At 53.8% G+C, this 230686-nt stretch carries 222 protein-coding genes, 1 tRNA gene, 1 pseudogene, 1 riboswitch and 1 other annotated feature (1 of these 226 cut by a window edge); of the genes and pseudogenes, 194 read left to right on the forward strand and 30 right to left on the reverse strand.

All coding sequences use genetic code 11. The features are described from left to right. Window positions 1–137: 137 nt before the first annotated feature. The 3 genes from M0651_RS02685 to M0651_RS02695 form a co-directional block, all read right to left on the reverse strand. A complete protein-coding gene (locus tag M0651_RS02685; protein WP_248550316.1) occupies window positions 138–314 on the reverse strand; it encodes a hypothetical protein in 177 nt (58 codons plus the stop codon). A 37-nt stretch (window positions 315–351) separates the two neighbouring features. Beyond that, window positions 352–1116 (reverse strand): polysaccharide deacetylase family protein, encoded by a 765-nt coding sequence (locus M0651_RS02690; protein ID WP_248550317.1) that lies wholly within the window; start codon window positions 1114–1116, stop codon window positions 352–354. A 111-nt stretch (window positions 1117–1227) separates the two neighbouring features. Beyond that, entirely contained in the window at window positions 1228–1773 is a 546-nt protein-coding gene (locus M0651_RS02695) for a GbsR/MarR family transcriptional regulator (RefSeq protein ID WP_248550607.1), read from the reverse strand. Between the two features lie 204 nt (window positions 1774–1977). Here M0651_RS02695 and M0651_RS02700 point away from each other — a divergent pair, with 204 nt between their 5' ends. From M0651_RS02700 to M0651_RS02725, 6 genes are read left to right on the forward strand one after another with little or no spacing between them, the layout of a single operon-like run. Next, window positions 1978–2862: a carbohydrate ABC transporter permease gene (locus tag M0651_RS02700; protein ID WP_248550318.1), complete on the forward strand. Its 885-nt coding sequence runs from the start codon at window positions 1978–1980 to the stop codon at window positions 2860–2862. An 18-nt stretch (window positions 2863–2880) separates the two neighbouring features. Then, window positions 2881–3723, forward strand: a complete 843-nt coding sequence (locus tag M0651_RS02705; protein ID WP_248550319.1) for a carbohydrate ABC transporter permease — start codon at window positions 2881–2883, stop codon at window positions 3721–3723. Between the two features lie 37 nt (window positions 3724–3760). Continuing rightward, the gene (locus tag M0651_RS02710; protein ID WP_248550320.1) at window positions 3761–5125 is read left to right on the forward strand and encodes an ABC transporter substrate-binding protein; all 1365 of its coding nucleotides are present in this window, start codon (window positions 3761–3763) and stop codon (window positions 5123–5125) included. Next, window positions 5100–5915 (forward strand): HAD family hydrolase, encoded by an 816-nt coding sequence (locus tag M0651_RS02715; RefSeq protein WP_248550321.1) that lies wholly within the window; start codon window positions 5100–5102, stop codon window positions 5913–5915. The genes M0651_RS02710 and M0651_RS02715 overlap by 26 nt, the downstream gene beginning before the upstream one ends. A 22-nt stretch (window positions 5916–5937) precedes the next feature. Then, window positions 5938–6261 carry a DMT family transporter gene (locus M0651_RS02720; protein WP_248550322.1) on the forward strand — a complete coding sequence of 108 codons (324 nt, stop codon included), beginning with the start codon at window positions 5938–5940 and terminating at the stop codon, window positions 6259–6261. Between the two features lie 4 nt (window positions 6262–6265). After that, window positions 6266–7147 carry a metallophosphoesterase family protein gene (locus tag M0651_RS02725; RefSeq protein ID WP_248550323.1) on the forward strand — a complete coding sequence of 294 codons (882 nt, stop codon included), beginning with the start codon at window positions 6266–6268 and terminating at the stop codon, window positions 7145–7147. Window positions 7148–8059: 912 nt separating this feature from the next. On the opposite strand, the gene M0651_RS02730 is transcribed toward M0651_RS02725, so the two are convergent. Then, window positions 8060–8132 (reverse strand) — tRNA-Val (locus M0651_RS02730). Window positions 8133–8224: 92 nt separating this feature from the next. Between M0651_RS02730 and M0651_RS02735 the strand changes: the two genes are divergently transcribed. From M0651_RS02735 to M0651_RS02745, 3 genes are all read left to right on the forward strand, one after another. Beyond that, window positions 8225–8572, forward strand: a complete 348-nt coding sequence (locus tag M0651_RS02735) for a hypothetical protein (RefSeq protein ID WP_248550324.1) — start codon at window positions 8225–8227, stop codon at window positions 8570–8572. A 211-nt stretch (window positions 8573–8783) separates the two neighbouring features. Beyond that, on the forward strand, window positions 8784–9266 hold the full coding sequence (locus M0651_RS02740; protein WP_248550325.1) for a GNAT family N-acetyltransferase: 483 nt from the start codon (window positions 8784–8786) through the stop codon (window positions 9264–9266). A gap of 68 nt (window positions 9267–9334) precedes the next feature. Then, complete coding sequence (locus tag M0651_RS02745) at window positions 9335–9574, forward strand: DUF3892 domain-containing protein (protein ID WP_248550326.1); 240 nt, start codon at window positions 9335–9337, stop codon at window positions 9572–9574. A gap of 72 nt (window positions 9575–9646) precedes the next feature. Here the strand turns inward: M0651_RS02745 and M0651_RS02750 are convergent, their stop codons facing one another. Continuing rightward, the gene (locus M0651_RS02750; RefSeq protein WP_248550327.1) at window positions 9647–10384 is read right to left on the reverse strand and encodes an MBL fold metallo-hydrolase; all 738 of its coding nucleotides are present in this window, start codon (window positions 10382–10384) and stop codon (window positions 9647–9649) included. Window positions 10385–10564: 180 nt separating this feature from the next. Between M0651_RS02750 and M0651_RS02755 the strand changes: the two genes are divergently transcribed. Together M0651_RS02755 and M0651_RS02760 are read left to right on the forward strand one after the other, a co-directional pair. Further along, window positions 10565–11119, forward strand: a complete 555-nt coding sequence (locus tag M0651_RS02755) for a stalk domain-containing protein (RefSeq protein ID WP_248550328.1) — start codon at window positions 10565–10567, stop codon at window positions 11117–11119. A gap of 134 nt (window positions 11120–11253) precedes the next feature. Next, window positions 11254–11589: a DUF1292 domain-containing protein gene (locus M0651_RS02760; protein ID WP_248550329.1), complete on the forward strand. Its 336-nt coding sequence runs from the start codon at window positions 11254–11256 to the stop codon at window positions 11587–11589. Between the two features lie 78 nt (window positions 11590–11667). Here the strand turns inward: M0651_RS02760 and M0651_RS02765 are convergent, their stop codons facing one another. Then, window positions 11668–13143 carry an aminotransferase class I/II-fold pyridoxal phosphate-dependent enzyme gene (locus M0651_RS02765; protein WP_248550330.1) on the reverse strand — a complete coding sequence of 492 codons (1476 nt, stop codon included), beginning with the start codon at window positions 13141–13143 and terminating at the stop codon, window positions 11668–11670. Window positions 13144–13331: 188 nt separating this feature from the next. Here M0651_RS02765 and M0651_RS02770 point away from each other — a divergent pair, with 188 nt between their 5' ends. Then, a complete protein-coding gene (locus M0651_RS02770) occupies window positions 13332–14600 on the forward strand; it encodes an MFS transporter (RefSeq protein WP_248550331.1) in 1269 nt (422 codons plus the stop codon). 36 nt (window positions 14601–14636) lie between these two features. On the opposite strand, the gene M0651_RS02775 is transcribed toward M0651_RS02770, so the two are convergent. After that, window positions 14637–15260: a YktB family protein gene (locus tag M0651_RS02775; protein ID WP_248550332.1), complete on the reverse strand. Its 624-nt coding sequence runs from the start codon at window positions 15258–15260 to the stop codon at window positions 14637–14639. Between the two features lie 175 nt (window positions 15261–15435). Between M0651_RS02775 and M0651_RS02780 the strand changes: the two genes are divergently transcribed. From M0651_RS02780 to ptsP, 6 genes are all read left to right on the forward strand, one after another. Then, entirely contained in the window at window positions 15436–16032 is a 597-nt protein-coding gene (locus M0651_RS02780; protein WP_248550333.1) for a YkzI domain-containing protein, read from the forward strand. A 201-nt stretch (window positions 16033–16233) separates the two neighbouring features. Continuing rightward, the gene (gnd, locus tag M0651_RS02785) at window positions 16234–17643 is read left to right on the forward strand and encodes an NADP-dependent phosphogluconate dehydrogenase (protein ID WP_248550334.1); all 1410 of its coding nucleotides are present in this window, start codon (window positions 16234–16236) and stop codon (window positions 17641–17643) included. Window positions 17644–17812: 169 nt separating this feature from the next. Continuing rightward, complete coding sequence (locus M0651_RS02790; RefSeq protein ID WP_248550335.1) at window positions 17813–18328, forward strand: shikimate kinase; 516 nt, start codon at window positions 17813–17815, stop codon at window positions 18326–18328. Window positions 18329–18358: 30 nt separating this feature from the next. Further along, window positions 18359–19651 carry a 3-phosphoshikimate 1-carboxyvinyltransferase gene (gene aroA / locus M0651_RS02795; RefSeq protein ID WP_248550336.1) on the forward strand — a complete coding sequence of 431 codons (1293 nt, stop codon included), beginning with the start codon at window positions 18359–18361 and terminating at the stop codon, window positions 19649–19651. A 61-nt stretch (window positions 19652–19712) separates the two neighbouring features. After that, entirely contained in the window at window positions 19713–20141 is a 429-nt protein-coding gene (locus M0651_RS02800) for a CoA-binding protein (RefSeq protein WP_248550337.1), read from the forward strand. 203 nt (window positions 20142–20344) lie between these two features. Continuing rightward, window positions 20345–22087, forward strand: coding sequence for a phosphoenolpyruvate--protein phosphotransferase (ptsP, locus tag M0651_RS02805; RefSeq protein ID WP_248550338.1), 1743 nt, complete (start codon window positions 20345–20347; stop codon window positions 22085–22087). A 117-nt stretch (window positions 22088–22204) separates the two neighbouring features. Here ptsP and M0651_RS02810 read toward each other — a convergent pair whose 3' ends face one another. Continuing rightward, window positions 22205–22732 carry a type 1 glutamine amidotransferase domain-containing protein gene (locus tag M0651_RS02810; RefSeq protein WP_248550339.1) on the reverse strand — a complete coding sequence of 176 codons (528 nt, stop codon included), beginning with the start codon at window positions 22730–22732 and terminating at the stop codon, window positions 22205–22207. Between the two features lie 234 nt (window positions 22733–22966). On the opposite strand from M0651_RS02810, the gene M0651_RS02815 reads away from it, so the two are divergent. From M0651_RS02815 to M0651_RS02830, 4 genes are all read left to right on the forward strand, one after another. Next, window positions 22967–23401, forward strand: a complete 435-nt coding sequence (locus M0651_RS02815; RefSeq protein WP_248550340.1) for a hypothetical protein — start codon at window positions 22967–22969, stop codon at window positions 23399–23401. 129 nt (window positions 23402–23530) lie between these two features. Next, complete coding sequence (gene ytxJ / locus M0651_RS02820) at window positions 23531–23872, forward strand: bacillithiol system redox-active protein YtxJ (RefSeq protein WP_248550341.1); 342 nt, start codon at window positions 23531–23533, stop codon at window positions 23870–23872. Window positions 23873–23985: 113 nt separating this feature from the next. Continuing rightward, window positions 23986–24990 carry a catabolite control protein A gene (ccpA, locus tag M0651_RS02825; protein WP_248550342.1) on the forward strand — a complete coding sequence of 335 codons (1005 nt, stop codon included), beginning with the start codon at window positions 23986–23988 and terminating at the stop codon, window positions 24988–24990. A 181-nt stretch (window positions 24991–25171) separates the two neighbouring features. After that, window positions 25172–25897: a 5'-methylthioadenosine/adenosylhomocysteine nucleosidase gene (locus M0651_RS02830; RefSeq protein ID WP_248550343.1), complete on the forward strand. Its 726-nt coding sequence runs from the start codon at window positions 25172–25174 to the stop codon at window positions 25895–25897. Between the two features lie 24 nt (window positions 25898–25921). Here the strand turns inward: M0651_RS02830 and M0651_RS02835 are convergent, their stop codons facing one another. Together M0651_RS02835 and M0651_RS02840 are read right to left on the reverse strand one after the other, a co-directional pair. After that, the gene (locus M0651_RS02835; RefSeq protein WP_282577731.1) at window positions 25922–27100 is read right to left on the reverse strand and encodes an acetoin utilization protein AcuC; all 1179 of its coding nucleotides are present in this window, start codon (window positions 27098–27100) and stop codon (window positions 25922–25924) included. A 27-nt stretch (window positions 27101–27127) separates the two neighbouring features. Then, window positions 27128–27760 (reverse strand): GNAT family N-acetyltransferase, encoded by a 633-nt coding sequence (locus M0651_RS02840; protein WP_193419065.1) that lies wholly within the window; start codon window positions 27758–27760, stop codon window positions 27128–27130. Between the two features lie 314 nt (window positions 27761–28074). Between M0651_RS02840 and acsA the strand changes: the two genes are divergently transcribed. Beyond that, on the forward strand, window positions 28075–29799 hold the full coding sequence (gene acsA / locus M0651_RS02845; RefSeq protein WP_248550344.1) for an acetate--CoA ligase: 1725 nt from the start codon (window positions 28075–28077) through the stop codon (window positions 29797–29799). Between the two features lie 549 nt (window positions 29800–30348). Here the strand turns inward: acsA and M0651_RS02850 are convergent. After that, window positions 30349–33468: a transglycosylase domain-containing protein gene (locus tag M0651_RS02850; protein WP_248550345.1), complete on the reverse strand. Its 3120-nt coding sequence runs from the start codon at window positions 33466–33468 to the stop codon at window positions 30349–30351. Between the two features lie 172 nt (window positions 33469–33640). Further along, window positions 33641–33914: a binding site (T-box leader), on the forward strand. Window positions 33915–33984: 70 nt separating this feature from the next. On the opposite strand from M0651_RS02850, the gene tyrS reads away from it, so the two are divergent. Beyond that, window positions 33985–35238, forward strand: a complete 1254-nt coding sequence (gene tyrS / locus M0651_RS02855; protein ID WP_248550346.1) for a tyrosine--tRNA ligase — start codon at window positions 33985–33987, stop codon at window positions 35236–35238. Window positions 35239–35346: 108 nt separating this feature from the next. On the opposite strand, the gene rpsD is transcribed toward tyrS, so the two are convergent. Then, complete coding sequence (gene rpsD / locus M0651_RS02860; protein WP_248550347.1) at window positions 35347–35946, reverse strand: 30S ribosomal protein S4; 600 nt, start codon at window positions 35944–35946, stop codon at window positions 35347–35349. Between the two features lie 474 nt (window positions 35947–36420). Here rpsD and M0651_RS02865 point away from each other — a divergent pair, with 474 nt between their 5' ends. From M0651_RS02865 to M0651_RS02885, 5 genes are all read left to right on the forward strand, one after another. Further along, window positions 36421–38415 (forward strand): diguanylate cyclase, encoded by a 1995-nt coding sequence (locus M0651_RS02865; RefSeq protein ID WP_248550348.1) that lies wholly within the window; start codon window positions 36421–36423, stop codon window positions 38413–38415. Window positions 38416–38608: 193 nt separating this feature from the next. Continuing rightward, on the forward strand, window positions 38609–39466 hold the full coding sequence (locus M0651_RS02870; protein ID WP_248550349.1) for a hypothetical protein: 858 nt from the start codon (window positions 38609–38611) through the stop codon (window positions 39464–39466). A 147-nt stretch (window positions 39467–39613) separates the two neighbouring features. Then, window positions 39614–40729, forward strand: a complete 1116-nt coding sequence (locus tag M0651_RS02875) for an aminopeptidase (protein ID WP_248550350.1) — start codon at window positions 39614–39616, stop codon at window positions 40727–40729. Between the two features lie 82 nt (window positions 40730–40811). Further along, window positions 40812–41057, forward strand: a complete 246-nt coding sequence (locus M0651_RS02880; protein ID WP_248550351.1) for an HPr family phosphocarrier protein — start codon at window positions 40812–40814, stop codon at window positions 41055–41057. 183 nt (window positions 41058–41240) lie between these two features. Further along, a complete protein-coding gene (locus M0651_RS02885; RefSeq protein WP_248550352.1) occupies window positions 41241–41528 on the forward strand; it encodes an Fpa/YlaN family protein in 288 nt (95 codons plus the stop codon). Between the two features lie 84 nt (window positions 41529–41612). Here the strand turns inward: M0651_RS02885 and cax are convergent, their stop codons facing one another. Further along, window positions 41613–42683 (reverse strand): calcium/proton exchanger, encoded by a 1071-nt coding sequence (cax, locus tag M0651_RS02890; protein WP_248550353.1) that lies wholly within the window; start codon window positions 42681–42683, stop codon window positions 41613–41615. 137 nt (window positions 42684–42820) lie between these two features. Here cax and M0651_RS02895 point away from each other — a divergent pair, with 137 nt between their 5' ends. Continuing rightward, complete coding sequence (locus tag M0651_RS02895) at window positions 42821–43183, forward strand: Asp23/Gls24 family envelope stress response protein (protein WP_248550354.1); 363 nt, start codon at window positions 42821–42823, stop codon at window positions 43181–43183. A 132-nt stretch (window positions 43184–43315) separates the two neighbouring features. Here M0651_RS02895 and ftsW read toward each other — a convergent pair whose 3' ends face one another. Further along, the gene (gene ftsW, locus M0651_RS02900) at window positions 43316–44569 is read right to left on the reverse strand and encodes a putative lipid II flippase FtsW (RefSeq protein ID WP_248550355.1); all 1254 of its coding nucleotides are present in this window, start codon (window positions 44567–44569) and stop codon (window positions 43316–43318) included. 12 nt (window positions 44570–44581) lie between these two features. Beyond that, entirely contained in the window at window positions 44582–44923 is a 342-nt protein-coding gene (locus M0651_RS02905) for a YugN family protein (protein ID WP_155605549.1), read from the reverse strand. A gap of 228 nt (window positions 44924–45151) precedes the next feature. On the opposite strand from M0651_RS02905, the gene M0651_RS02910 reads away from it, so the two are divergent. From M0651_RS02910 to M0651_RS02950, 9 genes are all read left to right on the forward strand, one after another. Further along, entirely contained in the window at window positions 45152–46321 is a 1170-nt protein-coding gene (locus M0651_RS02910; protein WP_248550609.1) for a M20 family metallopeptidase, read from the forward strand. Between the two features lie 44 nt (window positions 46322–46365). Further along, a complete protein-coding gene (locus tag M0651_RS02915; RefSeq protein ID WP_248550356.1) occupies window positions 46366–46788 on the forward strand; it encodes a CBS domain-containing protein in 423 nt (140 codons plus the stop codon). Between the two features lie 97 nt (window positions 46789–46885). Continuing rightward, on the forward strand, window positions 46886–48580 hold the full coding sequence (locus M0651_RS02920; protein WP_248550357.1) for a DNA repair helicase XPB: 1695 nt from the start codon (window positions 46886–46888) through the stop codon (window positions 48578–48580). After that, the gene (locus tag M0651_RS02925; protein WP_248550358.1) at window positions 48577–50475 is read left to right on the forward strand and encodes a helicase-associated domain-containing protein; all 1899 of its coding nucleotides are present in this window, start codon (window positions 48577–48579) and stop codon (window positions 50473–50475) included. Before M0651_RS02920 ends, M0651_RS02925 begins: the two co-directional genes overlap by 4 nt. A 108-nt stretch (window positions 50476–50583) precedes the next feature. After that, window positions 50584–51021 (forward strand): YlbF/YmcA family competence regulator, encoded by a 438-nt coding sequence (locus tag M0651_RS02930; protein ID WP_248550359.1) that lies wholly within the window; start codon window positions 50584–50586, stop codon window positions 51019–51021. 90 nt (window positions 51022–51111) lie between these two features. After that, window positions 51112–51375: a YlbG family protein gene (locus M0651_RS02935; protein ID WP_248550360.1), complete on the forward strand. Its 264-nt coding sequence runs from the start codon at window positions 51112–51114 to the stop codon at window positions 51373–51375. 277 nt (window positions 51376–51652) lie between these two features. Further along, the gene (locus M0651_RS02940; RefSeq protein WP_178022872.1) at window positions 51653–52090 is read left to right on the forward strand and encodes a hypothetical protein; all 438 of its coding nucleotides are present in this window, start codon (window positions 51653–51655) and stop codon (window positions 52088–52090) included. A gap of 118 nt (window positions 52091–52208) precedes the next feature. Then, window positions 52209–53114 carry a selenium metabolism-associated LysR family transcriptional regulator gene (locus tag M0651_RS02945; RefSeq protein WP_248550361.1) on the forward strand — a complete coding sequence of 302 codons (906 nt, stop codon included), beginning with the start codon at window positions 52209–52211 and terminating at the stop codon, window positions 53112–53114. A gap of 31 nt (window positions 53115–53145) precedes the next feature. After that, window positions 53146–54027, forward strand: a complete 882-nt coding sequence (locus M0651_RS02950; protein WP_248550362.1) for a PHP domain-containing protein — start codon at window positions 53146–53148, stop codon at window positions 54025–54027. A 111-nt stretch (window positions 54028–54138) separates the two neighbouring features. Here the strand turns inward: M0651_RS02950 and M0651_RS02955 are convergent, their stop codons facing one another. Beyond that, entirely contained in the window at window positions 54139–55908 is a 1770-nt protein-coding gene (locus tag M0651_RS02955; protein ID WP_248550363.1) for an Rqc2 family fibronectin-binding protein, read from the reverse strand. Window positions 55909–56105: 197 nt separating this feature from the next. Here M0651_RS02955 and M0651_RS02960 point away from each other — a divergent pair, with 197 nt between their 5' ends. The 18 genes from M0651_RS02960 to spoVM all read left to right on the forward strand — a co-directional run bounded on the left by M0651_RS02960 (window position 56106) and on the right by spoVM (window position 76942). After that, window positions 56106–58910, forward strand: a complete 2805-nt coding sequence (locus M0651_RS02960) for a calcium-translocating P-type ATPase, SERCA-type (protein ID WP_248550364.1) — start codon at window positions 56106–56108, stop codon at window positions 58908–58910. 70 nt (window positions 58911–58980) lie between these two features. After that, entirely contained in the window at window positions 58981–59817 is an 837-nt protein-coding gene (gene dapF, locus M0651_RS02965; RefSeq protein ID WP_248550365.1) for a diaminopimelate epimerase, read from the forward strand. 193 nt (window positions 59818–60010) lie between these two features. Next, the gene (locus M0651_RS02970) at window positions 60011–61912 is read left to right on the forward strand and encodes a bifunctional homocysteine S-methyltransferase/methylenetetrahydrofolate reductase (protein ID WP_248550366.1); all 1902 of its coding nucleotides are present in this window, start codon (window positions 60011–60013) and stop codon (window positions 61910–61912) included. Window positions 61913–61944: 32 nt separating this feature from the next. After that, window positions 61945–62832: a YicC/YloC family endoribonuclease gene (locus M0651_RS02975; protein WP_248550610.1), complete on the forward strand. Its 888-nt coding sequence runs from the start codon at window positions 61945–61947 to the stop codon at window positions 62830–62832. A gap of 53 nt (window positions 62833–62885) precedes the next feature. Next, a complete protein-coding gene (remA, locus tag M0651_RS02980; RefSeq protein ID WP_248550367.1) occupies window positions 62886–63146 on the forward strand; it encodes an extracellular matrix/biofilm regulator RemA in 261 nt (86 codons plus the stop codon). Between the two features lie 13 nt (window positions 63147–63159). Next, entirely contained in the window at window positions 63160–63738 is a 579-nt protein-coding gene (gmk, locus tag M0651_RS02985) for a guanylate kinase (RefSeq protein ID WP_248550368.1), read from the forward strand. Between the two features lie 51 nt (window positions 63739–63789). Continuing rightward, window positions 63790–64014, forward strand: coding sequence for a DNA-directed RNA polymerase subunit omega (rpoZ, locus tag M0651_RS02990; RefSeq protein WP_248550369.1), 225 nt, complete (start codon window positions 63790–63792; stop codon window positions 64012–64014). A gap of 95 nt (window positions 64015–64109) precedes the next feature. Further along, complete coding sequence (coaBC, locus tag M0651_RS02995; RefSeq protein WP_248550370.1) at window positions 64110–65330, forward strand: bifunctional phosphopantothenoylcysteine decarboxylase/phosphopantothenate--cysteine ligase CoaBC; 1221 nt, start codon at window positions 64110–64112, stop codon at window positions 65328–65330. Further along, the gene (priA, locus tag M0651_RS03000) at window positions 65327–67882 is read left to right on the forward strand and encodes a primosomal protein N' (RefSeq protein ID WP_248550371.1); all 2556 of its coding nucleotides are present in this window, start codon (window positions 65327–65329) and stop codon (window positions 67880–67882) included. Before coaBC ends, priA begins: the two co-directional genes overlap by 4 nt. A 110-nt stretch (window positions 67883–67992) precedes the next feature. Beyond that, the gene (gene def, locus M0651_RS03005) at window positions 67993–68475 is read left to right on the forward strand and encodes a peptide deformylase (protein ID WP_248550372.1); all 483 of its coding nucleotides are present in this window, start codon (window positions 67993–67995) and stop codon (window positions 68473–68475) included. A gap of 10 nt (window positions 68476–68485) precedes the next feature. After that, complete coding sequence (fmt, locus tag M0651_RS03010; RefSeq protein WP_248550373.1) at window positions 68486–69445, forward strand: methionyl-tRNA formyltransferase; 960 nt, start codon at window positions 68486–68488, stop codon at window positions 69443–69445. 71 nt (window positions 69446–69516) lie between these two features. After that, window positions 69517–70968: a 16S rRNA (cytosine(967)-C(5))-methyltransferase RsmB gene (rsmB, locus tag M0651_RS03015; RefSeq protein WP_372490876.1), complete on the forward strand. Its 1452-nt coding sequence runs from the start codon at window positions 69517–69519 to the stop codon at window positions 70966–70968. Window positions 70969–71122: 154 nt separating this feature from the next. Continuing rightward, a complete protein-coding gene (gene rlmN, locus M0651_RS03020) occupies window positions 71123–72169 on the forward strand; it encodes a dual-specificity RNA methyltransferase RlmN (protein ID WP_248550375.1) in 1047 nt (348 codons plus the stop codon). A gap of 6 nt (window positions 72170–72175) precedes the next feature. Beyond that, a complete protein-coding gene (locus tag M0651_RS03025) occupies window positions 72176–72949 on the forward strand; it encodes a Stp1/IreP family PP2C-type Ser/Thr phosphatase (protein WP_248550376.1) in 774 nt (257 codons plus the stop codon). Continuing rightward, entirely contained in the window at window positions 72946–75096 is a 2151-nt protein-coding gene (gene pknB, locus M0651_RS03030) for a Stk1 family PASTA domain-containing Ser/Thr kinase (protein WP_248550377.1), read from the forward strand. Before M0651_RS03025 ends, pknB begins: the two co-directional genes overlap by 4 nt. Window positions 75097–75128: 32 nt before the next feature. Continuing rightward, window positions 75129–76043, forward strand: coding sequence for a ribosome small subunit-dependent GTPase A (gene rsgA, locus M0651_RS03035; RefSeq protein WP_248550378.1), 915 nt, complete (start codon window positions 75129–75131; stop codon window positions 76041–76043). Window positions 76044–76047: 4 nt separating this feature from the next. After that, on the forward strand, window positions 76048–76722 hold the full coding sequence (gene rpe / locus M0651_RS03040) for a ribulose-phosphate 3-epimerase (RefSeq protein WP_248550379.1): 675 nt from the start codon (window positions 76048–76050) through the stop codon (window positions 76720–76722). A 139-nt stretch (window positions 76723–76861) separates the two neighbouring features. Beyond that, entirely contained in the window at window positions 76862–76942 is an 81-nt protein-coding gene (gene spoVM, locus M0651_RS03045; RefSeq protein WP_036621610.1) for a stage V sporulation protein SpoVM, read from the forward strand. Window positions 76943–77135: 193 nt separating this feature from the next. On the opposite strand, the gene rpmB is transcribed toward spoVM, so the two are convergent. Further along, window positions 77136–77324, reverse strand: a complete 189-nt coding sequence (gene rpmB / locus M0651_RS03050) for a 50S ribosomal protein L28 (protein WP_009225259.1) — start codon at window positions 77322–77324, stop codon at window positions 77136–77138. Between the two features lie 210 nt (window positions 77325–77534). Between rpmB and M0651_RS03055 the strand changes: the two genes are divergently transcribed. From M0651_RS03055 to M0651_RS03135, 17 genes are all read left to right on the forward strand, one after another. Beyond that, a complete protein-coding gene (locus M0651_RS03055; protein WP_248550380.1) occupies window positions 77535–77894 on the forward strand; it encodes an Asp23/Gls24 family envelope stress response protein in 360 nt (119 codons plus the stop codon). Between the two features lie 15 nt (window positions 77895–77909). Then, window positions 77910–79682: a DAK2 domain-containing protein gene (locus M0651_RS03060; protein ID WP_248550381.1), complete on the forward strand. Its 1773-nt coding sequence runs from the start codon at window positions 77910–77912 to the stop codon at window positions 79680–79682. A 25-nt stretch (window positions 79683–79707) separates the two neighbouring features. After that, a complete protein-coding gene (locus M0651_RS03065) occupies window positions 79708–80580 on the forward strand; it encodes a DegV family protein (RefSeq protein ID WP_248550382.1) in 873 nt (290 codons plus the stop codon). 511 nt (window positions 80581–81091) lie between these two features. Beyond that, a complete protein-coding gene (gene recG / locus M0651_RS03070; RefSeq protein ID WP_372490878.1) occupies window positions 81092–83137 on the forward strand; it encodes an ATP-dependent DNA helicase RecG in 2046 nt (681 codons plus the stop codon). A 154-nt stretch (window positions 83138–83291) separates the two neighbouring features. Continuing rightward, the gene (locus M0651_RS03075) at window positions 83292–83582 is read left to right on the forward strand and encodes a stage VI sporulation protein F (RefSeq protein ID WP_308195449.1); all 291 of its coding nucleotides are present in this window, start codon (window positions 83292–83294) and stop codon (window positions 83580–83582) included. Window positions 83583–83823: 241 nt separating this feature from the next. Further along, window positions 83824–84471 carry a TetR/AcrR family transcriptional regulator gene (locus M0651_RS03080; protein WP_248550384.1) on the forward strand — a complete coding sequence of 216 codons (648 nt, stop codon included), beginning with the start codon at window positions 83824–83826 and terminating at the stop codon, window positions 84469–84471. Between the two features lie 7 nt (window positions 84472–84478). Then, window positions 84479–85225: a type I methionyl aminopeptidase gene (gene map, locus M0651_RS03085; protein ID WP_248550385.1), complete on the forward strand. Its 747-nt coding sequence runs from the start codon at window positions 84479–84481 to the stop codon at window positions 85223–85225. A gap of 201 nt (window positions 85226–85426) precedes the next feature. After that, window positions 85427–85813: a YhjD family protein gene (locus M0651_RS03090; RefSeq protein ID WP_248550386.1), complete on the forward strand. Its 387-nt coding sequence runs from the start codon at window positions 85427–85429 to the stop codon at window positions 85811–85813. Further along, window positions 85810–87045, forward strand: coding sequence for a DNA polymerase IV (locus M0651_RS03095; RefSeq protein WP_248550387.1), 1236 nt, complete (start codon window positions 85810–85812; stop codon window positions 87043–87045). The genes M0651_RS03090 and M0651_RS03095 overlap by 4 nt, the downstream gene beginning before the upstream one ends. Beyond that, window positions 87042–87377: a YolD-like family protein gene (locus tag M0651_RS03100; protein WP_248550388.1), complete on the forward strand. Its 336-nt coding sequence runs from the start codon at window positions 87042–87044 to the stop codon at window positions 87375–87377. The genes M0651_RS03095 and M0651_RS03100 overlap by 4 nt, the downstream gene beginning before the upstream one ends. A 513-nt stretch (window positions 87378–87890) precedes the next feature. Beyond that, on the forward strand, window positions 87891–90182 hold the full coding sequence (locus M0651_RS03105; protein ID WP_248550389.1) for a hypothetical protein: 2292 nt from the start codon (window positions 87891–87893) through the stop codon (window positions 90180–90182). A gap of 25 nt (window positions 90183–90207) precedes the next feature. Beyond that, window positions 90208–90963, forward strand: a complete 756-nt coding sequence (locus M0651_RS03110; RefSeq protein WP_248550390.1) for a hypothetical protein — start codon at window positions 90208–90210, stop codon at window positions 90961–90963. 43 nt (window positions 90964–91006) lie between these two features. Then, window positions 91007–92404: a glycosyltransferase family 2 protein gene (locus tag M0651_RS03115; RefSeq protein WP_248550612.1), complete on the forward strand. Its 1398-nt coding sequence runs from the start codon at window positions 91007–91009 to the stop codon at window positions 92402–92404. 139 nt (window positions 92405–92543) lie between these two features. Further along, window positions 92544–93356, forward strand: coding sequence for a response regulator transcription factor (locus M0651_RS03120; RefSeq protein WP_248550391.1), 813 nt, complete (start codon window positions 92544–92546; stop codon window positions 93354–93356). Between the two features lie 70 nt (window positions 93357–93426). After that, complete coding sequence (locus M0651_RS03125) at window positions 93427–94767, forward strand: nucleotide sugar dehydrogenase (RefSeq protein ID WP_282577752.1); 1341 nt, start codon at window positions 93427–93429, stop codon at window positions 94765–94767. 72 nt (window positions 94768–94839) lie between these two features. Beyond that, complete coding sequence (locus M0651_RS03130; protein ID WP_248550393.1) at window positions 94840–95709, forward strand: hypothetical protein; 870 nt, start codon at window positions 94840–94842, stop codon at window positions 95707–95709. A gap of 94 nt (window positions 95710–95803) precedes the next feature. After that, window positions 95804–96316: a Crp/Fnr family transcriptional regulator gene (locus M0651_RS03135; protein WP_248550394.1), complete on the forward strand. Its 513-nt coding sequence runs from the start codon at window positions 95804–95806 to the stop codon at window positions 96314–96316. Between the two features lie 71 nt (window positions 96317–96387). Here the strand turns inward: M0651_RS03135 and hmpA are convergent, their stop codons facing one another. Further along, window positions 96388–97602: an NO-inducible flavohemoprotein gene (gene hmpA, locus M0651_RS03140; RefSeq protein WP_248550395.1), complete on the reverse strand. Its 1215-nt coding sequence runs from the start codon at window positions 97600–97602 to the stop codon at window positions 96388–96390. Between the two features lie 445 nt (window positions 97603–98047). Between hmpA and M0651_RS03145 the strand changes: the two genes are divergently transcribed. Next, window positions 98048–98710 (forward strand): YitT family protein, encoded by a 663-nt coding sequence (locus M0651_RS03145; protein WP_248550396.1) that lies wholly within the window; start codon window positions 98048–98050, stop codon window positions 98708–98710. A 25-nt stretch (window positions 98711–98735) separates the two neighbouring features. Here M0651_RS03145 and M0651_RS03150 read toward each other — a convergent pair whose 3' ends face one another. Then, a complete protein-coding gene (locus tag M0651_RS03150; protein ID WP_248550397.1) occupies window positions 98736–99224 on the reverse strand; it encodes a DinB family protein in 489 nt (162 codons plus the stop codon). Between the two features lie 132 nt (window positions 99225–99356). Between M0651_RS03150 and M0651_RS03155 the strand changes: the two genes are divergently transcribed. Then, entirely contained in the window at window positions 99357–99926 is a 570-nt protein-coding gene (locus M0651_RS03155) for a CGNR zinc finger domain-containing protein (RefSeq protein ID WP_248550398.1), read from the forward strand. Window positions 99927–99982: 56 nt separating this feature from the next. Here M0651_RS03155 and msrB read toward each other — a convergent pair whose 3' ends face one another. Beyond that, entirely contained in the window at window positions 99983–100963 is a 981-nt protein-coding gene (gene msrB, locus M0651_RS03160; RefSeq protein WP_248550399.1) for a peptide-methionine (R)-S-oxide reductase MsrB, read from the reverse strand. Between the two features lie 454 nt (window positions 100964–101417). On the opposite strand from msrB, the gene M0651_RS03165 reads away from it, so the two are divergent. Further along, window positions 101418–102113, forward strand: a complete 696-nt coding sequence (locus M0651_RS03165) for a TerC family protein (RefSeq protein WP_248550400.1) — start codon at window positions 101418–101420, stop codon at window positions 102111–102113. A gap of 78 nt (window positions 102114–102191) precedes the next feature. Here the strand turns inward: M0651_RS03165 and M0651_RS03170 are convergent, their stop codons facing one another. Beyond that, complete coding sequence (locus tag M0651_RS03170; RefSeq protein ID WP_248550401.1) at window positions 102192–103013, reverse strand: helix-turn-helix transcriptional regulator; 822 nt, start codon at window positions 103011–103013, stop codon at window positions 102192–102194. Window positions 103014–103195: 182 nt separating this feature from the next. Here M0651_RS03170 and M0651_RS03175 point away from each other — a divergent pair, with 182 nt between their 5' ends. The 9 genes from M0651_RS03175 (at window position 103196) to M0651_RS03215 (ending at window position 111857) form a co-directional block, all read left to right on the forward strand. Beyond that, window positions 103196–103966, forward strand: coding sequence for a sugar phosphate isomerase/epimerase family protein (locus M0651_RS03175; protein WP_248550613.1), 771 nt, complete (start codon window positions 103196–103198; stop codon window positions 103964–103966). Continuing rightward, on the forward strand, window positions 103959–105041 hold the full coding sequence (locus tag M0651_RS03180; protein WP_248550402.1) for a Gfo/Idh/MocA family protein: 1083 nt from the start codon (window positions 103959–103961) through the stop codon (window positions 105039–105041). Before M0651_RS03175 ends, M0651_RS03180 begins: the two co-directional genes overlap by 8 nt. 233 nt (window positions 105042–105274) lie before the next feature. Next, entirely contained in the window at window positions 105275–105592 is a 318-nt protein-coding gene (locus tag M0651_RS03185; RefSeq protein ID WP_248550403.1) for a winged helix-turn-helix transcriptional regulator, read from the forward strand. Window positions 105593–105650: 58 nt separating this feature from the next. After that, window positions 105651–106217 carry an FAD-dependent oxidoreductase gene (locus M0651_RS03190; RefSeq protein ID WP_248550404.1) on the forward strand — a complete coding sequence of 189 codons (567 nt, stop codon included), beginning with the start codon at window positions 105651–105653 and terminating at the stop codon, window positions 106215–106217. Window positions 106218–106378: 161 nt separating this feature from the next. Then, a complete protein-coding gene (ric, locus tag M0651_RS03195; RefSeq protein ID WP_248550405.1) occupies window positions 106379–107098 on the forward strand; it encodes an iron-sulfur cluster repair di-iron protein in 720 nt (239 codons plus the stop codon). A 117-nt stretch (window positions 107099–107215) separates the two neighbouring features. Next, the gene (locus M0651_RS03200) at window positions 107216–107932 is read left to right on the forward strand and encodes a hypothetical protein (RefSeq protein WP_248550406.1); all 717 of its coding nucleotides are present in this window, start codon (window positions 107216–107218) and stop codon (window positions 107930–107932) included. Window positions 107933–108173: 241 nt separating this feature from the next. Next, complete coding sequence (gene nirB, locus M0651_RS03205; protein ID WP_248550407.1) at window positions 108174–110609, forward strand: nitrite reductase large subunit NirB; 2436 nt, start codon at window positions 108174–108176, stop codon at window positions 110607–110609. 32 nt (window positions 110610–110641) lie between these two features. Continuing rightward, complete coding sequence (gene nirD / locus M0651_RS03210) at window positions 110642–110989, forward strand: nitrite reductase small subunit NirD (protein WP_248550408.1); 348 nt, start codon at window positions 110642–110644, stop codon at window positions 110987–110989. Window positions 110990–111074: 85 nt separating this feature from the next. Beyond that, window positions 111075–111857 (forward strand): formate/nitrite transporter family protein, encoded by a 783-nt coding sequence (locus tag M0651_RS03215; protein ID WP_248550409.1) that lies wholly within the window; start codon window positions 111075–111077, stop codon window positions 111855–111857. A 171-nt stretch (window positions 111858–112028) separates the two neighbouring features. On the opposite strand, the gene M0651_RS03220 is transcribed toward M0651_RS03215, so the two are convergent. Further along, window positions 112029–112745 carry a Crp/Fnr family transcriptional regulator gene (locus M0651_RS03220; protein WP_155605494.1) on the reverse strand — a complete coding sequence of 239 codons (717 nt, stop codon included), beginning with the start codon at window positions 112743–112745 and terminating at the stop codon, window positions 112029–112031. Between the two features lie 441 nt (window positions 112746–113186). Between M0651_RS03220 and adhE the strand changes: the two genes are divergently transcribed. From adhE to M0651_RS03330, 21 genes and pseudogenes are all read left to right on the forward strand, one after another. Beyond that, window positions 113187–115802: a bifunctional acetaldehyde-CoA/alcohol dehydrogenase gene (gene adhE / locus M0651_RS03225; protein WP_248550410.1), complete on the forward strand. Its 2616-nt coding sequence runs from the start codon at window positions 113187–113189 to the stop codon at window positions 115800–115802. Window positions 115803–116052: 250 nt separating this feature from the next. Continuing rightward, the gene (gene pflB, locus M0651_RS03230; protein ID WP_248550411.1) at window positions 116053–118314 is read left to right on the forward strand and encodes a formate C-acetyltransferase; all 2262 of its coding nucleotides are present in this window, start codon (window positions 116053–116055) and stop codon (window positions 118312–118314) included. Window positions 118315–118431: 117 nt separating this feature from the next. Further along, window positions 118432–119172 carry a pyruvate formate-lyase-activating protein gene (gene pflA, locus M0651_RS03235; RefSeq protein WP_248550412.1) on the forward strand — a complete coding sequence of 247 codons (741 nt, stop codon included), beginning with the start codon at window positions 118432–118434 and terminating at the stop codon, window positions 119170–119172. A gap of 207 nt (window positions 119173–119379) precedes the next feature. Next, complete coding sequence (locus M0651_RS03240) at window positions 119380–120771, forward strand: ABC transporter substrate-binding protein (protein WP_248550413.1); 1392 nt, start codon at window positions 119380–119382, stop codon at window positions 120769–120771. Between the two features lie 86 nt (window positions 120772–120857). Further along, window positions 120858–121742, forward strand: a complete 885-nt coding sequence (locus M0651_RS03245; RefSeq protein ID WP_248550414.1) for a carbohydrate ABC transporter permease — start codon at window positions 120858–120860, stop codon at window positions 121740–121742. Further along, window positions 121742–122569, forward strand: coding sequence for a carbohydrate ABC transporter permease (locus M0651_RS03250; RefSeq protein WP_248550415.1), 828 nt, complete (start codon window positions 121742–121744; stop codon window positions 122567–122569). Before M0651_RS03245 ends, M0651_RS03250 begins: the two co-directional genes overlap by 1 nt. 51 nt (window positions 122570–122620) lie before the next feature. After that, on the forward strand, window positions 122621–124465 hold the full coding sequence (locus M0651_RS03255; RefSeq protein ID WP_248550416.1) for a cache domain-containing sensor histidine kinase: 1845 nt from the start codon (window positions 122621–122623) through the stop codon (window positions 124463–124465). Continuing rightward, window positions 124440–126047, forward strand: a complete 1608-nt coding sequence (locus tag M0651_RS24040; RefSeq protein ID WP_282577736.1) for a response regulator — start codon at window positions 124440–124442, stop codon at window positions 126045–126047. The genes M0651_RS03255 and M0651_RS24040 overlap by 26 nt, the downstream gene beginning before the upstream one ends. Window positions 126048–126082: 35 nt before the next feature. Beyond that, window positions 126083–127681 carry a beta-N-acetylhexosaminidase gene (gene nagZ / locus M0651_RS03270; protein WP_248550614.1) on the forward strand — a complete coding sequence of 533 codons (1599 nt, stop codon included), beginning with the start codon at window positions 126083–126085 and terminating at the stop codon, window positions 127679–127681. A gap of 203 nt (window positions 127682–127884) precedes the next feature. Then, a complete protein-coding gene (locus M0651_RS03275; protein WP_248550417.1) occupies window positions 127885–130086 on the forward strand; it encodes a stalk domain-containing protein in 2202 nt (733 codons plus the stop codon). 164 nt (window positions 130087–130250) lie between these two features. Continuing rightward, complete coding sequence (locus M0651_RS03280) at window positions 130251–130712, forward strand: Fur family transcriptional regulator (RefSeq protein WP_248550418.1); 462 nt, start codon at window positions 130251–130253, stop codon at window positions 130710–130712. Window position 130713: 1 nt separating this feature from the next. Further along, window positions 130714–130995, forward strand: a complete 282-nt coding sequence (gene yidD / locus M0651_RS03285; protein WP_248550419.1) for a membrane protein insertion efficiency factor YidD — start codon at window positions 130714–130716, stop codon at window positions 130993–130995. Window positions 130996–131705: 710 nt separating this feature from the next. Continuing rightward, the gene (gene metG, locus M0651_RS03290) at window positions 131706–133730 is read left to right on the forward strand and encodes a methionine--tRNA ligase (protein WP_248550420.1); all 2025 of its coding nucleotides are present in this window, start codon (window positions 131706–131708) and stop codon (window positions 133728–133730) included. A 185-nt stretch (window positions 133731–133915) separates the two neighbouring features. Further along, entirely contained in the window at window positions 133916–134902 is a 987-nt protein-coding gene (locus tag M0651_RS03295; RefSeq protein WP_248550421.1) for a metal ABC transporter substrate-binding protein, read from the forward strand. 35 nt (window positions 134903–134937) lie between these two features. Then, on the forward strand, window positions 134938–135699 hold the full coding sequence (locus M0651_RS03300) for a metal ABC transporter ATP-binding protein (protein ID WP_248550422.1): 762 nt from the start codon (window positions 134938–134940) through the stop codon (window positions 135697–135699). A gap of 52 nt (window positions 135700–135751) precedes the next feature. Further along, complete coding sequence (locus M0651_RS03305) at window positions 135752–136555, forward strand: metal ABC transporter permease (protein ID WP_248550423.1); 804 nt, start codon at window positions 135752–135754, stop codon at window positions 136553–136555. Between the two features lie 26 nt (window positions 136556–136581). Next, on the forward strand, window positions 136582–137295 hold the full coding sequence (locus M0651_RS03310; RefSeq protein ID WP_248550424.1) for a cytochrome c biogenesis CcdA family protein: 714 nt from the start codon (window positions 136582–136584) through the stop codon (window positions 137293–137295). A 131-nt stretch (window positions 137296–137426) separates the two neighbouring features. Beyond that, window positions 137427–137852 carry a transcriptional regulator MntR gene (gene mntR / locus M0651_RS03315; RefSeq protein WP_213622782.1) on the forward strand — a complete coding sequence of 142 codons (426 nt, stop codon included), beginning with the start codon at window positions 137427–137429 and terminating at the stop codon, window positions 137850–137852. A 132-nt stretch (window positions 137853–137984) separates the two neighbouring features. Further along, window positions 137985–139616, forward strand: a complete 1632-nt coding sequence (locus M0651_RS03320) for a family 10 glycosylhydrolase (protein WP_248550425.1) — start codon at window positions 137985–137987, stop codon at window positions 139614–139616. A gap of 327 nt (window positions 139617–139943) precedes the next feature. Beyond that, window positions 139944–141650, forward strand: a pseudogene (locus M0651_RS03325) (proline--tRNA ligase). A 76-nt stretch (window positions 141651–141726) separates the two neighbouring features. Further along, window positions 141727–142701, forward strand: coding sequence for a patatin-like phospholipase family protein (locus tag M0651_RS03330; RefSeq protein ID WP_248550426.1), 975 nt, complete (start codon window positions 141727–141729; stop codon window positions 142699–142701). A gap of 45 nt (window positions 142702–142746) precedes the next feature. On the opposite strand, the gene M0651_RS03335 is transcribed toward M0651_RS03330, so the two are convergent. Continuing rightward, window positions 142747–143070, reverse strand: coding sequence for a hypothetical protein (locus tag M0651_RS03335; protein WP_248550427.1), 324 nt, complete (start codon window positions 143068–143070; stop codon window positions 142747–142749). 6 nt (window positions 143071–143076) lie between these two features. After that, window positions 143077–144075 (reverse strand): DUF1385 domain-containing protein, encoded by a 999-nt coding sequence (locus tag M0651_RS03340; RefSeq protein ID WP_248550428.1) that lies wholly within the window; start codon window positions 144073–144075, stop codon window positions 143077–143079. A 184-nt stretch (window positions 144076–144259) separates the two neighbouring features. On the opposite strand from M0651_RS03340, the gene M0651_RS03345 reads away from it, so the two are divergent. From M0651_RS03345 to M0651_RS03510, 34 genes are all read left to right on the forward strand, one after another. After that, on the forward strand, window positions 144260–144802 hold the full coding sequence (locus M0651_RS03345; protein WP_248550429.1) for a YqhR family membrane protein: 543 nt from the start codon (window positions 144260–144262) through the stop codon (window positions 144800–144802). Window positions 144803–144890: 88 nt separating this feature from the next. Next, the gene (gene aroQ / locus M0651_RS03350) at window positions 144891–145331 is read left to right on the forward strand and encodes a type II 3-dehydroquinate dehydratase (RefSeq protein ID WP_248550430.1); all 441 of its coding nucleotides are present in this window, start codon (window positions 144891–144893) and stop codon (window positions 145329–145331) included. Between the two features lie 494 nt (window positions 145332–145825). Next, window positions 145826–146899: a M24 family metallopeptidase gene (locus tag M0651_RS03355; protein ID WP_248550431.1), complete on the forward strand. Its 1074-nt coding sequence runs from the start codon at window positions 145826–145828 to the stop codon at window positions 146897–146899. Between the two features lie 162 nt (window positions 146900–147061). Then, a complete protein-coding gene (gene efp, locus M0651_RS03360) occupies window positions 147062–147619 on the forward strand; it encodes an elongation factor P (RefSeq protein WP_248550432.1) in 558 nt (185 codons plus the stop codon). A gap of 213 nt (window positions 147620–147832) precedes the next feature. After that, window positions 147833–149086, forward strand: coding sequence for an aspartate kinase (locus M0651_RS03365; RefSeq protein ID WP_248550433.1), 1254 nt, complete (start codon window positions 147833–147835; stop codon window positions 149084–149086). A gap of 133 nt (window positions 149087–149219) precedes the next feature. Beyond that, the gene (locus tag M0651_RS03370; protein WP_248550434.1) at window positions 149220–149486 is read left to right on the forward strand and encodes a YqhV family protein; all 267 of its coding nucleotides are present in this window, start codon (window positions 149220–149222) and stop codon (window positions 149484–149486) included. Window positions 149487–149591: 105 nt separating this feature from the next. Further along, entirely contained in the window at window positions 149592–150590 is a 999-nt protein-coding gene (gene spoIIIAA, locus M0651_RS03375) for a stage III sporulation protein AA (RefSeq protein ID WP_248550435.1), read from the forward strand. Next, window positions 150583–151101, forward strand: coding sequence for a stage III sporulation protein SpoIIIAB (gene spoIIIAB, locus M0651_RS03380; RefSeq protein ID WP_248550436.1), 519 nt, complete (start codon window positions 150583–150585; stop codon window positions 151099–151101). Before spoIIIAA ends, spoIIIAB begins: the two co-directional genes overlap by 8 nt. A 60-nt stretch (window positions 151102–151161) precedes the next feature. After that, a complete protein-coding gene (spoIIIAC, locus tag M0651_RS03385; protein ID WP_009225775.1) occupies window positions 151162–151365 on the forward strand; it encodes a stage III sporulation protein AC in 204 nt (67 codons plus the stop codon). A gap of 11 nt (window positions 151366–151376) precedes the next feature. Further along, a complete protein-coding gene (spoIIIAD, locus tag M0651_RS03390; RefSeq protein WP_068785165.1) occupies window positions 151377–151766 on the forward strand; it encodes a stage III sporulation protein AD in 390 nt (129 codons plus the stop codon). A gap of 30 nt (window positions 151767–151796) precedes the next feature. Beyond that, entirely contained in the window at window positions 151797–152993 is a 1197-nt protein-coding gene (gene spoIIIAE, locus M0651_RS03395) for a stage III sporulation protein AE (protein WP_248550437.1), read from the forward strand. 44 nt (window positions 152994–153037) lie between these two features. Next, the gene (gene spoIIIAF, locus M0651_RS03400) at window positions 153038–153871 is read left to right on the forward strand and encodes a stage III sporulation protein AF (protein WP_248550438.1); all 834 of its coding nucleotides are present in this window, start codon (window positions 153038–153040) and stop codon (window positions 153869–153871) included. 5 nt (window positions 153872–153876) lie between these two features. Beyond that, on the forward strand, window positions 153877–154524 hold the full coding sequence (gene spoIIIAG / locus M0651_RS03405) for a stage III sporulation protein AG (protein ID WP_248550439.1): 648 nt from the start codon (window positions 153877–153879) through the stop codon (window positions 154522–154524). Between the two features lie 64 nt (window positions 154525–154588). Beyond that, entirely contained in the window at window positions 154589–155380 is a 792-nt protein-coding gene (locus M0651_RS03410) for a SpoIIIAH-like family protein (RefSeq protein ID WP_248550440.1), read from the forward strand. A gap of 175 nt (window positions 155381–155555) precedes the next feature. Next, on the forward strand, window positions 155556–156053 hold the full coding sequence (accB, locus tag M0651_RS03415; RefSeq protein ID WP_248550441.1) for an acetyl-CoA carboxylase biotin carboxyl carrier protein: 498 nt from the start codon (window positions 155556–155558) through the stop codon (window positions 156051–156053). A 36-nt stretch (window positions 156054–156089) separates the two neighbouring features. After that, complete coding sequence (gene accC, locus M0651_RS03420; protein ID WP_248550442.1) at window positions 156090–157433, forward strand: acetyl-CoA carboxylase biotin carboxylase subunit; 1344 nt, start codon at window positions 156090–156092, stop codon at window positions 157431–157433. A gap of 112 nt (window positions 157434–157545) precedes the next feature. Continuing rightward, the gene (locus tag M0651_RS03425) at window positions 157546–157953 is read left to right on the forward strand and encodes an Asp23/Gls24 family envelope stress response protein (RefSeq protein ID WP_248550443.1); all 408 of its coding nucleotides are present in this window, start codon (window positions 157546–157548) and stop codon (window positions 157951–157953) included. Window positions 157954–158054: 101 nt separating this feature from the next. Next, complete coding sequence (amaP, locus tag M0651_RS03430) at window positions 158055–158594, forward strand: alkaline shock response membrane anchor protein AmaP (protein ID WP_248550444.1); 540 nt, start codon at window positions 158055–158057, stop codon at window positions 158592–158594. A gap of 14 nt (window positions 158595–158608) precedes the next feature. Beyond that, window positions 158609–158842: a DUF2273 domain-containing protein gene (locus tag M0651_RS03435; protein WP_248550445.1), complete on the forward strand. Its 234-nt coding sequence runs from the start codon at window positions 158609–158611 to the stop codon at window positions 158840–158842. A gap of 222 nt (window positions 158843–159064) precedes the next feature. Next, window positions 159065–159514 carry a transcription antitermination factor NusB gene (gene nusB / locus M0651_RS03440; protein ID WP_213622794.1) on the forward strand — a complete coding sequence of 150 codons (450 nt, stop codon included), beginning with the start codon at window positions 159065–159067 and terminating at the stop codon, window positions 159512–159514. A 29-nt stretch (window positions 159515–159543) separates the two neighbouring features. After that, on the forward strand, window positions 159544–160401 hold the full coding sequence (folD, locus tag M0651_RS03445; protein ID WP_248550446.1) for a bifunctional methylenetetrahydrofolate dehydrogenase/methenyltetrahydrofolate cyclohydrolase FolD: 858 nt from the start codon (window positions 159544–159546) through the stop codon (window positions 160399–160401). 37 nt (window positions 160402–160438) lie between these two features. Then, window positions 160439–161824 carry an exodeoxyribonuclease VII large subunit gene (xseA, locus tag M0651_RS03450; protein ID WP_282577737.1) on the forward strand — a complete coding sequence of 462 codons (1386 nt, stop codon included), beginning with the start codon at window positions 160439–160441 and terminating at the stop codon, window positions 161822–161824. Continuing rightward, entirely contained in the window at window positions 161799–162080 is a 282-nt protein-coding gene (gene xseB / locus M0651_RS03455) for an exodeoxyribonuclease VII small subunit (protein WP_248550447.1), read from the forward strand. The genes xseA and xseB overlap by 26 nt, the downstream gene beginning before the upstream one ends. 17 nt (window positions 162081–162097) lie before the next feature. After that, complete coding sequence (locus tag M0651_RS03460) at window positions 162098–163003, forward strand: polyprenyl synthetase family protein (protein WP_372490879.1); 906 nt, start codon at window positions 162098–162100, stop codon at window positions 163001–163003. A 170-nt stretch (window positions 163004–163173) separates the two neighbouring features. Continuing rightward, complete coding sequence (gene dxs / locus M0651_RS03465) at window positions 163174–165084, forward strand: 1-deoxy-D-xylulose-5-phosphate synthase (protein ID WP_282577738.1); 1911 nt, start codon at window positions 163174–163176, stop codon at window positions 165082–165084. A gap of 12 nt (window positions 165085–165096) precedes the next feature. Beyond that, window positions 165097–165954, forward strand: a complete 858-nt coding sequence (locus M0651_RS03470; protein ID WP_248550449.1) for a TlyA family RNA methyltransferase — start codon at window positions 165097–165099, stop codon at window positions 165952–165954. Window positions 165955–166111: 157 nt separating this feature from the next. Then, complete coding sequence (locus tag M0651_RS03475) at window positions 166112–166591, forward strand: hypothetical protein (protein ID WP_248550450.1); 480 nt, start codon at window positions 166112–166114, stop codon at window positions 166589–166591. Between the two features lie 33 nt (window positions 166592–166624). Next, entirely contained in the window at window positions 166625–167074 is a 450-nt protein-coding gene (gene ahrC / locus M0651_RS03480; protein ID WP_248550451.1) for a transcriptional regulator AhrC/ArgR, read from the forward strand. Window positions 167075–167106: 32 nt separating this feature from the next. After that, the gene (gene recN / locus M0651_RS03485) at window positions 167107–168846 is read left to right on the forward strand and encodes a DNA repair protein RecN (protein WP_248550452.1); all 1740 of its coding nucleotides are present in this window, start codon (window positions 167107–167109) and stop codon (window positions 168844–168846) included. 99 nt (window positions 168847–168945) lie between these two features. Continuing rightward, window positions 168946–170277, forward strand: coding sequence for a SpoIVB peptidase (gene spoIVB, locus M0651_RS03490; protein WP_248550453.1), 1332 nt, complete (start codon window positions 168946–168948; stop codon window positions 170275–170277). Between the two features lie 258 nt (window positions 170278–170535). Continuing rightward, on the forward strand, window positions 170536–171339 hold the full coding sequence (gene spo0A / locus M0651_RS03495) for a sporulation transcription factor Spo0A (RefSeq protein ID WP_248550454.1): 804 nt from the start codon (window positions 170536–170538) through the stop codon (window positions 171337–171339). Window positions 171340–171577: 238 nt separating this feature from the next. Further along, entirely contained in the window at window positions 171578–171886 is a 309-nt protein-coding gene (locus M0651_RS03500) for an ArsR/SmtB family transcription factor (protein WP_248550455.1), read from the forward strand. Between the two features lie 13 nt (window positions 171887–171899). Then, complete coding sequence (locus M0651_RS03505; RefSeq protein WP_248550456.1) at window positions 171900–172847, forward strand: cation diffusion facilitator family transporter; 948 nt, start codon at window positions 171900–171902, stop codon at window positions 172845–172847. 26 nt (window positions 172848–172873) lie between these two features. After that, the gene (locus M0651_RS03510; RefSeq protein WP_248550457.1) at window positions 172874–173083 is read left to right on the forward strand and encodes a hypothetical protein; all 210 of its coding nucleotides are present in this window, start codon (window positions 172874–172876) and stop codon (window positions 173081–173083) included. Window positions 173084–173144: 61 nt separating this feature from the next. Here M0651_RS03510 and M0651_RS03515 read toward each other — a convergent pair whose 3' ends face one another. Beyond that, entirely contained in the window at window positions 173145–173462 is a 318-nt protein-coding gene (locus M0651_RS03515; RefSeq protein ID WP_248550458.1) for a DUF2627 domain-containing protein, read from the reverse strand. 161 nt (window positions 173463–173623) lie between these two features. Between M0651_RS03515 and lpdA the strand changes: the two genes are divergently transcribed. The 5 genes from lpdA (at window position 173624) to lipB (ending at window position 179311) form a co-directional block, all read left to right on the forward strand. After that, window positions 173624–175045, forward strand: coding sequence for a dihydrolipoyl dehydrogenase (lpdA, locus tag M0651_RS03520; protein WP_248550459.1), 1422 nt, complete (start codon window positions 173624–173626; stop codon window positions 175043–175045). A 127-nt stretch (window positions 175046–175172) separates the two neighbouring features. Beyond that, a complete protein-coding gene (locus M0651_RS03525; RefSeq protein ID WP_248550460.1) occupies window positions 175173–176198 on the forward strand; it encodes a thiamine pyrophosphate-dependent dehydrogenase E1 component subunit alpha in 1026 nt (341 codons plus the stop codon). Window positions 176199–176200: 2 nt separating this feature from the next. Beyond that, window positions 176201–177187 (forward strand): alpha-ketoacid dehydrogenase subunit beta, encoded by a 987-nt coding sequence (locus M0651_RS03530; protein ID WP_248550461.1) that lies wholly within the window; start codon window positions 176201–176203, stop codon window positions 177185–177187. 18 nt (window positions 177188–177205) lie between these two features. Beyond that, a complete protein-coding gene (locus M0651_RS03535) occupies window positions 177206–178594 on the forward strand; it encodes a dihydrolipoamide acetyltransferase family protein (RefSeq protein WP_248550462.1) in 1389 nt (462 codons plus the stop codon). A gap of 30 nt (window positions 178595–178624) precedes the next feature. Further along, window positions 178625–179311, forward strand: coding sequence for a lipoyl(octanoyl) transferase LipB (lipB, locus tag M0651_RS03540; RefSeq protein ID WP_248550463.1), 687 nt, complete (start codon window positions 178625–178627; stop codon window positions 179309–179311). 18 nt (window positions 179312–179329) lie between these two features. On the opposite strand, the gene prli42 is transcribed toward lipB, so the two are convergent. Further along, window positions 179330–179428 (reverse strand): stressosome-associated protein Prli42, encoded by a 99-nt coding sequence (gene prli42 / locus M0651_RS03545; RefSeq protein ID WP_155605425.1) that lies wholly within the window; start codon window positions 179426–179428, stop codon window positions 179330–179332. A 75-nt stretch (window positions 179429–179503) separates the two neighbouring features. Here prli42 and M0651_RS03550 point away from each other — a divergent pair, with 75 nt between their 5' ends. Beyond that, the gene (locus tag M0651_RS03550) at window positions 179504–180631 is read left to right on the forward strand and encodes a M20/M25/M40 family metallo-hydrolase (protein ID WP_248550464.1); all 1128 of its coding nucleotides are present in this window, start codon (window positions 179504–179506) and stop codon (window positions 180629–180631) included. Between the two features lie 58 nt (window positions 180632–180689). Here the strand turns inward: M0651_RS03550 and M0651_RS03555 are convergent, their stop codons facing one another. Then, on the reverse strand, window positions 180690–181253 hold the full coding sequence (locus tag M0651_RS03555) for a tetratricopeptide repeat protein (protein WP_248550465.1): 564 nt from the start codon (window positions 181251–181253) through the stop codon (window positions 180690–180692). 287 nt (window positions 181254–181540) lie between these two features. On the opposite strand from M0651_RS03555, the gene M0651_RS03560 reads away from it, so the two are divergent. The 14 genes from M0651_RS03560 (at window position 181541) to M0651_RS03625 (ending at window position 194485) form a co-directional block, all read left to right on the forward strand. Next, entirely contained in the window at window positions 181541–182107 is a 567-nt protein-coding gene (locus M0651_RS03560; RefSeq protein WP_248550466.1) for an NUDIX hydrolase, read from the forward strand. Beyond that, on the forward strand, window positions 182104–183312 hold the full coding sequence (locus tag M0651_RS03565) for an endonuclease Q family protein (RefSeq protein WP_248550467.1): 1209 nt from the start codon (window positions 182104–182106) through the stop codon (window positions 183310–183312). The genes M0651_RS03560 and M0651_RS03565 overlap by 4 nt, the downstream gene beginning before the upstream one ends. A gap of 99 nt (window positions 183313–183411) precedes the next feature. Further along, a complete protein-coding gene (gene spoIIM, locus M0651_RS03570) occupies window positions 183412–184038 on the forward strand; it encodes a stage II sporulation protein M (RefSeq protein WP_248550468.1) in 627 nt (208 codons plus the stop codon). 143 nt (window positions 184039–184181) lie between these two features. Further along, window positions 184182–184655, forward strand: coding sequence for a ferric iron uptake transcriptional regulator (gene fur / locus M0651_RS03575; protein WP_155605418.1), 474 nt, complete (start codon window positions 184182–184184; stop codon window positions 184653–184655). 168 nt (window positions 184656–184823) lie between these two features. Further along, window positions 184824–185081 (forward strand): DUF4227 family protein, encoded by a 258-nt coding sequence (locus M0651_RS03580; protein ID WP_248550469.1) that lies wholly within the window; start codon window positions 184824–184826, stop codon window positions 185079–185081. 107 nt (window positions 185082–185188) lie between these two features. Then, window positions 185189–186160: a site-specific tyrosine recombinase XerD gene (xerD, locus tag M0651_RS03585; protein WP_248550470.1), complete on the forward strand. Its 972-nt coding sequence runs from the start codon at window positions 185189–185191 to the stop codon at window positions 186158–186160. A gap of 33 nt (window positions 186161–186193) precedes the next feature. Then, entirely contained in the window at window positions 186194–187381 is a 1188-nt protein-coding gene (locus M0651_RS03590; RefSeq protein WP_248550471.1) for a phosphopentomutase, read from the forward strand. 122 nt (window positions 187382–187503) lie between these two features. Then, window positions 187504–188340, forward strand: coding sequence for a purine-nucleoside phosphorylase (locus M0651_RS03595; RefSeq protein WP_248550472.1), 837 nt, complete (start codon window positions 187504–187506; stop codon window positions 188338–188340). 19 nt (window positions 188341–188359) lie between these two features. Continuing rightward, window positions 188360–189691 (forward strand): pyrimidine-nucleoside phosphorylase, encoded by a 1332-nt coding sequence (locus M0651_RS03600; RefSeq protein ID WP_248550473.1) that lies wholly within the window; start codon window positions 188360–188362, stop codon window positions 189689–189691. Window positions 189692–189960: 269 nt separating this feature from the next. Then, entirely contained in the window at window positions 189961–191151 is a 1191-nt protein-coding gene (locus M0651_RS03605; RefSeq protein WP_248550474.1) for a D-alanyl-D-alanine carboxypeptidase family protein, read from the forward strand. Between the two features lie 89 nt (window positions 191152–191240). Continuing rightward, window positions 191241–191594 (forward strand): anti-sigma F factor antagonist, encoded by a 354-nt coding sequence (spoIIAA, locus tag M0651_RS03610; RefSeq protein ID WP_248550475.1) that lies wholly within the window; start codon window positions 191241–191243, stop codon window positions 191592–191594. Between the two features lie 29 nt (window positions 191595–191623). After that, window positions 191624–192052, forward strand: a complete 429-nt coding sequence (gene spoIIAB / locus M0651_RS03615; RefSeq protein ID WP_248550617.1) for an anti-sigma F factor — start codon at window positions 191624–191626, stop codon at window positions 192050–192052. 11 nt (window positions 192053–192063) lie between these two features. Beyond that, complete coding sequence (sigF, locus tag M0651_RS03620; protein WP_059043530.1) at window positions 192064–192819, forward strand: RNA polymerase sporulation sigma factor SigF; 756 nt, start codon at window positions 192064–192066, stop codon at window positions 192817–192819. A 226-nt stretch (window positions 192820–193045) separates the two neighbouring features. Further along, window positions 193046–194485, forward strand: coding sequence for a flavin-containing monooxygenase (locus M0651_RS03625; protein ID WP_248550476.1), 1440 nt, complete (start codon window positions 193046–193048; stop codon window positions 194483–194485). Window positions 194486–194552: 67 nt separating this feature from the next. Here M0651_RS03625 and chrA read toward each other — a convergent pair whose 3' ends face one another. Together chrA and chrB are read right to left on the reverse strand one after the other, a co-directional pair. Further along, window positions 194553–195095: a chromate efflux transporter ChrA gene (gene chrA, locus M0651_RS03630; RefSeq protein WP_248550477.1), complete on the reverse strand. Its 543-nt coding sequence runs from the start codon at window positions 195093–195095 to the stop codon at window positions 194553–194555. Beyond that, window positions 195092–195691 carry a chromate efflux transporter ChrB gene (gene chrB, locus M0651_RS03635; RefSeq protein WP_282577740.1) on the reverse strand — a complete coding sequence of 200 codons (600 nt, stop codon included), beginning with the start codon at window positions 195689–195691 and terminating at the stop codon, window positions 195092–195094. The genes chrA and chrB overlap by 4 nt, the downstream gene beginning before the upstream one ends. 214 nt (window positions 195692–195905) lie before the next feature. Between chrB and ggt the strand changes: the two genes are divergently transcribed. From ggt to M0651_RS03750, 23 genes are all read left to right on the forward strand, one after another. Then, window positions 195906–197483 (forward strand): gamma-glutamyltransferase, encoded by a 1578-nt coding sequence (gene ggt / locus M0651_RS03640; RefSeq protein WP_248550478.1) that lies wholly within the window; start codon window positions 195906–195908, stop codon window positions 197481–197483. A gap of 66 nt (window positions 197484–197549) precedes the next feature. Further along, window positions 197550–198755: an amidase gene (locus M0651_RS03645; protein WP_248550479.1), complete on the forward strand. Its 1206-nt coding sequence runs from the start codon at window positions 197550–197552 to the stop codon at window positions 198753–198755. A 227-nt stretch (window positions 198756–198982) separates the two neighbouring features. Next, window positions 198983–200566 (forward strand): PucR family transcriptional regulator, encoded by a 1584-nt coding sequence (locus M0651_RS03650; RefSeq protein WP_248550480.1) that lies wholly within the window; start codon window positions 198983–198985, stop codon window positions 200564–200566. Continuing rightward, window positions 200563–201588: an XdhC family protein gene (locus M0651_RS03655; RefSeq protein ID WP_248550481.1), complete on the forward strand. Its 1026-nt coding sequence runs from the start codon at window positions 200563–200565 to the stop codon at window positions 201586–201588. The genes M0651_RS03650 and M0651_RS03655 overlap by 4 nt, the downstream gene beginning before the upstream one ends. Then, on the forward strand, window positions 201563–202135 hold the full coding sequence (locus M0651_RS03660) for a nucleotidyltransferase family protein (RefSeq protein WP_248550482.1): 573 nt from the start codon (window positions 201563–201565) through the stop codon (window positions 202133–202135). Before M0651_RS03655 ends, M0651_RS03660 begins: the two co-directional genes overlap by 26 nt. A 176-nt stretch (window positions 202136–202311) precedes the next feature. Further along, window positions 202312–203499 (forward strand): BMP family ABC transporter substrate-binding protein, encoded by a 1188-nt coding sequence (locus M0651_RS03665; RefSeq protein ID WP_248550483.1) that lies wholly within the window; start codon window positions 202312–202314, stop codon window positions 203497–203499. A gap of 80 nt (window positions 203500–203579) precedes the next feature. Beyond that, the gene (locus M0651_RS03670) at window positions 203580–205112 is read left to right on the forward strand and encodes an ABC transporter ATP-binding protein (protein ID WP_248550484.1); all 1533 of its coding nucleotides are present in this window, start codon (window positions 203580–203582) and stop codon (window positions 205110–205112) included. Next, a complete protein-coding gene (locus M0651_RS03675) occupies window positions 205109–206233 on the forward strand; it encodes an ABC transporter permease (RefSeq protein WP_248550485.1) in 1125 nt (374 codons plus the stop codon). The genes M0651_RS03670 and M0651_RS03675 overlap by 4 nt, the downstream gene beginning before the upstream one ends. A 19-nt stretch (window positions 206234–206252) precedes the next feature. Next, window positions 206253–207182, forward strand: a complete 930-nt coding sequence (locus M0651_RS03680) for an ABC transporter permease (RefSeq protein WP_248550486.1) — start codon at window positions 206253–206255, stop codon at window positions 207180–207182. A gap of 20 nt (window positions 207183–207202) precedes the next feature. After that, window positions 207203–208126 carry an FAD binding domain-containing protein gene (locus M0651_RS03685; RefSeq protein WP_248550487.1) on the forward strand — a complete coding sequence of 308 codons (924 nt, stop codon included), beginning with the start codon at window positions 207203–207205 and terminating at the stop codon, window positions 208124–208126. A 55-nt stretch (window positions 208127–208181) separates the two neighbouring features. Continuing rightward, window positions 208182–210458: a xanthine dehydrogenase subunit D gene (pucD, locus tag M0651_RS03690; protein WP_248550488.1), complete on the forward strand. Its 2277-nt coding sequence runs from the start codon at window positions 208182–208184 to the stop codon at window positions 210456–210458. Further along, complete coding sequence (locus tag M0651_RS03695; protein ID WP_248550489.1) at window positions 210448–210963, forward strand: (2Fe-2S)-binding protein; 516 nt, start codon at window positions 210448–210450, stop codon at window positions 210961–210963. Before pucD ends, M0651_RS03695 begins: the two co-directional genes overlap by 11 nt. Beyond that, the gene (uraD, locus tag M0651_RS03700; protein ID WP_248550490.1) at window positions 210953–211468 is read left to right on the forward strand and encodes a 2-oxo-4-hydroxy-4-carboxy-5-ureidoimidazoline decarboxylase; all 516 of its coding nucleotides are present in this window, start codon (window positions 210953–210955) and stop codon (window positions 211466–211468) included. Before M0651_RS03695 ends, uraD begins: the two co-directional genes overlap by 11 nt. 46 nt (window positions 211469–211514) lie before the next feature. Beyond that, complete coding sequence (uraH, locus tag M0651_RS03705; protein WP_248550491.1) at window positions 211515–211898, forward strand: hydroxyisourate hydrolase; 384 nt, start codon at window positions 211515–211517, stop codon at window positions 211896–211898. A 39-nt stretch (window positions 211899–211937) separates the two neighbouring features. Then, a complete protein-coding gene (allB, locus tag M0651_RS03710; RefSeq protein ID WP_248550492.1) occupies window positions 211938–213332 on the forward strand; it encodes an allantoinase AllB in 1395 nt (464 codons plus the stop codon). After that, window positions 213215–214564, forward strand: a complete 1350-nt coding sequence (locus M0651_RS03715) for a M20 family metallo-hydrolase (protein WP_248550493.1) — start codon at window positions 213215–213217, stop codon at window positions 214562–214564. The genes allB and M0651_RS03715 overlap by 118 nt, the downstream gene beginning before the upstream one ends. Before the next feature lie 47 nt (window positions 214565–214611). Then, window positions 214612–215853 (forward strand): pyridoxal-phosphate-dependent aminotransferase family protein, encoded by a 1242-nt coding sequence (locus M0651_RS03720; protein WP_248550494.1) that lies wholly within the window; start codon window positions 214612–214614, stop codon window positions 215851–215853. 101 nt (window positions 215854–215954) lie between these two features. Further along, window positions 215955–216662 carry a purine-nucleoside phosphorylase gene (gene deoD, locus M0651_RS03725; RefSeq protein ID WP_248550495.1) on the forward strand — a complete coding sequence of 236 codons (708 nt, stop codon included), beginning with the start codon at window positions 215955–215957 and terminating at the stop codon, window positions 216660–216662. A 151-nt stretch (window positions 216663–216813) separates the two neighbouring features. After that, entirely contained in the window at window positions 216814–217452 is a 639-nt protein-coding gene (locus M0651_RS03730) for a stage V sporulation protein AA (RefSeq protein WP_248550496.1), read from the forward strand. Further along, a complete protein-coding gene (locus M0651_RS03735; RefSeq protein ID WP_248550497.1) occupies window positions 217452–217874 on the forward strand; it encodes a stage V sporulation protein AB in 423 nt (140 codons plus the stop codon). The genes M0651_RS03730 and M0651_RS03735 overlap by 1 nt, the downstream gene beginning before the upstream one ends. A 27-nt stretch (window positions 217875–217901) precedes the next feature. Further along, window positions 217902–219548, forward strand: a complete 1647-nt coding sequence (locus M0651_RS03740; protein ID WP_372490872.1) for a spore germination protein — start codon at window positions 217902–217904, stop codon at window positions 219546–219548. 111 nt (window positions 219549–219659) lie between these two features. Continuing rightward, complete coding sequence (gene lysA / locus M0651_RS03745) at window positions 219660–220988, forward strand: diaminopimelate decarboxylase (RefSeq protein WP_248550498.1); 1329 nt, start codon at window positions 219660–219662, stop codon at window positions 220986–220988. 145 nt (window positions 220989–221133) lie between these two features. Next, the gene (locus M0651_RS03750; protein WP_248550499.1) at window positions 221134–221571 is read left to right on the forward strand and encodes a peptidylprolyl isomerase; all 438 of its coding nucleotides are present in this window, start codon (window positions 221134–221136) and stop codon (window positions 221569–221571) included. Between the two features lie 72 nt (window positions 221572–221643). Here the strand turns inward: M0651_RS03750 and tlp are convergent, their stop codons facing one another. Further along, on the reverse strand, window positions 221644–221871 hold the full coding sequence (gene tlp / locus M0651_RS03755; protein ID WP_248550500.1) for a small acid-soluble spore protein Tlp: 228 nt from the start codon (window positions 221869–221871) through the stop codon (window positions 221644–221646). Between the two features lie 213 nt (window positions 221872–222084). Next, window positions 222085–222247: riboswitch (FMN riboswitch) on the forward strand. A 294-nt stretch (window positions 222248–222541) separates the two neighbouring features. Here tlp and ribD point away from each other — a divergent pair. The 10 genes from ribD to M0651_RS03805 all read left to right on the forward strand — a co-directional run. Beyond that, window positions 222542–223669 carry a bifunctional diaminohydroxyphosphoribosylaminopyrimidine deaminase/5-amino-6-(5-phosphoribosylamino)uracil reductase RibD gene (gene ribD / locus M0651_RS03760; RefSeq protein ID WP_248550501.1) on the forward strand — a complete coding sequence of 376 codons (1128 nt, stop codon included), beginning with the start codon at window positions 222542–222544 and terminating at the stop codon, window positions 223667–223669. Further along, window positions 223669–224343: a riboflavin synthase gene (ribE, locus tag M0651_RS03765; protein WP_248550502.1), complete on the forward strand. Its 675-nt coding sequence runs from the start codon at window positions 223669–223671 to the stop codon at window positions 224341–224343. The genes ribD and ribE overlap by 1 nt, the downstream gene beginning before the upstream one ends. A 205-nt stretch (window positions 224344–224548) precedes the next feature. Next, on the forward strand, window positions 224549–225787 hold the full coding sequence (locus tag M0651_RS03770) for a bifunctional 3,4-dihydroxy-2-butanone-4-phosphate synthase/GTP cyclohydrolase II (RefSeq protein WP_308195455.1): 1239 nt from the start codon (window positions 224549–224551) through the stop codon (window positions 225785–225787). A 61-nt stretch (window positions 225788–225848) separates the two neighbouring features. After that, entirely contained in the window at window positions 225849–226316 is a 468-nt protein-coding gene (gene ribH, locus M0651_RS03775) for a 6,7-dimethyl-8-ribityllumazine synthase (protein ID WP_248550503.1), read from the forward strand. A 118-nt stretch (window positions 226317–226434) separates the two neighbouring features. After that, a complete protein-coding gene (locus tag M0651_RS03780) occupies window positions 226435–227232 on the forward strand; it encodes a segregation and condensation protein A (protein WP_248550504.1) in 798 nt (265 codons plus the stop codon). Then, on the forward strand, window positions 227201–227848 hold the full coding sequence (gene scpB, locus M0651_RS03785; protein ID WP_248550505.1) for an SMC-Scp complex subunit ScpB: 648 nt from the start codon (window positions 227201–227203) through the stop codon (window positions 227846–227848). Before M0651_RS03780 ends, scpB begins: the two co-directional genes overlap by 32 nt. A gap of 163 nt (window positions 227849–228011) precedes the next feature. Further along, window positions 228012–228695 (forward strand): DUF2953 domain-containing protein, encoded by a 684-nt coding sequence (locus tag M0651_RS03790; protein WP_248550506.1) that lies wholly within the window; start codon window positions 228012–228014, stop codon window positions 228693–228695. Continuing rightward, the gene (gene ytfJ, locus M0651_RS03795; protein ID WP_248550507.1) at window positions 228668–229165 is read left to right on the forward strand and encodes a GerW family sporulation protein; all 498 of its coding nucleotides are present in this window, start codon (window positions 228668–228670) and stop codon (window positions 229163–229165) included. Before M0651_RS03790 ends, ytfJ begins: the two co-directional genes overlap by 28 nt. Before the next feature lie 139 nt (window positions 229166–229304). Continuing rightward, window positions 229305–230507, forward strand: coding sequence for a D-alanyl-D-alanine carboxypeptidase family protein (locus tag M0651_RS03800; protein WP_248550508.1), 1203 nt, complete (start codon window positions 229305–229307; stop codon window positions 230505–230507). Between the two features lie 35 nt (window positions 230508–230542). Continuing rightward, on the forward strand, window positions 230543–230686 hold the beginning of the coding sequence (locus M0651_RS03805; RefSeq protein WP_248550509.1) for a nucleoside recognition domain-containing protein. It continues 486 nt past the right edge of the window; the window shows 144 of its 630 coding nt (coding positions 1–144); its start codon is at window positions 230543–230545; its stop codon lies beyond the right edge, outside the window.

The raw sequence follows: 230686 nt of genomic DNA on the forward strand, positions 1-230686 counted from the left end.
GGATGTCTTTAATATAAGTGATATTTTTCACATGATATGTGATTTAAGTCACAAATATTAAAATTTTAATAAACTAATTTTGAAACAAAAAGAGCAAGGCGGTTTCGGATCCACCTTGCTGCAAATTCGTACGTTCGTTATTTGGCTTGTTCTTTGCTCTGATCCTTGCCTGTCAGCGTCTCCGACCATTCCTCCATCATCTCGCCAACGAAGTCCTCGAGGTTCTCCGTAGCGGAGGTGGGGTGCTTAGGAACGGGAATCGGATCGACGCCGGAACCTTTCCCGGGAGGCAGGGTGTCCTGCTCTTTATTCATTTAGCTGGCTCCTTTCTGAAATAGGATCGTTAAGGTTCTAGTGATTCACCTTAATATGATGATCCGGCGTGACTTTATGAGTCAGCAGCTCAGAGACGGTCACGAACCGATATCCCCGGCTTTGGAGTTCAGGCAAAATGACCTTTAACGCCTCGAGGGTCTGCGTACTGTTATGCACGTAATCATGCATGAGGATGATGTCGCCGTTTCGTGCGTTATTCAGCACCTTGCGAACGATCTTGTAGACGCCGGGCGATGCCCAATCCTTCGTATCCTGATGCCAAGACCAGAGGATCATCTTCAGGTCGTTATGTTTGGTTAACTCGACGATGGCTTCATTATAATAACCGCCCGGTGGACGGAAGAGGACCGGTTTACTTCCGGTTGTCTCAAATATAGCTTCCTGGGTCATCGCCAATTCTTCCGTTAAGGTCTTTAAAGTCAACCGGTGAAAGGAAGGGTGGTTGTAGGAGTGGTTGCCGATTTCATGGCCGCCGGCTTGTTCCAATCTAACGATATCGGGGAATCGTTTGACCCGGTCGCCGACGACGAAGAAGGTTGCCTTCGCTTGGTACTTATCCAGAAGTTCAAGGATTTTCGGGGTTTGCAACTCGTCTGGCCCATCGTCAAACGTCAAGGCGATAAATTTTTCTGACATTGGCACTTCCCAAACAATGTCCCCACGTTCCTCGTAATAGCTCCTTTCCTTGCCCTGAGCCGGAGATGACGCCTCCACAGCAGGGGTGAGAAGCGAAGCTGAGAGGGCGATAGCGAGCGCTGCCCCCAGTTTATTTTTTAACATCGGTTCTGTGTTCCTCCATCAACTAAACTTAAAGTGCTTGGCGGTCCGGCCGGGAAACGTTCGTTTCGGCGGTCGGCGCTGTCCGTTTAGTGTGGCTGATCACCGGCACTTTTATCCTTGTACGGGAGAATCGTCCTTTCTTTCAAAAAAGTCTCCGCTCTGCAGGCGATCAACGAACTGCTGCAGCCACTCGTAATAACTCACGGCATGCTTCAGCTTGTGCAGATCCTCCAGGCACAGCTTCCGTTCCTCCTCGGAGGTCTCCAGCTCCAGAATCGTCTCCGAGAGTGGCGAAATGACGGATTCGAGAGCTCCGCGCATGACATCGATTTCCCGTTGCAGCTTGGTAGCAAAAAAGGCCTGAAACGCTTTAAAAAAATCGGTTTCCGCGGCATACAGATCTTTGCGGGCGTCCTTCTCGTCCAATTTGGTCACCATTTTTGAATCGACAAGCGAGCGAACGGCATAGCTCATATTGCTTTTACTCATATTCATGCTTTGCTGCATCTCTTCCAGCGTCATCGGTCGATCCTCAAAGAACATGATGCCGTACAGCTGTCCATAGGAGTAATTTACGCCGTAGAGGTCCATCGTCTGCGCAATCGCATCGATGACCTTGGCGCGAAGCTCTTCCCGGAAATTTTGCGGGTCCGGCATTTTCCCCGATGTTGGCTTTTTCACCTTCACACCTACCTGCCTCGAAAAAATTTACACAAAATTAATCGCCGCTTCACGCAGAGATAACCTAATGAACACGAAATGAACGTACAATAAATATTGAACAGATAAGAATTTCAACTTGGTTCATCCACTATTATAACAAATATTCAATAAATACTGAATGGAATAAAAGGAGGATCCATGAAACGTTCGTTTTGGGTGGAAGATGTCCGGGCTTTGTTGTTTACGCTCCCGGCGATGGTTCCGCTGACGTTATTTTGGTTTTATCCGCTGGGGTACATCATCTACCTCAGTTTCATGGAATGGGATTTCATGAGCCCGGATAAGTTGTTCGTCGGACTGCAAAATTATCGCGACCTAATCACGGATCCGTCGTTTTACCAGTCACTTCGGGTTACTGCGTTATTTTGCGCAGGCAGCGTATTGCCCGTCGTCGTGTTCGGCTTAGGGCTGGCCTTACTGCTCAACCGGAACATGAAGGGCGGATCCGTCTACCGGATGCTGATGTTCTCCCCTTGGGTGACGCCGACAGTGGCGGTTTCGATCGTTTGGTCCTGGATTTTCGAGCCCGAAGTGGGCCTTGCCAACACGCTGCTGAAAAGTTTCGGGATCGAAGGGATCCGTTGGCTGGAGGATCCGAACTGGGCGCTTGTGGGTGTCCTGCTCGTCACCGTCTGGAAATCGGCCGGCTGGGGGATGATCTTCTATCTCGTGGCGCTGCGCAGCGTGCCCACAGAGCTGTTGCAAGCGGCCGAGCTCGACGGCGCAAGCCGCTGGCACAAGTTCTGGAACGTGACATGGCCGCTGATTTCGCCGACAACCTTTTTCCTGGTGATTGTTCAACTGATTCAGGCGCTGCAGGCGTACGACCAAATTAATGTACTGACGCAAGGCGGGCCGGCCGGTTCGACGCGCACGCTGCTTTACCTTTATTATCAGTCCGCCTTCGACGCGTTTCAAATCGGGCAAGCCTCTTCGGTGGCGATTACGCTCATTATCGGTTGCGTGGGATTATCGTTGCTGTCGTTCTGGGTAGGCCGGCGTACTGTTCATTACTCTTCATAGAAGAAAGGGGACTAAACCATGCAAGGGATCGAAAAATGGGGCACCGCCATACGCCATGTCTTGTTGGCGGCCGTCTCGCTGCTGATGGCGTTTCCGTTCTATTGGATGGCGACCAGTGCGCTGAAGAGCAATGACGAGATCTGGCAGTTTCCGCCGACGCTATGGCCGCATAACCCGAAATGGGGACAATTCGCCGAGGCCTGGGCCGCCGCTCCGTTTGAGCGGTATATGTTCAACAGCGTCTTCGTCGCTGCGGTGATCGTAGCTATACAGATTGTGAATTCAGGAATGATGGCCTATGCCCTGACCCATATGAAATTCCGCCTGAAAGGGGCGTTTACCGCATTGGTTCTGGTCGGGTACATGGTGCCAAGCACCGCGGTGTACCTCCCGGGTTATATCGTCCTGGGCCGGCTGGGCTTGCTGGATTCCTATGCCGGGTTGATCCTCTCTAACTGCGTGAGTGTGTTTTCGATCTTCCTGATCCGGCAAGCTTTCTTACAAATCTCGCATGAGCTGGTGGAGGCCGGGCAAATCGACGGGGCGTCGCACTTCCGTATTCTTTGGACGATTCTGCTGCCGTTGACACGCTCCTCCTTTGCGGTGCTCGGACTGATTACTTTTATCGAACAGTACAACAACTATTTCTGGCCGATGCTGATCACCAAAAGCCAAGACCTGCAGCTCGTATCGGCCGGTCTGCGCAGCTTCTTCGTGGAAGGGGGTGCTTACGGGCTGAAATGGCCGCTCATTATGGCCGCCAGCGCCTTCACGATCGCGCCCTTGCTCGTGTTGTTCGTGCTGACCCAGAAGACGATCATGCAAAGCGTCAATTTGTCCGCAGGTGCTAGTAAAGGATAGGTAAATGAATTCGAAATCATGTAGTGGAGGCTAGAAAATGTCGAATTGGAAAAAATCGTGGTTTGGACTGTTCATGACTTGTACGTTCTTACTCATCAGTGCTTGCGGCGGGGGATCCGGCGCTGCGGGGAATACAGCCGATCCCGCTCAGGCTGCGCCGGCAGGGAATACAGCAAATGCCGGAAACCAAACGCAATCGGTAGAGCCGGTTACGATCGAGTTTTGGTATGGGCTTGGCGGCAAGCTAGGCGAAAACATGCAAGCCTTAATTGACAAGTTTAATAGCTCGCAGCAGGAAGTCATCGTGAAGCCGGTCGTGCAAGCCGATTACAGCGAAACGGAACAAAAGCTTCAAGCGGCCATCGCCGCCGGCACCGTGCCGGCCGCCGTTCTATCCTCTAACGTGGACTGGGCTCGCAAAGGGTATTACGCACCGCTAGATGAGTTGATCGCCGTTTCGCCGGATTTCCAACCAGAGGATGTCGTGCAGACGTTCCTGGAGCAAGGGAAAGTCGACGGCCAGCAGTTTTTTCTGCCGATGTACGGCACGACGCAAGTGATGTATTACCGGAAGGATGCCTTTGAGCAGAATGGCATTAAAGCCGAAGATTTGACTACCTGGGAGGCGCTCGCCGATGCCGCAGCAAAAATGACGGTCAAGGAAGGCGGCAAAACCGTGTTCTACGGATGGGAGCCGATGTGGGGCGCGGAGAACATGATGGACGCCGTGTATGGCAAAGGCGGTAAAATCCTTAGTGAGGATGGCAACGCGGTGTTGATCGATTCCCCGGAATGGGTGGAAACCTGGGAATTATTCCGTAAATGGATCCATGAAGACAAAATCATGCGTATTCACTCCGGCGGCCAAGGCTGGGAGTATTGGTACAAAACGATTGATGATGTGATGAAAGATCAAGCGGCGGGGTACACCGGTTCCAGCGGCGACCAAGGCGACCTTGATTTCAACATCGTGGCGGCAATGGAGCAGCCGGGATGGGAGGGGATCGGTGAAGGGAAACCCGTCGCCCAGGCGATCATGGCAGGTATTCCGGCAGCCGCCAGCCCCGAGCAGCAACAGGCTGCGATGAAATGGTACAGCTTCTTCATGAGCCCGGAGAATACTGCGTTCTGGTCGATGAATACCGGCTATATCGCCGTACGCCAATCGGCGCTGGACGATCCGGAATTCGTAGCTTACAGCGAGCAGAACCCGCAGGCGACCGTGCCGTTGAAGCAGGCGACGCATGCCTCGAAGCCGTTCCAGGATCCAACGGGCGGGAAAATTACAGACGCGCTGAAGATCGCCGCCGACAAGGTACAGATCAGCAATACCCCGGCAGCGGAAGCGCTGAAGGAAGCGAAGGAGACGGCGCAGCGTGAACTCGACCGAATCCGGAAATAATCATCTCGCTACGGCTACAATAGCCGTAGCTGGAATAGAATTTACGATCGAGGCGATTTTGTTCGATAAGGACGGAACGCTGATGGACTTTATCTACACCTGGGGAAGATGGGGCGAGCGGCTGCTCGCCCATTTTTCCTCCGAATTGATGAAGCGGCAGCGGCTGCCGCTGGCGGAGGATCTGTTGCAGGTCTGGGGAATTAACTACGACACTGAGGGGCAGATCTCCGGGTATGACCGGAACAGCCCGCTGTCGATGGGCACGGTAGACGACATGCTGACGCTGCTGGCGTTGGAAGGCTACAAGGCAGGCCTCTCCTGGGCGGAAGCGAAGGTACTAGCGGCGAAGAGTCGCGAGGCCGCGGACGAAGCGCTGGAGGGTTCCCGCATAGCCCGATTGCTGCCGGAGGTCTTGTCGTTCTTGGAGCGATGCCGTCAAGCCGGTCTGCTGCTCGGCATCGTCACCTCCGATGAAACGGCGGCGGCGGAGAAACATCTGGAATGGCTGGGCATCCGCTCGTATTTCTCCGTATGTGTTGGCGCAGATCGGGTGAACCGGGGAAAGCCTTATCCGGATATGGCGGAGTTGGCCTGCCGAGAACTCGGTGTGGAGGTTGCCAAGGTAGCCGTCATTGGTGATACGGACGGCGACATGCAGATGGCCCGCTCTGCCGGGGCGGCCGCGGCCATCGCCTTGGATGAGGGGCATACCGCGGGGAAGGATGGCTTCCCATCGGCAGATGCGGTGATGGCTAGTTATCGCGAGCTCCGGGTCGAGCAGGTTGGGTAATATCGGAAAGGTGGAAAACGATATGGGGTGGTTATTCCTGGCTCTAGCCATCGTGCTGGAGTTATCCGGCACGGTGTCAATGAAGCTGTCGGATAGCTTTACCCGGCTGGTTCCTTCGGTGCTGATGTTTGTTTTTTACGGGGCCAGCTTTACGTTTCTGAATTTTGCGCTGGGGTATATGAAGGTGAGTACCGTTTATGCGGTATGGTCGGGGATTGGGATCGTGTTGATCTCTATCGCGGGAGGAATTCTGTTTCAGGAGAAACTGTCGTTGCCTTCAATATTGTGGATCGGGGTGATCGTCCTCGGCGTTATTGGGCTAAATTTGAGCGGCAAGGGAGGTTAATGGGATGGTAGATCAGAATGGGATGAAGGTAGGGGAAGGTCGGCGGGATGAGGAGCTTCTGCTAGCCTTTCAGGTGATCACCGACACGCATGTTCGGGCCGATGAGCAGCATACGCATAATGTTAACCTGGAGCTGGCTTTACGGGATATCGTAGAGAATGGTGCCGAAAGCGCTGGAATCATGCATGCGGGGGACGTGACCGATCATGGATTTCCGGAGGAGTATGAAGCGTGGAACCGGATCTGGGAACAGTTTGGCGGGAGGTTACCTCCGCTGTATGTGACGATGGGGAATCACGATGTCGCGTTGGGGAACTGGGAGGCGCGTTTGGGGCAGTTTTTGCGCGGCACCGGGACGGAGGACATCTATCATGATCATTGGATTGACGGTTATCATTTCGTCTTTCTCGGAACGGAGGAGGGGCTGGAGTTATTTAGCTCCTTATCGGAGAAGCAGCTGGCCTGGCTGGACGATAAGTTGGGGGAGAGCGCTACGGCGGACCGTCCGGTCTTTGTATTCCTGCATCAGCCACTAATGAACACGGTGGCTGGCTCTTATGAAGCACAACGCTGGTATGGCGTCGTGCAGGACGCCGAACTGCGTGCCGTACTCGCCCGTCATCCGCAGGCGATTCTGTTCACGGGGCATACCCATTGGGAGCTGGATGCTCCTAACACTTCATTTGGTGTGCGAGGCGAAGGGCCGGCGATGTTCAACGCCGCTTCGGTTGCCTATCTCTGGAGCGATGAAGACGAACACAAGAATGGCAGCCAAGGCTTCTACGTAGAAGTCTACCGCGATCATGTCCTTGTGCGCGGCCGGGATTTTACCCGTGGCGAATGGGTGGAGGCGGCGCAGTTCCGGGTGGAGTACCCGCGGGGTTAGCAGGTGATCGGGCCGACGTGGGGAGACTAGCAGTATACATTAATGGGAACGCGCGCCATTTTTGGCGTGCGTTTTTTGCGTGTGGTGTAATGGTGGGCCAGAGCGATGCAACTAGTAACGAGCAATGAGACTGTTTGCTGTTTGTTGGTAGCGGAGCTGTGCTAACACTTTGCTGGTAGGGGTGTTGTCCTAACGGACACCAGAGCCGCTATTTGGGTTCTAACGTTGCCATCTCCATTCTAACGGACCTCAGAGACCTTATTTGGGTGAATTGTGGTGAAATGATCGCCTAAAGGTTCAAATAAGGTCGCTCCAGTCCGTTAGCCCGGGAAATCACCGGGAAATAAACCAATAAGGTCGCTACAGTCCGTTAGAAGTTTGGGAGCAACGAAACGACTGGGACGAGTAATTATCCGCGACCCCCCAACGCATAGAGCGAAGTTGCTCGCCGCATAATACGACCTACAGGAGGTGTATTGTGAATTGAACAAGAAGAATGATGCGAAGCACAGCTCCAAGCATGTAAAAAAGAAATTAGGGATTCCAAATCTTAATGCGGAATTTGCTGATGCAGATACCTCTAAAAAGACGAAGCAATAGAATGAGCATAAGACCACCAGGGCATAAGCCTCAGTGGTCTTTTTTCATATTGTATACCAAACCAGGGGGAGTATCAGGATCACCCAATTGTGGTTTCTGGTGAGTGGTCCTGAGCCCCGATCAAGGAATATTCTGGCCGATGATTGGTAAACTTTCATGTTGCCCGGGCGGGACGCGAGTTATATATCAGTAAAATGGTTTATAGAAATTGGTTGGAAAGGACATATTACGTATCAAATTCGTATCATAGGCCAATTTAGACCTAATAAATAAAAATCCCCTGAAGCCTTACGCTTCAAGGGATTTTAGCGATGATCTGCAGTGGGCTCGAACCACTGACCCCCACCCTGTCAAGATGGTGCTCTCCCAGCTGAGCTAGCAGATCAAAATTATAGTAAAGACAAAATTTATCTTATCAGGCGGCGGGGTTCTTGTCAACAGTTCCCTGAAGTATAAGGTTACGGGACGCTGCCAACAATGGTGAAGGAACATAATCTCGGTCAGGTCACGCATACGTCAGGAAATGACGATGAGACCACGCAAGGAAAGGAAGATGTACAGATGCGTCGAACCCGAAACCTGCATCACCCCAGAAATCATCATCAACCCCCGTCTACGCGTCAAGCGACGAAATGGCATCGGCCCCTCGAGGTAACCGTGGCGGTAGCCGTCCTCCTGCTGGCCTTAACCAGCGCCTGCCGCCTGGCACCCGACCCGGAGACGATGAGCCGACAGGCCCGCGCCTTCCCCTGGCCGTTTGGGCCATCGGTATCGGATGGCGTTTATTCGCCAACGATTGTGGAGGACGTGTATTCTACCGAATAACGAGCTTTATTCTTCGTCCCATTTCCGAGAGTACCCTTTCTTCGTCACGTAAAACATGGAGACGATCAGCAAAACCGCGATCAGCACCGCAGCGGCTATCGTTATGCCCATGACCATAACCCCTTTGCCAGCTCCTTTCAGCCGAGATCTAGTTAGAATAACTATACATGAAAATGATTTTTTTGTATAATGATGCAGTTTAAACAAACCAATGGACAAGGAATGCTGGGAGGGGAACGAAGTGTCGGCTGCGACAATCATACATGTAGAGAACGAGGAACAACTTCAAAGATGCCTGGACATCCGTAAAGAGGTGTTCGTCGAGGAACAGAAGGTCCCCATCGATTTGGAGATTGATGAATACGACAAGATCGGTCCGGATGTGCATCATGTGCTGATCGAGATGGAAGGCGCCTATGCCGCAACGGGCAGGCTGATTTACTATAAGGACAATGCGGCTAAAATGCAGCGGATCGCCGTGCGCCAAGAATTCCGTTCGAAGGGTGTGGGCAAAATCTTGCTGCTCGCCTTGGAAGAGCTTGCGCGGGAGCTTGGGCTCACCAAATCGGTCCTGGATGCACAGTGCCATGCCGAAGGGTTTTATGCCAAACTGGGTTATGAGACGATCTCGACCGAGCCCTTCGATGACGCCGGGATTCCGCATGTTCGGATGATTAAGCCGTTGAAGTCGTAAATATCATAGGTTTTGAGGTTTCGGGGCAAGCTAGATCTAACCTGAACGATGAGGAGATGAGCTAGCCGATGGCCCTGAATACCCGAGAAACGTTTATTGCCGTACGAAAGAATGGGGATGGCGACTTGGAGGCGTTCAAAACATCCAGCGGACGCGTACTTGAGTACCAGCAAGCTCTGCAGGAAATCAAGGCCGGTGCGATCGCTGGCGTTAACGTCTTCAAGGGACGGGATGGAGAAATGTACATCCGCGGTGACGCCGATGGAGATCCATCCAATAACCTCGACAACTTGCCGGGGTTCGAATAACCGTTGACCTATCCCATACGAGTCATACGAGTCAACCCTGCAGGCCTAAACAGCCCGCAGGGTTGTTTTTCATTACAGCGTATACACTTCATGTTGACGGAGGAATTCCATCTCCCCGGTTGAGCCCAGGAACGACTCCATTTCATCCCCATAATGCATCAACAAGGTTTGGCTCTGAATCTCGGGCGGCAGAGTTAACAATTCCTGCAAGGTGGTATGGACTTCACCCCGTCCGGTTAACTGGACTTCGTGCAGGATTCGGCGACAGCCCCGTTCGCGCACAAGCTTTTCCAAGAGCTCCGGTTGAAACGTTTTGTCCGCGCTGTAGAATATCTCTTCATTCAAATAAAGCGAATAACTCGGTTTACCCGGGATATGCGGCGTTCGGATGATCTCCACCTTCAATTTGGGCGCAAGCTGCACCGGCTGGCTTTCCATTAATTGACGCACGTCAAACACATCGTTCAGCGAATGGATCACTCCGTCCTGGCTTAACCCGCCTTTTAGGGTGTTTTCCCATAACGGCTCCACCAGATTCTCTGCGAGATACAGGATCGGTTTCCGTCCGGACCCGAACTTCCGGCGGAAGGCCAGTTCCTCCAACCCGCCTACGTGATCTCCATGGATGTGGGTGATCAGCACGGCGTCGATGTCCTCCACCGGTTTACCGATCGCATGAAGCGCCATCGGGGCGGTGATTCCGCAGTCGATCAGCAGGGTGAAATCTCCAGCGTAGAGAAGCGCGTTGTTATTGAAATATCGTTTGGCAAACGCCCCGCCCGTGCCTAGCATTTGCAGACGTAATGGCATTCGGAAATCCCCCTTCGTTCAGTATGAGTCACCCTTTTACTGTACACAATTTCCAATAGAAACAAAAGACTGGCATCTCTCGCCAAAAAAAGTGCCGCCTTTTACCATTACCACCGCAACTTGACCGGAAGCGAGGAGTATAACATTACATCAACAGGAATCAAATGGAGGGTCAAATTCATGAAATGGAGAAGAGTTGCATTATTGGTGGTTGCTTTCTCTCTAATGGGGGGTTCCCTGCTGTTTGCCGATGCTGCGAGCCAAAAGGTGAAGCTGATGCTGAACGGCCGCGAACTGGAGGACGGCGGATATATCGTGGACGGGAAAACGTATGTGCCCGTTCGCAACTTGGAAGGCTTGGTCGAATACAATGACAGCACCAAAACGGTGAATTATTATAAACCCAATGTTCATATGTTTCTGTTTACAGATGATGCGGTTTTTGGCGATGTAAAGAAGACAGGGAAGCTGAAGTTCAACGTTTTTTCACAAATCGATAATTTGCGCACGGATATTGCAGCGGTGCGGGTTTCGATCACAGCCCCGGACGGGACATCCAAGGAGATTCAGACGGATGAGATCAAAGAGCAGCGGGATAACTTCTGGTTCCGAACGAAGGACTTTACCTATGATTTCAAATCGTCAGGCCGCTATGTGGTAGGGTTCTACATGCAACCGTCAAATGGAACGGACTTCGTGCTCATCTCGGAAAAAGGTATTAACGTCTTGAAATAATCGCAAGTCCAGCTCTACAAACGACAGTACTTGCGAAAATTGACCTGTCCCACCCAAAAGTGTTACGATACGGGGGGAATGAAGCAGGTGACCGCTTCACTCCATTAAAAACATACTTAAAGCGAGGTAATTTCATGAGCGACCACAATCACGAACACGGCGAAGCATGCGGCTGCGGCCACGATCATGACCACGATCATGACCACGATCATGAGCATGAAGAGTTTGTGTTGACGCTGACTGACGAAGAGGGGAAAGACGTAGAGATGGTTCTTGTCGAGACTTTCGACGTTGGCGAGAAAGTGTACGCGTTACTGCTCGAGCGCAACAATCCGGAAGCGGACGGCATCATTCTCCGCATGGAAGAAGAGAACGAGGAAATGGTGCTTTACAATATCGAAGACGAACAGGAATGGAAACAGGTGGAAGAGGCTTATAACGAGCTTGTCGCCCAAATGGATGAAGCCTGATCTGAGTTTAGTCCCCTGGTTTATAAGATAAAAGCTCCCCGGAAGCGGGGAGCTTTTTGATTTGATTTGAATTAGAAATTAGAAAATCGGATCCGCCTCAACAATCACCTTAACCTTATCGATATACCGATCCTCCGGCCCTTTGACCGGCAGACCGACCTCGACATGATCCACGATGTAGTCAATATTGTCCTGGGAGATGACCTCGCCCGGGAGCAAGATCGGAATTCCCGGCGGGTATACATAAATAAATTCGGCAATGATTCGTCCAGCCGATTCCTTAAACGGAATGACCTCGGTATCCGCATAGAAGGCATCCCGTGGAATGAGGGAGAGATGCGGAATTTCCGGGACTTTGACGATCAGCTCGTTGGCGTTGTTTTCTTTATAATAGGTTTTAGACAATTCGCGTAGAGCAGTCAGCAAAATATCGGCAGTTTCCTGTGTGTCCCCCGGTGTAATCAGGCACAGGATATTATACATATCGCTGAGCTCCACTTCGATGTTGTAGTGCTCACGCAGCCAATTCTCCGTTTCATAACCGGTAATCCCCAGGTGACGCACGTGGATCGTCAGCTTGGTCGGATCGTGGTCATAAGTCGCTTCACCGCCCAGGATCTCCCGTCCGAAGCAATACAAGCCTTCGATTTGGTTGATTTCGGACCGCAGCTGATGCGCCATTTCCATCGCTTGTTCGGCCAATTCCCGCCCATGCAGCGCCAGATTACGGCGCGCCGTGTCCAGGGAAGCCAGCAGCAGGTAAGACGTGGAGGTGGTCGTCAGCATACTGATGATTGTCTGCACGCGTTGCGGGTTGACATACCCGTTCTTCGTATTCAGGTTAAGAATCGAACTTTGCGTCATCGAACCGCCGAGCTTGTGCACGCTGGTAGCCGCCATATCGGCTCCCGCCTGCATGGCCGACATCGGCAGCTTCTCGTGGAAATGAATATGCACGCCATGCGCTTCATCAACGAGCACCGGTACATGGAAGCTATGGGCCAAGTCAACGATTTCCTTCAGGTTGGCGCAAACGCCAAAATACGTCGGATTGATCACCACGACCGCTTTGGCGTCGGGATGACGCTGCAGTGCGCGGCGGACCGAGGAGGTTGTGATCCCGTGGTCGATCCCCAAATTGGCGTCTTGAGCCGGCGATACGAAAACCGGCTTCGCTCCGGCGAAAATAATCGCCGACATCACGGATTTATGAATGTTTCTCGGGACGACAATTTTATCACCCGGAGAACAAACGGATAGTATCATAGTCATGATGGCTCCGCTGGTCCCTTGCACCGAGAAGTACGTATAGTCGGCGCCGAAGGCGTCGGCGGCCAGCTTTTGCGCCTCTTCAATGACGCCGGTAGGCTGGTGCAGATCGTCCAGGGGAGCGATATTGATCAGGTCAATGGACAAGGCGTTATCGCCAATGAACTCGCGAAATTCTTTATCGGTTCCGAGCCCTTTTTTATGCCCGGGAATGTGAAATTGAACGGGATTGCCGGCCGCGTGCTTTTTTAACGCAGTGAAGAGCGGCGTGCTTTGATGATCCATACGGGCCATCCCTGCCTTTCGTCTACATAATTTTCAAACAAGCTTGAGTATAGCAAAATGCGCCCGGAATGCAAGCGAATGACGATGGTTTTTACGCAAAATTGACGTTGTGCGGGTTAATTTGCCGACCAAAACGGACAGAATGAAGAAGGAAGCCGTGATCGGATACTAGGAGAGGGGGACTTTTCGTGGAACTGACAAGCGGAATCGCGCGAAAAAAGCTGCTGAATCCCACGTTCGCCAGCCTGTGGCTCATCATGTTTTTGGTGGAATTTGTCAAGGGGGCGCTGATCGTATCCATCCTTCCGGTCTATATGGGGGATGTCCTGAGCCTGAGCGCGTTTGCGATCGGGTTGTCTTTTTCGATGCAATATATCGGGGATAATCTGTTTCGCAGCCCGGCGGGTTGGCTGATTGAACGAATCGGCTTCCGCCGAACGATGAGCTTGGGGCTTTGTATTACGCTCGGCGCCGTGGCGGTGATCGCGTTCCTGCCCACCATGGGCTTTCTCGTACTTGGCTGCGCCTTGCTTGGCATCGGAACCGCGCCGCTTTGGCCTTGCGTCCTGATGGGGATCACCGCGGTCACAGAGGAGAATAACAACTTTGCGACGGCGATGGGCGTCATTCAAATTTCCAGCCTCGGCGGTACCGGCCTGGGTCCCGTTATCATTAACTTTTTTCTGCATGATTCATATCGACCGGTTTTTTGGTTCTTGCTCGGATGTATTGCGTTGGTTGTCCTGATATCGTTGTTGTTGCCGGGAAAAGCGGGCGGTTCCACCGCCGCGGGCACGGCGAAATCCGCCGTCCCCGGGGATGCATCCCCCTCCGCCAAGAGCGGAGGGATGTGGAGCCAACTGCGTGCTTCGATTCGCCATATCCGCACGCATTTGCACGTCAGCCCGCTCTTGTATCCGGCGCTGTTCCTCCAATCGTTCGCCGTAGGGCTGTTGACGCCGGTCATCACACTGTACGTCCGCACCGAGCTCGGTCTCTCTCCGGAGACGTTCAGCGCCATGCTCGTCATCGGGGGCGGGATCACCGTCCTGGGATTGATTCCGATCGGCAAGCTGGTCGACCGTCTGGGGACGCGCTGGTTTCTGCATATCGGCTTCGCCCTGGCAGCGGCTTCGATCGGCTTGTTTGCCCTGTCGCGGGAGGTATCGTTCGTCTGGCTGTTTGTCATCCTAATCGGCTGCAGTTATGCGTTTATCCTCCCAACTTGGGATACGATGATCTCGTACTTGCTTCCCAGTGGGGAGAAGGGGACGGTCTGGGGCCTGTTCCTGACGATCCAGGGCTCGGGCATGGTTGCAGGACCCATCATCTCCGGCAAAATGTGGGACCTGATCGGCCCGACTGCGCCGTTCCTGGCCAGCTCGGCGACGATGGCGCTGCTCTTCTTCCTGCATATCGGCCTTGTGCGTACGGAAAAAGCCTCCCCGAAACCATAAGGCGGGGAGGCTTGATGTGCAGCAAATAGGCCCAGCTTAAAACGCGTTTTTGTATAGAGGCAGCAGCGTTTGAAACGTCTCCTGAACGGTCTGAATCAACTTAGTCCCGTCCGACACGATAGGGTCGTTCCGTTCCAACCGCAGCCCGCACAACGCTTCGGATTTCTTCACCGTCTTCAGTTGCTCGGCCCAAGCTTTCAACTGCTTGGTATCCGCTTCCTGGTGCGGCGTACCGCCTGGACTCATGTGATCCAGCGACCAGTAGAACCCGTCCGGCATCGTCTTCTTGATTTGTGCCGCCTGCTTGTCCAAATATTTGGCAAACACCGACTTATTTGGGCTTTCGTAAATGACGGCGAAGATCATGAACAGATGCGTGGAGAACATCCCCACTTGGAAATGTGGCAACGCTTTATACCCGCGTTTGCTGGCTGCCCAGGCGACCCAGGTGTCGTTCGGCGGATTCACCGTCCGGCGGGCATGCTTGGCGACATGCGGGAACATCTCTTCCCCGCATAAAGCGGACAGGAACGGAACCAGCTCGGTACCGAGCATCTCCAGCTTGGGTCTAATGTGGCTTATAATCGCTTCCATCCGGGGCTCCAGCCCCGGGACGGTAAGGGCGTCGAAATCTTGTGTTGTAAATCCTTCAAAGGACATCGGTGTATACCTCCAGCTTCAGCATGAATCGGTTGCGCTTATGATTTGCAACGGTACCAGTATATCATAATTTCCGCGTCATTCCCGGGTTGATCGGGTTAAAAATAATCAATAAACCAAGTTCCATTACATAAGATGGAGTATAAGATAAGGTAAACCGTGAGGAGGGAGTGCCGTGAATAAAAGTTACGAAGTGGAATACTGCAACCTGGAACTCCGATTCGACCGCCGGCACATTCAACAATTGATCCGCGACTTGATCCAAGACGGGTATTCTTTATATTGGAGCGAAAATGAAACTCTCTTTATTATCTCGGTCCGGACCGGACGAAAGCTGACCAAGCTGCGGTTTCAGCGTCTTCCCAAAGGATACAAGCTGGTTGGCGATTACGTGATCCGGGATGCCAAGCTTGCCGAATGGCTGGAGAAGCTGATCGGGGATCTGCGCGGTCATGCGGTGGTCAAACGGTTCAAGGATCGTCAGATCCTGGTAGAAAATATTTTATTCGGGGAAGTCATCCGTCTGGTCGAAATCTCGGGGATGGAGCACCGCGTCATCTATCAGAAAGGTCCGGTTGTCGACACGGCGCAGATGGCGGAGATGTACGCTTCCGAGTCTGCGGAGCAGCAGCTGGCCCATCTCCAGGAAGAGCTGGACGCCGAGCTGGAACGATTGTTCGAAGCGATCCAACAGGGAGATACCGAAACCACCGAAGCCTGTAAGGAGAGGTTGCGCAAGCTTCGGCTCGAATTGCTACGCCTTGAATGGTAACCGCTGAAACAGCTCATCCTAGGGGAGTGATTACCTGTCTCGCTGTCCGCACAACCTATACGAGATCATAGAAGGCAAGTCCTTGGCTCCCACGGCGTTGGGGGTTGTTTTTTGAGCGAAACGGCGCAGGGTTCACTTCTGTACACAAAAGAGTTAAAATGATACTATTGAAAAAAATATAGTGTGCAAAGGATGGAGACCATGTCAAAACAACAAATCGGCGTCATCGGCTTGGCCGTCATGGGCAAGAATTTGGCCCTTAATATTGAGAGCCGGGGCTTTACCGTGTCGGTATTTAATCGCTCCCCGGAAAAAACGCATGACCTGCTCGATAACGAAGGCAAAAGCAAGAACCTGGTCGGCACGTTTTCCATCGAAGAGTTCGTGAACTCGCTGGAAACGCCGCGCAAAATTTTAATCATGGTACAAGCCGGTCCGGCGACAGACAGCACGATTGAACAATTGCTGCCTTATCTGGATCAAGGCGATATCATCATCGACGGGGGCAACGCGCACTTCCCGGATACGCAGCGCCGCAGCAAAGAACTGGAAGCCAAAGGGTTCCGCTTTATCGGCACAGGGGTATCTGGCGGCGAAGAAGGCGCTTTGAAAGGTCCTTCCATCATGCCAGGCGGACAAGAATCCGCTTATAAGCTGGTTGAACCTATCTTGACGGCAATTTCCGCGAAAGTGAACGGCGATCCTTGCTGTACATATATTGGTCCGGACGGAGCCGGACATTACGTAAAAATGGTGCACAACGGCATCGAATATGGCGATATGCAGTTGATCGGCGAAGCCTATCATTTGTTGAAAGATGTGCTGGGCGTGGATGCGAAGGAGCTGCACGAGATTTTCAGCGAATGGAACAAAGGCGAGCTGGACAGCTACCTGATCGAAATTACCGCCGATATCTTCTCCCAATACGATGAAGAAACCGGCAAACCGATGGTTGACGTCATCCTGGATGCTGCCGGTCAGAAGGGCACTGGGAAATGGACAAGCCAAAGCGCGCTCGACCTGGGTGTGCCGCTGTCCATGATCACGGAGTCGGTCTTCTCCCGTTTCCTCTCGGCGATGAAGGAAGAGCGTGTTGCGGCTAGCAAAATTCTGAGCGGACCTGCGAAGAAGGCTTTTAACGGCGACAAGAAGGAGTTTATCGAGAACGTCCGCAAGGCCCTGTTCGCTTCGAAAATCGTTTCGTATGCCCAAGGTTTTGCGCAAATGCGTTCCGCTTCCGACGAATACGGCTGGGATTTGAAATACGGGAACATCGCGATGATCTTCCGCGGCGGTTGCATTATTCGTTCCCAATTCCTGCATAACATCAAGGATGCTTACGACCGCGATCCTGCGCTGAAGAACCTGCTGCTGGATCCTTACTTCAAGAATGTTGTGGAAAGCTATCAAGACGCATGGCGTAATGTCGTATCTGCCGCTGTGGCGAACGGCATCCCGGTGCCGGGCTTTGCCAGCGCGCTGTCCTACTATGACAGCTACCGCACGGAACGCCTGCCGGCCAACCTGCTGCAAGCGCAACGCGATTACTTCGGCGCCCACACGTTCAAACGTGTCGACAAGGAAGGCGTCTTCCACCATCAGTGGTTCTAAGCCGAAGCATGAATTGCCCGGAAGCCGGAGGGACGATGAGGTCTCTGCCGGCTTTCTTTTTGTGTTGAAAATGGGTTGGCCTGTGTTATGATATGAAAAAGTTTACTCTGAGCTTGAGCTAGAGCTAGAGTCTTCATAAGCTGAACAGAGCAAGTAGGTGAACGAACACATGAATCTACCGTTAAACAATATCGTACTGATCGGCATGATGGGCACGGGGAAGTCGACCGTGGGCGCGCTGCTGGCAGCCGAAACCGGCCTGACGCTCGTCGATCTCGATCAGCGGATTGTTCAGGAAGCCGGTCGGACAATACCGGACATATTCGCGGCCGAAGGAGAAGCTTATTTCCGTGAACTGGAGTCCGCTCTACTACGAGGAACGCTGCAGGAACGCGGGATCGTGCTGGCAACGGGCGGCGGCGCCGTACTTCGCGAAGAGAATCGCCTCGTGATGCGGGAAGGCGGGCTGGTCGTCGCGCTTCAAGCAACCGCGGAGGAGATTATCGCGCGGGTTGGAGAAGATCCAGGTCGACCGCTGCTGGCTGGAGGCGCGAAGGAGCGGGTGATCACCCTGCTGGAGGAACGGAAGGACGCTTACGCTTTTGCCCATCTCACCATCGATACATCGGGGAAAAGCGCGGAACAGGTGTCCGCAGAGATTTTAACGCATTACCGCGGTTCTTGATCAATCACAATAAAGGGGAATGTGAATCATATGGACGTTATCGTAAGGCCTACGCCGGAATTGAAGGGCGAATTCGGAGCTTTATCTTCCAAGAACTATACGACCCGTTACCTGCTGGTTGCCGCTTTGGCGGAAGGGACAAGCACCGTCTATTACCCGGCGCACAGTGAGGACAGCGACGCGATGCGCCGCTGCATCGCCGATTTGGGAGCGGTGCTGGAAGAGGACGAGGAGAAGATCGTCATTACCGGGTTTGGGCGTCAGACGAAGGATGTTAAGGAACTGAACGTAGGTAACGCCGGAGCGGTCTTGCGGTTCCTGATGGCGATTGCATCACTCTGCCCGGAAGTGACGTTCGTGAACACCTACCCGGATTCGCTGGGGAAACGTCCGCATGACGATCTCATTGACGCGTTGGGGCAACTCGGGGTGGAGGTCCGCCATAATGAAGGCAGACTGCCGATTACGATTCGCGGCGGAGCGCCGAAGGGCGGAAAGATCCGCGTGTCCGGCTCGGTCAGCTCGCAGTACCTGAGCGCCTTGTTGTTCCTGACGCCACTGCTTGCTGAAGACAGCGAAATCGAAGTGCTGAATGACCTGAAATCGAAGGTCGTCATTGGGCAAACGCTGGAGGTGCTGGAGCAGGCCGGAATCGTTATTCATGCCAGCGATGATTACATGCATTTCCGCGTGCCCGGTGGGCAAAGCTACCAGGCGAAGACGTATACCGTGCAAGGTGATTATCCCGGTTCGGCTGCAATTTTGGCTGCAGCTGCGGTGACGAAGTCGGATGTTAAGGTTCACCGTCTGGCCGAACGCAGCAAGCAAGGGGAACGCGCCATCGTAGACGTTTTGCAGATGATGGACGTGCCGCTAACCCATCAAGACGGAACGGTGCACATCCAAGGGAACGGACGTCTGCGGCCGGTAGAATTCGACGGCGATGCAGCGACCGACGCCGTGTTGGCCATGGTGGCGGCTGCGGTGTTTGCTGACGGGACGTCCCGCTTCTACAACGTGGAAAATTTACGTTATAAGGAATGCGACCGGATCTCTGATTATTTGACGGAACTAAAGAAAGCGGGAGCCAACGTGGAGGAACGCCAAGCGGAAATTATCGTGCATGGCCGTCCGTCCGGTCTGGAGGGCGGCGTGACGATCAATGCGCATTACGACCACCGCGTCATTATGGCGCTGACCGTCGTAGGCTTGCGCTGCCGGGAGCCGCTGGTGATTAAGGATGCGCATCATGTGGCGAAGTCGTATCCGCAATTTTTTGACCATATTGTCTCGCTTGGCGCATCCGTGGAACGGGTAGAATAAACTTGAACTAAGAACTGCGAGGCGCTGGATGTGACCGGCGCCGGCAAAGGAGGCATTTCAAATGGCATTTGAAAATCCAAGCCGTGAAGAAATCAAGGAGATTCTGCTGAGCGCCGGGAACATTGCGGTTGTCGGGTTGTCGGACAAAACCGACCGAACCTCTTACATGGTAGCTCAAGCACTGCAAAGTAACGGCTACCGCATCATCCCGGTCAATCCGACCGTGAACGGCGAAATCCTTGGCGAGAAGGTGTACCCGAGTCTCTCGGATATCCCTGAGCCCGTGGATATCGTAAACGTGTTCCGCCGCAGTGAGCAGACGCCTCCGGTGGCAGAGGAAGCGGTGAAGATCGGCGCCCGCGTGCTCTGGCTGCAGTTGGGGATTACGAGCGATGAAGCGTATGAAATCGCCTCGAAAGGCGGTCTTACCGTGATCATGGACCGTTGCATCAAGGTTGAGGACAGCATTTTGATCGGAAAACGCAGTTGAATGAAGCGAGGCCAATAGGACCCGTCCACATTCGGAGGGCCCTTTTTTGGCTTCTCGTTTTTCCTTTGACAAATTTGAGGGGCTAGGATTACCATAATGAAATAGATAGAGGGCATCCTAAAGAGGAAGTTCAAAAATCATCAAAGCTGATTTTTGAACTCTTATTAGAATGGAACTTACAAGCAGGACTAGGGGGTCACTACATGATACAGGGGATCGGAGCAGCAGCGGGCGTCGCCATCGGCAAAGCTTTCGTGCTGCCCGCCTGGGAATGGGACGTACCGGATCGCCGGATGGAGAAGGTGGATCTCGCCAAAGAATTCGAGCGGTTGTACGAAGGCATTCGCACGTCCAAAACCGAAATCGAAGTGATGAAGAACGAGATTAAAGAGACGGTGGGTGCGGAGGAATCCGGCATCTTTGACGCTCACCTGGCCATCTTGGAAGATCCCGTCTTTATGAGCGAGATCCGGGGAATCATCGAACGCCAATACAAGGCGGCGGAGGTTGCTGTTAAGGAAGCGATCGACCATTTTGTAACGATGTTTGACCTGCTGGACGACGAATATATGAAAGAACGGGCGCTTGACATCAAGGATGTCGGCAACCGTCTGCTTAAGCATCTGCTCGGAACGCCGGACATCACGCTGCCGGCGGATACACAGCCGTATATTTTGGTGGCCAAAGAGCTGTCCCCTTCCCAACTGGTCCATTTGAATCCGGACAATGTGCTGGGTATGGTGACAATGGCCGGCGGCAAAACCTCGCATTCGGCGATTATGGCTCGGGCGTTGGGGATTCCGCTCGTTTCGGGGCTAGAGAATAAGCTGGCGGAGCCGTTGCAGACTGGCGATATGCTGGTGATTGACGGGGACGAAGGATTAGTTTATCTCCATCCTGAGCCGGCGATCGTGACGCGTTTTACGGAGTTGGCGGAGAAACAACGCCGCCGCAAGGAGCAGCTGCAGCTGTTGGCTGCGGTTGAGGCGATAACCAAAGACGGCGTACGCATGCGACTCGCCGGGAATATCAGCTCCGTCAAGGATTTGGAGCTGGCTTTGAAGCACGGCGCGGAAGGCGTTGGCTTGTTCCGCACGGAGTTTTTGTATATGGACCGTTCCACTTTCCCTGGCGAAGACGAGCAATTTGAAGTGTATCGTCAGGTCGCGGAGAAGGCCGGGGCGCACCCGGTCGTGATCCGAACGCTGGATATCGGCGGCGACAAGCAGCTGGAATATTTCGAGCTGCAGGAAGAGGAGAATCCGGTGCTGGGTTACCGCGGGATCCGCATCAGCCTGGACAGTCGAGAGCTGTTTCGGACACAGCTGGCGGCGATTTTGCGCGCTAGTGCTTACGGCAAGATGAAGATCTTATATCCGATGATCTCTTCGCTGGAGGAAATTCGCGGGGCGAATGCGATTTTGGAGGAAGCCAAGCAAGATTTGACCCGGCGGGGACTTCCTTATGACCCTGAGATTCAGGTCGGGATCATGATCGAAATTCCGGCCGCGGCGGCGATTGCCGATCTGCTGGCCCAGGAAGTGGATTTCTTCAGTATCGGCACCAACGACCTGGTCCAGTACGTGTTGGCCGTCGACCGGATGAACGAGAAGATCGCCCATATGTACCACCCATTCCATCCGGCAGTACTACGTCTGCTCCGTCAAACGGTGCAAGCAGCCAAGGACGCGGGCATCACCGTCAGCGTCTGCGGCGAGATGGCCGGGGACGAGAAGGCGGTGCCGCTCTGGCTGCATCTGGGCGTCACCGACCTGAGCATGTCGCCGCAGGCGCTGCTGCGCGTGAAGCATTACGTGTTGAACTCCGATTCGCGGGAGAGCAAGGAAGTGGGTGCTGCCTGCTACCGCTTATCAACCAGCGATCAGGTCGAATCCGAGCTGGTACGTTATGCACATGAGTTGGAACAAGAACGTTTGGGCAAATAATAACATAAGCCGTCCCTAGGTCAGGAGTGACACCGGGGACGGCTTATTGCGTTTCAGGCTTTCCCATTGCTTCGTCATGTCTCGCCATAGATGGCAGGATGAGGCGGGACGAGACGACTACTGCAGATCAGCCACTGCATCCACGAACGCTTTGCCGTAAGCCGGCAGGTCCGGCGGGCGGCGGGCCGAGATGATGTGTCCGTCTACAACGACGGGCTCGTCAAGCCAGATCGCGCCGGCGTTCTGCATATCGTCACGGATACCCGGCGTGGACGTTACGGTCACGCCTTTCAGGATCCCGGCGGAGATGAGTACCCAACCGGCGTGGCAGATTTGCCCGATCGGTTTCTTCGCTTCGTGCAGCTCGCGGACGAACTGGAGCACTTTATCGTAACGCCGAAGCTTGTCCGGTGCCCAGCCGCCAGGGACAAGAATCCCGTCATACGCGCTGGCAGCGATTTCCTCAAAGGCAAATTCGGCCTCGGCGGGGACGCCGTATTTGCCAATGTATTTTTTCCCTTTCACCGAGCCGGCCAAATGCACTTCTGCCCCCTCTTCGCGAACGCGGTAGATCGGGTACCATAGCTCCAAATCCTCAAATTCCTCATCCACCAAAGCAACGATCCTTTTGCCAGTTAATCTCAAATCCAACTCCTCCTGTCTTTTATGGTACTTGACGAAAACTCGATTCGATATTTTAATTGTATCAAAAATGATAACTATTTCTATGCCCGGCGGTTTCTGAAACCTTTCCAATTATGGCAATTTAAAGTACCTTACGCCAACAGAAGGAGATTCTCGCAAGCGGGTCGAATAAGATCAATATTCATAAAATTTATCGAATCAAAAAAATGCAAAGGACTAAGATGAGGTGGTACTGTGCGAAAGCACTGTCATTGCGGGCAAATGATGAACCTAGGCTTCAGGCTGGTCATTTTTGAAGGAATCTATGAAATCGACCGAGTTCCCATTTACGAATGTGAGGATTGCAGTTATTACGAAGTGCTTCCTGAGGTGAAGTCAGATCTGACGGACATGTTGTCCGAGCTCAAGAAAAAGCAGCCGAACGGCCGCGTTTATTTTACCGAGATGAACGAGTTGGCTGACCTGATTTTCGGTATCTATCGCCAGTGGAACCGGACGGAGAGCGCCTCCTTTGAAAGCCTGCTGGAGCAGCAATGCGAGGAACGAATCAACCTGTTGCTGGACTTATACGGCGGGGCCAAGAACATCGGCGATCTGGAATGGATGAACGAGATCTCCAAACGTCTCTCCCAATTGTCTAAATATGTCAAGAATCGACAGCTTTCCTAGACAAATTGACGATTTTGCTCGATTTTTGCAAATCATTTTGTAAATGATGTTGTATTTTCATTTCTCTTTTTGTTAAGATATCAACAGAACATCTGGAGATTCTTATTCGTATAAAAGGGGATGAATGTCATGTCCAATTGGATGAGAATACAATCGATCCAGGAGCTGAATGATGCTATGGAACGCTCCTCAAGCCAGCCGCTGCTGCTGTTTAAGCACAGTACCCGCTGCCCGATCAGTGCCGGGGCACATAAGGAAGCGGAGGCGTATTTGAACGGGACTCCGCGCGAAGACGTTACATACGGGCTGATTTACGTCATTGAGAACCGGGACGTATCGAACGAAGCAGCCGAACGGCTTGGCGTCAAGCATGAATCCCCTCAAGCCATCCTGATCAAGGAGGGACAAGCCGTCTGGCACACGTCTCATTCTAAGATCACGAAGGCCGCGCTGCAGGAGATTTTACGCTGAGTGAAGCGTTATCATTGCATAAAGTAGTATTTTGTCGTATCATAAATCTAATTGAAGCTCTGGAACTTTACCGGATGAACGAGTGAAAATCTATTGGCAATGGAGAGAAGAATGTGACGGTTACCATTTACGATGTGGCACGTGAAGCAGGCGTCTCGATGGCCACGGTTTCCCGGGTTGTCAACAATAATCCGAATGTGAAGCCGCAGACCCGGAAAAAGGTTTACGAAGCGATAGAACGGTTAGGCTACCGGCCCAATGCCGTAGCCAGGGGTCTTGCCAGCAAGAAGACCACCACGGTTGGTGTGGTCATCCCCGATATCTCGAATTCGATCTTAGCGGAAATCGCTCGGGGCATCGAAGATATTGCAAACATGTATCACTATAACATTATTTTGTGTAATGCCGACAAACGCAAAGAGAAGGAGATTCGCGTTATTAACACGTTGCTCGAGAAGCAAGTGGACGGGCTCCTCTTCATGGGCGGAACCGTAACGGAGGAACATATTCAAGCGTTCCAGACGTCTGCGGTGCCAATCGTGCTTTGCGCAACGAGCGACGAGAACGGATTATATCCTTCCGTGGATATCGACCACGAGGCAGCGGCTTTTGACGCGGTCAGCACGCTGATCCGTCATGGACATCGCGAGATTGCGATGATCAGTGGAACGTTGCAGGATCCGGCGAACGGTTATGCGAGATTCCAAGGGTACAAGCGCGCGTTAGAGACGGCGGGCATTCAGTACCAAGAGGATCTGGTGCGGATCGGCAACTATCGCTATGAATCCGGTGTGGAAGCGATGAAGTATTTCCTCGGGCTGAAGAAGCGGCCGACGGCGATCTTTGCAGCAACGGACGAAATGGCGATTGGCGCGATCCATAGCATTCAGGACGAAGGCTTGAAGGTACCGGACGACTTCTCAATCATCAGCGTTGACAATATTCGTATGGCTTCGATGGTTCGCCCTCAGTTGACGACGGTCGCTCAACCGATGTACGACCTCGGTGCGGTAGCAATGCGTTTGTTGACGAAGTTGATGAAGAAGGAAACGGTCGAGAACCCGCGGGTGATTTTGCCGCATGAAACGATTTTGCGGTTGTCCGTCAGTCACGTCTAAGCGTTTTCGGGCGATCAGGCAACTTTTCGTTTAGAGAGATAAGTTACACATAGAAAATATATATGAAAAAGGTTAACAACGGATAAAAAAGCTCCTTATTTAAGGAGCTTTTTTGAGTATTCGGGGACAATAATTCGTGCCCGCACAGATATGGACGGGAAAACAGGAGGGAGAGACTCACATGAACCAAACGATTGGCCTGATGGGGGCCATGGATGAGGAAATCGCCTTGCTGCTCGAAAAGGTGGAGCGTCAGGAGAAGGTTGACGCCGCAGGAGCCGCTTTTGTCAAAGGCATACTGCACGGACGGGATGTTGTCGTATGCAAATCCGGCGTCGGCAAAGTCAATGCCGCGGCCACAACCCAAATCTTAATCGATCGTTTTGGAGCAGATACGATCTGGTTTACCGGGGTGGCCGGAGCGGTGCACCCGGATTTGAACGTTGGGGATATCGTCATTTCGTCAACTTGTATGCAACATGATATGGACGTGCGGCCGCTGGGCTTTGCGCGCGGCATTACACCGTACCAGGACGTCTCCGACTTTCCGGCCGACCCTTCCCTGATCCGCTTGGCAGAAGACGCTTGCGCCCGTCAGTGCACGGATCATCAATACCGGGTGGGTCGGGTGCTGTCCGGCGACCAGTTCATCGCGGATCCGGAATTCGTTGGCTCTGTTCTGTATAGGGAGCTGGACGGCGCTTGCGTCGAAATGGAAGGGGCAGCGCTCGCGCAGGTATGCCATCGGAACGGGGTGCCGTTTATTGTGCTTCGCTCCATCTCGGATAAGGCGGACGGTTCCGCTGACGTAAATTTTGCCGAATTTACTACACTGGCCGCTCGGCGTTCGTTTGCTATTCTAAATGACATGGTAGAGCATGCCGGCGAGTTGAAAAACTTTAGGTGAGGTTAAGTAACCCCGCCTAAAGTTTTAGGGATAATCCTGCAAAGCGACCGCGAGAGTCTCGCGGTTTTTTGTTGTGATTTCCGCTCGGCGGGGGATACCTTCCCAATGGGATAGGTCGTCAAGCCAAGCGACGGGAAGCTCGAATGGAGTCTGCGGCTGCCAGCGATCCATCCAGGCTTGCGGCAGCGGGAGCAGCGGGTCTTGGCGTAGAGTGGCGGAAAGGGGATGATCGCTCATCTCCAGCCACAGCAAACTCCAGGCGCGGGGAACCACCCGCCAGAAGTCGTATCCGCCGCCGCCCATGGCAACCCAGCGGCCTTCACAATAGGTGTGAGCCAGTTCGTGCAGGATGGCCGGCATCTCTCGGTAGATCGACATGCTGCAGTGCATGTGCGACAGCGGATCCAGCGCATGGGCGTCGCAGCCGTGCAGGCTGACGATCAAATCCGGCTGGAAATGCGCGGTTAACTTCCGGATCGATTCCTCGAAGCATTCCATCCAGGAGGCGTCTTCCGTATACGGCTGAAGCGGCAGGTTCATGCAAGCGCCATAACCTTGATGCTCGCCGCGTTCCGGCAGGAAGCCGGTGCCCGGGAACAGGTATTTGCCCGTCTCATGGATGGAATAGGTGCACACATCGGGGTCCGAATAGAAGCTCCACTGGACCCCGTCGCCATGGTGGACGTCCGTGTCGACGTACAGGACGCGCGCGCCGTAATTGCGGCGGGCATAGTCGATGGCCACCGCGGTGTCGTTGTATACGCAGAAGCCGGCCGCTCTGGCCGACAGGGCGTGGTGGAGACCGCCGCCGAGGTGCAAGGCGTGCGTGCTGGAGCCGGAGAGCACGGCCTCCACGGCCGTAATCGTCCCCCCGACGACCCAGGTCGCCGCATCGTGCATGCCGGGAAAATAAGGCGTATCCTCGTCCAGCAGTCCAAACTGCTCGCCGCGCGTGATCCAATCCGCCTCGGGATTCGGGAGGCTCAACTGCTTGACGGCTTCGAGGTAGGCCGGCTGATGGATCCAAAGCAGCTCTTCGTCGGTCGCCGGCCGCGACAGGTGCATCTGCTGCGGCGTCAGCGCGCCGACCTCCCGCAGCAGATCCATCGTCAATTCCAGCCGGATCGGATGGAACGGATGGCCGTCGTGAAACCGGTAGTTCATCGCCTGCTCATGGTGGACAAATAAAGCGCTTCCAGGCATGGATGCATCACGCCTTCCTTTTTACTGTCAGTACATAAAACGCTGCTGAAAACGAATCCGGTCAAACTGCTCCTCGGAGGACAAAGGAACCTCTTTGCCGATCCGCACCATCAGGCAGTTCGCCGGATGGGAGCAAATTTCCGGGTCATCGGTGGCGTACCAGACCATGTCGACGGTCTTCATCAACCGCTCCATCATGGTGCGGTAATCCCACACGGATAAGCCGCTCTTTTTCAAATCCCAATGCCAATAGTATTCGGTCGTAAAGACGATGTATTTCTCCATCTGACCGTCTTCAAACGCCGTGCGGATCATCTTCGATCCGAGTCCCAGGGAACGGTAATCGTCAGCGACTTCGACGGCTCCAAGTTCAATGAGATCGGGCATGTGGCCTTGTGACCACCGTTCCATTTCGTCGGGATAATGAAAGGTGACATAGCCGACGATGGTGGAATCCTCGCGGGCCAGGATAATGCGCCCTTCCGGTAGACCGGCGATTTCGACCAGTGCGGCGTGTTGATCTGCCGGCTTGCGGAACGCATCCAGATCGGGATGCATCTTTAAGGTTTGGAGATGGGAAGGGGATACGGGTCCTTCCACAACGATTTCACGATTCTGATGGGGCAGGGTGTGGCGGATATACGTTTTTTGGTGTTCCATGGAACCGCCTCCTTTGCTCGTTCCCCTCACTTATAACAGAAAAATGAAAATTTGAAAAGTGTAGCCTGTGCGCGAAAACGTATGCTATAATGTTCTCCGACATAAATTATTCACATTTTCAGGCCGCGTGTGTGATCGTTGTACTCGAAATACCGCCTCAAATCGCTTGATGTCTGTCGTTGTTCTTTCGATCAAAACGGATGCCCTCACCCATGACGCTGAACAAGGCTTTCAACTTACACTGCTATGTATCCGTTTTCATAAACTTTGATCTATTGTTTGGGGATTTCCAAAGATGAAGGGAGGATGAAACGATGAGTCAACTGCAAGGGGAAGTCATTTCACCGGGCGTTCCGTCGTCCAACATGGGCAGCTATGAAGAGGCGTATAAGAATTTTCAATGGGAGGATGTTGAGAAACAGTTCTCCTGGTACGTCACAGGCAAAGTGAACATGGCTTATGAGGCGATCGACCGCCACGTCGATGCGGGCAAGGGTGCGCGTGTAGCGCTCCAATTCAGCGATCCTTCGCGAGAGGAGTCGTATACGTACGAGGACATGCAGGGGCTGACGAACCAGTTCGCGAATGTGTTGCGCAAGTACGGCATCACGAAGGGGGACCGGGTTTTCGTCTTTATGCCGCGGACGCCGGAGCTCTATGTGAGTGTGCTGGGTACGCTTAAGGTCGGCGCGGTCGTTGGACCATTGTTCGAGGCGTTTATGGAAACGGCAGTTAAGGATCGACTGGAGGACAGCGGAGCGGTTGCGTTGGTCACGACACCGGCACTGCTGCCAAGGGTGAAACGCGAGGAGCTGCCGACGCTGCGGACCATCATCGTTGTAGGCGACGAGGTGGCAGCGGGAGACGGGATCGTTGATTATAAGAAGGAGATGGAAGCCGCATCCCCTGAAGCCGAGATCGAGTGGGTGAATCGCGAGGACGGCCTGATTTTGCATTATACGTCGGGTTCGACCGGCAAACCGAAAGGCGTTTACCATGTGCATAACGCGATGATTCAGCACTATCATACCGGCAACGTTGTGCTGGACCTAAAGGAAGGGGACGTCTATTGGTGTACAGCGGACCCGGGATGGGTCACCGGCACGTCCTATGGCATTTTTGCCCCGTGGCTGCACGGCGTGACCAATGTCGTCCGCGGCGGGCGCTTCAGCCCGGCCGACTGGTATGAGACGATCCAAAAGAACAAGGTGACGGTCTGGTACAGCGCGCCAACTGCGTTCCGCATGCTGATGGGAGCGGGACAGGACGTCATTAAACAATATGATCTGTCATCACTCCGCCATGTCATGTCCGTTGGTGAACCGCTGAACCCTGAGGTAGTGCGCTGGGGGATGAAGGTGTACAATCATCGGATTCACGACACGTGGTGGATGACGGAGACAGGCGGGCAGCTCATCTGCAACTATCCGTCGATGCCGATTAAACCCGGTTCCATGGGTAAACCGGTGCCCGGCATTGAGGCGGCGATCATCGACGAGAACGGTAAGGAGTTGCCGCCGTACCGGATGGGCAATCTGGCCATCCGCACGCCGTGGCCATCGGTCATGCGGCTGATCTGGAACAATGCGCCGAAATACGAGGAGTATTTCCGCATACCGGGATGGTACATTTCCGGCGATACGGCTTACATGGACGAGGACGGCTACTTCTGGTTCCAGGGCCGGATCGATGACGTGATCAATTCCTCCGGCGAACGGATTGGCCCGTTCGAGGTCGAGAGCAAGCTCGTCGAGCATCCGGCCGTCGCGGAAGCCGGGGTCATCGGCAAGCCGGATCCCGTGCGCGGGGAGATCATCAAAGCGTTCATTTCGCTGCGCGAAGGCTTTACACCTTCCGAGGAGCTGAAGGCGGAGATCGCGAAGTTCGTCAAGGAAGGGCTGTCCGCTCACGCCGCTCCGCGCGAAATCGAGTTCAAAGATAAGCTGCCCAAGACCCGCTCCGGCAAAATCATGCGCCGCGTGCTCAAGGCCTGGGAGCTCAACCTCCCGGCCGGCGATTTGTCGACGATCGAGGATTGAGGTCGGTGGATCTATAGCAGGAGTCCCCTCAAGCGAAGGCTTGGGGGGATTCTTTTTTTGCGGGAAGGGAGGGGACCAGCAAACCAGCCCCTTGGGGGAGCGATCTCTGTCGCCGAATCGTAATTATATTCAAAAAATCGAACATATTCGCTCGATTCCGGCGGATTTCTCTCAATATATATGAAATTTCATACATAATCGTGCCTTTGGAGCGCCAACCTCGAGATTTTATATGAAAAATCGAACATATTTCTTCCAAATGGAGGGGGCGACGCGGATTCTATTCGAAAAATCATATAGAATCGCTCAAATCCGGCGGATTCCTCTCAGTATATATGAAATTTCATTTATAATCGTCCCTTTGAAGCCCCAACCTCGAGAATGTATATGAAAAATCGAATATAATTTCTCCAAACGGGGGTTCGCAGCGGATTATATTCGAAAAAATATATACATTCGCTGGATGGGGGGATGGATTGATTTTTAAGCTTAATGCCACTATTTAAACAAAACAAAAAAAGCAGCAGGTGGTAGCCTGCTGCTTTGTCATTACTTACTATACTGCACCGGCGCCGACGGCGGGGATTCGCCCAGCACGTTGACGGCGGTGACCTGGATCCAGACGGAGCTGGAATCGGTTTTGAACGAGAAATGCGCGTCCGAGGTGGAACCTACCTTCGTGTAGGAGCCGCCTTGGGCATCGGACACATAGACGTTGTAGCTCGTCACGAGATCGAGCGCGCCGTTCGCGTCCCAGCTAACGGTGAACCCGCGGTCGTCCTTCTTGACGCTCACCTTGGCAGGCGAAGCGGGGAGCGGACCGCCGTCACTATTGTCGCCGATCGTATCGTCGTTGCTGCCGTCCGGCATTCCGCCGTTCGGATCCGACGTCGAACCGCCGTCCGGGAATACGCCGCCGCCAAAGGCGCTAACGATCGCGCTTGGCGCCGATTCCTTGCCGGCCACGTCGACCGCCGTGACGTAGTATGCGGTGGCGAAGCCGTCTGATCCGCCGTCCGTAATCGCGGCTGGATCTCCAACCAGCGCCGCTTTCCCGGCGTACTGGAAGGTCACGCCGTCATCCGCACGATACAAGCGGTAACCGACAATGTCTTTTTCCGAATTTTCGCTGAACGTGATCGTGGCTGCTCCTCCGCCACCAGACAAGGCGGCATTCGCTGGTGGAGCCGGCGCTTGGCCGTCGTCAACCCGCGGATCCGGTTTGTACGGTGCGTCTTCACCGGCATCCTTCGGCATATAGAAGCTCAGCGGTTTGTGCCCGCCGGACATCCCGGCGAACGCCTGCTCCAGCTGCTCCTTGAGCAATTCGATCGGCGTTTCGCGTTTCACCACAACCTTCTCGCGAAGCATATCGGAAGGTGTCGTCTCCAGCGGTACATAGTTAATTCCTTCATACGTCACGTATTTGGCGCGGATCAGCACGTCGTCCGGCTCCGTCGGCACATACTTGGCGTTGAAAATATCCGTGACCAGCTTGCCCGCTTGCTGCGTTAATTGGGTCGGCAGCTTACCGCTATAGCCGGACACCGTTTTCGACACGATGCCGTCCGGTTTGGTAAACGCCTCGGTCGCGAACAAATCCGGTTCGTTTTCGGTCACTTCGTTCATGACGAGCGCCCAAATTTTGCGCGCCCGCGATTTGCCGGCTTCCGACAGCGTGTTCACCGGCTCGCGGTACCCGATCCATACGCCCAGCGTAACGTCCGGCGAGTAGCCCATGAACCAGACGTCGGCGTAGTTCTGCGTGGTTCCGGTTTTCCCGACGACCGGGATTTTGCCATAGTTCTTGAAGTCGCTTTTGATCGATTTGCCGGTGCCGTCCTTAATGACGGTACGCAGCATGTCGGTCATCAGGTAAGCCGTTTGCTCGGAAAATACCTGCTGCGGCTCGACCTCATGCTTGTAGACGATATTCCCTTTGGCGTCGGCGATTTTCTCGATCATGTATGCATCGGTGAACTTCCCGCCGTTAGCGATGGCGCTGTACGCGTTGGTCAGTTCCTCGACAGTAACACCATATTTCAGGCCGCCGAGCACGCCGGTTTGCGCGCTATAGTCCTCATCCTCCAACGTCGTGATCCCCAGCTTCTTAGCGAAGTCCCAGGCCTTGTCGATGCCAACGATGTTGTTAAACACGCGAAGTGCCGGGATGTTCCGGGATTCATTCAACGCGGTCCGCGCCGTCACAAGGCCTTTATAGCCGCCGCTCGAGTTCACTGGGATGTGGAAGCCTTTTTGATAATCCTTCAAAATGATTGGCGAATCATCAATGATGCTGGCCGGCTGAACGAGTCCGGCATCGAGGGCCGGCAAATAAGCGGCAATCGGCTTCATCGTCGAGCCCGGCTGCCGTTTCATTTGCGTAGCATAGTTCATTTGCTCCGTGTAGAAGTCGCGTCCTTCGATCATCCCGAGGATCGCGCCGGTCTTGTTATCGATCATCATCGAAGCGACTTGCTCCAGGCCTTTCTTCTCGCTCGGTGGCGAGAAATTGTCGGCGTTGTCCGACACCTTGTGCATGGAGTTGTAGACCTTCTTATCGATGGTCGTATACACCCGGTACCCCCCGGTCAGCAGCTCTTGGCGGGCTTCCTCGAGGATTTGCGTATTTGCTGCGACCTCTTCTTTGGTCATCTCCGGGTTGTTCAGCATCGCAATCACGATTGCACCTTGCCGTTCCGTCTCCAGCATCAGATAAGGGAAGGTGTCGTAAGCCTTCTTCGTCGGTTTGGCCAGCGAACCCTTGAGATCGAAGGCCATCGCTTCGTCATATTGCGCCTGCGTGATCTTGCTCTCCTCAAGCATGCGCTGCAGTACCAACTGTTGGCGTTTTGCCGCCCGCCCGAATGCCTCCTCATTGAATTCCCCTTTACCGTTAAAAGCGGAGTATGTAGAAGGAAGCTGAGGCAAACCGGCTAAATACGCCGCTTGCGCAATATTCAGGTCCGCCAGATTGCTGACGTTGAAGAGGCCCTTGGCTGCGGCTTTGATGCCGTAGACTTGATACCCGTTCGAACCGTTGCCGAAAGGGACCTTATTCAAATAAGCCGTAATGATTTCTTCCTTGGATAAAAAACGCTCTAGCCGCAGCGCCAGCAGCATCTCCTTGACCTTCCGGTCCTCGGTTTTATCCAGGTTCAGGAACACGCGCCGTGCCAGCTGCTGTGTCAGCGTACTGCCGCCGGTTTGCACGTCCTCATGGAGCAGGCGCTGCTTGATCGCCCGCAAAGTCCCCTTAAAATCAATGCCGATGTGTTCCTCAAAATGATTGTCCTCGATAGCAATCACCGCATCCAGCACCGTTTGCGGGATCTCCTTGTAAGTGACAGGGCGGCGGTCCTCTTCCGAACGAAGCTGGCCAATAGGTTGGCCGTCACGGAAATAGGCGAAGCCCGTCATTTCATTATGATTGATTTTCGCTTCAATGTCGGCACGTGACCGCACCGGATCGTCCTTGACGATGGAGGATACGTATCCGAATACGGCCCCCCCGGCAAACAGAGCTCCGGCTAATCCAAACAGAACGAGCCAACCCAATATCGCCCAAGCAATCCGGCCTTTTTTGCGCTTCCGGGCGGGTTTAGCGGGTTTTTCGCTCCGGGTATTGCGCCGCAGCTTGCCGGAGTTTTTGTCGTTCTCATGATCCATGCATGATCCTCCTTTATAAACAGCAACATTATAGCATAAAAAAGGGGATTTGGATGTTTTTTCAGCGTATTTTGGCGTGATATGGAGCCGTAATCGTGCTTATGACCTAGCTTTCGTAGGTTTGACTTTGCGAATGCATCTATGATATATATTATTTTAAATCGCATATCGACAAAAGGCTTGGAAAGACTCAGTAGAAGGCGGAATCCCGCTGCTCAGAGAATCGGTGGTTGCTGCGAACCGAATGGGCGGATCCCTTTTGAAATACCGTCTGGAGCCGTCCGGGGGAACGCGCTTGAACGATTCGAAGCGCTAGTAGTCCGGTACCGGGGGATCCCGTTATGTGAATGAAGTGAAAACCGCGAACGGTTCGTTCGTAACCTTGCGTGATCCGAGCAGCGGTTTTAATTAGGGTGGTAACGCGAGCGCTCCTTCTCGTCCCTTGGGATGAGAAGGGGCTTTTTTGTGTTTATTTTCATAAGCGGTTATTTTACAAATTAGATGGAGGTAGGAGCAATGAAGTGGGAAGAATTAAACGCGGCACAGCAGGCCGAGGTGGAACGGCAGCTTCAGGTGATTTCACGCGGTGTGGTGGAGATTGTACCGGAGGATGAGCTAAAGCAGAAAGTGATCAAGTCGGTGGTGACTGGCAAGCCGCTGAAGGTGAAGCTGGGGCTGGATCCTTCCGCGCCGGACATTCACGTCGGCCATACCGTGGTGATGCAGAAGCTTCGTCAGTTTCAGGAGCTGGGGCATCAGGTGCAGTTGATTATCGGGGACTTCACAGGACGGATCGGCGACCCGACCGGTAAATCGGAAACCCGTAAACAGTTGACAGAAGAAGATGTGCAGCGGAATGCGGAAACGTACCGCCAGCAAATTTTCAAAATTTTGGACCCGGACAAAACCCAGGTCAACTTCAACTCCGAATGGCTGGCGCCAATGACGTTCGCTGATGTCGTCAAGTTGTCCGCCAAAGTCACTGTAGCGCGTATGCTCGAACGTGACGATTTCACGAAGCGGTATACCACAGGGCAACCGATCAGCATCCACGAGTTTTTCTACCCGCTGATGCAGGGGATGGATTCGGTAGCATTGGAAAGTGATATCGAGCTCGGGGGAACGGACCAGAAGTTTAACCTGCTCATGGGACGGACACTGCAGAAAGAATACGGCAAAGACACGCAAGTCGCCATCATGACCCCGATTATCGAAGGTCTGGACGGCGTGCAGAAGATGAGTAAGAGTCTTGGCAACTACATCGGCATCGATGAGGCGCCAAACGAAATTTACGGCAAGGCGATGTCCGTGCCGGACGAGCTGATGACGAAATACTACGAACTCGTGACGGACCTGTCCCTGGAAGAGTTTGCAGCTCTCCACGAGGGTCTTAAGTCGGGGAAAGTACATCCACGCGACGCCAAAATGAGACTCGCTCATACGCTCGTCCGGATGTACCACGGCTCGGAAGCTGCCGATGCGGCGCAGGAGCATTTTGTGACCGTATTCCAGCAACGAGCGTTGCCGGAGGATATTGAGGAGAAGGAAATTCCTGCCGCCGAGATGGAGGACGGGAAAATCCGCCTGATCAAACTGCTGACCTTGATCGATTTCGCCGCATCCAACGGTGAAGCTAAGCGCAGCATCCAGCAAGGCGCGGTGAAGCTGAACGAAGAGAAGATCAGCGATCCGAACGCTGAAGTGGAGCTGGCGGGCGGAGAGATCATTCAAGTCGGTAAACGTAAATTCGCCAAGCTGTTTGTTAAGTAATCATGAGAACCCCGCACCCTCGTCGAGGGTGCGGGGTTTCTCTTTGTTCATACAGAAAAAACCGGCCAAAGTCGATAACGACTCGGGCCGGTTTGTGTTGTTGAAATCTTAACGGTTGTAGAACTCGACGATTTGCTTCTCATCGATGTCTTGCGACAGTTCGGAACGTTCTGGCAAACGAATGTATCTGCCTTCCAGAGCCGTGTCGTTGAATTCCAGGTAAGCTGGAAGATGCGAACGGTTCTCCAGGGCTTCCTTCACAGAGGAAAGGCCGCGGCTTCTTTCACGAAGACTGATCACGTCGCCGAGGTTTACACGGTAAGAAGCGATGTCCACTTTCTTGCCGTTAACAGTCACGTGGCCATGAGCTACGAGCTGACGCGCACCAGCACGGGAGTTTGCGAAGCCCAGACGGTATACGAGGTTGTCCAAACGGCTTTCAAGCAGGAACATGAACGTTTCGCCCGCGATACCAGGCATTTTTTGCGCTTTCTCGAACAGGGTGCGGAATTGCTTCTCGCCCAAGCCGTACATGTGGCGCAGTTTTTGTTTCTCGAGCAACTGTGCTCCGTAGTTACTAATTTTTCTGCGTTGGTTAGCGCCGTGTTGACCCGGAGGGAAAGGACGCTTCAAATCTTTGCCTGTACCGCTCAAGGAAATGCCAAGACGGCGGCTGAGTTTAAATTTAGGACCAGTGTAACGTGCCATTGTATAGGTAGACTCCTTTGTTAGTTAAATTTCGTATAGGGTTCTACTTGCGCGGGTTTTGTTTGGATGAGCGAAGGATAGATGGAAAATACGCTCCCTAACAGGAAAGTTCAGCCGCTGTCCTGTTAGCAACAAAAACCGAGAGGGTGCTCGCATGCGTTACGCCCTAAGTAAGACTCTATCCAGTCTTCATCAACAATATATATTATATGAATTTAGGGGGTAAAGTCAATAAGTGTTTTTGTTGGGAAAGGTGGTTTTTTGTCGATAGGGCTTTTGACCTAAAAAAATGCCGTGAACCTTAGGAATTATAATGCAAAACCCTAAGGAAGATAGTAAAATAGAGATAACAGACATGAACGGATCCGGCGGAGATGGACAAGCTTGAACTTCAGGGAAGGAAGCTTGTCCGTTTGGTATTTATCGTAAGTTGAAGGGCTAAAATCCAACGCAGCATATAAAGGAGCTTTTTTTATGGCCGATCAATCCTTGGGTCAGCCGATGCTGAACCTGAATCATGCTTCTGGCCTGCAGCGGCTCGATGATGGCGACAATTATACGGATTGGCTGCGGCAGCTTGATATTACTGTCCATGATTTCCCCTACATCGATTCGATCTTAAAACAGGGTTATGCGGAATGGCTTAAGTTGGTAAGCGAAATGCCGGAACTCGGTAAGGCCGACTTTTACCTTGCTGGCAGTCGCGGCGAGGTACTGCTTGCCGATTCGCTTGATTCGGGACAGCCGATGAGCCCGCCCTGGCCCAAGCCAATTGAAGGGGTTATCGGGCAAAGCCTTCGCGAACGAAAAGTGAGCACAGCCGAAACAACGGATGGGGTTTATGTGGCTGTGCCCGTGTTTACCCGCATCCATGGCGAATTGTTCGCTGCGTTCGGATGCTGCTTGCGGGAGAGCAACCTCATGGCGGCTGTTCTGTTCGCCAAGACGGCGGCACAGTTGTTACATTCTTGCTTCTACAAGTGTTTCGAAGGGTTGTTCGTTTCCGATCTGCTGCGCGTCCAGCAGCAGGCTAAACGTGAGGAACAACGCCGCTCCAAGCTTTTTCAAGTCGTACAGAAGCTCCATGATAAGATCGATGTGGATTCGGTGCTGACCGAAGTGTTCGAACGGGTTTCCGGGATGTATCCGGCAGCCCGGTTGGAGCTATTGATGTCCCAGGATCATTTAAGCCGTGATCCGCGGGTCAAATCGCTGCAGCTTCACGGACAAGGCGATGAGTTGCTCGTGAGGGCCTTCATGGAAGGCCGGATGCAGGTTAGGGAATCTGTAGATCCGGAAGAAGGCGCTGCAAGACGGCTGGAAATTGCCGTCCCGCTCAGTGGAAAGCAAGGGGTATATGGTGTTTTTCATTTGCAAATTCAGCGGGAAGAGATCGATGATGTGGATTTGCAACTGATCGGTATGCTGGCAGATACGGCTGGCACGGCGTTCGAGAACGCCAAGCTGTACGAGCAGTCCAATTTGTTGATTAACGAATTGAGACTAATTAATGAGCTCACCAAACGGTTGAATCAGAGCCTGCGGCTGAAGGAAGTGTTCAAGTTTGCTACCGAAGAGCTGCTGTCGATTTTCAAAGCGGAATATTGCTGCATCTCCCAACTGAATAAGGAACGGGAAACGTTCGAGATTATGTCCAGCAACGTGCCGGGGCTGTCGAAGGAGCATTTTCCGAAAAATTACGGGTTCAGTGGTCTGGTGTGTTCCACGCAGGAGCCGATTATTCTGTCGGACTTTCAGGCATATGGTAAAGTATCCTCAAGATTTATGGAGGAGACGGATTCCCGTTCGTTGATCACAGCACCTTTAATTGTCCGAGGTGAAGTTAACGGGGTAATTATGCTGGCGCACCGCAAGCCCCGCTTCTTCTCTTATGACAATTACAAGCTCCTTCAGGTGCTGTCCTCACACATTGGCCTGGCGATTGCCAACGCTTCGCTACACGCGGAGGTTCGTCGTATGGCCAACCGCGACATGCTGACAGGACTTTATGCTCGCCACTATGTCGATGATGCGATTCAGGAGTTCCAGAAGAAAGACACGAACGGCTCTTTAATTATCGTTGATATCGACCAGTTCAAGCAGGTTAACGATACGTACGGCCATCAGACCGGCGATAAAATCCTGAAGCAGGTATGCGCAATCGTCAAGAGCTCGATTCGCAAAACGGACATCGCTGCCCGGTGGGGAGGCGAGGAACTGGCCGTGTATTTGCCAGGGGCAAGCGCCGATAACAGCTACCAAATCGCGGAAACGATCCGGCTGCGCGTCGCGATGGACACCGATCCGTCGGTTACCGTATCGTGCGGCATTGCCGAGTGGATCCAAGGTGACGATAAGCTTAGCGTGGAATCGTTGTTCTATCAGGCGGATATGGCTTTATATAAAGCCAAGAACAACGGGCGGAATCAGACGCAAATTGGGTTGAGCGGTGATGCGCAAGCCCCATAAACGTTGCTAATGTTGCTCCTGATATAGAACGCTCCTAGCCCGAATCATTAGTCGGCGGGGCGTTCTTTTTTTGCCCTAGCCCTCCAGTGAATAGAGCGACCGCCCCTGTGGCAGGCTACTGCTAGAAGTCAAAGTGAACGGTCCGGTGGTGAACCGGTGCATTTTTGAAGGCGGGGGCTTGCGTATGAGGGGGATGACACAGAAAGGGCCGTTTTACCGGTTAGCCGTCATTGGGTACGGTTTGTTCTTCACGCTTACGTTGGCATCCTGTGGGATGAGCGAAGCGAAAACGCCCGAGCAGTGGTTTGAGTTCACCTGGTCGGGGCTCGCGGGGTGCGACACGTTGACGTTTCGGGGCCTGGCCGCCTTGCAGCGTGCGAACGGGCATGGACTGGAAGAGAGTCTCAGTTATACGGGACGTCTTCAAGATCACAGAGAATTGAGCATCCGAGCCGAACCGGCTAACAAGAGCACCGGAAACCTCGGCGGCCGGCTCCAAGCGGCGGGTTTAGCACAACCCAATGGATGGGAAGCCAAGCTGCACTTAGAGAATGGCAACTGGCTGGTGCAGTCGGACAACCACGATGCGCTGTTGCAAGGGGTTGTACGGTTGAATCCATTGGATCAACTGGAGGAAATCCGGATGGCCGCTAAGAAAACGATCACCACCGAAAGCGGTGCCGCGCGGGGAACGAAGGTACTCCGCATCGAGATGGATCCAGCCGAAGCCAGCATGAGATTAAAAGATCGTCTGCTGTCCGAAATGGAGCTTACACGCAAGGGAGGAATGGAACGACTGGTTAGCGTTCCAACCCCGATGCAGGAGTCGCTACGCAGCGAGTTATCGAAGATTTGGACCACGGGTAACGATCAGTTGTCGGCCATGCTTGAGCAGTTGAACGCAACCGTTGTCTATCACTTGACGATTGATCGCAAATCTGGGCTTCCCGCCAGACTGACCTCGGAAACAACGCTCAAGTACCTGTCAACCAAAGGCGTACCGCAGCGGGAGGTGCTTCGCACCGATAATCGGTTCGAGAACTATAAGTAGCTGTGACATCCTAGGTTAGGCTGACTTTATCCCCTCATCGTGCTACAATAACAGAAGAATTAACCAATGGTTAAACAACGCGGGACGCTTGAACGGCACGGGTTGCCATTAACAGTCCCGCTACGATTTTGGAGGAGAGTGAGCCAGATGCGAGATCCTAGAATTCAGAAACTGGCGGAGAACCTGGTCGGTTATTCCGTTGATGTACAACCGGGAGAGAACGTCCTGGTCGAAATGATCGGCGATGAACGCGATTTGCTAAAAGCCGTGGTGGAAGAGGTAGGAAAGAAGGGCGGAAATGCCTTCGTCGAAATTACCGACCGCACCGTGCAACGTGCCCAGTTGAAATATGCCACCGAAGAAGGCATGAAAACTTGGGCCGAATATGATTTAAAACGGATGCAGATGATGGACTGCTACATCGGCATTCGCGCAGGTTCTAACGTGAATGATATGTCCGATGTTCCTGAGGACAAGATGAAACTGTACAACTCGCTTTATTCCCATCTCGTACATAGTGAACAGCGGGTGAAACGCACGAAATGGGTCGTGCTCCGTTATCCGAATGCCAGCATGGCCCAATTGGCCAACACGAGCACCGAAGCCTTCGAAGATTTCTACTTCGATGTGTGCAACCTGGATTATGCTAAGATGGATCGGGCGCAGGACGCCTTGGCAGACTTAATGAACAAAACGGACAGAGTCCGAATCGTTGCCCCGGGCACGGACCTGAGCTTCTCCATCAAAGACATTCCGGCCATCAAATGTTCCGGCCAGAAGAATATTCCTGACGGCGAGGTCTATACCGCTCCGGTTCGCAATACCGTAAACGGTACGATCAGCTACAATGCGGCTACGCTGTATAACGGGATCACGTTCGAGAACATCAAGTTCCGCTTCGAGAACGGCAAAATCGTCGAAGCGACAAGCAACGATACGAAACGCTTGAATGAAATTCTGGATTCGGACGAAGGAGCCAGATATATCGGAGAGTTTGCGATTGGCTTCAATCCGTATATCCTGCATCCGATGAAGGACATTTTGTTCGACGAGAAGATCGCCGGCAGCCTGCACTTCACACCAGGGCAAGCGTATGAGGAAGCCGATAACGGTAACCGTTCTTCGATCCACTGGGACCTTGTGTTGATTCAGCGTCCGGATTACGGCGGCGGAGAAATCTATTTCGACGACGTGCTGATCCGCAAAGACGGGATTTTCGTGATTCCTGAGCTTGCGGGATTGAATCCGGAAAACTTGAAATAAGAAGAAATTTCCTTGCGAGGAAAGCGGATTCAATGTATGATTAAAGTATGTAATTTCCAAAGTTAAAGACGGAGGGATCCCTATGGCCACGAACAATGAAGCGGTAGTCGAAATTGCCCAAACAGCCGGCAAATACACTTCTTCCATTGTGCTCCAAGCGGACAACAAGTACATCGATGTAAAAAGTATCCTCGGCCTCTTCACCACACTCGTAAACACGAAGAGCTATGAGCTTCACGTCCATGGACCGGATGCGGAAGAAGCAAAGAAAGCCGTAACCGAAGTGTTCGCCAAGCACGGTTTGGATGTTAAAGTCGTCGCTGAATAACGAATCGAAAGAAACGCTCCCGCTTAAGGCGGGGGCGTTTTTTAAATGCATACAAACGGCGGCGTTTGGCGGTTTCAAGTGATGAGCTTAATTTGAGGAGGTTCTTGTATTGGCCTTCAATTTCGTCTAATATTAAGATTAGAGCAGAATGGTAGGCGATTTTGGACATAGGGGGGAAGAAGCATGACTTCATCTGAGTTGCAGGAGCAGCTTAACCTGAAAGCACTTAATCTTCTGAAAGAAGATGCTGATAAAATTGAGAAGTTAATCGAAGTACAGATGGAGAACTTGGCCACACGTTACTGCCCTCTCTATGAGGAAGTGCTGGATACCCAGATGTATGGATTCTCTAGGCAAGTGGATTACGCGATTCGCGTCGGACTTATTCAAGAAACGATAGGTAAGCAAATCATCAGCAGATTGGAACGGAATTTGGCTACGTTATATGAAGCCATGAACAATAAACAATAGTAAACGTTTCTGTTGCCGCTAAATGATACAAGCGTATGTTTTCGGAAGCTCCGAAAGCATACGCTTGTTTTGTTTCCGGGTGGGTTATACCAGGTAAAACGAGACGCCAAGAATGGCATAAACCGCGAGCAGCAGCAAACCCTCATACCAGTTTGTTTGCCCGTCCTGCGTAATGGACTTGGCGATAAACACGGAAACACCAATGGCGGCCAGTTCAATCACGGTAAAGACAATATCCATCGGTTTACCGAACAGGTGGCTGACGAAGATCAGCACCGGAGCAACGAATAAGGCGATTTGCAAGCTGGAGCCTACGGCGATTTCCACGGCCGCCCCGATTTTGTTCTTCATCGCCAGCATAATGGCCGCGCTGTGTTCGGCGGCATTACCGACGATGGCAACAACAAAAGCCCCGACGAATAGCTCGCTCAGCCCGAATTCAGCGGTAAGCGTGTCAAGCGTATGTACAAGCCATTCACTGACGAACGCAACCATCACGGTAGCGATCACCAGATAGAGGATCGATTGCCCCTTTGACCAAGCCGGAGCATGTTCATGCGGCAACTCTTCGGCGTCCTTCTCACTGATGTCGGCAAGGTAGTTCTTGTGCGTGACCATAGAGAAGATCAGCCATAGGATATAAGCGACGATCAGAATCCCGGCGACGACCAGACTAAGCGTGGAGCGGTCATCCTCATGCAGGACATGAGTTTGCAGGAAAATCGCCGGGACGAACAAGGCGATAATCGCTACGATCATCAGCGAGCCGTTCATGCCAGCCAGGGCGACGTTGTATTTCTGCACCTTAAACTTCAGCCCCCCGGCAAACAAGCTTAACCCGAGAACGAGCAATAGGTTCCCGATAATGGACCCAGTAATACTGGCCTTCACCATATCGAATAACCCTTCCCGGACGAGCATGATGGCGATAATTAATTCGGCGGCGTTACCGAAGGTAGCGTTGAGGAAGCCGCCTAGCCGTTGCCCCGCGTAATGCGCAACGCTTTCCGTCGCCCGGCCGAGAAAGCCAGCCACCAGAACGACGGCAATCGCGGAGATGAAAAATTCCAAAGTTGCGGACCAATGCGCGTAATGCCCGATGGCACTAAGTGCAAAGAAAATCAGCAACAATGCGGGTGAGATATACTTTTTCATGGAACACCTCGTGTTAGTCATTTTTTGGCAAAAGCCGAATGTAACAATTTTACTCAAAAATAAGCTGAAGGTCTACATTTGCTTTAAATCGACTTCCGATTTACAATGAAACTAATGAGGTTGAAGGAGGAATGACCATGACCGAACAACTGCAGTTGGATAATGGGCTGATTCGGATTTCAGACGATGTCGTTGCGAAAATCGCCGGAATGGCCGCTCTGGAGACACCGGGGATTGCCGCGATGTCGGGCGGGCTCTCCGAAGGTTGGGCGAAGCGGTTAAGCGGCAAAAATGTGCAAAAGGGCGTGACGGTCGAAGTCGGTCAATTGGAGGCGGCGATCTACTTGCGGATCATCGTGTTGTATGAAACGCCGATCCACGAGGTTTGCCGGATGCTTCAACAAAATGTTCGAGAAGCGGTAGAGAGCATGACGGGGCTTAAAATTGTAGAAGTGAACGTGAAAGTCGAGGGCGTCGCGTTTAAGGACGATGAGATCTAACAGATCCATCCTTGACCTTCTGCAGCATATAGAGTTTCGCTTTCGGCCTCGAATGACCGGATTGCTGGCTTAAGCAACAAACACAAAGAAGACTACGGAGCGATTGCTGCCGTAGTCTTCTTTGTGTTTGGATTATAGCCCACGCCGGGCTTGGCTGCGCATTTCGAACGGTGTCGATTCGCGGATTACCACGGACTTGGTGCGTTCCTGCTTCACCGGTAGAGACGATTCGCGCGATATGCTGAGCACGATCCCCATCGACACCATTGTGACGAGCAGCGAAGAGCCGCCGTAACTGATGAAGGGCAAGGTGACACCGGTCACCGGGATGGTGTTGGTAACGCCGCCGATGTTGACGAACGCTTGAATCGCGATCAATCCCATGATGCCAACCCCGGCCAGCGTGCCGAACGTGCTTTGGCAGCGAAGGGATACCAACAGCCCACGCCAGATGAAGTAAATATAGAACAGTAAGAAAATGAGGGTGCCTATAAAACCGAATTCTTCACCGATGACGGAGAAAATAAAGTCATTATACGCATTCGGCAAATAGTGCAGTTTCTGAATCCCTTGTCCGAATCCGGTGCCGGTCAGTCCGCCATGGCCGATTGCAGTGAGCGATTGGATCAGATTGTAGCCGGTCCCTTGCGTATCATGCCAAGGATCCAGGAAGGCCTCGATCCGGCCCATTCGATAATCTCCGCCCGCAGCGAGGGTAGGATCGGGTGGATTGATCTTGTCCCACAGCGCTCCGACGCCAAGCACAATGCTTGCCCCAAAAACGAGCAGCGCAATCGATCCGAGAATATGCTTCAAATTGGCACCGCCGGCGAAAATAATGAGCCCTGCGGTTGCGACGAGAATCAGACAGGAGCCAAGGTCTGGCTGGAGCATGATCAAGCCGGCGACGAAGCCGACGATCACCATGACCGGGATATACCCGGTTCTTAAATCCCGAAACCGTTCGCCTTTCTTGGAAATGAGGGCCGATAGGTATAAAATCGTCGTAATTTTGGCCAACTCGGTCGGTTGAATCCCCAGCGTGCCGATGGTGAACCAGCTGGTCGCACCGTTAATCCGGCCGCCGATGAAGGGGACGAGCAACAGCATGATGATGGCCAGAATGAAAATGGGTATAAACAGCTTCTTATATTTCTCGTAAGGGATATTCATCGTCACGAACATGCCGACCAGACCGATCAGACCAAATATGATTTGCCGTTTGGTGAAATACATCGGGTCATAACCGAAATTTTCGTTGACCAGCGTGATGCTGGAGCTGGAGCTGAATACCATGACGATTCCGAAACCGACCATCAGTAAGGTCAAGATGAGCAATTGAAAATCGGGGGCTCCGCGTCTTGGTTTCTCTGTGCCTTCTTTCATCGCCGTGTCCGCTTAGGCCTCGAGAAGTTCCTTTAATTCCGTCAATTTATGATTGGCGGTCTTCATGACCATTGCGGGAATCTCCGATTCATACTCTAATCCATGCGGAAAAGTGGCCCGCCCCATATAGACCGCTTCGATCGCCAGTACCGTGTCCGGACGTTCTAGTTTGCCTTCTACTGCCCGCGTGTTGATACGGAGGTAGTAGTCGCTGTTATTGTATTCGATTTTAAAATCGTATGTAGCGCGATAGTATTCCCACTGCCAGCGTACGAAGCCTACCTTCTCAGCCGCTTCATCCAAGTATGCCAAATCGCTTTGCAGTCCGTCCAATCCGGTATTTTCTACGATCATTGTAAAGAGTGCCCCCTTAAAAATATTGGTCCAAAAGTTCGCTGATTAAATTGTGAACTTTCATCAAATTTATCACACTTATCCTCATGATATTATGTTTCCATCGGTTGTGCAAGCATAGGAAAACCTCGCAAATCGGCGATTTCTTGCAAGGTTGATCTGAACGGCGAACCCGTTTTCTGCTACAATAAGCTAAATGAGATCGTGGAACAAAAGAGGAGTGGGATGATGGAGGAGAAGCGGTTGAGCGATTTGTTTCCATCCATGGTGGAGCGGCGGCGGCATTTACACCGCCATCCGGAGCTTTCCTTCATGGAGAAAGAGACTTCGGCGCAGATCGCCGGAATCTTGCGGGAGCTGGGTATTGAAACGGTTGTCAACGTTGGCGGGTTTGGTCTTGTTGCCAACATCCGTGGAGAGCTACCCGGCAAGACGGTGGCACTACGGGCCGACATGGACGCACTGCCGATTCAGGACGAGAAATCCTGCGAGTATGCCTCTTTGCATCCCGGTGTGATGCACGCCTGCGGTCATGACGGCCATACGGCCACGCTGTTGGCGCTGGCTGAATACTATAGCCGCGGCAAAGCGAAGCTGCGCGGGGAAATTCGGCTAATCTTCCAACCGGCGGAAGAGGTATGCCCGGGCGGGGCGAAATCGATGATCGAGGAAGGAGCGTTGGACGGGGTAGACGTCATTTACGGAGTGCACCTGTGGACGCCCATTCCCGTCGGCACCGTAGCAAGCGCCCCGGGACCGCTGATGGCCTCCACCGATGAGTTTTTCATCGATGTGCAAGGGCGCGGCGGACACGGCGGCATGCCGCATAAAACGGTCGACAGTGTTCTGGCCGCTTCGGCGCTGGTGCTTCAACTGCAAAGCGTGGTGAGCCGGTCGGTGGATCCGCTGGATCCAGCTGTTGTAACAATAGGCTCTATCCAGGGCGGCACGGCGCAGAACATCATCGCGGACCGCTGCAGACTGTCGGGTACGGTCCGTTGCTTCCGTGAGGAGACGAGAGAGTTGATTCGTGAACGGATCCATACCTTGGCCATCAGTACGGCGGAGGCATATGGCGCAGAGGCAAAAATCAACTATATGATGGGTTACCCGAGCCTGGTGAACAATGAAGGCGAGTATCGCCGATTCATGAATGTAGCCCCGGGCGTATTCGGACTACGGGCCGAGTTGTCGCCAAAGATTATGCCGGCGGAGGATTTTGCCTACTATTTACAGCAGGTGCCGGGTTGCTTCATGTTCGTTGGGGCCGGAAACCCCGATAAAGCCGCGATATACCCACATCACCACCCGAAATTCGATATCGATGAGGACGCGATGCTGCATGCGGCGGGGCTGCTGGCCGCCATGGCGGAAGCCTATCAGAACGAACACGCATAAACCGATTCCTTCTTTGGAACGCTATGTTCAAAGGAGGGATTTATGTGAGAAAAGTTAGTGAGATCATGACCGATGACGTTGTGACCGTGACGCCGCAGGATAATGTATATGAAGTGGCAGTTAAAATGAAAGAAAACGATACGGGGTTTATTCCGGTTGTCGAAGGCGGGGATAAGCTGATCGGCGTGATCACCGACCGGGATTTGGTCATTCGCGGAATCGCTGAGAAGCGCCCCGGCTCAACGGCGGTCGATGAAGTAATGACGAAGGGGATCAAAACCGCTTCCCGCGACATGTCGGTGGACGAGGCGGCTGAACTGATGGCCCAGCAGCAAATCCGTCGTCTCCCGGTATGTGAAGGCGATCGCTTGATTGGGATCGTGTCCATCGGCGATTTGGCTGTTCGTAATGTATTTGCCGACAATGCGGGAGAAGCTTTGTCCGAAATCTCGGAGCAGGTTCATTAAGAAGGAAACAAGCGGGAGAGGTCCGCGGCTGCGGCGGCGGACTTCTCTTTTTGCTGGCTGCGGCTAACGTAAAGACTTTGAGGAGGAGGGCAAACCGATGCAAGAAACGGGTGCATGTATCGTTCAAAGGGATTTGACGGTGCTGCTGGAGAAGGAGCATCCCGGCTTCGAAACGGCGCGGGAACAATTGTCCCATTACGCCGAGTTGGTGAAGAGCCCGGCTTTATATCATACATATCGCATAACTCCACTTACTTTGTGGCACGCCGCTTCCTGCGGAATGGATGCGGAACGGGTACTGGATGAACTCACATTCATGGCTAGATACGGGCTGCCGAGCGGTACGGCTGAAGATATCCGCCGGTGGATGGGCCGGTATGGGCAATTCAAGCTGCGTCCGATTCCCGGAGAGCCGGACAGGCTGGAACTGGAGTATGATGCTGCGGGTGAAGCCGGCATTCTCGAGGAGATAACCAAACAAATAGCTTTACCGGCAGGAACATGGAGCCTGTTGGACGAGCGCCATCTCCATTTGTCGGCCGCTTGCCGCGGCTTCTTAAAACAAGAGCTCGCCCGGCTTGGGTTTCCCGTGCTCGACGAAGCAGGGTACCACCAGGGTCGTACCCTTGAGTTCGTCCTCCGGAAAGAGCTGGACGGGGGGCGTCCGTTCCGGCTTCGACCTTACCAGCAGGAAGCCGTCGCTGCGTTTACTGGCAAAGCAGGCGACGGCGGCAGCGGAGTGGTGGTGCTCCCCTGCGGTGCAGGCAAAACGGTGGTTGGTCTGGCGGCAATGGAACGATTTCAATGCGAGACGCTGATCTTGACTTCCAATGTAACTTCAGTGCGCCAATGGATTGCCGAGCTAAATTTCAAGACAACGCTGCCTGCAAAGGCCATCGGGGAGTATTCGGGCGAGAAGAAACAAGTGAAGCCGGTTACCGTTTCTACGTATCAAATATTAACGCACCGATCGCGGAAAGAGGAAGGCTTCAAGCATATGTCATTATTTAATGAGCGCGATTGGGGACTGATTATATATGATGAAGTGCATTTGCTTCCGGCACCGATCTTTCGTGCGACAGCCGACATCCAAGCGACGAGACGCCTAGGCTTAACCGCCACGTTGATTCGAGAGGACGGCTGCGAGCGGGATGTTTTCTCCCTGATCGGGCCCAAGCGGCATGATGTTCCGTGGAGAACACTGGAAGAGAGCGGTTTTATCGCACAAGTGGATTGCCAGGAGATTCGGGTGGCGATGCCTGAACCCCAACAGGATAAATACGTTCAGGCCGAAGGCCGGGAGAAGTTTCGCATCGCGGCGGAAAATCCATACAAAAACGAAATCGTACGGCGACTTCTGGATCGGCACCGGGATCGTCAGGTATTGATTATCGGGCAGTATTTGGACCAGTTGCAGAGCATGGCAAGGGATCTTCAGGTCCCGCTCATTACCGGAAGTACGCCCCAGGCGGAGCGGGGGGAATTGTTCCAAGCGTTCCGCGATGGGGAACTGCCGGTATTGGTGGTCTCGAAGGTCGCCAATTTCGCGGTGGATCTGCCGGATGCGTCGGTGGCGATTCAAATTTCCGGCAGCTTTGGTTCACGCCAGGAGGAGGCCCAACGCCTCGGCCGGATCTTGCGTCCGAAGCGTGATGGCGGACGAGCTTACTTCTATACACTCGTTTCGGAGAACACCCGGGAGCAAGAGTTTGCTTTGCGGCGTCAGTTGTTTTTGCTGGAACAGGGTTATGAATATGCGGTGCAGCGAGATCGAGAGGGGGCTGAAGCATGAGCAGGGGATCAGGAATGCCGGCTTATGAAGGCGATCACCCTCTACCTATGGACAGATTGCCCAAGCACTCGTTCGATGAGGCCGAATTACAGGCGCTTCAACTCCTGTTCCGCCGTTATGCCGGGCAGCCATTTAGGCTGGAACAAGTCGACGCCGCCGCGGTCGGAGACGTCAGCGGAGCCGATATTCGTGCGGTACTGCCGACGTTGCTGCGCTCCGGAGCCCTTGCCGCGGTGCGTAAAGCTTGGGGGGAGAAGTTGTATTACCTGCCGCTAAACCGGCAGATGGGGGTGTGGAGCGCATGGGGGTATACGGAGCTTCGGGAGCAGAACCCGGCGCAGATCAAACTGCAACGGGAGGCGAAACCGGGTCTGGCAATGGATTTATTCCGCGCCTTGACCTTGATTGCCGGCAGTGGGTTACGGATGACGGCAAAAGGGACGATTCACCAGAAGGAACGCGGTAAGTTGGAGGCGCGGATCGCGCTGAAAGCGGAGGACGTTGCTAAACTGCAGCTGAGTTACCCGCATCCGGATGTTTATTCTCCTGCGATTGCCGTCGTGCTGGATTTGCTGCTGTCGCTGGGATTGATCGCCAAGGAGCAGACGGTTTGGCGGGTTCATCCCCCTCGATTGGCGGAGTGGTTATCCTTGGACTTGTCGGCCATGAACTTCGCCTTGTTATGCGAAATGCTGCAGCGTTATGTCCCGGCAGACGCCGGGTTACAGCATGTGGCTCTACGAATGACGGCGGCGGATCTGCGAACCGGCGTTTGGTATTCGCTCGAGGAATTGCTCGGCTCACTCCAAGACCAAGGGCTGCTGCCGTCGGACGGCGATCCATCCAATGAGCGCGAAGCCTGGATTGAAGGTTGGCTGGACATCCTTTGCGCCTGCGGCTGGTTGGAGCTGGGCAACCATCCCGAGGACGGTGCGATGTTCCGTTGGCTGATTGAGCGGGAGCCTGGCTCATCGATGGCTTCCCAAGCTTCTGCCGGCAAACTGATCGTTCAGCCCGATTTTGAGCTGCTAGTTCCGCCGGATGTACCGTTTACAGTCCGTTTCGAGTTGGAGGCCTGCGCTGAGTTGGCTTCATCCGGGGTAATGAGCGTCTACCGCCTGACTCGTGCGGGACTGGAGCAGGCTTGCCGCCTGGGACGCACGCCGCAGGATATCCTGCGGCTGTTTGAGGCGCATTCCGCCGGCATACCGGAGCCTGTTCGCGAAGCGCTCCTGCAGTGGGGACGAGAAATTGGCCGGACCACGCTGGTTGAGGCAAAGCTGCTTAGTTGTGCCGACGCAGAAGCCGCTGATCGTATTAACGGCATACCGCTACTGGCCGGCAAGCTGGAGCGGATTGGCCCGCTACATTTTCTCGTTAATTCAGACGGTGAGGCGGATGTGCTCAAGATCTTGGACGGAGAGCGTTTGGCCCCCGTCAATCGGGTTGCGAATAGTCCGGACGAACCGATATATCCGAAGCTGATGGAATTTGCGCATTCTGAGGGTGAGGAACGAACCTCCAAGGAAAGCCAAGGATGGATTTACAAAGGGGCGGATCTGCATTTTTATGAGCCGGATGTTCATCCGCCTGACTTTGAGGAGTTGTTCCCGGGATGGTCTGAAATTCCTGCCATGTGGCGGAAGGAGTTACGGCGGTATCACGTCTCGACGGCTCGGGAGCTGGTGGAACGCGCCTTAGCCTGGCACACCAAGCTCATGCTGCAAATGGACGGAGAGTCCGTTCATTGCTTGCCACTTGCAGTGGAAGGGGATGCGGATTGGCGAGTGAAGGTACGGCTGCTTCCTTCTTCTGGAGAGCCGGGGGAGGAAACCGTGCTCTCCCCCGGGGATTGGCAGGCGATTCGTCTCATTCTCCCTGCAAGTTTACGCTAAACGGGAGATTAGGAAGGATGAACCTCTTCTGCTCGCTAAAGGATTGTGGTATGATAATGTCGTCTACCTCAGGGTGGAACATTTCACATAAAAGCGAGATGAGAATTCATGAGCGTAATCGCAAAGAACACGGTCGATATGGCCGAAGTGCTGACAAACGCCTATGAATTGGGCGATATGATAAATCAATCCGCCGCTGTTTCCGAATACTTGTGTTGGAAGCAACGCGTGGAGGAGGATAGCGAAATTCAGGCATGGGTCAAGAAATTGGAGGCTCAGAAGGAGTTGTTCCGGGAGACCGAGCGTTTCGGCCACTTCCATCCCAACTATCACGAAGCCAAGGATAAAGTGGCGGAGGTTGAGCGGGAATTGGAGCAATTCGAGGCGGTCCGTAAATTCAAAGCGGCCGAAAATGAGCTGGACGATATTCTTCACCAAATGTCGGAAATGATCGCTTTCGCGGTTTCCGATTCGATCAAGGTGCCAAGCAATGATCCGAATCCAACAGGCGGGTGCGGCAGCGGAGGAAGTTGCGGCTGCGGCTAATGCCAATAGGCAGCCGAGAATTCCGGAAGAAGCGCCAGAGCCGCTGACTTTCCGGGATTTTCAATAGTTAAGGAACGGGAGGGGAAGGTCATGTTTCCGGAGCGTACAGGCTATATCATTTGGGTCAGCGACCTAAAAGCGGCAAGAAACTTGGATAAATACGGAAGCGTGCATTATTTGTCCCGCCGGATGCATTACGTGGTGATGTATGTGAATGCCGATCGGGCGGAGGATACGATGCGTAACATTCGCAAGCTTTCCTACGTTCGCAAGATTGAGAGGTCTTACCGTGGGGAGATCAAAACGGAATACAGCAAAGACGTCCCGGACAAAACCCGCTTCTACGGACTGTAAACAAACAGGGAACATCTCAAGCAACCGGAGCGTCAGCGCCGCGCAACGAATTTATTCGTGGCGCGGTTTTTTTGTGCGTAAATTACGGGTAGGACGGATGGCCTGTTCCTTTTTATGGGTCTAAAGTTCTAAAAACCTCCTTTTTCATGGAAAATTCGTGTAATGACCTTGTAGAAAAATAGGGATTGATGTAATATAATAGGCGAAAGTACTTAGTTAAAAAGACCCAGTTCATTCGTTTTCTATTTTTATAGACCTATTTAATGCGAGGTGCGGCATGAGAGACCGGGCAACGGAACGCTGGAGAACCTATGAATCCTTCCATATTGCGCTAGGGGACAAGAGAGTTGCCGATATCGTAGTGACGAATCATGCCAAGCTCAGATATCAGGACAGAATCGACCGAGACAATATCGGGTTTGAGCAGATTGCCGGATGGGCCTGGGAATGTTTGAAGCAAGGACGGATTACGCCGTATTATCGGAAGGAAGAGGACGTCTATCTCATTGATGACGATCTTGTGATGGTCGCTGAATTTGCGGAAATTCCGGGAGAATTTGATCTTGCCGGACGTCCGATGCACCGTATGATCATTGTGACCTTCCTGGGACGGATGTCGGAGACCATTGAATTACGTGATTTGAAATCCTATTATTCCTGGTTGCGCCATTCCCGGCGGATGACGTTGATGAAGAACAGCCGTAAGCGCCGATAGGTTGCGGTGGAGTAGATGATGATGAAATGGAATGAAGCATGCCGGTGAGGGCATGCTTTTTTTGTTAGCCCGGGCATGCTATTGTAAGGGAAAGAAAGAGAAAGGGGAGTGCCGGACGATGGCGCTGAACTACCACCAGCTCCATATTTTCTATACGGTGGCGCAACGGGGCAGCTTCTCAGCAGCCGCTCAGGCGCTGCATATGACGCAGCCTGCGGTCACGATGCAAATCCAATCACTGGAAGACTATTTCGGCACAAAACTGTTGGTTCGGTCCACGAAAAAGATCGACCTAACCGAAGCCGGGCAAACCCTGCTTCCGTTCGCTCGCCAAAGCGTGGAATTGATTCGCGAAACAGAACAGGCGATGTCTCGGCACACGTCTATGCTGGAGGGGCGGCTGCAACTCGGCTCCAGCTTGACCATCGGGGAATACGTTCTACCCCGGCTGCTTGGGCCGTTCGGGCAGCGGTATCCGCATATCTCGATCGTCATGAAGGTGATCAATACGACGCAGATTATCGAAGAGATCATGAACCATCAGCTTAATTTTGGATTGGTCGAAGCGCCGGTACAACACCCGGACATGGTCTCCGAACCCGTCATGGAGGATGAACTCAAGCTGATCGTTCCCGCCGGTCACCCGTTGTCGGGGAGGAAATCCGTCACGGTGGAGGAAGCGGTTCATTACCCCTTTGTGCTGCGGGAGAAAGGCTCCGGCACCCGTCAAGTGATGGAGGATGAAATGCGGAGACGGGGGGTTGATATCAGCCAAATCCGCACCGTGATGGAACTCGGCAGCACCGGAGCGGTAAAATCGGCGGTGGAAGCCGGAATCGGGATCACGATTATTTCGCCTTCTTCCGTTAAGCATGAGCAGGCGCTGGGGCTGTTGGATGTATTGGATATCGAAGGGCTTTCGTTCAAACGGATGTTTTATTCCATTCATTTGAAATCGACGCTGCTGCCGGTTCCTGCAGTGACGTTCTTGACATTCTTGCGAGAATACCCGCAATCGACATAAAGGCACAGCTTACCTTAAGGATGGGATGATCATGGAAAAGCAGACGACAAGGGAAAGTTACGACCTACATACGCACACGCAAGCTTCGGATGGGATGAATAAGCCGGCGGAAAATGTGAGGCTGGCCAAGGAGAAAGGGCTAACGGGCTTGGCCATCACGGATCACGATACCGTCGCCGGGATCGCGGAGGCGCAGTTGGCCGGAAAGGAGCTTGGCGTGGACGTTGTCCCCGGCATCGAGATCAGCACTCGCGCCGGGGGCAGAGACATCCACGTACTGGGGTACTTCCTGGATCTCGAAGATGAACGGCTACTTGAGCGTCTGGCTCGGCTTCGGTCGGTTCGGGAGGAACGAAATGGGCTGATCATCGCCAAGCTGCAGCAATTAGGCCTTGCGATTACGTTGGAGGAAGTGAAGGCCGGGCTGACCCGGCCGCTCCGTCCGGATGAAAGCCTGGGCCGGCCTCATATCGCCGATGTCCTTGTTCGCAAGGGCTATGTGTCTGACATGCGCGAAGCCTTTGACCGGTATTTGGCCGAAGGCAAACCGGGATATGCCTCGCTGCCGCGCATCGCTCCAGAGGAAGCGATCGCGTGGATCCGCGAGGCGGGTGGCTCTCCGGTGCTGGCTCACCCCGGGCTGTACGGCGACGATGAGTTGGTACGGTCGATCCTGGAGCACGGGAAGCCGGACGGGATCGAAGTGTACCACTCCGACCACGGTCCGGAAGAGGAGCTCCGTTATGCTGCGATGGCTGAGCAGTATGGGCTCATCGTCACCGGGGGGTCCGATTACCACGGCGTACGGCAGGGCGTCGTATTCCACGGCGAATTGGGCGGACGCACGGCGCCGCCGGGGACGTTGGAACGGCTGAAGCAGGCGGCGTCAGCCGCACGGATAGAAGAGAACTGAAAAAACGGTACTTCAAAGGGGTTATGATCTGTGAATCCCTTTGGAGTACCGTTTTTTTTGGAGCAAATGCGAAAGTGCAGTTCATATCGGGGAAAAACGCCATCCGTACTATCAGCCGTTTTTCACCGTATTCGGCAACGCTTTGATCAGCTGCTCATCCGGCGTAACGAACAATGTCCGTTGGTGGTCGTAAATGACGTAGCCGGGTTTGGCTCCGCTCGGTTTGCGAACGTGACGGATCAACGTGCTGTCGACCGGGACGCTGCTGGACTCCTTGGCCTGACTGAAATAGGCGGCGAGTTGGGCAGCTTCGTTTAACGTCGCGTCGCCGAATGACTCGCTGCGGATCAGCACATGTGAACCTGGGATATCCTTCGTATGGAGCCAGGTATCGTTGGGTTTGCCGAGCCGATTCGTGACATATTCGTTTTGCAGGTTGTTTTTGCCGACGTAAATTTCGATGCCCTCTGACGAAGTATAGACGTGCAGCGTCGGACGATCGGTTTTTTTCTTCTTCTTGCCCCGTTTGGCCCGATCCCGTAAGTACCCTTGCTGGGTCAGCTCTTCGCGAATCTCGTCGATATCGCTTAATGTCGCGTCGTTCAACTGCTGTAGCAGGCCTTCGAGATAAGCGATTTCCCCTTTGGCCAGCTCCATCTGCTTGTCGATGACGGCAAGGCTGTTCTTGAATTTGTTGTATCTCTTAAAATAACGCTGGGCGTTCTCCGAAGGCGTCAGCAACGGATCCAACGGGATCGTCTCCATCCCCTGCTCCTCATCGTAGTAGTTGACCAGCTCTACGCTGGTGTCGCCTTTGCGGATCGTATGCAGCGAAGGAAGGAGCAGCTCGCCCCAGATGCGGTAGCGTTCGGCGTCTTCCGCTTCATTTAAGTCCTGCTCCAAATTAGTCAGCTTCTTTACATTCTTGTTCCGCTCGTTCTGCAGGAAGCGCAGCAGGTCACTCGTTTTTTGTTTGACCGTATCCCGCAGCGCTTTATCCCCGTAGTAGTCCTCCATACATTCGCTGATCGAAGGATAGGTGTGAATCTCCCCGCGGGCGCTCGTGAGCCGGATGGCGGAGAAGATACTTTTCCCCTTGGCGTTCTCGCCGGTCATGGGGGTGTACTGCTGGCTGCGAACCTCCTCCATTAATCCGGAAAAAGCCAACCACAGCCGCTCTGCTTCCTCTGGGTTCAGCCCGATCTCCATCGCCACACCGCTCACACCGGCGCGGGCGTAGATTTCGCCGGCAATCAGCGGGCTCAGACCGCCGAAGGCCTCGACCAGCCAGCCACTGCCGGTGCCTTTGCCTTCGGCCGCCGCCGTTTGCCAGGCGGCTACAAAGGACTCGCGATCCGCCATAAGCGGATCCTGTTTATGCTGCTCCGGCGGCGCGGTATAGGCGAACCCGGGCATGACGACCCGGTAGCCGGAGATCGCCGGTGTCACGTGGTGAATTCCGTCCAACTGGGTCCCGGTGGCCGGGTCAACCAGGATAATATTGCTGTGTCGTCCCATCAATTCGATGATGATACGTTTGATGGACAAGTCGCCAAGCTCGTCACGCGAACGAACGTCGATATGAATGATCCGTTCCATGCCCACTTGAGCCGCGGCTTCGATGCTGCCACCTTCGCAGTATTTGCGTAGCAACATGCAGAACATCGGCGCTTCCAACGGATTCGGAAACGACGCTTCGGTGAAATGAACCCGCGGATACGTCGGGTTTGCCGACAACAAGAGACGTTTATTGCCAGCCTGCGTGCGCAGGTGAAAAACGAGGTCGCTCCCTGCAGGCTGATGTATTTTATTGATGCGACCGCCGATACAAGCTTGAAGCTCATGTACGATCGCTCTAGTTACGATGCCGTCGAGTGCCATTATATGATAGTCTCCTGTTCTATTCTTTAAAATGAAAGAGGTTGCTTCGTGATGCAGCCCCCCTCTATGATGCCATACTTCGGGCAAAAACTTAAGGGCCTGCCTGTGATAATTTAGGACGGGCCGGAATACATTTACCCTAGGTGGAAAAGCCTTCACGCCGATACTGCATAATAAACGGAAGGGGAATAAGGAGGATGGAACAAAAAAACTGGCACCAGTGGAGCAGCGAGGCGCTTCTGGAACGCTTCGGCGTCACGCGTGAACAGGGCCTGACCGATGAAGAAGCGCTCAAGAGACGTGAGGAATCCGGCTGGAACGAGCTGCAGGAAGGAGAGCGCATCTCTCCGATCCTGTTGTTCCTGAACCAGTTCAAGGATTTTATGATGCTGGTGCTGATGGGCGCCACGCTGATTTCCGGTTTTCTCGGCGAATATCTCGATGCGATTACGATCATCGCCATCATTATTCTGAACGGGGTGCTTGGGTTCATCCAGGAATTCCGTGCGGAACGTTCCCTGCGGGCGCTGAAAGAACTGTCCGCGCCCCATGCCAACGTGCTGCGCCAAGGTATCGTCAAGAACATACCGGCCAGGGAGCTTGTTCCGGGGGATATCGTCCTGATGGAGAGCGGCGACCGGATTCCGGCCGACATCCGCTGGTTATCCACGAACAGCTTGGACGTGGAAGAGTCCGCTTTGACGGGGGAATCCCATCCGGTGGGTAAACATGCGGGGGTGCTGAGCGAAAGCGATGTTCCGCTGGGCGACCAGAAGAATATTGGCTTTATGGGCACGATGATCACGCGCGGCACGGGGCGAGGAATCGTCATTCGTACGGGTATGGACACCGAGATGGGGAAAATCGCCGATTTAATCCAAAATACCGAAGTCCAGGAAACCCCGCTGCAGCGGCGTCTGGAGCAACTCGGCAAAATTTTGATTTACATGGCGCTTGGCTTGACCGTCGTTGTGGTGCTGCTGGGGATCTTGCAAGGTCAACCGGCGAACAGCATGTTCTTCGCGGGCGTCAGCCTGGCGGTGGCTGCTATTCCGGAAGGCTTGCCGGCTATCGTGACCATTGCGTTGGCGCTGGGCGTGCAGCGCATGATCAAACGCAAAGCGATCGTCCGCAAACTGCCGTCGGTGGAGACGCTGGGCTGCGCCTCGGTCATCTGTTCGGATAAGACCGGAACGCTGACCCAGAACAAAATGACCGTGACCCGGGTATGGCTGGAGGGACGGTCGCTAGAGGTGACGGGCGAAGGGTATGAGCCGGTCGGGAACATCCTGGATCAAGGCGCACCCGTCGATTTGCGCAAGGACCAAAGCTTGCGTCGCTTGCTGCAGATCAGCTCCTTGTGCAGTAATGCGGTCATCTATGAGGATGACCCGGAGAAGCGGGGCCGCCGCAAGACGAAGGAAGAAGCTGCCCAAGTCGGCCCTCTTTGGAAGCTTAAGGGCGACCCGACTGAGGGGGCTCTGGTCACGTTAGCTTCCAAAATGGGCTTGTCACCGGCAACCTTAAGCGGGATGTACATTCGCGATCAAGAGTTTCCGTTCGATTCCAAGCGCAAGCGGATGTCCGTCATCGTCTCCCATCAAGGCGGCAAAATGGCGCTGGTCAAAGGCGCGCCGGACATGCTTCTGGAGCGTTGCTCGTATATTTTATGGGAAGGCAAGGTCGTCCCGTTCACCGGTACGTTTCGGCAGAAGGTGCAAGCGGCGAACGAACAAATGGCTCGCAGCGCGCTGCGAGTGCTCGGGATGGCCTACCGCGATTTGAAGCCGGCGGAAGGGCAGGACAACGAGGATCATGTGGAATCGCAGCTGATCTTCGTTGGTTTGACCGGGATGATCGACCCGCCGCGCCGTGAAGCGCGGGACGCAATCACGGTCTGCCGCCGGGCGGGCATCAAGACGGTGATGATCACCGGCGACCACGGACTGACCGCGGAAGCGATCGCAGCTGATCTTGGCATTTTGCCGCGGGGCGGGTCCTCGATGTCGGGCCAACAACTGGAGTTGCTCCGTGATGAGGAGTTGGAGAAACAGGTCGAGAACATCTATGTTTACTCCCGGGTATCCCCCGAGCATAAGCTGCGGATCGTGAAGGCGCTGCAACGGAATGGGCATGTCGTGGCGATGACCGGCGACGGCGTGAACGACGCGCCGGCGATCAAGGCGGCCGATATCGGCATCGCTATGGGCATCACAGGCACGGACGTGTCCAAGGAAGCGTCCTCGCTGATCTTAAGCGACGACAACTTCACATCGATTGTGGCTGCGATTGAGGAAGGCCGCAGCATTTACGAGAACATCCGCAAATTCATCCGTTATTTGCTGGCATCCAATGTCGGCGAGATACTGACGATGTTCTTCGCTATGCTGGCCGGCTTGCCGCTGCCGCTCTTACCGATCCAGATTCTGTGGGTCAACCTCGTGACCGACGGTTTGCCGGCAATGGCGCTGGGTGTCGATCAACCGGAGAAGGATTTGATGGAACACAAACCTCGCGGTGCAAACGAAAATATCTTTGCACGGCGTTTGGGCTGGAAGATCATCAGTCGCGGGGTGCTGATCGGCGTATGTACACTTGGAGCTTTCTGGTTGACGTTGCGGCACGCGCCAAGCGATCCGGCGCAGCTGGTCAAAGCGCAATCGGTTGCTTTCGCCACCTTGGTCATGGCACAGCTGATCCATGTGTTCGATTGCCGCAGCTCGCGTTCGATCTTCCACCGCAATATTTTGCAAAATAAATATCTCGTGGCCGCCGTTCTGTCGTCGATCGCGTTGTTGCTAGGCGTCATGTACATCGAACCGCTGCAACCCATCTTCAAAACGGTACCGCTTGGCCTGCGGGAGTGGGCGATCACGTTGGTGGCCGCAGGTATTCCAACCTTCCTGATGGGGGCGGGCAGCGTCTGGTCCACCAAGCGGAACCGGCGCAGCAACGGGCCGCGTCCGTTCGTCACCGCGAAAAGTACAAATATTCGTGCATAAAATCAATACCTTTTGCCCCGGGCAAAAGATAGACTAACCCTATCATTTAACGATGCAGGAGTGGGTTAGCATGGAATTTACGAAAATGCACGGACTAGGCAATGATTTCTTAGTCTTTTATGGTGAACAACAACTGCCGGACAACGTCTCTGAGCTGGCGATTCAATGGTGTGACCGATATTTTGGAGTTGGCGGGGACGGATTGGTGTTCATACTCCCGTCGGAGAAAGCGGATTTTCGAATGCGCATCATCAATTCGGACGGCACGGAAGCCGAGCAATGCGGCAACGCGATCCGTTGCGTGTCCAAATATCTGTACGACCATCGTTTAGTGGAGAAGACGGACGTAACGATCGAAACGTTGGGTGCGGGTGTTCAGCAGGTAACCTTGCAGGTTGAGGACGGCGCCGTCAAGACGGTTCGGGTAGACATGGGGGAACCGATCCTGGACGGCCTGGCCGTGCCGACGACGTTGGATCAACAACCGGTGCTAAGTCAGCCGATCGAGACGAGCGGCCGGGAATTTACATTTACGGCGGTTTCTATGGGCAATCCGCACTGCGTCATTTACGTCGACGATGCACCGAATTTCGATTTGGCGACGTGGGGCCCGAAGCTGGAGGTACACCCGTTCTTCCCGCGTAAGATCAACGTCGAATTCGCCACCGTGACGAACCGTCAGCGGGTGGAGATGCGTGTATGGGAACGCGGTGCAGGCCCAACGCTGGCTTGTGGCACGGGCGCCTGCGCGACTCTGGTATCCTCCGTGCTGAACGGATTGACGGATCGGGCCGCCTGGATCGGCCTTAAAGGCGGGGACCTGTTTATCGAATGGGATGAACGCGACAATCACGTGTACATGACGGGTCCGGCGGAAGAGGTATACAAAGGCAACATCGAAATTTAAAGTTCCATTCTTGTTGATTCAAGTAGGCCGGGCTCTCCTTAGCGGGGGTCCGGCTTTTTTGGCTAACCTTGCATGGGATATGGAAGGATACCTTATCATTCTGAGCGATTTATGCTAAATTAATATGATAATAGTTTGCGCCGGGGTTGATCATGAGGCGAATCAGACATCACGGCAGTCAGGGGGCAGAAGCATGAAACCGGATTTGCGTACGACATGGGAACGCGAAATTCTTGTTGGCGACGGAGCCATGGGTACTTACTTGTACCAGCTGGGTTTTCCGGTCGGCATTTCTTATGAAGAATTTAATTTGCTGCGCCCGGACGTGATTGGCGACATCCATCGCCGCTATCTCGATGCCGGTGCTCGGTTGCTGGAAACCAATACGTTTTCGGCGAATTACTATAAATTATCTAAATTCGGACTAGAGTCCAAGGTAGAAGACATCAACCGGGCCGCGGTGCGGATCGCCAAACAGGCGGCGGGAGACCACGCGTACGTTGCGGGGGCAGTCGGCTCCATCCGCGGCGGCAAGCGGGCGAATGTTACCGCCCAAGAGCTCGGGGGTTATTTCGAGCAGCATATCGCCGCTTTGCTGACCGAAGGGGTGGACGCGCTGTTGTTCGAGACGTTTTACGACCTGGAGGAAATGCGGATTGCCTTGGAGCGCGCCCGCAAGCTCACGGATATTCCGGTCATTTCCCAGTTCGCCGTCGATCAAGTCGGACGCACGCTGGATGGTTTTACAATTCCGGAAGCCTTCGGGACGCTGGTGCAGGAAGGGGCCGACGTGGTTGGCTTCAACTGCCATTCCGGGCCTAAAGGCATTATGGCTGTGATGGACGGGGTGGGGGGACCTCTCGACGTACCGATGTCCGTCTTCCCGAATGCAGGTTTGGCGGACTACGTCGATGGAGAATATGTATATGCGGCGACACCGGAATATTTCGGAGAATGCGCCCGCTCCTTCGCCGATTTGGGGGCGAGATTGATCGGCGGCTGCTGCGGCACGACGCCGGAGCATATCGCCGCCATGTCGACCGCGCTGAAGGGATATGCCGTTACGCCGCTGGCGAACGAACCTAAGCTGCCTGAGCCGCGTTCGTCTGTTGCGGTAGCTCTGAAGGAGCGGCCGGCAATTACAACTGCCGACTTCGGCGGAGAGGACCGCGAACTTCCGAGCTTGACCGAGCTCGTGAAGCAGCGGCATACCGTCATCGTCGAGCTGGACCCGCCGCGCGACCTGGACATTGGCAAATTCATGGGAGGCGCAGCCGCATTGAAAGAGGCAGGCGTCGACGCGCTCACGCTGGCGGATAACTCGCTTGCCGTGACGCGAATGAGCAACATGGCGCTGGGGCATCTGGTCCAGTCTCAGCTTGGCTTGAGACCGCTAGTGCATATCGCCTGTCGGGACCGCAATCTCATCGGGACGCAGTCGCATATGATGGGCTTCGATGCGCTTGGCATCGACCACGTGCTGGCCGTGACGGGCGACCCAGCCCGCTTCGGCGACCTTCCGGGAGCCAGCTCGGTCTATGATTTGACCTCGTTCGAGATCATACGCATGATCAAGCAGCTGAACGACGGAATTTCTTTCTCAGGTAAGCCTTTGAAGCAAAAAGCCAAGTTTGTCGTCGGCGCTGCTTTTAACCCCAATGTGAAGCATTTGCACAAAGCGGTGGAGCGGCTGGAGAAGAAAATCGCCTCCGGGGCCGATTACATCATGACGCAGCCCGTGTACGATCGCGAGCTGATTGCGGCGATCAAGCAGGCGACGGCCCATCTGGACGTGCCGATATTTATTGGTATCATGCCGCTGGCTAGCGGGAAGAACGCCGAGTATTTACACAATGAAGTACCCGGCATCCAGCTGTCGAATGACGTCCGCAAACGGATGGAAGGATTGCAAGGCGAAGAGGGACGGGCGATGGGGGTCGAGATCGCCAAAGAATTGCTTGATACGGCGATGGAGCATTTTAACGGAATCTATCTCATGACCCCGTTTATGTTCTATGAAATGAATGTCGCCTTGATGAATTATGTCCGTGAGAAGTCCAAACCGGGTTCGGCCCACTTGTCTCGGTTCACATAATCAATTACAATAGGGTAACGGATGTGATGCCTGTGTCGCACAGTATGACAGGGTACGGTGGGGCCGTCAGATCATATGGCGGTTACGTCGTCCAATTTGAAATCAAGTCCGTCAACCACCGGTACGCCGAGGTCGTTCTGCGGATGCCGCGGGAATGGACGTGCTATGAAGACGGACTGAGGCGTCTGGTTCAGCGCCATATCAAACGGGGACGCATTGATGTATACATCAGTAAAGAACGCGATGAATCCGGCACCTTACCTTATGTGTTAAACCGGCCGGTCGTCGAAGCGTACCTGAAGGCTGCCGGGGAGCTCGCCACGCACTATGGTGTCGATGCGAAGATTAGCGCTAAGGATTTGTTGTCCTTGCCGGATGCCTTAACGGCGCCTGCGGAGGTAACGCCGACCGGCAGTGCCGAGCCTGACTGGGAACAAGTGTTAACCGATGGCTTGGAGGAAGCGCTCATTGGGCTTCTGGGTATGCGGGAACGGGAAGGGAAACATCTGGCCGCCGATTTAGAGCAGCGACTGCAGCGTCTGGAGGCGATTCACGGTGAGTTAGTCCGATTGGCTCCGGAGGTCGTGAGTGAATACCGGAGCCGTCTGAAAGTGCGGCTTGCCGAACTGCTGGATGGGAACTATGACGAACAGCGATTTGCAATGGAAGTGGCCGTGTTTGCTGATCGGTCTAACATTGACGAGGAGTTGATTCGCCTGAAGAGCCACTTCGAGCAGTGCCACAGCCTGCTTCAAGCTTATGAACCGGTTGGCCGGAAGCTGGATTTTCTAATACAGGAAATGAACCGGGAAACCAATACGATCGGATCTAAAGCCAATCATTTGGCTCTAGTCAACCTGGTCGTCGAGATGAAGGCGGAATTGGAGAAGATCCGCGAGCAGGCGGCAAATCTCGAATAAGCCATCCCATCGGCATCGGGTGAGTCAAGCAAATTAGGGGGAACTACCTGAATATGGCAATCAAACTTATTAACATCGGCTTCGGAAATATCGTATCGGCCAACCGGATTATTTCGATCGTCAGCCCTGAATCCGCGCCGATCAAGCGGATCATTCAGGAGGCGAGGGATCGCCATATGCTGATCGACGCTACATACGGGCGACGGACGCGTGCCGTGATTATCACGGACAGCGATCATGTGATATTGTCGGCGGTGCAGCCGGAGACCGTCGCTCACCGTTTGTCCACCAAAGATGAAGACAGCGACGAATAAAATGGAGAGAGATATGTCTAAAGGGTTACTTATCGTATTGTCCGGGCCGTCTGGCGTTGGCAAAGGCACGGTGTGCACCGAGCTACGCAAACGGATGCCGGAGCTGGTTTATTCCGTTTCAGCCACCACGCGGCAACCTCGGCTGGGGGAAGAAAACGGCATTAACTATTTTTTCAAGAGCCGGGAACAGTTTTTGGGAATGATCGAAAATGACCAACTCTTGGAGTATGCGGAATACGTCGGCAATTATTACGGAACTCCCCGCGATTTCGTGGAGGAGACGCTGGCGGGCGGGAAGGATATCATTTTGGAAATCGAGGTTCAGGGGGCGCTCAAGGTTAAGGAGAAATTCCCCGAAGGCGTGTTCGTGTTCCTGCTTCCTCCTTCACTTGATGAGCTGAAGGGCCGGATTCAAGGTCGGGGCACGGAGAATCAGGCCACGATTGATCACCGTATGAGTGTGGCGGCCTACGAGATCGGATTGATGGAGAATTATGATTACGCCGTTGTGAATGACGAGATCGATTTGGCTTGCCAAAGAATACAATCCATTATCATCGCCGAACATTGTAAAATTAGAAAGTCGTGCTAAAGTCCAACGTTCATAGGGTGATGAGTCTAAATAAGAAGAGGTGTTTTGAACATGCTGTATCCATCGATTGACAAAATGCTCGGAATAGTCGGAAGCAAATACTCTTTAGTTGTTGCCGCCTCCCGGCGTGCCAGACAGCTGCGCGAAGGGGACAAAAGCGAACTGAAGCAGCCAAGATCGCATAAACAAGTGGGCATCGCCCTCGAAGAGATCTACGGCGACTACATCAAGCTGAAACCTCAAATCGGAGAGATCGTTGAGAATACCAAAGACTAGATAACGTATAGCCATATACGAAAGGCCTCCGGGCTTCTTTTTACGACAACCGCGAGGTTGTTATTTTTTTCGTTTGGGGAAAGCGAGGGGTAGCGATGTTAACCGGCAAAAAGGTTCTATTAGGCGTGACTGGCGGCATTGCCGCGTTCAAAGCGGCGTCCTTATGCAGCAAGCTGGTGAAGGAAGGTGCGGAGGTTCGCGTAATCATGACCGATTCTGCGACCAAATTCATCACAGAGCTGACGATGCAGGCGTTATCGAAAAATTTCGTATACACCGACACCTTTGACGAGAAGCATGCCGAATCGATCGCGCACATCAATTTAGCCGATTGGGCGGATCTGGTGTTGGTGGCGCCGGCAACGGCGAATATCATTGGAAAAATGGCGGCAGGGATCGCTGACGATATGCTATCGACTACGCTGCTTGCGACCCAGGCGCCGATTATGCTTGCGCCGGCAATGAACGTGCACATGTATGAGCACCCGGCGGTCACCCGTAATTTGTCGGAGCTGGCCGCACGAGGCGTCTTGATGATCGAACCCGGGGAGGGCCTATTGGCGTGTGGGTATACCGGGAAAGGGCGAATGGAGGAACCGGAGTCGATCGTCCAGGTCGTTAACGACTATTTTGCCCGGGAGGACCGTATTTCGCAAAAGCCTTTGAGCGGCAAAAAAATGGTTGTCACCGCGGGCGGCACTGTGGAACGCATTGACCCGGTCCGCTATATCACCAACGATTCCTCGGGAAAAATGGGCTTCGCCATCGCTAAAGCGGCGCAGCGCCTCGGCGCGGACGTCGTGCTGATTGCGGGGCATACCCAGGTGGAGCCGCCGGTCGGCATCCCGGTCACCCGCGTGCTCTCGGCACAGGACATGTATGAGGCGGTGCAGGCGGTATGGTCGGATACGGATATTCTGGTCAAGGCGGCGGCCGTAGCGGATTATCGGCCGAAGGAAGCCGCCGTGCAAAAAATCAAAAAAAGCGATGATTCCCTCGTGTTGGAGCTGGTGAAAAACATCGACATCCTAGAAACGCTGGGCAAGCAGAAGACGATGCAGTTCCTGATCGGCTTTGCGGCTGAAACGGAGAACGTGGAGCAGCATGCCATGGATAAGCTGAAACGCAAAAATTGCGATCTTCTGGTCGCAAACGATGTTACCGCGTTGGGAGCGGGGTTCGGATCCGAAACCAACATCGTGAATATTTATGATGCGTCCGGCTTAGTTCGGTCCGTGCCGAAGATGGCCAAGGATGAAGTCGCGCTCCAAATCCTGGAGCTGGTTGGCGAACGGTTGGCGGGAACAGACCGATGAACTACCGCATGGCAAAAGTGATCGTCGATGTGCCGAGCCGGGAAACCGACCGGCCTTTTGACTATTTAATCCCTGAATCGATGGCCGGCTGGATCGAGGTGGGCAGCCGGGTTGGCGTTCCGTTCGGGCGTCGTACGGTTCAGGGTTTTGTCGTTTCCCTGCATGAGCAACCGGAGATGGACCGGTCGCGGATGAAGGCGATTCAGGAGCTGCTTGACATGACGCCGCCGCTGCCGCCGGATTTGGTAGAATTGGCGGAGTGGATGAGTCGCAAGTACGCCTGCAGCTTGATTTCAGCGCTGCAGGCGATGATTCCGGCGGCACTAAAGGGCAAGGCTGAGCGATATATCCGCGTGACGGACGCGGACGGCGAGGGTTTGTCCGAAGAGGGATCGACGGATGCTTCAGACAGCCTGTATCCGTTGCCTCGTCTGGTTACGCCGGAAGAAGAGGAGATCCTGGCCTTTGTCCGGGCCTCCGACACCGTAACGATGACTCAATTAGGCGCGAGATATCCAGAAGCCGCCAGCTTGATTAAAGATATGCTGGCCCGGGGTGTGCTGACGGAAAGCCAAGCGATTAAGGACAAGGTGCGCAAGAAGACGGTCAAAACCGTAGCGGCCGCGGTTAGCGGTCAGGCTGCGCAGGAAGCGCTGGCTTCTTTTGGACCGCAAGCTCGCAGGCAAAAGGAAGTGCTGGAATTTCTGCTGGAGTTGAGCCTGCCGTTGTCCCTACAAGAGGTGTTGTCGACGCTGCAGGTGACGGCCGGAACGGTCAAGAAGCTGGTGGAAAAAGGATTTGCTGTCATTGAGGATGTTGAGGTATTTCGCGATCCGTACCAGGGCCGGCGCTTTCAACGCAGCGAACCGCTGACGCGAACGCCGGAGCAAGAGCAGGTCTACCACCGTCTGACGGAATCGCTGGACGCGGAACGACATGAAGTGTTCCTGCTGCATGGCGTCACGGGCAGCGGCAAAACCGAGGTGTATTTGCAGACCATCGAGTGCTGCATCGCATCGGGCCGGCAGGCGATCGTGCTGGTGCCGGAAATTTCGCTGACCCCGCAGATGGTCGAACGATTTAAGGGGCGCTTCGGCGCGAAGGTGGCGGTGATGCACAGCCGTTTGTCCACCGGCGAACGCTACGACGAATGGCGCAAAATTCGCGAGGGTCGCGTAGAAGTGGCGATCGGCGCACGATCGGCGATCTTTGCCCCGTTCAACCGCCTGGGGTTGATCGTGATGGACGAAGAGCATGAGACCTCCTATAAACAAGAGGAGACGCCGAAATATCATGCCCGCGATGTAGCTGTTATGCGAGCTCGTCAGCATGGGGCAGCCGTAATTCTCGGTTCGGCCACACCGTCGTTGGAGAGTTATCACGCGGCGCGTTCGGGTGGCGGCGATTACGGGGAGTTTGCGCCTGTATTGCTGGAGATGAAGCAACGTCCTTCCGGCAGTCAGTTGCCCGGCGTTCAAATCGTCGACATGCGGGAGGAACTGAAGGAAGGGAACCGCTCAATGTTTAGCCGCGCGTTGCATCAAGGGATTGCCGCCCGGCTGGAGCGAGGTGAGCAAACCGTGCTGCTGCTTAACCGACGCGGATATTCGACATTTGTGATGTGTCGGACCTGTGGTTATGTGGCTGGTTGCCCGGATTGCGATATTTCGTTGACTTATCATCAAAAGTCGAACAATCTGCGTTGTCATTATTGCGGTTATGCGGAAGTTGCGCCGTCAGTTTGCCCGGAATGCGGCAGCGAGCATATCCGGTACTTCGGAACCGGGACGCAGCGAGTCGAAGGGGAATTGGCCAAGCTGTTCCCAGGAATCCGCGTCATTCGGATGGACGTAGACACCACCAGCGAAAAAGGGGCTCATGAGAAGCTGCTGCAAGCGTTTCGTGAAAAGAAAGGCGATGTGCTGTTAGGTACGCAGATGGTGGCGAAGGGGCTGGATTTCCCCGACGTAACTCTGGTTGGCGTCATCGCCGCGGATACGGCGCTTAACTTTCCGGATTTCCGTTCGGCGGAGAAGACGTTCCAGCTCTTAACGCAGGTTGCCGGCCGTGCAGGACGGCACCAGCTCCCTGGGGAAGTATTCATTCAATCTTATATGCCGGAGCATTATTCGATCGTTCACGCCAGCGGTCACGATTATTTGTCGTTCGTCCGCGAGGAGTTGAAAACGCGCAAGACACTCCATTATCCGCCCTACAGCCGATTAATTCTCGTCACGTTGTCGCATGAGAAGCTGCCGCTCCTGCTGCGGATGGCGGAGAATTTTGCCGGTGACCTGCGGGTCAAAGCTCAACGCCAAGGGTGGTTTGGCAGCTTGGATCGGTTTGCGCCGGCGGCTCTGGACATTCTGGGCCCGGTGGCCTCGCCGATTCCACGCATCAAGAACCGCTACCGGTTCCAATGCATGGTGAAATACCGCGGCGAGCTCGATGCGGTGGGCCTGGTCCGGGAGACGGCGGCGGCGACACTGGACCAACTGCGCGATGCGATGCTTCAGATCAGCATTGACGTAGATCCGCAAATGTTGATGTAATGATCGCCGTTTGGAATGATCCATTTTTTATCCGATGACATCGATTTGGGATAGAATAAGGAAAAAGCTATAGAATTTAGCAAAGTGAAGACAGGAAAGGGAGTGCCACCATGGCGATTCGGATTATCGTGAAGGAACCGGACGAAGTGCTGCACGAAGTAGCCAAGGAAGTCAAGAAAATTACACCCAACATTCAAAAACTGTTAACCGATATGGCAGATACAATGTACGACGCAGAGGGCGTTGGTCTGGCCGCGCCGCAAATCGGCATCCTCAAACGGGTGATCGTGGTGGATGTCGGGGATGAGCATGGACTGATCGAATTGGTCAATCCGGAAATCGTATCCACAGAAGGCGAACAATTTGGGCCGGAGGGATGCCTCAGTATTCCGGGTTATCGCGGGGATGTCCGCCGGGCGATGATGGTCACGGTCAAAGGGCTGGACCGAAACGGCAAAGAAGTGACGTATACGGGCTCGGAACTGTTGGCACGGGCCTTTCAACATGAGATTGACCACCTGAACGGTGTGCTGTATACGGATGTGGCGGAGAGAGTGTATGAAATTACCCCCGAAGGTGAAGAGAAGGAGTGAATACCGCCCGATGAATATCGTATTTATGGGGACGCCGGCGTTTGCAGTGCCTTCGCTTGAAGGGCTGCTGCGTGAAGGCTACAACATCGTTGGCGTCGTCACGCAGCCGGATCGGCCGCAAGGTCGCAAGAAGGTGTTGACGCCAACACCGGTGAAGGAAGCCGCGATGCGCCATAGGATTCCCGTGCTGCAACCCATGCGGATGCGCGCACCGGAGGCCGTAGCGGAGGTCGCTTCACTGCAGCCAGATTTAATCGTTACTGCGGCGTATGGCCAGATTTTGCCGAAAGGCGTGCTGGAGCTGCCGGAATACGGCTGCTTGAACGTGCACGGATCGCTGCTGCCGAAATACCGCGGCGGGGCGCCAATTCAGCGGGCGATCATTAATGGCGAGAAAGAAACGGGCATTACCTTGATGTACATGGCCGAGGGACTCGATACCGGCGATATGATCGCTAAAGCGGTTGTGCCTATCGACGATGAGGATACGTCGGGCACATTGTTCGAGAAGCTGAGCGAAGCTGGGGCGCGGCTGCTGCTGGAGCAGCTGCCGCTGATCCTGGCGGGGACGGCGGCGCGCATTCCGCAGAACGATGCGGAATCAACCTACGCGTCGAATCTGTCGCGTGAGGACGAGCGCATCGATTGGAGCGAAACCTCGCGGCAAATTTATGATCGCGTGCGGGGGCTTGTGCCTTTCGCCGGTGGATTTACGACCTGGAACGGCGAGGTGTTTAAGGTCTGGGCGGTGGCCAAGCCAACGGAAGGCGAGGCAGCTGCAGGGGCGGAACCGCCGAAGACCGGACAAGCGCCGGGGACGGTGCTGGCGTTATCGCCGCAAGGGATTCATGTGAAAACCGGCGACGGCTCCGTATGGCTGACCCGAGTTCAGCCTGCCGGCAAGAAAGCGATGGAGGCCGGCGAGTTCATTCGCGGCGGTGTGATGAGTGTCGGGACGGTTCTGTCATGAGTCGCGTCGGCAATAACTCAGGCACGGGCACGGGCTCGGACAGCAAGGGGCCTGGCCAAGGCCGGGGAGCGATGAAACAAGTCGGCGGGGGCAGCCGGAGCCCAAGGCACCCATCCGGAACGCCGACCTCCCGTGGGGAGGGCCGGAGTTCGGGAGGTCCATCGGCCCGCAGTGTGGCGCTGCAGGTATTGACGGCCGTCGAACAGGAGGGCGCCTATAGCAATCTGCTGCTGAATGGGGCCTTGCAAAAGTCCGGGTTGACCGGACCGGACGCCGGACTCGCTACCGAGCTGGTCTACGGCACGATTCAGCGGTTGAATACGATCGATTATTATCTGGAGCCGTTTGTAACGAAGGGAATGGCGAAACTGGCGCCCTGGGTCCGTAATTTACTACGGCTTAGCTTCTACCAGCTGCATTACCTCGACCGGATTCCTCCGCATGCTGCTGTGAATGAAGCGGTGAACCTGGCTAAGAAGAAGGGGCATCAAGGAATTTCGGGTATGGTAAACGGCGTCCTGCGCAGCGTACTGCGCAAGAAGGAAGAACTGCGTTTACCGGAGGACCTGAACCCTGTGCAGCGCATTGCGCTTGAGCATTCTCATCCGGAGTGGATGGTCGCGCTTTGGATCCGGCAATATGGCGAGGAGGCGGCCGAAGCGATTTGCCGCGCCAACAATAAGCCACCTTCAGTCAGCGTCCGGGTCAACCGGGTGAGAATGAGCCGAGACGGGATGCTGCGGCTGATGGAAGAGCAGGGTCTGCAGGCCTCGGCTTCACAGATCTCACCTGACGGTATCGTAGTACATAGCGGCGGCAATATGGCGCTGACCCCGTGGTATCGGGACGGGCTGATCTCCGTACAGGACGAAAGCTCGATGTTGGTGGCCGAAGCGCTGGACCCGCAGCCGGGAATGACTGTGTTAGACTGCTGCGCGGCGCCCGGAGGCAAGACCTGCCATATCGGCGAGATCATGGAAGGCCGCGGACAAGTGCTTGCGAACGACATCCATCCGCACAAGGCGAAGTTGATCGAAGACCATGCCAAGCGTTTGGGGCTGGATCATATCGACACATTATCCAGCGACGCGCTGCAATTGGTCGATCGGTTTGACGCGGGTTCCTTTGACCGAATTTTACTGGATGCCCCTTGCTCCGGGCTTGGCGTCATTCGCCGGAAACCGGATTTGAAATGGGCGAAGACCCCGGGGGATGTGGCGGGAATTGCCGGCGTTCAGCGGGCGTTGCTTGACTCGGTGAGCGGACTGTTGAAACCGGGCGGCTTGCTGGTTTACAGCACTTGCACGATCGAGCCGCGTGAAAATGCTGAAATGGTTACCTCCTTCCTGAGTCGCCATCCGGAATTTGAGCTGGCGACGGACGAACCGGCCGGCTGGAGCGGGCGGCAGCCTTTGGAATCCGCCGCAGGGCGTACGGAGGTCGGTCTGCAGATTTTGCCGCAGGACGCCCATTCGGACGGATTCTTTATCGCCCGGCTGCGCAAGAAGATAGAAGGGAATTGATGACAGGATAGGTCAAGCAGCCGCCATAACCGGCGGGCTTGGCCTTTTTGCGTGGCCCTGCTGCGGCTGATGACTTTAGTCGAAAGGCGATTTATGATAAAATGGGAAGAATGAGTGGGCAAATCTCGAAATAAATATGGACAGGTGTGTGAAGATGAAACCTTTTATATATGATTATTCGTTGGAAGAATTACAGGAATGGGCTGTCTCGCAGGGAGAACCCGAGTTTCGCGGCGGCCAGATTTTTGATTGGCTGTACGTGAAGCGTGTCAGCTCCTTCGAAGAGATGACCAATCTATCCAAAGCGCTTCGGCAGAAACTGCATGACGAATTTGCATTCGTTACGCTGCGGGAGATCACGAAGCTGGAATCGAAGGATGGGACGGTCAAATTCCTGTTTGGCCTGCATGACGACCATGCGATCGAAACGGTCATCATGAAGCATAATTACGGCAACAGCATCTGCGTAACGACCCAGGTCGGCTGTAAAGTAGGTTGTACGTTTTGCGCCTCTACACTGGGCGGCTTGAAACGGAATCTGACGCCGGGAGAAATCGTCGCCCAGGTAGTGCAGGCGCAGAAAATCCTGGACACGAGAGGAGAACGCGTTAGCAGTATCGTCATTATGGGGACAGGCGAGCCGTTCGAAAATTACGAAGCGACGATGAAATTTTTGCGGATTATGATCCACGAAAAGGGCTTGAACATCGGACAACGGCATATTACTGTATCAACGAGCGGGATTGTCCCGAACATTTACCGGTTTGCGGACGAGGATACCCAAATCAATTTGGCGATATCGATTCATGCGCCAAACGATGCGCTCCGCTCCAAGTTGATGCCGGTCAACCGGCGTTTTCCATTTGACGACGTGATGGAGTCGCTGCGCTATTATATCGCCAAAACCGGCCGCCGTATCACGTTCGAATATGCGCTTATCGGCGGGGTGAACGACCAACCGGAGCATGCGGAAGAACTGGCCGGCGTGCTGAAGGATATGTTATGCCACGTCAACTTGATTCCGGTCAACTATGTGCCGGAACGCAAGTACGTAAGAACGTCGCGCAACGATATTTTTCAATTTCAGCGCATACTGGCGGACAAAGGCATCAATGTGACGATCCGCCGCGAGCAAGGCCATGATATTGCCGCGGCCTGCGGGCAACTGCGGGCGAAGCACATGGAGTCTGGTGCGAGGTGAGCGAATGTGATGAATTGCGTTTATGTAAGTGATGTGGGACGAGTTCGTTCCGTTAATGAAGACAGTACGTGGGTAGGCCGGCTGGATTCGGGGTACACACTGGCGATTGTCGCGGACGGGATGGGCGGCCATCAGGCGGGAGACATCGCCAGCCGCATGGCGGTTGACATCATTACAGAGGATCTTGGGGAGGTACCGGCGGGGTTATCCGCGGAAGCCTGCGGGGAAGAATTAAAGAAAGCCATTCTTCACGCCAACGAAGCCGTGTTCTGTAAAGCGACGGAACATGTAGAGTACCACAGTATGGGCACTACGGTTGTCGCCGGTATATTTACCGGCCGCGATGGGGTGATCGCTCATATCGGAGACAGCCGGGCTTACCATTTCCGGCAAGGTCAGCTGGTTCAGTTGACCGATGATCACTCACTGGTCAACGAGCTGCTGAAGAACAAACAGATCAGCGAAGAGGAAGCGACGGTTCACCCGCATCGCAACGTGGTGACCCGCGCGCTGGGCACCGATGAACGGGTGGAGGTTGATATGAACCGGGTGTCGCTGGAGCCGGGGGATATGCTGCTGCTGTGCAGCGACGGGCTCAGTAATTACGTGACGCCGGAACAAATGATCCTGACGCTTGGCTCGGACGGTCTCGAATTAAATGATCGCGCCGATCGTTTGCTCCAGCTGGCGCTGAACGCGGGAGGCGACGACAACATCAGCGTCGCCCTGCTGGAACAACAAGAGGATGCCGGGTCAGGCATAAAGGAGTGGAATTCATGATCGGACACGAATTGGGCGGTCGTTATCAAATCATCGAACGGATCGGCGGAGGGGGCATGGCGCTGGTATACAAGGCGCAAGACCTGTTGCTGAACCGCTACGTGGCCATCAAGGTGTTGCGTCAACAATTTGTGAATGACGAGGAATTTATCCGGCGTTTCCGCCGGGAGGCTCAGTCCGCCGCATCCTTGTCACACCCGAATATCGTCAGCGTGTATGATGTCGGACAAGAAGACGAAGTCCATTACATCGTCATGGAATACGTTGAAGGACAAAACTTGAACGAAATCATTAAAGAACGCGCTCCGCTGCAAGTCGATGAATCCGTTCGGATCGCTTCGCAAATTGCGGACGCGCTCGATCACGCCCATCACAACCAAATCATTCATCGCGATATTAAACCTCATAACATTTTGATTGGGCGAAACGGACGAGTGAAGGTAACCGACTTCGGGATTGCACGCGCTGTCACCTCGGCGACGATTACGCAAACTGGCTCGGTGGTCGGCTCGGTGCATTATTTCTCGCCGGAGCATGCCAAAGGCGTCGCTACCGGGGAGAAATCCGACTTGTATTCGCTCGGAATTGTGTTGTATCAAATGTTGACAGGCCGTTTGCCGTTCCTTGGCGAGAGCCCGATTAGTGTAGCGTTAAAGCATCTGCAGGAGCAATTCGATGAGCCGCGGTTGGTTAACCCGATGATTCCGCAGAGCGTCGAGAACATCATCCTTAAATCGATGCGCAAAAATCCAGGTGAACGGTATCAATCCGCCAAGGAAATGCTACGTGATCTGGAAACCTGCCTGCTGCCGGAACGAAAAATGGAATCCAAATTGGCCTTTATTGAAGATCATGATGAGGACAGCACGCGAATTATTCCGGCGATTCGGCCGCAGAATCAAGGTTCCCCGTCGGGGCCATCCAAATTGTCCCGCGACAGTGGAGCGGCGGTGGAGGAGCGAAAGGGCAGCGAGAAGAAGAAGGTGTGGGGGAAGCCGGCGCTCTGGGTCAGCCTGACGTTGGTCGTCCTGCTCGCATTGGCCGGTGTCGCTTGGTATGTCACGAACCTGGTCACCGTCCCTGAAGTCGCGGTGCCGAATGTGATTAATTTGGAAGAAGAGAAGGCGGTTCAGACATTAACCGCTGAAGGTATCGCCATAGGGGAGATCACTCGGGAATACAAAGAAGGCGTGGACGATGGGATCGTTTACGAACAGAGCAAGCTAGAGGGGACGATGGTGAAGGAAGGTTCCGCCATCGACCTGAAGGTCAGCGTTGAGAAGCCGCTGGAGAAAATGCCGGTGTTAACCGGGACTTATGAAGAAGCGCTGAAGCAGTTGAAGGATCTTGGCGTGGATGAGGCCCGTGTGACGAAGACCGAAGAGAACAGTGGCGATATCGAACCGGGTAAGGTCATCAGTTCCTCGCCGGACGCCGGTGCGGAGTTTAATCCGGAGACGGTGAATATCGTATTGAAGGTCAGCAAAGGACCGGCTGAGGTGAAAATGCCAGACCTTGTGAACAAGACGAAGGCGGAAGCGGAAGCCGCTATTACCGAGCTTGGCTTGAAGCTGGCCGCGGATGGTATTAAGGAAGAGGCGAGTTACGAGATCGAGGCAGGCAAGGTTACTAAACAGTGGCCGTATGCACCGAACGATACCGTCGCTCCGGGCTCGGAGGTCACCCTGTTCGTCAGCACCGGCTATCCGCCGGAAGCGATCAACTATACGTTCCAGGTACCCGCAGTGCCCGCCCAGGAAGGCCAAATCAGCAAGTACACGATCGTGTACGGGGATGCTCGAGGCGAAGGCCGCGAATGGGGAACGCAGAAGGTAGGCAAAGCGCAATATTTGGCGGTGGATTTGGTGCTGGCGCCTAACAAGAACGGTTATGTTACAGTGACACGCGACGGCGTCATGCTGGATACGTACCCGATCTCGTATATCGATGCCAAGCAAGGAACCGTTCCGGTGCCGCAATTCCCGGATTCCGGCGGGACGGATCAGAATACGATGGATATGGATTCGGGCGATAATCCGCCTGATACCGGCATGATTTTATCCGGCAAGCTGGCCTCGCTCCAGAATGAGTTGGGAGTAGCCAAAGGTAAAGGAAAGGCGGGTAAACGAAACAAACATGGCGATTAAGTTAGACCGATACGAAAGAGAGGCCAGCCTATATGCCTGAAGGTTTAATTGTGAAGGCATTAAGCGGTTATTACTACGTGAAGCCGGCTACGGCGCAGGCTGGGGCACCGGACGATTACGTCCAGTGCCGCGGCCGCGGGATTTTTAAGAAGAGAGGCGAGAGTCCGTTGGTGGGCGATCGAGTCATCTATTCCCCGACCGAAAATGGGGAAGGAACCGTTGATGAGATTTTACCGCGAGAAACCGAACTGATCCGCCCGCCGATCGCTAACGCCAAGCTGGCTGTGCTGCTGTTCTCGCTGCGGGAGCCGGATCTCAATCTTCAGCTGCTGGACAAGTTTCTGGTGCATATCGAGCACGCCGGTTTGCGTACGCTCATCTGCCTCACCAAGGAGGACCTGGTGGAGGAAGACGAACCGGAGGAAACTCCTGAAATCATTAGCCAGGTTAAAGCGTTGTACGAATCGATTGGTTATGACGTTATCGTCACCAGTTCGGTGACCGGGATGGGAACCGAGGAAGTGAAATCGCGCTTGGCTGGGGAGATCAGTGTCTTCTCGGGCCAGTCGGGCGTCGGGAAATCGTCGCTGCTCAACGCCATGCTCGGATTGTCGCTGGAGACGAGTGAAATTAGCCTCAGGCTGGGCCGGGGGCGTCATACGACACGGCATGTCGAGCTGATCGAGCTGGAAAACGGCGGTTACGTAGCCGATACCCCGGGCTTCAGTCAGTTGGATTTTCTTGAGCTGGGTGTGGAGGAGTTGTCCAGCTGCTTCCGCGAGTTTACGGATTACGCGGAAGGCTGTAAATTCCGGGGCTGCAGTCATTTGCACGAGCCGGGTTGTAAGGTAAGAGAGGCCGCAGACAAAGGCGAAATCGCCGCAAGCCGTTACGAGCATTACGTACAGTTCCATGAAGAGATGAAGGAGAAGAAGCGGAGGTATTGACGTCATGAGCAACAACGTATATATAGCGCCATCTATTCTGTCGGCCAATTTCGCCAAGCTGGGCGACGAAGTCGCCGATGTGGAGCGGGGAGGTGCCGATTGGCTGCATGTGGACGTCATGGACGGTCACTTCGTTCCGAATCTGACATTTGGCCCGCTGGTGCTACAGGCGATTGCCCCGCAGACCAATTTGCCGTTGGACGTCCACTTGATGATCGAGAAGCCGGAGGAGTACGTTCCGGCCTTTGCTCAAACGGGCGCGCACCTCATTACGGTGCATGCTGAAGCCTGCGTGCATCTGCACCGGGTGCTGCATCTGATCAAGGAGCAGGGGGTTAAAGCGGGGGTCGCGATCAATCCGGCCACGCCGGCTTCCGCCGTTCGCGAGGTACTGGAGGACGTGGACCTCGTCCTTGTCATGACGGTGAACCCCGGTTTCGGCGGACAAGCGTTCATTCCGGCTACGCTGCGCAAGATTCGTCAGCTAAAAGCCTGGAAGGAAGAGCTGGGCTTAAGTCATTTGCGGATCGAAGTGGATGGCGGAATTGCGGCCGCAACGGCGCCGCTGGTCGTGGAAGCGGGCGCGGATGTGCTGGTCGCCGGGAATGCGGTGTTCGGCCAAGCTGACCGCCAAGCGGCGATGGCAGAAATCCGCGAGAGCCTGGCCGGATTGGCATAGGCGCATCAAGATGTGCATACAATGGGTTACATGAGCGAAGGTTCTCATGTAGCCTTTTTTTTGTGGCGGGAATACACGGGTAAATGACATCGAACATAGAATATGGGTGAAGGCATGAGCACGATGGGGAGGGTGAACGATGAAATTTTACACATTCAAGCTGCCTAAGTTTTTGGGAGGTTTCGTTAAGGCGGTACTGAACACGTTTCACAAGAACTAGCGGGCGGGGCCTGATAACCCGCCCCAAGCAGCGAAAGGGCGCGCCTGGCGGTTCCCGCCATGAAAGGAATGCTTAGGCCGCGGCTAGAAATGCAGCCGGCGTTAGCCTTTTTGGCGGCTTCAAAGAAAAAAAGTGCAGTAAAAAAGCACCTCATAGGAAAAGGTGCTTTTTGTCTATAGTTCGTCCCGAGCCATTACACGCGGGTCACTTTACCGGATTTCAAAGCCCGAGTGCTTACGTATACGCGTTTCGGTTTGCCGTCTACCAAGATCCGGACCTTCTGCACGTTTACGCCCCAAGAGCGCCGATTGCGATTGTTTGCGTGAGATACATGGTTACCGCTGCCTGGCTTCTTGCCAGTCACATAACATTTGCGAGCCATTCATTACACCTCCTGTTCCAGTACACACTGTCTTGAAAATAACAGTTTCTCTTCAAATCACGGTTATTGACAATACTTAAATATAATATCACAGTAAAAAAAGCCCCGTCAACAGATATTGACGTTGGACTCTTTTATTTATTTCTCTCTGTTCTTATAGTACAATATAGTTTAGTCCATAATAATTTCTATGGAAGGAGTGAGGTTGGCGTGGCTGTAAATCTTACGACCGAATATGGACGAATCGATATTTCGGAGGAAGCCATCAAGGTTATCGCCGGATCGGCCGCCATGGAGTGTTATGGACTGGTAGGAATGGCAAGCCGAAAGCAGTTGAAGGACGGTATTGCCGAATTGCTGGGGCGAGAGAACTTGGCCCGGGGTGTGGAAGTGAACCTGGATAATCATCGATTAGCTATTCATCTTTATATTATAGTCAGTTATGGCACGAAAATTTCCGAGGTCGCACACAACATACAGCTCAAAGTGAAATACGTAATGAATGAAATCGTTGGACTCGAAGTGGATCAGGTGAATATCGTAGTCCAAGGCGTACGCGTATCAAGCTAGGAAGGGGAATTTTCATTGAGTAAGCGTTCTTTAACTGGAACAGATTTCACCGCTATGGTCTTGGCCGGTGCGCAGCGGCTCACAGAGCATGCTGAACACGTCAACTCTCTTAACGTATTCCCGGTTCCCGATGGGGACACCGGTACGAATATGAATTTGACGATGACCGCTGGTGTAACGGAATTGAAAAACCACGGAACCGGAGGTTTAGGCAGCAGAGCGGCCACTTTATCCAAGGGCCTCCTGATGGGCGCACGCGGGAACTCCGGTGTGATCTTGTCCCAGCTGTTCCGCGGCTTTAGTCGTTATGCCGCCTCTATGGAGGAAATGAATACTGTTCAATTTGCCGCTGCTCTGCAAAGCGGGGTGGATACCGCTTATAAAGCGGTTGTCAAACCGGTAGAGGGGACCATTCTGACGGTGGCGAAGGAAGCCGCCAAGCATGCCGTATATTATGCGCGCAGAACAACGGATATCACGGAATTGATGACCGAGGTGCTGGCCAAAGCGAAGGAAGCGCTCGCAGGTACGCCGGAGCTGTTGCCGGTGTTGAAACAGGTTGGCGTCGTGGATTCGGGCGGTCAAGGACTTGTTTATATTTATGAAGGATTTTTGGAATGCCTGACCGGAGGCGCCAGCAGCGAGGCCGCAGCGGCGTTGGGACAAGCTCCCGCGGCAAGCGCGAAACCCGAATTTCACGCACCGGTGGCAACGCCGGTTCATGTCCCGGCTTCGGCACAAGCCAAGCTGGAAACCGAGGATATCGAATTCTTGTACGACATGGAGTTTTTCATCAATCGCACCATCGGTGAAATTAAGAATGCTGTTTTTGACGAGGATCAGTTCCGGAAAGCGCTTTCGGTTAATGGTGATTCGATTATCGTGATCGCGGATGACGAGATCATTAAAGTCCACGTCCATTCCAAAACACCGGGAGATGTGCTGAATTTGGCGCTCCACTATGGTGAAATTACACAAATTCATATTTTGAATATGCGCGAACAACACCGTGATCTGCTGATTGCGGGCATGGACGCAGCGCCGATGCCGGAGCTGTTTGCTGAAATCCCGGCAGAACCGTCCCGTCCCGTTGATCCGGCTAGTTTGCCAGCCGACGAGCTGGCGCCTTATGGATTTATCGCCGTAGCTTCGGGCCAAGGCATTTCGGAAATCTTCACCAGTCTGGGTGTCGATGTTGTTTTGTCCGGCGGACAAACGATGAACCCAAGTACCGAGGATTTCGTCAATGCAATCCAATCGATTTCGGCTCAGCACATATTTGTGTTGCCGAACAACTCCAATATTATTTTGGCGGCTCAGCAGGCGCGCGATTTACTTGAAGGGGAACGCAGCGTTACCGTTATCCCGAGCAAGAGTATCCCACAGGGGATTGCCGCAGCGTTTGCTTTCCAAGAGGAAGAAAACGTGGAATCCAATCAGGATAACATGCAGAACGCCGTACAACATGTGAAGACGGGCCAAGTCACGTACGCGGTTCGCGACACCATGTTCGACGATTTGGAAATAACGGCCGGCCATTATATCGGGATCGCCGATTCCAAAATCGTAGCAACCGAAGAAGGCCTGCTGGAAACGAGCCAGGGTTTGCTGGCTAAGATGTTGACCGGGGGCGACGAAATTGTGACGGTTCTGGCCGGTGAGGAAGCCGACGGAGAAATGACAGACGCACTGGTGGACTGGATTCATGCGGAGTATCCTGACGTTGAAGTCGAGGTCCATAACGGCGGACAACCGATTTATTATTATTTATTTTCGGTAGAATCCTGATCCCGAGGAGAGGATGAAGATACCTATGAATCAGGCTGTCATCATTGCCGACAGTACGTCGGATATCCCGCAGGAGACGGTGTCGGAATACGGTATTCATATCGTGCCGATGCGGTTAGCCTTCGGCGATCAATCTTATCTCGAAGGCATCGACATCACAGCGGAAGAGTTCTACGACAAGTTAACGAAGTCAAAGGACCTGCCAACGACGTCGCAGACTTCACCCTCCCAGTATGTGGAGGTTTACCGCAATCTGCTTGCGGCCTATCCGGGTTCGCCAATCATTTCAATCCACATCTCTTCAGGGATGAGCGGAACCTATCAATCCGCCGTGCTTGCCAAGGAGATGCTGGAGGAGGAATTGGGGCACTCCGTAGATGTAACGGTGATTGACTCGCTGTGCGCGACGTACGGCTTTGGCCTCCAGGTTGTGCATGCCGCACGGATGGCGAAGCAAGGAGCTTCGGTCGAAGAGATTTCGGCGGAGGTTGAACGGTTAGGAAAAGCTCGGCGACTGTACTTTCTCGTTGATTCGCTGGAGTATTTGCAAAAGGGCGGACGGATCGGTAAAGCTGCGGCGATTCTAGGCACGTTGTTGAACATCAAACCGATTCTGTCGGTGGACCAGGAAGGCGTTATCTATGCTGTCGATAAGGTCCGGGGCCGCAAGAAGGCCGTGTCCCGTGTCATCGAATTGTTCGTGAACGATTTCGGTGGGGTGAAGGATATCAACGTCGCTGTTTGCGATTGCGTGAATCCGGAAGGATCCGAGGAGATCCTGGAGATGTTGAGTCAGCACTTTACGCTGCACGAGATCGTCCGCACCAGCATTGGCGCGGTCGTTGGCACGCATGTTGGCCCGGGTACCGTGGCGACGTTTATTTGGCCGGCGACTTAACCTTCGGGTGCGCGCGTTGAGGCGGAGCCGGTTTAGTCGGAACCGGTTTTAACGGAACAGAGAGCCCTTATTTGCTCATTTCCCGATTATTTCCCGGGGTAACGGAACTCAGGGACCTTATCGGGCCCTTATGGCAGCCATCCGGCTGCTTTTGTCCGAAATAAGGGCTTCTGGTTCCGTTAGCTGCAGAAAACGCCCAAAAAGCGGACTATAACGTCTCTGAGTTCCGTTAGGTTGCTGGAGCACGCGAAATTCAAGATTCGCTTGAGCTTCGTGATCCAAAGATGTCTTTTTGAACTACCGATCAATGGAGGTTCAAAAAGACAGGATTGGAGCACCTAGAAGGTTGGATGAAGCTAGGGGCTGAGTAGCGGAGCGTAGTCGTAGGCTACGTGAGCAACGGAAGGCCCGGGTGAATTCAAGATTCGACGCCGAAAATCCTCCTTCGCTTGAGCTTCGTGATCCAAGGATGTCTTTTTGAACTACCTCTTAAAGTGGGGGATTTGGTGTGATTGATTTGCATAACATCCCCGTAAAGCAGGTCAGCGGCGTGAGCGCTCTTAAACAAGAAGAGCTTCACGCCTTTGGCATCTTTACGGTGAATGATTTGATCGAATATTATCCGTTCCGGTACGAGGACTACCGTCTGCGCTCCCTGACCGAAGTAAAGGATGGGGACAAGGTGACGATCCAGGCGAAAATCATGGGTCTTCCGGTGCTGCAGCGATACGGGCGCAAATCTCGTTTAACGTGCAAAATGGTCGCGGAAGACTGGATGTTCACGGCGACGTGGTTTAACCGACATTTTCTCAAGGACCAGTTGACGACGGGCCGGGAAATCATCCTGACCGGCAAATGGGACATGCGCCGCAGCCAGCTTACCGTGACGGAGTCGGAGTTTCCCGATCGAGGAACGGTGCGGAGCGGCAGCCTGCAGCCGGTCTATTCCGTCGGCGGCAAAATCACGCAGGCCTGGATGCGTAAAACGATCGGACAAGCGCTGCAGCAATACGGGGAGATGATTCCGGAGAATCTGCCGCCCGAGCTGCTGCGCAAGTACGGCCTGATGCCCCGCAAGGCGGCGATTCTGCGGCAGCATCAGCCGCAGGATAGCGAGGAGGGGCAACTCGCCCGGCGCCGTATGGTGTACGAGGAGTTGTTCCTGTTCCAACTCAAGCTGCAAGCGTACCGGGCGATGAACCATGATCGCATGGACGGGGTGGAGCATGTCGTCGACAACGCCACGATAAGGGAATTTGTGCGCAGCCTGCCGTTCGAGCTGACCGATGCCCAGAAGAAGGTCGAGCTGGAAATTTTGCAGGATATGCGCTCGCCTTACTGCATGAACCGGCTACTTCAAGGAGACGTCGGTTCCGGCAAGACAGTCATCGCCGCGATCGCTTTGTACGCGGCGGTGAAGTCGGGGCATCAGGGGGCATTCATGGTGCCAACGGAGATTTTGGCCGAACAGCACATGCGCTCGCTGACCCGGCTGTTTGAGCCGTTCGGCATCACGGTCGGCCTGTTGACCGGCAGCGTGACGGGGCGCAAGCGCAAGGATTTGCTGGGCTCGCTGCAAATGGGGCTCACCGACATCGTTGTCGGCACGCATGCGCTGATACAGGAAGACGTATTTTTCCGTTCGCTCAGCCTGGTCGTGACCGACGAGCAGCACCGGTTCGGCGTGAATCAACGCAGCATTTTGCGGCGCAAAGGCTTTAATCCCGACGTACTGACGATGACGGCGACGCCGATTCCGCGGACGCTGGCGATTACCGCCTTTGGCGATATGGACGTATCGACGTTGTCGGAGCGCCCGAAGGGACGCAAGCCGATCACGACCTACTGGGTTAAGCACAGCATGATGGACCGCGTGCTTGGCTTCATTGAACGGGAGGTCTCGCTAGGCCGGCAGGCGTACGTGATCTGTCCGCTCATTGAGGAATCGGACAAGCTGGACGTGCAGAACGCCATCGACCTGTACGTGTCGATGCAGCAGGCGTTCCCGAACATGAAGGTGGGGCTGCTGCACGGCCGGATGACGGCCGCCGAGAAGGATGAGGTGATGCGCGCGTTCTACGAGAACGAGGTGCAGCTGCTCGTCTCGACGACCGTGGTCGAGGTCGGCGTCGACGTGCCTAACGCCACGCTGATGATCGTGATGGATGCCGACCGGTTCGGCCTGTCCCAGCTTCACCAGTTGCGCGGGCGCGTGGGCCGGGGAGAGCACGCGTCGTATTGCGTGCTCATCGCCGATCCGAAGTCGGAGGTGGGTCAGGAGCGGATGAAGGTCATGACCGACACGGACGACGGCTTCGAGGTGGCCCGGCGGGACCTGGAGCTGCGCGGTCCCGGGGATTTTTTCGGCACGAAGCAAAGCGGCGTGCCGGATTTTCGCGTCGCGGACATGGTCAGCGACTACGCGGTGCTGGAGGCGGCGCGGGACGATGCCGCCCAGATGGTGGCGGGCGAGGCGTTCTGGACGTCGCCCGAGTACGGGCCGCTGCGGGATTATCTGCGGCGGGAGCAGGTTTTTCAAGGCGAGCTGATCGACTGAATACGGCAAACGGAGGGGCGGCGTCTTCGAAGGCGCATGCCCCTTTTGTTTCTCCGCCGGGTGTCCCGATTGTTTTTTCAGCACTATGGACAGCCTTACCGTCATATATTAGGGTTGAAGTCCGGAATTGACGGGACAGGAGGTGCTAGTCACGGTGCCGAGTTATCATCAATATGGAATCAGTCCGCAGCTGGTCGAACGGGTCAAGCTCAAAATGAAAAATCCGGCGATCAAAGAGCGGATCAAACAGGTTGTCGACGGCCTCACCCGAGCGGATTTACAGGATCGCGTCAAGGTTCGCAGGCTCGTTAGAACGGCTTCTTCTGTGCTTGGCGAACGGCTGAGCGGCGCTCAGGAAGAGCAAATCGTCCAATTCGTCATCGATCAACGAATCGACCCGCGTAATACGCTACACTTGCTGCGATTATGGGGAATGTTCCGTTAAGCAGCGCGCGGCGATGCGGCGGTGACAAGTGGCAAGGCCCTGGGGGAACGGTGCCCCGGCGGCCTTTTGCTATTTCTGGAGGTTGTTCGTGGAAATAGGATGCCCTCAGCCCGAGAAGGTTCAGCTATACGGGAATTTATCGGTCCGTTTAAAAATTCAGGCGTCCTTCCGACTTGCCAATCTCCTTCAATTGTTTTATATTGACATGAGAGTAGGTCAAAAATAAAAGGAGATGAGGCGGATGACACCGCGTACGAAGGAACAAAATGAAGAGATCCGATTGCGGCGGCTTGCTCAAATTCGTATGGCGGCCGCCGACGTATTTCTTGATAAAGGCCTGACGCTGGAGATTCGGGACGTGGCGGCCGAAGCCGGGCTTGGTTACGGTACGGTTTACCATTACTACAGTAATAAAGGCGATTTGCTGCACGACGTGCTTTGGACGGCATTGGATCGAGCCGGGGAATGGATGGACAGAGGAGACCCCGGGGACATTCCCCCTACGGGAACTGAAGACGCTGACGTAATAGCGGATCCCCTTGTGGCGGCAGGTGCCCGGCTGCTGCAGCTGTGGGCCGAGGATCACGGCGTCTACCTGTTGTATAAACTGGCGGCAGAAGGCTTCCGACTGCTGCCGGAAGCGCGAGCGTTACCGCTGACGGATGCGTTCCGCCGCGAGGTGCTGCTGCCCTTTGCGGCGGTGCTTGGCCGTGGGGCGGGCACGGCGAAGCAAGTCTCACAGGCGGAAATGCTGCTGGCCGCCTTGGCCGGCTGCGCAAGCTTTCCGCTGCGCCGCGGGACGCTGGATCGCGAGGCCGAGGGGATCGCGCGTTTGTTATTGCATCGGCTATCGGAGCGCACCGTAGCCGGTGGACCATCGAAGGAGTGAAAGCTTAATGATTATATTAAAATCGCCGCGGGAGATCGAAGAGATGAAGCGGGCGAACCAGATCGTTGCGGATTGCCATCGGGAGGTCGCCAAAATGATCGGGCCCGGGATCACAACGCAGGAAATAAACGATTTCGTAGCCCGGCACATTACGAAGCTGGGCGGCAAGCAGTTTACGAAAGGTTATAACGGATTCCCCGCCGAAACCTGCGCCTCGGTCAACGATGTGGTCGCCCATGGGTTCCCGTCGAACCGGCCGCTTCAGAATGGCGATTTGCTCAAGCTGGACATCGTCGCGGAAGCGGACGGCTGGTTCGGCGATTCGTGTTGGTGTTACGCCGTGGGCCAAGTGAGTCCTGAGGCGGATAAGCTGATGCGGGTGACCAAGGAATGCCTGGATTTGGGAATTGCCCAAGCTCTCCCGGGTAACCGGTTAGGTGACGTGACTTCGGCGATCCAGAAACATGCGGAGGCAAACGGCTATTCCGTCGTACGCGATCTGCTGGGTCACGGGATTGGGCGTAGTCTGCATGAGGAGCCTAACTATGAGCATATCGGCGTGGCGGGCAAAGGGGTTCGCCTCAAGGAGGGTATGGTGTTTACGATCGAGCCGATGATCAACGAAGGCACGTTCCGCATCGCGATTGACGACGACGGCTGGACGGCGCGCACGTCGGACGGCAAATGGTCGGCCCAATATGAGCATACGATCGCGTTGACGGCAGACGGGCCGTTGATTTTAACCCTCCAATAAGAGGGGATAGGAAAATGAGGTGGATTCCCAAAGTCCGATGGACCGTGGGGATCCGCCTTTTTTGCGTGCGTTCACTCTGCCAAATTATCCAACATAAACCTGTTGCCATAGGGAATGTTTGTTCGTATTATGAATATAATAGGAACAAACGTTCTGATTAGAGGGTGAGCTTATGACAGACAGCATGAAGAAGGGAGCGGCATGAGCCCGGTTCCATGGCAAACGCAGGAGGAGGCGGAGATGATCAAGCAATACGTGCTGCTTCCTCTGTTACTCGATGCGCTGGAGAGGGACCGGCGCATTTTGGCGTCGGCTTCGCTGAAGCTGCCGCAGGTGTACAAAGGGCTGTTCAACTTGCTGCAGAACGCCGCGACCGCCGATCTGACCCGGGTACGCCAAAGCATGCGGGAGCATGGATTGAAGGTGTTCGAGGAGCGGCGGACGAACCTGGGGATTGAAGCCCGCTATTTATGCCGGGGCTACACGTACGAGTTTTCCATGCTGTGGGGATTGGTCAAAGCGGAACTGACCAGCCGGCTTTGCGCCTATCTCGGGATCGATGTAAGGAAAGAGGGGATGTTCTCATGAAATCGGAACGCGTAGTCATGTTGGCGGATTGCCAATCCTTCTACGCCAGCGTGGAGAAGGCCGATCACCCGCAGCATAAGGATCGTCCGCTGATCGTGGCCGGTGACCCGGAACGCCGCTCGGGCATCGTGCTGGCCGCCTGCCCGCTGGCTAAACGGTATGGAGTAACGACGGCGGAAACGCTGGGTACGGCTTTGCCCAAATGCCCGGACCTGGTGGTGATGCGGCCGCGCATGGAGCGGTACATCTCCGTGTCGATGCAGATCACGAACATCATGAAGCAGTTTACGGACCTGGTGGAGCCGTACAGCATCGACGAGCAGCATCTCGACGTGACCGGCAGCCTGTCGCTGTTCGGCGAGCCGGAGACGCTGGCCCTGACGATTCAGCAAAAAATCCGCCGCGAGACCGGCATCTACAGCCGCTTTGGCATCAGCTACAACAAGGCGGTCAGTAAAATGGCCTGCGACAATTTCGCCAAGAAAAATGCAAACGGCCTGTACACGCTGCCCCGCGAAGCGGTCTCGAAGGTGCTGTGGCCGCTGCCGATCCGGCAAATGTTCATGGTCGGCTCCCGCATGGAGCGCCATCTGCTGCGCATGGGCATCCGCACGATCGGGGAGCTGGCGAACCTGCCGCTGGCGCGGCTGCGGCAGCGCTGGGGCGTCAACGGCGAGGTGCTGTGGCGGCTGGCCAACGGCATCGACGACTCGCCGGTCGATCCGAACAGCCATCAGGGGGAAAAGTCGATCGGCCATGAAATGACGCTGCCTCGCGATTACTATTCGCTGGAGGAGACGGCGGTTCCGCTGCTCGAGCTCACGGAGCTCGTCTGCCGCCGTTGCCGGGAAAAGGGCTACATGGGCGGGGTCGTCAGCGTCGGTTGCCGGGGGGCGGATTTTGACCATCCGACCGGGTTTTACCGGCAGATGAAGCTGCCCGATCCGACCAACGTCACCAAGCAGGTGTACGACGGGGTGATGCGGCTGTTCCGCCGTCATTGGGACGGACAGTCGGTTCGCAAGGTTGGGGTTACGTTGACCGGCCTGGTGCGGGACGACGAATACCAGTTGACCCTGTTCGACGAGCGGCCGAGATACCAGGCGCTGGAGCGGGCCACCGACGAAATTAAACGCCGTTACGGGGAATCGGCGATTTTTCGCGCGGTATCGCTGACCGGCGCCGGCCAGGCGCGGGATCGGGCCGGCAAGATTGGAGGGCATTACCGATGAAAGGAAAATTATATGGCAACGGATTATGGGAGTCTTCACGGATGATGCTGCCGGAGCACAAGGAGGCGATTTTACGCAGCAACCGCAGTCAGGAGCGCAAGGAGCGGTCCGTCCTCGACGAACAGGAACTCGAGCGAATTTCGCGCCTCCTTACGACCTCGCTGCAGACCGGAAGGCCGGTGCGCCTGCATCTCTTCGGGGAATGGCAGGGGCGGGAGGTCCTAGGAACCGTGACGCGAGTCGACCCTATCAGACGACAGGCGCGCCTTCAGACCGAGGTCGGCCCGGAGTGGATCGCGTTCGCGGACATTGTTGGAGCCGAGACCGCTTAGGCAAGTCAACGACGGGTAAAGCCCAGGTTAACCAAAGGTAAAACGAATAAGCTGCTGATCTGCCGCTGGCGGATCGGGAGCTTATTTTGTTAACGCCCGGTGAAATCTGGTTTTTCGCGACCGGGACGGAAAAGTGCGGGAAAACGTCATTTTTTAGGAAGGAAGTCGCCGAACAAGACGGGGTGGCCCGACGGAAATCCGTCATCGAAAACGACGAAAAAACGCTAGTCCCAGGCTGGGACCAGGGAAGCTTTTTTTGACAAAGGCTGTAACCTTAGCAAATCGTGGAAAACCGCAGAATGACGCGATTTTCAGACAAGACTTTGGTATCAATTTTGTAACCATTATGGAAAAGGGTGTAAAAATTGTGCGAAACCTAGATGAATTTCGCACGTCTATTATCACGGAATGACCAAGCCGAACAAGGATACCGAAAATCCGTCTCCCCCGGAAAACAGCCCCAGCTGTAAAACACTCCCATTAGCCTAGTTACATGATAGGGGCGCTTGGTTCATGATAAATAGTGATTTTGAGAAGCGGAGGTGCGAATCGGCCATACTGACGACATTAGCGAAAAAAAGATTGGCGATGGGGCTCGTTCTAGCGGGAGTCTTCATCGCAGGCTGCGTGGTTCTGGCAGTCCTGAATTGGCCGCCGCCCCATTACAGCTACGCGGCGAAGGACGGAACCGAGCTGAAGTTCCGCACCGAAGGCGACAAATTTCTAGCCTATGACGGAGAAAGCAGCTGGGAAGAAATGTTCGTCAAAGGCGTCAATCTGGGGGCGACGGTACCGGGACATTTTCCCGGGGAATTTCCGATTACGGAAGACGATTACTTGCGCTGGTTCCAGCAAATTGACGAAATGGGCGCAAATGTAATTCGAATTTATACGGTGCATAATCCGGTGTTTTACAAGTCTCTGGTCAAATATAACCGGGACAAGGGGAAGGATCCCCTCTATTTCATCCAAGGTATCTGGTCGCCGGAGGAGCAGCTCATCGAGCAACAGGATGCTTACATTCCGGGGATTAAGGAGGCCTTTCATCGGGAAATCGAAAAAGCGGTTAAAGCAATTTACGGCGATTTGAAGGTTCCGAAGCAGCCGGGAACATCGGGCGGCAAGTATACCGCAAACGCGGGTCCTTACCTCATGGCCTGGCATATCGGCACCGAATGGGATCCGGAAATGGTGGATAACACGAATCGTAAGCACGCGGAACTTCCGCCGTATCAAGGACAGTACTTTACGGCGACAGACGAGGCGAGTCCATTTGAGAGCTGGCTGGCGGAGCTGGTGGACGATACCGCCCAGAAGGAACGCACTTACGGATGGGAGCATCCCATCACCTTTACGAACTGGGTAACGACGGACGTGTTAAAGCATCCCGGCGAACCGCTGTTCGAAGAGGACCTCGCCAGCGTCGACGCCACGCATATTCAGCCGGTGGCCTGGGAAGCGGGGTATTTCGCCGCTTATCATGCGTACCCGTATTACCCGGACTTCTTCCATCTTGATGAAACGCTGGAGACGATCCCGGACGGTACCGGGGATTTCAACACCTACAAGGCTTATTTGCAGGAGCTGAAAGCTTACTATAAGGACATTCCGGTGATGATTACCGAATATGGCGTTCCCTCCTCGCTGGGCGTCTCGCATCTCGGCCGAGGCGGCCGGAACCAAGGTGGCCACAACGAGCAGGGGCAGGGAGAGATCAACGTTTCACTGACAAAGGATATTTATGATACCGGATATGCCGGCGCCATCTTGTTCATGTGGCAGGACGAATGGTTCAAGAAGACGTGGAATACGATGCGGTTTGAGATCCCGGAGGATCGGCGCGCTTTTTGGCTAAACGTGTTGACCAATGAGAAGCAATTCGGCCTGTTATCGATGGGCCCCGGCAAAGAAGATGACCTCACGATCGACGGCAAGCTAAGCGATTGGGAGGCGCTGCCGGAGGGCGAAGTCCAAGCCTGGGACCGTCCGTCGGCTGGAATTGATCGGCTACAGGTCACGCACGACGAAGCTTACGTCTATGTGGGTCTTCAACTGAGCGAGCCATTCGATCCGGATAAGCGGTTGATCCGGCTTGGCGCGGATACGCAGCCCGGCGGGAATCAGCCGGCGGCGGAGCTGCCTGGGCGAACGCTGAGCGACGGTCTGGAGGCGATCGTGGAGATCGGAAGTGACGAGGAGACCGAAGTTTTGACGGCGCCAAACTATGATTTTCATCGCCGGCTCTATGGGCGATACGGATATTGGATGCTTGACGATCCTACGGAGGAGCAAACCGTGCAGTTTCAACCCTGGAAGCTGGCGGTCAGCTTGACGATGACGCCGCCCGACACCCGCTCGGCTCATCCGTTTCAAGACATGACGGTCGGTAAGCTAATTCGCGGCACAACCGATCCGGAAAGCGCCGATTTCGATTCGCTTGCTTCTTGGCAGTACAGCGGCAACGAGGTAGAACTGCGCATTCCTTGGATGTTGTTAGGTTTTGCGGACCCCAGCTCACGGCAAGTGATTGACTACCGGCCATTGAAGGAGGATCGTGCCTTCTCGACGACCGAGACGGACGGACTGACCTTCGTTCTATGGATCATGGAACGAGGGGAAGCGGAGGTCCTGGGCCCGGGAACGGCAAGCGGAGAAACCGGGGAAGTCGTCTCATTGGACGCGTTCCCGAAATACGTATGGCAGCCATGGGAAACCGTGCAGTATACCGAGCGGCTCAAGTCCGGTTATTACGCCTTGCAGGCGTTCTACCAAAGCTTGCCGGACCGTCGGACCACGGGAGAATAACTGGCGCCGAAAGGAGGAAAACAGGATGGCGGGTCAGCATCTTGGACTGGCAATTGCCTTTATTTATGTATGCCTGGGGCTGATCGGCATAGGCATGCTGCTTCTGTTTTATATGAAAATCCGGTATTTGCGCATTCAGCGCAAAACGAAGGAATATCTGCGAAAGCACCAGGACTACTTCCTGTTCCTTCAAGCCCATCTGGGGGATGCGGAGGAGCTTCCGCTGCCGCCTGGCAAGCTCGGAGATTTGGAGCGACGGGTGATCCAGCAGCGGGTAACCGAGTGGATCGAGCAATTTAAGGGTGATTTGCAGCAGAAGCTGATCGCTTTATGTTATAACGCTGGCTTTGTCCGGGAGGACCTGAAGCTGCTCGACAGCTTGTTTTACGGTCGGCGGATCGCCGCCGCTTACCGCCTCGGCGGGATGCGGGCGGCCGAAGCGGTGCCGCGGCTGCTGGAGATGCTGAAGCATCAGAAATACAGTCCGCTGAGCATCGTGCTTGCCCGCTCGATCGCCAAAAGCGCGGAACAGGAGCAGCAGCTTCGGGATATGCTGATCCATCTGCTGCGCCACGGCAAGCCGATTCATCACCTGGCAGCCGATATCCTGATGGAGACGAGGCTGGACGCCAGCCGGCTCCTGCTTCAATTACTGAAGGAGGATCATGAGGATCTCGTGAAGGTGGCGCTGGCCGCAATGCGGGGACAAGAGGGGCTGGAGGAGGCTCCGGCACTGGGACGATTTGCTTTTGCGCTTGATAGGAGGGAGACCACTGCTTAGAGATATTTTGCTGATTTATGGCTTATTTGCGACCTATTACGTCATGACGGTCAATCTGGTTTATTTCTCGATCATGACCTTTTCGTTTCGGCAGATTCTCACGATCTTCCGCCGAGCCGCCTTCTCGAAATACAACACGTTGTCCGGCTCTGAACTGGTGCCGCCAGTTTCACTGCTGGTGCCGGCTTTTAACGAGGAGATTACGGTTATCGAAAACGTGAAATGTCTGTTGACCCTGAATTATCCGGCCTACGAGGTGATCGTGATTAATGATGGGTCCAAGGACAACACGCTGGGCGTCCTGCGGGACGAATTCGAACTGATGCCGCTGCCGGATCCGGACATCCGCCAGACGATCGACTGTCAGCCAATTACGGCGGTGTACCATAACCCGAAGTATCCGCATCTGTACGTGATCGACAAGCCAAACGGCGGTAAGGCCGATTCGCTGAACGCCGGCATTAACCTGTCGCATTATCCGCTCATCTCTTCGATCGATGCTGATTCGCTGCTTGAGAAGGATGCATTAATCCGGATGGCCCGCATGTACATGGAGAATCCGGAGGAGACGGTCGCCATCGGCGGTGACGTACGGATTGCCAACGGATGTGTCATCGAGAACGGGGCGGTGAAGGAGGTTTCGCTGCCCCGCAAAATCTGGCCGATGTTCCAGGCCACAGAATACCTGAAGGCGTTCCTTGGAGGCCGTATCGGCTGGAGCTCCATCAATGGGTTGATCATCGTGTCGGGTGCGTTCGGCTTGTTCCGCAAGGACTATGTCATCGCCGTCGGCGGCTATCGCGGAGGGTATCCCGGCGAGGATATGAACATTATCATCAAGCTCCACCGGTATATGCTGGAGAACAAGCTGAAATACCGCATCGCGTTTTGTCCAGAAGCGGTGTGTTGGACGCAGGCGCCGGACACCTATCGGATCTTGTCCAACCAGCGCAAGCGTTGGGGCCGTGGAAACCTGAAGAACATGATCGAGAACTACGACATGGCCTTCAATCCGAAATACAAGGTGATGGGGCTTCTGACGATGCCGTACAACATTATTTTTGAAGCGTTGAACCCTTATTTCAAAATCACCGGGTTGCTTGCACTGATCGGGTACACTTTGCTCGATATGACGCATTGGCGGGTTCTCGCTGTGTTCTGGCTGATCAATTTCCTCAGCGGTTACGTGCTCAGCATCGGGGCGTTGCTGCTTGAGGAGCTGTCGTTCAAGCGCTTCAACAAGCTTTCGGATTTGTGCAAGCTGTTGATGTTTTCGGCGTTCAAGTTTTTCGGTTACGCGCAGCTCGGGGGATTGTGGCGGATTCAAGGGCATATCCAGTTTCTGCGCAACAACAATTCCTGGGGGACGATGACCCGACAAAGCTGGCAGGACAAAGGGGAGGCGGCCGCCAAAGCGGCGAAACCGGCCAAATCCGCATAACGTTTGGTTTGGGGTATCTCTCCTGCCCCGCTTCGCGGCCGGATGGCCGGAAAGGGGATGATAGGGCAAAGGAAAGGCTTGGATCCATGAAATAACCAAACTTAAGGATAAACTTACGGAAGAAGAAAGGCGGGAATGTATGATGTCAAACCTGACGGCACTGCATAACCAAACGGAACGATCCGGCTTATATGCCGGTATAGAGCAACGCGTGAGGGAAACGGCCAAAGAGGTGAACGGGGTGCTGTTCATTTATTCCGAAGGCGGCCCCTCTTACGTGGCTTCCCAAGTGCGGGGAATTCTGGAATCTGAACCGGGGCTTCAGTCTGAAGTATGGGGCGGTGACGAGCCGGGGAGCGTGGCGGTATTGCTGCCAGGCCTGACGCTGGATGCCGTTCACTATCAAGGCTTGCGGCTAAAGCAGCAACTGCAGGAGCGGATTTCCGATTATCGTCCGCGGATGGCGCTGGCCAGCTTCTCTACGCAGAAGGAGATTATGCCGCAGCTGCTGAGTCAAATGGAGGAGAAAGCCAAGCAGAACTACTCCGATGATATTTATATTTTTACAAAAGCGGACTTGCTGCTCGTCAAAAGCCGGATCCTGATCGTAGAGGGAGACCCGGCGGTACGTGAATTTCTGCAAATCCGGCTGAACATGCAGGGCTATGAGACGATGATGGCCGATAACGGTATCACTGCGCTGGATTTGATCACCGACTGGAAGCCGGATCTGGTGCTGACGGAGCTGAACCTGTACGGCATTGACGGTCTGCCTTATATTCATCAAATCCAGCAGGTCAGCGGCGGCGAGATGCCGAAGATCGTTGTCCTGACGGAGCAGCGGGTTGAGAAAACGATCAGCTTGTGCTTCGAGAACGGGGTGGACGATTACATCACCAAGCCGTTCTCCCCGGTGGAGTTGGACGCTCGAATTCGTCGCTGCATTCAATGAGGTTGACCCAAACCAATTACAGACAAATAAATGGAGGTAGAAACCTGTGAATAATCATTACCAGAAGCTGATGAATGCGATTGAATCGAAAACCGCCGTATTGGGCGTTGTAGGTCTAGGTTATGTTGGACTGCCGCTGGCGGTCGAAATGGTCAAGCAGGGTTTCCGGGTCGTTGGCATCGATCTGGATGCCGCGAAAATCGATAAAATCAACCGCGGGGAATCGTATATTCATGATATCCCTTCCCAAACCTTGGCCGAGGCGATGGCAACAGGCCGCTTTCTGCCGACGTCGGATTATGCGAATTTGTCCGAAATTGACGCGGTCAGCATCTGCGTACCGACACCGTTAAGCGAAAACCAGGACCCCGATACTTCTTATATCATTACCGTGGTGGAGCAGTTGAAACGGTATATGAAAAAAGGCATGTTGATTACGCTCGAAAGCACCACCTATCCGGGGACGACCGAAGAGCTGATCCAGCAAGAGCTGGAAAAGCTGGGGTATACGGCAGGCGAAGATTTCTTCCTGTGCTTCTCACCGGAACGGGTAGATCCGTCCAATTCCAAATTCAATACGTTCAATACGCCGAAGGTCATCGGAGGAACAACGAAGGCCTGCCTGGATTTGGGGACGGCGTTGTATTCCCGGTATGTCCAAACGGTCGTGCCGGTTTCTTCGCCTAAAGTAGCGGAAATGTCTAAGCTGCTAGAGAACACGTTCCGCAGCGTCAACATCGCCTTTGTCAATGAAATGGCCATGATGTGCGACCGCATGGGCATCGACATTTGGGAAGTGATTGATGCGGCGAAGACGAAGCCGTTTGGTTTTATGCCATTTTATCCGGGACCTGGCATCGGGGGGCATTGCATTCCACTCGACCCCATGTACCTGAGCTGGAAAGCGAAAGGTTTCCGCTTCTACAGCCAGTTCATCGAGCTGGCGCAGTCGACCAATGACAATATGCCTTATTATGTCGTCAACAAGACGTCGAAAATCATGAATGAATACGCCAAATCGATTAAGAAGTCCCGCATCCTCATTCTCGGCATGGCTTACAAGCCGGATATCGCCGATCTGCGCGAATCGCCGGGGTTGTCCGTGTACGAACTGTTTAAGGACAGCGGAGCCAAAGTGGACTACTACGACCCGTATGCGGCAAGCTTCCGTGAAAAATCGGGCGGCGTCGTTCACAGCGTTGCTTACGAGCTCGACAAATTCAAGGCCTATGACTGCATCGTGCTGGTGACCAATCACAGCAATTTCGACTACGAGGGAATCGTCCGCCTCGGTGTTCCGATCGTCGATACGCGCAATGCGTTCCGCGATTATCCTTTGCCTCATGTTTACAAGATCGGCCACTCCGTTGCGCAAGTCAACGAAGAGTCCCCGGCGTTGATCGTAGGTTAAAAGGCAAAGAGCTAAATGTTCAGAAAGCCGATATTCGTTCGTCTTTGGGCCTTTTCGGGAAGGAAGCGGCCGATGCTGCTTGCGCTCGGCGGGATGTTGATGATGGTATTGCTTGTTTTATTGGCCTTTATCCGGCCATCGGGTTCACAAGCGAAAGCCACCTGGATCTGGGAGACCTCGGTCATTGAACAGCATCCCGGCGAGGTGCTGGCCTTTGTCGGCAAACAGGGCGTAGACACCCTCTTTCTGCAAATCGGCGGCGGGGTGGGGCAGGAGAGCTATCGCAGCTTCATCCGCGCCGCCGCTCAAGCCGGCATTCAGGTGCATGCCTTAAACGGCCACCCGGATTGGGCGCTGCGAGAGCACCGGAACGAAGCTGCAGAGTTTCTAAAGTGGGTGGTTGATTACAACCGGGAAGCAAAGGCCGAAGAACGCTTTGCGGGCGTACAGCTGGACGTCGAGCCTTATTTGCTGGAGCGTTGGCAGAAGGATCAAAAAGCCGTGGTGGAGCAGTGGATGGAGGGGGTCCGCTTTTGGACGGAGGAAGCGAGATACAACGATCTCACGATCGGCGCAGCCGTTCCGTTCTGGCTGGATCAAATTGACCATCCATGCGAGGCTTTGAAGCTGCCGCTTGGCGGCTGGATGGTAGGCCAGTTCGATTATTTGGCTATCATGGCCTACCGGGATGCAGCGGGCCGTATCTATGACATCTCACAGCGCACGCTGAATGAAGCGGATCGGCAAAACAAACGGGTGTGGGTTGGCGTCGAGCTGGGCGAAAGTCAGGAGGGACCCGGCATCTCCTTCCATGCACAGCCGCTCGCCTCCCTGAATCGGGAAATGAAAAGGTTAGAGGAGCTGGGAAGAAAACACGGTTCGTTTGCCGGGATCGCCGTTCACAGTTATGAGTCCTGGCATAATAAACTTAACGGTTTGTAGACCAAAGGCTGTCCCAAGAGATATAGACGGGACAGCCTTTTCCATTTTTGCTATAATAAAATTAATTGCGTTTTGTGGAAATGGAGAGATTGGCATGATCTTGCATAAAGGCGAAATCTTGTTTCGTCAAGGAGACGACGGTTCTTTTCTGTACCATATCAAAAGTGGATTGTTCAAAGTGACCCGTCTGCATGAGAACGGGAATATGGTCTTGTTTAATATTCTGTATCCGGGGGAGACGGTGCCTCATCACTCCTTGATCACCCCGAAAGAGGTGCACGGGACGGCCATTGCCTTGATGCGAAGTGAGGTAGAGGCGATTCCCTCCCAGGTATGGTACCGCGAGCTTCAGGAGGACCCGCAGAAACCGCTGGAGGTCGCGCAGCTCCTACAGGAAAAGGTGCGCTTCATGCAGGAGAGGCTTGACCATTTGACGGTGGGCACCCCGGCCGAACGGCTGGAGCTGCTGACGAAATGGCTGGGCCAACACGCCCATGGCTTGCCTTTAACCGACTACTTAACCCAGGAGGAAATCGGTCAGTTGATCGGCGTGCGTCGCGAAACGGTCAACCGGCTGCTGCGCGGCCATGGCCACGAACGAGCCTAAACTGGGTTACACGACAGAAGCGCGGACGAGGGAGATTTCCCTTGTTGGCGCTTTTTTGTCCTCCAACAGGATTAATTCAATGTATCCTCCAAGCTGTCTGCCGGTCCGAAAAATTCAAAGTGAATTCGTTCGTCCGGAACGCCCCATTCCTTTAAGGCGCGTCGAATGGCCTTCATGAACGGCACCGGTCCGCAGAAATAAAAGTCGCTGTCGGCGGTGGCAACGGTCTTCAGCCAAGGGAGATCGATGTAGCCGGTCTTGTCACTGCTTTCGCCTGATTCCGGCGTTTCGTATACGGTGTAGGAGCTCAGGTTGCCGTGCGTCTGTGCATGTTCTGCGATGTGCTCCTGCATCGCATGATATTTGCCGCTGCGGGCAGCGTGGATATAAACGACCTCTCGTTTGGCTCCACTTTGCAGTACGGTTTCCAGCATGCTGACCATTGGAGTGAGGCCTACGCCTCCGCTGAGCAGCACAAGCGGCAGGCTCTGCGTCTGATCCAGGGTGAAGTCACCGGCTGGCGCACTAAGCTCAAGGACGTCACCTTCTCCGATGCGATTGTGCAAATAGGTGGAAACAATACCCGCTGGGCGATCTTCGGCCGCATCTTCACGTTTCACCGAAATTCGGTAATAGGGCTGCCCCGGTGCCGTCGACAAGCTGTAATGGCGCAGATGTGTATACTCCTGGCCTTCCGGCTTTACGCGGACGGTAATATATTGTCCAGGCGCGTAAGAGGCGATCTCGTTGCCGTCCTCCGGCTTCAGATAGAACGAGGTGATCACATCGCTCTCCGGAACCTTACGTTCAACGACAAAGCGGCGAAATCCGCGCCAACCGCCTTTTTTCTCCTCCGTCTCACGATACATCTCGGCCTCAACACTGATAAACACGTCGGCGATCACGCCGTAAGCCTTGCCCCAGGCATCGAGTATTTCATCGGTTGCGGCGTCGCCGAGCACGGTTTTGATTGCCGCAAGCAGGTTCTGACCTACGATCGGGTAATGCTCCGGCTGAATCCCCAGCGCCCGGTGTTTTTGGGCGATCCCTCGAACGACGGGGAGAATCTCTTCCAGACGATCGATATGTGCGGCGGCGGCATAAACCGCGTTGGCCAGCGCCGTAGGTTGTTTTCCTTGACGTTGATTGGCGTGGTTAAACACATTCAGCAGTTCAGGATGATTTTTAAACATCGTTTGATAGAAGTTTTTCGTAATTGTTTGTCCATGGACTTCAAGAACCGGTACTGTAGATTTGATAATCTCAATCGTTTTGGCGTCAAGCATAGGTGAACCTTCTTTCTTGAAAATTTCGTTCCACCTCAGTATAGAAAGCGTCTGCATGCGAAAAGGTGACTTCTGTCACATTGGAAGTTGCCAAAGTGTGAACTGTTACTGAAATGCAATGACAAGTATCACACTATTCGCCAAGAAATAAAAAAGCTCGTGGATTGTCCCGTGCAGTCATGATCCGAAATGTGGTATAATATAAATAGAAGAAATTCAAACAGAAAGGATCAGGATACCATGTGTCCCCGAAGGACGAAATCCCAAAGGACGATTTGGAAACGTTGTGATCTCTCTTATACTTAGCTCCTTTCGTAGCTAGTCGGAAACTCGGCGACAAACCTACGAAAGAAGCGTGAAATCATGCGAAGGATGAACTCCTCATGGACTCACTCCGTAGGGTGTTGCCGGTTGGTCAACCAAACTACGATAAGAGGGATTCCAAATGAGGACAAAAGCCAGATGGCAAACGAACGGCACTTCACTGTTGATGATGTTAGTAGGAGCAAGTTTATTGGCGTTTACGTATTATCACATTAATTTTCAAAACGGATTGTCGGAAGGCGGATTTGTTGGCCTGGCGTTGCTTGGCAAATATCTGTTTAACCTTCCTCCGGCGTTGACCATGATTGCGTTGGATTTGCCGATTGTAGTGCTCGCCTGGTGGCTGAAAGGTCATAAGTTCGTGATGAATACGATCGTGGCATCGTTGACGTTCTCGCTGGTTTATGAGCTATGCGAGCAATATTCTCCTCTAACGATGAACCTGCAAGGCAATTTGCCTTTGGCCGCGTTATTGTCGGGGCTCTTTACCGGTTTCGGGGCGGGGCTTGTACTGCGAGCAGGGGGAGCAAGCGGTGGGGATGATATTCTGTCCATGCTGCTGAGTCAGTGGTCCGGCATTAAAATCGGCACGATGTTCATCATCATGGATGCGGTCGTGTTAACGGTCTCCTTGTTATATTTACCATTCAAAGAAACCATGTTTACGATATTGGCAGTGCTGATTGCTGGCAAAATGATTACTTGGACCGTCCATTACGGACAGGGACAGCTGGCGCCGATGCGTCTGCCTTACCCGATGAAAGAGAAAACGGCTCGAGCTTAAGGCTCGGGCCGTTTTTTTTGATATCCTAGGATCTCCAGGAACCTTGCTGCCTGCGAATGAGTACGATTTGTCCCGCGTGGTAGGCGTCATGCAGCATCCAGCGGGAGAGTTGGCGTCCGATTGATTCATCCGAATTGCCATAAGGCGCTTCCAGATCGTCACCGGATAAGGAAGCGATCGCTTCGCGTAATTCCAGCTGGATTCGCTTTGTTTCGCCCAGTACTTCCGCCCAAGCCGTCTCATCCAGCGTTCCGCCGGTACCGACGAAGGTCTCTTCATTAGTATCTACGTTTGCGCCGGGGTCAATCCCGTTCAGGCGGCTAAGAATTCGCTCGTTGTAATAGTTGATGTGATTGACCGTTTGCCATATCGTGTTGCCGCCTCCCGGCGGGGCCCAAATGGCTTGCTCGGCGGTAGTGCCTGCCAAAGCCGTTGACAACGGTACGATCCATTCCTCCAATTCCCAAGTGTTGTCCTTTTGTAGTACGAGTAAATCCACGGCATTTACGCTCATCCGATATCCTCCTCGTCAATGTAACTGGCTAATCAATATTTAAAGGGTTACAATGGTATTGTAGCAGAAGATGAAATAGATGTAACTATTAATTTATATATTTGGTCGTTACACCTTGGGAGGCTTTCAGTTTTGGAGACATTATGGAGCGATTTTCTGAACAGCGAGTGGCATGATTGGCGGGGGAATGGACGCAGCGAAGATCGGCTGGAGAAGCCGGCCTGGCAAGAGCGTTTTCTTAGCGACTGGCATCTCGTCGCATCCGTACCGATGCCTGCGGAAGAAGCCTCGGCAATGCGTCATTTTCGGGAGCGTCTGCACCTGCTAGCGGTTAGATTGGCGGACGGTGATGGCATGGAAGATGGGGATTGGCAGCTGCTCAACGAGCATTTAGCGCTTGATGTGGTAAACCGACGTCTGATTGGCGAGCCGGGAGCGGTTCGGTTGGTATATGTGCCGGTAATGGAAGATTGGCGCCATGTGAGGGCGGAAATCGCCGTGAGCTTCGGCCAGACACTGCTAGAGGGGGAAAAGGCAAGGATTCGAGTGTGCGATAACCCTGATTGCCGCTGGATTTTTTATGATGATACGCGAAATCGAACGAAAAAATACTGCGATGAGAAAATGTGCGGCAACCTCATGAAGGTGCGGCGGTTTCGTGCCCGTAAGAAGGCCGGAGAGGAGCAGGGCGAAGAATCCTGATCCTCTCCAAAAAGAACAAGCTGCCGGGATCGGCAGCCTTGTTCTGTACTAGCTTCTTATTCGTGTGCATCTTGGAACAGGTACAGATACTCCCCGTACCCTTCTTTCTCTAGATCCGCTAACGGCACAAACCGGAGCGCCGCGGAATTAATGCAATATCTGAGGCCCGTTGGTTCCGGGCCATCCTCGAAGACATGACCCAGGTGGGAGTCTCCCAACCGACTACGCACCTCGGTGCGGATCATGAAATGGCTGGTATCGGTCTTTTCCTTGATATGATAGCTGCGCAGCGGGCGCGTAAAGCTGGGCCAGCCGCAGCCGGCATCGTATTTATCGCGGGAGCTGAACAGCGGTTCACCGGAGACGATGTCGACATAAATACCCTCTTCTTCATGGTCCCAGTACTCGCCGGTAAACGGCCGCTCGGTGGCATTGTTTTGCGTCACCTCGTATTGCATTGGTGTCAGCCGGACCTTCAGTTCCTCGGCATTCTCGGGTCCGGACCAGTGGCGTTCCAGGAAATCCTCGCGTCCGGAGCCTTTGCGGTACAGCTTATAGTGCCCCGGATTTTTCTTATGATATTGCTGATGATATTCCTCGGCAGGATAAAAAGGCGCCGCCGGCAGGATCGGCGTAACGACCGGCTTGTTGAAGCGGGCGCTTTGGGTAAGCTCTTGCTTAGAAGCCTCCGCCTCCAGGCGCTGCTCCTCATTATGATAAAAAATCGCGGTGCGGTACGATTCCCCGCGATCATGGAATTGGCCGCCTTCGTCCGTCGGGTCGATTTGCTGCCAATATAACTCCAGCAGCTTGCGGTAAGGAAACACGGCCGGGTCGTACGTGATCTGCACGGCTTCGTAGTGGCCGGTGTGTCCGGCGCAAACCTGCTCGTAGGTTGGATTAACCGTATGACCACCGGTATATCCGGAAATAATGCCATGAATGCCGGGCAGCTCTTCGAATGGCGAAACCATACACCAGAAGCAGCCTCCGGCAAATGTGGCCAGTTTGACATTGGAATTTGACGCTGGACTCATTGTGATCCCTCCGTTTCGCTCCTTATTATAACTTGTTTTTGCACCAAACCCAAAACGTTTTGCATAAAAGGCTGGTGCTCTCCCGAAGTACGTGCTATAATAACTCCATTAAACATGCATGGTTCCCAAAGGGGAGTAGCTGCTACAATAAAGTCGTCATTACGGGAGTTATACATACCCCCGGCTTTATTGGCAACGAAATGTTGTTAGCGAGACCTTTGCCCGTAGCGAGTATTGGGTGAAGGTCTCTTTTGATGCATAAATTGCGTCGTGCCCAATACGGACACGGCGTATTTTTTTTGGAATATAGATGGGGATTGTTCCCGTGATCCCTGCCGTATCAATTATCCGCCGGCCTGATACACTACCTTTAAGACTTGCCAGCGGTCGATCTTGAAGTGGCTTTCCAGAAAAAATGGGTTCCGTTGCATGGAAATTAGAAAGGGGAGAGAACATGGATTTATTTTCACCGGAATTTTGGATGGCCTTATTATCCATCGTCCTGATTGACCTCGTGCTAGCCGGGGACAATGCGATCGTCATCGGCCTTGCCGCTCGTAATGTGCCGCACCAGGATCAGAAAAAAGTCATTATTTGGGGTACTGTCGGTGCGATTGTTATCAGGGTAATCATGACCTTGCTTGTCGTGCAACTGCTGAATATCCCGGGATTACGACTCGCCGGCGGTCTTGCTCTAGTCTGGATTGCTTATAAGTTATTGGTCGAGGAGAAAAATCACGAAATTAAAGCAGGCAACCAAATGTGGGCGGCCATCCGTACGATCATCATTGCTGATGCCATGATGGGCCTTGATAACGTGCTTGCCGTTGCGGGCGCTGCACACGGGGACACCCTGTTGGTCATTATCGGGCTGGCCGTATCCGTACCAATCATGGTTTGGGGCAGCACGATAATTCTAAAGCTGACCGAACGTTATCCGATTGTGATTACGATTGGGGCCGCCGTGCTGGCTTGGACCTCGGCCAAGATGATCGTCGAAGAGCCGCTGATCCACGATTGGTTTGCCAGTCCTTGGATCAAATACGGCTTCGAGATTCTGGTTATCGTTGCCGTAGTGTTGCTTGGCACCCAAATGAAGAAGCGTAAAGCGCGCCTTCGCCAAGCTATACCGCAAACCAACGGAGGTTAAGGAATTTAACGAAATGAACAACGCCGCAGGCAGCCGAATAGGCTGAAGCGGCGTTGTTTGCATTTCAGGCATCAAGCACTAAGATCCATTGTCCCGCGCGGTTTGACGAAATTGCTTGGGAGACATGCCAAACCGTTTGCGAAATACTTTATGGAAGTAATTATAGCTGGGGAAACCCGAGCTCTCCGCAACGTGCTCGAGCGATAAAGGGCTGAAGATAATCCGCTCGCGCGCCATGTTCAGCCGCACCTCCAGCGTGTACTGAATCATGCTGGTGCCAAACGCCTGCTTAAACAGATGCACCGCCCGCGATACGCTGATGCCGACGTGGGCAGCGGCATCCTCCAGTTTAAAGGGAGTGGACGCGTTCTCTTCAATATAATTTTTCAGGCGGTGGGCAAGATAGGTGGGATAGGCAGGCTGCGGCTGTTCCAGCAAGTTTCGCTCGATCTCCATGCACAGAATTTTTAAGTAGTATTCAGATATTTCCGGAGTCGGATTGGAGATGCGGCGTTGCTCCAGCATGATCTGCCGAAAGGCCCCAACGATGCCCTCAGACAAGGGGACCTTCAAACGGTGGGGAAGCGGCCGGCGGTTCCACCAGTCTTCGATCCATTCTCCGGAGAGAAAAATATGGTAATCGCCGCTGGAAACCGCCGGTTCACCTGTGCCGTTTGGTTCGGCTTCGATTTTCAGTTCGTAAGGATCCCCGGGGGCGAACAGCAGTAAATCACCGGGCTCCAGCCGCTCCAGCCGCCCATCTAACCGCGAACGACATTTACCCAATGTCTGCAGGCGAATGAGATAATTTTCGTGACCGTCTAATTGTGTCGTATGGAATGGCTTACGGTGCAGCGAATAACCGGCATGCAAAATTTGCAGGTTTGCTTCTTCTTTCATCGGTGTCCTCCACAGGGTTTAAGGAAAAAATGACCAGATTGTTCATGTTTCAATCATATTATTCATTTTACAATGAAGCGTTTTGAAATACTATGGTACATGGAAAGCGCTTTAAATGGGTAAACATCATGGCGAATGGAATTCTAGGTTATACCACAACAATGGATGAGGTGAACGAGAAGATGACGCAAATTGGTTTGCAGTTGTATACGGTAAGAGATCACTTGGAACAGGATTTTGAGGAGACGCTGCGCAAGGTGGCGGAGCTTGGTTATAAAGGGGTGGAGTTTGCCGGGTTTTATGGCCGCTCGGTAGAGCAGGTGCAAGAAATATTACGGGAAACGGGTTTGACTGCGATTGGTGCGCATACTCCATATAACCGGCTGAAGGAAGCTTTGGACGAGGAATTGGCGTTTAATAAAGCGATTGGCAGCCGTTATATCATCGTTCCATATTTGGCGGAGGAGGATCGCGATCGCTGGTCGGAAATCATCGAAGATCTGAAAATATTCGGCGAGCGCTGTAAAGAAGAAGGTTTGGTGCTTTGCTATCATAACCATGATTTTGAACTGACGTTGCAGCACGAGGGCAAACCGGCGCTAGATGCGATTTACGAGCAAGTGCCGGAGTCCTTGCTGCAGGTTGAACTTGACTCTTGCTGGGTTGCGTTTGCCGGGTTGGATCCACTGGAATATATCGCTACATATCAGGGGCGGCTTCCGTTGGTGCATTGGAAAGACTTGGTGAAGAAAGCCGACGGTTCGCCGGAAACGGTTGAGCTGGGCCGCGGGGAAATCGCCATTACGGACATCGGCGACGCAGCGATCGCTGCAGGCGTGAAATGGCTGATCGTGGAGCAGGATTACTGCGCTGCAGATCCGCTGGACAGCATCCAAACAAGCATGGAGTGGGTGCGTGCTTACGCGGAAAAAGGAGGTAACCTTCATGTCTAGAACGTTGAGAGTTGCGATCATCGGTTGCGGCGGGATTGCGAACGGTAAGCATTTGCCCAGCCTGGCTCAGCAACCTGAGGTGGAAATGGTCGCGTTCTGCGACATCGTCCAGGAACGCGCAGCCAAGGCGGCGGAGCAATATGGCGCGGAAGGCGCCAAGGTTTATACCGATTTCCGTCAGCTGTTAGCAGAAAGCGACGTCGAAGTCGTGCATGTCTGCACGCCCAATGATTCCCATGCGGAAATCACGGTCGCCTCGCTGGAGTCCGGCCGCCATGTGATGTGTGAGAAACCCATGGCCAAAACGGCCGAGCAGGCTCGCCAAATGCTGGATGCTGCCAATCGTACGGGCAAAAAGCTGACGATTGCTTACCAGAACCGCTTCCGCAACGACAGCTTGTACTTGAAGGAGCTGTGCGAAAATGGCGAATTAGGCGACATTTATCTTGGGAAGGCGCTGGCGCTCCGTCGCCGGGCGGTGCCTACGTGGGGCGTATTCCTGGACGAAGAGAAGCAAGGCGGCGGTCCATTGATCGATATCGGCACCCATGCGCTGGACCTGACCTTATGGCTGATGAACAACTACGAGCCGAAGAGCGTCACCGGTTCCGTCTTCCATAAGCTGGGGAACCGTGAGAATGCGGCTAATGCGTTTGGGCCCTGGGATCCGGAAGAATTTAAAGTGGAAGACTCCGCGTTTGGTTTCATTACGATGAAGAATGGCGCAACGATTATCCTTGAATCAAGCTGGGCGCTGAACGTCGTAGATTTTGGCGAAGCCAAAACGCTGCTGTGCGGCACAGAAGGCGGAGCGGATATGACCAACGGACTTCGCCTCAATGGCGAAAAAATGAGCCGGTTGTATGAGACGAAGGTCGATTTGGGTTCGGGCGGCGTCGCTTTCTTCGAAGGCAAACAGGAAACTGATGCCACGCGCGAAGCGAGAGCTTGGGTGCAGGCCATTCTGGAGGATAAGGAGCCGCTCGTTAAACCGGAGCAGGCGCTTGTCGTAACTGAAATTTTAGAAGCCATTTACGAGTCGGCGAGAACCGGACAAACGGTTTATTTTAATTGATAGAACGATCGATTCGGCGAGCATGAAGCGCTACGGTTTTACCACCGAAATGTGGAGGGTATAAGTTACAACCAGGGTAATATACTATATTAGCGGCCGCCGCCAAGGCGGCCGTTTTTTCAAATGACCCGGATACCCCCTTACTTTCCCATGGCAAATATGCTAATATGAAATATACTAACAAAATGTAAGTCTTCAGCCTTTAGGCGGGCAATGATAACGAGGTGAATTTTATGGATGAGCATTCTCATGCGATGTGTCCGCGATTTGAATCGGCTTTTTCGTTTCTAGGCAAGCGTTGGAACGGTTTGATCATCAATACGCTGATGAGCGGGCCGAAACGATTCAAGGATATTTCCAATCAGATTCCTTCCATGAGCGATAAAATGTTGTCGGAGCGGATGAAGGATTTGGAATGTGAAGGGATCTTGATCCGTCACGTTTATCCGGAGACACCGGTTCGTATTGAATATGAATTGACCGAGAAGGGGCGTGCGCTTCGTTCGGTAATGGATGAGGTTCAGGCTTGGGCATCCGAATGGATCAAGTGATCGGCATGCCGTTACCGGCGAGCGGGCGGCATGAAAACAATAGAAAGTGGGTGTACTTGTGGCTGAGGTAATAGTTATCGGAGCAGGACCGGCGGGAGCCAGCGCAGCGCTTTTCTTGGCCAAAGCGGGAAAAGAAACTCTCGTTCTGGACAGCAACGCTAGCATGACCAAACGGGCATGGATCGAGAATCATTACGGCGCGAAGGAAATCTCCGGACCGGATCTGCTGAAGATCGGACGGGAGCAAGCGGAGAAATTCGGCGCGAAATTCATTGAGGAAAAAGTGACGGGCGTGGATACGAACGGCGGATCGAAAGTGACCGTCAAGACCGAATCCGGCCGCAGTTATGAAGCGTCCCATATTGTATTGGCCACTGGTGCGCTAACCGATCTTGCAAGCGCTATCGGCTTGGAGCTGAAGGATGGCCGGGAGCCTAGAATCAAAACGGTGATTGCTACTGACGGCGAAGGCCGTACGAGCATTCCGCGCGTTTGGGCAGCGGGAACGGTTGCCGGGGTTAGCGTGCATACCATCATCACCGCCGGTGACGGTGCGAAGGTTGCGATCGAGCTGATCAGTGAGCTGAACGGCGAGCGTTACGTTGACCACGACGTACTTAAGTAATAAATATGAACATACGATAGGTCTCCTAAGACAGGGGGCCTTTTTATTTTTTGCGGAAATCAAGTTAGCGTCGCGAAGTGAGCGCAATCACCTAAACAGCGGTGTCCGTGAAGTATGGTGGAGAAGTAAGCTTGACTTCACTATTTCGGGAGGTATTAGGAATGGATATTAACCCATTGGAATTTCAAATAACCGATAGAGTTCGAGACATTGTGCTGCGGTTTCCCAAAGCCGCGGATTATTTCCGGCAACGGAAAATCGACTTTTGCTGCGGGGGAAATCGACCGATTACCGAGGCGGCGGAAGAAAGTGGGGTTCCGGCAGAGCGGCTGCTGGACGAATTGAACCGTATGATGGCTGAACACCCGCATACCACAGAAGGAGAGAATTGGCTTCAAGCGTCATCTGCGGACCTGGTCAAACATATCGTAGGCAAACATCATCGTTATTTACGGGAAGAGCTTCCGGAAATTCAAAAATACGTGACGAAGGTCTCGCGTGTACACGGTGAGGGAGATCCTCATCTGCTTGAGGTGGCCCGATTGTTCGGCGAGTTGCGGCGTGAGTTGTTGGAGCACACGGATAAAGAGGAGGCGGAGGTATTCCCGAAGATGCTCAACTGGGATGCCGGCCGTGAGCCCGAAGTGCTCGGGAAACTGCAGGTCGCCATTGCCGATCTGGAATCGGAGCATGACGGCGCGGGGAATATCTTGAAGCAATTGCGAGAGTTAACCGAGGATTTTCAACCGCCGACCCATGCCTGTACGACGTATCGCCTTACTTACGCGCGCCTGGAGGAGTTGGAGGGAATGACCTTTACGCATGTACATTTGGAAAATAATGTGTTATTCCCACGTTACACTGAGGTAAGGGACATCTAACACAGCGATCCCTCGCTTGCATAAAATTTGAGAACCTGCGCCTTGTCCGTTATCCTTAAGATAAGGAATATTCTATTGCCCGGGTTGGGACAATGATAGGAGAAGGGCGGGGCGGCAATGCACAAGAGATGGCGATGGCTTGTTGGATGGATGGCAGGAATAGCAATAATCGTGACGGCTTGCGCCCAAGGCCAAATTACGGATCAACCGGCACCGGCGGAAGCGCCGAGAACCGACAAAGAACAACCCCACGACATCACATTGACGATCGACGGGGGCACCTTTATTCCCGATGTGACGCGCAGCCTGCATTACGATTATATGGCTGGGCTAACGGCACGTCATGCGCTGGAGAGCAGCGGGATCGTGAGGTTCACGGAGGATCGATCGGCTATCCAAGCGGTTGGGGAAGTGTCGCTGGATTCCACTCTGGAGTGGGGAACTCGGCTGAATGACAAAGAGCTGGCTTCCGGCGACTGGGATGAAGAGTTGAAGATCGGCGATAAACTGCTCGTCTATGTCAAGACGGTCGACAGTTATGAAGCGATCCCGCATCAGGCGTCCTTGCTACTGATTATCGACGGCGGTAGTCCGGAGAAGAAATATTACGTCAATAAATACGACGATAACACGACGGTTAGGGATCTTCTCATACGCAGTGGTATCGTTCAGTTTAATCCCACCAACAAGTCCATAGTGTCTGTCGGCGGATATACTCCCCAGGAGAACGAACAGTGGATCCTGAAGGTGAACGGGAAGAAGCTGCTGGATACGGGGCTGGATATGAGATTAAAGCCGCAGGATAATGTAGAAATTACCTTGAAACAGAAATAAGTAGGTTTGAACGATACAGCTTATGGAATCCGCAATCCTGGTCATAACCGGGGTTGCGGATTTTTTCAATAGGTTTTCGAAAATAGTTATGACAAAAGATTGTGTAAACTTTCACAATTAATGTGAATGTAATCACAAGATATCTTCAATTTTAAATTTATACTAAGAGTATCACTTAAAAATTGAACTATTCGTAAAGACACTAGAGAACTAGGTATTTATAGGAGGAGGCATTACGAACATGGGAACGGACAGAGAGAAACTGGTCGTGATCGGGAACGGAATGGCCGGCATCAGCGCCGTGGAGCAAATCCTGAAGTTGACTACGAAATTTGACATTACGGTCTTCGGAAGCGAGCCGCATCCGAACTATAACCGGATTATGCTGTCGTATGTGCTGGAAGGCAGCAAGACGATGGACGACATCGTATTAAATGATTTGAATTGGTATAAGGATCATGGGATTACGCTGCATATGGGGACAACCGTTGAGCGGATCGATGCAGAGGCCAAAGAGGTTGTGGTCGATAACGGACAACGTGTTCCGTACGATAAAGTGTTGATTGCTACTGGCTCGACTTCGTTTATTCTGCCGATTCCGGGCAGCGATAAGGAAGGGGTCGTTGGCTTCCGCGATATCGCAGATTGCGAGCAAATGCTGCAAGCGGCCAGAACTTGCAAGAAGGCGGCTGTGATCGGCGGCGGCCTGCTTGGTTTGGAAGCAGCCAAGGGGCTCGTACAGCTTGGCATGGACGTAACGGTCGTACATTTGATGGAAGACCTGATGGAACGCCAGTTGGATCATCAAGCGGCAGGCATGCTGCAAGCGGAGCTGGAACGTCAAGGCATCAAGTTCAAGATGGGCGCGCAAACGAAAGAGCTGCTCGGGGACAACCGGGTTAGCGGTCTGCGGTTCACGGACGGAACGGAGCTTGAGGCGGAATTCGTCGTTATGGCCGTAGGGATCAAACCGAATGTCGCCGTTGCCAAGGCCAGCGGAATGGAAGTGAACCGCGGGATCGTGGTTAACGACTTCATGCAAACCTCGCTTGAGGGAGTTTACTCGGTTGGCGAATGCACCGAGCACCGCGGAATCTGTTACGGTCTGGTCGCGCCGCTGTTCGAGCAGGGGAACGTATTGGCCAAACATATCAGCGGCGTAGACACTCCGCCTTATGAAGGTTCGGTCGTGTCGACCAAGCTGAAAATTTCCGGCGTAGACGTCTTCTCGACTGGCGAATTCATCGACGGGCCGGAGCATACGGTCATTGCGAACAAGGACGATTGGAAACGCACGTATAAGAAAATTCTCCTGAAGGATGGCAAGCTGGTAGGTGCGGTGCTGTTCGGCGATATCACGGATTCGACCGAGCTGCAGAAGCTAATCAAGCAAGGCGCAGAGATGACCGACGAATTGTACGAGTCGCTGATGGGCGGAGGCTGCTGCGGCGGCGGAGCCAAGAAGAAGGCCTCGGTCGAAACGATGAGCGACGAGGAAATCGTCTGTGGCTGTAACGGGGTTACCAAAGGCACGATCGTCGACTGTGTCGTGAATCAAGGGATGACGACGGTGGACGAGATCAAGGCATGCACCGGGGCGACCCGTTCTTGCGGCGGGTGTAAACCGGTCGTGGAGCAAATCTTGCAATATGTACTTGGAGACGGCTTCACGCAAACAGCGAAGCAGGGGATTTGCGGCTGCACGACGCTGAGCCGCGATGAGATCGTTGCGGAGATCAAGGAGAAAGGTCTGCAAACAACCAAAGAGGTCATGAACGTACTCGGATGGTCGCAACCGGAAGGCTGCTCGAAGTGCCGGCCCGCCATCAACTACTACCTCGGCATGATTTACCCGGATACGCACGAGGATGAGAAGGCTTCGCGTTTCGTCAACGAACGAATGAATGCCAACATCCAGAAGGATGGCACTTACACAGTGGTGCCGCGGATGTACGGCGGTGTAACAACTCCGGAAGACCTGAAGAAGATCGCCGACGTCTCCTTGAAATACGATGTCAAAGTAGTGAAGGTCACGGGCGGACAACGGCTCGACTTGATCGGTGTGAAGAAAGAAGATCTGCCGAAAGTTTGGGAAGAGCTGGATATGCCGTCGGGGTATGCTTATGCCAAATCGCTGCGTACGGTCAAAACATGTGTAGGTTCGCAATTCTGCCGCTTCGGCACCCAGGACTCGATGGGCATGGGCGCGCTGCTGGAACGTAAATTCGAACGGCTTGATTTCCCGGCCAAATTCAAAATGGCCGTAAACGGCTGCCCGCGTAACTGTGCCGAATCGTGCACCAAGGACATTGGTATCGTCGGCAATGACGGCGGTTGGGAGATCTTCATCGGCGGTAACGGCGGGATTAAGGCGCGGTTGGCGGATTCGCTCTGCAAGGTGAAAACCGATGAGGAACTGATCGAGCTGTGCGGTGCAATCATGCAATATTACCGCGAAACCGGCAACTACTTGGAGAGAACGTCGGAGTGGGTAGAACGGATGGGCCTCGAGCATATTCGCTCGGTTGTCGTAGACGACACCGAGAACCGCAAGGCGTTGATGGAGCGTATTGAATTTGCCTTGAATCAAGTAACAGATCCATGGAAAAAAGTGCTGAACGATGATGAGCAACGCGGTAAATTGTATCATTCGTTGGAAATGAGCAACCAGCTGTAGTGTAACGTCCAAAGCGAAAGGGGTTATAAAGTATGAAGATCGAGTTGAGTGGCGATACGTTTTACCCGGTCGGCGCCCTGGAGAATTTCTTGCCACAGATCGGGCGAGTCGTGGAACTAGGCGATCTGCCGATCGCGGTGTTCCGTACGTCGGATGGTCGAATATTTGCCGCGCTGAACCAGAATCCACATCCAAAGGGCGGACCGCTGGCCGAGGGCATCGTTTCGGGTCATTATCTGTATGATCCGTTGTACGACTGGAAAATCGACCTGACCACCGGGCTCGTTCAAGCGCCGGATACCGGCCGGGTGACGATGTTCCCGGTCAAGGTGGAAGAGGGACAGGTTTTCATTGCCGCAGCGGTGCTGCAGCAAGCGTAAGCGGGGTGAACTGAAGCGCGGTGATCGAGAGGTCGCCGTGCTTTTTTTGAAAGCAGGACAGGCTTAATATGGGGGAGGAACACAAATGTTTACACAAAATGTGGAAGCGATCGTGGAAACGGCAGTCAAGAAAAAGGAGAAGATGAATGAAAGTCTGTCCCGGTATTTCGTATCGGCCATGCTGGCAGGGGCTTATGTCGGGTTGGGGATCATTCTGATCTTCAGCATAGGCGGACCGCTGGCCGCGGTCAAATCGCCGTATCAGACGATGTTGATGGGGATGTCCTTCGGACTGGCCCTGACGTTGGTTGTATTTGCCGGCTCGGAGTTGTTTACTGGCAATAATATGTTCTTTACGGCAAGTACGCTCGCGAAGCGGACAACGGTTGGCGATACGGCGAAGAACTGGACTCTTGTTTTTCTAGGCAACCTGGCAGGCGCATTGGTGCTTTGTTTGCTCATCGTCGGCAGCGGTTTGTTTAAGACAGCCGCGCCAGAGCATTTGATCTTTGCCGCTTCCGCCAAGAAGATGGGCGCTCCGGTGACGGAGCTGTTCTTTCGCGGGATTCTGTGTAACTGGCTTGTGTGTTTGGCGCTTTGGATGGCGAATCGGGCCAAGGAGGATATCGCTAAGCTCGTCTTGATCTGGTGGTGCCTCTATGCGTTTATCGCGAGTGGTTACGAGCATAGCGTGGCCAATATGACTTTGCTCAGCTTGTCGCTGCTGCTTCCGAATCATCCGGATACGATTACGGTTGCAGGCTGGCTGCACAACATGGTGCCGGTTACTCTAGGCAATATGGTTGGCGGCGCCGTGTTTGTCGGTATGGCCTACTGGTTTATTTCGCCCGTGCGTAAGAAAGCATAAGTTTGATCAGCTGCGTAGGATCCCCTCAAGTTCGTCTGGCTGAGACGTGACTTGGGGGGATTATTTGTTTTATTTGGGAAAGGGATAAAGTAAAAAACCGTCCAACCAATGAAGGGACGGTTCAATTCGCTAGAACTAGCGTCTATATGAATGTAGAAGGGAGGGGGGCAATTAGATGCGGCAAATTTCGTTCGGACACAGCTCACAATGGCAAATATCCTGCAGCATCACGAGGTCTTTGATCACGATCATGCCGTTCTCGTACTCCAGTGCGTCCTTCTTACGCAGGTCGCTCAGCATCCGGTTGACGCTCTCGCGTGTTGCTCCGATCATGTTGGACAAGTCAGTGTGGGTGATCTTCTTGTTGATCAGAATGGTGTCTCCATGCTGTTCGCCGTACGTATTGCTAAGGCGGATCAATGTCGAGCACAATGCGCCGGGTTTGCCGTACATCATCAAGTCACGGAATTTCGTCTGCGTCAACCGATGATGGATCCCCATCCATTTCATGAAATCGATGGCGAAATCACAATGCTGGCAGATCATAATTTCCAGGTCCTTCTGCTCGATGACGCCAATTTCACAGTCTTCGATGACTTCGGCAGTGAAGCTATGCTTCGTGCTGAAGAACGGATCGGCCTGACCAACCATGTCACCGCGACCATACATGTACAGGATCAATTCCTTGCCTTCATCCGTCGATTTGGTCAACTTCACACGGCCGCGTTTGATGTAGAACAGTTTATCGGAAAAGTCACCTTCCCAGAACAAATGCGTCCCCTCGGGATATGCTTTGTCTTTCATCGTAACGAGAAGGCGATTAAAGTTTTGCTCTGTAAAACAGCTCGTATTACCGCGGGGCAGGGTGGCATTTAAAATTTCACTCATTATCGATTTCCCCTTTGTACTCCAAATTTTTCTGAAAATTTTAAATTAATTATATAACGTTTTTTTGGTTTTTTGGGGGCCGTAAAGCCTGAAAAAGTGTCGAAATTTCAACATTGTGAGAAAATTCACTTTGTCGGCTAGTATAGATGCGCTATGTAAAGCGCAAATTAACAGGCTTGAAGCAGATCAAAATCAATTCAAAATTTTCACGCAATATAAAGTATATATGAAAATAAAATCATGGCAAGTGAAAACTTTCAACTTTTTTAAAGTATGTGAAATAATTCACTATACAAAGATCATCCCCTGTGCTATGATCAAGACATAAAGAGAAGCACACAAGCTTCATAAGGGTTAGCTTGCAAGTGAATTTTTTCACGAGACATGATCACCCGTTCCTGCAGGCAAAAATCCTTAACACAACTTAGGAGGATGAGAGAGATGGCCGTTAAAAACGAAGTGGCTCCAAAAGCACAGGCAACCGCTCAAGATTACATTCAAACTTTGATCGACAAGGCGAAGAAAGCCTCCGAAGCTTTCATGAGCATGGATCAAGAGCAAATTGACAACATTGTGCAAGCTATGGCTTTGGCTGGGCTCGACAAACACATGCATCTCGCGAAACTGGCGATTGAAGAAACAGGCCGCGGGGTGTATGAGGATAAAATCATTAAGAACATGTTTGCGACCGAATACATCTGGCACAGTATCAAGTACGACAAAACGGTAGGCGTGATCGAAGACAATTCTTATGACAACTTCCAAAAAATCGCCGAGCCGGTAGGGGTCATTATGGGGATTACCCCAGTGACGAACCCGACGTCGACGACCATCTTTAAATCTCTGATCGCCATCAAAACACGTAACCCGATCATTTTCGGTTTCCATCCATCCGCTCAAGCCTGCAGTACGGAAGCCGCTAAAATATTGCTCGAAGCAGCCGTTAAACATGGCGCCCCAGCCGATTGCATTCAATGGATCGAAAATCCTTCCATGGATCGCACGAACGCGCTGATGAATCACCCTGATATCGCCTGCATCCTGGCTACCGGCGGATCCGCAATGGTGAAAGCCGCTTACAGCTGCGGAAAACCGGCACTGGGTGTAGGCCCTGGTAACGTTCCTTGCTTCATTGAAAAGAGTGCGGACCTGGATCAAGCGGTCAATGACCTGATCCTTTCCAAAACGTTTGACAACGGCATGATTTGTGCATCCGAGCAAGCTGTCATTATTGAAGAACCGATTTTCGACCAAGTGAAGAAGAAAATGATCGCTAACGGCTGTTACTTCGTGAATAAAGATGAAGCAGCTAAGCTGACAGCAGGCGCGATCATCGCCGATAAATGCGCAGTGAATCCTTCGATCGTTGGCCAACCTGCAGTGAAGATTGCTGAAATGTGCGGGATCGACGTGCCGGCTGGAACAAAAATTCTCGTTGCCGAAATCGAAGGCGTGGGTCCGAAGTTCCCATTGTCTGCGGAGAAATTGAGCCCTGTGCTCGCTTGTTACAAGGTGAAAAACGCAGAGCAAGGTATCGAGCGTGCGCTGGAAGTCGTTCAATTCGGCGGCATGGGCCACTCCTCGGTCATCCACTCGAATAATGAAGAAGTTATTCAAAAATTCTCGGATCGGATGCCAACTTGCCGGATCCTGGTAAATCAGCCTTCTTCGCAAGGCGGTATTGGCGACATCTACAACACGAACCTGCCGTCGCTGACGCTGGGCTGCGGATCGTATGGACGCAACTCGACTTCGTCGAACGTCACGGCCATCAATCTGATCAACGTGAAAAGGGTGAATCGTCGTACCGTGAATATGCAATGGTTTAAAGTCCCTAACAAAATCTACTTCGAGAAGAATTCGACACAATATCTGGCCAAAATGCCGGACATCTCCCGCGTACTGATCGTAACCGACCCGATGATGGTGAAACTGGGCTACGTGGAAAGAGTGGAGCACTATCTGCGTCAACGTCAAACGCCGGTTGCCATCGAAGTGTTCTCGGACGTTGAGCCGGATCCATCGACAACGACTGTGGAACGCGGTACCGAATTGATGGCCAAATTCCAGCCGGACTGCATTATCGCCTTGGGCGGCGGTTCGCCAATGGATGCCGCGAAAGGCATGTGGCTGTTCTACGAATATCCGGATACCGACTTCCATAACCTGAAGCAAAAATTCATGGATATTCGCAAACGGATCTACAAATATCCACGACTGGGCCAAAAAGCGAAATTCGTGGCGATTCCGACAACGTCGGGTACTGGTTCTGAAGTTACTTCGTTTGCGGTTATTACGGATAAAATCAACGGCAACACGAAATATCCGTTGGCTGATTATGAGCTGACTCCAGACGTAGCGATTATCGACCCTGAGTTCGTTTATAGCTTGCCGAAAGTAGCGGTAGCCGATACCGGTATGGACGTACTGACTCATGCGATCGAAGCTTATGTGTCGGTCATGGCTAATGACTTCACAGACGGTCTGGCAATCAAAGCGATTCAACTGGTGTTCGAATGGCTGGAGAAATCCGCGTTGACAGGTGACAAATTGGCCCGCGAGAAAATGCACAATGCTTCGACCCTGGCTGGTATGGCGTTCGCCAACGCTTTCCTCGGCATTAACCACAGCTTGGCACATAAATGGGGCGGCCAATACCACACGGCGCATGGACGTACGAACGCGATCCTGATGCCGCACGTGATCCGCTACAATGCGAAGAAACCAACGAAATTTGCCGCATGGCCGAAATACACGAACTTCGTGGCTGACGAGCGTTACGCGGAAATCGCCCGCATTCTGGGACTTCCGGCGCGCACGACGGAAGAAGGCGTGAAGAGCTTGATCAAAGCGATCCGCGAACTGAACAAAAAGCTGGGCATTCCAGAAACGTTCCAAGAGCTTGGCTTCGATGCGAAGGACTTTGAATCGCGGGTTGATTACCTGGCAGATCGCGCCTTCGAAGACCAATGTACGACGGCGAATCCGAAGCTGCCGCTTGTATCCGAACTGGCTGATGTATACCGCGACGCCTTCTACGGAAGATTTGAAGAATAAGTGAACAAAACGCTCTGAAAACGTGACAAATATCACTTAATGTGATATTTGTCACAATCTTTTTATAGGACATACGCTATGATTACATTATAAATGATCCCTCATAGAGTGATGATGGAGTGGAACCCCGGTCCTGATAGCCGGGCACAATTATTGTCTAAGTTGTGAAAAGTATCACAAATTTAAGGGATCATGAGGCGCGGGATATATCCTTCAAACCGCGACCACTATATAAATGGAGGGAATAAAGATGTCGGTGATCGAAAAAGAAGTGCAAGAAGTGCAAAACGCATGGAGAGGCTTCAAACCGGGCAAATGGATGAATGAGGTGAACACCAAGGATTTCATCGATACGAACATCACGCCTTACCTCGGTAACGAATCTTTCTTGAAAGGCGCAACGGCGAACACGAAAGCTCTGTGGGAGATCGTATCGGGCTTGTCCAAGAAAGAAAGAGAAGCTGGCGGCGTATTGGATGTTGACGTAAACACGCCTTCGACCATTACTTCCCATGCTCCTGGATACCTTGACAAAGACAAAGAACAAATCGTTGGTGTGCAAGGCTCGGCGCCTTTCCAACGCACGATCCGTCCTAACGGCGGCATCCGGATGGTTATTACTGCTTGTAAAGCCTACGGCTTTGAGCTTCCGGAAGATATCGTGGATCTGTACACGAACGTTCGTAAAACACATAACCAAGGCGTTTTTGATGCCTATACTGCAGATATGAGAAACGCTCGTCATACCGGGATTATCACCGGCTTGCCAGATGCTTACGGCCGCGGCCGCATCATCGGCGACTACCGCCGCGTAGCCCTGTACGGCGTAGACTTCCTGATCAATCAAAAGAAACAAGAGCATGCCGAACTTGATGTTGACGTGATGAGCGAAGAAGTCATTCGCCAACGCGAAGAGTTGTCCGAGCAAATCCGCGCTTTGGGCGAACTGAAGCAACTGGGTCAAATGTACGGATTCGACATCGCTAGACCAGCAAACAATGCGAAAGAAGCTTTCCAATGGCTGTATTTCGGATACCTTGCAGCGGTTAAAGAACAAGACGGCGCTGCAATGTCCCTTGGCCGCGTATCTTCGTTCCTCGATGCTTATATCGAACGCGACCTGGCCGAAGGCGTATTAACGGAAGAATCGGCTCAAGAACTGGTTGACCATTTCGTTATGAAGCTGCGGATCGTGAAATTCCTGAGAACTCCGGAATATAACGAATTGTACAGCGGCGACCCAACTTGGGTAACCGAATCGATCGGCGGGATGTCCGTGCAAGGCGTCACTCGCGTAACGAAGAACAGCTTCCGCTTCCTGCACACGCTCTACAATCTGGGAGCTGCTCCAGAACCAAACCTGACTGTACTCTGGTCGGAAAAACTTCCGGATGCGTTCAAGAAATTCTGTGCCAAAGTATCGATCGAAACCAGCTCGATTCAATATGAAAATGACGATCTGATGCGTCCGATCTACGGCGACGACTACGGTATCGCTTGCTGCGTATCCGCAATGAGAATTGGTAAACAAATGCAATTCTTCGGCGCCCGCGCGAACTTGGCAAAATGCTTGCTGTATGCGATCAACGGCGGTAAAGATGAAAGATACGGTTCGCAAGTAGGTCCGGAATATCCAGCGATTACTTCCGAATATCTTGAATATGACGAAGTCATGAAACGTTTCGTTCCAATGATGGAATGGTTGGCTAAATTGTATGTAAATACACTGAACGTCATTCACTTCATGCATGACAAATACGCTTACGAACGGATCGAAATGGCGCTTCATGATCGTGATATCCTGCGTACAATGGCTTGCGGTATCGCTGGTCTGTCGGTTGTGGCTGACTCGCTCAGCGCAATCAAATACGCGAAGGTTAAACCTATTCGCAATGAGAATGGCATCGCGGTTGACTTCGTTACCGAAGGCGAATACCCTTGCTACGGCAACAACGACGACCGTGTTGACCAAATCGCTGTAAACCTGGTAGAAACATTCATGGGCATGATTCGCAAACACCATACTTACCGGAACGCATTACCAACGCAATCGATCTTGACAATTACCTCGAACGTTGTATATGGTAAGAAAACAGGTACAACGCCTGATGGACGTAAAGCCGGCGAACCGTTCGCACCAGGTGCGAACCCAATGCACGGCCGCGATAAGAAAGGTGCCTTGGCTTCCCTGAGCTCGGTAGCGAAACTGCCTTACGAGCACAGCTTGGACGGCATCTCGAACACCTTCTCGATCGTACCTAAGGCGCTGGGCAAAGACGAAGATACCCGGATCTCGAACCTCGCTTCGATGATGGGCGGATACTTCGGCAGCAATGCACATCACCTGAACGTTAACGTGTTTGACCGTGAGACTTTGCTTGACGCAATGGATCATCCAGAGCAATATCCACAGCTGACGATCCGTGTATCGGGTTATGCGGTGAACTTCATCAAGTTGACTCGCGAGCAACAGCTCGATGTGATCAACCGTACGTTCCACGGCAAAATGTAATAACATCTGCTGACAGGCAGCAATAATCCAAGCTGAACGATAGAATGGGGAGTTAGGCCAATCGCCTTTCTCCTCATTCTTTTATCGGCCGGATGATCATGGAAAGGGTGACGGAAGATGCTTAAAGGTCGCATACATTCATTGGAAACTTTCGGAACGGTAGATGGGCCGGGGATTCGCTTCGTCCTCTTTATGCAGGGCTGCTTGCTGCAGTGCCAGTATTGCCATAACCCGGACACCTGGAGCCTGACCGAAGGCAAGGAAATGACCGTAGAAGAAGTGCTTGCCGAAATCGAGCCGTACTTAAGTTATTACCGCTCTTCGGGCGGCGGACTGACGGTATCCGGCGGGGAGGCAACACTGCAGGCGCCGTTCGTCACCGAGTTGTTCCGGGAAGTGAAGAAACGCTGGAACCTTCATACGACGCTGGATACGAACGGCTACAACGAAGGGGACAAGATTCGCGACCTCCTGGACGTTACCGATTTGGTGCTGCTGGATTTGAAGCATATCGATAACGAGAAACACATCAAGCTGACCGGCAAGCCAAATGATCGGATGCTGAAGATGGCGCGCTGGCTGTCTGATCATGGCCGAAACATGTGGATCCGTCACGTTTATGTGCCCGGCATCCATGACGATGAGCAAGATTTGCTGGAGCTTGGGCGATTTATCGGCAGTCTCCAAGGAGTAGAGAAATTCGAAATCCTCCCGTATCACCAAATGGGCATTTATAAATGGCAGGAGCTCGGTTGGGCTTACCCGCTGGAAGGTGTGCCTTCCCCGACCGACGAAGAAGTCGAACGGGCTTATCGGTTGATTCATGAAGGGGAGCAGCAAACAGCAGCTAAATCCTGATCACGCGTAAGTTAACCTTACACAAAACTCAATAATCCAACCTCAAACGGTTAAACCTTTCTATAGATGTTAGGTTTAACCGTTTTCATTTTCTAATTTAGATGATATTATCCCCTTAATAGAAAAATGTCCTCCTTATCAAAGCTGATGGCGCTTTCTATAATGAGGGTGTATCACATAAACGAGTTTGAGGAGGGTCTATAGAACATGAGGAAGAGTCTAACGCTGTTGCTATCTCTTGTGTTTATCGCATCCGCGCTGCTGGCGGGTTGCGGCAATTCCAATTCCGGGAATAACGGAAAGAATGCTGCCCCGGCGAACGAGGGTCAGAGCACGTCGAATGCGGGGACGGAAACGGAAACGAATAACGATCCGTTTGAGATCACGATCCGGCACACGCAGGTTGGGGAATCCAAGAAATTCCGACTGGCGATGTTGGAGGACGTAGTCAAACAAACGGAAGCCGCCGTACCGGGCTTAACCATCAAGCTGGATGCGGTTGATTCTGAAGTGAACCGCAAAGAGAAGCTGCGGGGCGAGATGGCCGCGGGCAAACCACCAGAAGTCTTCGACGTATTCGGCAGCCCGGATGCCCAGCTGTATGCCAAGGAAGGCTTGATGCTGGATCTGACTCCGATTATCGAGGAGCTCGGCATTAAGGATAAATTTACGACATTAGATCCATTTACGCTTGACGGCAAAGTGTATGGCCTGCCGATCGGCGGTTCAATCGAAGGTTACTTCTATAATAAAGAATATTTCGAGGCCAAAGGTTTGACGGTGCCTAAGACACTTGGAGAACTGGAGCAACTCGCCGAGAAAATCAAAGCAGACGGCAAAATTCCATTTGCTCAATCCTCGAAGGATGCCTGGATTCCGCTGATGACGACCAATAACCTGTGGTCGTATTATGCCGGACCAGAGATCACTTACGGTTTCAAAACGGGTGCAACGAAATGGACCGATGAGAAGATGGTAACCGCCATCGCGAAACATCAAGAATGGGTTCAAAAAGGTTACTACAAAAAAGGCGAACTCGGTTTCGAATACGCAGATATGAGAAACCAAGTTATTACGGGCGAAGCGATCATGATGATGGACGGCTCCTGGGCGAACTCCGTGTTCCGTGACTCGGCTCAAGCCGGCGATATGGTCGGCAAAATCGGCTTCTTCAATATGCCTCCGGTGAATGCAGGCGATCCAGTGGTTGTCATGCAGGACGCCAATAACGGCTATGGCTTCTCCAGCGCCGTTGCCGAGGATCCGCGGAAGCTTGCGGCTGTCAAGGAATTCATCAAGAACATGTGGACGGACGAAATGCAGCTTCGCGGCTTGAAAGAAGACGGTGTGCTGCCGGCGATGAAAATGGATTTGGAACAAATGAAAACGGCGTCTGACGACCCGTTGATGCAGGATATTTTCAAAGCGGTCAGCGAAATCGGCACCTCGTTCCCGGCATTTGACGCTCTCGTGCAAGCGGAAGTCAACACGGCGCTTAGCATGGGTATCCAACAAATCATCGGCGGTGAAATCGAACCGGCGAAGATGCTGGAGAATGTGCAAGCGGCGCAAGAAGCGGCCAATGCCGCAGCAGAGTAATCATCTATTATGATCATCGAGCAAGGGCGTCACCCGCCGGCAGCGGTCCGGGGGACGCCCTTGCTTCCAACTACGGAGGTATTGGCATGAACAAAGCGCTCAGAAGTCCTCTGATTTATGGTTTGTTTGTTCTCCCGGCATTGATTTTGTTCCTTGCCTTTTTCATTTATCCGATCTTTACGGCCATCAACAACAGCTTTACCAGTTGGAACGGCATTTCCAAACACATGACTTACATCGGATTGGATAATTACACGATGGCGTTCGAGGATCAAGCGTTTTGGAAATCGGTGCGGAACAACGTTTATTTTATTTTGTTCTCCTGCTTCATCCAGGTACCGCTGATCGTGTTTTTCTCCTTGCTGATCGCAAATGTCAAGAAGCTTAAGGGTTTGTACAAGACGGCTGTTTTTATGCCATCGATCATGTCGACGGCCGTTATCGGGATTTTGTGGGGGTTTATTTATAATCCCGATTTTGGATTGATGAATCAATTGCTGGGGGTGTTCGGGATTTCCCCGGTATATTGGCTGTCCGACAAGAATTGGGCGATGATCTCTATCCTCATTACGAATGCCTGGCAGTGGACGGGGTTCTACATCGTGATGGTGCTGGCGGCGATCCTGGCGATTCCTAAGGAACTGGACGAGGCCGCGGCGATCGATGGAGCGAATGGCATTCAACGAGCCGTCAAGATCACGATCCCGTTAATCATGCCGATCATCAGCGTGGTGGTCATGTTGTCGGTAGCCGGTGCTATGAAAGCGGCCGATATCGTCCTGGTCATGACCAAAGGCGGTCCGGCCGGTTCGACGGATGTCATGGCAACCTATATGATCCGCTACGCGATTACCAGCTTCCGCCATGGATTTGGCAATGCCATCGCGGTGCTCATCTTTGCGTTTACGATCCTCATTACCGCCGTGTACCAAATCCTCGTGGTCAGACGTACAGAAAGGATTGAATACTGATGAGAATGCTAAAAAAGTCGATCCCGCATCTGTTTCTTATGGCTTACTTGCTCATCATTTTGTATCCGTTTCTGTTCGTTTTGTTCTCCTCGGTCAAAACCGATAACCAGGCGATTGCGTCGAATCCGTTTGGCCTGCCGTCGTCGATTATATTCGACAACTACGTCAACGCCTGGGTGAACGCCAAGATCAGCACGTTTTTCTTTAACAGTTTGTATATCGGCGTATTGTCGGCTTGCTTGTCCATCTTCTTTGCAGCGATGCTGGCGTTTGCGGTGACGCGCATGCGGTACAACCGAATCAGTGCGATCTTATTCCAGCTCATCCTGCTGGGGATGCTGATTCCAAACAATTCGCTGCTGCTGCCGATCTATGGCATGATGCGGAACTTAAATGTACTGGACACGCATATGGCGTTGATCTTGCCTTATGTGTCTAACGCGATTCCATTTTCGGTCATCATATTGGCGGCGTTCATGCGTTCCATCCCCGGAGAAATCGAAGAGGCTGCCGTAATGGACGGCTTATCCTCGTTAGGGTTGTTCTTCAAAGTCATGCTCCCGCTGACGGTGCCGGCGATCGTGACCGTGTTCATCATCAATTTTCTCGGCAACTGGAACGAGTTTTTGCTGGCCAATTATTTTCTGTCAAGTGAAGAACTGCGAACGCTCCCGGTCGGTATGGTGGGTTTCCGTGACGCATACAACACGAATTATGCGCAAATGTCGGCGGGGATTGTGTTCAGCGTGCTGCCGGTTATGATCATCTATGCGGTGCTTCAGGAAAAAATAATTGAAGGCGTTACGGCCGGCAGCGTTAAAGGATAGACGGAGGCATGTTAAAATAAGGGGAGTCTTACCAATTGGGAGCTGCCGCCGATGAATTTACGGATCAAACTATTTACCGCTTTTTTAGGTTTAGTCATCATTCCCTTATTTGTGCTTGGCATTATCACGTTCTTCGTCACGTTTAACTCAATTGAGAAGAAATACAGCCAGCAGGCGGAATATTCGCTGAAGGCAATCGGCTACAGCATCAAGAACGTCTTCCAGGAGATGGACAATGTCACCGATAACGGCATCTCCAAAGGGGTGTTCCAGGCCGCATTGTCAGCCAAAGACCCGGATACTCAGGATTTGACAGCCACGACGCAGCTAGAGCTGAACGCCAATCAGCGAAATTTCCGATCCTTGCTGTATAGTCATCCGGCCATCGATTACGCGTTTTTGTATAACATTCACGGGGGCCGGGAGTCCAATGTCATCGCCATTTTCAATAAGGAAAATTTTGAGACGCTGCCCTACGAGAAGTTCAAGGAGCATCCTTTATATACGGAAGTAATGGCCCTCAACGGCCAACCCAAGTGGATCGCTCCGCATGAATATCCAGAACTAACCGGGTCGGATAACGTGTTTACGCAAATTCGACTGATTAAGGAGCTCAGCAATCTGGAGCGGGTTGGCGTGCTGGTGGTGCAGATCAAGAACTGGGAGTTTGAGAAGATCTTTCAGAACCTGAAGCTCGGCAGCCAGATGCGGGATACCCGGTTTATGCTGGTCAATGATAAGGGCCTGATCCTGTACGATTATCAATCGGAGCTGGACGGCCAGCACATCGGAGCTTATCTGTTGAAGGACTGGGAGCTTGGCGAGGGTTATCGGAGCTTCAAAGGCAAATTTCACAACCAGGAGAGCGTTATTTCCATCTACAAGTTGCAGGATTACCCATGGAGTCTCGTCTCGGTCACTTCCTGGAGTTATTTGTCGCAGGAAGTCACGACTTTTGCCAAATGGTTTGTTGCGATTATTTGCGTATGTGTGTTGACGGCGATGTTGTTTAATCTGCTCTTCATGAACCGGATTACAGGTACGATTGGTGTGATCGTGAGGTTCATGCGCAAAGTGGAGAGCGGCGATTTGAACGCCCGCGTGGATGAGAAGGGCGATGACGAGCTGCTCCTGCTGCAAAAGGGCTTTAACAATCAAATGGATAAAATCAATGAGCTGTTTGATCAGGTCAAACGGGAGCAGTTGCAGAAGGCCAACGCCGAGCTGCGCGTTCTTCAGGCTCAGATTAAGCCGCATTTCCTCTTTAATACGCTGGAGTCAATCAACGCGCTGGCCGTGCAGAACGAAGGGCGCAAGGTCAGCGAAATGGTGCTTCGTCTGGCGAGCATTTTACGGATTAGCATTCAGGATAAGGAAGAGATCAAGCTAAGCTTGGAAATCGAACATCTGCGCAGTTATTTGGAGATTCAGAAGTTCCGGTTCGATGAACTGTTTGAGTATGCGATCGACATCCCGGACGAAATTAGGAATTGCCTGCTGTTGAAATTGACTTTGCAGCCACTTGTGGAGAACAGCATTCAGCACGGGTTTGAGGGCATCGACTATAAAGGCAGGATCACGGTCACGGGGAGAATGGAACAAGACCGCATCCTGCTATGGATTGAAGACAACGGAATTGGGATGACGAACGAGCAGCTGGCGAACATTCAATACGCGGATTTGGACGATCCGACATACCGTTCGTTGGCGCCTTATCCAAGTCATGAACGCCGGGGGCTGGGACTCCGTAGCGTGTATGACCGGCTGAGGTTTCAGTATGGGAGCAGGTATGGATTATTTATTTGTTCGCAGCCCGGATATGGAACGACGATTCAATGTGTAATACCAAGATATGGGGCGGGTGATTACGATGAGATTAAAAGCGTTGCTGGTTGACGATGAAATTCATATTCTCACGAACTTGTCGAAGGTATTGCCTTGGGAAGAAATGGGGTTCGATAATGTCCTGCTGGCCAAGAACGGGAAGGAAGCGTTGGAGCTAGCCTCCATTCATCGTCCCGACTTGATCTTAAGTGATATCCGAATGCCGGTCATGGATGGGATTCAGTTGCTGCAGGAGCTCCGGGAGCGCGAAATTCCTTGCGAAATCCTGCTGTTGAGCGGGTATCAGGAATTTGAGTATGCTCGGACTGCGATCCGTTATGGCGTTAAGGATTACATTTGCAAGCCGATCAATTACTTTGAACTGGAGGAAACGGTTCGGGGGGTTGCCAAGCAGATCCGTGAGAAGCGTAAAACTCAAAATAAGGAACAGCGGCTGAATCAGGTGGTTGATCTGGCCAACGAGAACTTCCTGCTGCATTCCCTGCTCGGGCAGGAGACGGATGGGGAAGGGCTGTTGTGGGACGAAGAGGACGATGGAGTGGTGCAGCGCCGTTACGCCATGCTTCTCTTGGATCTGGAAGGATATTCGCATCGTTCGATTGTTTGGACGCTTCATGAGCGTAAAGCCTGGAATTTACACATCAAGCATGCGCTGAAGGACATCTTTGGCGTGGTGCTTAACGACTTGACCGTACTTCAGATCCGTGAAGGGGAATGGTGTCTGGTGTTCCCGTCCTATGAAGCGGAGCGGCCGGTTGGGGAGGACCAGCTTGTGCCGGGTTTTGAGCGTATCCGCCAACTGATCCATAGCAAGGAGGAGCTGCCGGTACGGATGTGCATGACTGCACAACCCCATCGTTTGCCGGAATTATCGGATTTGTATCATCGTTTGCAGCATCGGTTGATTTTAGGCTCGGCACCAGAAGGGTTCGTTATTGCCGACGAGGCTCCGACGGACGATTCCCGCTCGGGGAGCGATGCCATGGAATTGCAATGGGGCTGGATCGAGCAACTAGGAACCGGATTACGTAACGGAAGCCAAGAGGTCTTGGACCGCATTGCCGGGGAATTGAAATCGTACATCGGCTGCCTGGATGAACAGCGGGTCGGTGCGGCCGAGAAGTTGATGCACTATCTGTTTATCCATCTGCTGCGTGAAATGCGTGAAATGCAAATGCTGCCGCGAGAACAGGAAGAAGCGTTATGGCAGCGGCTGCGGGGACCAATGAGCTTGAAGGAGCTGCTGTCGCTGATTGTCTCGCTCATCGAGCAGTCGCGCAGCTGTTTGTCGGCGAAGAAGTCCACGGAGCTGCTGATGATGTCCGCGCAGAATTATATTCAGAATCATCTCGGCCGCGACTTCGGGATCGAGGATATTGCCGATTATCTCGGCATCAGCAGCAGTTACTTCTGCTTGCTCTTCAAGAACCATTTTGGCGAAACGTTTGTGGAGTATTTAACGAAACAACGGATGGAGATGGCCAAATGTCTGCTGCGCAGCAGCGAGCGTTCGATCGCGCAAATCGGGACCTCCATCGGTTATCAGGAACGGCGTTATTTCACGAAGGTCTTTCAGAAGTATACCGGCATGACGCCGTCGGATTTTCGGCAGAAGGAATCGAACGTATCTTAACGTTTTTACGATGAGGGGGACAGCTCGTGGATTTAATGGCATGGACATTGGAGGAGAAGATCGGGCAGCTGTTTATTTGCGGATTTCATAGCTTGGTGCCGGACGAACAGATTCGGACGTTGATCGAGCGGTATCATGTTGGCGGCGTCGTTTATTTCCGGCGCAATATCGCCTCGGTGGAGCAACTCGCCGAGTTGTCGCGAAGCTTGCAAGCGTTGCCCCGCAACAAAGCGGAGCTTCCGCTGTTTGTTTCAATCGACCAAGAAGGCGGCATGGTGGCCCGGCTGGACCACGAAGGCATGAGCCGTATTCCCGGCAATATGGCGCTTGGGGCAGCCGATGATCCAGCGTTGACGGAGGAAGTGGCGAAGCTCGCGGCGAAGGAGATGCTGCAGCTTGGCATCAACTTCAACTTTGCACCGTGCGTCGACGTCAACAACAACCCGGCGAACCCGGTGATCGGCGTACGTTCGTTCGGAGAACGTCCGGAGCGGGTGGCCGCACAGGGGGCCGCGGCGGTGCGCGGCTACCAGAACCAAGGCGTGATCGCGACGGCCAAGCATTTTCCGGGCCACGGGGATACGGCGGTGGATTCCCACCGCGGCTTGGCCAGTGTCCCGCACGGGAAGGAGCGGCTGCACCAGGTCGAGCTGGCGCCGTTCCGCGAAGCGATTGCGGCGGGCGTCGATGCGATCATGACGGCTCATGTGATCTTTCCGGCGTTTGAGCCGGAAGGGATCCCGGCGACGTTGTCGCACAGCGTGTTGACAGGCTTGCTTCGCGAAGAGCTGGGCTTCGGCGGGCTAATCGTCACCGACTGCCTGGAGATGAAGGCTATTGCGGAGCATTACGGCATCCCCGAAGGGGCGGTGCAAGCGATCGAAGCCGGCGCGGACCTCGTGCTCGTAAGCCACACGCTGGCGGACCAGCTGGCGGCGATCGAGCGGGTAACCGAAGCGGTGCGGAGCGGCCGGATCAGCGAAGCGCGGATCGATCGATCGCTGGAGCGCATCCTGGCGCTTAAAGCGAAGCGGATCGGCAGCGCGGCGCAGGCGTTGTCCGCTGCGACCGCAGGGTCAGGTCCGCTGACGCCGGAGGCGGAGAGCGGTGCGTTATTACAGGAAGCGGCGGAGCGAAGCGTGACGCTGGTGAAGGGCGCGGGCAGCCTGCCTCTTGAGAGCGACCGGCCGGTACTGGTCGTCTGGCCGGAGCTGCGGCACCGCACCGAGGTTGATGAGCCGGCGGTGCATCCATATACGCTGGCGGATGCTCTACGTACGCTTCATGGCAACGTATCTGCGACGGTGATCGGCACACAGCCCAGCGACGAGGAGATAACCACGGTGATGGAAAGAAGCAAAGAGTTCGACCAGATCGTTGTGGCGACCTACACGGCGGAAGGGGGCATCCCCGAAGGCCAGCAATCGTTGGTACGGCAGCTTCAGAAGCTCCCGGGTAAACGCTTGGTCGTTGTTTCTACACGCAATCCTTACGATTTGCACGCGTTCCCAGAGATAGAAACCTATCTCTGTTTATACGAGAACCGCCCTTATTCGCTGGATGCAGCTGCTAAGGTCTTAGTAGGCAAAGCGCAGCCGCAGGGAGTTTTGCCTGTCAGCTTAGTCCAAGCCTAGATAGCGATATTGGTCACGCCCGGGAGTGTTTTCCGGGCGTTTTTTGCGGTGTTTTGTCAAAAAATAAAGGAAAACGCGGCAACAAACGACTACTTATGTCAATTTATTGTCGTTCGCGTCAGCAACTTTTCGTTTTTACTTGCGTTTAATACATTGTGAGATAAAGGGTGCTTTACAAAATGGGAGAGTAAGGGAGTTTAGGCATGAATTTAAAGAGATTGTTGATCACCACGTTGTTGGTAGCATCACAAATTGCCATGGTGTTTCCGGTCAGCGCGGAGGAGATGGGGCAAGGAAATGGCGTGGATTCGTCGACTGTGACGCAGCAGCCTGCGAATAACGGGAATTCGACCAATACGACCGATGTGAACCAACCCGGCGATACGCCTGTGGATCAAGGAACGAATGAAGGAGCGACGGGGGAGACGGTTCCGGGAGATAGCCAAGATGGGACAGGGACCGGAGACGAATCGCTTCCGCCAACCAGCCCAGTGACGCCGCCAGCAGATCAAGGCACGCAAAACCAAAGTTACTCGGGCCAATTGATTTTGATGGTGAACAGCAAGAAAATGTACCAGGACGGGAAGGAATACCTTGCCGGTTATCCAATGGAAGTAAAGGACGGCGTATCTTACATTTCGATCCGGGCGATTGTGGAACGGGCAGGATTCCAGCTGTCTTTTGACAATACAACAAAGGAAACGATTATTAAACGAGGCAACGATGAGCTTCGGTTCAAATTGAACACGACCTCTTACAAAGTCAATGGCGTAACGCAGACGATGCGTGGGAAATCTTATTCCGCCAAAAACAACTTCATGGTGCCGTTGACGGCGATTACGAAGGCCTTAAATATCACGTATTCTTACGATTCGGTAGGCAAACGAGTGATCGTTAATTTGAATACTCTGCCGTACGCATCGTTTACGATTGGCAACAAAGAAGTGGTCGCCGGTGAAACGCAGGTTCAGTATGTAACGAATGCTTCCTCGCCGATTGGACTTCCGATCGTGAACGAGGAATGGATCGGACGCCAGGATATGTTCATGACGCCGGGGGATTACACCGTTACCTACCGGGTTCAGGATACCAGCGGTCAATGGAGTAATCCGTATACGCTGACGATTCATGTCAGCAAGCCGCATACGCCGCCGGTGGCGAATTTTACGACGGATAAAGACACCTATAAAATGGGCGAAATGATCACTTACACCGACCTTAGTACGGATGAAGTGGGCATCACCGAACGCGTGTGGGAAAATAAACAACTGGCGTTCTTTACGCCGGGGCAAATGACGATCCGCCTGAAAGTCGTCAACAAATTTGGTTTGTACTCGACCGTAGAGAAGACAATTACGATTACGAACGAAACACTCTATACGCGGGACGAATTCAATAAATTGTTCATGCCTGTAGGGGAAAAATATACGTTTGACGGCACGCAGGTACCAAGCTGGGAACGGCTAAAATACGCGTTCACTTCCGAAGCGGTGACGTTGATCCGCAGCAATAGCCCGGAAACGGTCTATTCCAAAGGGATTCTGTATAAGGAAGCAGCCATCGGAAATACGCGCTTCATGATCCACCACGCCAATGCGACCGGGAAATCGGTCAAAATGTACGTCATCGCGACGAACAATAATGGTGAAACGACGCGACTAACGCAGAGCAACCTGGGCTTTGGCGGTCCGAGCAATTACGCCACGGCGGCGGGGAAAGCATCGGTACAGCGTTATTATGAGTCGATGCAAACCGGCAACAAATACAAGGATACCTGGTTTGCTCCAGGGGAGAGCAAGATCATCCTGAACGAGCTGAGCGCTACATCCATGAAGCAGGGAGATGTTATCTCGCTGTTTGCGGACTTGTACAGCGACCACACCTTGAATTACACGGTCATTATGGTTGATCAGGATCAAGATCCGTTTAAGACATTGCCTTATCTGAGTGCGCTTGAACCGGATATTCATAATCGTGGTACCTACATGGAAGCCAATCGTAATATCGAAGTAACCGATCTGATCGGCAATACGCCGTCCCGGTTGCTGATCGGCGATAATTCCAGTGACCCGTTCCTGGTTGGAGCCGATGGCATAAAAGGCGACTATCGGCTGAATGCCGGTAACTTCGGCGTCTTGTACCGGATCAAGCTGTACCGAGTCGCACCGAACACACTGATCTCATTTAACCCGCGTGGCGGCGCTTATATGGGAGCGGTTATGGTCAACGGGGACATCGTGGGATTGGCGAACGTTGGAGGACTCAGCGCCCCTAACGATAACGGCGTGTTGTTCCGCACCGGGGAACGCGAGCAAACCGTGGATCTGATTTTCACGGCGGCTCCGGGCAGTAACTTGTCCGTCAACCTGCTGTTCCAGCAGATGCCGGAGAAGAAAAGCGAATAATCACGAGAAGGCACGGTGCTTAGGCTCCGTGCTTTTTTGCTGTTTCGTGGGAGAAGCTGAATGGTTGTGTGCCATGGCGAATTCGGGCTCATTGACGGAGCTTTTGATTTGGGGCATTATTAGAGAAGACGCATGGATTAAGGGGTAGACGGGAGGAATGTCACATGCTGTCGACCGAAGAAATTATTAAAGTGATGTCCAGCCGGGGGCTGCGGATTACCGATCAACGCAAAAGCTTGGCTAAGCTGTTCGCCGAGCGGGATGGTTATTTAACCCCGAAGGATGTCTATGACTATATGGGCAAGGAGTACAGCGGACTCAGCTTCGATACCGTATACCGTAATCTCCGGGTTATGGAGGAACTGGGCGTGCTGGAGCAGGTCGTTTTTGAAGACGGCTTAAAGTTCAGAGCCAGCTGCAGCAGCGAGGGGCATCATCATCATCATATGATCTGCCTCCAATGCGAGAAGACGTACCCGATTCATTTCTGCCCGATGCCACTGACGGATGCGCCGGAACAGTTCCAGGTCGTGAAACATAAATTCGAGGTGTTCGGGTATTGCAAAAACTGTCGGCCGGACGGCAAGCCGCAGGATACTACGCCGGAGCCCAACGAGGTGTCCTAAGATGGGCGTAGTCCGCAAAACGTTTCAAGCGCCGATCCATGTCTATCGCAAGTTTATTTCGCCGCTGAAGCCGCCGACCTGCCGGTTTTATCCAACCTGCTCGGCATACGCGTTGGAGGCGATTGAGGTGCACGGCCCGCTGAAAGGGTCCTGGCTGGCGGCCAAACGGATCGTCAAATGTCAGCCGTTCCATCCAGGCGGGTATGACCCGGTTCCCCCTAAGACGCAGAAGAAGCGTGAGGGTGAGCAAGGCACGCCGCCGCTGAATGGAGGACAAGCCTGATCGCATCAGGGGAATAGGCCAACTCCGATCCGGCTTGACACGGTTTGGAAATTTTTTTAATATAAAATGGTATGAAGCTAGGGAATGAGTAGTGGAGCGTAGCTGTAAGCTACGTGAGCAACGAAAGGCCCTGTTGAATTCAAGATTCGATACCGAGTTTGCTTCTTGAACAGCTTCGTGATCGAAGGCTGGTTTTTTGAGCAACCTCTATAAGTAGTCCAGTGAACGGATGAGTACAGGGATAAGATCCAGCCACAGAGAGCCGGGGAAGCTGCAAACCGGCCTGGAGCGTCTTTGGAATATGGTCCGGGAGGAACCGTTTTCGAGCCAAGTGGGTTGTGTTCTGCGCAGCGCACGGTGAGGGAATGGCGTGCGGTCCGGCGTTAACGGACGGTCGGTTTCGACCAATGGAGCCCGTTGCCTGCGAAGGTACGGGGAATTTGGGTGGTAACGCGTGAGAACTCTCTCGCCCCATGATGGGGCGGGAGTTTTTTATTTTAATTGGAATGAAATGAAAGTTCAAAAAGTCAGGTTTCCAGCACCGAGAAGGTTGGATGAAGCTAGGGACTGAGTAGCGGAGCGTAGCTGGAAGCTACGAGAGCAACGGAAGGCCCGGTTGAATTCAAGATTCGACGTCGATTTCGCTTCATGAATGGCTTCGTGATGGAAAGATGACTTTTAGAACAACCTCTAAAGGAGATGACGGTACAATGTCCACCAACAAACCAACATTCTACATTACGACGCCAATCTATTATCCCAGCGATAAGCTGCATATCGGCCATGCCTACACGACGGTTGCCGGGGATGCGATGGCGCGGTATAAACGGTTGCGCGGCTTTGATGTCCGCTATTTGACGGGGACCGATGAGCACGGGCAGAAGATCGAGCAGAAAGCGAAGGAAAAGGGCCAAACCCCGCAGCAGTTCGTGGATGGGATCGTGGCGGGGATCAAGCAGCTTTGGGATAAATTGGACATTTCTTACGACGACTTTATCCGCACGACGGAACCCCGGCATAAGGTAGTCGTGGAGGAGATTTTTGACCGCTTACTGAAGCAAGGGGATATTTACAAAGGGGAATACGAAGGTTGGTACAGCATTCCTGACGAGACTTATTATACGGAATCACAGCTGGTTGACGTCGTTCGAAACGACAAAGGCGAAGTGATTGGCGGGAAAAGCCCGGAGAGCGGCCACGCCGTGGAGTTGTTGAAGGAAGAGTGTTACTTCTTGCGGATGAGCAATTATGTCGACCGATTGCTGAAGTATTATGAGGAAAATCCGGAGTTTATCCAACCGGAGTCCCGCAAAAACGAGATGATTAACAACTTCATCAAGCCAGGGCTCGAAGATCTCGCCGTGTCGCGGACAACATTCGACTGGGGCGTGAAGGTCAAAGGCGATCCGAAGCATGTTGTGTACGTGTGGATCGATGCACTGTCTAACTATATCACAGCACTGGGTTACGGCTCGGAAAATCCGGAGCTGTATGAGCGGTACTGGCCGGCGGACGTCCATTTGGTTGGCAAGGAAATCGTCCGGTTCCATACGATTTATTGGCCGATCATGCTGATGGCGTTGGGACTGCCTTTGCCGAAGAAGGTGTTTGGTCATGGCTGGCTGCTGATGAAGGGCGGCAAAATGTCCAAATCAAAGGGCAACGTCATGGACCCCAATGTACTGATCGACCGCTATGGGCTTGACGCGACTCGTTACTATTTGCTGCGTGAGGTGCCGTTCGGCTCGGACGGTTCGTTTACGCCGGAAAGCTTCGTGCAGCGGGTCAATTCCGATCTCGCCAATGACCTTGGTAACCTGTTGAACCGGACGGTGGCGATGGTTGAGAAGTATTTTGGCGGTGAAGTACCGGCTTATCAACCTAATGCGACGGCGTTTGACGCCGAGCTGGAGCAAGCAGCGGTGGATACGGTTCGTAAGGTGGAAGAGGTGATGGAGAAAATGGAATTCTCCGTGGCGCTGACCTATATCGGGGCGTTTATCAGCCGCACGAACAAATACATCGACGAGACGCAGCCATGGGTGCTGGCTAAAGACGAAGCGAAGCAAGGCGAACTTGCTTCGGTGATGGCGCATCTGGTCGAGTCGCTGCGGATCGCTTCGATTCTGCTGCAGCCGTTCCTGACGCAAGCGCCGAAGAAGATCTGGGCGCAGCTCGGGATCGCTCCCGGGGAGCTCACGACCTGGGAGAGCGCCAAGACGTTTGGCCGTCTCCCGGCCGGAACGAAGCTTGTCAAAGGCGAGCCGATCTTCCCGCGGCTCGACGCGGAGCAGGAAATCGAGTTCATTTCGAACTCGATGAGCGGGGGAACGCCGGCGGCGGAGGCCGCAGCTCCTGCAGACGCTGCGGCGTCGACTCCAGCTCCGGCGGTGGAACAGCCAGAGCCGAAGGAGGAAATCGGCATCGACGATTTCGCCAAAGTGGAGCTACGCGTGGCGCAGGTACTGGCTTGCGAGCCGGTGCCGAAGGCCGACAAGCTGTTAAAGCTGCAGCTGGATTTGGGCTATGAGCAACGCCAGGTTGTGTCCGGCATCGCCAAGTTTTATAAGCCGGAGGAGCTGGTTGGCCGCAAAGTGATTTGCGTGACCAACCTGAAGCCGGTGAAGCTGCGCGGCGAGCTGTCGCAGGGGATGATCCTTGCCGCTTCGCAAGGCGACCAGCTGACGCTGGCGACGGTGCCGGATTCGATGCCGAACGGCGCTATTGTGAAGTAAGGGAACTTTACTGTTGTGTTCAACGTATCCATATAGATCGATGTCATGCGACCGCCAGGGGCTCCCTCTGGCGGTTTTGTTTGTGACGCCTTAATTAAAGGAAGAATAATAGAGGTTGACAATCGAAGGAGAATGGCCCTATAATCCTTGTTGGTAATCATTACGATTAAGAGAGGGAGTTATTTATGTATATACATAGATCCAAGCGGGGGATTTTCTTCGCGGCAGCGGTTCTTACGATCATGCTGGCTTTGTCAGGCTGCGGAAAGAACACGGACGGCGGGACCATCGTGGAGGGGAAGGTCAACGTCATCACCAGTTTTTACCCCATTTACGAATTTGCCAAGGCGATCGGGGGAGAAGAAGCCAACGTTATTAATCTACTGCCAACGGGGGTAGAGCCGCATGATTGGACGCCGCGCAGTCAGGATATTTTGAATGCGTCCAAAGCGCAATTGTTCCTGTATAACGGCGCAGGGCTGGAGGGCTGGGTCCCGAACTTCATGAAAGGCTTGGGGGGCGACAACAAGGTGCAAACCGTGGAGGTCAGCCAAGGCATCGATTTGATTGAAGCGGATGGGGACGACGGTCATGGACATGGCGAGGAAGCGGAGGCGAACTCGGGGCATGAGGGGGAGACAGCCGATCTTCACGTCGATCCGCATACTTGGGTCAGCCCCAAATCCGCAATTGTCATGGCGGAGAATATCAAGAACAGCTACATTGATGTAGATCCGGAACATCAGGCGGCTTATGAAGCCCGTTATCAGGAGTTGAGAGGACAGTTGCAGGCACTGGATGCCAAGTTTACCGAGCAATTATCCGCGCTTACGAACAAGGAGATTGTTGTTTCCCATCAGGCCTTCGGCTATTTGTGCCGGGATTACGGACTAACTCAACACGCGATTATGGGACTCTCGCCGGAAGCCGAGCCGCGGGCCCAGGACCTGGTGGCCCTGTCGAAGATGGTGAAGGAAGAGGGCATTCGTTATATTTTCTTCGAGGAGCTTGTATCGGATAAACTGGCGAAAACCCTGGCTTCCGAGGCGGGTGTGGAGACCCTGGTCTTAAATCCGGTGGAAGGGTTAACGAAATCTCAAGCGCAAGCGGGAGATAATTACTTTACGTTAATGGAGAAAAATTTGCAAAATTTGATCCAAGCTCTACAATAAGAAGAAACTATATGTACCGGAAGGACGCTAATTAAATGATATCCGACGCAAATACGGCACAGGGTGCCGTTTGTCATGATAGTGTAATCGAGCTTGATCACGTCTCCTTTGCGTATCAGGAGCAGAAGGTCATCTCTGACTTCAGCTTTGCGATCCGTGAACGGGATTTCGTGGGTGTGATCGGTTCCAACGGCGCGGGAAAAACGACGCTGTTGCGGATGATGGTAGGCTTGCTGCAGCCGACGGAAGGGCAAATTCGCTTGTTCGGCGAACCGATTCGGCGCTTCCGCGATTGGGAGCGAATCGGTTACGTGCCTCAGAAGAACGCCTTTAACCCGCTGTTTCCGGCGACGGTCCGCGAAGTCGTGATGTCCGGCCTATATAATAATAAGAAGTTGTTTCGCCGCATCGGCCGTGAGGAACAACGCAAATGTGATGATGCGCTGGAAGTGATGCGAATCAGCGAGATCCAGCATAAGCGGATCGGTCAGCTTTCGGGCGGCCAGCAGCAGCGCGTATTTTTAGCGCGGGCGCTCGTCAACAAACCAGATCTGCTCGTTTTAGACGAACCTACGGTCGGTATCGATGCACAGACGCAAGCCGATTTTTTTGAATTAATCTTTCATATGCACGCCCATCATCATATGACGTTTTTGATGGTCTCTCATGATATCAGTATGATCGAAGATCAGCTGGGCCAGGAACCCCGTGAGCAGTGCGGGGCGATTAAATTTTACGTGCGTCATTCCCACGAGCAGGACTGCGCGATCCCGGACCTGCAGCATTCGTTGGTTTAGCCAACGCTTTCGAGGCCGTTTTGCTTTGCAAAACTTTTAGGAGTTGTTGATTTTGGAGATATTATCCGCTGATTTTTTTCAAAGAGCGCTTGCTGGTGGTTTGATGATTGGAATAACCACACCACTGATCGGGATCTTTCTGGTGCTGCGCCGTCTCTCAATGATCGGCGATACATTAGCCCACGTGACTATCGCCGGGGTTGCGTTAGGTTTTCTGGTTGGTGTTTACCCTGTTGGTGTCGGTCTGATTTTTGCTATCGTCGCTTCATTTGCCATCGAGAGGCTGCGCAAGACGTATAAAGGTTATGCCGAGCTGTCAATAGCCATTATTATGTCTGGAGGCGTGGCACTGGCTTCTCTGTTCTTTACGATGGGCATGGGTTACAATACGGATGTAACCAGCTATCTGTTTGGTAGCATTTTCACTCTGGAAACAAAAGATTTATATGTAGCGTTGTTTGTGACTGTTGTTGTCGCGGTCGTTGTGTTTTTGCTATTTAAGGAGTTTTTCCTTCTGACTTTTGAAGAGGATGCTGCCGCTGTTAGCGGGTTACCTGTCAAGCTTCTGAATATACTGTTGACAGTAATGACGGCTTTGGTGATAAGTACTGCTATTAAATTTGTTGGCGCGTTATTGATTTCCGCACTTTTGACGATACCAGCTGCCTGCAGTCTGCTAATTGCTAGAAGCTTCAAAACCTCAGTTGTTTTTTCTGTGACCATTGCCGAAATTGCTGTCGTATTAGGCCTAATGATTTCAGGTATCTGGAATCTGGCACCGAGCGCCACGATCGTGCTGCTGCTGATCTGTATGTTGATATTAACTTTGCTGGGCAAACGGGGATTCTCCGCCTAGCCCGCAAGGGTACATAGGGGGTTCATATGGCCGACATCCATCTTGGGCTTGCTTTTGGCGCGGGAGTTGCTTCCTTTATTTCGCCTTGCTGCTTGCCCTTATATCCGTCTTACCTGTCTTATATCACCGGGATGTCCGTGCAGCAGTTGAGGACAGAGCAAAATAAACGGGACGTCCGGTTCCGGACGATGACGCATACGCTGGCGTTTATCCTCGGCTTCTCCGTTGTCTTCTACACGCTGGGGTTCGGCGCTGGTTTGTTTGGAGAATTCTTTAATCAATACCGCGGGTTAATCCGGCAATTATCCGCCATTTTGATCATTTGTATGGGATTGTTTCTAATGGGGATCTTCCAACCGCAGTTCTTGCTGAAGGAACGGAAAATGGACCTGAAGTTCAAACCGGCCGGTTACGTCGGTTCATTTATATTCGGGATCGGCTTCTCGGCGGGCTGGTCGCCTTGTGTTGGACCGATCCTGGCGGCGATTATCGCTTTGGCTGTGACGGAGCCGGGAACTTGGATTGGACTCATCACCGCATATACCCTCGGATTCGCCTTGCCTTTTTTTGCGCTGGCCTTCTTTATCGGTTCGACGAAATGGATCCTCCGTTATTCCGCCATTATGATGAAAATCGGGGGAGCCTTAATGCTACTGATGGGGGGGCTGCTGTTTACGAACCGCATGGCCCAAATCACCATTTGGCTGCAGCAAATCACGCCGGAGTGGCTGAAGTTCTAGGGATGGATGTAGGAAAGTGTGCCTATGTGCACTTGCCAACGGACAATCAGAACATGTATCATTAACAGAGTAATGTTAACCTGCGTGTACATGTTTGTCCGCGTCAACTCATGGAAAGAGGGAATCGATAGATGCCAACGCCCAGTATGGAGGACTATTTGGAGCGTATTTACAAACTGATCGACGAGAAGGGATACGCACGTGTGTCCGATATCGCGGAAGGTTTGGAGGTTCATCCTTCCTCCGTCACGAAGATGATTCAAAAATTGGACAAGGATGAATATTTGATTTACGAGAAATACCGGGGCCTTGTCTTGACCAACAAAGGGAAAAAAATCGGCAAACGGCTCGTGGACCGGCATCAGCTGCTGGAGGAGTTCCTCGGCATGATCGGCGTCGAGCACGAGAACATTTATAAGGACGTCGAGGGCATTGAGCATCATTTAAGCTGGGATTCCATCACCCGTATTGCAACGTTAGTGGAGTACTTCAAACGAGACAATTCCCGGATTCAAGATCTGGAGAACGTCCATCAGGAACTGGTTAACGAATCATAGAAGAAGCATCTGTCTTTGGGCTAAGGCAGATGCTTTTCTTTTTGTCCTCGGAACCGCAACTCTTGACCTCTACTAGACGTTTAAGAGAGTAGCGCGGTTTGTCCGTACATAAAGATGATGTGGAGGATTCAGATGAAATTTCGCAAATGGTTTATTCCTTTTCTCGTGTTACTCTTCTTATGGCCTTATTCCGGAAATACGCCGGCAGTTGCCGCATCCGATATTCGGATTATTCTCGATGGAACCGAGTTGTCCTCCGATACTTCGCCTTACATTAAGCCCGGAGCGAACGTCACCATGGTCCCCCTTCGGGTGATTAGCGAAAACCTGGGAGCCCAGGTGGCCTGGTCCCAAGCCGATAAAAAAGCGACGATTCAAAAAGATGGCAGCACGATTGTGCTGACGATGGGTTCTTCCACGGTTCAAGTAGACGGACGCGCCATTCGCCTTGAAGCTTCCGTAGAAAACATTTCCGGCCGAACGATGGTCCCGCTTCGTTTCGTGAGTGAGCAGCTCGGGATAGCCGTCGATTGGAACGGTCAGACTCGTACGATTACTCTGACGAGCGGATCTGTGGGAGATCCATCGGTTCCCGGAACAGTCGGGGAGGTTCCGCAAGGTGAGGTTCCTCAGCCTCCGGCTGCGGGTGATACCGCTAACGGGCTACGGGGCGTTTGGATATCCACCGTTTCAAACTTGGACTGGCCAAGCAATAGCTCATACGGCAAAGTGGAAGCTCAGAAAGCCGAATACGTTCAACTGCTGGACGAAGTGCAGGCCATGGGCATGAACGCGGTATTCGTTCAAGTGCGCCCGTCAGCGGACGCGATCTACCCGTCCTCGTTGGTGCCATGGACCTCTTATTTAACGGGAACCGCCGGCAAGGACCCGGGTTACGATCCGCTGCAGTTCCTCATCGAGGAGACGCACCGCCGCGGGATGGAATTCCATGCTTGGTTTAATCCGTTCCGTGCCAGCACAGGCGGCGACGCCAGCAAGCTTCCAGCCAATCATGTGGCGAACTTACATTCGGAATGGATTGTAAAGTTCGATGGCAAGCTGTACATCAACCCGGGGATTTCGGAAGCCCGTGATCACGTCATTCGCGCGATTATGGAAGTTGTGAACAGGTACGATATCGACGGCGTTCATTTAGACGATTATTTCTATCCAACCGGGGAAACGACCGCGAAGAAATTTGCGGATGAGGTTACGTTTCAGACCTATAATGCCAAGAAAATCGCAAACAAGGGCGACTGGCGTCGGGATAATATTAATCAGTTCGTCCAGAAGCTAGGTCAAACCATCGCTCAATCCAAACCAAGTGCGTCTTTCGGCATTAGCCCGTACGGAGTCTGGCGGAATAAGTCCACCGATTTGACCGGCTCCGATACGAGAGCAAGTGTTACAGCTTACGACAGCACGTATGCTGATGTTCGTACCTGGATCAAAAATGAATGGATCGATTATGTGGCTCCGCAAATCTATTGGAGTATGACACGCAAAGAGGTTCAGTATGATCTGCTGGCCGACTGGTGGGCCGGAGAGGTGAGAGGGACCAACGTGAAGCTCTATATCGGCCATGCACCTTATAAGCTGGGAACGCCGGAGATCGGGTGGTCCAGTGCGCAGGAAATCATCGACCAGTTGGATTACAACCGCCAGGTTCCTGAGATTAGCGGCAGTATCTTCTTTAGCGCAAAGGATTTACGCAAGAACCCGCTGGGCCTGATCCCGCTATTGCAGTCTTATTATGGGATGTAGCCTTGACAGGAAGAGACTAATGCGGTAAATTCGTTTTCAAATTCATTTTTACGTTTTATCGGCTATGATCAAGGATCGAATTTGACGTCTGTGTCCCCAGAGAGGAGACCCATGAGCTGGAAGGTCTCTGTCGCACGTGAAATTTTCCCGCCTTGTGAGCTGTACGGGGATGTTTCTTGAAAGGGAATTTAACCCGTACCGGTTCCCCAACCGTTACCTTGGGTAAGAGCACCGCGCTGTGCAGCGGTGGAATTAGGGTGGTACCACGACACATTCGTCCCTTGACGGATGTGTCTTTTTGTTTTTCAGAAGAAGGAGGTCATTGAAATGCGTCAAAGCCGATTATTATCACCGACTCTAAGGGAAGCTCCGTCCGATGCCGAGGCGAGAAGCCATCAATTTCTGCTTCGTGGTGGTTACATCCGTCAACTAGCTGCCGGAATCTATTCTTATTTACCCTTGGGCAGAAGAGTGTTGCATCAGATCGAAAGAATCGTTCGGGAGGAGATGGACCGGGCGGGGGCCTTGGAGATACTGCTTCCCGCAATGCAGCCAGCCGAATTGTGGCAGGAATCCGGTCGATATGAACGCTACGGCGCAGAACTGATCCGCTTCAAGGATCGAAATGATCGTGAATTTGCGCTAGGTCCAACGCATGAGGAAGTGATCACCTCGCTGCTGCGGGATGAAGTGAATTCCTATCGGAAACTGCCTCTTACACTCTATCAAATTCAAACCAAATTCCGTGATGAACGTCGACCTCGGTTTGGTCTGCTTCGTGGACGAGAGTTTCTGATGAAGGATGCCTATTCCTTTGATACGGATTGGACCGGCCTCGATAAGAGATATCGCGCGATGTATACGGCCTACGAAGAGATTTTTGGCCGCTGTGGCTTGGATTATCGGGCGGTAGAAGCGGATCCGGGAACCATCGGCGGCGAAGGGGGCACCCATGAGTTTATGGCCTAATCCGATATCGGCGAGGATCTTGTGGCCGTATGCGGGAATTGCGATTATGCAGCGAATCTTGAAAAGGCAACTTCGGCACCGCCGAGCGGAAGCCAACCGAATCAAGCGCCGGATGCGGCCCTTCCGGAGGCAGTTAATACGCCTGACGTGCATACGATCGAACAGTTATGCGAGTACTTTCACGCAAGCCCTGAACAATTCCTCAAAACGCTGATCTACGTCCCTGAGGGGAAAGAACCGATTGCGGTCCTCGTACGTGGGGATCACGAAGTGAACGAGCTGAAGGTGGCAGCTTGGCTAGGGGTGGATTCGGTGCAGCTTGCCGATCGCGAGACGGTCGAGAAGATAACCGTCGCCCCGGTTGGTTATGCCGGTCCTTTGGGTCTCTCTATCCCGGTATTAATAGACCAGGTCGCCTGGATCATGACGACCGCTATCGTGGGTGCAAATACAGCAAACACCCATTTACGTTCTGTCTGCCCAAATCGCGATGTGCCCGAGGCAACCGTCGGCGACTTCCGTAACGTTGTTAACGGAGATACCTGCCCGCGCTGTCTTGAGGGTCAGCTCAAATTGCTGCGAGGAATTGAGGTTGGCCATGTGTTTAAGCTCGGAACCAAGTACAGCCAAGCGCTTGGCACAGCTTTTTTGGATGCCCAAGGGCGGCAACAACCCATGATCATGGGTTGTTATGGGATTGGCCTATCTCGGCTAATGTCTGCGATCGCGGAACAACATCATGACCAGCATGGGCTGATCTGGCCGGCCACAATCGCCCCCTATCAGGCGCACCTCATACCGATATCCATGAAGGATGCTCAGCAAATGAAACTGGCAACGCAGTTATACGAAGACTTAACTCAAGCTGGGGTAGATGTTCTGTTGGATGACCGCGAGGAGCGCGCGGGCAGTAAATTCCATGATGCAGATCTCATCGGTATCCCGTATCGAGTCATCATTGGCAAAACGGCGGAGCAGGGTCAGGTTGAATGGCTGGAACGAGGTACCATGAAACGTGAACTCATCAGCTTTAATGAGGTGATTCAACGTATCGTTCCTGTGTAAGTTCTTTAGCATACGAACAGCCCCTCCCAACATACATAAGCAGTAGACTGATGTGGGTTGGGGGGGAAGGCATCTGATGCTGATGAACGGAGTGTTTGAAGGCGGCGGGGTCAAAGGGATTTCGTTGGCTGGTGCGGTCAGGGCGGCGGAGAAATACGGCGCGCGCTTTCATCGTGTGGCCGGAACTTCATCCGGCTCGATTATTGCTTCCATGATCGCCGCAGGCTATACGGCGGACGAAATGAAAGAACTTATCTTGACCACGTCGTTTTCAAAATTTCTGAAGCGAGCGCCGATCTTTAATCTGGCGTTGATTGGTCCGGCCCTCCGTGTGCTCCTCAAGAAAGGATTATATGCCGGAGAGGCGTTGGAGGAGTGGGTACGCCAGATCCTGCTGGCCAAAGGCATTCGCACATTTGGAGATCTCCCTACGGGAAAGCTGACGATTATCGCCTCGGATATCACAAGCGGCAAAATCATGGTGCTGCCGGACGACCTGAATAACATCGGTCTCAATCCGGCGACGTTCGAGGTGGCCCGAGCAGTTCGCATGAGCTGCAGCATTCCCTATTTCTTTGATCCGGTGCTGCTGCGGCTGCCGCCGAAGATTGCGAAAGGCAAACCGTTCGCCGAGCAGTTTCTACACATCGTTGACGGCGGACTGCTCAGTAATTTTCCACTATGGTTGTTTGATCGCGAAGAGCCACGGCACGGGGAGAGGCGCATTCCAACCGTTGGCTTTCAAATGGTCGGCAAAAATACGAATAAGCCGCATGGCATTACCGGGCCGTTTTCGATGCTGCAGGCGATCGTCGAGACGATGTTGTCCGCTCATGACGAACGGTACATCGAGCAGCCCAATCGTTATCGAACGGTGAAAATCCCTACACTCGGCATTGGGACGACACAATTTGATATCAGCGATGAGGAGAGCCTGCTGTTATTTGAATCCGGCTTTCTGGCCGGAGATCGATTTTTCGGCAACTGGAACTTGCAGATGTACGAGGATCATTTCAAAAAGTACCAGCAAGCATTTGCTGTGCGAAAATAAAACCAAAAGGACGGGGCCGTAGTGTCGGCGCCGTCCTTTTGGTGTTTAGTGATATTTAGGTAAATCATCATCGTTCTTGCCTTTTTGGCCTTCGATGACCTGAAACGGATACGCCTTGCGTTTTTCGGTTCGTGCAGGCTTGCGCTCTGCGGCAACTTTGGCCATCGTACGCGCCGAAGGTTTGATTCTCGGCTGCGTTTTCCGGTATTTCCGCGGCGGGTATTTGTACAGCAGGATAACAATGCCAACGACGGCGAACGGAACGATGATACTGCCCCACGCGATCTGATGGCTGATAAACAAACCATCAATAATGTAGAAAGCGACCAATAGGACGATAACCCAAAACATGATGCCTTGTTTTTTCATGTTACCTCATCCTTTCAAGGGATCCAAAGCCGAACTAACGGACGTCTCGAGGACACCGACTTGCTCCAATTGGGCATCTAGCTCACGCATCCGGTTAAACGACGCGATGGATACTTCGACCTGATCATCGGAGGGTTCCTTTGTTGTTAAGAGCTGTAGCCAAAGTCCCGGATATCCCAAGAAGCGCAGCAACGGAATGTCGCGGACCGCATTGGTGAATCGCAGCATTTCGAACGAAAGACCAATGACAAGCGGGAGCAACAGCACACGGATATACACACGTTCCCAAAGGGAGTCCCAACTGAATATAGGCAAAGAATAGATGATGACGCCGACAATGACTGTCAAAATAATAAAGCTGCTGCCGCAGCGGTAATGCAGACGGCTGTATTTTTGCACATTAGCCGGGGTTAATTCTTCGCCCGCTTCATACGCGGAAATCACTTTGTGCTCTGCCCCGTGGTATTGGAACAACCGTTTGATGACCGGCGTCTGCGACATGAGCCATAGATATCCGAGCAACAAGACGATTTTGATGACGCCTTCGATGAGAGAATGCAGGGTTTGACTGGCGAAAGCGTGCTGGAACAAATATTGCTCCAAGAGTGCCGGTACCAGCGTAAATATCAATTTGCCAACGATGAAGGACAAGACCCCAACCACGGCAACACCCAACAGCATGGTGAGGGAGAAGCCGGACTCCTCTTTTTCCTTCTGTTTGGCACGTTCCTCCGGTTCCATTTCGTCATCGGCCATCGCCTCCGCCGAATAGTTGAGGTGCTTAGAGCCTTTGGCACTGGAGTCAACAATGCTGACGATTCCGCGAATCAGCGGGATTTTGCGCAGCCGCTTGACCCAAGCCTTGTCTTCCTTAGGGACCTCCAAGAAGCTGATTTCCCCGGTCTTCCGGCGAACGGCGGTTACGTTGACATATTTTCCACCGAACATGACGCCTTCTATAACGGCTTGGCCGCCGTAAATCGTCGGTGCAGATTGTTCAGGCAAAACTTTCACCTTCCTACAATAGATAAGTTTTGTGTGGCGTAAGCGGCGTAACATCAAGATTTGTAATGATTCCATTGTAACGGACTTTGCGGGCAAATTCTAGTTTGTTTAGTCTTTTTGGAAATGCACATACTAACCTTCAAAAAAATGAATGAAAATATTTCTATGGAAGGGAAGGATGCGAATGAAAGCGAACAAGGAGAAATCACGGTCGAGGGTTCAGCCATGGCGGCACCAACGGCGAGAGAACACCAACATTTGGAGGTTCGCGCTGGAAATCGGGCTTTTTGCCGGATTGATATGGGGAGGGGTTAAAGGGCTGTTCTTCTACATGGGCTTTACATCGGTGTTACCCGGTTATTTGGTGGAGCCTTTCTTCAAAAATTCGTTCTTGCATAGTCAGGCCGGATATTACGTGGGTTGGTTGTCGTTTATCGTGTTGTCCATTCTGGCGACGATTCTCTACGTGCTGGCATTTCGCAAACTGAAAGGCCCAGGTCCGGGTATTTTATACGGCATCGCTTGGTGGGGGATATTATTCGGAGTGCTCGGTCCGTTGCTCGACTTGATTCCCTCGCTGCGGGAGCTGTCACGGACCACAATAATCAGCGAGTTTTGCTTGTATTTACTGTGGGGATTGTTTATCGGCTATACCACGGCAGAGGAATATACGGACGAACGGTCGCGCGAACCGAATAAAGCTCGCGAGCAGCATGCACTTCAATAAGAGGTTGTTCGAAAAGTTATAGCTTCTCAAGCGACTCCCTCCTATGTTAAAATTATTTTTGGTTATTTTTCGGAAAGGGGGAGCCGCCATGTATCGCATCTTGGTCATGAATGGACCGAATTTAAACATGCTTGGCGTACGCGAGCCCGGCGTTTATGGATCCGAGAAACTCGGTGATATCGAAGACAAGCTGAAGGAACTGGCAGCGCCAAACGGGCTGGAGCTTTCCTTCTTTCAGTCGAACCATGAAGGTGAGCTAATTGACCGAGTTCACGCAGCCTACGGAAATACGGACGGAATACTGCTGAATCCGGGTGCGTTGACGCATTACAGCTACGCGCTTCGAGACGCCCTGACTTCGGTGAACATCCCTGTGGTCGAAGTTCATTTGTCCAATATCCATGCCCGTGAGGCGTTCCGACACACGTCGGTCATTGCACCGATCGCGGTCGGTCAAATCTCCGGATTTGGATCCTATGGCTATGAAATGGGACTGCTGGCGTTGAAACGGCATTTGGAGCGGGGGTAACCGGAGGTTATTTCTAAACCAAGTGACCCTGAAGTGACTTTGGAATCGACCGGTTGGCTTGAGACGAATAACTGCAAATGTGCAGGAAATTCGGGCGATATTGAAGCTTAAGGCGAAAAAAGATGCAAAAATGCAGGAATTTTGGGTTGAATGAGCGTTATAGTTCCTTTTCGCGAAGAAAAACTGTATTTTTGCAGGAATTCCTTGGATTCATGTGGCAGATTCGACGCCGGCCTCGCATCCCAGCCAATACTTCGTGATCCAAAGATGACTTTATGAACTACCGATTCAAATGAAGGTTCGAAAGGGCAGGTTTGGAGCACCGAGAAGGTTGAATGAAGTTAGGGAGTGAGTAGCGGAGCGTAGCTGGAAGCTACGTGAGCAACGGAAGGACCGGCTGAATTCAAGATTCGACGCCGGCCTCGCATCCCAGCCAATACTTCGTGATCCAAAGATGACTTTTTGAACTACCTTATAATAAGGGAGAGTTAGTTATGGCGAGTACACGTGTAACCCGGCTCCGCGAAGCGATGACATCGCAACAGATCGAAGCCGTACTGATTACCGGAGAAGTGAACCGCCGCTATTTGACGGGATTTACGGGAAGTTCCGGCTATGTGCTGATTACGCATCAACAGGCATGGCTGTTAACGGACTTCCGTTATTTGACACAGGCGGCTGAACAAGCGTCCGGATTCGAAATCATCGATCACGGCGCTTCGGTTACCGGAACCATTCAAAGCCTGCTGAAGCAAGGGAACATCGAACGACTAGGATTTGAAGAGGAGCAAATGGTGTTCGCCACCTACCGTTCTTACGAGCGCGAGCTGCAGCCGGTGACGCTTGTTCCGCTAAGCGGTTTGGTTGAAGAGCTGCGCATCTTCAAGGACGATGAGGAATTGGCGATCATGAAAGAAGCGGCCGAATTGGCAGACCGGACCTTCCTGCATATGCTGAACGTTCTGAAGCCGGGAATGAGCGAATGGGATGCTGCACTGGAACTGGAAACGTTCATGAAGAAGAACGGCGCTACCGGTCCTTCATTCGATACGATCATAGCTTCCGGAGAACGTTCCGCTTTGCCCCATGGCAGAGCAAGCGAACGCATCATGCAAGCCAACGAGCTGGTAACGATGGATTTCGGTGCCTTGTATAAGGGATATTGCTCCGACATCACGCGGACGGTTGCTTTGGGAACGCCAAGCGCCAAGCTGCGTGAGATTTACGATATTGTTCTGGAAGCTCAGCTGCATACGCTGGAATTCCTGCGACCGGGGATGACTGGGCGAGAAGCCGACGCCTTGGCGCGCGACGTGATTACCCGTTACGGCTACGGCGAACAGTTCGGCCACAGTACCGGACATGGCCTCGGCATGGAAGTGCATGAGGCGCCGCGCGTATCCAAAGCGAGCGATACCGTGTTGAAGCCGGGAATGGTCGTCACGGTGGAGCCGGGCATTTACTTGCCGGGGATCGGCGGCGTTCGTATTGAAGATGATGTGGTGATCACGGAGACCGGAATCCGCCGGTTGACGGAGTCGACGAAGGAATTCATTTCATTAGGTTAAATCAGGGTTGCCGCTGGTTTTGACAGGCAGGGCGCGCGCCCGGCTGTACGTGGTTACGCAGGGACTCCAAATGTGGGGAAACAGCAGTTTACGTAAGCCGCTTGAATTTTGGGTATTTTTCAATTTTAATAGAGATGTGAACCCACTTGAGGAGGTACTTTTGTGATTTCAGTAAACGATTTTAAAACAGGCTTGACCGTCGAGGTGGACGGCGACATTTATACGGTGCTGGAGTTCCAACACGTAAAACCGGGGAAAGGCGCGGCCTTCGTCCGCTCTAAACTGAAGAACCTGCGTAACGGCAACACGGTGGAAAAAACATTCCGCGCCGGTGAAACCATCGGCCGCGCGATGATCGAAAACCGTGACGTACAATACTTGTATGCCAGCGGTCAAGAGCATACGTTCATGGATAACGAAACCTACGATCAGTTCTCGTTGACTTCGGATCAACTGGAGTGGGAACTGAACTTTCTGAGAGAGAACATGAACGTGAAGATCGTCAGCTACCAAGGCGAAATTCTTGGAATTAACCTGCCGAACAGCGTCGAGTTGAAAGTTGTTGAAACCGAACCCGGGATTAAAGGGAACACGGCTACAGGTGCTACTAAAAATGCGAAAGTCGAAACCGGTTTGAACGTTCAAGTGCCGCTCTTCATTAATGAAGACGATGTGCTTCTGATCGATACACGCGAAGGCAAATATATTTCGCGGGCATAGTATTCCCTGCGGTTGTTTGGTACAAGGCTCCGCTTCAGGCGGGGTCTTGGCCACAAAGCGGTATCCTCCACCTAACCTGGGTGGGGGAATTTTTGTTAATATCCGCAAAACCATTGACGAACTTCGGGTCTTTCGTATTATACTGGTTTAAAGCGTTACTGGATTCAAAGGGCTGAACGCTCCAATTCGGAGCACCATTAGGGAGGGTCTGACTTGGCTTTATACGTGATGAAATTTGGAGGCAGTTCCGTGGGTGATACGGAGCGTATGCAACGCGTCGCCCGGCGTGTCGTGGAGAAACAACAAGAAGGGCATCGGGTCATGGTGGTGGTCTCCGCGATGGGAGATACAACGGATGAATTGATTGATCAGGCGAAACTACTGAATCCAAATCCGCCTCTGCGGGAAATGGATATGCTGATGACAACCGGCGAGCAAATCTCCATCGCGCTGTTGGCGATGGCCATCGACGCGCTTGGAGCAAAAGCCGTTTCTTATACGGGCTGGCAGGCCGGCTTCCGCACGGAAGCGGAGCATGGCAGAGCTCGAATAACCGATATTAAACCGGATCGGGTGCTGAAAGCGCTGGAAGAAGGGAATATCGTCATCGTTGCTGGTTTCCAAGGGATGACGGAGGACGGGGAGATCACTACGTTTGGACGCGGCGGTTCCGATACAACAGCAGTCGCTTTGGCGGCAGCAACAGGCGCGGATTATTGCGAGATCTATACGGATGTGGATGGGATATACTCCACCGACCCGCGGATTGTGAAGAACGCCCGCAAGCTGAGCGAAATCTCGTATGACGAAATGCTGGAGCTCGCGAACTTAGGCGCTGCGGTCCTGCACCCCCGTGCGGTGGAATATGCGAAGCATAACAAGGTCCGGCTCGTAGTTCGCTCCAGCTTTAACTATCATGAAGGTACGGTCGTGAAGGAGGAAGTCAAGATGGAACAAGGTGTAGTAGTCAGCGGGATCGCTTATGATAAAAACGTGGCCCGAATCAGCTTATTGGGTGTGTCGCACGTGCCTGGCGTTCTGGCGAAGGTGTTTGGTTCGCTGGCTGAAGCGAAAATTGACGTGGATATCATTGTCCAAAGCGGCGTAACGGACGGTAAAGCGGACTTCTCCTTTACGGTGGCCTTATCCGACTGTGACAAGGCGGTTAAGGTGCTGGAAGGCATCCGCGGCGAGTTGCCTTATGAGAACGTCACCTCCAAGGAAGGGCTCGTGAAGGTATCGATCGTTGGCGCCGGGATGGTCAGCCATCCGGGCGTCGCGGCGCAAATGTTCGAGGTGATCTCGAAACAAGGCGTAAATATTGAAATGGTAAGCACCTCGGAAATTAAGGTGTCCTGTGTCATCGATGGAAGCAAGCTGAACGAGGTTGTCACTGCGCTGCATACGGCCTATGGCTTAGATGCGGAGAGCACCGCCTTCGTTGGCGGGCCGAAAGACCGCCGCTAAAGGCGGAACCCTCGAAAATATCATACGCGAAACGTAAATCCCCTGAAGCTATGACTTCGGGGGATTTTTTTTAATAAATAGAGTGATTCGGGCATATCGTTAAGAGAACAGATGGGACAAGAAGGAGGTACATATGCTTGATAAATTCGTGACCAGTATGGCGGCCTTACGCATCTTCTCCGGAACGATTGAGATTCTGGCAGCGTTGCTCATGTTGAAGCTGGGTAGGGTAGACAAGGCGCTTGCCGTCAATTCAGCATTAGCATTCGTTGGACCGACCATTCTACTCATTACCACATCCATCGGGCTTGCCGGCATCGCCGACAAACTGTCCTGGGGGAAGATGGTCTGGATTGGCTGCGGCGTGGCGTGTCTCTTAATCGGCATTTTAAAGAAATGATAGATTTCCCTAGCATAATGGCAAAGTACAAGCATACACATGTCATATAGCAAAAAACAATCCAATTAAGAGATGCATGAAAGTAAGAGTTTTGGGGGTACGCCTATGAACCCGAGTTGGTTAACCGTATTTCCCGACAATCTCCGGACTATGCTGCTTAAGCTTCCGCCTTCTATCTTTCCTGGTTTGGAAGAAATCCGCATTCGCGAGGGACGGCCGTTAGAGATTAACGCAGGCGGCCGCTACTTTTTTCTAACGCCCGAAGGAGAGATGACGAGGAATCCGGATGCTGCGTACAAGCCAGGCAAGCAGGATGGGAATCGTCTGCTCGATCTGATCACCAACCATTCGCTCTACACGATGGAAGAGGAGCTTCGCAAAGGGTTTATTACGATCGCCGGCGGTCATCGGATTGGACTGGCTGGCAGAACCCTGCTGAGCGGAGGGAGAGTCGAGCATCTGCGCGACATCAGTGGGTTTAACGTGCGGATTGCCCGTGAGATTCGGGGCATCGCTGACCCCATCCTGCCGAAGCTGCTGGACTTCAGGCACAAAACGGTGAATCATACCTTGATTCTATCGCCACCACAGCAAGGGAAGACGACGCTGATCCGCGATTTGGCCCGCCAGATCAGCAGCGGAACCTGGGGACATCCCGAAGCGTTCTGGCCCGGACTGAAGGTCGGGGTGATCGACGAGCGCTCGGAGATCGCCGGCAGCAAGCGGGGGGTGCCCGGGTTTGACGTCGGTCCGCGAACCGATGTGATGGACGGCTGCCCGAAGGCCGAGGGGATTATGATGATGATCCGCTCCATGTCGCCGGACGTGCTTATCGTCGATGAAATCGGCCGGCCGGAGGACGCCGAAGCTTTGGCCGAAGCACTGCACGCCGGAGTGCGGGTCATCGCTACGGCGCACGGGTCAAGTGTGGAGGACCTGGCTGCCCGCCCGGCGTTGTCCAAGCTCGCGGAGAGCTCCTTCTTCCAGATGTACGCCGTGCTTGCGCGGACGGACAAGGGGCTGGCATTCAAGCTATGGGACGGCAAACGCCGAGGCATCCCGGCGGCCGCACCCGGCTGGAAAGGCAGGGAAGAGCATGCTTAAGATGTTTGGAGCCGTACTCGTCCTGTTGACCGCAACCTTGGCAGGCTTCATGAAGGCCAGACAATTTGCTGCCCGGCCAAGCCAAATCCGGCGGCTCATCCTTGCTTTGAAGCGGCTGGAGACGGAAATTATGTACGGTTTTACCCCGCTGCCAGATGCTTTGCGGAGAATTGGCGAGCAAAGCGGAGAGCCGATCCGAGCGATCTTCGTAAACGCGGCGGACAATATGAGCTCGGCCCACCCGTGGACCGCCCAAGAAAGCCTGGAGCAAGCCGTGATAAAGCTGTGGAAATATACCGCCATGAAGGCACCTGAGCAAGAGGTCATTCGGCAACTCAGCTTGACCCTCGGGACAAGCGACCGGAAGGATCAACTGGGCCATCTAACCACGGCGGTGCGGCAGCTGGAAAGCGAGGAATCTGCGGCACGGGAAGAACAAGCCCGCTATGAGAAAATGTATCGAAGCTTGGGTCTTTTGTGCGGAGCGTTCATCGTCATTTTGTTCTACTGAATACCATTTCCCTCCACGGCTGATTGTCGCCTGTGAAATCGTTAGTGAGGTGCCAAATCAATGAACATAGAAGTGAACGCCATTTTTCAGATTGCGGGCATCGGCATCATTATCGCCATGATCCATACGGTGCTGAAGCAGATGGGGAAAGAGGACATGGCGCATTGGGTGACGCTGATCGGGTTCGTTGTCGTCCTGTTTATGGTCATCCGGCTGCTTGACAGTCTGTTTCAGGAAATCAAATCGATCTTCTTATTCCAGTAGGTGAGCGCTCCGTGGAAATCATCCAAATTGTAGGGCTTGGGCTCATCGCAACCGTGCTGGTCCTGGTCGTCAAGGAACAAAAGCCGATGTTCGCTTTCCTGATCGCCGCAAGCACGGGCGTTCTGATCTTTCTGTATCTGATCGGCAAAATCGGCGGGATCATCGAAGTGCTGGAGGATCTAGCCGACAAATCCGGAGTTCAGATGATCTATCTGAAGACAATCTTGAAAATTATCGGCATCGCCTATATCGCCGAGTTCGGTGCGCAAATCGTCCGGGATGCCGGACAGGAGAGCATCGCGAGCAAAATCGAAATGGCGGGGAAAGTGCTCATTATGGTGCTCGCCATTCCGATTATCAGCATTATTATCGAGACGGTCATCAAGCTGCTGCCGGCTTAGAAGGTTGCATCAGATTGGGGAGAAGGACTTATGCTCGCTACGAATGAACGATGGCGCGGATCTACGCTGCTCTTGATTTTGTTGGGGGTACTGCTGATATGGTACATGCCCGTCATCGCCTCTGCCGAAGGGGAAGGAGACAACTGGATCCAGCGCCAGGCCGAGGAGCTTCCCACCGATCAGGTCGAAAGGTATTGGCAGCAGCTGATGAAGGATTACGGGGGATTCTTCCCGGATCAGAAGGTTCCGACTTTTATGGATATGCTCTTGCAGCAGGATCAAAGCTTCAGTCTGAAATCGGGACTAGGCGGTCTGATGCGATATATGTGGCACGAAGTGCTTTACAACGGGCACATTCTGGTGACCATCGTGCTGCTCTCCATCTTCAGCATGATCTTAGAAACCTTGCAAACCGCATTCGAACGCAAACAGGTGAGCAAGGTTGCTTACTCCATCTGCTACATGGTGATTCTGGTGCTCGCGATTAACAGCTTTCATGTGGCGATTACGTATGCCACGAATGCAATCAGCGGGATGATCGACTTCATGATGGCGATGGTACCGCTCTTATTCACGCTGCTGGCCTCCCTGGGCAACGCGGTGACGGTGACGGTGACCCATCCCTTGGTAGTGTTTATGGTTCATGCGGTCGGAACGGCCGTGCATACGATCGTCTTCCCGCTGTTGTTCTTCTCAGCCGTGCTGCACATCGTCAGCTCGTTGTCCGACAAGTATAAGCTCACCCAACTGGCCAATTTACTGCGTACGATCAGCATGGCTTTATTGGGGGTACTGCTCACCGTCTTTCTCGGTGTGATCTCAGTCAAGGGCATTGCCGGCTCTGTGGCGGACGGGGTTACGCTTCGGACAGCCAAGTATCTGACCGGGAACTTCGTCCCCGTCGTCGGTAAGGTGTTTGCTGATGCTACGGATACGGTTATCTCAGCTTCTCTGCTTGTCAAAAATTCGATCGGCTTGGTTGGGGTCATCATCCTGCTGTTCCTTTGCGCATTTCCGGCGATCAAAATCATCACGCTGGCGCTGATCTTCAACCTGGCGGCGGCGGTTATGCAGCCGCTCGGCGATTCGCCGGTCATCACCTGCCTCGAGACGATCGGAAAGAGCATGCTGTACGTTTTTGCGGCGCTGGCCGCAGTGGGCATGATGTTCTTCCTAGCGATCACCATCATGCTAACCGCCGGAAATATCACCGTCATGATGAGGTGAGACGACAGGGGACAATACGAATTTACAAGGGGTGGTGATCATGCGTGAACTGGCTGGCGGAGTGGCTGAGAGAAATCATCTTCATCGTGCTGATTGCGGTGTTTATCGATTTACTGCTGCCCAACCGCGCGATGGAACGTTACGTCAAATTCGTGGTCAGCCTGTTGATCCTGCTGACGCTGCTATCCCCGGTGATGCGCTTCTTCTCGGCGGATGCCAAAGACCAGCTCGAGGCCGCGTTTGCGACCAGTTGGGACGGACTGGGAGGGGATTCCCCGGGCCAAAGCACGGAGGCCATCCTGCAGCAGGGGGAGAAGCTGAGGCAAAAGCAGGAATCCGAAGCGCTTGCATGGGCAGGCGAGGAGGCGGCGAGACAAATGAAGCAGCAAATCGAACGATCGACGGGGCAGCAAGTCGACCGGGTCACTGTGAAGCTAAGAACAGAGCCCGCAAAAGTTCAAGCTGGCGATACCGGAACATCGCCGCCTGCTGCAGAGCCGGTGATCTCTGAGGTCGAGGTCGTCATGGCGCAGGTGAAGCCGGAAGAGGAGGGCGCTGATCCCGGAGCAGCCGGACGGGGGCCGGAGGTATCGATCGCACCGGTAGATAAGATCAAGATCAGCGTGAACACGAAGGAGAATTCCGGTGAATCCGGGGGCGCGCAAGACCAGACCGAATCACCAGCCAGTACGGCGATGGCCGGATCCGGTGATGACGATATCGCATCGGGGGAACTAGCCGAATCCAGAGATCAGTCGGCAGCAACCTCGTTGGTCTCGCAAATCGAAGAACTGCTCCAGCAGAACTGGGGTGTAGATAAAGAGGCGGTCATGGTCATAGGGGCCGCAAACCTTAATGAAGCAAACGCCGGGAGGTGAAGAAAGTGCCGGGATGGCTAAAGAAACTGGAGCAATGGCTTGGCCGGGGAACTGAGGGCAAAAAAACGGTAAGCACGTTTCGTTGGCTCCTCATCCTTGGACTAGTCGGGATCGCCATCATGCTGTTTAATTCCTTCGTTAACGTGAAACAAATGGAACCCAACGGCGAGGGGAGCCGCGAACCGCCTATGATGCAGGAGATCACCGGTTCAGCAGGAGGTTCAAGCGGAACGGGTGACGATGATTTTAGCAGCATTGAAATGACGCTTGAGGGCAAAACGAAGGAAATTCTAGAGAAAATCGTTGGCGTTGGAGCGGTGGACGTGCTCGTTACCATCGATTCGACCGAGGAAATCGTGGTTCAGCGAAACATCAAGGATTCGCAGGAACTCACGGAAGAGAGTGATGCGGACGGAGGCAAACGGCACATCACCCAATATACCCGGGATGGCCAGATCGTCACCTACGAGGCTTCCGGCAGCGAGCAGCCGATCGTCACCAAGAAGATCAAACCCAAGGTCCGCGGCGTGTTGATCGTAGCGCGGGGAGCCGAGAACAAAACGGTGAAAAGCTTGATCGTGGACGCTGTCGAGAAGGGATTAAACGTACCGGCATATCGGATCTCTGTCGTCCCGCGCAAGCAATCGCAATAATCGATGATTCGATTCGTTATCAGGATGTATCTCGTTCATTCAAATTTTGAGGAGGAATTCCATTATGAAATCCAAAAGACAAACGATTTGGCTGGTTTCCATGCTGAGCTTGATGGTCATTTTATCCGCTTACTACCTGTTTACGGAAGACGGTCCGCAGACTTCGACGCCAACGGACGGACAGCAAGTGAGTACGACAAATAACGGCATGAGCGGAAACGCGGCGGGCGATGACGTGATCCTGTCGGAAGTGACGACGGACGGCAGCGAGAACGGCAGCGTCATTACGGACGATACCGCAGCAGCAGATCAAACCGAACCAACGGCAAGCAACGATGGCTCGGAGCAGGCAGACACTGCCAAAACCGATGACGCCGCGGTTTCCGATCAGGCGCAAACCACGGATGCCGGTAAAGCGGCGGAAGGCACCCCGGCTACGAATGATGGCCAGAAGCAAGCGGCAACAGATGAGGATGTGTTGAGTCAGCTGGAAGCTCAAGGCGTATCCTCCACGGACACGCTAAACGCCTACCAATTCGCCCGTACTCAGGAAAACATGAAGAAACAAGAAGAGCTGATGCAAGCGATTAGCGAGAACGAATCGCTGGAGGCCGCGGCGATGGCCCAACAGGAATTAAGCGCTCTGGAAGAGAAGGAAGCGAAGATCTACGACATCGAGGAAAGATTGAAACAACAATATGCGAATGCCGTCGTACAAGAAGCAGACGATAAATATAAAGTCGTCGTCGTGAGCGAGAAGATGGAAGCCAAAGAAGCCGTAAGCATCATGGACCTGGTGATCAAGGAACTGGGTGTATCCCAGGATAAAGTCAGCGTGCAATACGTAACGCAATAAGGAAATGCGTTCGAAATAGGGGAACTGATAGGTTCCGATCGTTGGAAGGGTCCGAGGCAACTTGGACTCTTTCCATTTTGATCGATTATGATATAATACATAAAGTTATGAGCCGAGAAGGCTTATGTTTACAGGCCAAGGCTTTTCCTACAAAGCTGAAGGAGAGAGTGAGAATATGTTTAAGCTGAGTGAAATCAAAGAATTGATCGAACTGCTGGACCAAACGTCCGTGCATGAATTAGAAATCGAAAATGAAGGCGCTCGCTTGTGCATTCGCAAGAACGGAGTAAGCGAAGTTGTTCACGTACAACCCATGCAGGCGACTGCAGCTCCGGGATTTGTTCCAGCTACCGTATCTGTCCCGGCGACCCAGGAAGCCACGTCAGCTCCGCAAGCGACCGAAGCGGCCCGTTCCGCTGCACCTGCAGCTAACTTACATACCATAGTTTCGCCGATGGTCGGAACATTCTATCGTTCCTCGTCGCCGGAAGCCCAGCCTTACGTGAATATTGGCGACAAGGTCGGCGAGAAGACCACGGTCTGCATTATTGAAGCGATGAAGCTGATGAATGAACTGGAGGCGGAAGTCAAAGGCGAGATCATCGATATCCTAGTGGAAAATGGACAGATGGTCGAATACGGGCAGCCTCTCTTTTTGGTGAAGCCAGAGTAAATGAAGGAGCTTTCCAAAGGAGGATACGAAAATCTCATGAAATTTCATAAAGTATTGATTGCCAACCGCGGCGAGATCGCCGTGCGGATCATTCGGGCTTGCCGCGAGTTGGGTATTTCCACCGTGGCAGTTTATTCCGAAGCGGACAAGGATTCGCTACATGTGCGTTTGGCCGACGAGGCTTACTGCATTGGACCCACACTGTCTAAGGACAGTTATTTGAACCTTACTAACCTCATGAGCGTAGCGACGTTAACGGAGTGTGACGCGATTCATCCTGGCTATGGATTCCTGGCTGAAAATGCCGACTTTGCGGAAATTTGCGGCTCCTGCAACATTACATTCATCGGCCCTTCTCCAGAAGCGATCACCCGTATGGGGGATAAAGCGATGGCGAAGCAAACGATGAAAGAAGCGAACGTGCCCGTTATTCCGGGATCGGACGGTTTGATTGAGGATCTGGATGAAGCCGTCATGGTGGCGCGCGACATCGGGTATCCGGTCATCATCAAAGCAACGGCCGGCGGCGGGGGCAAAGGGATCCGCATTGCCGAAGACGAGGAATCGCTGATCAAGCAAATTACGACGGCCCAACAGGAAGCGCAGAAAGCTTTCGGCAACGCCGGCGTGTACCTTGAGAAGTATTTGACCGGCATGAAACACGTGGAAATTCAGATCATTGGTGATAAGCATGGTAACGCCGTGTACCTGGGCGAACGCGACTGTTCTGTACAGCGCCGCCGGCAGAAGCTGGTTGAAGAAGCGCCATGCCCGGTGCTTTCCCCGGAGAAACGGCGGGAAATGGGCGAGGCTGCAGTTCGGGCCGCACAAGCCGTCAACTATTCCGGAGCGGGAACGCTGGAATTCTTGCTTGGTCTGGACGGACAATTTTACTTCATGGAAATGAATACGCGTATTCAGGTAGAGCATCCGGTCACTGAAATGGTCACCGGTGTTGATTTGATCCAGGAGATGATCTCCGTGGCCGAGGGCAATCCGTTGTCCTTCACCCAGGAGGACATCAAGCTGAACGGTTGGTCGATCGAGTGCCGGATTAACGCTGAGGATTCTACTCGCAATTTCATGCCTTCTCCGGGCAAAATCGGCTTTTATCTGCCGCCGGGGGGGCCGGGTGTTCGCGTCGACAGCGGGGCATATCCAGGGTATACGATTTCGCCGCATTACGATTCGATGATCGCTAAATTAATCGTTTGGGCGCCTACACGGGAGGAAGCGATCGCCAAAATGAAGCGGGCGTTGTCCGAATTCGCCATCGAAGGCATTCATACGACGATCCCCTTTCACCAGAAGCTGCTGGAGCACCCGACGTTTATCAAGGGTGACTTTGATATCAAATTTCTGGAAGAAAACGAGATATAGAAAGCCGCCGCGAGTTTGTCATAATGAACCCAAAATGATATAGTATGTATAATAAGTGCGCGGTATCTATCGTTAGAGCAGCGTCATACTTATTGAGAGGTGGATGAATGAAATGAGCACTTTGCCAACGGAATTCGAACGTACGGATATTGGTGAAATTCAGATTGCCCCGGAAGTCATCGAAGTGATTGCTGGACTGGCTACCGTCGAGGTGAAAGGTGTTGCCGGAATGAGCGGCGGATTTGCCGGCGGCATTGCCGAATTGCTGGGAAGAAAGAATCTATCCAAAGGCGTCAAAGTGGAAGTTGGCCAACGTGAAGCCGCGGTGGACGTATCTGTGATCGTCGAATACGGCAATCGTCTCCCGGAAGTCGCCTCGGAAATCCAGCGCAACGTCAAGCGCTCCATTGAAACGATGACGGGGCTGAATGTTGTCGAAGTGAATGTACAGATTCACGACGTCATCTTCAAGGCTGCCGAACGTGTGGAAGAAATAGAAGCGACCCATCGCGTGAAATAACGATTGTAATGAACCCCCGACTGCTTCTCAGGTCAGGGGTTTACTGTAATTTTCAGCTGGACAAGCTGAAGCAAACCTCTATTAAGGAGGCAATACCTGTCGTGGCCAAAATTTTAGACCGAATTCTGATGTTTATTTACAGCTTGTGTATCGCGATCCTATCTGTTTTCGTAATTCTATTACTTACGGACACCGTTCCTCTGAATCTGGAGCTTCTGGAACGGCAACCGTTCTATGTCGGTACCTGGGTGGTAGCTATCGTATTACTGCTCATCAGCATCCGTGTGTTTTACATATCGATCAGCAGAGACCGTAGCTCGGCGACCTCGATTGACCAGCGTAACGAATACGGGGATATCCAAATTTCGGTGGACACGATCGAGAACCTGTCCTACAAAGCCGCTTCCCGTGTGCGTGGCATCAAGGAAGTCAAGACGCGGATTCGAATCACGGAATCGGGACTTGAGATCGTGGTTCGTGCACTCGTTGATGGAGAAACGTCGATTCCGGTGCTGACGGAGGAAGTACAGAGACTTGTTCATGACCATGTCGAGGAAATTACGGGAATTCCCGTCTCCTACGTGTCGGTTTATATTGCGAATCTGGTCCATTCCCCGGTCATCAAAAGCCGGGTTGAATAGGGGTGAGCAGCAGGGTGTTCTGGAAACAATTGTGGGAGAGTCACAAAGGACGTCTGCTTGGTATAGCGGCGGCTGTGTTTTTATGCCCGATCTATCTGTTTTTCGGATTCTGGAATATGTTGTTCTGCGCCTTGCTGCTGTTTATCGGGTATACGATCGGCAAGCAGAAGGACTTGGAGGGAGGCCCATTGTTCCCATGGGGCGTGATCTGGGAATGGCTGTCTACACGTTGGCGTCCCTTTAAATGAGATTTCAAATTCCTCATTACCGTTTCCTGTGATATGCTTACTCCGGAAAAGAGCTAGGAACGTTTTCTTGCCCCTTTTGTGGAGTAAGCCGATTACGGGTCTTTTTTTGTGCAAAGAGAAATGCAAGTTTGGCGAAGCCGGTGATGATTGAGCCGGTTTTGGTCCATGCTGAAGGATAGTAAGGTTGATGTATGAAGAGCAGAAACTTTTAGGAGGAAGCAGATGAAACGGCGTTTGGCGAGAGAGATTGCAGTGCAAAGTATGTATCAAATGGAAATGAATGAAGTTGACGCGAACGAAGCGGTGACGATGCTGCTTACGGAAGCCATGGAAGAGAACGAAAGTGAGGTTGAATTGTCCGATATTGACGCAACCCGGGCTTTCGTGTTGGAGCTGATCAACGGCACCTGGAGCCGGAAAGACGCGATCGACGCTTTGCTGGAGGATTATTTGAAAGGCTGGCAGATCAGTCGCTTGTCCAAAGTGGACCGGCAGGTGTTGCGTCTGGCGACGTACGAAATGATCTTCCGCGACGATGTACCGGGCAAAGTTGCGGTCAATGAAGCGATCGAACTAGCCAAGCATTTCGGAACCGCGGAATCCGGGAAGTTCGTGAACGGGGTCCTTGGAAAGATGATTCAAGACGTTGACCAGTTGAAAAGCAATCGTTAATTCAATTTAGGGTAGAGGAGAGGACGAGCATGACGGCACCAATCATTAACGGGAAACAAATTTCGGAAGAGATCCGCAAGGATTTGCGCGAAGAGGTAGAACGGTTGGCGAAGCAGGGCTTTAAGCCGGGACTGGCGGTCGTGCTCGTCGGGGAAGATCCGGCTTCGCAGGTGTATGTGCGGAACAAGGAGAAAGCATGTCATGAACTAGGCTACTATTCGGAGGTTCACCGCCTGTCGGCTGAGACGTCTCAGGAGGAGCTTCTAGCCTTGGTGGACAAGCTGAATCGTCAGAGCAATATTCATGGGATACTGGTACAGCTGCCGTTGCCGAAGCATATTGACGAGAAAGCCGTCATCGATGCGATCTCCGCGGAGAAGGACGTCGATGGATTCCATCCGGTCAATGTCGGGAACTTGATGATCGGCGATGATAGCTTGCTGCCTTGCACGCCAGCGGGGGTTATCGAACTCATCAAACGCACGGGTGTGGAAATCTCCGGCAAACACGCGGTTGTCATCGGACGGAGCAACATTGTCGGTAAACCGGTCTCCTTGCTTCTGCAGCGAGAGAACGCAACGGTCACCATGTGCCATTCGCGTACGGCTAACATGAAGGAATTAACCCAACTGGCGGACATTCTCGTCGTAGCGATCGGCCGCGCCAACTTTGTTGACGCCTCTTACGTGAAGCCCGGCGCAGTTGTCATTGACGTCGGCATGAACCGCCTTGAGAACGGCAAGCTGGCCGGAGACGTCGACTTTGATAGCGTGAAGGAAGTTTCCGGACCGATCACACCGGTACCTGGCGGAGTGGGTCCGATGACGATCACTATGCTGATGCAAAATACGTTGATTGCGGCGAAGCGGCTGCAGGGATTGGCGTAACGATTTCCCCTTATTTCTCGGAAAGGAGGCGGCATCTTTGGATCAGCAGCGGATTTTGACGGTGAAGGATTTGAACCGCTACATCCGAATGAAGCTGGAATCGGACCAGGTGCTCACCGACGTTTGGATTCGCGGGGAAATCTCCAATTTCACGCATCATTCAAGCGGACATATGTATTTCACGCTGAAGGATGCGGACAGCCGGATCAAATGCATTATGTTTGCGTCGCACAATCAACGGCTGCCGTTTCGGCCCAAAGAAGGGACGCGAGTGATCGCCCGCGGCAACGTCTCCGTCTATGAGCGGGACGGCCAATACCAGTTCTACGCGACGCATATGCAACCCGACGGCGTGGGCAGCTTGTATTTGGCTTTCGAGCAGTTGAAGCAGAAGCTTCACGCGGAGGGCTTGTTCGCACCCGGACGGAAGCGGCCGTTGCCGCGGTTCCCGAAGACGATCGGCGTTGTAACCTCGCCGACTGGGGCGGCGGTCCGCGATATCTTGACAACGCTTGGGCGGCGTTATCCGCAAGCGGAGGTGATCCTGTACCCCGTGCTCGTTCAGGGCAAAGGGGCGGCGTCGTCGATCGTGAAGGCGATCCGGACGCTGAACGTCATGGGCGCGGCCGACGTGCTCATCGTCGGCCGCGGCGGCGGCTCGCTTGAGGAGCTGTGGGCGTTCAACGAGGAGCAGGTCGCGCGTGCGATCTACGAATCGGCGATTCCCGTTATCTCGGCCGTGGGCCATGAGACGGACTTTACCATCGCCGATTTCGTCGCCGACCTGCGCGCCGCCACGCCCACTGCGGCCGCCGAGCTGGCCGTGCCGCACACGGCCGAGCTGCGCGCGCTTCTGCGCCAGCGCGAACAGGTGCTACAGCAGGGCTTGCAGCACCGTCTGCAGCAGGCGCGCGAACGGCTGCGCCGGCTGCAGCGCTCGCCGGCGCTGACGCAGCCGCGGCGCAGCCTGCTCCAGCACGCGGAGCGGCTGGATCGGCTGTCCTCGCGGCTGACCGGCCGCATGGAGACGCGCCTGCAATTAGCCCGCGCGGCCCAGGACCGCCTGCACCAGCGGCTGCTGCGCTTCCATCCGAAGGAAGCGCTGTTGTTCGCGGGGCGACGGCGGCAAGAGGCCGATCGCCTGCTGCGGCAAGCCATGCACGGCATCCTGCGGGAGAAATCCGGCCAGCTGGCCTCGGGCATTCGCCAACTGGATGCGTTGAGCCCGCTCAAGGTCATGGCGCGGGGGTACAGTCTTGTTTATGATGAACAAGGAGAACGGCTCATTAAGTCGCTGTCGGAGGTTGCTCCGGGCGATCGAATCACTGTGAAAGTCACGGATGGAGAATTGGATTGTCAAGTTTGGGGCATGAGACCGGAAGGAGCTGGAGAAGAAGATGAAGGAACAGGAAACCAAGCTTAATGCGGAAGCGCAGCAACCGGAACTGAATTTCGAAGAGGCGATGAACCAGCTGGAGGACATCGTGTCTCAACTGGAGCATGGAGATGTACCGCTGGAGAAAGCGATCGACCTGTTTCAACAAGGCATGCGACTCTCGCAAATATGCGGTCAGAAGCTGGCGCAAGTGGAACAGAAGATCGAGATGATCGTAGAAGAAGACGGGGCGGTAGCGAAGCAGCCGTTTCAGCCGCCGCTGAGCGATAACGCGGATTTCTGAGGAGAGCGGTGATCTTGTTGCGGCAGCATTTAACGATTGAGGAGTATACGAAGGAAATTGGCGAAGCCGTTTCCGCCCGATTGTCTACAAGCCTTCCGGCGGCATGGGAAGTGCCGGATACGCTGCGTCAGGCGATGGAATACTCGCTGATGGCGGGAGGGAAGCGGCTGCGGCCGTTGCTCGTCGTGGCTGCGGCGGAGGCGCTCGGCGGTAACCGAGAAGCGGCATTGTCCGTCGCTTGCGCCGTGGAAATGATACATACCTATTCGCTGATTCATGACGATCTGCCGGCCTTGGATAACGATGACTTTCGGCGTGGCAAACCGACGAATCATAAAGTGTTTGGGGAAGCGATGGCGATATTGGCGGGGGACGGCTTGTTGACCCATGCTTTTTATAGTGTCGTTCAAGCAAGCCGCGAGTATGGGGTGCCGGCTACGGCGGCGCTCTCAATCGTGGAAGAGTTGTCGCGGTATGCCGGACCCGGCGGTATGGTAGGTGGCCAAGTGGCCGACATGCAAGGCGAGCAGGGGGTAACGGACCTGAATCAGCTGCGTTATATCCATGCGCACAAAACCGGCGACTTGATCGTGTTCTCGGCAAAAGCAGGAGGACATCTCGCCGCCGGATCACCGGAGCAGCTCGAAGCTTTGGAGCGCTACGGGCGTGCGTTAGGCCAAGCTTTTCAAATCCAAGACGATATCCTGGATCTGATCGGGGACGAAAGCAAACTCGGCAAAAAAACGCAAAGCGACGTGAAACAGCAGAAGGTGACCTACCCCTACTTTATCGGCATTGAGGCTTCTCGTTCCGAGGTTGACCGGCTGACACGCGAGGCGAAGGAAGCCGTGCAGGATGGAAAGGTACCGAACCCGCAGCGGTTGGTGGAAATCGCCGATATGCTGCTTCGCCGCGATCATTAAGTTTCCCTATAACAATCAACGAAATCAGGGAAAAATGACTCATTCGTCCGCGGTAAGTGATTTCGACATCATCATGACATATGGTATAATGAAGGCTATTATCATCCGTGCAAGAAAAAGCCGGGCTCTGTAAGTCGGCTTTTTGAACCATACATTAAGGAAAGCGGGGAATGGCTGTGCTGCTTTCGCAAATACATGAGCCTGCCGATCTAAAAAACTTGTCCCTGGAGCAATTGACGCCGCTCGCTGAGGAAATCCGCCAGTTCTTGATCGAGAAGCTGTCGGTGACCGGCGGGCATTTGGCTTCGAATTTGGGCGTGGTGGAATTGACGATCGCCCTGCATTATTGCTACAACAGTCCGCAGGATAAATTCATTTTCGACGTAGGCCATCAGGCTTATGTCCATAAAATATTGACGGGGCGGATGGACCAGTTCGACACGCTTCGCAAACATCAAGGGTTATGTGGGTTTGTGAAGCGGAGTGAGAGCGAGCATGATGTGTGGGAGGCAGGGCACAGCAGCACCTCGCTTTCAGCGGCCATGGGGATGGCGCTGGCTCGGGACTTGAAGGGCGAATCGAACCGGGTGGTTGCGATCATCGGCGATGGCGCGCTGACCGGCGGAATGGCGTTTGAAGCGCTGAATCATATCGGACATGAGAAGAAGGACCTGATGGTCATCCTGAACGACAACGAAATGTCGATCGCGCCGAATGTTGGGGCCATGCACAATTACTTGACCAAGATCCGTTCCGACCGCAATTACCTGCGGGCTAAGGATGAAGTCGAGCAGTTGCTGAAGAAAATCCCGGCTATTGGTGGTAAAGTAGCTAAAACCGTAGAACGAGTCAAAGATAGCCTCAAGTATTTGATGGTTTCCGGCGTCTTATTCGAAGAGCTGGGCTTCAAATACCTGGGACCGGTGGATGGTCATGATTTACCGGGTCTAATCGACTCCTTCAAGCAGGCGAACAATGTAAGCGGGCCGGTGTTGGTGCATGTTCTAACGACCAAGGGTAAAGGATACACGCCGGCGGAGCAGGATTCGCATAAATGGCATGGGATCACGCCATACAAAATCGAATCCGGTCAGTTGCTCAAGGCGGTCGGCAATCCGATGTATACCGAGGTGTTCGGGCAGACGCTAATCGAGTTAGCCGAACAGGACGAACGTATCGTGGCCGTGACACCGGCGATGCCGGGCGGTTCCGGCTTAGTGAAATTTGGGGAACGTTTCCCCGGTCGCATGATTGACGTCGGCATCGCTGAGCAGCATGCTGCCACGATGTGCGCCGCGATGGCGATGGAAGGCCTAAAGCCGATATACGCAGTGTATTCCACGTTCATGCAGCGAGCTTACGATCAGATCGTGCATGATATTTGCCGCCATAACGCCAACGTGATGTTCGCTATCGATCGGGCCGGATTTGTTGGCGCCGACGGAGAGACCCACCAAGGGGTTTACGATATCGCTTTTATGCGGCATATCCCAAATATCGTATTAATGATGCCAAAGGACGAGAATGAATTGCGCCATATGATGAAGACGGCGCTTGAATATAATGACGGTCCGATCGCTTACCGCTATCCGCGGATCAACGTGCCTGGGGTTCCGCTGGACCAAGAGCTGACGCCGATTCCGATCGGAACTTGGGAGCAGCTGCGCGAAGGCGACAGTCTGACGCTTGTGGCGGTTGGTCCGATGGTGCAGGTCGCGGAGGAAGCCGCGGAATTGCTGAAGCGGGAAGGTGTTTCGGCCGCGGTCGTAAACGCCAGATTCCTGAAACCGCTCGACGGAGAAATGTTGGGTAAGCTTGCGCAAGGCAGCGGAACGATCCTCGTGCTTGAAGAGGCATCGCAGGCCGGAAGCTTGGGCAGCGCTATTTTAGAGTTCTACGCAGAGCAGGGAATTAGCGGACTGGACATTCATCTGATGGGCATTCCGGATCGGTTCATCGAGCATGGCAGCATTAAGGAGCAATTGGAAGAAGTCGGCTTAACGGTCGATCATGTTGTGCGAGAAGTACAGAAATTGCGGAGCGGTCAACATTTGACATTGGGCAAAAAAGTAAATTATTGACGGGAGATTGGCATGTCGGTTTCCAAGGAACGCATAGACGTCCTGCTCGTGGAGCAGGGATATTTCGATAGCAGGGAGAAAGCGAAAGCCGCGATTATGGCGGGGCTAGTGTTCGGCGGGCAAGAACGGATCGAGAAGGCCGGAACGAAAATTCCGCGCGATACTGCGTTGTCCGTCAAAGGGGCAATCCACCCTTATGTGAGCCGAGGTGGACTGAAGCTGGAGAAAGCGATCAAGCGGTTTAACCTCGATCTGACAGGACGAACAATGCTGGATATCGGCTCCTCCACCGGCGGGTTTACCGATTGCGCCTTGCAGCATGGTGCCGAATATGTCTATGCCATTGATGTCGGTTATAATCAGCTGGATTGGTCGCTGCGTAACGATCCGCGCGTGAACGTCAAGGAGCGCACCAACTTCCGGTATATGACGCCGGAGGATTTGGAGGGTCCAAAACCTGACTTCGCCAGCATCGATGTTTCTTTTATCTCGCTCAAAATCATTTTACCGCCGCTTCTCGCGCTGTTGGAACGGCCGGCGGATATCGCTGCGCTGATTAAGCCGCAGTTCGAGGCAGGCCGGGAGAAGGTTGGCAAATCAGGGGTCGTCCGGGATCCCAAGGTGCATCAGGAAGTGCTGGAGACAGTACTGGGGTTTGCGGTGGAACAAGGCTACGAGGTGGCCGGGTTAACTTTCTCCCCAATTACCGGCGGAGAGGGCAATATCGAATTCCTAGCTCATTTAAGGCTGAAGGAAACCGCAAGGCGCGCAGGGGAACTAGGGGACGATCGATTCGCTCCGATCCGCGAATGGGCGGCGAGCGTAGTCCAAGAAGCCTCTAACACCTTTACGGGGGGCCCATCCAAGTGATGGGTCTTTTTTGCGTGTTTACGCTTGCCAATCGAACGCCTGTTCCCTATAATGGAATCAAAACCGTGATTTTGTCCTTATTCTCCTCAACATTTTGTTATGCGCCTGACAGGAGCTGACCACGGCCGCGTCGAAATAGTGGTTGAGGTGATAATCGGTGGGTGCATACTCGGACGGTCTTCTGATGGTTGTGATCGCGGGAATTGGCGGTTATTTGCTATATCGCGGCTTTCGTTCCTGGGTCCGCAAGCCTTTTTCTTTAAGATCTGGCATCGGATTTGAAATGAATGAGGAGATTCTAGAGCATCCTGCCGTGGACCTGCTGGAGCAAGCGGGTTACGAGGTCATCAGTGATAAATTGAAGGTGCCGCTTACCTTTCGCGTAGACGGCGAACTCCTGCACAGCCGTCTGTTTATCGACTATATTGTGGTCAAGAACGGGGAATTCTATCTGGTAAGAACCGCGCGGGAACGCCTGCCGATGGAATGGACAGGCAGCGGCTTGCGCCGGGATTTGCTCCCGTTCCTGCTGCTTTATCCGGAATGTGCCGGCGTGTTGTACGTGGATCCAGATCAAGGAGAGCTCAAAGAAATCTCCTTAACAACAGACGAAGACGAAGAAGATGAATCCGCCTGAATTGAATGGAGCATCAGGCGAATGGAGGACAGAATGAAAGGGCATAGACATATCAAAATTCGAGAAATTATTACGGCAAGAGAAATTGAAACCCAGGATGAATTGGTGGAAACGCTGCGCGAGGCGGGGTATCAAGTCACCCAAGCCACGGTCTCCCGTGACATCAAGGAACTGATGTTGATTAAGGTGCCAACCGACGATGGCAGGTATAAGTATTCCATGCCGACGGCTCAGCGCTATAACCCGGTTCAGAAGCTTCAGCGGGCGTTAGTCGACAGCTTCGTTCACATTGACCATACCGGCAATCTGGTCGTTATGAAATGCCTTCCGGGTACAGCAAATTCGGTTGCTGTGCTGTTGGATAACATGGAATGGCCTGATTTGCTGGGCACGATCTGTGGAGACGACACGATATTGCTGATCTGCCGCAACGAGGATTATAGCCGGTTTCTGATCGAACAAATCATGGGATACATATCTTAATTGAGTTTGGAGTAGGGGAAGGAGTGCCGTGCATGTTGGTTCATTTATCCATTCGTAATCTGGCGGTCGTTGAAGCGGTGGATGTTTCGTTTGGTTCCGGCTTTCATGTTCTTACCGGGGAGACTGGCGCAGGCAAATCGATTATTATCGATGCGCTGGGCTTGATTGCCGGAGGGCGGGGTTCGGCGGATTTAATCCGTTATGGCTGTGACAAAGCCGAGATGGAGGCCTCTTTCGATCTGCCGACAGGGCATCCGGTTTGGACCACCATGGATGGATTAGGGATTGCCGGGGATCCCGGCGAGCTTCTGATTATTCGCCGCGAAATCAGCGTCCAAGGCAAGAGCTCGGCCCGCATCAACGGTCAACTGGTCAATTTATCGATGCTGCGCGAGGTTGGGGATGAGTTAATCAATTTGCATGGACAACACGAGCACCAAACTCTGCTTAGGCCGGAACGTCATTTGGAGCTGCTGGATGCTTTCGGGGCCGAATCGATTGATCCGGTGAAGGCGGCTTATCAGGCGACCTACGCTGAATTTGTTAGAATTGACAAAGAATATAACGAGTTGCGCAATACGAGCCAACAGGCTTTGCAGATGCTCGATTTATACCGTTTTCAGCTTGGTGAAATATCGGCAGCCGAGTTAAAACCAGGTGAAGATGAATTACTCGCGGAGGAAAAGGTCAAGCTATCCCATAGCGAGAAAATGATGGAGTCCATCTCGAAAGCCTACGGCTCGCTGTATGGTCCCCAAGGACTTGATGCGATCGCGAAGGCGGTATCCAAACTAAGCGAAGTGGCCGCATATGACACCAAAGGGATTTCTCCTCTCCTGGAGCAACTTCAGTCTGCTTATTATCAACTGGAGGATGCGTCCTTCAGCTTGCGGGATTATCGCGAACGGATTGAGTTTAATCCGGAGCGGCTGGAGGAAGTGGAGGAGCGCCTAGACTTGATCTCTACCCTGCGTCGCAAATACGGCGATGACATCCAGGGTATCCTCACTTATTATGAGAAAATCCGACTGGAAGTCGATGCTTTGGAAAATAAGGATGAACGCCTGGAGCAGCTTCAAGCGGAGCGCGAGAAGCTGACTACACGACTGATGGAACAAGCCTTTAAGCTGAGTGCGGTGCGGCGTCAGATGGCCGATGAGCTCGCCGCTCAGATCGAGATCGAGCTCAAAGATCTGCAAATGGGACGGACTTCCCTGCAAGTGAAGTTGTCTGTGATGGAGGACGCTCACGGATTGGAGTGGGAAGGTAAGAAAATTCGCCCCGGGAAGCAGGGCATCGACAATGCCGAATTCCTGATCTCCCCGAACCCGGGGGAACCGCTTCGGCCGCTGAGCAAAATTGCATCCGGTGGGGAATTGTCGCGAATGATGCTGGCGCTCAAGAGTATCTTTGCCCGGCATGAGCAAGTCCCTGTATTGATCTTCGACGAAGTGGATACCGGGGTCAGCGGACGGGCAGCTCAGTCGATCGCCGATAAATTATCGCGTTTGTCTGCGATGTGTCAAGTGTTCGCCATTACTCACCTTCCGCAGGTGGCCTGTATGGCCGATCGGCAGTATTTGATCGAGAAAGTCGTAGAAGAAGGCCGTACGATGACCCACGTGGAACCGCTAGATGAATCAGGACGAGTTAATGAATTGGCCCGCATGCTCGGCGGGGTGGAAATCACGGAGAAGACGCAGCATCATGCCCATGAAATGCTGAAGCTGGCACAGGCACAAAAGGATGTTTTATTAAGTCCGGCACAATGATTGACAGTAATAAAACACCTGACCCGGGGTATCTTATAGGTACGCAATTGGCGACCACCTTTTCGTCAAGCGAAAGAAGCTAAGGGAGCGTGACAGCCATTGAACCCGAACCTCAGGAATAGAATGCTCGGTCTTTTTCTTGCCTTCTTCTTTTGTTTCCTCGGCACGTCAGCCGCTGAAGGGCGGCTTCCTGTTTTGCCGGACGAGTTACGCCTGTTTCAAGGTCAGGGAACGCAAATATCATTAGCACTGCCTGTACAGGCCGAAGTCAGTGTGGATCGGCCCGATGTTGTGATGTTGAACGGGCAGGCCAACCCATCCATGAAAGTATCATTGGGAAATCCGCTCAAGCTTTCGTCGCTTCGGAGTGGAGAAGCCAACCTCCGCATGAAATTATTCGGTCAAATTCCTCTGAAGACCGTTAAGGTCAATGTGATTCCGGACCTCAAAGTTATTCCCGGCGGACAAACCATCGGTGTGAAGGTCAAATCCGCCGGGATCCTAGTGGTCGGCCATCACCAGGTCGTCACTGATACCGGCAAGGTATCTCCCGGCGAAGCCGCGGGAATTCAAGCTGGTGATTTGATCACCCACATTAACGGCACGAAGCTGCAGGATGTCCGCGAGGTGGCCGATATTGCGGCCGATGCGGGCAAACACCAACGACCGCTTAAGATCACCTATCAGCGGAATGACAAGGAATTTAACACTTCATTAAGCCCGGCTTACGATCAGCAGGATCGAGCCTGGAGATTAGGGCTTTATATCCGTGATTCCGCCGCAGGGGTGGGGACGTTAACCTTCTATGCACCTGACCAAGGAGTGTATGGAGCATTAGGTCACATTATCACGGATATGAATACCCAGACACCGATTGTGGTCGGCAGCGGACAGATCTTGCAGTCCAGTGTTACGTCTATCTCCAAGAGCGAAAGCGGAGAACCAGGGGAGAAACGCGCTCATTTTCTGAAGGAAGGCAAAACCTTAGGGAATATCGAAAGGAATACGCACTTCGGGATCTTTGGGAAAATGTCGCAAAACCCGGAACATAGCGTGTATCAGAAACCAATCCCCGTTGCCTTTGCAGAGGAAGTTAAGGAAGGCCCCGCAGAGATTCTAACCGTGGTGGAAGGTCAACGGGTGGAACGATTTAAGGTTGAAATTGTCCATGTTTCCAAACAGAGCGCTCCGGAAACCAAAGGTCTAGTCATTCGAATTACCGACCCTCGCCTCGTGGACAAAACGGGTGGTATCGTTCAAGGGATGAGTGGCAGCCCAATCATCCAGAACGGGAAGCTGATTGGAGCGGTCACCCATGTTTTCGTGAACGACCCAAAATCAGGGTATGGCTGCTTTATCGAATGGATGCTGCAGGATGCCGGGATTCTGCAAAGTAACAGAGGCACACTGCAAAATCTTAAGGCGAGCTAAACGCTGCCTTAAGATTTTTTTTATCCTGAGGTATCCTCAGATCGACAAACCCTTCATGGATTCTGTATGCATTTGTCGAATGAATCCGAACCGAATCACATTGTGTAAATAAATATTTTATTATAGCTCAAGCCTGTAAAAAAATAAATAAAAATAATTTTCGACAGAAGGAATTTACTTTTGCGTGTCGAATCCTTATTCTGGGAAGAGGAGAAATAAATTAGAACCCATCCATTTACCTGAAGGAGGAAGTAGGCAGTGCAGAAAATCGAAGTGTTGTTGGCGGATGATAATCGAGAATTTACGAATTTGCTCGCGGAATACATTTCGGAGCAAGACGATATGGTCGTCTCGGGAATCGCTTATAATGGGGAAGAAGTGCTGGAGATGATCGATAATGCAGCAAGAGTACCAGATGTGTTGATCCTGGACATTATTATGCCACACCTGGACGGACTCGGCGTACTTGAGCGCATTCGCGACCTCAACTTGACACCGCAGCCCAAAATCATCATGCTGACCGCTTTTGGTCAAGAGAACATCACGCAGCGTGCCGTTCAGCTTGGCGCTTCTTACTACATCTTGAAACCGTTTGATATGGAAGTCTTGGCAAATCGCATTCGTCAGCTTGTTGGCGCTCAATCGTTAACAACCAATACGCCGTCGACATCGTTTACGAAATCAAACGTGGTGCCGCTGGGTAAAGGCAAGAACCTCGATGCGAACATTACTTCGATCATACATGAAATCGGAGTTCCTGCGCATATTAAAGGGTATCAATATCTGCGCGAAGCCATTACAATGGTTTACAATAACATCGAGATCTTGGGCGCAATTACGAAGACGTTGTATCCGGCGATCGCGGAGAAGTTCAAAACGACGCCGTCCCGTGTGGAGCGTGCGATTCGTCATGCGATTGAAGTGGCTTGGACGCGCGGCAACATCGATTCGATCAGCCATTTGTTTGGGTATACGATCAATATCTCCAAATCCAAGCCGACCAACAGCGAATTTATCGCCATGGTGGCTGATAAGCTGCGGATCGAGCATAAAGTGTCGTGAAAGTCTGAGGAAACGAATGAACGTGATAACGACTAGTGATTCTATAACGGTGGTCGTTCACTTGCGTAGTTATACAGATGGGAATGAAAGGCGGTCACTCTCGGTGTACACCGGGATGCGGCCGTTTTTTATTTTGGAAGGATAAATCTTCATGCGCCAATTGACAAAACCTGCCTTCAGGATTATTCTGTATATGAACATATGCTCATATACTTGATTTGGAGAGGGGAAACCACCGATGGAGAGAGATGTCCACACCTATCTGAGCCCGGATACGCTGGAGAAGGTGTCTACGATTTTCAAGGCATTATCCGATCCAACTCGGATCAAAATTCTTTATTTGCTGTCGGAAGAAGAATGTTCCGTGACGCATATGTCGGACGTGCTGAATTTGTCACAATCGGCGGTATCCCATCAGCTCAGTCTTCTGCGGAATTTGCGGCTTGTGAAGTTCCGGCGAGAGGCCAATACGATGTATTACAGCTGTGACGACGAGCATGTCATATCGCTCTTGACCCAGGCGATTCAGCATGCGAAATGCGATTAGGGAGGGAGTTTCAATGGGACATCATCATCATAAGCATCACGCGCATCACCATCATGACCATGCCGGTCATCACCACGATCATCATGCCGCGCGGTCAGGGAACAAGAAAGGGCTGCTCATCGCTTTACTGATTACAGCTTCGATTGCTGTTCTAGAATTTTGCGGCGGTTTGTTTACGGGAAGCTTAGCGTTGTTATCCGACTCCGGACATATGCTTAGCGACGCCAGCTCGCTGGTACTCAGCTTGTTCGCGATATGGTTTGCGGCCCGTCCGGCCTCGAAGCGGAACACATACGGTTTCCACCGCATGGAGATCCTGGCGGCGCTGCTTAACGGGGTTATCTTGTTCGTAATTGCCGGATTTATCATTTGGGAGGCCTATGGACGACTGCTTGATCCGCCAACCGTATCCAGCAATACCATGATCGTCATCGCGGTCATCGGCCTGCTTGCCAACTTGGCAAGTGCCGCCGCATTGCTCAAGAAAGGCGATGTCAAAGGAAATGTAAATCTGAAAAGCGCCTACCTGCACGTCCTTGGGGATGCTTTGGGTTCGGTCGGGGCGATCTTGGCCGGTATCGTCATGTCGTTGTTTGGTTGGTACATCTTTGATCCCATCATCAGTGTTGTTGTCGCGTTGCTAATTCTTCGGGGAGCCTGGGGTGTGTTGACCCAATCCGTGCATATTCTGATGGAGGGGTCGCCGGCATCGATCGATCAAAGCCAGGTCAAGCAGTGTTTGGAAGGCATTCCAGGGGTTGTTGAAGTGCATGATTTGCATATTTGGACGATTACGTCGGGGATGGATGCGCTAAGCTGCCATTTAACGATTGAAGACGGTAGCCAGAGTCAAATCGTGCTCCAAGAAGCCATATCTGCTTTGGAGACAAACTTCCAAATTGGTCATTCGACCATTCAGGTCGAAACACCGCACATCCGACACCAGGAGCTTATGGTATAATGCCATCAGAGAAAGGATGAGCGAACATGTCCAAGGATGTTGATCCGGCGGCTTATCGAGAAATGCTGGAGCAAGCCAATTTGGGAGACGCAGAACGGCAACTCTTATTGGAGCTGATCGATCAGTTTGAGCAGGTTTCTGCCGAAAATGACAGACTACGCAAAGCACTGCTGCGTGAATCTTCCCAGAACCGCTCGCGAATGTCGACGAAGCTGAAAGAAGCCTTATACGAATAAGTGAAAAAACCTCTCCCACCTAGTGTTTGGTGAAAGAGGTTTATTTTTTTGCAAGTTGCAATTATTTGTGCTGCATCCCGGCTGGCTCTGGTTCTTTGACGGCAGCGGTGTCTTTCTTGCGAAATCTAGGCCCAACGTAATTCCGCTTACGGTCCCGGAAGAAAATCCACCCTCCCAGAAATCCGGCGCCGGCTGCGAATAGAACAACACCCAGTACAAAGTTCAACCAGTCGAAAGATACGCGGGTTAACGCATCGACTCCGTGAGCAGACATATAATCAAATAGGGAGTCTTTGATTTTCAGGAAGCCGATCATCGCCGTAATGCCGGGAATAACCAGCAACACAATGGCGATAAACCGGGATAATTTCAACTTCATGAGGGATCGTCCTTTCCATCCTAAAATGGCCTATGTAATGTTAAAAATATCATACCTTTTTCCCGATGGGATGTCTATTTGCAGGTCTGATTTGTATTCACGGAAAAACAAGGTAAAATAGGGGAAAGTGACTGAATTGATAGAATGGGTGGAGATCTGATATGGCAATAACTTGTGATGTAGCGGTGCTGGGCGGAGGTACGGGCGGGTATATCGCGGCCATTCGCGCGGCCCAATTGGGGAAAGATGTCGTCATCATTGAACGGGACAAGCTGGGTGGAACCTGTCTGCATCGGGGCTGCATTCCAAGCAAAGCGCTGCTGCGCAGCGCCGAGCTCTATGCGCAAATGAAGGACAGCGCCAGCTTCGGCATCGAAACGAACGGGGTCACCCTGGTGTTCCCGAAGGTGCAGGAAAGAAAACAAAGCATCGTGGATCAGTTGCATAAAGGGGTCCAGTATTTGATGCGTAAACATAAAATTCGTGTGATCGAAGGGAATGGGCGGGTGATTGGACCGTCGATTTTCTCGCCAAAAAGTGGCGCGGTGGCAGTAGAACTCTTGGATGGGGAAATGGATACGATCGTGCCGACCAACCTGATCATTGCAACAGGCTCCCGGCCGCGCATGTTGCCGGGTCTTGAACCGGACGGCAATCATATTCTGAGCAGTGATGAAGCGTTGCAGTTGGCGGATCTCCCCGACTCGATGTTGATCGTCGGCGGCGGTGTCATTGGCGTGGAATGGGCATCGCTGCTGAATGACTTTGGCGTGCGGGTGACCGTGGTGGAAGCGGCGGACCAGCTGTTGCCGGCGGAGGACGAGGATGTGGCCCGTGAATTGCAGAAACAGCTGCAACGCCGAGGGATTGAGATCATCACGGGGGTTTCTGTAGATCCTAGTTCCTTTGAAATTGGCGATAACCAGGTACAGATTTCAGCGAAGCGAGGAGACGAATCGATTCGGTTAGAGGCGGACAAGCTGTTGGTATCGATTGGACGCCAGGCTAATGTGGAGAATATTGGACTGGAAAATACCGACATCGGGTTAGAACGCGGCTTTATACGGGTAAATGAACATATGCAGACCACCGAACCTCACATCTATGCCATCGGCGATTGCATCGGCGGACTTCAGTTGGCGCATGCTGCCAGCCATGAGGGGTTAACAGCCGTTCATCATTTGGCCGGGGAAGCTTCGCATGGTTATGAGGAGAGCCAAGTACCGCGCTGCGTGTATACACGCCCCGAGGTAGCTTCGGTTGGAATCACGGCCAAGGAAGCCAAGGCCAGAGGACTGGACGTCAAAATCGGCAAGGTGCCGTTTTCGGCGATCGGCAAGGCGATGGTCTACGGCGAAACGGAAGGCTTCGTCAAAATGGTAGCCGACGCCCGCACGAACGACATCCTCGGCGTTCAAATGATCGGGCCGCATGTGACCGAACTGATCAGCCAAGCGGCACTGGCACAAGTACTGGACGCGACGCCTTGGGAAGTTGGACAAGCGATATTTGCCCATCCGACGCTGGCGGAAATTATCGGAGAAGCGGCGTTGGCTGTGGACGGGAACTCCTTAAACGTTTGAGGGAACGGACGGAAAGTTGAGTATTTTCTTTTTCATCGGAAAACGATTATAATAAACTTATTCCAAGTCTTAGTACCTGGTGTTAAGATTAAGCTATAGGATGTCCTAATTGAAGGAGGTAACTCCCATGAATGCCAAAAGTATTGTTCAAACCGAATTCAAACATAAGCAGCTCGGATTAACGGATGCTGAAGTCGTTGAGATGTACAGATATATGGTGATCGCACGCAAATTCGACGAGCGTAACCTGCTGCTGCAGCGGGCGGGGAAAATCAATTTCCACGTGTCCGGGGTCGGCCAGGAGACGGCGCAGGTTGCCGCGGCTTTTGCGCTCGACCGAGAACGCGATTATTTCCTGCCCTACTACCGAGATTACGGTTTCGTGCTGTCGGTTGGGATGTCATTGACGGAACTGATGTTGTCGGCGTTCGCCAAAGCGGATGACCCCAACAGCGGTGGCCGGCAAATGCCGGGACACTTCGGCAGCAAAAGGCTGCGTATTGTGACCGGCTCCAGTCCGGTAACGACGCAAGTTCCCCATGCGGTGGGTGTGGCTTTGGCCGCGAAAATGCAAAAGAAGGACATCGTTTCCTTCGTTACGTTTGGCGAAGGCTCCAGTAACCAGGGCGATTTTCATGAAGGCTTGAATTTTGCCGGGGTTCAGAAGCTGCCGGTGATTTTCATGTGCGAAAATAATCAATACGCCATCTCCGTTCCTGTGAAGAAACAGCTGGGCGGGCGAGTTAGCGACCGGGCTCAAGGCTACGGTTTCCCGGGAATTCGCGTAGATGGCAACGATGCGCTAGAAGTGTATCGGGTCGTGAAGGAAGCGCGGGAACGCGCAATCCGCGGGGAGGGGCCTACGCTGATCGAGGCGATGATGTATCGGCTGTCTCCACACTCTACTTCGGATAATGACCTGGCTTACCGGACAAAAGAAGAAGTCGATGAGAATTGGAAGAAAGACGGTATTCCGAAAATGAAAGCTTACTTGATCGAAACGGGTCTGTGGAGCGAAGAGCAGGATGAAATGCTGTCGAAGGAGATCCATGGGCAGCTGAAGGAAGCTGTGGAAGCGGCGGACAACGCGCCCTTCCCGAAACCGGAGGACACACTGCTGCACGTGTATGCCAGTGAAGGGGAGGGGCAATAATCATGCCAGTGATGGAATATATCGACGCGATTCGTCTTGCGATGAAGGAAGAGATGGAGCGAGACGAAAGCGTATTTGTGATGGGGGAAGACGTCGGCGTTAAGGGTGGCGTATTCACAACGACGAAAGGCTTGCAAGAGCAGTTCGGGGAAATGCGTGTCATCGACACCCCGCTTGCTGAATCGGCGATCGCCGGGGTTGCGATTGGGGCTGCCATGTATGGGCTGAAGCCGATTGCGGAAATGCAATATTCGGACTTTATGCTGCCGGCAACCAACCAAATCATTAGCGAAGCGGCGAAAATCCGCTATCGCTCCAACAACGATTGGAATTGTCCTGTCGTTGTTCGCGCCCCGATTGGCGGCGGGATCTTTGGCGGATTGTATCACTCCCAATGCCCGGAATCGATCTTCTTCGGTACGCCTGGCCTCAAGATCGTTGCTCCCTATTCGGCTTATGATGCCAAAGGCTTGTTGAAGGCGGCGATCCGCGACCCTGATCCGGTGTTATTCTTTGAGAACAAAAAATGCTATAAGCTGATCAAAGAGGATGTGCCGGAGGATGATTATGTAGTACCGATCGGTAAAGCAAACCTGCTACGAGAAGGCAGCGATATTACGGTCATCAGCTATAGTCTTCCTCTGCATTTTGTGATGCAAGCTGCAGAAGAATTGGCTGCGGAGCAGGGGATTAGCTCCCATATTCTTGATTTGCGTACGCTGCAGCCCCTGGATCGCGAGGCGATCGTGGAAGCGGCTCGGAAGACGGGGAAGGTGCTGATCGTTCATGAAGATAATAAGACCGGCGGGATTGGCGCTGAGGTTTCGGCTATCATCTCCGAGGAGTGCCTCTTCGAGCTGGATGCGCCGATCGCAAGGCTTTGCGGCCCAGACGTTCCGGCTATGCCGATCAGTCCGCCGATGGAGAAATTCTTTATGCTAAGCAAAGATAAGGTCAAAGAAGCGATGCTTCAATTGGCGCTTTATTAATTGGGAGTGAGTATACCGATGCCATCCAATAAAACATTGATTGACGTGCATTTGCCTCAGCTTGCCGAATCGCTCGTGTCGGCAACCATCGGGAAGTGGTTGAAGAAACCCGGCGATCCGGTTGAGCAATACGAACCTATTCTCGAAGTCATCACAGACAAAGTGAATGCGGAAATCCCTTCGACTTTGGACGGCGTGATGGGCGAGCTGCTGGCCGAAGAAGGGGAAGAGGTTCAGGTTGGTGCCGTGATTTGCCGGATTGAGACGGCGAATGCCGATGAGGCACCGGCAGGGGGGCAGGCGACAACCGAGGCTGTCAGCCCTAATGCGGGGACGATCAGCGAAGTTGCCCAGCCTGACGAGTCGCAGCGAAGCCGTTATTCGCCTGCAGTGCAGACGCTAGCCGCCCAGCATGGCCTGGATCTGCGGCAAATCGCCGGCACAGGGCTTGGCGGGCGAATCACACGCAAAGACGTGTTGGCTTACATCGAACAGGGCGGTCGTGGGGCCGTCGCGGCACCCGCTGCTCCAGTCGCCACGACGACAGCTGCGAAGCCCGTACAGCCGCTGGCAACGCCTTCCGCTGCACCTACGCCGCAGAACGCCATCCAAGGCGGGCTGAACGCCGCTGCCGGGCCGGTACGCCATTCCGGCTTGCATTTAACGGAGAACCCACCAATTCCGACGATTGAGGTAGAAGGGGGCAACCGTTCTGAATATTTTATCGACGTAACCCCTATTCGCAATACGATTGCGACTCGGATGCGCCAAAGCGTGTCGGAAATTCCGCACGGCTGGATGATGATCGAAGTCGATGTCACCAACCTGGTCCAGCTTCGCAACAAGATCAAGCAGGAATTTATGCAGAAGGAAGGCGTCAATCTGACGTACCTGGCTTTCCTGTTGAAGGCGGTTGTGGGAGCGATCAAGGATTATCCGATCATGAACTCGGTGTGGGCGGTGGACAAAATCATCGTCAAACGCGATATCAACATTTCCCTGGCTGTTGGGACCGAGGATTCCGTGCTGACACCGGTCATCAAAAAGGCCGACCAGAAGAATATCGCCGGCCTGGCGCGGGAAATCGAAGAACTGGCGTCGAAGGTTCGTTCCGGCAAGCTGAAGCTGGATGACATGCAAGGCGGGACGTTTACAGTTAACAACACCGGTTCCTTTGGTTCGATTTTGACGCAGCCGATTATCAATTATCCGCAAGCCGCAATCTTAACCTTTGAGTCCATTGTCAAGAGACCGGTCGTTATCAACGACATGATCGCTGTCCGTTCGATGGCCAATCTCTGCTTGTCTTTGGATCACCGGATCCTGGACGGGGTCATTTGCGGCCGCTTTATGCAGCGGGTGAAGGAAAATATGGAAAGCTACAATTTGGAAACGCAGGTATATTGAGCGTAAAGAGAGGATCGAGGCGAGATTGCGATGAACGAAGGCTTGACAGTACGCTATTATTCGATGATGGAATATGGGGAAGCCTGGGATTTGCAGAAACGGCTCATTAAAGAGATAGATGCGCAGCAGCAGGGGGAACACCTGCTGCTGTTGCAGCATCCGCCGACCTATACCATCGGCTCCCAGCGTCATCCCGAGCATCTGTTACTCAGCGCAGAGCAGTTAAAGGATCGGGGCATTGCGGTGTTTGAAATCGACCGCGGCGGAGATATTACATACCATGGGCCCGGCCAACTTGTCAGTTATCCACTGCTGCGGCTGGAGGCCGGGCGTGGACTGGATCTACATGGTTACCTGCGCCAACTGGAGCAAGTCATCATCGATTATCTTGCGGGGTTTGGCATTGAAGGTTCACGTAAACCGGAATATACCGGGGTGTGGGTCGGAGATGTGAAAATTTGCGCCATCGGCGTGAAATTTAACAAAAGCAGGCATCATAAAGGCTTCATTACTAGCCATGGGTTTGCTTTTAACGTCAAGTCCGGCATTCAAGAGGAAGGCTTTGGCGGAATCATCCCTTGCGGAATTCAAGAATATGGGGTCACCTCGCTGGAGGATGTAACCGGTCGCCCGTTTACGGTGGAGCAAGTCGCGAGGGATATCGTACCGATGTTTAACGCGGTATTTGAACGTTCGGGGGCTTGGACTGATTACTAAGTAGCCCCCGTGGCGGGGTTAGCGAATGAAGAAAGGCTCCAGAAAAGCGATCAGCGTCGAAGCTAACATGGCGAACAACATTAATAAAACAACGATTCTCATCCGATTTTTACGCATAATGGTAACTCCTTTTGCTTAAACGTATATTATTTTCACCTCTATTATCGTATCGAAGAAAGCGAGGAAAGTCCAATGATTCACGAGGAACGCGTCATCGGACAATTTTTGGAACTGGTGCAGATCGACAGTGAAACCAAACACGAGCGCCAGATCGCCGATGTATTGAAGCGCAAATTCAGCGACATGGGGTTGGATGTCATTGAGGATGGTTCGCAGGCAGAAACGGGGCATGGCGCGGGAAACCTGATTGCCACGTTGAAAGCTAGCGAAGGGGTATCCGCCGAACCTTTCCTGTTCACCTGCCATATGGATACCGTCACACCGGGTAAAGGGATCAAACCGGTGATCGGCGAGGACGGATGGATTCGCAGCGATGGCACGACGATCCTTGGAGCGGATGACAAAGCAGGTGTAGCGGTGTTGTTGGAGCTGATTCAGGTCCTCCAGGAGAACCCCATCCCACATGGTCAGATCCAGTTCGTGATTTCGGTTGGTGAGGAGTCAAGCTTGCGCGGGGCAAGAGCTCTGGAATCACAGTACGTGGATGCTAAATTCGGGTTTGCGATCGATACGAATGGTGAAGTGGGTACCATCTGTGTCGGCGCACCTACGCAGGCTCGTGTCGAAATCGAGATCTATGGTAAGGCCGCTCATGCCGGGGTAAATCCGGAGGATGGCATCAGCGCGATCCAGGTGGCCGGTAAAGCGTTAGCCCGGATGAAATTGGGACGGATTGACCAAGAAACAACCGCCAACATCGGCAAATTTGAAGGCGGCGGTGCTACCAACATCGTGCCGGACCACGTCACGTTGTACGGTGAAGCGCGAAGCATGTCCCAGGAGAAAGTCGACAAGCAACTTCAAGAAATGAAGGAAGCGGTGGAATCCGCTTGTCGCGACTTTGGGGCGAAAGGAGAATTCCGCAGCGAGGTGCTGTATCATGCGTTCCGGATTCCCGAGGAGGCTCATGTGCTGCGGATCGCCAAACAAGCGGCGACTGAGCTTGGGTTGCCAGGTACGACGTTTACGACAGGCGGCGGCAGTGATGCGAACATATTTAACAGCCTGGGGATTCCAACCTTGAATTTGGCCATCGGCTATGAGGAAATTCATACGACAAACGAAAGAATCAAGAAGGACGATATCGTCAGAACGGCACAGTTCGCGCTGGAAATTGTCCGTCAATCCGTATCCTCTTGAGCAACAACGCAATGAATTGAAAGCCCGGTGCGGGAGGTGCACCGGGCTTTCTGTAATGCTAATGCAGTAGGGAGGCAGGTCTCGCCGGGAAGTTACGAACCTGAGCAGGACTCCACTCCGTATGCCAACTAGAGGTCTGGATGAGGTTTAAGGCTTGGTGGAAGTCGTCTAAATATTTGCATATTTTCTCCTGCTCTGTTTTGGTTGGGTGATAGAGCTGGATTCTTCGCTCTAATTTAGCAATCGCCTGCTGTAAGCAACAGGAGGCCGCACCAAAACGGGCCCCTGCGAAATCGGGATGCCGCTCGGCAATCGTCTCAAAGATTGGGGTTGCTTCGTCATACCGCCTCTCATCGTAGCAGATTTCCGCCCAAATCAGGCTGAGTTCTAAGAATGGGGGGGAGGGTTCGCGAAGCAAGCGAGGTTCTAACTTCAGCAGCCGTTCTTTGGCTAATGCGACATACCCTTCTTTATATAAGGTTTGGACCAGCTCGCTAAGTAAATAAGGATCAGTTTGCCCCGCCAGCTGTTCGGCGACTTCAAGGCGTCCGGCCGTTACGGCGTTTTGTATCATTTCTACGAGTTTACCCATATTTTGAGGCTGTCCGGTAGGACTACGCATATTTCACCCCCTCCTTATATTAACCGGAAAAACCGTGACTGAATAACTAGTTTTATATGATTGGATCAGATCGGAGATTTTGGCGTCGTGACCTACCTCTTTCATCCACTGCGATAACAGGATGCGGATTTGCCAGCCTTTTCCTTGAGCGCGTACGCGGTCCGTCGTGAAATAACTCTTCATGAGGGGCTCCTTTCCGGACAGGTTTGGTATAATAACACCATATGTCCGGCGTGGACAAGTTATGAATGAAGAAAAGCCGTTTGCACAATAAAGGAGGAAATAAAATGGGAGTAAACGATAAATTGGTCGAAACTACGGTTTCTACGGAGCCGGTATTTAGCGGGAAGGTGATCTCCTTGCAGATCGATATGGTCAAGCTGCCGGATGGAACGACCGCAACGCGTGAAATTGTGAAGCACCCAGGCGCGGTTGCTGTTCTGGCGGTGCATGAGGGTCGATTGCTGCTGGTAGACCAATTTCGACAGGCAATGGGCCGATGTGAATTAGAGATTCCAGCCGGCAAATTAGAGAAGGGGGAGGACCCTGCGGAAGCGGCGGTCCGCGAGCTTCAGGAAGAGACGGGCTATCGCTGTGATAAACTGACACATTTGCACTCTTTCTATACCTCCCCGGGATTCGCGGATGAAATCATTCATCTCTATCTAGCCGAGCAGCTGAGTGCCGGGGAAATGTCGCCGGATGAGGATGAATTTCTCGAGGTTCAGGAAGTAACGTTGGAAGAGGCGCTAAACCTGATTGCTGAGGGGCGGATTGCCGACGCTAAAACGATCTTGGCGGTATATATTTGGCAACTCTGGACCGTAAGGGGATCGGCAGGAGCAGGAGTATGAACCAGTCTTCCGAAGGGACCCCGGATCAACTGACAACGATATATGCGGATTTGCATATCCACATCGGAAGAACCGGTAAGGGGGAGCCGGTCAAGATCAGCGGCAGCCGTAACCTTACCTTTGCCGGGATCGCGAAGGAGGCGGCGCAGCGAAAGGGTATCGGTCTCGTGGGCATCATTGACTGCCACTCACCCGGAGTGCAGGAGGATATCGAGTGGTGCCTGGAACGTGGCGAAATGCAAGAGTTGAAAGACGGAGGTATCGCCTATCAGGGGACGACCATTCTGCTTGGGAGTGAACTGGAAATCCGCGAGCCGGGCATGGGACCTGCGCATTTATTGGCCTTTTTCCCTCACTTGGAGATCATCCGTGGCTTCACCGACTGGCTTAAACCCAGAATGAAGAACGTCGGTCTTAGCTCACAGCGGGTATACGCACCGGCCCGGACCCTGCAGGAGGAGGTTTACGCCCGGGGCGGCATGATCATTCCTGCCCATATTTTCACGCCGCATCGCAGTATTTATGGCAGCTGCGCCCCGCGTATGTCCGATGTGCTGGATCTTTCCCTAATCAGCGCGGTGGAACTTGGGCTTAGCGCGGATACCGACATGGCTGGGTTGATCAGCGAGCTGGATCCTTACACGATCTTAACGAATTCGGACGCCCATTCCCTTGGCAAAATCGGCCGGGAATACAACGAGTTGCGGCTTAAGGAAGCAAGTTATCTCGAGTTCACGAAGGCATTGCGACGTGAGGAGGGGCGGCTGGTGGCCGGCAATTACGGGCTCAATCCGCGCCTAGGTAAATATCATCGGACTTACTGCAGCAACTGCAACTACATCATCGACGAAGCGAAGGTTGCCGTAGAACGCTGCCCTTATTGCGGAAGTCCGAAGCTGGTGCGCGGCGTACTCGACCGCATCCGCTCGATTGCGGATCGAAAGGAGCCGATCGTTCCGGCTCATCGCCCACCTTACCATTACCAGGTCCCTCTGGAGTTTATCCCGGGCCTAGGACCTGCGAAATTGGAGCTGCTGCTTGAGAAGTTTGGCACGGAGATGAACATCTTGCATCATGTACCGGAAGCGCAATTGGCGGAAGCGGCAGGGTCCGAGTTGGCCGAGCGGATTGTCTTGGCACGAACCGGCAGGCTCGAGCTTAGCGCCGGAGGCGGCGGGATTTATGGCAAAGTGAAGAAATCCTGATCGGCAGGAAAGCGGTACGGAAAGAAGCAGGCATAGGCGAACAGGCTTGTTCATATTTTAGGATAAGACCCTATTGAACAAGCTAGGAGGCAAAATTCGATGCTGCATCCCATTCGCCACACACTTAAAGACAAAACGCCGCTTTATGTTTTTGTTTCCGTGCTGTTTTTGATGGGCGTCGTATTCGGCGCATTGATGGTTAACGCATTAACATTGGAACAACAGCAGGATATCTCCCGTTACTTAGGTGACTTTTTTCTGTCGATAAACGAGGGCGGAGTGGAGTTTCAGACACAGGCCTTTTGGGACGTGGCCGCCTTGCATTTGAAATGGCTGGGCTTGATCTGGCTGCTTGGTTTGTCTGTCATCGGGCTTCCGGGTATCCTGATCCTTGATTTCTTAAAAGGGGTGCTGATCGGCTTCACCGTCGGCTGCTTGGTCGGCCAATATACCTGGAAGGGATTGCTGTTTGCCCTGGTCTCGGTCGCCCCGCATAACCTCATCGTCATTCCGGCACTGCTGATTGCGAGTGTAGCGGCCATCGGTTTCTCATTGAACATTATCCGCTCGAGGGTTCTGATGAGCCGCACCGGTCAGGCGACCCGTCCGTTTCTCTCGTACACGGGGCTGACGCTGGCCATGGCCGCGGTACTGCTCGCAGTCTCTTCGTTTGAAACCTGGGTGACACCGGTCATGATGAAGTGGGTTACACCTTTGATTGCGTGAAATGAAAGGTAGGTTGACTCAGTTTACCGGGTTAAGACGACTCTAGCAAAATGTTTGACTTTGTTGAATAACTCCCCCTATAATGAAAGAAGTGGTTATTGAACTTTTTTTGGATGTGCGGCAAGGGCTGGGGGAGGGATAACATGGAAGCAAAGATCGAAAAAATCAAACAGCAGTTACAATCCCACGGTTACAAATTGACGCCCCAGCGGGAAGCCACGGTACGCGTATTGCTCGAAAATGAAGACGATCATCTCAGTGCGGAAGATGTTTTCATGCTCGTCAAGGATAAAGCGCCGGAAATCGGCCTGGCCACGGTCTATCGAACTTTGGAATTACTCAGCGAGCTTCATGTCGTGGAGAAGATCAACTTCGGTGACGGAGTAGCCCGGTACGACCTGCGTACCGATACGACAAAACATCATCACCACCATTTGATCTGCGTTCAATGCGGGGCAATGGATGAAATCCGCGAGGATTGGCTTGGACCGCTCGAGGAACGCTTGGAGAAGGAATTCAACTTTACAGTGCTCGATCACCGGTTGGATTTTCAGGGCATTTGTTACCGATGCAAGGACAAGAACAACGACTCTCCGGGAAATGGCAATAAGAAATAAGATCATTAAGCCGAGCTCTTTACGGCCCTGCCGTAGGGAGCTTTTTACGTTGCCTGAGCATATGCGACGGAAGCCTAGCCGTTTGAGCCAATTCCGCATACTCACCAGCTCCTCTCTATATACTGAATACATAGGGGTGTCCAAGCAAGGACCAAGGATGTCGGACGAATGATAGAGAGGATGGGGATGATGGTCATTTCGCTTCGAAAATGGCTGAGATCGGGGAAATATTTGATCCTATTCGTCATGCTTGCGTATACTTTGTATAAAGCGCTGGGGCTGCTGGACGATTACGTGTTTCGTGAGGACAAGTACCGTGTTCCCGAGGGCTCCGCAGTCAAGGTATTTCGAGAAGGCGTTCCGGGAAGCGCCGAGATGGAGACGATGACCGAGCGGCTTAAGCTGTTTTTCTGGTATGGGGAGTAGTCGATCGACAGGAGCAGCAGGGAATTTACGACTTGATGTGGAATTAGTACTCAAGGCGGATGGTTGAAAATATGATTTGTGGACAACCGGGAAAGGAGGCGTAACGCATGGAACGGGATGCGGCCTCTTTTATTTCATTTTTGGCCGAGCAGCGGGGGTTAAGCGAAGCGACTCTGGCATCCTATTCGCGGGACTTGAAGCAGTACATAACCTATTTAAAGGACAAGCAGATCGACGATTATCGCCAAGTCACCCGCGCGGGAATTCTGCTCTATTTTGCTTATCTGAAAGAACAAGGTAAAGCTCCGGCAACGATTCAACGGGTGTCCGTGACTCTTCGTGCTTTTTTTCAATATTTATTGCGGGAACGACGGATTGACCAGAATCCCTTCGTGATGCTGGAAGTGCCAAAAGCGGAGAAGAAACTACCGCAAACGCTGACGGTGGAGGAGATGGAAAGGCTGCTCGAGACGCCCCGACCCGAAACTCCGCTGGGACTTCGGGACAAGGCGATGTTGGAGCTGCTTTATGCTACAGGCATCCGTGTTTCTGAGCTGATCTCGCTGAATACGGCAGACGTAAATCTGGCGCTTCAGTTCCTCCGTTGCTCCGGCGAACGGGGGAAGGAGCGGATCATTCCGTTTGGCGGGGTCACGGCGGAATGGTTGGATCGGTATTTGAAGGAAGGACGTACCCATTTGATCTCGAACGAGCAGGACAACCCTACCTTGTTCCCCAACCGCCGGGGTGAGCGGATCAGCCGCCAAGGTTTCTGGAAGGTGATTAAGAGGTACGGCCAGGAGGCCGGGATCTCGGCGGACATTACCCCGCATACCCTGCGTCATTCCTTCGCCGTTCACCTGCTGGAACGAGGGGCGGACGTATGGTCGGTGCAGGAGTTGTTAGGCCACGCCGATGCTTCGACGATTCAAATGTACGTAAGCCGTTCCAAGACGAATTTGAAAGCGGTCTACGACGCCTTTCATCCACGGGCCAAACGTGAGCCGGAGGCGCTGGAGACCACCGATGATGTTTCAACAAAGGATAGGCAGAATGTTTTCCCTTCAGGCAAGGGATAACTATAGCTGCATAGATTAAAGGAGTGATAGAAGATGGAAAGCGGGAATCGTTTTAGAAAAATGACCGTCATCGTCCTCGACAGCGTGGGGATCGGCGAGCTGCCGGACGCGAAACAATTCGGCGATGAGGGTGCGCATACGTTAGGGCATATTTTGCAAACCGTGCCAGGCACCAAGCTGCCAAACTTACAAAAATTAGGATTGGGTAATATTGCGGAACTGCCGAATTTGAGCCCGGCGGCTGAACCAACGGCTTACTTCGGGAAGATGGCCGAGATTTCCTCGGGCAAGGATACAATGACCGGCCACTGGGAGCTGATGGGACTGAAGACGGAAACGCCGTTCCAAACGTATCCCAACGGCTTCCCGCGGGATTTGATCGCTCGCTTCGAGCAAGAAACGGGTCGCAAAATCATCGGGAACAAGCCGGCTTCGGGCACGGAAATTTTGGTGGAGCTTGGGGAAGAGCATATGAAGACCGGCAACTGGATCGTATACACCTCAGCCGACAGCGTATTCCAAATCGCCGCCCATGAAGAGGTCATTCCTCTGCCGGAGCTATATCGGGCTTGCGAAATCGCTCGCCGGTTGACACTTGAGCCAGAACATTTCGTCGGACGTGTTATCGCTCGTCCGTTTGTCGGTCAGCCGGGCAACTTCCAGCGTACGCCAAACCGTCATGATTATGCGGTGAAGCCGCCGGAACCAACGGTGCTGAACGCACTGAAAAATGCCGGCAAGGAAGTGGTTTCTGTCGGGAAGATCAACGATATTTTCTCTGGCGAAGGCATTACCGCTTCGTATCCGACAAAAAGCAATCAGCACGGGATCGAGGAAACCTTGAACCGTATCGGTCAGGATTTCTCGGGGTTGCTATTCACGAATCTTGTCGATTTCGACTCCTTATACGGACATCGCCGTGACCCTCAAGGTTATGCGCGCGCCCTGGAGGAATTTGACGCTGCGTTACCGGATCTGCTGAAGAACGTGGGCGAGAACGACCTGCTGGTGATTACCGCCGACCATGGCAATGATCCGATTCATGCCGGGACAGACCATACGCGTGAATACGTTCCGCTGCTTGTCTATGGGCCAAGCCTAAATAAACCGGGCAGCCTGGGCGTCAGAGCCACTTATGCAGATTTGGCGGCGACGATTGCTGACAACTTTGGGGTACATGCTACCGAGCACGGCAAGAGCTTTTTGGACGAACTTGTTTAAGAAAGGAAGTTCAAAAGGTAGGTCTCCCTACGGCTCGCTACTCAGTCCCTAGCTTCTTCCAACCTTCTCGGTGCTGAAAAGCCGACTTTTTGAATTTTATTATAGATTTGGAGGATTTCGATATGACGACAACATTAACAATAGGCATGATCCGGGAGGCTGCGGAGTATATCCGCTCCCGTTCGGCGTTAACGCCAAAGGTAGGTTTGATTCTGGGCTCCGGGCTGGGCGTTCTGGCCGATCACATCGAGCAGCCGGTCAGCATCGACTACCGTGACATTCCGTTCTTTCCGCAATCGACGGTGGAAGGTCATGCCGGGGAGTTGTTAATCGGGACGGTACAAGGCACGGCTGTCGTGCTTATGAAGGGCCGTTTCCACATGTACGAAGGATACGGGCCGGAGATGACCGCGTTTCCGGTACGCGTGATGAAAGAGCTGGGCGTCACGACGCTGCTCGTCACTAATGCCGCCGGCGGGGTCAATACGTCTTATGAACCAGGCGATTTGATGTTGATATCCGACCATCTGAACCTGACGGGAAGAAATCCGCTGGTTGGTCCCAACGACGAGGAGCTTGGAGCGCGCTTCCCGGACATGTCCCAAGCGTACAGCCGCCGTTTGCGCGAGATCGCTCGGAAGATAGCCGCAGACAGAGGGGTGCCGTTGCAAGAGGGCGTTTATGCCGGTTTGCTTGGCCCAACTTATGAAACGCCGGCGGAAATCCGGATGCTTCGGACGCTTGGCGCTGACGCGGTCGGGATGTCCACGGTCTCCGAAACGATCGTAGCTCGGCATGCAGGCATTGAGGTGTTGGGCATCTCCTGTATCAGTAACATGGCTTCAGGTATTTTGGACCAGCCATTATCCCACCAGGAGGTAATGGAAACGACCGAGCGCGTACGGGAGAAGTTCCTCAGCCTCGTATTGTCCATCATCCCCCAAATTGGAGAAGCCTAAGGGACGGAGGTAAGGAGCGATGAGAGCGGTAGATCTGATCCGTAAAAAAAGGGACGGCCAAGAGTTAACAAGCGAAGAGATTGCTTTCTTAGTAAAAGGGTACAGCGAAGGACAAATTCCCGATTACCAAATGGCCGCTTGGGCGATGGCCGTTTATTATCAAGGGATGACAGCCCGGGAAACCGCGGACCTGACGTTAGCGATGGCCGGTTCCGGGGATACGATTGACCTTGGTTCCATTCATGGTATCAAGGTCGACAAGCACTCTACTGGCGGGGTTGGTGACAAGACGACCGTCGTCCTTGGTCCGCTCGTTGCGGCTTGCGGCGTGCCGGTGGCGAAGATGTCGGGCCGAGGCCTGGGCCATACCGGCGGGACGATCGACAAGCTGGAAGCGATCTCCGGATTTTCCGTGGAGCTCGGGAAGGAGCAGTTCTTCCGCCAGGTTAACGAAATCGGCCTGGCCGTTGTCGGCCAAAGCGGCAATATGACGCCTGCCGACAAGAAGCTGTATGCGCTGCGCGACGTGACCGCAACGGTGGATTCCATTCCGCTGATTGCCAGCAGTGTCATGAGCAAGAAAATCGCCGCTGGCGCAGATGCCATCGTGCTTGACGTGAAGACAGGCAGCGGTGCGTTCATGAAGACGCTGGAGGACTCGATCCGCTTGGCCAAGGCCATGGTTGATATCGGAACCCAGGTAGGTCGCCGGACGGTCGCCGTGATCAGTGACATGGACCAACCGCTAGGCCACGCGATCGGCAATGCGCTGGAGATCCAGGAAGCCGTTGCGACACTGCGGGGCGAAGGTCCAACCGACCTCGAGGAGGTTTGTTTGATCTTGGCGTCGCATATGTTGATTCTCGGCGGCAAAGCGGCCGACGAAGAAGAGGCGCATACGATGCTGACTGCGCAAATAAAAAACGGAGAAGCGATGGAGAAACTGAAGCAGATGGTGTCTGCGCAAGGCGGCAATACGGAGCAAATCGACCATCCAGAGCTGCTGCCGACGGCGGAGCTGAAGGTGGACGTGAAAGCAACCGGCAGCGGCTTTGTGGAATCGATTCAGGCGGAAGAGATCGGTATCGCCGCCATGATGCTGGGCGCCGGACGGGAAACGAAGGATTCCGTTATCGACTTGGCAGCCGGAGTGGAGCTCCTCAAGAAGATCGGTGATCCGGTTGAGGTTGGCGAAACGCTGGCCGTACTCCATTTCAACCCCAGCCATGAAGCGGGCCGGGTGGAAGCGGAGCGGCGTATCTTGAATGCTTACGGCATTTCCGGGACGAAGGTGCCTACGCGTCCTCTCGTCTTTGCGCTTGTGACCCCGGATGGTGTCAAGCGGTTTTAAGCTTGTGCGGTTAGGTTGCCTCGGTTTAATTTGTATTGTATGAAACAACGGTAATAATAGGCCTTATTTTCGTTGAATGCGGGGCGTTCCTCTATATCTGAGCGCTCTCCCAAAATCAATAAAATAAGGCCACAAATGTCTCTTGTTCAAAATATGACACGAAACCAAACGCCGAAAGGCGTTTTTCTTTTTGTTCAGGAATATTATCCCTCTTTCATGCCGATACTAGGTTAGCAGAATCCAGACTTATGTCCAAAGGAGGACGAATCTTGAAAAGACGGGTGTTGATCTGGTTTGCCGCGTTCATTCTGGCCGTGTCGGTATGGCCGACTTACACCAGCGCGGAACATGGTGGACCACATGTCGGGGATGATGAAATTGCGTTGGCGGAACAAGCACTTTCCGCCGTATTAATCGATGCCGATACAGGCACGGTCATTTACGAGAAAAAGAGTCATGAGAAGCTGCCTCCGGCGAGCATTACCAAGATCATGACAATGCTGTTGACGATGGAAGCCATCGATAATGGTTCGCTGAAGCTGACCGATAAGGTTACCGCCAGCGAGTATGCAGCATCCATGGGAGGATCCCAGATCTTTCTGGAGCCAGGGGAATCGATGACGGTCGACGAGATGCTCAAGGGCGTTGCCATGGCCTCCGGGAACGATGCGTCCGTAGCGTTGGCTGAGAAAATCGCCGGTTCCGAAAAAGCGTTCGTGAAAATGATGAACGAACGCGCCCAACAGCTCGGCATGAAGGACACGCATTTTGCTAATTGTAACGGCTTGCCGGTAGCCGACCACTACAGCTCCGCGCATGATATTGCCGTTATGAGTCGGGAGCTGCTGAAGCATGAGGGAATTACGAAATATACCGGCGCTTATCAAGATTACTTGCGTCAGGGGTCGGAGAAGCCATTCTGGCTCGTAAACACAAACAAGCTGGTCCGCTTCTACAGCGGGGCCGATGGCCTGAAGACCGGCTATACGTCGGAAGCGAAGTTCTGCCTGGCCGCTACCGCAAAACGCGACGGGTTGCGCTTGATCGCCGTGGTGCTTGGGGAGCCAAACACAAAAACACGGAACAGCGAAGTATCCGCCATGTTCGATTATGCCTTCTCGCAATACGCGCTGCTCCCGATTTATCAAGCGGGGGAAACCATCGGCAAGGTCAAGGTACAGAAAGGGATGAGCGCACAGCTGGAGTTGGCCGCCTCGAAACCGCTTAACGTGCTGGTCAAAAAAGGCGTGAAGCAAGACAGCATCACCCATAAGCTCATCGCGCCGGAAAAACTCGCAGCACCAATTAAAGCGGGTCAATCTGTCGGCAAGCTGGTTGTGTATCAGGATGGCCGTGCGCTGACCGAATTCGAGCTGACCGCGCCAAGCGATATCGATAAAGCCGGTTGGTGGACGTTGTTTAAACGAACGGCCGCACACTTGTTTTTTGTAGATTCATAGGGCTTTTCTTCTAGTTTTGTCAGTCGGCAGGAATCCGGCCCGGGATCGTAGAATTGTTGTGTTCATGTCAGGGAGGAGAGTGAACAGACGTGAATTTGCAAGTGGAAATGGAAAAACACCGCGATACGTTAATCGTACGCTTGAGCGGGGAATTGGACCATCACACGGCGGACGACGTCCGCATGCGGATGGATGAAGAAATCGCCCGCGGGAACTGCCGCAATCTCGTATTAAGCATGAAGTCGCTGCAGTTTATGGATAGCTCCGGTATCGGGGTGATCCTCGGAAGATATAAGCTGATCAAGCAAAAGGGCGGGAAGATGGTTGTGTGTGACGTTAACCCGCCGGTATATCGGCTTCTGGAAATGTCGGGATTGTTTAAGATCATGTCCATCTTCGAAAACGAGGATACGGCGCTGACAGATCTGGAGGTGGCCCTGTGAATACCCAAGCGAATCAAGCCGGAAATTTTATGTCTCTCAAGTTTGCCGCAAAGTCCGAAAATGAATCGTTTGCCCGGGTGACCGTTGCCGCCTTCGTCTCCCAACTGGACCCGACGATGGATGAGATCACCGATCTGAAGACGGTGGTATCCGAAGCGGTCACGAATTCCATCATCCACGGATACGACGGGAATCCGGAAGGGGTCGTATCGATCTCCGCCGCGATTGAAGGGGATACGGTGACCTTGATTATCGAGGATCAAGGCCGCGGGATCGAGGACGTGGAGCTGGCGAAGCAGCCGCTTTATACGTCGAAGCCGGAGCTGGAGCGCTCGGGGATGGGCTTTACGATCATGGAAAATTTCATGGACGAATTCGATGTGATCAGCGAGATGGGCGGAGGCACGCGCATTCGGATGAAGAAGAGGATTGTATCCAAGAAAGCTTTATACAATTAGGGGTTGGATCTATGGATGCCGAAGTGAAGCAAATCTCGAGAGAGTTTTTGGACGACACGGAAGTGAAACGATTGATCGCCCTGAGTCAATCAGGGGACAACGCTGCCAGAGACCGGCTGGTGAACTGCAACATTCGGCTTGTTTGGTCCGTCGTGCAGCGGTTTATGAATCGGGGATACGAGCCCGAGGATTTGTTTCAAATCGGCTGTATCGGCCTGCTCAAGTCGGTGGACAAGTTTGATCTCAGCTATGATGTGAAGTTTTCTACGTATGCGGTGCCGATGATTATCGGGGAAATCCAGCGTTTCCTGCGCGACGACGGGACGCTGAAGGTCAGCCGTTCGTTGAAAGAAATGGCGAACAAGGTTCGCAAGAAGAAGGATGAATTGTCCAAGCTGCTGGGCCGGCTTCCGACGGTTAAGGAAGTTGCCGAGGAGCTGGGGGTTACGCCCGAGGATGTCGTGTTTGCCCAAGAAGCGAACAAGCCTCCGGCGTCGATTCACGAGACTGTGTTTGAAAATGACGGCGACCCCATCACGCTAATGGATCAAATCGCCGATGAATCCCAGGAGCGTTGGTTCGACAAGCTGGCGCTTCACGAAGCGATCGGCGGCTTGACCGACCGGGAGCGTCTGATCGTATACCTAAGGTACTACCGCGACCAGACCCAGTCGGAAGTAGCGACCCGACTCGGCATCTCCCAGGTTCAGGTGTCCAGGCTGGAGAAGAAAATATTACAGAGCATTCGCGACCAGATCGCGCAATGACCTGACATGCACGCCCCTTTGGGCAGCGGTGGCCTTCGTACGGCACGCTGAACCCGGAGGGGTTTTTGCATGGATGAGCGATTAGGACCTTCATGTGCTGCGCACAAAATTCGGCTTGGTTTTTCGGCAACGCAACCAACAACTTGCTCGGCCCGTTCCGTCCGTACCGTATTGCCAGCTATAATAGCTACTAAAATCAAGGCGGCGGATGGAAGGTGGGAGAGCCATGGGTCTGAATGCACTTAACGAACGGGTGAAACGGGATCTTGCTTACCTGAATTATGGAGCGGCAGGCTGGGTGCCGCCACGAACTTCCGCGGAGGGGCATATCTATGATGTGGTGATCGTGGGAGGCGGACAGAGCGGACTCGGCGCCGCCTTCGGATTGATGCGCGAGCGGATCCCCAATCTTCTGGTTATCGACGAAAACCCAAAGGGGCGGGAAGGCCCTTGGGATACGTACGCCCGGATGGTCACGCTGCGTACTCCGAAAGGGTTGACCTCCATCGATTTAGGTATTCCCGCCCTCACTTTTCGCGCCTGGTGGGAAGCGTTGTACGGGGCGTCTGCGTGGGAGGCGTTGGACAAAATTCCACGCGGCGCGTGGATGGACTATTTGCGCTGGTATCGCAAGGTGCTGGAGCTTCCGGTTGTAAATGAAACGAAGCTTACGCTGATCGAGCCGATAGAGCAAGGTCTTTATCGCCTGCATCTGGAGGGGTTGGGAGCGCCAGCAGCCCATCTGCTTGCTCGTAAGGTGGTACTGGCGACCGGGATTCAAGGCGGCGGCAGATGGCATGTTCCGCCAATGATCGAGGACCGCCTGCCGCGAAGCTTATATGCCCATACCTCGGAATCGATCGATTTTACTGCCTTACAGGGGAAAAGATTGGCTATCCTCGGCGGAGGCGCGTCCGCTTTTGATAATGCCAACCATGCGTTAGCCGAAGGTGCGGCGGAAGCGCATGTCTTCGTGCGGCGCGATAAGCTGCCCAGCGTCAACCCGATCCGCCAGATGGAGGGCTCGGGAATGATCGAGCGGTTCTATACGCTGACCGATGCGGAGAAATATCGGGTGATCTCGCATTTTTTCCAAACGAATCAGCCGCCAACGTCCGATATGTTCGAGCGCGCGGCGGCTTGGCCGGGGTTCGTACTGCACCTCGACTCGCCTTGGCTGGATGTCGAAGGTTCCGAGGGAGGGATAACCGTAACAACGCCGCATGGCCGCGAGGACTTCGACTTCCTCATCGTCAGCACCGGCCTGATCAGCGACCCGGCGCTGCGGCCGGAGCTGCGACTGCTGGAACGCCATATCAAGCGCTGGGGCGACGTATATGCTCCGCCAACCGGGGAGGAGAACGCGCTGCTGGACCTGCATCCCTATCTAAGTCCGGGGTTCGCGATGCGACCAAGGAATGCGGAAGGGGAAGTACTCCTGCATGGGCTGTTCGTCTTTAATTACTCAGCGTTAGCCTCTTGCGGCTTGTCTGCCTCGGCGATATCGGGAACCCGCAACGCCATCCCTAAACTGGTGGCGGGTATTGCGGATCAGCTGTTTACCGATGACAAGCAGGCGATACTGGACGCCTACTTTAACTATGACACGCCGGAGTTTACCGTGACCTGGCGTCCAGCAGCGGCACCAGCGAAAGCTCAATCCTAGTAGCTTGGAAACAAAGCATAAGGCCGCAGGGGCAAACTCCCTGCGGCCTTTCGTAACGTGATCGGGCTTAGACATAATGTTGGAGTACCAGCCCGCCGTAGATGAACGCCGCAACGATGACGAGGGCGGGGTGGATTTTGCGGCGCTCCATCGCCCAAAACGCGATGACTGCGATCCCCAGCGTCTGCCAGATGCCGATGGCGGTGAAGGGCTCTTTGGCCATCTGCCAGGTTAACGTGACCATCATGACCGCAATCACCGGCTGCACCAGCAAGGTCATGCCTTTGACGACGTTGGACTGGCGGTATTTGGCGAGCAAGCGGAGCAGCAGGATGAGCCCTGCCGCTGAGGGCAGCACGGTGGCTAGCAATGCCAGCCCAAGCCCGATCCAACCGCCGACCTCGAAGCCGACGTAGGCGGCGATTTTGGTGGCGATGGGTCCGGGCAAGGCGTTACCCAATGCGAGCATGTTGGAGAACTCCGCATCGGACAGCCAGTGATAATGGGGAACGATCTCCTCGTACATCAGGGGGATGGAGGAAGGCCCTCCGCCGTAGCCAAGCAGATTGGCGATCAGGAAGCCGAGCAGCAATTCCAGCCAGTTAATCAAGGGGAACCCCCTTCCTGATCCTGCTTCCGTTTCCTGCGCAGGCGGGCAACCGCTCGGTAGTGGACGGCACCGTATCCGAGGAACAGTACGATAACCAGCGCCGGATGTACCTGGAATACCTCTAGCAGCAGCAGGGCCAGCAGCATGAACAGGATGCCGGCGGTGATACCGAGGCCCTTGATCCCTTTTTTCGCGAATTCATAGGCCATGCCCCCCAGCATAACGGCGATAACGGGGGAAACGCCGGCGATCATCCCTTGGACGACACGGGAACCGGCCAGAAAGTTCACGGCGGATAACAGCAGGAGCATCGCCAGGACGCTAGGGAAGATGTGCATAACAACAGAGTATACCGCTCCCCAGGTTCCTCTGTGTTTATAGCCGAGATAGGCGGCCATCTTTGTGGCGATGGGTCCAGGCAAGGCGTTGGCCAAGGCGAGGATTTCGCCAAATTCCTCGTCGCTGAGCCACTGATAACGCTTGACGGCATCGTGCCGAATCAAGGGGATGACGGAAGGCCCGCCGCCGTATCCCAACACGCCGGTTCGGGCCATGGACACGCCGAGGTCCAGGTAATCTCTTTGACGCGGTTTCAAGCGGTTCCCTCCTTATGTAGGCTTAAGTTACCCGATTTTACTCATTCCTAGAAATACCACGCAATCTCATTATAGGGGGTAACGGACGCCAGGCGGCATAAAATTGTGCAGCGCACACAAATGTCGTCACCGGCGAACCGAGGATCGCCCTCCAGCGTTGACTTGCCGGAGGACGTGGGGTTAAATGGCAGTAATTTCACGGGAGGGGATGCCGATGAGCAAACAGCTGAGCTGCGGCATGCAATCGATGGTCGTCAGCCCGCATCACCTGGCTTCGGCGGCGGGAGACCGCATTCTGGAACGAGGCGGGAACGCCTTTGATGCCGCGGTTGCCGTCAGCGCCGCGCTGGCTGTGGTCTATCCGCACATGACGGGGCTGGGGGGCGATGCGTTTTGGCTTTGCTATAGTGCCGAGGAGGGGCGAGTTCGAGCTTATAACGGGAGCGGCCGTTCCGGTGGGGAGGTTCTCCTGGCACGTTATGCGGGCGAATCCGAGATTCCGCGCCGGGGTGCGCGGGCGGCGATTACGGTTCCTGGGATGGCGGACAGTTGGGAGGCCGTACAAAGCCGTTATGGGCGGTTAACGCTTGCGGATGCGCTGGAGAGTGCGATCGGTTATGCGGCGGAAGGATTTCCGATGTCGCCGGACCAGCATCGGAACACGCTGCGGGTCGGTTCTGCATTATCCGGTGAGGCGGTCTCCATTTATATTCCGGGGGGAAGGTTGCCCCAACCCGGCGACCGGTTCATCCAGCCGGATTTGGCTCGCTCGCTGTCACTTTTGGCGGCGGGTGGCCGGGATGTTTTTTATCAGGGGGAGATCGCCGAGAGGATCTGCGGCGGACTGGCGAGGTTGGGAGGTTACTTGCGGCCGGCGGACTTCGCGGAGCATCGCGGCTTGTGGTGCGAGCCGGTATCCACAACCTATCACGGCTACACGATGTATCAGGTACCGCCCAATTCGCAGGGCTTCACTGCCTTGATGACGCTGAATATTTTGGAATATTTCGATTTTGGAGCTATGGCCCATGGCTCATACGCGTTCTACCACTTGCTGATTGAAGCGATTAAAGCGAGCTTCCGGGACCGCGATGCGGTGCTCACGGATCCGGAGTTTGCAGAGATCCCTTTGGAGGTTCTGCTAGACAAAAAGTATGCAGCCCGCTTGGCCGCATCCATCTCATTCGATAAGGCGGCGTCGGTGACTAGCCAGCCGGTTGGACGGGATACGGCTTATGCGGCGGTGGTTGATTCCGAAGGCAATGCCGTTTCGTTTATCCAAAGCCTTTATTTCGAATTCGGCGCGGGGATTGCTCCCGGTGGAACCGGGATCCTCCTGCAGAATCGGGGCTCGTTTTTTTCGCTGAACCCCAACGCCATCAATCGGCTGGCTCCCCGCAAGCGCACGTTCCACACGTTGATGCCGGCGCTTGCGATGCGAAATGGAAAACCTGCGATTCTTTATGGCACGCAAGGCGGGGAGGGCCAGCCGCAAACGCAAACGCTGCTGTTAACCCGCTTGCTGCATTACGGGATGAATCCGCAAGAAGCGGTTGACCAGCCCCGGTTCGTCTGGGGGCGAACCTGGGGCGAGCCAACCGAAGCGCTGACGGTGGAAGGAAGGGTGGGGCCGGAGGTGTTGGCCGCCCTCGCCGCTGCCGGTCATCAGGTGCGGACAGCTGCAGATTATGACGGACTGGCCGGCCATGCCCATGTCATCGTAGTCGATGAAAACGGCAGAAAGTACGGCGGAACCGACCCGCGCTGCGACGGAGCGGCGATCGGACGGTAGCAGGGGCGTACGTTTGTTGGTCTGGGACAAAAGGAGAGGCGGAAAATGGATTAGGAGGGAGAAGGAATGGGCCAAAACAACGATTACGGGGCTTACATGAATCCGGACCTGATGATTCGCCCAACGAGCCGCGGAATTCTGAACGGAACTACGTTTGCCGTGAAGGATGTGATCGCCATACGCGGGCATGTATCGTCGGCAGGCAATCCCGCCTGGCTTCGCAGCCATCAGCCGGCTGAGGAGCACGCGGAAGCGGTGCGACGGCTGCTTGCGGCCGGGGCGGAGCTTCGGGGGGTAACGCATACGGACGAACTAATGTACAGCCTCGGCGGTGAAAACATCCATTACGGGACCCCGATCAATCCGCGAGCCCGGGGAAGGATCCCCGGCGGTTCATCCAGTGGCTCGGCGGTCGCGGTTGCATCGAACAGCGTTGATTTCGCCCTGGGCACCGATACAGGCGGCTCGGTTCGCGTGCCGGCGTCCTACTGCGGCATCTACGGGTTCCGCCCAAGCCATGGGGCCGTCGATATGCGCGGCGTGATCCCGCTGGCACCGCGCTTTGATACGATTGGCTGGATGGCACGTTCGCCTGAGCTGCTGCTGCGCGTCGGAGAGGTTTTGCTCGCCTCCGCCAAAGCAGCGGAAGCGGAGGATGCCGGCCGGAGCGTCCCTAGGCTGTTGCTGGCTAAGGAGGCCTGGGCCTTAACCGATCCGTCCTGCGGAGATCGGTGGTCTGAGGCGCTCCGTTCCCTTCAGGCGGGGGCTACCGCCACCGTGGAGATCGGCGTGGCGGAGGAAGGGCTGGAAGCTTGGAAGGAGGCGTTCCGCGAGCTGCAGGCCAGCCAAATTTGGGCTGCCCATGGGGCTTGGATCCGCGGGGAAAACCCGGCATTTGGCCCTGACATCGCCGACAGGTTCACCATTGCGGAGCAAATGGCGGGTCAAGATCATTCCCGTGTCGAAGTGCTGCAACGCTCGATCGTACGGCGTCTATACGATCTGCTAGGAGATGACGGGGTCCTGGTCATTCCTACGGTACCCGGGGTCGCTCCGTTTTCTGGCGGAAGAGGGGAGGAGTTGGAGCGTAACCGAAGCGGAGCGCTTACCCTTTGCTGCATCGCCGGGTTAGCTGGGCTTCCGCAGGTGACGCTACCTGTGAATGGGCCAGAGGGATTGCCGCTTGGATTATCCGTGATCGGCGGGCCAGGGAGGGATTTGCGGTTGCTTGCCTGGATCAACCATGTATGGAAAACCGTCCGGATTTCATGAATGGCGTTACGGATTCGGCTGCCTGATGATCCTCGTCAGGTGGCCTTTTTCGTATCTTACGAAAGATTCAGGATATGAATGTGTTATATATATGTAATGAAACATATCATAAATAAGCCCAAATTTGATTTTTCTCCTTTTCAAAACAAGCTATTGTAATTATAATGTTACATAATATAACATGAAAATACATCGCCACAAACTAGGACGGTAGGGGAGGGGTCGGTATGCATCTGACGGTAGAAGAGGCGTTATCGGTATACCCATTATCGGAAGCCAGGTTGATTGCCGGCTCCAAAGGCACGAAACGGATCGTCAAATCGATCAACGTGATGGATGCGCCGGATATCTCGGATTGGATCAAAGAAGGTGAGATGCTGCTGACGACAGCCTATTTGATCAAGGATGAGCCGGAGCAGGCGTCTTCTTTGCTCCATAAGTTGAATCGCCGGGGCTCATCAGGGCTAGGGATTAAGCTGGGGCGGTTTTGGGACGCGGTGCCTGAGCGGCTCATTGCCGAGGCGGATGAACTGGGCTTTCCGCTGATCGAGCTTCCGTTTCAGTTCACTTTCTCCGATCAAATGAACGGCTTGTTCCGGGCGGAGCTCTCGCGCAGCACTGGGGCGCTGCAAAGCGTGCTGGAGAAGCAGCGGCGGCTGATGAGCCTCGCGCTGCAATCGGTGCGCAGCCGAGCGCTGCTTGAAGCCGTGTCCGATTGTATCGGCCGCTCGTTAGCTGTCGTCGGACGGCGGGGCGAACTGCTGTTTAACAACTCAGATGTCGTAGAAAAGGAGCTGCTGGCCGGCTGGCCCTGGACCGCGAAACGCCGCAAAGTCAGAATCGGCGAAGCTTCGGCGTATCGCCTTCCTCTGGTGCAAGGGGAGGAAACGGTTGGCTTTCTCGTGTTCTGTCCGATCGATCCGCTGGTGCTGCCGGTGGAGGAGAGCTTATTCGTGCAAGGAGCGGAGCTCATTGCGCACCATGTGCGGACGGGGAGCGGGGAGGATTTTGAGCAGGAGCTGCATCGGGATTTCGCCCGTCTGCTCCGCCGTTGTATAAAAGGAGACTTCTCCGCCGCAGAGCTCGTTAAAGCGGCGGAAAACGTAAGCCCCGGTCTGCTTCAGGCACCGTTTCATCTGGTGCTCACCGACGTTCCCGATGCCGGTGAGCTTCGGCCCCATGAGTTGACGCGGATGAAGGAGGAGTACGGGCGGCACCCGGAGCTGGCTAAACTCAACTCTTTTCACCTCATGGTTGATGAAGGGCTGCTGTCGTTGTATTCCGGGGTTCGGATGTCGCCGGAACGGTTAGGCGGTTATATCGAATACTGCTTGGGAGTGGCGGGGAGCCGGGAAACGAGAGATCCGCTTGCGGTAGTGGGAGGCCGGAAGTGCAAGCCGGAGGACCTTCGCGAAGCTTACCTGGAAACGAAGGAAGCGATGCGGCTGAAGCCGTATTGGCCTCCGGGCCGGCAGGCGGCTTATTTCCGGGATTTGGAGATGGCTATGGTGCTGCGGCATGTGCCTGCTGAATTGATGCGGAAGTACAGCAGCCGCACGCTTGCCGGATTGTTATGTCGGGAACCGGAGTACGTTCGAGAGATGCTGGCCACGTTGGAAGCGTACTTGGACAATGACGGCCACATCAACGATACGGCGAAAAAATTGTTCATTCACCGCAACACGGCTACGTATCGAATGGAGAAGTTGAGCGAGCTGCTGGACGTGGATTTTAAGAGAACCGACGATTTGCTGAGGTTGCGTCTGGCGTTCCTGTTCCGTCACATGCTGGAGCAGGGGGAAGTGTCATGAGCATGTACGAGATCTGCACCTTTGTCACGAACGATGACGGGCCTGCGGTGGTGGCTACCTTGATTGCCGCAGAAGGGCATTCCTACCGAAAGCCGGGGGCGGCGATGCTCTTCTACCCGAGCGGGACCCTCGGCAGTCTCAGCCCGGGCTGCTTGGAGAGCGATTTGAGCCTGCAGGCAGAAGCGGTATGGGAAACCGCCCGGACAGCATCGGTGGAGTATGATATGCGGACACCGGACGATGTAGGCTGGGGCGAAGCCGTCGGCTGCGGAGGGAGGATCACGGTTGTGCTGGAGCCGGTGATCGGAGAGCTGCGAGATCTGCTGCGGATGGCCAAGCGGCGTATGGATGCCGGGCAAAGCTTGGTGCTGCGGCGCATCCGACAAGCGCGGGGATACACTTACGCTTACCGGCTTGAAGAGGGGGAGTGGTTGCAGCAGAAGACCGAGGATGAGGTGTTCGCCACGCCGCTGGTTCCCAAGCCGCGGCTGGTATTGTTCGGAGCCGGCAGCGACAGCGGTGCCATCGCGGAGTTGGCGGCACGCGCCGGCTTTCGCATCGCGGTCGCAGATTGGCGCGAAGCCCGGCTGCAGGGCGGATTTCCCGCGCAGGAAAGCGTGCTTTGCCCGCCGGGTGAGGCGCCTCGCCAGTTGGATATTTCCATCCGCGATTACGTGCTGATCTGCAGTCATTCGTTTCTGCGGGACCGAGAGTTTCTTGAGCAGGTGCTTCCGCTGCGACCACGCTATCTCGGCATTGTAGGGTCCAAGGCGCGGATCGCTCGGTTGACCGAGGCCCTGGAATGGCCGGAAGGCTTATCCCTGCACGCGCCGGCGGGGTTAGCGATCGGCGGTGAAGGGCCCGAGGAAATCGCCGTCAGCATCGTTGCCGAGTTGATTCGGGAGAAGCGGGCGGGGATCCTTTCAACGTGGAATGAAGGAGGATTTTGCGATGAAGGTTTGCGGGATCTATCTGGCAGCGGGGAGGGGCAGTCGGATGGGCGGCTCCAAAATCTCGCGTGAGTTATCCCCGGGCGTGCCTTTGGGAAGCGTGGCGCTGCGCGAACTGGAACACAGCGGCGTTGCCCCATTAATCGTAGTCGTTCGGGCGGACGACCCGCTGGATTGGTTTCCGCCCGCTGCGGACCCTATCCTTCGCCGGACGGAGATTTGCTTCAATGCGGATCAGGGGATGTCCTTCTCGCTCCGCTGCGGACTAAATGCCGCCATGTCATACCAACCGGATGCCGTCGTCATCGCTTTGGCCGATCAGCCTTTCGTGACGGCGGCTTTGTTTTCTCGGCTGCTGGAGACCTATCGTCGCTCCCCGGAGTTGGATTACGTAGCCTGCACCAACGGCGTGGACCGCATGGTCCCGGCCTTGTTCTCGCGAACGGTGTTTCCGGCCTTGCAGCGGCTGGAAGGTGACCGCGGGGCTGCGCGAATTTTACGCACTGCGGGATACAAAGGCCGAATCGTCGAGCCGGAATCGCCTTCGTTCGCCAAAGACGTGGATACGGAAACGCAATTGCGGGAAGTTCAGCTGGAATGGCAACGTCTAACAACGTGAGGTTATATGACATACAGATCGTGAAAATCACGTATATTCGTGCAATAGGCACAGATAACCCCTGTACTTTTTAGGATGAAGCACAAACGTATGTTAACTAAATTTACACCAAAAGCCCTCCTTCGTATATTTAGAATCAAAATATATCAAGCGCAAGAAGATGGAGGAGGAGAACGATGAACAAAAGGGGTTTGGTATCCGGTTGGAGTTTGGTTCTGTTGCTTGCCGCGGCATTAAGCCTGGCGGGGTGCGGCAGCAATACCGCAAGCAATGCGGGAAGCGGTAACGCAGGAGGGAATGCAAATGCGGCGTCGACGGAACCGGCGGCGTCCGAATCAAGCGGAGATGCGAACGATGCAGGAAGCGCAACCGAGAAACCCAAGGTAGCGTTCGTGTATATCGGACCGCCGGGGGATGGCGGATATACTTACCAGCATGATCTGGGGCGCAAAGAGATGGAGAAGGAGCTCGGGATCACCGCGGATACGGTCGAGAACGTCCCGGAAGGGCCGGATGCAGAGCGGATTATTACGGAACTGGCGCAAAACCACGATATCGTCTTCACCACCAGCTTTGGCTACATGGATTACACCTTAAACGTGGCAGGCAAGTTCCCGGACGTTAAATTCGATCATGCTTCCGGCTACAAAACGGCTGAGAACATGGGGACTTATTTTGGCAAGAACTATGAAGCCAGTTACCTGACGGGTATCGCCGCAGGGAAGATGACAGAGAAGAACCACCTGGGTTATGTTGGTGCCTTCCCGATCAGCGAAGTCATTTATAACCTCAATGCCTTTACTTTAGGTGCACTGAGCGTTAACCCGGATATTCAAGTCGATGTTGTCTGGACAAATACCTGGTATGATCCGACCACGGAGCGCCAAGCGGCGATCAGTCTGCTCGACAAAGGCGCCGACGTGCTGCTCGCGTATCAGGATTCGCCGGCGACGCTGCAGGCGGCTGCAGAACGAGGGGCGTATGCGGGCGGCAACGACTCGGACATGAAGAAGTACGCTCCGGATAACTATCTGACCAACCCGGTATGGAATTGGGGGCCGTATTATACCCAAACCGTCAAGGCGCTGATGGAAGGGACTTGGACGAATGAGCAATATTCCGGCAGCATGGCCGATGGCATGGTGACGCTAGCGCCGTTCGGCAACAAGGTGCCTGAAGATGTGCAGAAGCTGGTGCTGGAAGCCCAGCAGAAGATCATCAGCGGCGAATTGAACGTTTTTACCGGGCCGATTAATGATAATGCGGGTAACGAGCAGGTGCCTGCCGGCAAATCGCTGACCCTGGATGAAGTGCTTGGGATGAACTGGCTGGCGGAAGGGGTTGTCGGTACGATTCCCAAGTAAGAAAAATACGTCGGGTGGGGCGGGGCTCGAAAGAGAACCTTCCCCACTGTATGTCAACCGGAAGGAAGGAGGCGTTCCCCATGCGGGAGTGTTCAGTAGAAATGCGCGGCATCGTCAAAACCTTCGGTTCGGTGGTTGCAAGCGATCAAGTTGATTTTTCGGCAAATGCGGGGGAGATTCATGCGCTGCTTGGCGAAAACGGAGCGGGCAAAAGCACGGTGATGAGCCTGTTGTCCGGCGTTTATCGGGCAGACGCAGGGGAAATCCGGATCCACGGGACAAAGGTGCAGATTCGCTCTCCAAAAGACGCGGCTCGGCTTGGCGTGGGAATGGTGTTCCAAAATTTCCGGCTCGTGCCGACGCTGACAGCGGTGGAAAATATCGTGCTTGGCGAAAAGTCGTCTTTCTGGCGCGGCCGAACCTGGATCAAACGCAAGCATCGGGAAATCGCCGAGCTCGCGAAGCGCTTTGGGTTAAGCATCCCGGTCGACCAGCCGGTCTGGCAGCTGTCCGTTGGCGAGCAGCAACGCGTGGAAATCGTCAAGACGCTGTACCGCGGGGCGGATATCATTATTCTCGATGAGCCGACCTCGGTGTTAACGCCAGGTGAGGCTGAGGGGTTATTCCGCACCCTGCGCCGGATGAAAGAGGAAGGAAAAACCGTTATCCTGACCACCCACAAAATGAAGGAAGTGCTCGCCTCCTCCGATCGGTTATCGGTTATGCGTAAAGGGAAAATGATCGCGACCTTGCGAACCGAAGATACGAACGAACGTGAGCTGGCCCAACTGATGGTTGGCCGGGAAGTGACGCTGGAGCGCAGGGAGCTGGAGCGAACGCGCGGCGGGGAGCTGCTGGCAGTACACCGGATCAGCGCGATGGCCGAGCATGGACGCAAAGCGTTGGATCGCTTGTCCCTGACCGTACACCGGGGCGAAATCGTTGGCGTGGCGGGCGTAGCCGGCAACGGTCAGAAGGAGCTGGCCGAGGTGCTGACCGGGCTCAGGAATTGGGCGGAAGGGAGCATCCGGTTTGACGGTGTCCCGGTCAAAACGGCATCGGTTCGCAAGGCCATCGCCTCCGGCATCGCCCATGTCCCGGAGAACCGGATGAAAAGCGGGTTGGCGGGAAGCCTTGGGGCCGTGGACAATTTGCTGACCAAGTCGTACCGCTCCGAAGCGCATTCGCGGCTGGGGATCCTGAAGTCGGCCAGAAACCGGCAGTGGTCTGAGCAACTGGTGCGAAGATTCGATGTCAAGACGCCGGGACTGGATACACCCGTGCAGCAGTTGTCCGGCGGCAACCAGCAAAAGCTGCTGTTCGCGAGGGAGGTGACGCAGCGGCCGAAGCTGATGGTCGCCGTGCATCCGACGCAGGGGCTGGACGTCGGCGCTGCGGCCGGCGTGCATGAGCTGCTGTTGGAGCTGCGGGCAGCGGGCAGCGGCGTGCTGTTGATCTCGGAGGACCTGGACGAATTAATGCAGCTGTCGGATCGGATTCTCGTGATGTATAACGGGACGATCCTTGGCGAGCAGACCCGCGAGTCGGCAGATCGGGAACGCCTTGGCCTGCTGATGGCGGGAGTCCCCGGCGAGGAGGAGAAGGTCGTATGAGCCGGCAAAAAGCAGGGGCTGAAACGTTGCTGAAGCCGGTCATTTCCCCGGTATCCGCAGGAAAAAGCAGGGCTTGGCGGCTGGAATTCGACGCAATACGGGTTCGCTCGCCTTGGTGGACGCCGGTCTTGTCCGTGCTGCTGGCGCTTCTGCTGTGCGCAGGATTCATCGCCGTCAACGGAATGAATCCCTGGACGGTGTACGCGAAAATGTGGAACGGCGCCTTTGGAACCGGCTATGGCCTCACCGAGACGCTGGTCAAGGCGATCCCACTGTTGCTGTGCGGACTTGGCATTGCCGTGGCTTACCGTATTTCAGTCTGGAACATCGGGGCCGAAGGGCAACTGACGGCCGGCGCAATCGCCGCCACGGCGGTGACGATCTATTTCCCTGAAATCCCCGCGGTTTGGTCGATCCCGCTGATGTTGGTACTTGGGGTTGCGGCAGGGGCGTTTTGGGGGCTGCTGACCGCGATTCCGCGTATCTATTTTGGGGTCAACGAGTTGATTACCTCGCTGATGCTGAATTACGTGGCACTGCTGGCGTTGGATTATTTCGTCATTGGACCCTGGAAGGATCCCGAAGGCTTCAACATGCCGGGGTCGCCGATGTTTGCCGCCTCGCTATCCTTGCCTACACTGGGCGGAACGCGGCTGCATATCGGTTTGCTTTTTGCTCTTGTCGCCGTTTTGATCTATTACTTGATGATTCGGTTCACCCGCTGGGGATACGAGCTGCGGATGATTGGCGCCAATCCGGTTGCAGCGCGATATAACGGCATCCCGATCACCCGTCATATCTTGCTCGTCATGGTGATCAGCGGAGGGCTGGCCGGCTTGGCCGGGATGGTGGAGGTTTCCGGCGTCAGCCACAAACTGATGCAGGGCATCTCTCCGGGCTACGGGTATACCGCGATTATCGTTGCTTGGCTGGCGAAGTTGAATCCGCTCGGATTAATCGTATCGGCCGTGTTATTCGGCGGACTGATCGTCGGCGGCTACAGCGTACAGACGATCGGCTTGCCGTCATCCGTGTCGGAAATGCTGCAGGGGGCGATTTTGTTTTTCCTGATCGCCGGGGATATGATCACACGATTCCGGGTTCGCCGCAGGTCGGCGTAACGCAAAGGAGGTTCCCTTGATGGATTTTGTGACCCAATTGCTGCTTGCCGCGATCACCGCCGGGACCCCGCTGCTGCTGGCTACTCTTGGCGGCATACTCACCGAACGGGCCGGAATCATCCAACTGGGCGCCGAAGGACTGATGCTGATGGGGGCTGTGACGACCTGTCTTGTGTTCATCCGTTCGGGGAACCTGGCACTCGCCTTGTTGGCGGCTGCGGCGGTCACGGCGCTGCTGGGGATGGTACACGCGTTCCTGTCGGTCACGCTTCGGGCTAACCAGACGATGTGCGGCCTCGCGATGACCCTGTTCGGAAGCGGGCTTAGCGCCTATCTCGGCAAAGCGGTCAGCGGCAACCCGTTACCCGGTATTCTGCCAAGAATCCCGCTGGAATTCCTTGAACCGATTCCGGTGATCGGGGCGATTTTTGGCAGGCTGGATCTGCTGACTTGGCTGAGCTTCTTGCTTGTCATCGCACTTCATCTGCTGATTCATCGCACTTCCTGGGGCCTGCATTTGCGGGCGGTTGGCGACAGTCCGGCGACAGCTGATGTGATGGGGATCCGGGTTCACTTGATCCGTTACGGCTATGTGACAGCCGGTGCGATGTTGATCGGGTTGGCCGGTGCGGATATGGTGTTAACCGTTGCCCCGACGTGGAACGAAGGGTTGACGGCCGGGCGGGGCTGGATCGCGGTGGGGCTGGTGATTTTTGCAAGATGGAATCCGGTACGGGCGCTGCTCTGCGCTTATTTCTTTGGCGCATTGGATTCGCTGGGCTTCCGGATGCAGCTGCTTGGCAGCGCCATTCCGCCGTATTTCCTCAAAATGATCCCTTATGTCGTTACCATTCTTGTATTGATGTACCTGGGCTACCGCGATCGCGGCAAACCGTCGGGTACGCCGGAATCACTGGGTGTTCCTTATGTTCGGGAGCATCGTTTTTAGCGCATAAGGGGGGAAGGGTCATGCTGCAATGGCGTGAACATTTGCTTCGAACACCGGTGCTTTATCAGCCGCGCACCCTGGAGGAAGCGCGGAAGCTGAAGCGGGAACTTGGGGCGAAGGCGGTTTACGCAGCGGGCGGCACTTTGCTGCGGACGCTGTGGGAGAACGGAACCGCCGCTCTGCCGGAGGCGCTGATCGACCTTCGCGGTGTGGCGGGTTTATCGGGGATCCGTCATGAAGACGGTCACCTATATATCGGGGCTTTGACGGAGTTGTCGGTTTGTCGAAGCCGTGGAGAGATTGCGATGGCCTCTCCTGCTTTGCGGGAAGCTGCCCGGGGGATTGCTGCTCCGTCCGTTCGCAATTTAGCGACGATTGGCGGGAATATCACCTGCGGCAATGGGGATGTATTGCCCGCGTTGCTGGTGGCTGAAGCGGAGCTGGCCGTTAGCGGTCCGGATTCCAACCCGTGGGTGCCGATGGCAGCTTGGTTGGCGGATCGCTGGAGCAGCACGTACGATCCGGAAACGATCGTGGCGGGCGTACGCTTGCCTGCGGCGTCGGCTCGTAATGAGCTCGGTGGACGGCGGTTCGAGGTCTATCGCAAGGTGGGCCGCCGCGAAGCGTTTACGCCGTCGCTGGTGACGGCAGCGCTGGCCGGAACGATCGGGGAGGACGGCGTTCTCCGCAGCGTGCGAATCGCCGCCGGTGGCGGAAGCAGCCGCCCGCACCGGCTGGAGCGGGCGGAGGCGCTGCTGGAGGGACGCCGCTTCAGTGCGGAGCTGATGTCTTCGCTCAGCGAGGCGGTACATGAGGAATATGCACCCTCTGGAGATGCGTTTGCGACAGGAGCCTATAAGTCAAAAACGGCGGCCAACTTGATTGCCGCCGAGCTCTGGAGGCTGCTTCATCCTCGAGAAGACTCCCCGGAGCAACCGGTGTAACTAGGGGAAATACCGTCAGTATAGGAGAGGACATTGCACGAAGGGGGAGGAGACCATGCTGCTGAATCGAGAGTCCAGCGGAGCCCGCTGGCGGACGCGGCCGGACGGCCTGGAGAAGGTGACGGGCAAACTGCAATACCTAACCGACCGATCGGCGGAAGGGATGCTGATCGGCCGCGTGCTGAGAAGTGCGAAGGCCCATGCGCGAATCTTGGGGATTCGCACGGAGGCCGTGGCCAAAGTTCCCGGCGTGTATGCCGTGTTAACCCACGAGGATGTACCGGGGCTAAACGCGTTTGGCATTGCGTTTCCTCACCAACCGGTATTTTGTGCCGATCGGGTTCGGTATACTGGCGATGCAATAGCTGCGGTGGCTGCGGAGACCGAGGAGCTGGCCGAATACGCGTTGTCCCTGATTGAGGTGGACTACGAGCCGTTACCGGTGGTGACCGACCCCGAGGAGGCCTTGCGTGAGGACGCCATCCTGCTGCATCCCGAAGGGAACGTGCTGCATCGCGCGGAATACCGCAAAGGCGAACCGGAAGCGGTGTTTGCGTCCTGTGCCTATGTGGCCGAGGAAACCTACTTTACCCCGCGGCAGATGCATACGTATATGGAAACGGAGGGCGGGCTGTTTGTTCCGGAAACAGACGGGAAGTTAACTGTGTATTCGGCCACCCAACACGGCTTAAAAGACCGGATGCAGCTCTCGCGAATCCTCGCGCTACCGGAGGAGCGGATCCGCGTCGTTTCCAGCCCGATTGGCGGTTCATTTGGCGGCAAGGACGAATTGAATGTCCAGCCATACGGGGCGCTGCTTGCACTGCGCACGGGTCGGCCGGTACGGATGCATAACTCCCGTGCGGAGTCCGTCCGGGCCGGTCTGAAACGCCATCCGATGAAGATTACGATGCGCACGGGCTGCGACCGGGAAGGCCGACTGCTGGCCCATACCGTTCGGGTCGTGTCCGATACCGGCGCTTACGCCACGCTTGGTGCCGAGGTGCTGAACTTCGCCACCGAGCATGTCATCGGGCCATATCGAATCAAGCATATTGATGTGAAAAGCGTATGCGTGTATACAAACAATGGCGTTTCCGGGGAGTTCCGGGGTTTTGGCGGCAACCAGGCGATTTTTGCGTTGGAAGGTCAGATCGATCGACTGGCGGCGATGGTCGGAATCGATCCGTGGGAAATACGCCGCCGCAATCTACGGAAGCTTGGCGACCCCGGTCCGCTCGGCCAGCCGATTGCCCCAACCGATGGCGCCCGTCAGGTGTGGGAGGCCTTAGAAGCCAGTTCGCTGATGGTGGAACGAATGGGAAGTCGGGTTCGAGAGCCCCATGATCCTTGGACGGTAACCGGTATCGGGGCGGCGATCGCCATGCACGGGGCCGGGCTTGGCTTCGGCATTCCCGATCCCGCAGGAGGCCGGCTGCAGCTGGCGCCGGACGGCCGGATCGAAGCGGTGTTCGGCTACGAAGAGTTTGGTCAAGGCCTCATTGCTACAATGGAGCAGATGCTGATCGAGCAATACGGCTTCGCGGCCGAGGATTTGCGGATCATCATTGGGGATACGGACGTGGTGCCGAACAGTGGTTCCAGCACGGCCTCGCGGGCTACCAGCATGATGTGGATGTCGCTGCGCCGCCTGGTACCCAATTTTACAGCTAAGCTGACTGCCGCGGCGGAACGAGCTGGCGGGGGCGCAGGCTGTCATTCTGGCAAAGGCGGGATGTGGAAGGACGGTAGCCGGGTGATGACGTACGTTGAGCTGGCACAAGCCTTGTCGGAGCCTATCGTAAGCGAAACCGCGTTCTCGTACCCAACAACAACGCTGGAGCGGGTTGGCGCCCATTTTCTATATACCTACGCGGGGATTGCGGTCAAGGTGGAAGTCAATACGCTGACCGGCAGGGTCCGTATTGTTGATCAGTATCACGTGATTGCCGCCGGTCCGGTGGCGAATCCTCAAGGTTATCTGGGCCAAATCGAAGGCGGGGCCGCAATGGCTGCCGGGTTTACGTTGACGGAAGATGCACAGATGGAGGAAGGCCTCTATCTAACGAAAAACTTGGACACCTACCTGATCCCTACGGTACTCGATTTCAACGGCAGGATCCAGGTCGAGCCGATGGAGGATCTGCCGGAGCAGGACACCTACGGTCCGCGCGGCGTCGGGGAAGTGGGGTCGGTGTGCCTGGCCCCGGCGGTGGCCTCCGCTGTGTTTCAAGCCGTAGGCAAACGGGTGAACCGGCTGCCGATCGAACCGGAGCTGCTGCAGGAGATGCCTTTTACGAGCGGGAAGGCGGTGGATTCGCATGTTGGATAAAATCCCGAATACGGTGGAGGCGGGGCGAGGTTTTAAGGTAAGGTTCCGCGTAAACGGGCATCCCGTCTCCCTAAAGGTACCGCCTTCACGGCGGTTGTTGGCGCTGATTCGTGAGGATCTCGGATTAACCGGGACGAAACGTTCCTGCGAGCTTGGCCGCTGCGGTTCCTGCATGGTGCTGCTGAACGGTCGTCCGGTGAACGCTTGCCTGACGATGGCCTATCAATGCGAAGGCGCCGACATCGTCACGATCGAAGGGATCAGCGCCGGAGGACTTCACCCGGTACAGCAGGCTTTCCTGGAGGAAGGCGGATTCCAATGCGGGTATTGTACGCCGGGAATGGTCGTTTCCGTGGTAGCGCTACTGTCAGCCAACCCGCAGCCCGCACCGGAGGAAATCGAAGAAGCTTTGTCGGGCAACTTATGCCGCTGCACAGGATATGCGTCCATTCTACGCGCGGTAAATCGAGCGATCGAACAAGGGGGCGGCAGTCATGAAAACTGAAGGGTCCTGCTTAACGCTGACCGATTTGAATCTCATGGATCGGCAGCATTTTACGGAGGCGCTGGGCGGGATTTTTGAGGATTCGCCTTGGGTGGCAGAAGCGGCTTTTCCGTTGCGGCCGTTTACTTCCGTGGCCCATCTGCACGAAGTCATGCTGGAAGCGGCACGACATGCTGAGGAAGCAACCCAGCTTGAGCTCCTTCGCGCGCATCCCGATTTAGCGACCCGGATGAAGGTATCACCGCTCTCGGCAGCCGAACAGCAGGGGGCGGGACTCGATTCGTTGTCGAACGAGGAGTACGCCCAACTCACCGAATGCAATCAGAGGTATACGGAGAAGTTCGGGTTTCCGTTTATTCTCGCGGTACGGGGCAAGAGCAAGAGCGAGATCCTCCGTTCCATCGCCGAGCGGATCGAATCGAGCCTGGAGCTGGAGCAAGAGCGGGCATGGATCGAAATCGGAAAAATCACCCAGTTCCGGTTGGAAGATCTCGTTGTTACTTAATCGATCCGGAAGGGACTTTCGAGAACAAGAAAGGGGGCGGAATGGTATGGTACGCGGGCAGTACAACCGATTGACGACACATGTGTTGGACTTGGCACGGGGGGTTCCGGCAGTAGGTATGCATGTGGAGTTAAGAAGGCTGGAAGGGGAACATCGCCCTTTGCTTCGTTCCGCCCGCACCAATGCGGAAGGGCGCTTGGACGTTCCGCTCCTGGAGGGACCGGAGATGACGGCGGGCGAATACGAGCTTTTATTTGACGCGGAGGATTATTTCACTCAGATGGGTCAGCTTGCATCGGTTGAAGGAATGGGGGAACCCGGATTTTTACGCCTCATTCCCATCCGATTTCACATCAGCGCTGAAGGCGGCCATTATCATGTTCCGTTGCTGCTGGCACCAGGTGGTTACAGCACCTACCGCGGAGGCTAAGCGTAAGGCGAAAGGTCATCGGAGGAGGGGAAGCTTAGCATGAGCGAAACTTACGATCTGATCATCAAAAACGGTCAAGTCGTGCTGCCGGATAGGGTTGCCCGACTCGACATTGCCGTGTCTTCCGGAAAAATCGTCAAGTTGACGGAAGACCTGGAGCGGAGCTCGGGGAAGACGGTGCTGGAAGCCGAAGGGCAGTACGTGCTGCCGGGCATGATCGATGCGCATGTGCATTTCAATGAGCCGAACTTCGGGCATTGGGAAGGCTTTGCCAACGGTTCGGCGGCGCTGGCGGCCGGCGGCTGCACCACCTACATCGATATGCCGCTAAACGGTAATCCGCCTACGGTGAACGTTCCGGCGCTCCAGCTAAAAGCGGAGCGAGCCGCAGGTCAATCTGTGGTTGACTACGCATTTTGGGGCGGCCTGGTTCCTGGAAATCTCGGCGAGCTGGAGAAGTTATGGGCCGCAGGCGTTCCCGCCTTTAAGGCGTTTATTTCCAATCCCGGCGGGGAAGGAGAGGGCCGCTTTCGCGAGGTGGACGATGCCACGCTGTACGAAGGGATGGCGAAGATCGCGGAGTTCGGCGGACTCCTGGCGCTGCACGCTGAAAATGATGCGATAACGGCCGTGCTTGGCGAAGCGGCGATACGCAGTGGGAGGACAGGGGCGCGCGATTTCGCCGCCTCCCGGCCGCCGCTTGCCGAGCTGGAGGCGGTCGCGCGGGCACTGCTGTATGGGGAGCGAACCGGCTGCAGACTGCATTTCGTGCATATCAGCACGACGGCTGCGGTTGAGCTGATCGAGGCCGCGAAGCGGCGTGGTCAGGACGTGTCCGTCGAGACCTGTCCCCATTACCTTCTGCTCAATGAAGAGGATATGGCCCGGCTGGGACCGGTAGCGAAATGCGCGCCGCCGCTGCGCAGCCCGGAAGAACGGGAGAAGCTTTGGCAGGCGCTGGCTGCAGGGAAGATCGATCTAGTCGCCTCCGATCATTCGCCTTGTCCGCCCGAGCTGAAGCTGGATCCGGGTTTGTCCTTTTTTGCCGCTTGGGGCGGCATCTCCGGCGCGCAGAGCAGCCTGGAGCTCCTGTTCCACGAAGGCGTCAACCGCCGCGGGCTGCCGGTACCCTTGATAACGCGGCTGCTCGCGGCTTCTCCGGCCCAGCGGTTCGGTATGGCCGAGCGCAAAGGGAAGATCGCCGCCGGACTGGATGCCGATCTGGTGTTACTGCACCCCGATATGCCTTATATCCTTCAAGCGGAGGACCTCTTGTATCGGCATCAGATGAGTCCCTACACGGGGATGGCGTTGTCGTGCCGGGTGACCGCTACGCTTATGCGAGGCCGGCTGGTTTATACACTAAAGGATGGACTGATCGCTCCCGGTGGCGGAGAGCCGGTCCGTCTTGGCAACCGGGAGCCGGTCCGATGAGCGGGGCGGAGGAAGCCGCCGCCTACATGCAGGGGCTGCTGGAGAAGCTTGCGGAGTTTAGTGAGCCGGGGGAAGGAGTCACCCGGCTGTTGTACAGCCCGGAGTGGATGCAGGCCCAGCAGTTTTTGCTGGAGCAAATCTCCGACAGCGGGCTGAAGGGATATGCTGACGACGTAGGCAACGTGTATGGCGAGCTGACCGGGAGACGCAGCTCCGAGCCGATCGTACTGACCGGCTCGCATATCGACACGGTTGTCAGCGGCGGCCGGTACGATGGAGCCTATGGCGTCGCGGCGGCGCTGGCAGCGCTGCGGCATTTGCGCCGCACGTACGGTCCGCCGCAGCGGACGATAACCGCCGTGTCGTTCGCCGAGGAGGAAGGCAGTCGCTTCCCTCTGACGTTTTGGGGGTCGGGCCACGTGACCGGGCTTTACGACATCAGCGAAGCTGCAGATTGCCGGGATGCCGGCGGCGTCTCCTTGCAGGAGGCAATGGCGGGGTGTGAGCTTGGGCCGAGGCAGCCTAAGCCATCTTGCAGCGGCCTGGCCGCTTACGTCGAGCTCCACATCGAGCAGGGCATCGTGCTGGAGCGTGAAGGAACGCAGCTTGGCATCGTTAGCGCCATCTGCGGTCAGCGGCGGTTCGCCGCCGTCGTTCGGGGAGCGGCGAACCACGCCGGCACGACGCCGATGGGCCTGCGCAGCGATGCCCTGGCGGCGGCTGCGGAAATGACGCTGCGGCTGGAAGCGCTGGCGACTGCAACGGGCGACCCGCTGGTCGCCACCGTCGGCCGGCTGGAGGTGCGGCCGAACACGCCAAACGTTATTCCCGGTGAGGTGCGCTTCACGCTCGACATCCGGCATAGCCATGAACCCGAGCTGGAAGCATTTTGCGCCCAAGCGCTCGATGTATTCGCGGAGATCGCCGAACGGCGCGGCGCGGCACTGCGAGTCGAACCGCGGCTCGCTGCCGTTCCGGCGCTCATGGACGCCCGCCTGCAGAACGAACTCGCGGCGATCTGCGCCGGGCAGGGGTTCACCTGGCGAAGCATGGTCAGCGGCGCCGGGCACGACGCCCAGCTGTTCGCCCCGCTTTGCCCGGCGGCGATGCTCTTCGTCCCGAGCCGGGGCGGCATCAGCCACGCCCCCGAGGAGGATACGCCTCCGGAAGCGTTAACCGCCGGGCTGAACGTTCTGATTGCGCTGCTATACAAGCTGGGCTACGAGGAATGATCGGGTTCCGAGCGCTGATGCGGCAAGAAGTGAAAGGAGAGAGGGGCATGAAACGGTTTGAAGATTTGTCGCCGTCCTTGCGTTCGATCATGACGCCGGGTCCGGTGGAGGTGGACCCGCGAGTGCTGCGGGCGATGTCGTATCCGGTGCTGGGGCAATTCGATCCGCAGTTTACCGGGATCATGAACGAAACGATGTCCATGCTGCGCGAGCTCTTCGCCACGCGGAACACCTGGGCTTATCCGGTCGACGGCACCTCCCGTTCGGGCATCGAAGCGGTGATGGTCAGCTTGATCGCCCCGGGAGACCGCGTGCTGATACCGATTTACGGTCGCTTCGGCCATCTGCTGCATGAAATCGCCGACCGCTGCGGGGCCGAGGTGCATGTGCTCGAGCGGCCCTGGGGCAGCGTGTTTGCGCCCGGCGAGATCCAAGCGGAGATCCGGCGGATCAAGCCGCAGATCGTGGCGATGGTGCACGGCGAAACCTCGACCGGACGGTTGCAGCCGCTGGAAGGGATCGGGGCGGCCTGCCGCGAGGTTGATGCTCTCCTGATCGTCGATGCGGTGGCTACGCTCGGCGGCGTGCCCGTGGATACGGACCGCTTGCTGCTGGATGCCGTCATCGGCGGAACCCAGAAGTGCTTGTCCGTTCCGGCGGGCATGGCGCCAATCACGTACAACGACCGTGCCGAACAGAAGCTGTTGTCCCGCAAACGGGTGGAACGCGGATTAAAGACGGATGCGGGACTGGCGGATGACGTTAAGCCGGTGCGGAGCAATTATTTTGACCTGGGGATGCTTCAGGATTACTGGAGCCCGCTCCGGCTGAATCACCATACGGAAATGACTTCCATGCTTTACGCGCTTCGCGAAGGGATCCGGCTTGTGTTGGAGGAAGGGTTGGAGGCGCGGTTTGCCCGCCATCGCTTGCACGAGTCGGCGCTGGTGCAGGGGCTCACCGCGATGGGATTAACGCTGTACGGCGATCCCACCTGCAAAATGCCGATGGTCACCTGCGTCAATGTCCCTGAAGGGGTGGACGGTGAAATAGTCCGGAAGCTGCTGCTCGAGGGATTTGGCGTTGAAATCGCCAGCTCCTTTGGCCCGCTGAAGGGCTTGATCTGGCGTATCGGGACGATGGGGTACAGCTGCCGTGCAGATAATGTGTTACGGCTGCTTGGAGCCCTGGAGGCGGCGCTTCTTCGCCAGGCCCTCCGCGTACCGGCCGGGCAGGCCGTTCAGGCGGCGCTGGACGTGTACGAACAATCAATTCTATTCCAGTCTTAATAGGTTTGCGATAGGTGCATCCATGTACTCAGGTCGTCACATCTTATATAATAAGAGGGTATCAGCTATACCAAAATTGGAAGCAAGGGAGATACCAGAACATGAGTGTACATATCGCAGCCATACCGGGAGATATCGCCGAAACGATCCTGCTGCCGGGGGATCCGCTCCGGGCCAAATTTATCGCAGAAACGTATTTAAGCGACGTCATTTGTTATAACGAGGTGCGCGGAATGCTTGGTTTTACCGGCACCTATCAAGGGAAGCGGATTTCCGTACAGGGTACGGGCATGGGCGTTCCGTCGATTTCGATCTACGTGAATGAATTGATGAAGGAGTACGGCGTCAAAAACCTGATTCGCGTCGGAACCTGCGGCGGCATGCAGCAGCATGTCCATGTGCGGGACGTCATTTTAGCCCAAGCGTCCTGTACCGATTCCAGCATGAACCGGCATGTCTTCGGCGGGTACGATTTCTCGCCGATCGCTAACTTTGAGCTGTTGAAGGCAGCTTATGAACGCGGCGTGGAAAAGGGGCTGAAGCTGCACGTCGGCAATATTTTCAGCTCGGACATGTTCTATCGCGACGATACGAGCGTAACCCAACTGCTGATGAAATACGGCGTGCTGGGAGTGGAGATGGAGACGACAGCGCTCTATACGCTGGCCGCCAAATACGGCGCGAAAGCATTGACGATTCTGACCGTCAGCGACCATCTGTTGACCGGCGAAGAGACCTCAGCCGAAGAACGGCAAACGACATTCAAGCAAATGATGGAAGTGGCGCTGGATACAGCCATATCTCTGTAATTCCAAAAGCGAACCAAAGTGGAACAAGCATGGGAGTGATGCGAATGCATCTCCCCCATGCTTTTTTTGTTACCTCAAATTTATCATCAAGAGTAAAGCCCCTCCTCGCTTGGCATACTATGGGCATTACGCTAGTGGAAGGGTGGTCAGCATGGATAAGTCTGCTTCCATCGTCTATTTGCGTCTGCGCAAGCAGGTCGGGATTCCCGCCGGAACGCCGATTCGGCTGCGAGACGTGGCTCGCGTGCTGGCGGAGCCGGAACTGGAAGCCAGGCTGCTACAGCTGGAGTTGGTGCGGCCGGAGCAGCGCGACGGTAATCTGATCGTCATCGATATGCTGCAGGTCATCTCCGCCATCCAATCCCAATTTCCGGGGCAACGCGTCGAATTGCTGGGTGAACCGCATGTGCTTGTAGAAATGGTCAAACCCGAGAAGAAACCGTCACTGCTACTGTTCGCTATGGTCTGGATGCTGCTCTTCTTCGGGGCGGCGCTAACCATCATGAATTTCCACGCCGATGTTAGCATGCCGGAGGTGCAGGTACGGATCGTGGAGATGATCACCGGCGAGAAGGACGAGCACCCCTATCTGTTTCAAGGGGCCTATTCTGTGGGGATCGGTTTCGGGATGATCGTGTTTTTTAATCATTTGTTCAGGAAGAAGTGGAATGAGGAGCCCACCCCGCTGGAAGTCGAGATGTTCCTCTACCAGGAGAACCTCAACCAATACGTCGTCGCTGAGGAGTACAAAAAAATGCACCGCGCCGAATCGCCGGCGGAGCGATCCTAATGTCTCCCATTGCAGCGGGGTTGGCGATCTTCCTTGGGCTGGCCGGCGGCATTGCCGTGGGCGGCGGCGTGATTGCTTTATTTATTGTGCTGGACATGATCCCGCGCCTGGCCCAAGTAACGAATTCTTACGACAAGGTGCACTGGTATGAAGGGGCGATGATCGCCGGAGCCGTGGTTGGCACGGTGGCGGACTTCTGGAATTGGAAGGTGACGGGGCCGTGGCTGGCGACCGGCATTGTCGGCTTGTTTAACGGCGTTTTTGTCGGTATGCTGGCTGCCGCTCTGACCGAAGTGTTGAACGTGCTTCCAATTTTGGCCAAAAGGCTGCATATGCAGCGGTACCTGTTTGGCTTCTTGCTCGCGATGGTGTTCGGCAAAATGGCGGGCTCCTTATTTGAATGGTTTATTTACAGACCGTGAACTCGAAGAAACGGAGGTTGATGTTGGATGGACCAGGATACACAAGAGACAATGCAAGGCGATATGGATCGGCCGCAGGCGGTCCCGGATTTCATGCCCGAGGATGAGGAGAATTTCCTGCAGGAGAATTATCCGGAAGATGAGGCGATCAAACGGAAACGCGAAGCGGAGAGATCCGATAATGTGGAGGAGTCAGTGATCTATTGGCAGCAAAGCGATGCCATCAGCCGGAGCCTGACGACAACGAAACATACGCTGAAGGAAGTTGTCGGACTAGGGGAAAGCTTTGACGTCGTATTCCGCGATATGACCTTTGGAGGCAAACGGACCTGTCTCTTTTTCATTAATGGTTTTGCCCGCACCGACGCCATGCAGGAAATTCTCAAGCGACTGACCTATTTGACGCCTGAGGATCTAACAACCGGGGCGCTTCGATCTTTTTTCGAACTCTATATTCCTCATATTCAGGTGGAAAAAACGGAGAAGCTGAGCGATGCTATCAACAAAGCCTTAACTGGAATGAGCGCGCTGTTTATCGAAGGAGAGCAAACGGCGCTGCTAATGGATACACGGCAGTACCCGGTCCGCAGCCCGGAAGAACCGTCTCTGGAGCGCGTGGTACGCGGCGCACGGGACGGGTTTACGGAGACGCTGGTCACCAATATAACCTTAGTCCGCCGCCGGCTGCGTGATCCAGGGCTCAAATTGGAAATGATCAGCGTGGGTCGCCGGACTCGCACGGATGTGTGTATCGCCTACATCGACGATATTGTAGACAAGACCCAAGTCGACTCCATCCGCGAGAAGATCAAAGCGGTCAACATCGACGGGATCCCCCTGGCGGATAAGCAGCTGGAAGAGGCGATCATCCACAAAGGCTGGAACCCGTATCCGTTGGTACGTTATTCGGAGCGTCCGGACGTCGTCGCTTCGCATTTGCTGGAAGGACGGGTTGTCGTTTTCGTGGATACTTCGCCCAGCGTGATGATTCTGCCGACAACGTTCTTCGATCTGTGTCAACATGCGGAAGAGAACCGGCAAACCCCGTTTATGGGAACTTATTTGCGTTGGGTGCGTTTCTTCGGCATATTCGCCTCGCTCTTCCTGCTTCCAATCTGGCTGCTTATCGTTGTTCATCCGGAACTCAAGCCGGCGGGACTCGCCTTCATTGGACCGCAGGAACAAGCGAAAATCCCGCTAATCGCCCAGTTCTTGCTGGTTGAATTTGGTGTCGATCTGATGCGGATGGCAGCCGTGCATACACCGACGCCACTCGCCTCTGCAATGGGCTTGATCGCCGCCATCCTGATCGGGGATATCGCGGTTCAGACGGGGTTGTTCGTCAACGAGGTCGTCCTCTATATGGCGGTGGCGGCGATCGGGATGTTTGCAACGCCGAGTTATGAGCTGGGCCTCGCCAATCGTGTCGTGCGGCTGGCATTGCTCGTGGCGGTGGCGATCTTCGGCGCCCCTGGATTCGTGGTCGGGGTAACGGCGTTTATCGTACTGCTGACCTTGCGCCGCTCGAATAACTCGTCTTACATGTGGCCGTTTATACCTTTTAATGCAAAGGCTATCGCTGGGGTGTTGTTCCGTGTTCCGGTGATGACGTCCAAGCAAAGACCGTCCTCCAACAAACCGCGGGACAATACGCGGATGCCGGGGAAACGGTGACGCTTAGGCTTGTTCAACAAATAACACAAATGTTATTCCGAAAAATCCATTTTTCAGGTTCCCGGTTGTTTGCTATACTGGTGTAAAATTTGAAAGTGGAGGACTGCATAGATGTATTTACACGGTACCAGCAAAATCAATGCAAAAGGCCATCTCGAAATCGGCGGCTGCGATTCGGTCGAGCTGAAGCAAACCTACGGAACGCCGCTGTATGTCGTAGATGAAGCCCTTGTACGGCAAAGATGCCGTGAATATATGAATGCCTTCCGGGCATCGGGCTTGGCTTTCCAGGTCGCTTATGCCAGCAAAGCATTCTGCGTCATGGCGATGTGCCGGCTGGCCGAGGAGGAGGGCTTGTCCCTGGACGTCGTCTCCGAGGGTGAATTGTTTACGGCCCTTCAAGCGGGGTTCCCCGCGCAGCGAATCCATTTTCATGGCAACAACAAGACGCCGGATGAGTTGGAAATGGCGATTTCCGCCGGGATCGGTTGTTTCGTGGCCGACAATTTTACAGAGCTGCATATGCTGCAGGCGCTTGCCGCCGAGAAAGGCGTCACCGTCAATGTGTTGCTGCGCGTAACTCCGGGGGTGGAAGCCCATACGCATGAATATATTTCGACCGGTCAAACCGACTCCAAATTCGGGTTTGATATCGGCAATGGCTCGGCAATGGATGCCGTAGAATTGGCTAACCGCAGTTTGAATCTGCAATTGCTCGGCGTGCATTCGCATATCGGCTCGCAGATTTTCGAGGTGGAAGGGTTCCAAATGGCGGTTGAGCGGGTTGCGGCTTTTGCCATGCAAGTGAAGGAGAAGTTGGGCGTTACGTTCAAGGTCGTTAATCTGGGCGGGGGCTTTGGCATTCGCTATACGGAAGGCGATACGCCGCTGAAGGTTTCCGATTACGTCGGTGCGATTACGGATGCGGTCAAACGGGAATTTGCCGGTTATGCGCAGCTTCCGGAAATTTGGGTTGAACCGGGCCGGAGCATCGTCGGTGATGCCGGCACGACGTTGTATACGGTGGGAACAAGCAAGGATATCCCCGGCATACGCAAATATGTTGCGGTAGATGGCGGGATGACGGACAACCCGCGTCCGGCTCTCTACGGCTCCAAATACGAGGCGATGCTCGCCAACCGCGGCAACGATGCGAACGAAGAGACCGTATCGATCGCCGGCAAATGCTGCGAAAGCGGCGACATGCTGATCTGGGACGTGGATTTGCCGAAGGTGAACAGCGGCGATTTGCTTGCCGTGGCCTGCACCGGCGCCTATAACTACGCCATGGCCAGCAATTATAACCGGATTCGCCGTCCGGCGGTTGTCTTCGTTCAAGACGGACGCAGCGATCTTGTCGTGAAACGGGAGTCCCTGCAGGATCTGGTCGCGTGCGACGTGATTCCGGAGCGGATCGCCAAACAACCTTCGCTAAAATAAGCGGAAGGAAAAGAAAGATTTCTAGGCCGAGAGGAACCGGGTCGTCCGGTCCCTAACCGGCCTTTTTTTGCTTGAAGGGATTTTTTTTAGTAAACTGGAAGAGGTTTGTCCAATGACGCTAAATTAGAAGGGTGTGTGCACGGATATGAAAAAAGGTAAAATCGTATTGGAAAAAGGCGGCGAGGTTGAAATTCAGTTCCTTCCCGAGGAAGCACCGAGTACGGTCGCAAACTTCGAAAAATTGGCTAATTCCGGATTCTATAACGGACTCTCGTTCCATCGTGTAATTCCAGGATTTGTGGCTCAGGGCGGCTGCCCGATTGGCAACGGCACCGGCGGTCCGGGTTATACTATCAAATGCGAGACGGACACGAACGTAACCAAACATGAGCGCGGGGTGCTGTCGATGGCCCATGCCGGCAAAGATACCGGCGGCAGCCAATTCTTTATCGTATACGAAGCACAGCCGCATTTGAACGGGGTACATACCGTTTTCGGCAAAGTGACTTCGGGTATGGAACTCGTGGACAATGTCCGTCCTGGCGATAAAATGAAGGAAGTTTCTGTTTGGGACGAAGCTTAAATCAGGTTCAAAGTGAAGGGGGTGCCCGCAAGGCCAAGCAGACTTGGCAGCGGAGCACCCCTTTGATTATTCTTACGATTTTCTTTGGTGAGCAGCTTCGTCCTTTACTTCTTCCCGGAAGCCCTCGATGGCGTGAAGCCGTTTATCGTTCTTCTCCTCAACCTGCTTCTTCTCCTTGACGGAGATTTCGTCCGCATGCTCGCTGAGGTAATCTTGACCCTCTCGGAAATTCTCGATGGTGTTTTGAATGCTCCGTTGCAGCTTATCGACGTTATCGGAGCGATTGTCCGGTTTAGCCACGTTCATTCCTCCTGGATATAGGGATTTGTCAATACGATATCGCCCTTAGGGTTGGCTTTTTCGAGCGGTTTTTATTCACTTTAGGTCGAGGCGGATGGGGGATGAATATTCCATACACGAATGGAACCGGGTCAGACGTTGTGAGGTGCAGGCTTGATTTTTGACAGGATTAGTGCTAACATTCGTCTTGCAGTTATGCAAACCAAATATTTAGCAATCCTTCGGGGCAGGGTGAAATTCCCTACCGACGGTGATGGCTCATTGGACGTTAGTCCGATGAAGCACAAGTCCGTGACCCGCAGTGCTTTCGTAAGCATGCGGCTGAGCCGGTGAGATTCCGGGACCGACAGTATAGTCTGGATGGGAGAAGGAAAACGCGAGAGCACGGACGTTATTTTATTTGCGAAGGTGTTCGGATTTAAAGAGTTTCATTTGATCAAGTTCTGTTTTTCACAAACTGTTATTTGTGGAGGAGTCTTGGCAAATGCTAACTTTCGTCTTTCATGTGTCGCATCTATTTATCTTTGGATAAATGGGGCTACACGATAGGCGAAGGTGCTCTTTGATTTAGCGTAGAACTACTCTCATGATCAACCCTGCCGGATTGCGGCAGGGTTGTTTTTGTTTTTGGTTACTGATCGATACGTATGGACGGAAGGAGGAAGCGCGGATGAAGGTAATTGATGACGAATACTACATGGCTTTAGCGCTGGACATGGCGGAGCGGGCGTTGGGACAAACCGGAACGAATCCGGTCGTTGGTGCCTTAGTCATAAGGGAAGGAGAATTGGTTGGACTAGGCACTCATTTGGAGCGGGGAACCCCTCATGCCGAAGTGCATGCCTTGAATATGGCCGGTTCCCGGGCGGAAGGCAGTACGGTCTACGTCACCTTGGAACCTTGCAGTCATCACGGTTTAACGCCGCCTTGTGCGGAGCGGCTGATTCAAGAGAAGGTTCGCCGAGTCGTGGTTGCCTGCGAAGATCCCAATCCCCTCGTTGCCGGGAGAGGAATTGAGATGCTGCGTGCCGCAGGGATCGAGGTTCTAGTTGGTGTACTGCGCGAGCGGGCCTTGAAGCTAAACCGACGGTTCATCAAGTTCATCTCCACCGGCATGCCCTACGTGACGATCAAATCCGCCAGCACGTTAGACGGGAAGCTTGCTAGTCGAACAGGGGACAGTAAATGGATATCCAATGAGAAGGCGCGGGAAATCGTGCACACGATGCGACATCGCCATCAAGCAATTATGGTTGGCGTATCGACGATTATAGCCGATGACCCGCAGCTGTCGACCCGATTAACCGTACCGGGATTATCGCCAGTACGGGTGGTCGCGGATTCCACACTCCGCATTCCCGAGACGGCACAGATCCTCCGCGATGGGGTGGCTCCAACCTGGATTATTACCACCCAACAGGCGGATCCGGACAAAGCGGAACGCTTGACCGAGCTTGGCGCGGAAATCCTCCGTTGCGGCAGCGGTCCGCAGGTCGATCTCCGGGATGCGTTAGTCCAGCTCGGGCAGCGTGGCATATCCTCCGTCCTCGTTGAAGGAGGCGGACGACTGAATGGCTCGTTGCTGGAACGCCGGCTGGTGGACGAAATTGTGTTGTTCTTTGCCCCCAAGCTTGTAGGCGGCAGCGAAGCACCTGGAACTTTTCACTTTGCTGGATATGATCTCATGCGGGAAGCCGTATCCTTGCGCGACATGGAAGTCGAACAAATCGGGGATAATGTGTGTATCAGAGGAGTTCCGGTCTGGGCAACAGCTGAAGTGAAGGAGGAGGATCACTGATGTTTACAGGACTTGTTGAGGAAATTGGCACGATGAAGTCGATTGGCCGTAAGGGCGAAGCAATGTTGCTGAGCATTTCGGCGAAGGTTGTCACGGAAGGCATCAAGCTCGGCGATAGTATTTCGATTAACGGCGTGTGCTTAACAGCAACTTCGTTTGATGCGTCCTCCTTTACGGTAGATGTCATGCCGCAGACGTACCGTAATACAAATCTGAAGGATTTGAAACCAGGCAGTCGCGTCAATCTCGAGCGCGCCATGGAGGCAAACGGGCGGTTCGGCGGGCATATCGTACAGGGGCATGTCGATGGAATCGGCACGATAGTCGGATCCAGCCAGGATCAAAACGCAGTAGTATTCCAAATCCGACCCGGTAAGTCATCCTTATTTAAATACATTATTCCTAAAGGATCGATTGCTGTGGACGGGATTAGCTTGACGGTGGTTGAAGCGGAAGGCGGCATGTTTACGATATCCATTATCCCGCATACCTTGGCTGAAACCGTATTGGCCTTTAAGCGGGCCGGGGACACGGTTAACCTGGAATGCGACGTGCTTGGCAAATACGTGGAGCACTTGCTGAAGTACGGCAGAGGCAGCGTGGATACGGAAGAAGAAGCGGGCGATAGCTCTGGGATCAACCTTCCATTTCTGGCAGCGAACGGGTTTGTCTGATCAAAAAGGTTCAAAGTATTGGGTTTGGAGCACCAAGAAGGTTGAATGAAGCTAGGGAATGAGCAGCGCAGCGTAGCTGTAAGCTACGTGAGCAGCGGAAGGCCCGAGTGAATTCAAGATTCGCCGTCGAATGGACTACCTTGAGCTGCTTCGTGATCCAAAGATAATATTTTGAACTACATATAAAAACAAGGAGGGGAAAGCTGTGGGTGACATCATATTAGACCGAGTCGAAGAAGCGATTTACGAATTGATGCGGGGCAAGGTCATCCTCGTCGTTGACGACGAGGACCGGGAGAATGAAGGGGATTTCGTGGCCCTGGCTGAAAAGGCGACACCCGAAGTCATCAACTTCATGATTACCCAAGGCCGCGGTCTGGTCTGCCTGCCGATTACGGCGGAACGAGCAGAAGAGTTGGATTTGCAGCCGATGGTGGCGCAAAATACCGATAATCACGGGACGGCCTTTACCGTCTCTATTGACCATAAAGATACGACGACGGGAATCTCGGCTTATGAGCGTTCCTTAACGGTTAAAGCCATTATGGATCCGAATGCCAAGGCTTCGGACTTCCGTAGACCGGGCCATATGTTCCCGTTGATCGCCAAGAAAGGCGGCGTGTTGCGTCGCGCTGGCCATACGGAAGCGGCGGTCGACCTCGCCCGGATGTGCGGTGCTTATCCGGCCGGCGTCATCTGTGAAGTGATCAAGGAAGACGGGACGATGGCCCGATTGCCGGATTTGGTGGAGATCGCCAAAACCTATGATCTCAAATTGATTAGCGTGAAGGATCTCATACATTACCGCAATGAGAAGGAGAAGCTGGTCACGCGCGAGGTCGAGGTGCGTATGCCAACCGATTACGGTGAATTCCGCGCCGTCGCCTACACGAATGACGTTGATAACAAAGAACATGTCGCATTGGTTAAAGGTGAGATCGACGGGGACGAACCGGTTCTCGTGCGGGTGCATTCTGAGTGCTTAACGGGAGACGTGTTCCACTCCCATCGCTGCGATTGCGGCCCGCAGTTTGAAGCGGCTTTGCGCCAGATTGAGGAAGCGGGTAAAGGGGTACTGCTCTATATGCGCCAGGAAGGCCGCGGGATCGGCTTGATCAACAAGCTGAAGGCCTATAAGCTGCAGGAACAGGGCTTTGATACGGTTGACGCTAATCTGAAGCTCGGGTTTCCGGCGGACCTGCGAGACTATGGAATCGGGGCGCAAATTCTCAAGGATTTGGGAGTTCGTCAAATCCGTCTGATGACCAACAATCCGCGGAAGATCAAAGGCTTGGAAGGATACGGGCTGGAGGTTGTCGAACGCGTGCCGATCCAAATGAAAGAAAACGAGGATAACACTAAGTATCTGCACACCAAACAAGCCAAGTTGGGGCATTTGCTCAAATTTGACGATTTGGAGCAGGATGAATCCTCTCACGTCTAAGGACGAAGCCTCACAACGCGAAATAATTCACTATCCCACTTATAGAAAGGTTTGATCATTCATGGCAAACGTATTTGAAGGGCATTTAGTATCGGAAGGGTTAAAATATGCGATCGTGGTTGGGCGTTTTAACGAGTTCATTACAAGCAAGCTGCTTTCCGGCGCTATGGATGCCTTGAAACGTCACGGAGCCAAAGAGGAAGAGATTAACGTCGCATGGGTGCCCGGCGCATTTGAAATCCCGTTCGCCGCGCAAAAGCTGGCGGAAAGCGGCAAATACGATGCAGTCATCACGCTGGGCACGGTCATTCGCGGTTCCACCACGCATTATGATTACGTCTGCAACGAGGTCGCCAAAGGGGTAGCCGCAGTAGGCCTCAAGTCTGGCGTGCCGACGATCTTTGGCGTCGTAACGACCGAAAATATCGAGCAAGCGATCGAACGCGCAGGGACCAAAGCCGGAAACAAAGGTTGGGATGCGGCGATGGCAGCGATCGAGATGGCCAACTTGACGAAACAACTGAAATAGTGCTTATCTTAATGTAGTACCTCTGATTCGACGGGGTACTACATTTTTCTTTTGCAACAAACGGTTTTTAAGGTAAACTAATCTACATATATGTTTGGTTACGGGTGGAGGATGTTCATTGACGACAGTAACGTATAAGCTGGAAACTTTCGAGGGTCCGCTGGACTTGCTTTTGCACTTAATTGACAAAGCGGAGATCGATATTCATCAGGTCTCTATAAGTGAGATTACCGATCAGTACCTCGAATATTTACAAGACATGCAGGAGTTAGAGCTGGAGGTGACCAGTGAGTTTCTGGTCATGGCGGCCACGCTGCTGTCGATCAAGAGCAAACAACTGTTACCCAAACCACCCGTCATTGAATTGGATGATGAATTCGATTATTTGCTGGAGGATGAGGAGGACCCAAGGGACGAGTTAATTCGAAAGCTGATCGAATATCGGAAATATAAAGGAATTGCCGAACATTTGCATGAACGCGAATGGGAACGCAGCTTGATCTTCTCCAAGGAGCCGGAGGATTTAACGCCGTATATGCCCGAAGTGCAGGAGAACCCGGTAAAGGGCCTGCACGCCGCTGATTTGATCGCCGTCTTTCAGAAGGCGATTCGGAAGGCTGCCAAGCGGAATACGGTAGCGCGAATTCACCGTGATGAGATCTCCGTCAAGGACCGGATCAAGGAGGTTGTAGGCGCGCTCCAGCAGGCGGGCAAGGGAGGGCGTCTGCTATTCTCTAAGCTGCTGCATCCGGAAATGTATCGGCATGAAATTGTCGTCACGTTTCTGGCGGTGCTGGAGCTGATGAAGATGAAGCAGATCGTCTGTTATCAAAACAAGCTGTTCGACGATATCGTCATGGAGTGGAGAGGAGAAGGAAGAATCGATGAATTTTCAGGAATTGAAGTCGATTATTGAGGGACTGTTGTTCTTGGCTGGCGAAGAGGGCTTAAGCCTGAAGCAGCTGGCCGAAGTAACTGAACAGCGGCAGGAGGTGATTTCGGACGCTTTGCTCGATATGAAAACATCCTTCGAGCGAGCCGGCCGAGGGCTGCAAATCGTGCAAATCGCCGGCAGCTACCAGTTGGCGACGCTTCCGGAGCATGCCCCTTATTTCGAACGCTTGGCCTACTCGCCTTCGCGTTCGACTTTATCCCAGGCTGCACTCGAGACGTTATCGATTATTGCGTACCGACAACCGATTACCCGGGTTGAAATCGAGGAGATTCGTGGGGTTAAATCGGAGCGAGCCATCCATTCGTTGGTGAACAAAGATTTGATCGAGGAGGTTGGCCGTGCCGAAGCGATTGGGCGTCCCATTCTATATGGCACCACGAAGGCGTTCCTTGATTATTTTGGACTAGCCAGCTTGAAAGATCTGCCGGATTTGGCTGATTTCGAAAGTGCCGAACAGCTTGAGGAAGAAACTCAGCTGCTATTTCAGCGGCTGGAAGAACAACAACTAACTTTCGATGATGTAGGCGAAGAAGTTGCGCCGCCGGATGAGCCTCTAGTAACGGAGAACGAAAGCTAACATAACGAATAAATCAATGTCACCTAAAACTGCCGGGGAAGTCTCCGGTGGTTTTTTTGCGTTTAAATGCTGCTTCATGCTGCGCATTGACGAATTTTTTCCTTTTGGGCAAGACATACTACGATGGAGAATTTTTATCTGATAGGTAATGGAGGGCTTTCCCGTGTGGATTTGGCTCGGAGGCATCCTGATCCTGCTGCTGCTTATAGCTGCCTTGATTTTGCTGTCTACAATCACGCTCCATTTGACCCTGCGCAAGAAGAATCGAGACGACACAATCTTGTTGGATGTCACGATGCTCTATGGTTTTGTGCGTCTGCACTACCAAGTGCCTTCGGTAAAGTTGAAGAACTGGCGCGAGGGCCTGCAATTCGAGAAGAATCGACCTGAGAACGTATTGCAAAAGGAATCTTCCAGCGTGGATCAAAAAGTGAACAAAGACCAAGTCCAACGATGGATGGACGAATTCGACCGGATGCTCAAGGCGACCAGCGGGTTTCGGGTTTGGCTTCGGGCCACGCTCCGCCGCATATCGTTCCGCCAGTTGGAATGGTCGACGAATATTGGTTTACAGGATGCAGCCCATACCGCAACATTGACCGGCGCCTTATGGGGAGTCAAAGGCACGCTTGTCGGATGGCTCAGTCATCACATTCGTTTAAAGCAAAGACCCAAGCTGTTCGTCGTCCCAGTATTTGGGGGGACGCCGTTATTTTCCACGGAATTTCGCTGCATAGCGCAAATTCGCTGCGGTTATGCTATATATGCTGGACTGGTACTTATAGTTCGCGTGCTAAAAGTGAAGGGAGGAGTGAAAAAATGGCTGACCATCCTATTCAAGGATTAATGCAAACCGCCATGGAGAACATCAAGGATATGGTTGATGTCAACACGATTGTGGGCGAGCCGGTGGAAACGCCGGACGGCAGCGTGATTCTGCCGATCAGCCGCGTCGGTTTCGGTTTTGCCGCAGGAGGTAGCGATTTTAATATCGAGGACGGCCACGAGAAGGCGGCTTCAGGTTCGACCGAACACGGCAAAGCCCGTCCGTTCGGCGGCGGTAGCGGCGGCGGGGTTTCGATCAATCCGATCGCTTTCCTTGTTGTTGGGAAGCCGGGGGTACACATCGTACCGCTGGATAACCAAACGCATCTGGTCGAGAAAATTATCGATTCAGTTCCTGGTGTCATCGACAGAATCCAGTCCTTGTTCCCGAACCAAGCTGCAACTTCGGGTGCCTCGATGGCAACGGCGCATGCAGCTCAAAATGCGATGCAGGAATCGGCTGCAAGAAACGGCATCAACCCGTTCGCTTAACCGCCTTTCGACCGTTGATCCTTTCCGGACTTCCGGGAGGGGTCTTTTTCTTGATTCCAGGTGGGACATACTCTCCTGGATGATCGCATATAAGTAAACAAGTACTCGCTACAGTACCTGTTACCGGAGGAATCAGCACATGAGGAAAAGTACATCGGACCGCAGATTTCGCACGTTTTGCAGTTTTTTGGCAGCCGTACTGCTGCTTAGTTGGCTAAGTCCACAAGCGGTACAAGCCGCCCCCGCAGCGCCATCGATTCATGCTCAGGCCGCTGCGGTCATTGACGTGACGTCGGGGCGTCTGCTTTACAGTCAGCACGGGGATGAACCATTGCCGATCGCTAGTTTGACCAAAATTATGACGGCCATTGTTGCTATTGAACACGGGAAGTTGTCGGATACGGTTACAGTGGGAAGAAACGCTTTTGCCAAGGAAGGTTCGTCGATTTATCTCCATTTGGGGGAAGAGATGAGTCTGGAAAATATGCTGTACGGGCTCATGCTTCGTTCGGGCAACGATGCGGCCTCGGCCATTGCCGAGCATGTTGGCGGCTCCGAAGAGGGGTTCGTCTATTTGATGAACGAAAAAGCCAAGTTGCTCGGACTGACCCATACCCATTTTCAAAATCCACATGGGTTGGACGCTAAGGGGCATTATTCAACAGCGAACGATTTGGCCAAGCTGACAAGCTATGCGCTGAAAAATCCGCTGTTCAAGGAGATCGTCCGGACCCCCAGCAAAACTGCGCCGAATCCCAATGATCCTTGGGATTATAAATGGCTGAACAAGAACAAGATGCTGCGTTTCTATGACGGGGCGGACGGCGTCAAAACCGGATATACCAAAATCGCTAAACGATGCCTGGTGAGTTCCGCGACCCGTTCGGGTCAACAACTTGCGGTCGTCACTTTAAATGACGGAGATGATTGGAATGACCACCGGAAGCTCCTGGACTACGGTTTTGCTAACTATCCGTTGACGACATTGATCGGCGAGGGGCAGATGATCGAAAATGGTTTGATCACCGGAGCCGAGTTTAAATATGCGCTGACATCGGAGGAAGCCGGACAAATTGAAAGAAGGCTGAAACTGACCACGGCGCGCACGGGCTCATTCGGGTACCGCGGTAAAATTAGTGTTCTTTTAAAAGGGGAAGAGATCGGCACAGTGCCGGTTTACGATAAAGTCAGCTATAATCCGTCCAGATCAGGAGTAGGAAGCGAACCGAAAACGGGTGGGGCCTTTGGTTCTGCTTCTGAACAGAAGGTGATTCGACTGCCTTCCAACTGGACGGGCGCGCTGAAAAAAGTGCTGCGATCTCTGTTGTTTGACGTTCAATAGCAGAGAGAGTAGGACAGGGTCAGGGAGGGGAAAAGATGGTTAATAAAATTTGGCTTGCGCTTATTTTGATCGGATTTTTGTTTGCCGCCATTAAAGGGGATATCGGCACCGTGACGCAGGCAGTGTTTGATGGGGCTGCGACCGGCGTGACTGTATGTTTTGGGTTAATCAGCGTTTTG

This window comes from Paenibacillus mellifer (assembly GCF_023195895.1).
Taxonomy (GTDB): Bacteria; Bacillota; Bacilli; order Paenibacillales; family Paenibacillaceae; genus Fontibacillus; species Fontibacillus mellifer.

What these genes read in the sequence shown, in the direction of transcription:
- M0651_RS02685 (WP_248550316.1), bottom strand. Translation starts at nt 314, where the DNA reads ATGAATAAAGAGCAGGACACCCTGCCTCCCGGGAAAGGTTCCGGCGTC.
- M0651_RS02690 (WP_248550317.1), bottom strand. Translation starts at nt 1,116, where the DNA reads ATGTTAAAAAATAAACTGGGGGCAGCGCTCGCTATCGCCCTCTCAGCT.
- M0651_RS02695 (WP_248550607.1), bottom strand. Translation starts at nt 1,773, where the DNA reads ATGCCGGACCCGCAAAATTTCCGGGAAGAGCTTCGCGCCAAGGTCATC.
- M0651_RS02700 (WP_248550318.1), top strand. Translation starts at nt 1,978, where the DNA reads ATGAAACGTTCGTTTTGGGTGGAAGATGTCCGGGCTTTGTTGTTTACG.
- M0651_RS02705 (WP_248550319.1), top strand. Translation starts at nt 2,881, where the DNA reads ATGCAAGGGATCGAAAAATGGGGCACCGCCATACGCCATGTCTTGTTG.
- M0651_RS02710 (WP_248550320.1), top strand. Translation starts at nt 3,761, where the DNA reads ATGTCGAATTGGAAAAAATCGTGGTTTGGACTGTTCATGACTTGTACG.
- M0651_RS02720 (WP_248550322.1), top strand. Translation starts at nt 5,938, where the DNA reads ATGGGGTGGTTATTCCTGGCTCTAGCCATCGTGCTGGAGTTATCCGGC.
- M0651_RS02725 (WP_248550323.1), top strand. Translation starts at nt 6,266, where the DNA reads ATGGTAGATCAGAATGGGATGAAGGTAGGGGAAGGTCGGCGGGATGAG.
- M0651_RS02735 (WP_248550324.1), top strand. Translation starts at nt 8,225, where the DNA reads ATGGTGAAGGAACATAATCTCGGTCAGGTCACGCATACGTCAGGAAAT.
- M0651_RS02740 (WP_248550325.1), top strand. Translation starts at nt 8,784, where the DNA reads ATGGACAAGGAATGCTGGGAGGGGAACGAAGTGTCGGCTGCGACAATC.
- M0651_RS02745 (WP_248550326.1), top strand. Translation starts at nt 9,335, where the DNA reads ATGGCCCTGAATACCCGAGAAACGTTTATTGCCGTACGAAAGAATGGG.
- M0651_RS02750 (WP_248550327.1), bottom strand. Translation starts at nt 10,384, where the DNA reads ATGCCATTACGTCTGCAAATGCTAGGCACGGGCGGGGCGTTTGCCAAA.
- M0651_RS02755 (WP_248550328.1), top strand. Translation starts at nt 10,565, where the DNA reads ATGAAATGGAGAAGAGTTGCATTATTGGTGGTTGCTTTCTCTCTAATG.
- M0651_RS02760 (WP_248550329.1), top strand. Translation starts at nt 11,254, where the DNA reads ATGAGCGACCACAATCACGAACACGGCGAAGCATGCGGCTGCGGCCAC.
- M0651_RS02765 (WP_248550330.1), bottom strand. Translation starts at nt 13,143, where the DNA reads ATGGATCATCAAAGCACGCCGCTCTTCACTGCGTTAAAAAAGCACGCG.
- M0651_RS02775 (WP_248550332.1), bottom strand. Translation starts at nt 15,260, where the DNA reads ATGTCCTTTGAAGGATTTACAACACAAGATTTCGACGCCCTTACCGTC.
- gnd (WP_248550334.1), top strand. Translation starts at nt 16,234, where the DNA reads ATGTCAAAACAACAAATCGGCGTCATCGGCTTGGCCGTCATGGGCAAG.
- M0651_RS02790 (WP_248550335.1), top strand. Translation starts at nt 17,813, where the DNA reads ATGAATCTACCGTTAAACAATATCGTACTGATCGGCATGATGGGCACG.
- aroA (WP_248550336.1), top strand. Translation starts at nt 18,359, where the DNA reads ATGGACGTTATCGTAAGGCCTACGCCGGAATTGAAGGGCGAATTCGGA.
- M0651_RS02800 (WP_248550337.1), top strand. Translation starts at nt 19,713, where the DNA reads ATGGCATTTGAAAATCCAAGCCGTGAAGAAATCAAGGAGATTCTGCTG.
- ptsP (WP_248550338.1), top strand. Translation starts at nt 20,345, where the DNA reads ATGATACAGGGGATCGGAGCAGCAGCGGGCGTCGCCATCGGCAAAGCT.
- ytxJ (WP_248550341.1), top strand. Translation starts at nt 23,531, where the DNA reads ATGTCCAATTGGATGAGAATACAATCGATCCAGGAGCTGAATGATGCT.
- M0651_RS02830 (WP_248550343.1), top strand. Translation starts at nt 25,172, where the DNA reads ATGAACCAAACGATTGGCCTGATGGGGGCCATGGATGAGGAAATCGCC.
- M0651_RS02835 (WP_282577731.1), bottom strand. Translation starts at nt 27,100, where the DNA reads ATGCCTGGAAGCGCTTTATTTGTCCACCATGAGCAGGCGATGAACTAC.
- M0651_RS02840 (WP_193419065.1), bottom strand. Translation starts at nt 27,760, where the DNA reads ATGGAACACCAAAAAACGTATATCCGCCACACCCTGCCCCATCAGAAT.
- acsA (WP_248550344.1), top strand. Translation starts at nt 28,075, where the DNA reads ATGAGTCAACTGCAAGGGGAAGTCATTTCACCGGGCGTTCCGTCGTCC.
- M0651_RS02850 (WP_248550345.1), bottom strand. Translation starts at nt 33,468, where the DNA reads ATGGATCATGAGAACGACAAAAACTCCGGCAAGCTGCGGCGCAATACC.
- tyrS (WP_248550346.1), top strand. Translation starts at nt 33,985, where the DNA reads ATGAAGTGGGAAGAATTAAACGCGGCACAGCAGGCCGAGGTGGAACGG.
- rpsD (WP_248550347.1), bottom strand. Translation starts at nt 35,946, where the DNA reads ATGGCACGTTACACTGGTCCTAAATTTAAACTCAGCCGCCGTCTTGGC.
- M0651_RS02865 (WP_248550348.1), top strand. Translation starts at nt 36,421, where the DNA reads ATGGCCGATCAATCCTTGGGTCAGCCGATGCTGAACCTGAATCATGCT.
- M0651_RS02870 (WP_248550349.1), top strand. Translation starts at nt 38,609, where the DNA reads ATGACACAGAAAGGGCCGTTTTACCGGTTAGCCGTCATTGGGTACGGT.
- M0651_RS02875 (WP_248550350.1), top strand. Translation starts at nt 39,614, where the DNA reads ATGCGAGATCCTAGAATTCAGAAACTGGCGGAGAACCTGGTCGGTTAT.
- M0651_RS02880 (WP_248550351.1), top strand. Translation starts at nt 40,812, where the DNA reads ATGGCCACGAACAATGAAGCGGTAGTCGAAATTGCCCAAACAGCCGGC.
- M0651_RS02885 (WP_248550352.1), top strand. Translation starts at nt 41,241, where the DNA reads ATGACTTCATCTGAGTTGCAGGAGCAGCTTAACCTGAAAGCACTTAAT.
- cax (WP_248550353.1), bottom strand. Translation starts at nt 42,683, where the DNA reads ATGAAAAAGTATATCTCACCCGCATTGTTGCTGATTTTCTTTGCACTT.
- M0651_RS02895 (WP_248550354.1), top strand. Translation starts at nt 42,821, where the DNA reads ATGACCGAACAACTGCAGTTGGATAATGGGCTGATTCGGATTTCAGAC.
- ftsW (WP_248550355.1), bottom strand. Translation starts at nt 44,569, where the DNA reads ATGAAAGAAGGCACAGAGAAACCAAGACGCGGAGCCCCCGATTTTCAA.
- M0651_RS02905 (WP_155605549.1), bottom strand. Translation starts at nt 44,923, where the DNA reads ATGATCGTAGAAAATACCGGATTGGACGGACTGCAAAGCGATTTGGCA.
- M0651_RS02910 (WP_248550609.1), top strand. Translation starts at nt 45,152, where the DNA reads ATGGAGGAGAAGCGGTTGAGCGATTTGTTTCCATCCATGGTGGAGCGG.
- M0651_RS02920 (WP_248550357.1), top strand. Translation starts at nt 46,886, where the DNA reads ATGCAAGAAACGGGTGCATGTATCGTTCAAAGGGATTTGACGGTGCTG.
- M0651_RS02925 (WP_248550358.1), top strand. Translation starts at nt 48,577, where the DNA reads ATGAGCAGGGGATCAGGAATGCCGGCTTATGAAGGCGATCACCCTCTA.
- M0651_RS02930 (WP_248550359.1), top strand. Translation starts at nt 50,584, where the DNA reads ATGAGCGTAATCGCAAAGAACACGGTCGATATGGCCGAAGTGCTGACA.
- M0651_RS02935 (WP_248550360.1), top strand. Translation starts at nt 51,112, where the DNA reads ATGTTTCCGGAGCGTACAGGCTATATCATTTGGGTCAGCGACCTAAAA.
- M0651_RS02940 (WP_178022872.1), top strand. Translation starts at nt 51,653, where the DNA reads ATGAGAGACCGGGCAACGGAACGCTGGAGAACCTATGAATCCTTCCAT.
- M0651_RS02945 (WP_248550361.1), top strand. Translation starts at nt 52,209, where the DNA reads ATGGCGCTGAACTACCACCAGCTCCATATTTTCTATACGGTGGCGCAA.
- M0651_RS02950 (WP_248550362.1), top strand. Translation starts at nt 53,146, where the DNA reads ATGGAAAAGCAGACGACAAGGGAAAGTTACGACCTACATACGCACACG.
- M0651_RS02955 (WP_248550363.1), bottom strand. Translation starts at nt 55,908, where the DNA reads ATGGCACTCGACGGCATCGTAACTAGAGCGATCGTACATGAGCTTCAA.
- M0651_RS02960 (WP_248550364.1), top strand. Translation starts at nt 56,106, where the DNA reads ATGGAACAAAAAAACTGGCACCAGTGGAGCAGCGAGGCGCTTCTGGAA.
- dapF (WP_248550365.1), top strand. Translation starts at nt 58,981, where the DNA reads ATGGAATTTACGAAAATGCACGGACTAGGCAATGATTTCTTAGTCTTT.
- M0651_RS02970 (WP_248550366.1), top strand. Translation starts at nt 60,011, where the DNA reads ATGAAACCGGATTTGCGTACGACATGGGAACGCGAAATTCTTGTTGGC.
- remA (WP_248550367.1), top strand. Translation starts at nt 62,886, where the DNA reads ATGGCAATCAAACTTATTAACATCGGCTTCGGAAATATCGTATCGGCC.
- gmk (WP_248550368.1), top strand. Translation starts at nt 63,160, where the DNA reads ATGTCTAAAGGGTTACTTATCGTATTGTCCGGGCCGTCTGGCGTTGGC.
- rpoZ (WP_248550369.1), top strand. Translation starts at nt 63,790, where the DNA reads ATGCTGTATCCATCGATTGACAAAATGCTCGGAATAGTCGGAAGCAAA.
- coaBC (WP_248550370.1), top strand. Translation starts at nt 64,110, where the DNA reads ATGTTAACCGGCAAAAAGGTTCTATTAGGCGTGACTGGCGGCATTGCC.
- priA (WP_248550371.1), top strand. Translation starts at nt 65,327, where the DNA reads ATGAACTACCGCATGGCAAAAGTGATCGTCGATGTGCCGAGCCGGGAA.
- def (WP_248550372.1), top strand. Translation starts at nt 67,993, where the DNA reads ATGGCGATTCGGATTATCGTGAAGGAACCGGACGAAGTGCTGCACGAA.
- fmt (WP_248550373.1), top strand. Translation starts at nt 68,486, where the DNA reads ATGAATATCGTATTTATGGGGACGCCGGCGTTTGCAGTGCCTTCGCTT.
- rsmB (WP_372490876.1), top strand. Translation starts at nt 69,517, where the DNA reads ATGAAACAAGTCGGCGGGGGCAGCCGGAGCCCAAGGCACCCATCCGGA.
- rlmN (WP_248550375.1), top strand. Translation starts at nt 71,123, where the DNA reads ATGAAACCTTTTATATATGATTATTCGTTGGAAGAATTACAGGAATGG.
- pknB (WP_248550377.1), top strand. Translation starts at nt 72,946, where the DNA reads ATGATCGGACACGAATTGGGCGGTCGTTATCAAATCATCGAACGGATC.
- rsgA (WP_248550378.1), top strand. Translation starts at nt 75,129, where the DNA reads ATGCCTGAAGGTTTAATTGTGAAGGCATTAAGCGGTTATTACTACGTG.
- rpe (WP_248550379.1), top strand. Translation starts at nt 76,048, where the DNA reads ATGAGCAACAACGTATATATAGCGCCATCTATTCTGTCGGCCAATTTC.
- spoVM (WP_036621610.1), top strand. Translation starts at nt 76,862, where the DNA reads ATGAAATTTTACACATTCAAGCTGCCTAAGTTTTTGGGAGGTTTCGTT.
- rpmB (WP_009225259.1), bottom strand. Translation starts at nt 77,324, where the DNA reads ATGGCTCGCAAATGTTATGTGACTGGCAAGAAGCCAGGCAGCGGTAAC.
- M0651_RS03065 (WP_248550382.1), top strand. Translation starts at nt 79,708, where the DNA reads ATGAATCAGGCTGTCATCATTGCCGACAGTACGTCGGATATCCCGCAG.
- M0651_RS03080 (WP_248550384.1), top strand. Translation starts at nt 83,824, where the DNA reads ATGACACCGCGTACGAAGGAACAAAATGAAGAGATCCGATTGCGGCGG.
- map (WP_248550385.1), top strand. Translation starts at nt 84,479, where the DNA reads ATGATTATATTAAAATCGCCGCGGGAGATCGAAGAGATGAAGCGGGCG.
- M0651_RS03090 (WP_248550386.1), top strand. Translation starts at nt 85,427, where the DNA reads ATGAGCCCGGTTCCATGGCAAACGCAGGAGGAGGCGGAGATGATCAAG.
- M0651_RS03095 (WP_248550387.1), top strand. Translation starts at nt 85,810, where the DNA reads ATGAAATCGGAACGCGTAGTCATGTTGGCGGATTGCCAATCCTTCTAC.
- M0651_RS03100 (WP_248550388.1), top strand. Translation starts at nt 87,042, where the DNA reads ATGAAAGGAAAATTATATGGCAACGGATTATGGGAGTCTTCACGGATG.
- M0651_RS03105 (WP_248550389.1), top strand. Translation starts at nt 87,891, where the DNA reads ATGATAAATAGTGATTTTGAGAAGCGGAGGTGCGAATCGGCCATACTG.
- M0651_RS03110 (WP_248550390.1), top strand. Translation starts at nt 90,208, where the DNA reads ATGGCGGGTCAGCATCTTGGACTGGCAATTGCCTTTATTTATGTATGC.
- M0651_RS03115 (WP_248550612.1), top strand. Translation starts at nt 91,007, where the DNA reads ATGACGGTCAATCTGGTTTATTTCTCGATCATGACCTTTTCGTTTCGG.
- M0651_RS03120 (WP_248550391.1), top strand. Translation starts at nt 92,544, where the DNA reads ATGATGTCAAACCTGACGGCACTGCATAACCAAACGGAACGATCCGGC.
- M0651_RS03125 (WP_282577752.1), top strand. Translation starts at nt 93,427, where the DNA reads ATGAATGCGATTGAATCGAAAACCGCCGTATTGGGCGTTGTAGGTCTA.
- M0651_RS03130 (WP_248550393.1), top strand. Translation starts at nt 94,840, where the DNA reads ATGCTGCTTGCGCTCGGCGGGATGTTGATGATGGTATTGCTTGTTTTA.
- M0651_RS03135 (WP_248550394.1), top strand. Translation starts at nt 95,804, where the DNA reads ATGATCTTGCATAAAGGCGAAATCTTGTTTCGTCAAGGAGACGACGGT.
- hmpA (WP_248550395.1), bottom strand. Translation starts at nt 97,602, where the DNA reads ATGCTTGACGCCAAAACGATTGAGATTATCAAATCTACAGTACCGGTT.
- M0651_RS03145 (WP_248550396.1), top strand. Translation starts at nt 98,048, where the DNA reads ATGAGGACAAAAGCCAGATGGCAAACGAACGGCACTTCACTGTTGATG.
- M0651_RS03150 (WP_248550397.1), bottom strand. Translation starts at nt 99,224, where the DNA reads ATGAGCGTAAATGCCGTGGATTTACTCGTACTACAAAAGGACAACACT.
- msrB (WP_248550399.1), bottom strand. Translation starts at nt 100,963, where the DNA reads ATGAGTCCAGCGTCAAATTCCAATGTCAAACTGGCCACATTTGCCGGA.
- M0651_RS03165 (WP_248550400.1), top strand. Translation starts at nt 101,418, where the DNA reads ATGGATTTATTTTCACCGGAATTTTGGATGGCCTTATTATCCATCGTC.
- M0651_RS03170 (WP_248550401.1), bottom strand. Translation starts at nt 103,013, where the DNA reads ATGAAAGAAGAAGCAAACCTGCAAATTTTGCATGCCGGTTATTCGCTG.
- M0651_RS03175 (WP_248550613.1), top strand. Translation starts at nt 103,196, where the DNA reads ATGACGCAAATTGGTTTGCAGTTGTATACGGTAAGAGATCACTTGGAA.
- M0651_RS03180 (WP_248550402.1), top strand. Translation starts at nt 103,959, where the DNA reads ATGTCTAGAACGTTGAGAGTTGCGATCATCGGTTGCGGCGGGATTGCG.
- M0651_RS03185 (WP_248550403.1), top strand. Translation starts at nt 105,275, where the DNA reads ATGGATGAGCATTCTCATGCGATGTGTCCGCGATTTGAATCGGCTTTT.
- ric (WP_248550405.1), top strand. Translation starts at nt 106,379, where the DNA reads ATGGATATTAACCCATTGGAATTTCAAATAACCGATAGAGTTCGAGAC.
- M0651_RS03200 (WP_248550406.1), top strand. Translation starts at nt 107,216, where the DNA reads ATGCACAAGAGATGGCGATGGCTTGTTGGATGGATGGCAGGAATAGCA.
- nirB (WP_248550407.1), top strand. Translation starts at nt 108,174, where the DNA reads ATGGGAACGGACAGAGAGAAACTGGTCGTGATCGGGAACGGAATGGCC.
- nirD (WP_248550408.1), top strand. Translation starts at nt 110,642, where the DNA reads ATGAAGATCGAGTTGAGTGGCGATACGTTTTACCCGGTCGGCGCCCTG.
- M0651_RS03215 (WP_248550409.1), top strand. Translation starts at nt 111,075, where the DNA reads ATGTTTACACAAAATGTGGAAGCGATCGTGGAAACGGCAGTCAAGAAA.
- M0651_RS03220 (WP_155605494.1), bottom strand. Translation starts at nt 112,745, where the DNA reads ATGAGTGAAATTTTAAATGCCACCCTGCCCCGCGGTAATACGAGCTGT.
- adhE (WP_248550410.1), top strand. Translation starts at nt 113,187, where the DNA reads ATGGCCGTTAAAAACGAAGTGGCTCCAAAAGCACAGGCAACCGCTCAA.
- pflB (WP_248550411.1), top strand. Translation starts at nt 116,053, where the DNA reads ATGTCGGTGATCGAAAAAGAAGTGCAAGAAGTGCAAAACGCATGGAGA.
- pflA (WP_248550412.1), top strand. Translation starts at nt 118,432, where the DNA reads ATGCTTAAAGGTCGCATACATTCATTGGAAACTTTCGGAACGGTAGAT.
- M0651_RS03240 (WP_248550413.1), top strand. Translation starts at nt 119,380, where the DNA reads ATGAGGAAGAGTCTAACGCTGTTGCTATCTCTTGTGTTTATCGCATCC.
- M0651_RS03245 (WP_248550414.1), top strand. Translation starts at nt 120,858, where the DNA reads ATGAACAAAGCGCTCAGAAGTCCTCTGATTTATGGTTTGTTTGTTCTC.
- M0651_RS03250 (WP_248550415.1), top strand. Translation starts at nt 121,742, where the DNA reads ATGAGAATGCTAAAAAAGTCGATCCCGCATCTGTTTCTTATGGCTTAC.
- M0651_RS03255 (WP_248550416.1), top strand. Translation starts at nt 122,621, where the DNA reads ATGAATTTACGGATCAAACTATTTACCGCTTTTTTAGGTTTAGTCATC.
- M0651_RS24040 (WP_282577736.1), top strand. Translation starts at nt 124,440, where the DNA reads ATGAGATTAAAAGCGTTGCTGGTTGACGATGAAATTCATATTCTCACG.
- nagZ (WP_248550614.1), top strand. Translation starts at nt 126,083, where the DNA reads ATGGCATGGACATTGGAGGAGAAGATCGGGCAGCTGTTTATTTGCGGA.
- M0651_RS03275 (WP_248550417.1), top strand. Translation starts at nt 127,885, where the DNA reads ATGAATTTAAAGAGATTGTTGATCACCACGTTGTTGGTAGCATCACAA.
- M0651_RS03280 (WP_248550418.1), top strand. Translation starts at nt 130,251, where the DNA reads ATGCTGTCGACCGAAGAAATTATTAAAGTGATGTCCAGCCGGGGGCTG.
- yidD (WP_248550419.1), top strand. Translation starts at nt 130,714, where the DNA reads ATGGGCGTAGTCCGCAAAACGTTTCAAGCGCCGATCCATGTCTATCGC.
- metG (WP_248550420.1), top strand. Translation starts at nt 131,706, where the DNA reads ATGTCCACCAACAAACCAACATTCTACATTACGACGCCAATCTATTAT.
- M0651_RS03295 (WP_248550421.1), top strand. Translation starts at nt 133,916, where the DNA reads ATGTATATACATAGATCCAAGCGGGGGATTTTCTTCGCGGCAGCGGTT.
- M0651_RS03300 (WP_248550422.1), top strand. Translation starts at nt 134,938, where the DNA reads ATGATATCCGACGCAAATACGGCACAGGGTGCCGTTTGTCATGATAGT.
- M0651_RS03310 (WP_248550424.1), top strand. Translation starts at nt 136,582, where the DNA reads ATGGCCGACATCCATCTTGGGCTTGCTTTTGGCGCGGGAGTTGCTTCC.
- mntR (WP_213622782.1), top strand. Translation starts at nt 137,427, where the DNA reads ATGCCAACGCCCAGTATGGAGGACTATTTGGAGCGTATTTACAAACTG.
- M0651_RS03320 (WP_248550425.1), top strand. Translation starts at nt 137,985, where the DNA reads ATGAAATTTCGCAAATGGTTTATTCCTTTTCTCGTGTTACTCTTCTTA.
- M0651_RS03330 (WP_248550426.1), top strand. Translation starts at nt 141,727, where the DNA reads ATGCTGATGAACGGAGTGTTTGAAGGCGGCGGGGTCAAAGGGATTTCG.
- M0651_RS03335 (WP_248550427.1), bottom strand. Translation starts at nt 143,070, where the DNA reads ATGAAAAAACAAGGCATCATGTTTTGGGTTATCGTCCTATTGGTCGCT.
- M0651_RS03345 (WP_248550429.1), top strand. Translation starts at nt 144,260, where the DNA reads ATGAAAGCGAACAAGGAGAAATCACGGTCGAGGGTTCAGCCATGGCGG.
- aroQ (WP_248550430.1), top strand. Translation starts at nt 144,891, where the DNA reads ATGTATCGCATCTTGGTCATGAATGGACCGAATTTAAACATGCTTGGC.
- M0651_RS03355 (WP_248550431.1), top strand. Translation starts at nt 145,826, where the DNA reads ATGGCGAGTACACGTGTAACCCGGCTCCGCGAAGCGATGACATCGCAA.
- M0651_RS03370 (WP_248550434.1), top strand. Translation starts at nt 149,220, where the DNA reads ATGCTTGATAAATTCGTGACCAGTATGGCGGCCTTACGCATCTTCTCC.
- spoIIIAA (WP_248550435.1), top strand. Translation starts at nt 149,592, where the DNA reads ATGAACCCGAGTTGGTTAACCGTATTTCCCGACAATCTCCGGACTATG.
- spoIIIAB (WP_248550436.1), top strand. Translation starts at nt 150,583, where the DNA reads ATGCTTAAGATGTTTGGAGCCGTACTCGTCCTGTTGACCGCAACCTTG.
- spoIIIAC (WP_009225775.1), top strand. Translation starts at nt 151,162, where the DNA reads ATGAACATAGAAGTGAACGCCATTTTTCAGATTGCGGGCATCGGCATC.
- spoIIIAE (WP_248550437.1), top strand. Translation starts at nt 151,797, where the DNA reads ATGCTCGCTACGAATGAACGATGGCGCGGATCTACGCTGCTCTTGATT.
- M0651_RS03410 (WP_248550440.1), top strand. Translation starts at nt 154,589, where the DNA reads ATGAAATCCAAAAGACAAACGATTTGGCTGGTTTCCATGCTGAGCTTG.
- accB (WP_248550441.1), top strand. Translation starts at nt 155,556, where the DNA reads ATGTTTAAGCTGAGTGAAATCAAAGAATTGATCGAACTGCTGGACCAA.
- accC (WP_248550442.1), top strand. Translation starts at nt 156,090, where the DNA reads ATGAAATTTCATAAAGTATTGATTGCCAACCGCGGCGAGATCGCCGTG.
- M0651_RS03425 (WP_248550443.1), top strand. Translation starts at nt 157,546, where the DNA reads ATGAGCACTTTGCCAACGGAATTCGAACGTACGGATATTGGTGAAATT.
- nusB (WP_213622794.1), top strand. Translation starts at nt 159,065, where the DNA reads ATGAAACGGCGTTTGGCGAGAGAGATTGCAGTGCAAAGTATGTATCAA.
- folD (WP_248550446.1), top strand. Translation starts at nt 159,544, where the DNA reads ATGACGGCACCAATCATTAACGGGAAACAAATTTCGGAAGAGATCCGC.
- xseB (WP_248550447.1), top strand. Translation starts at nt 161,799, where the DNA reads ATGAAGGAACAGGAAACCAAGCTTAATGCGGAAGCGCAGCAACCGGAA.
- dxs (WP_282577738.1), top strand. Translation starts at nt 163,174, where the DNA reads ATGGCTGTGCTGCTTTCGCAAATACATGAGCCTGCCGATCTAAAAAAC.
- M0651_RS03470 (WP_248550449.1), top strand. Translation starts at nt 165,097, where the DNA reads ATGTCGGTTTCCAAGGAACGCATAGACGTCCTGCTCGTGGAGCAGGGA.
- ahrC (WP_248550451.1), top strand. Translation starts at nt 166,625, where the DNA reads ATGAAAGGGCATAGACATATCAAAATTCGAGAAATTATTACGGCAAGA.
- recN (WP_248550452.1), top strand. Translation starts at nt 167,107, where the DNA reads ATGTTGGTTCATTTATCCATTCGTAATCTGGCGGTCGTTGAAGCGGTG.
- M0651_RS03500 (WP_248550455.1), top strand. Translation starts at nt 171,578, where the DNA reads ATGGAGAGAGATGTCCACACCTATCTGAGCCCGGATACGCTGGAGAAG.
- M0651_RS03505 (WP_248550456.1), top strand. Translation starts at nt 171,900, where the DNA reads ATGGGACATCATCATCATAAGCATCACGCGCATCACCATCATGACCAT.
- M0651_RS03510 (WP_248550457.1), top strand. Translation starts at nt 172,874, where the DNA reads ATGTCCAAGGATGTTGATCCGGCGGCTTATCGAGAAATGCTGGAGCAA.
- M0651_RS03515 (WP_248550458.1), bottom strand. Translation starts at nt 173,462, where the DNA reads ATGAAGTTGAAATTATCCCGGTTTATCGCCATTGTGTTGCTGGTTATT.
- lpdA (WP_248550459.1), top strand. Translation starts at nt 173,624, where the DNA reads ATGGCAATAACTTGTGATGTAGCGGTGCTGGGCGGAGGTACGGGCGGG.
- M0651_RS03525 (WP_248550460.1), top strand. Translation starts at nt 175,173, where the DNA reads ATGAATGCCAAAAGTATTGTTCAAACCGAATTCAAACATAAGCAGCTC.
- M0651_RS03530 (WP_248550461.1), top strand. Translation starts at nt 176,201, where the DNA reads ATGCCAGTGATGGAATATATCGACGCGATTCGTCTTGCGATGAAGGAA.
- M0651_RS03535 (WP_248550462.1), top strand. Translation starts at nt 177,206, where the DNA reads ATGCCATCCAATAAAACATTGATTGACGTGCATTTGCCTCAGCTTGCC.
- lipB (WP_248550463.1), top strand. Translation starts at nt 178,625, where the DNA reads ATGAACGAAGGCTTGACAGTACGCTATTATTCGATGATGGAATATGGG.
- prli42 (WP_155605425.1), bottom strand. Translation starts at nt 179,428, where the DNA reads ATGCGTAAAAATCGGATGAGAATCGTTGTTTTATTAATGTTGTTCGCC.
- M0651_RS03550 (WP_248550464.1), top strand. Translation starts at nt 179,504, where the DNA reads ATGATTCACGAGGAACGCGTCATCGGACAATTTTTGGAACTGGTGCAG.
- M0651_RS03555 (WP_248550465.1), bottom strand. Translation starts at nt 181,253, where the DNA reads ATGCGTAGTCCTACCGGACAGCCTCAAAATATGGGTAAACTCGTAGAA.
- M0651_RS03560 (WP_248550466.1), top strand. Translation starts at nt 181,541, where the DNA reads ATGGGAGTAAACGATAAATTGGTCGAAACTACGGTTTCTACGGAGCCG.
- M0651_RS03565 (WP_248550467.1), top strand. Translation starts at nt 182,104, where the DNA reads ATGAACCAGTCTTCCGAAGGGACCCCGGATCAACTGACAACGATATAT.
- spoIIM (WP_248550468.1), top strand. Translation starts at nt 183,412, where the DNA reads ATGCTGCATCCCATTCGCCACACACTTAAAGACAAAACGCCGCTTTAT.
- fur (WP_155605418.1), top strand. Translation starts at nt 184,182, where the DNA reads ATGGAAGCAAAGATCGAAAAAATCAAACAGCAGTTACAATCCCACGGT.
- M0651_RS03580 (WP_248550469.1), top strand. Translation starts at nt 184,824, where the DNA reads ATGATAGAGAGGATGGGGATGATGGTCATTTCGCTTCGAAAATGGCTG.
- xerD (WP_248550470.1), top strand. Translation starts at nt 185,189, where the DNA reads ATGGAACGGGATGCGGCCTCTTTTATTTCATTTTTGGCCGAGCAGCGG.
- M0651_RS03590 (WP_248550471.1), top strand. Translation starts at nt 186,194, where the DNA reads ATGGAAAGCGGGAATCGTTTTAGAAAAATGACCGTCATCGTCCTCGAC.
- M0651_RS03595 (WP_248550472.1), top strand. Translation starts at nt 187,504, where the DNA reads ATGACGACAACATTAACAATAGGCATGATCCGGGAGGCTGCGGAGTAT.
- M0651_RS03600 (WP_248550473.1), top strand. Translation starts at nt 188,360, where the DNA reads ATGAGAGCGGTAGATCTGATCCGTAAAAAAAGGGACGGCCAAGAGTTA.
- spoIIAB (WP_248550617.1), top strand. Translation starts at nt 191,624, where the DNA reads ATGTCTCTCAAGTTTGCCGCAAAGTCCGAAAATGAATCGTTTGCCCGG.
- sigF (WP_059043530.1), top strand. Translation starts at nt 192,064, where the DNA reads ATGGATGCCGAAGTGAAGCAAATCTCGAGAGAGTTTTTGGACGACACG.
- M0651_RS03625 (WP_248550476.1), top strand. Translation starts at nt 193,046, where the DNA reads ATGGGTCTGAATGCACTTAACGAACGGGTGAAACGGGATCTTGCTTAC.
- ggt (WP_248550478.1), top strand. Translation starts at nt 195,906, where the DNA reads ATGAGCAAACAGCTGAGCTGCGGCATGCAATCGATGGTCGTCAGCCCG.
- M0651_RS03645 (WP_248550479.1), top strand. Translation starts at nt 197,550, where the DNA reads ATGGGCCAAAACAACGATTACGGGGCTTACATGAATCCGGACCTGATG.
- M0651_RS03650 (WP_248550480.1), top strand. Translation starts at nt 198,983, where the DNA reads ATGCATCTGACGGTAGAAGAGGCGTTATCGGTATACCCATTATCGGAA.
- M0651_RS03655 (WP_248550481.1), top strand. Translation starts at nt 200,563, where the DNA reads ATGAGCATGTACGAGATCTGCACCTTTGTCACGAACGATGACGGGCCT.
- M0651_RS03660 (WP_248550482.1), top strand. Translation starts at nt 201,563, where the DNA reads ATGGGCGGCTCCAAAATCTCGCGTGAGTTATCCCCGGGCGTGCCTTTG.
- M0651_RS03665 (WP_248550483.1), top strand. Translation starts at nt 202,312, where the DNA reads ATGAACAAAAGGGGTTTGGTATCCGGTTGGAGTTTGGTTCTGTTGCTT.
- M0651_RS03670 (WP_248550484.1), top strand. Translation starts at nt 203,580, where the DNA reads ATGCGGGAGTGTTCAGTAGAAATGCGCGGCATCGTCAAAACCTTCGGT.
- M0651_RS03675 (WP_248550485.1), top strand. Translation starts at nt 205,109, where the DNA reads ATGAGCCGGCAAAAAGCAGGGGCTGAAACGTTGCTGAAGCCGGTCATT.
- M0651_RS03680 (WP_248550486.1), top strand. Translation starts at nt 206,253, where the DNA reads ATGGATTTTGTGACCCAATTGCTGCTTGCCGCGATCACCGCCGGGACC.
- M0651_RS03685 (WP_248550487.1), top strand. Translation starts at nt 207,203, where the DNA reads ATGCTGCAATGGCGTGAACATTTGCTTCGAACACCGGTGCTTTATCAG.
- pucD (WP_248550488.1), top strand. Translation starts at nt 208,182, where the DNA reads ATGCTGCTGAATCGAGAGTCCAGCGGAGCCCGCTGGCGGACGCGGCCG.
- M0651_RS03695 (WP_248550489.1), top strand. Translation starts at nt 210,448, where the DNA reads ATGTTGGATAAAATCCCGAATACGGTGGAGGCGGGGCGAGGTTTTAAG.
- uraD (WP_248550490.1), top strand. Translation starts at nt 210,953, where the DNA reads ATGAAAACTGAAGGGTCCTGCTTAACGCTGACCGATTTGAATCTCATG.
- uraH (WP_248550491.1), top strand. Translation starts at nt 211,515, where the DNA reads ATGGTACGCGGGCAGTACAACCGATTGACGACACATGTGTTGGACTTG.
- allB (WP_248550492.1), top strand. Translation starts at nt 211,938, where the DNA reads ATGAGCGAAACTTACGATCTGATCATCAAAAACGGTCAAGTCGTGCTG.
- M0651_RS03720 (WP_248550494.1), top strand. Translation starts at nt 214,612, where the DNA reads ATGAAACGGTTTGAAGATTTGTCGCCGTCCTTGCGTTCGATCATGACG.
- deoD (WP_248550495.1), top strand. Translation starts at nt 215,955, where the DNA reads ATGAGTGTACATATCGCAGCCATACCGGGAGATATCGCCGAAACGATC.
- M0651_RS03730 (WP_248550496.1), top strand. Translation starts at nt 216,814, where the DNA reads ATGGATAAGTCTGCTTCCATCGTCTATTTGCGTCTGCGCAAGCAGGTC.
- M0651_RS03735 (WP_248550497.1), top strand. Translation starts at nt 217,452, where the DNA reads ATGTCTCCCATTGCAGCGGGGTTGGCGATCTTCCTTGGGCTGGCCGGC.
- M0651_RS03740 (WP_372490872.1), top strand. Translation starts at nt 217,902, where the DNA reads ATGGACCAGGATACACAAGAGACAATGCAAGGCGATATGGATCGGCCG.
- lysA (WP_248550498.1), top strand. Translation starts at nt 219,660, where the DNA reads ATGTATTTACACGGTACCAGCAAAATCAATGCAAAAGGCCATCTCGAA.
- M0651_RS03750 (WP_248550499.1), top strand. Translation starts at nt 221,134, where the DNA reads ATGAAAAAAGGTAAAATCGTATTGGAAAAAGGCGGCGAGGTTGAAATT.
- ribD (WP_248550501.1), top strand. Translation starts at nt 222,542, where the DNA reads ATGAAGGTAATTGATGACGAATACTACATGGCTTTAGCGCTGGACATG.
- ribE (WP_248550502.1), top strand. Translation starts at nt 223,669, where the DNA reads ATGTTTACAGGACTTGTTGAGGAAATTGGCACGATGAAGTCGATTGGC.
- ribH (WP_248550503.1), top strand. Translation starts at nt 225,849, where the DNA reads ATGGCAAACGTATTTGAAGGGCATTTAGTATCGGAAGGGTTAAAATAT.
- scpB (WP_248550505.1), top strand. Translation starts at nt 227,201, where the DNA reads ATGAATTTTCAGGAATTGAAGTCGATTATTGAGGGACTGTTGTTCTTG.
- ytfJ (WP_248550507.1), top strand. Translation starts at nt 228,668, where the DNA reads ATGGCTGACCATCCTATTCAAGGATTAATGCAAACCGCCATGGAGAAC.
- M0651_RS03800 (WP_248550508.1), top strand. Translation starts at nt 229,305, where the DNA reads ATGAGGAAAAGTACATCGGACCGCAGATTTCGCACGTTTTGCAGTTTT.